This window comes from Rhodococcus sp. 15-725-2-2b (assembly GCF_002259075.1).
Lineage (GTDB): Bacteria > Actinomycetota > Actinomycetes > Mycobacteriales > Mycobacteriaceae > Rhodococcoides.
In genome coordinates, this window is record NZ_NPFL01000005.1 from 1 (window position 1) to 204,975 (window position 204,975).

The 204,975-nt window shown below is 64.8% G+C and carries 203 protein-coding genes and 1 pseudogene; 90 read left to right on the forward strand and 114 right to left on the reverse strand.

Features of this window, described 5'->3' with window-relative positions:
- Positions 1-474 precede the first annotated feature (474 nt).
- From CH306_RS04765 to CH306_RS04785, 5 genes are all read right to left on the reverse strand, one after another.
- The gene (locus CH306_RS04765; RefSeq protein WP_045196872.1) at positions 475-891 is read right to left on the reverse strand and encodes a heat shock protein transcriptional repressor HspR; all 417 of its coding nucleotides are present in this window, start codon (positions 889-891) and stop codon (positions 475-477) included.
- Positions 891-2,066 carry a molecular chaperone DnaJ gene (dnaJ, locus tag CH306_RS04770; protein ID WP_094645850.1) on the reverse strand — a complete coding sequence of 392 codons (1,176 nt, stop codon included), beginning with the start codon at positions 2,064-2,066 and terminating at the stop codon, positions 891-893. Before dnaJ ends, CH306_RS04765 begins: the two co-directional genes overlap by 1 nt.
- Positions 2,067-2,096: 30 nt before the next feature.
- On the reverse strand, positions 2,097-2,729 hold the full coding sequence (gene grpE, locus CH306_RS04775) for a nucleotide exchange factor GrpE (RefSeq protein WP_032396072.1): 633 nt from the start codon (positions 2,727-2,729) through the stop codon (positions 2,097-2,099).
- Positions 2,726-4,570, reverse strand: coding sequence for a molecular chaperone DnaK (gene dnaK, locus CH306_RS04780; RefSeq protein ID WP_032376212.1), 1,845 nt, complete (start codon positions 4,568-4,570; stop codon positions 2,726-2,728). Before dnaK ends, grpE begins: the two co-directional genes overlap by 4 nt.
- 304 nt (positions 4,571-4,874) lie before the next feature.
- Positions 4,875-5,375 carry a hypothetical protein gene (locus tag CH306_RS04785; RefSeq protein WP_045196877.1) on the reverse strand — a complete coding sequence of 167 codons (501 nt, stop codon included), beginning with the start codon at positions 5,373-5,375 and terminating at the stop codon, positions 4,875-4,877.
- Positions 5,376-5,672: 297 nt separating this feature from the next.
- On the opposite strand from CH306_RS04785, the gene treS reads away from it, so the two are divergent.
- The 3 genes from treS (at position 5,673) to CH306_RS04800 (ending at position 13,117) form a co-directional block, all read left to right on the forward strand.
- Complete coding sequence (treS, locus tag CH306_RS04790; protein ID WP_032396074.1) at positions 5,673-7,853, forward strand: maltose alpha-D-glucosyltransferase; 2,181 nt, start codon at positions 5,673-5,675, stop codon at positions 7,851-7,853.
- A gap of 39 nt (positions 7,854-7,892) precedes the next feature.
- Positions 7,893-8,441: a hypothetical protein gene (locus CH306_RS04795; protein ID WP_094645851.1), complete on the forward strand. Its 549-nt coding sequence runs from the start codon at positions 7,893-7,895 to the stop codon at positions 8,439-8,441.
- Between the two features lie 86 nt (positions 8,442-8,527).
- Positions 8,528-13,117 carry an EAL domain-containing protein gene (locus tag CH306_RS04800; RefSeq protein WP_094645852.1) on the forward strand — a complete coding sequence of 1,530 codons (4,590 nt, stop codon included), beginning with the start codon at positions 8,528-8,530 and terminating at the stop codon, positions 13,115-13,117.
- Position 13,118: 1 nt separating this feature from the next.
- On the opposite strand, the gene CH306_RS04805 is transcribed toward CH306_RS04800, so the two are convergent.
- The 3 genes from CH306_RS04805 to CH306_RS04815 all read right to left on the reverse strand — a co-directional run bounded on the left by CH306_RS04805 (position 13,119) and on the right by CH306_RS04815 (position 19,148).
- A complete protein-coding gene (locus CH306_RS04805) occupies positions 13,119-14,579 on the reverse strand; it encodes a dynamin family protein (RefSeq protein ID WP_032396077.1) in 1,461 nt (486 codons plus the stop codon).
- Positions 14,576-16,384, reverse strand: coding sequence for a dynamin family protein (locus CH306_RS04810; protein WP_045196879.1), 1,809 nt, complete (start codon positions 16,382-16,384; stop codon positions 14,576-14,578). The genes CH306_RS04805 and CH306_RS04810 overlap by 4 nt, the downstream gene beginning before the upstream one ends.
- Before the next feature lie 148 nt (positions 16,385-16,532).
- A complete protein-coding gene (locus CH306_RS04815; protein ID WP_094645853.1) occupies positions 16,533-19,148 on the reverse strand; it encodes an IniB N-terminal domain-containing protein in 2,616 nt (871 codons plus the stop codon).
- A gap of 260 nt (positions 19,149-19,408) precedes the next feature.
- Here CH306_RS04815 and CH306_RS04820 point away from each other — a divergent pair, with 260 nt between their 5' ends.
- From CH306_RS04820 to CH306_RS04845, 6 genes are all read left to right on the forward strand, one after another.
- The gene (locus tag CH306_RS04820; protein WP_094645854.1) at positions 19,409-21,178 is read left to right on the forward strand and encodes an Hsp70 family protein; all 1,770 of its coding nucleotides are present in this window, start codon (positions 19,409-19,411) and stop codon (positions 21,176-21,178) included.
- Between the two features lie 7 nt (positions 21,179-21,185).
- Positions 21,186-23,696: a helix-turn-helix transcriptional regulator gene (locus tag CH306_RS04825; RefSeq protein WP_094645855.1), complete on the forward strand. Its 2,511-nt coding sequence runs from the start codon at positions 21,186-21,188 to the stop codon at positions 23,694-23,696.
- 43 nt (positions 23,697-23,739) lie between these two features.
- A complete protein-coding gene (locus CH306_RS28975) occupies positions 23,740-24,900 on the forward strand; it encodes a hypothetical protein (RefSeq protein ID WP_094645856.1) in 1,161 nt (386 codons plus the stop codon).
- Positions 24,897-26,549: an Hsp70 family protein gene (locus CH306_RS04835; RefSeq protein WP_094645857.1), complete on the forward strand. Its 1,653-nt coding sequence runs from the start codon at positions 24,897-24,899 to the stop codon at positions 26,547-26,549. Before CH306_RS28975 ends, CH306_RS04835 begins: the two co-directional genes overlap by 4 nt.
- A 75-nt stretch (positions 26,550-26,624) precedes the next feature.
- Entirely contained in the window at positions 26,625-27,923 is a 1,299-nt protein-coding gene (locus CH306_RS04840; protein WP_179273008.1) for a S1 family peptidase, read from the forward strand.
- 89 nt (positions 27,924-28,012) lie between these two features.
- Positions 28,013-29,122 carry a S1 family peptidase gene (locus CH306_RS04845; RefSeq protein WP_094645858.1) on the forward strand — a complete coding sequence of 370 codons (1,110 nt, stop codon included), beginning with the start codon at positions 28,013-28,015 and terminating at the stop codon, positions 29,120-29,122.
- 273 nt (positions 29,123-29,395) lie between these two features.
- Here the strand turns inward: CH306_RS04845 and CH306_RS04850 are convergent, their stop codons facing one another.
- Positions 29,396-30,052, reverse strand: a complete 657-nt coding sequence (locus CH306_RS04850) for a hypothetical protein (RefSeq protein WP_094645859.1) — start codon at positions 30,050-30,052, stop codon at positions 29,396-29,398.
- A gap of 579 nt (positions 30,053-30,631) precedes the next feature.
- Here CH306_RS04850 and CH306_RS04855 point away from each other — a divergent pair.
- From CH306_RS04855 to CH306_RS04865, 3 genes are all read left to right on the forward strand, one after another.
- Positions 30,632-33,895, forward strand: a complete 3,264-nt coding sequence (locus CH306_RS04855) for a (Fe-S)-binding protein (protein ID WP_094645860.1) — start codon at positions 30,632-30,634, stop codon at positions 33,893-33,895.
- A 171-nt stretch (positions 33,896-34,066) separates the two neighbouring features.
- Entirely contained in the window at positions 34,067-35,077 is a 1,011-nt protein-coding gene (locus tag CH306_RS04860) for a hypothetical protein (protein ID WP_256981037.1), read from the forward strand.
- Between the two features lie 89 nt (positions 35,078-35,166).
- Entirely contained in the window at positions 35,167-35,436 is a 270-nt protein-coding gene (locus tag CH306_RS04865) for a hypothetical protein (RefSeq protein ID WP_032396085.1), read from the forward strand.
- On the opposite strand, the gene CH306_RS04870 is transcribed toward CH306_RS04865, so the two are convergent.
- The gene (locus CH306_RS04870) at positions 35,429-37,342 is read right to left on the reverse strand and encodes a dipeptidyl-peptidase 5 (protein WP_094645965.1); all 1,914 of its coding nucleotides are present in this window, start codon (positions 37,340-37,342) and stop codon (positions 35,429-35,431) included. The two genes, CH306_RS04865 and CH306_RS04870, sit on opposite strands and share 8 nt — an antisense overlap.
- A gap of 101 nt (positions 37,343-37,443) precedes the next feature.
- On the opposite strand from CH306_RS04870, the gene CH306_RS04875 reads away from it, so the two are divergent.
- Positions 37,444-37,671 (forward strand): DUF3263 domain-containing protein, encoded by a 228-nt coding sequence (locus tag CH306_RS04875; RefSeq protein ID WP_032396086.1) that lies wholly within the window; start codon positions 37,444-37,446, stop codon positions 37,669-37,671.
- 7 nt (positions 37,672-37,678) lie between these two features.
- On the opposite strand, the gene CH306_RS04880 is transcribed toward CH306_RS04875, so the two are convergent.
- Complete coding sequence (locus tag CH306_RS04880; RefSeq protein WP_094645966.1) at positions 37,679-38,383, reverse strand: SOS response-associated peptidase; 705 nt, start codon at positions 38,381-38,383, stop codon at positions 37,679-37,681.
- 101 nt (positions 38,384-38,484) lie between these two features.
- On the opposite strand from CH306_RS04880, the gene CH306_RS04885 reads away from it, so the two are divergent.
- Entirely contained in the window at positions 38,485-39,735 is a 1,251-nt protein-coding gene (locus CH306_RS04885; RefSeq protein WP_032396087.1) for a pyridoxal phosphate-dependent aminotransferase, read from the forward strand.
- Between the two features lie 215 nt (positions 39,736-39,950).
- Positions 39,951-41,309 (forward strand): YibE/F family protein, encoded by a 1,359-nt coding sequence (locus CH306_RS04890; RefSeq protein WP_094645861.1) that lies wholly within the window; start codon positions 39,951-39,953, stop codon positions 41,307-41,309.
- 74 nt (positions 41,310-41,383) lie between these two features.
- On the opposite strand, the gene ald is transcribed toward CH306_RS04890, so the two are convergent.
- Positions 41,384-42,466, reverse strand: a complete 1,083-nt coding sequence (gene ald / locus CH306_RS04895) for an alanine dehydrogenase (RefSeq protein WP_094645862.1) — start codon at positions 42,464-42,466, stop codon at positions 41,384-41,386.
- A gap of 116 nt (positions 42,467-42,582) precedes the next feature.
- Here ald and CH306_RS04900 point away from each other — a divergent pair, with 116 nt between their 5' ends.
- Positions 42,583-43,107, forward strand: coding sequence for an Lrp/AsnC family transcriptional regulator (locus CH306_RS04900; protein ID WP_176459116.1), 525 nt, complete (start codon positions 42,583-42,585; stop codon positions 43,105-43,107).
- Positions 43,108-43,113: 6 nt separating this feature from the next.
- On the opposite strand, the gene CH306_RS04905 is transcribed toward CH306_RS04900, so the two are convergent.
- On the reverse strand, positions 43,114-45,042 hold the full coding sequence (locus CH306_RS04905) for an Hsp70 family protein (RefSeq protein WP_094645863.1): 1,929 nt from the start codon (positions 45,040-45,042) through the stop codon (positions 43,114-43,116).
- A gap of 174 nt (positions 45,043-45,216) precedes the next feature.
- Positions 45,217-46,608: a rod shape-determining protein gene (locus CH306_RS04910; protein WP_143545439.1), complete on the reverse strand. Its 1,392-nt coding sequence runs from the start codon at positions 46,606-46,608 to the stop codon at positions 45,217-45,219.
- 268 nt (positions 46,609-46,876) lie between these two features.
- Here CH306_RS04910 and CH306_RS04915 point away from each other — a divergent pair, with 268 nt between their 5' ends.
- The 12 genes from CH306_RS04915 to CH306_RS04970 all read left to right on the forward strand — a co-directional run bounded on the left by CH306_RS04915 (position 46,877) and on the right by CH306_RS04970 (position 61,294).
- Complete coding sequence (locus CH306_RS04915; RefSeq protein WP_032396368.1) at positions 46,877-47,134, forward strand: acyl carrier protein; 258 nt, start codon at positions 46,877-46,879, stop codon at positions 47,132-47,134.
- Positions 47,135-47,138: 4 nt separating this feature from the next.
- Complete coding sequence (locus CH306_RS04920) at positions 47,139-48,293, forward strand: acyl-CoA dehydrogenase family protein (protein ID WP_032396093.1); 1,155 nt, start codon at positions 47,139-47,141, stop codon at positions 48,291-48,293.
- A complete protein-coding gene (locus CH306_RS04925) occupies positions 48,293-49,240 on the forward strand; it encodes an amino acid--[acyl-carrier-protein] ligase (RefSeq protein WP_094645865.1) in 948 nt (315 codons plus the stop codon). Before CH306_RS04920 ends, CH306_RS04925 begins: the two co-directional genes overlap by 1 nt.
- Positions 49,241-49,283: 43 nt before the next feature.
- The gene (locus tag CH306_RS04930) at positions 49,284-51,056 is read left to right on the forward strand and encodes a hypothetical protein (RefSeq protein ID WP_256981038.1); all 1,773 of its coding nucleotides are present in this window, start codon (positions 49,284-49,286) and stop codon (positions 51,054-51,056) included.
- Positions 51,053-52,735, forward strand: coding sequence for a lipopolysaccharide biosynthesis protein (locus CH306_RS04935; RefSeq protein WP_179273007.1), 1,683 nt, complete (start codon positions 51,053-51,055; stop codon positions 52,733-52,735). Before CH306_RS04930 ends, CH306_RS04935 begins: the two co-directional genes overlap by 4 nt.
- Complete coding sequence (locus CH306_RS04940) at positions 52,732-54,012, forward strand: hypothetical protein (RefSeq protein ID WP_094645866.1); 1,281 nt, start codon at positions 52,732-52,734, stop codon at positions 54,010-54,012. The genes CH306_RS04935 and CH306_RS04940 overlap by 4 nt, the downstream gene beginning before the upstream one ends.
- Positions 54,009-54,713: a DUF998 domain-containing protein gene (locus tag CH306_RS04945; RefSeq protein WP_052683804.1), complete on the forward strand. Its 705-nt coding sequence runs from the start codon at positions 54,009-54,011 to the stop codon at positions 54,711-54,713. Before CH306_RS04940 ends, CH306_RS04945 begins: the two co-directional genes overlap by 4 nt.
- Positions 54,710-55,696, forward strand: a complete 987-nt coding sequence (locus CH306_RS04950) for a glycoside hydrolase family 16 protein (protein WP_256981039.1) — start codon at positions 54,710-54,712, stop codon at positions 55,694-55,696. The genes CH306_RS04945 and CH306_RS04950 overlap by 4 nt, the downstream gene beginning before the upstream one ends.
- A gap of 48 nt (positions 55,697-55,744) precedes the next feature.
- Positions 55,745-57,031 carry a glycosyltransferase family 2 protein gene (locus CH306_RS04955; RefSeq protein ID WP_256981040.1) on the forward strand — a complete coding sequence of 429 codons (1,287 nt, stop codon included), beginning with the start codon at positions 55,745-55,747 and terminating at the stop codon, positions 57,029-57,031.
- Entirely contained in the window at positions 57,012-59,264 is a 2,253-nt protein-coding gene (locus CH306_RS04960; RefSeq protein ID WP_094645868.1) for a hypothetical protein, read from the forward strand. The genes CH306_RS04955 and CH306_RS04960 overlap by 20 nt, the downstream gene beginning before the upstream one ends.
- Positions 59,265-59,477: 213 nt before the next feature.
- Positions 59,478-60,335 (forward strand): glycosyltransferase family 2 protein, encoded by an 858-nt coding sequence (locus tag CH306_RS04965; RefSeq protein WP_082073801.1) that lies wholly within the window; start codon positions 59,478-59,480, stop codon positions 60,333-60,335.
- Positions 60,332-61,294, forward strand: a complete 963-nt coding sequence (locus tag CH306_RS04970; protein WP_032396099.1) for a glycosyltransferase family 2 protein — start codon at positions 60,332-60,334, stop codon at positions 61,292-61,294. The genes CH306_RS04965 and CH306_RS04970 overlap by 4 nt, the downstream gene beginning before the upstream one ends.
- A gap of 42 nt (positions 61,295-61,336) precedes the next feature.
- Here the strand turns inward: CH306_RS04970 and CH306_RS04975 are convergent, their stop codons facing one another.
- Both CH306_RS04975 and CH306_RS04980 read right to left on the reverse strand, forming a co-directional pair.
- Positions 61,337-63,757: a glycoside hydrolase family 2 protein gene (locus tag CH306_RS04975; RefSeq protein WP_094645869.1), complete on the reverse strand. Its 2,421-nt coding sequence runs from the start codon at positions 63,755-63,757 to the stop codon at positions 61,337-61,339.
- Entirely contained in the window at positions 63,754-64,758 is a 1,005-nt protein-coding gene (locus tag CH306_RS04980) for a DUF1839 family protein (RefSeq protein WP_094630274.1), read from the reverse strand. The genes CH306_RS04975 and CH306_RS04980 overlap by 4 nt, the downstream gene beginning before the upstream one ends.
- A gap of 357 nt (positions 64,759-65,115) precedes the next feature.
- Between CH306_RS04980 and CH306_RS04985 the strand changes: the two genes are divergently transcribed.
- On the forward strand, positions 65,116-66,054 hold the full coding sequence (locus CH306_RS04985) for an endonuclease/exonuclease/phosphatase family protein (RefSeq protein ID WP_094645870.1): 939 nt from the start codon (positions 65,116-65,118) through the stop codon (positions 66,052-66,054).
- Between the two features lie 22 nt (positions 66,055-66,076).
- Here the strand turns inward: CH306_RS04985 and CH306_RS04990 are convergent, their stop codons facing one another.
- The gene (locus CH306_RS04990; RefSeq protein ID WP_045196908.1) at positions 66,077-67,435 is read right to left on the reverse strand and encodes an Hsp70 family protein; all 1,359 of its coding nucleotides are present in this window, start codon (positions 67,433-67,435) and stop codon (positions 66,077-66,079) included.
- Between the two features lie 143 nt (positions 67,436-67,578).
- Here CH306_RS04990 and CH306_RS04995 point away from each other — a divergent pair, with 143 nt between their 5' ends.
- Both CH306_RS04995 and CH306_RS05000 read left to right on the forward strand, forming a co-directional pair.
- Complete coding sequence (locus CH306_RS04995) at positions 67,579-68,088, forward strand: arsenate reductase/protein-tyrosine-phosphatase family protein (protein ID WP_094645871.1); 510 nt, start codon at positions 67,579-67,581, stop codon at positions 68,086-68,088.
- 90 nt (positions 68,089-68,178) lie between these two features.
- A complete protein-coding gene (locus CH306_RS05000) occupies positions 68,179-68,559 on the forward strand; it encodes a hypothetical protein (protein ID WP_032396102.1) in 381 nt (126 codons plus the stop codon).
- A 17-nt stretch (positions 68,560-68,576) separates the two neighbouring features.
- Here CH306_RS05000 and CH306_RS05005 read toward each other — a convergent pair whose 3' ends face one another.
- Genes CH306_RS05005 through CH306_RS05015 form a run of 3 tightly spaced genes read right to left on the reverse strand, consistent with a single transcriptional unit; the run spans position 68,577 to position 71,253 of the window.
- Positions 68,577-70,364, reverse strand: a complete 1,788-nt coding sequence (locus CH306_RS05005) for an ABC transporter ATP-binding protein (protein WP_045196912.1) — start codon at positions 70,362-70,364, stop codon at positions 68,577-68,579.
- Positions 70,365-70,395: 31 nt separating this feature from the next.
- The gene (locus CH306_RS05010) at positions 70,396-70,851 is read right to left on the reverse strand and encodes an ATP-binding protein (RefSeq protein WP_052049716.1); all 456 of its coding nucleotides are present in this window, start codon (positions 70,849-70,851) and stop codon (positions 70,396-70,398) included.
- Between the two features lie 21 nt (positions 70,852-70,872).
- Positions 70,873-71,253, reverse strand: coding sequence for an STAS domain-containing protein (locus CH306_RS05015; RefSeq protein ID WP_371828371.1), 381 nt, complete (start codon positions 71,251-71,253; stop codon positions 70,873-70,875).
- A gap of 80 nt (positions 71,254-71,333) precedes the next feature.
- On the opposite strand from CH306_RS05015, the gene CH306_RS05020 reads away from it, so the two are divergent.
- Positions 71,334-71,750, forward strand: a complete 417-nt coding sequence (locus CH306_RS05020; protein ID WP_094645872.1) for a fluoride efflux transporter FluC — start codon at positions 71,334-71,336, stop codon at positions 71,748-71,750.
- The gene (locus tag CH306_RS05025) at positions 71,747-72,112 is read left to right on the forward strand and encodes a CrcB family protein (protein ID WP_179273006.1); all 366 of its coding nucleotides are present in this window, start codon (positions 71,747-71,749) and stop codon (positions 72,110-72,112) included. The genes CH306_RS05020 and CH306_RS05025 overlap by 4 nt, the downstream gene beginning before the upstream one ends.
- A gap of 10 nt (positions 72,113-72,122) precedes the next feature.
- Here the strand turns inward: CH306_RS05025 and CH306_RS05030 are convergent, their stop codons facing one another.
- The 7 genes from CH306_RS05030 to CH306_RS05060 form a co-directional block, all read right to left on the reverse strand.
- On the reverse strand, positions 72,123-72,698 hold the full coding sequence (locus CH306_RS05030) for a YdcF family protein (RefSeq protein WP_094645874.1): 576 nt from the start codon (positions 72,696-72,698) through the stop codon (positions 72,123-72,125).
- 50 nt (positions 72,699-72,748) lie between these two features.
- Entirely contained in the window at positions 72,749-72,955 is a 207-nt protein-coding gene (locus CH306_RS05035; RefSeq protein ID WP_032396107.1) for a hypothetical protein, read from the reverse strand.
- Positions 72,956-73,034: 79 nt separating this feature from the next.
- A complete protein-coding gene (locus tag CH306_RS05040) occupies positions 73,035-73,769 on the reverse strand; it encodes a MerR family transcriptional regulator (protein ID WP_045200403.1) in 735 nt (244 codons plus the stop codon).
- Positions 73,770-73,881: 112 nt separating this feature from the next.
- Positions 73,882-75,405, reverse strand: a complete 1,524-nt coding sequence (locus CH306_RS05045) for a flavin-containing monooxygenase (protein WP_094645875.1) — start codon at positions 75,403-75,405, stop codon at positions 73,882-73,884.
- A complete protein-coding gene (locus tag CH306_RS05050) occupies positions 75,402-76,322 on the reverse strand; it encodes a hypothetical protein (RefSeq protein ID WP_032396109.1) in 921 nt (306 codons plus the stop codon). Before CH306_RS05050 ends, CH306_RS05045 begins: the two co-directional genes overlap by 4 nt.
- Before the next feature lies 1 nt (position 76,323).
- A complete protein-coding gene (locus tag CH306_RS05055) occupies positions 76,324-77,202 on the reverse strand; it encodes an SDR family NAD(P)-dependent oxidoreductase (protein ID WP_094630266.1) in 879 nt (292 codons plus the stop codon).
- Positions 77,199-78,206, reverse strand: a complete 1,008-nt coding sequence (locus tag CH306_RS05060) for an alpha/beta hydrolase (protein WP_306436742.1) — start codon at positions 78,204-78,206, stop codon at positions 77,199-77,201. The genes CH306_RS05055 and CH306_RS05060 overlap by 4 nt, the downstream gene beginning before the upstream one ends.
- A 107-nt stretch (positions 78,207-78,313) precedes the next feature.
- Between CH306_RS05060 and CH306_RS05065 the strand changes: the two genes are divergently transcribed.
- Positions 78,314-79,408, forward strand: a complete 1,095-nt coding sequence (locus CH306_RS05065) for a 2Fe-2S iron-sulfur cluster-binding protein (protein ID WP_373453965.1) — start codon at positions 78,314-78,316, stop codon at positions 79,406-79,408.
- Positions 79,409-79,424: 16 nt separating this feature from the next.
- On the opposite strand, the gene CH306_RS05070 is transcribed toward CH306_RS05065, so the two are convergent.
- From CH306_RS05070 to CH306_RS05080, 3 genes are read right to left on the reverse strand one after another with little or no spacing between them, the layout of a single operon-like run.
- Complete coding sequence (locus tag CH306_RS05070) at positions 79,425-80,102, reverse strand: TetR/AcrR family transcriptional regulator (RefSeq protein ID WP_045196924.1); 678 nt, start codon at positions 80,100-80,102, stop codon at positions 79,425-79,427.
- Positions 80,099-80,920: an alpha/beta fold hydrolase gene (locus CH306_RS05075; protein ID WP_094645876.1), complete on the reverse strand. Its 822-nt coding sequence runs from the start codon at positions 80,918-80,920 to the stop codon at positions 80,099-80,101. The genes CH306_RS05070 and CH306_RS05075 overlap by 4 nt, the downstream gene beginning before the upstream one ends.
- Positions 80,917-82,485 (reverse strand): flavin-containing monooxygenase, encoded by a 1,569-nt coding sequence (locus CH306_RS05080; RefSeq protein WP_179273004.1) that lies wholly within the window; start codon positions 82,483-82,485, stop codon positions 80,917-80,919. The genes CH306_RS05075 and CH306_RS05080 overlap by 4 nt, the downstream gene beginning before the upstream one ends.
- 199 nt (positions 82,486-82,684) lie before the next feature.
- Here CH306_RS05080 and CH306_RS05085 point away from each other — a divergent pair, with 199 nt between their 5' ends.
- Together CH306_RS05085 and CH306_RS29740 are read left to right on the forward strand one after the other, a co-directional pair.
- A complete protein-coding gene (locus CH306_RS05085; RefSeq protein WP_094645878.1) occupies positions 82,685-82,879 on the forward strand; it encodes a hypothetical protein in 195 nt (64 codons plus the stop codon).
- A 153-nt stretch (positions 82,880-83,032) separates the two neighbouring features.
- Positions 83,033-83,623, forward strand: coding sequence for a CsbD family protein (locus CH306_RS29740; RefSeq protein WP_094645879.1), 591 nt, complete (start codon positions 83,033-83,035; stop codon positions 83,621-83,623).
- A gap of 51 nt (positions 83,624-83,674) precedes the next feature.
- Here CH306_RS29740 and CH306_RS05095 read toward each other — a convergent pair whose 3' ends face one another.
- Both CH306_RS05095 and CH306_RS05100 read right to left on the reverse strand, forming a co-directional pair.
- Positions 83,675-83,971, reverse strand: a complete 297-nt coding sequence (locus CH306_RS05095) for a hypothetical protein (RefSeq protein ID WP_032376174.1) — start codon at positions 83,969-83,971, stop codon at positions 83,675-83,677.
- A 105-nt stretch (positions 83,972-84,076) separates the two neighbouring features.
- Positions 84,077-85,042, reverse strand: a complete 966-nt coding sequence (locus tag CH306_RS05100) for an alpha/beta hydrolase (RefSeq protein WP_373453966.1) — start codon at positions 85,040-85,042, stop codon at positions 84,077-84,079.
- Between the two features lie 297 nt (positions 85,043-85,339).
- On the opposite strand from CH306_RS05100, the gene CH306_RS05105 reads away from it, so the two are divergent.
- On the forward strand, positions 85,340-85,738 hold the full coding sequence (locus tag CH306_RS05105) for a hypothetical protein (RefSeq protein WP_094645972.1): 399 nt from the start codon (positions 85,340-85,342) through the stop codon (positions 85,736-85,738).
- A gap of 93 nt (positions 85,739-85,831) precedes the next feature.
- On the opposite strand, the gene CH306_RS05110 is transcribed toward CH306_RS05105, so the two are convergent.
- The 3 genes from CH306_RS05110 to CH306_RS05120 form a co-directional block, all read right to left on the reverse strand.
- A complete protein-coding gene (locus CH306_RS05110; protein ID WP_094645880.1) occupies positions 85,832-87,154 on the reverse strand; it encodes an NAD(P)/FAD-dependent oxidoreductase in 1,323 nt (440 codons plus the stop codon).
- Between the two features lie 109 nt (positions 87,155-87,263).
- Entirely contained in the window at positions 87,264-87,881 is a 618-nt protein-coding gene (locus CH306_RS05115; protein ID WP_094645973.1) for a DUF305 domain-containing protein, read from the reverse strand.
- 81 nt (positions 87,882-87,962) lie between these two features.
- On the reverse strand, positions 87,963-88,358 hold the full coding sequence (locus CH306_RS05120; protein WP_094630259.1) for a DUF6153 family protein: 396 nt from the start codon (positions 88,356-88,358) through the stop codon (positions 87,963-87,965).
- Positions 88,359-88,507: 149 nt separating this feature from the next.
- On the opposite strand from CH306_RS05120, the gene CH306_RS05125 reads away from it, so the two are divergent.
- Together CH306_RS05125 and CH306_RS05130 are read left to right on the forward strand one after the other, a co-directional pair.
- The gene (locus tag CH306_RS05125; protein ID WP_094630258.1) at positions 88,508-89,386 is read left to right on the forward strand and encodes a universal stress protein; all 879 of its coding nucleotides are present in this window, start codon (positions 88,508-88,510) and stop codon (positions 89,384-89,386) included.
- Entirely contained in the window at positions 89,383-91,773 is a 2,391-nt protein-coding gene (locus CH306_RS05130; protein WP_094645881.1) for a phosphoketolase family protein, read from the forward strand. Before CH306_RS05125 ends, CH306_RS05130 begins: the two co-directional genes overlap by 4 nt.
- 11 nt (positions 91,774-91,784) lie before the next feature.
- On the opposite strand, the gene CH306_RS05135 is transcribed toward CH306_RS05130, so the two are convergent.
- The 4 genes from CH306_RS05135 to CH306_RS05150 all read right to left on the reverse strand — a co-directional run bounded on the left by CH306_RS05135 (position 91,785) and on the right by CH306_RS05150 (position 95,977).
- Positions 91,785-92,669, reverse strand: a complete 885-nt coding sequence (locus tag CH306_RS05135; protein WP_094645882.1) for a universal stress protein — start codon at positions 92,667-92,669, stop codon at positions 91,785-91,787.
- Complete coding sequence (locus tag CH306_RS05140; protein ID WP_094645883.1) at positions 92,666-93,508, reverse strand: universal stress protein; 843 nt, start codon at positions 93,506-93,508, stop codon at positions 92,666-92,668. The genes CH306_RS05135 and CH306_RS05140 overlap by 4 nt, the downstream gene beginning before the upstream one ends.
- 107 nt (positions 93,509-93,615) lie before the next feature.
- On the reverse strand, positions 93,616-95,319 hold the full coding sequence (locus CH306_RS05145) for a sensor histidine kinase (RefSeq protein ID WP_037193952.1): 1,704 nt from the start codon (positions 95,317-95,319) through the stop codon (positions 93,616-93,618).
- Positions 95,312-95,977, reverse strand: a complete 666-nt coding sequence (locus CH306_RS05150) for a response regulator (RefSeq protein ID WP_037193950.1) — start codon at positions 95,975-95,977, stop codon at positions 95,312-95,314. The genes CH306_RS05145 and CH306_RS05150 overlap by 8 nt, the downstream gene beginning before the upstream one ends.
- Before the next feature lie 194 nt (positions 95,978-96,171).
- On the opposite strand from CH306_RS05150, the gene CH306_RS05155 reads away from it, so the two are divergent.
- Positions 96,172-97,083: a universal stress protein gene (locus CH306_RS05155; RefSeq protein WP_176460626.1), complete on the forward strand. Its 912-nt coding sequence runs from the start codon at positions 96,172-96,174 to the stop codon at positions 97,081-97,083.
- A gap of 124 nt (positions 97,084-97,207) precedes the next feature.
- Positions 97,208-97,738 (forward strand): flavodoxin domain-containing protein, encoded by a 531-nt coding sequence (locus tag CH306_RS05160; RefSeq protein ID WP_094645885.1) that lies wholly within the window; start codon positions 97,208-97,210, stop codon positions 97,736-97,738.
- A gap of 58 nt (positions 97,739-97,796) precedes the next feature.
- Here the strand turns inward: CH306_RS05160 and CH306_RS05165 are convergent, their stop codons facing one another.
- From CH306_RS05165 to adhP, 3 genes are all read right to left on the reverse strand, one after another.
- Positions 97,797-98,216, reverse strand: a complete 420-nt coding sequence (locus tag CH306_RS05165) for a hypothetical protein (protein ID WP_094633409.1) — start codon at positions 98,214-98,216, stop codon at positions 97,797-97,799.
- 137 nt (positions 98,217-98,353) lie between these two features.
- Positions 98,354-99,085, reverse strand: coding sequence for a GAF and ANTAR domain-containing protein (locus CH306_RS05170; protein WP_094630250.1), 732 nt, complete (start codon positions 99,083-99,085; stop codon positions 98,354-98,356).
- A gap of 137 nt (positions 99,086-99,222) precedes the next feature.
- Positions 99,223-100,233 (reverse strand): alcohol dehydrogenase AdhP, encoded by a 1,011-nt coding sequence (adhP, locus tag CH306_RS05175; RefSeq protein ID WP_037193942.1) that lies wholly within the window; start codon positions 100,231-100,233, stop codon positions 99,223-99,225.
- Positions 100,234-100,489: 256 nt separating this feature from the next.
- Here adhP and CH306_RS05180 point away from each other — a divergent pair, with 256 nt between their 5' ends.
- Positions 100,490-100,948, forward strand: a complete 459-nt coding sequence (locus CH306_RS05180) for a DUF1003 domain-containing protein (protein WP_094630249.1) — start codon at positions 100,490-100,492, stop codon at positions 100,946-100,948.
- On the opposite strand, the gene CH306_RS05185 is transcribed toward CH306_RS05180, so the two are convergent.
- The 3 genes from CH306_RS05185 to CH306_RS05195 all read right to left on the reverse strand — a co-directional run bounded on the left by CH306_RS05185 (position 100,923) and on the right by CH306_RS05195 (position 103,512).
- Positions 100,923-101,423, reverse strand: a complete 501-nt coding sequence (locus tag CH306_RS05185; protein ID WP_179273003.1) for a flavodoxin domain-containing protein — start codon at positions 101,421-101,423, stop codon at positions 100,923-100,925. The two genes, CH306_RS05180 and CH306_RS05185, sit on opposite strands and share 26 nt — an antisense overlap.
- Positions 101,420-101,851 carry a hypothetical protein gene (locus tag CH306_RS05190; protein WP_141214667.1) on the reverse strand — a complete coding sequence of 144 codons (432 nt, stop codon included), beginning with the start codon at positions 101,849-101,851 and terminating at the stop codon, positions 101,420-101,422. The genes CH306_RS05185 and CH306_RS05190 overlap by 4 nt, the downstream gene beginning before the upstream one ends.
- A 281-nt stretch (positions 101,852-102,132) precedes the next feature.
- On the reverse strand, positions 102,133-103,512 hold the full coding sequence (locus CH306_RS05195) for a rhodanese-like domain-containing protein (RefSeq protein WP_094630246.1): 1,380 nt from the start codon (positions 103,510-103,512) through the stop codon (positions 102,133-102,135).
- Positions 103,513-103,641: 129 nt separating this feature from the next.
- Between CH306_RS05195 and CH306_RS05200 the strand changes: the two genes are divergently transcribed.
- The 8 genes and pseudogenes from CH306_RS05200 (at position 103,642) to CH306_RS05230 (ending at position 108,556) form a co-directional block, all read left to right on the forward strand.
- Positions 103,642-104,415 (forward strand): sulfite exporter TauE/SafE family protein, encoded by a 774-nt coding sequence (locus CH306_RS05200; protein ID WP_094645887.1) that lies wholly within the window; start codon positions 103,642-103,644, stop codon positions 104,413-104,415.
- 128 nt (positions 104,416-104,543) lie between these two features.
- On the forward strand, positions 104,544-104,702 hold the full coding sequence (locus tag CH306_RS28980) for a hypothetical protein (RefSeq protein WP_176459108.1): 159 nt from the start codon (positions 104,544-104,546) through the stop codon (positions 104,700-104,702).
- Positions 104,696-105,580: a universal stress protein gene (locus tag CH306_RS05205; RefSeq protein WP_094630244.1), complete on the forward strand. Its 885-nt coding sequence runs from the start codon at positions 104,696-104,698 to the stop codon at positions 105,578-105,580. Before CH306_RS28980 ends, CH306_RS05205 begins: the two co-directional genes overlap by 7 nt.
- A gap of 118 nt (positions 105,581-105,698) precedes the next feature.
- Positions 105,699-106,295 carry an Rv1733c family protein gene (locus tag CH306_RS05210; protein WP_094645888.1) on the forward strand — a complete coding sequence of 199 codons (597 nt, stop codon included), beginning with the start codon at positions 105,699-105,701 and terminating at the stop codon, positions 106,293-106,295.
- 164 nt (positions 106,296-106,459) lie between these two features.
- Positions 106,460-106,660 (forward strand): hypothetical protein, encoded by a 201-nt coding sequence (locus tag CH306_RS05215; RefSeq protein ID WP_094645889.1) that lies wholly within the window; start codon positions 106,460-106,462, stop codon positions 106,658-106,660.
- Positions 106,661-106,675: 15 nt separating this feature from the next.
- Positions 106,676-107,802, forward strand: a pseudogene (locus tag CH306_RS05220) (cation:proton antiporter).
- 106 nt (positions 107,803-107,908) lie between these two features.
- Positions 107,909-108,217 carry a WhiB family transcriptional regulator gene (locus tag CH306_RS05225; protein WP_094630240.1) on the forward strand — a complete coding sequence of 103 codons (309 nt, stop codon included), beginning with the start codon at positions 107,909-107,911 and terminating at the stop codon, positions 108,215-108,217.
- A gap of 120 nt (positions 108,218-108,337) precedes the next feature.
- On the forward strand, positions 108,338-108,556 hold the full coding sequence (locus CH306_RS05230) for an ANTAR domain-containing protein (protein ID WP_045196967.1): 219 nt from the start codon (positions 108,338-108,340) through the stop codon (positions 108,554-108,556).
- Between the two features lie 143 nt (positions 108,557-108,699).
- Here CH306_RS05230 and CH306_RS05235 read toward each other — a convergent pair whose 3' ends face one another.
- Complete coding sequence (locus tag CH306_RS05235; protein WP_094630238.1) at positions 108,700-109,914, reverse strand: EAL domain-containing protein; 1,215 nt, start codon at positions 109,912-109,914, stop codon at positions 108,700-108,702.
- Positions 109,915-110,357: 443 nt separating this feature from the next.
- Between CH306_RS05235 and praA the strand changes: the two genes are divergently transcribed.
- On the forward strand, positions 110,358-110,867 hold the full coding sequence (praA, locus tag CH306_RS05240) for an alkane oxidation protein activator PraA (protein WP_032396127.1): 510 nt from the start codon (positions 110,358-110,360) through the stop codon (positions 110,865-110,867).
- Positions 110,868-110,916: 49 nt separating this feature from the next.
- The gene (locus CH306_RS05245; protein ID WP_032396128.1) at positions 110,917-111,633 is read left to right on the forward strand and encodes a hypothetical protein; all 717 of its coding nucleotides are present in this window, start codon (positions 110,917-110,919) and stop codon (positions 111,631-111,633) included.
- Between the two features lie 63 nt (positions 111,634-111,696).
- Here the strand turns inward: CH306_RS05245 and CH306_RS05250 are convergent, their stop codons facing one another.
- The 5 genes from CH306_RS05250 to CH306_RS05270 all read right to left on the reverse strand — a co-directional run bounded on the left by CH306_RS05250 (position 111,697) and on the right by CH306_RS05270 (position 116,557).
- Positions 111,697-112,806 carry a GGDEF domain-containing protein gene (locus CH306_RS05250; protein WP_094645891.1) on the reverse strand — a complete coding sequence of 370 codons (1,110 nt, stop codon included), beginning with the start codon at positions 112,804-112,806 and terminating at the stop codon, positions 111,697-111,699.
- A 97-nt stretch (positions 112,807-112,903) separates the two neighbouring features.
- A complete protein-coding gene (locus CH306_RS05255) occupies positions 112,904-113,122 on the reverse strand; it encodes a hypothetical protein (protein ID WP_032396392.1) in 219 nt (72 codons plus the stop codon).
- Positions 113,123-113,509: 387 nt separating this feature from the next.
- Positions 113,510-113,926: a hypothetical protein gene (locus CH306_RS05260; protein ID WP_094645892.1), complete on the reverse strand. Its 417-nt coding sequence runs from the start codon at positions 113,924-113,926 to the stop codon at positions 113,510-113,512.
- A 98-nt stretch (positions 113,927-114,024) separates the two neighbouring features.
- On the reverse strand, positions 114,025-114,693 hold the full coding sequence (locus CH306_RS05265) for an SGNH/GDSL hydrolase family protein (protein WP_179273002.1): 669 nt from the start codon (positions 114,691-114,693) through the stop codon (positions 114,025-114,027).
- 34 nt (positions 114,694-114,727) lie between these two features.
- Positions 114,728-116,557 carry a DUF4012 domain-containing protein gene (locus CH306_RS05270; RefSeq protein WP_256981042.1) on the reverse strand — a complete coding sequence of 610 codons (1,830 nt, stop codon included), beginning with the start codon at positions 116,555-116,557 and terminating at the stop codon, positions 114,728-114,730.
- Between the two features lie 456 nt (positions 116,558-117,013).
- On the opposite strand from CH306_RS05270, the gene CH306_RS05275 reads away from it, so the two are divergent.
- The 5 genes from CH306_RS05275 to CH306_RS05295 are packed head-to-tail and all read left to right on the forward strand — an operon-like array spanning position 117,014 to position 120,419.
- Complete coding sequence (locus CH306_RS05275; RefSeq protein ID WP_045200419.1) at positions 117,014-118,237, forward strand: alkane 1-monooxygenase; 1,224 nt, start codon at positions 117,014-117,016, stop codon at positions 118,235-118,237.
- Positions 118,237-118,401 (forward strand): rubredoxin, encoded by a 165-nt coding sequence (locus CH306_RS05280; RefSeq protein ID WP_032396131.1) that lies wholly within the window; start codon positions 118,237-118,239, stop codon positions 118,399-118,401. The genes CH306_RS05275 and CH306_RS05280 overlap by 1 nt, the downstream gene beginning before the upstream one ends.
- Complete coding sequence (locus tag CH306_RS05285) at positions 118,398-118,571, forward strand: rubredoxin (RefSeq protein ID WP_032396132.1); 174 nt, start codon at positions 118,398-118,400, stop codon at positions 118,569-118,571. The genes CH306_RS05280 and CH306_RS05285 overlap by 4 nt, the downstream gene beginning before the upstream one ends.
- Positions 118,568-119,776: an NAD(P)/FAD-dependent oxidoreductase gene (locus tag CH306_RS05290; protein WP_179273001.1), complete on the forward strand. Its 1,209-nt coding sequence runs from the start codon at positions 118,568-118,570 to the stop codon at positions 119,774-119,776. Before CH306_RS05285 ends, CH306_RS05290 begins: the two co-directional genes overlap by 4 nt.
- A gap of 10 nt (positions 119,777-119,786) precedes the next feature.
- Complete coding sequence (locus tag CH306_RS05295; protein ID WP_032396395.1) at positions 119,787-120,419, forward strand: TetR family transcriptional regulator; 633 nt, start codon at positions 119,787-119,789, stop codon at positions 120,417-120,419.
- A gap of 22 nt (positions 120,420-120,441) precedes the next feature.
- On the opposite strand, the gene CH306_RS05300 is transcribed toward CH306_RS05295, so the two are convergent.
- The 22 genes from CH306_RS05300 to CH306_RS05405 all read right to left on the reverse strand — a co-directional run bounded on the left by CH306_RS05300 (position 120,442) and on the right by CH306_RS05405 (position 141,078).
- Positions 120,442-121,338, reverse strand: coding sequence for a dioxygenase family protein (locus tag CH306_RS05300; protein WP_094645895.1), 897 nt, complete (start codon positions 121,336-121,338; stop codon positions 120,442-120,444).
- Between the two features lie 8 nt (positions 121,339-121,346).
- Entirely contained in the window at positions 121,347-122,423 is a 1,077-nt protein-coding gene (locus tag CH306_RS05305) for a maleylacetate reductase (RefSeq protein WP_094645896.1), read from the reverse strand.
- Complete coding sequence (locus tag CH306_RS05310) at positions 122,420-124,207, reverse strand: FAD-dependent oxidoreductase (RefSeq protein WP_094645897.1); 1,788 nt, start codon at positions 124,205-124,207, stop codon at positions 122,420-122,422. Before CH306_RS05310 ends, CH306_RS05305 begins: the two co-directional genes overlap by 4 nt.
- A gap of 129 nt (positions 124,208-124,336) precedes the next feature.
- Positions 124,337-125,293 carry a helix-turn-helix domain-containing protein gene (locus CH306_RS05315; RefSeq protein ID WP_179273000.1) on the reverse strand — a complete coding sequence of 319 codons (957 nt, stop codon included), beginning with the start codon at positions 125,291-125,293 and terminating at the stop codon, positions 124,337-124,339.
- A 26-nt stretch (positions 125,294-125,319) separates the two neighbouring features.
- The gene (locus CH306_RS05320; RefSeq protein WP_094645899.1) at positions 125,320-126,114 is read right to left on the reverse strand and encodes a hypothetical protein; all 795 of its coding nucleotides are present in this window, start codon (positions 126,112-126,114) and stop codon (positions 125,320-125,322) included.
- Positions 126,115-126,121: 7 nt separating this feature from the next.
- Positions 126,122-127,060: a fumarylacetoacetate hydrolase family protein gene (locus CH306_RS05325; RefSeq protein WP_094645900.1), complete on the reverse strand. Its 939-nt coding sequence runs from the start codon at positions 127,058-127,060 to the stop codon at positions 126,122-126,124.
- Positions 127,057-127,593 carry a flavin reductase family protein gene (locus CH306_RS05330; RefSeq protein ID WP_094633387.1) on the reverse strand — a complete coding sequence of 179 codons (537 nt, stop codon included), beginning with the start codon at positions 127,591-127,593 and terminating at the stop codon, positions 127,057-127,059. The genes CH306_RS05325 and CH306_RS05330 overlap by 4 nt, the downstream gene beginning before the upstream one ends.
- Positions 127,594-127,732: 139 nt before the next feature.
- A complete protein-coding gene (locus CH306_RS05335) occupies positions 127,733-128,560 on the reverse strand; it encodes an IclR family transcriptional regulator (protein WP_037193887.1) in 828 nt (275 codons plus the stop codon).
- Between the two features lie 74 nt (positions 128,561-128,634).
- The gene (locus CH306_RS05340; RefSeq protein WP_037193885.1) at positions 128,635-129,273 is read right to left on the reverse strand and encodes a 3-oxoacid CoA-transferase subunit B; all 639 of its coding nucleotides are present in this window, start codon (positions 129,271-129,273) and stop codon (positions 128,635-128,637) included.
- Positions 129,270-129,989 (reverse strand): CoA transferase subunit A, encoded by a 720-nt coding sequence (locus tag CH306_RS05345; protein WP_094645901.1) that lies wholly within the window; start codon positions 129,987-129,989, stop codon positions 129,270-129,272. Before CH306_RS05345 ends, CH306_RS05340 begins: the two co-directional genes overlap by 4 nt.
- Before the next feature lie 32 nt (positions 129,990-130,021).
- Positions 130,022-130,714, reverse strand: coding sequence for an SDR family NAD(P)-dependent oxidoreductase (locus CH306_RS05350; RefSeq protein WP_094645902.1), 693 nt, complete (start codon positions 130,712-130,714; stop codon positions 130,022-130,024).
- Positions 130,707-131,123: an SRPBCC family protein gene (locus CH306_RS05355; RefSeq protein WP_094630222.1), complete on the reverse strand. Its 417-nt coding sequence runs from the start codon at positions 131,121-131,123 to the stop codon at positions 130,707-130,709. The genes CH306_RS05350 and CH306_RS05355 overlap by 8 nt, the downstream gene beginning before the upstream one ends.
- Before the next feature lie 29 nt (positions 131,124-131,152).
- The gene (locus CH306_RS05360) at positions 131,153-131,794 is read right to left on the reverse strand and encodes an NADPH-dependent F420 reductase (RefSeq protein ID WP_179272999.1); all 642 of its coding nucleotides are present in this window, start codon (positions 131,792-131,794) and stop codon (positions 131,153-131,155) included.
- Positions 131,791-132,552, reverse strand: a complete 762-nt coding sequence (locus tag CH306_RS05365; RefSeq protein ID WP_094645904.1) for an ABC transporter ATP-binding protein — start codon at positions 132,550-132,552, stop codon at positions 131,791-131,793. Before CH306_RS05365 ends, CH306_RS05360 begins: the two co-directional genes overlap by 4 nt.
- Positions 132,549-133,319, reverse strand: a complete 771-nt coding sequence (locus CH306_RS05370; protein ID WP_094645905.1) for an ABC transporter ATP-binding protein — start codon at positions 133,317-133,319, stop codon at positions 132,549-132,551. The genes CH306_RS05365 and CH306_RS05370 overlap by 4 nt, the downstream gene beginning before the upstream one ends.
- On the reverse strand, positions 133,316-134,545 hold the full coding sequence (locus CH306_RS05375) for a branched-chain amino acid ABC transporter permease (RefSeq protein ID WP_094645906.1): 1,230 nt from the start codon (positions 134,543-134,545) through the stop codon (positions 133,316-133,318). Before CH306_RS05375 ends, CH306_RS05370 begins: the two co-directional genes overlap by 4 nt.
- Positions 134,546-134,571: 26 nt before the next feature.
- Positions 134,572-135,297, reverse strand: a complete 726-nt coding sequence (locus CH306_RS05380; protein WP_094645907.1) for a branched-chain amino acid ABC transporter permease — start codon at positions 135,295-135,297, stop codon at positions 134,572-134,574.
- 38 nt (positions 135,298-135,335) lie between these two features.
- Positions 135,336-136,580 (reverse strand): acyl-CoA dehydrogenase family protein, encoded by a 1,245-nt coding sequence (locus tag CH306_RS05385; protein ID WP_094645908.1) that lies wholly within the window; start codon positions 136,578-136,580, stop codon positions 135,336-135,338.
- Positions 136,581-136,627: 47 nt separating this feature from the next.
- Positions 136,628-137,959, reverse strand: a complete 1,332-nt coding sequence (locus CH306_RS05390; RefSeq protein ID WP_094645909.1) for an ABC transporter substrate-binding protein — start codon at positions 137,957-137,959, stop codon at positions 136,628-136,630.
- Between the two features lie 178 nt (positions 137,960-138,137).
- The gene (locus tag CH306_RS05395) at positions 138,138-138,905 is read right to left on the reverse strand and encodes a dienelactone hydrolase family protein (RefSeq protein ID WP_256981043.1); all 768 of its coding nucleotides are present in this window, start codon (positions 138,903-138,905) and stop codon (positions 138,138-138,140) included.
- Positions 138,906-138,938: 33 nt separating this feature from the next.
- The gene (locus CH306_RS05400) at positions 138,939-139,394 is read right to left on the reverse strand and encodes a VOC family protein (RefSeq protein ID WP_068055139.1); all 456 of its coding nucleotides are present in this window, start codon (positions 139,392-139,394) and stop codon (positions 138,939-138,941) included.
- Between the two features lie 46 nt (positions 139,395-139,440).
- A complete protein-coding gene (locus tag CH306_RS05405; RefSeq protein WP_094645912.1) occupies positions 139,441-141,078 on the reverse strand; it encodes an FAD-dependent monooxygenase in 1,638 nt (545 codons plus the stop codon).
- A 376-nt stretch (positions 141,079-141,454) separates the two neighbouring features.
- Between CH306_RS05405 and CH306_RS05410 the strand changes: the two genes are divergently transcribed.
- Complete coding sequence (locus tag CH306_RS05410; RefSeq protein ID WP_256981044.1) at positions 141,455-142,411, forward strand: formylglycine-generating enzyme family protein; 957 nt, start codon at positions 141,455-141,457, stop codon at positions 142,409-142,411.
- Positions 142,412-142,612: 201 nt separating this feature from the next.
- Positions 142,613-144,076 (forward strand): MocR-like transcription factor YczR, encoded by a 1,464-nt coding sequence (yczR, locus tag CH306_RS05415; protein WP_094645914.1) that lies wholly within the window; start codon positions 142,613-142,615, stop codon positions 144,074-144,076.
- A gap of 135 nt (positions 144,077-144,211) precedes the next feature.
- On the opposite strand, the gene CH306_RS05420 is transcribed toward yczR, so the two are convergent.
- Positions 144,212-144,661 (reverse strand): YdeI/OmpD-associated family protein, encoded by a 450-nt coding sequence (locus CH306_RS05420; protein ID WP_094645915.1) that lies wholly within the window; start codon positions 144,659-144,661, stop codon positions 144,212-144,214.
- Between the two features lie 27 nt (positions 144,662-144,688).
- Positions 144,689-145,156, reverse strand: coding sequence for an SRPBCC family protein (locus tag CH306_RS05425; protein WP_094645916.1), 468 nt, complete (start codon positions 145,154-145,156; stop codon positions 144,689-144,691).
- A gap of 99 nt (positions 145,157-145,255) precedes the next feature.
- Here CH306_RS05425 and CH306_RS05430 point away from each other — a divergent pair, with 99 nt between their 5' ends.
- Positions 145,256-145,864, forward strand: a complete 609-nt coding sequence (locus CH306_RS05430) for a ClpP family protease (protein ID WP_032396141.1) — start codon at positions 145,256-145,258, stop codon at positions 145,862-145,864.
- The gene (locus CH306_RS05435; RefSeq protein WP_094645917.1) at positions 145,861-146,487 is read left to right on the forward strand and encodes a ClpP family protease; all 627 of its coding nucleotides are present in this window, start codon (positions 145,861-145,863) and stop codon (positions 146,485-146,487) included. Before CH306_RS05430 ends, CH306_RS05435 begins: the two co-directional genes overlap by 4 nt.
- Here CH306_RS05435 and CH306_RS05440 read toward each other — a convergent pair.
- Genes CH306_RS05440 through CH306_RS05455 form a run of 4 tightly spaced genes read right to left on the reverse strand, consistent with a single transcriptional unit; the run spans position 146,445 to position 148,833 of the window.
- Positions 146,445-146,747 carry a helix-turn-helix domain-containing protein gene (locus tag CH306_RS05440; RefSeq protein ID WP_032396143.1) on the reverse strand — a complete coding sequence of 101 codons (303 nt, stop codon included), beginning with the start codon at positions 146,745-146,747 and terminating at the stop codon, positions 146,445-146,447. The genes CH306_RS05435 and CH306_RS05440 overlap by 43 nt on opposite strands.
- Before the next feature lie 45 nt (positions 146,748-146,792).
- Positions 146,793-147,254, reverse strand: coding sequence for a protein-tyrosine phosphatase family protein (locus CH306_RS05445; RefSeq protein ID WP_094645975.1), 462 nt, complete (start codon positions 147,252-147,254; stop codon positions 146,793-146,795).
- Positions 147,251-147,979 (reverse strand): class I SAM-dependent methyltransferase, encoded by a 729-nt coding sequence (locus tag CH306_RS05450; RefSeq protein WP_306437703.1) that lies wholly within the window; start codon positions 147,977-147,979, stop codon positions 147,251-147,253. The genes CH306_RS05445 and CH306_RS05450 overlap by 4 nt, the downstream gene beginning before the upstream one ends.
- A gap of 5 nt (positions 147,980-147,984) precedes the next feature.
- Positions 147,985-148,833, reverse strand: coding sequence for an alpha/beta fold hydrolase (locus tag CH306_RS05455; RefSeq protein ID WP_094645918.1), 849 nt, complete (start codon positions 148,831-148,833; stop codon positions 147,985-147,987).
- A 55-nt stretch (positions 148,834-148,888) separates the two neighbouring features.
- Between CH306_RS05455 and CH306_RS05460 the strand changes: the two genes are divergently transcribed.
- Positions 148,889-149,260, forward strand: coding sequence for a MerR family transcriptional regulator (locus CH306_RS05460; protein ID WP_094645919.1), 372 nt, complete (start codon positions 148,889-148,891; stop codon positions 149,258-149,260).
- A gap of 63 nt (positions 149,261-149,323) precedes the next feature.
- Positions 149,324-150,232, forward strand: coding sequence for a phosphotransferase family protein (locus CH306_RS05465; protein ID WP_218829661.1), 909 nt, complete (start codon positions 149,324-149,326; stop codon positions 150,230-150,232).
- Here the strand turns inward: CH306_RS05465 and CH306_RS05470 are convergent.
- A complete protein-coding gene (locus CH306_RS05470; protein WP_256981045.1) occupies positions 150,226-150,636 on the reverse strand; it encodes an SRPBCC family protein in 411 nt (136 codons plus the stop codon). The genes CH306_RS05465 and CH306_RS05470 overlap by 7 nt on opposite strands.
- Before the next feature lie 156 nt (positions 150,637-150,792).
- Between CH306_RS05470 and CH306_RS05475 the strand changes: the two genes are divergently transcribed.
- Positions 150,793-151,464 (forward strand): TetR/AcrR family transcriptional regulator, encoded by a 672-nt coding sequence (locus tag CH306_RS05475; RefSeq protein ID WP_094645921.1) that lies wholly within the window; start codon positions 150,793-150,795, stop codon positions 151,462-151,464.
- Complete coding sequence (locus CH306_RS05480) at positions 151,461-152,393, forward strand: TIGR01777 family oxidoreductase (RefSeq protein WP_094645922.1); 933 nt, start codon at positions 151,461-151,463, stop codon at positions 152,391-152,393. The genes CH306_RS05475 and CH306_RS05480 overlap by 4 nt, the downstream gene beginning before the upstream one ends.
- A gap of 19 nt (positions 152,394-152,412) precedes the next feature.
- Here CH306_RS05480 and CH306_RS05485 read toward each other — a convergent pair whose 3' ends face one another.
- Genes CH306_RS05485 through CH306_RS05495 form a run of 3 tightly spaced genes read right to left on the reverse strand, consistent with a single transcriptional unit; the run spans position 152,413 to position 155,857 of the window.
- Complete coding sequence (locus CH306_RS05485) at positions 152,413-153,168, reverse strand: SDR family NAD(P)-dependent oxidoreductase (RefSeq protein ID WP_094645923.1); 756 nt, start codon at positions 153,166-153,168, stop codon at positions 152,413-152,415.
- Positions 153,165-154,721 carry an AMP-binding protein gene (locus CH306_RS05490; RefSeq protein ID WP_094645924.1) on the reverse strand — a complete coding sequence of 519 codons (1,557 nt, stop codon included), beginning with the start codon at positions 154,719-154,721 and terminating at the stop codon, positions 153,165-153,167. Before CH306_RS05490 ends, CH306_RS05485 begins: the two co-directional genes overlap by 4 nt.
- 11 nt (positions 154,722-154,732) lie before the next feature.
- Entirely contained in the window at positions 154,733-155,857 is a 1,125-nt protein-coding gene (locus tag CH306_RS05495) for a DUF5938 domain-containing protein (RefSeq protein ID WP_094645925.1), read from the reverse strand.
- Between the two features lie 246 nt (positions 155,858-156,103).
- On the opposite strand from CH306_RS05495, the gene CH306_RS05500 reads away from it, so the two are divergent.
- Positions 156,104-156,742, forward strand: coding sequence for a TetR/AcrR family transcriptional regulator (locus CH306_RS05500; protein ID WP_094630196.1), 639 nt, complete (start codon positions 156,104-156,106; stop codon positions 156,740-156,742).
- Here CH306_RS05500 and CH306_RS05505 read toward each other — a convergent pair.
- The gene (locus CH306_RS05505) at positions 156,736-157,944 is read right to left on the reverse strand and encodes a citrate synthase (protein WP_256981046.1); all 1,209 of its coding nucleotides are present in this window, start codon (positions 157,942-157,944) and stop codon (positions 156,736-156,738) included. The two genes, CH306_RS05500 and CH306_RS05505, sit on opposite strands and share 7 nt — an antisense overlap.
- 89 nt (positions 157,945-158,033) lie before the next feature.
- Here CH306_RS05505 and CH306_RS05510 point away from each other — a divergent pair, with 89 nt between their 5' ends.
- On the forward strand, positions 158,034-159,179 hold the full coding sequence (locus CH306_RS05510) for a citrate/2-methylcitrate synthase (protein ID WP_094645927.1): 1,146 nt from the start codon (positions 158,034-158,036) through the stop codon (positions 159,177-159,179).
- On the opposite strand, the gene CH306_RS05515 is transcribed toward CH306_RS05510, so the two are convergent.
- The 4 genes from CH306_RS05515 to CH306_RS05530 are packed head-to-tail and all read right to left on the reverse strand — an operon-like array spanning position 159,176 to position 161,095.
- Positions 159,176-159,523 carry a hypothetical protein gene (locus CH306_RS05515; protein ID WP_094645928.1) on the reverse strand — a complete coding sequence of 116 codons (348 nt, stop codon included), beginning with the start codon at positions 159,521-159,523 and terminating at the stop codon, positions 159,176-159,178. The two genes, CH306_RS05510 and CH306_RS05515, sit on opposite strands and share 4 nt — an antisense overlap.
- Positions 159,524-159,526: 3 nt before the next feature.
- Positions 159,527-159,973, reverse strand: a complete 447-nt coding sequence (locus CH306_RS05520; RefSeq protein WP_094645929.1) for a hypothetical protein — start codon at positions 159,971-159,973, stop codon at positions 159,527-159,529.
- Between the two features lie 24 nt (positions 159,974-159,997).
- Entirely contained in the window at positions 159,998-160,570 is a 573-nt protein-coding gene (locus CH306_RS05525; protein WP_094645930.1) for a cysteine hydrolase family protein, read from the reverse strand.
- Between the two features lie 24 nt (positions 160,571-160,594).
- Positions 160,595-161,095: a MarR family winged helix-turn-helix transcriptional regulator gene (locus CH306_RS05530; RefSeq protein ID WP_094630187.1), complete on the reverse strand. Its 501-nt coding sequence runs from the start codon at positions 161,093-161,095 to the stop codon at positions 160,595-160,597.
- 105 nt (positions 161,096-161,200) lie between these two features.
- On the opposite strand from CH306_RS05530, the gene CH306_RS05535 reads away from it, so the two are divergent.
- Positions 161,201-162,118, forward strand: coding sequence for an EamA family transporter (locus CH306_RS05535; protein ID WP_094645931.1), 918 nt, complete (start codon positions 161,201-161,203; stop codon positions 162,116-162,118).
- 76 nt (positions 162,119-162,194) lie between these two features.
- On the opposite strand, the gene CH306_RS05540 is transcribed toward CH306_RS05535, so the two are convergent.
- The gene (locus CH306_RS05540) at positions 162,195-163,373 is read right to left on the reverse strand and encodes an Nramp family divalent metal transporter (RefSeq protein WP_094630616.1); all 1,179 of its coding nucleotides are present in this window, start codon (positions 163,371-163,373) and stop codon (positions 162,195-162,197) included.
- Between the two features lie 289 nt (positions 163,374-163,662).
- The gene (locus tag CH306_RS05545) at positions 163,663-164,604 is read right to left on the reverse strand and encodes a dihydrodipicolinate synthase family protein (protein WP_094645932.1); all 942 of its coding nucleotides are present in this window, start codon (positions 164,602-164,604) and stop codon (positions 163,663-163,665) included.
- A 222-nt stretch (positions 164,605-164,826) separates the two neighbouring features.
- Here CH306_RS05545 and CH306_RS05550 point away from each other — a divergent pair, with 222 nt between their 5' ends.
- From CH306_RS05550 to CH306_RS05570, 5 genes are all read left to right on the forward strand, one after another.
- Positions 164,827-165,861, forward strand: a complete 1,035-nt coding sequence (locus CH306_RS05550; RefSeq protein WP_143545437.1) for a LacI family DNA-binding transcriptional regulator — start codon at positions 164,827-164,829, stop codon at positions 165,859-165,861.
- A gap of 95 nt (positions 165,862-165,956) precedes the next feature.
- The gene (locus CH306_RS05555) at positions 165,957-166,325 is read left to right on the forward strand and encodes a hypothetical protein (protein WP_141214665.1); all 369 of its coding nucleotides are present in this window, start codon (positions 165,957-165,959) and stop codon (positions 166,323-166,325) included.
- 299 nt (positions 166,326-166,624) lie between these two features.
- The gene (locus tag CH306_RS05560; RefSeq protein WP_094630615.1) at positions 166,625-166,996 is read left to right on the forward strand and encodes a PLD nuclease N-terminal domain-containing protein; all 372 of its coding nucleotides are present in this window, start codon (positions 166,625-166,627) and stop codon (positions 166,994-166,996) included.
- 44 nt (positions 166,997-167,040) lie between these two features.
- Complete coding sequence (locus tag CH306_RS05565; RefSeq protein ID WP_094645933.1) at positions 167,041-167,616, forward strand: DUF6461 domain-containing protein; 576 nt, start codon at positions 167,041-167,043, stop codon at positions 167,614-167,616.
- A 235-nt stretch (positions 167,617-167,851) separates the two neighbouring features.
- Entirely contained in the window at positions 167,852-168,715 is an 864-nt protein-coding gene (locus CH306_RS05570; RefSeq protein WP_094645978.1) for a type IV toxin-antitoxin system AbiEi family antitoxin domain-containing protein, read from the forward strand.
- Between the two features lie 22 nt (positions 168,716-168,737).
- On the opposite strand, the gene CH306_RS05575 is transcribed toward CH306_RS05570, so the two are convergent.
- Positions 168,738-168,971: a hypothetical protein gene (locus CH306_RS05575; protein ID WP_094645934.1), complete on the reverse strand. Its 234-nt coding sequence runs from the start codon at positions 168,969-168,971 to the stop codon at positions 168,738-168,740.
- A 27-nt stretch (positions 168,972-168,998) separates the two neighbouring features.
- On the opposite strand from CH306_RS05575, the gene CH306_RS05580 reads away from it, so the two are divergent.
- Positions 168,999-169,337 (forward strand): hypothetical protein, encoded by a 339-nt coding sequence (locus tag CH306_RS05580; protein ID WP_143545436.1) that lies wholly within the window; start codon positions 168,999-169,001, stop codon positions 169,335-169,337.
- A 72-nt stretch (positions 169,338-169,409) separates the two neighbouring features.
- Here the strand turns inward: CH306_RS05580 and CH306_RS05585 are convergent, their stop codons facing one another.
- Positions 169,410-170,636 carry a GGDEF domain-containing protein gene (locus CH306_RS05585; protein WP_094645935.1) on the reverse strand — a complete coding sequence of 409 codons (1,227 nt, stop codon included), beginning with the start codon at positions 170,634-170,636 and terminating at the stop codon, positions 169,410-169,412.
- A 119-nt stretch (positions 170,637-170,755) separates the two neighbouring features.
- Between CH306_RS05585 and CH306_RS05590 the strand changes: the two genes are divergently transcribed.
- Genes CH306_RS05590 through CH306_RS05605 form a run of 4 tightly spaced genes read left to right on the forward strand, consistent with a single transcriptional unit; the run spans position 170,756 to position 173,666 of the window.
- Complete coding sequence (locus CH306_RS05590; RefSeq protein ID WP_094645979.1) at positions 170,756-171,961, forward strand: MFS transporter; 1,206 nt, start codon at positions 170,756-170,758, stop codon at positions 171,959-171,961.
- 14 nt (positions 171,962-171,975) lie between these two features.
- Entirely contained in the window at positions 171,976-172,332 is a 357-nt protein-coding gene (locus CH306_RS05595; RefSeq protein WP_094645936.1) for an ArsR/SmtB family transcription factor, read from the forward strand.
- Between the two features lie 27 nt (positions 172,333-172,359).
- The gene (locus tag CH306_RS05600; protein ID WP_094645937.1) at positions 172,360-172,899 is read left to right on the forward strand and encodes a copper resistance CopC family protein; all 540 of its coding nucleotides are present in this window, start codon (positions 172,360-172,362) and stop codon (positions 172,897-172,899) included.
- A gap of 35 nt (positions 172,900-172,934) precedes the next feature.
- Positions 172,935-173,666: a TetR/AcrR family transcriptional regulator gene (locus CH306_RS05605; protein ID WP_094645938.1), complete on the forward strand. Its 732-nt coding sequence runs from the start codon at positions 172,935-172,937 to the stop codon at positions 173,664-173,666.
- Here CH306_RS05605 and CH306_RS05610 read toward each other — a convergent pair.
- The 3 genes from CH306_RS05610 to CH306_RS05620 all read right to left on the reverse strand — a co-directional run bounded on the left by CH306_RS05610 (position 173,639) and on the right by CH306_RS05620 (position 175,784).
- Positions 173,639-174,607: an AurF N-oxygenase family protein gene (locus tag CH306_RS05610; protein ID WP_094645939.1), complete on the reverse strand. Its 969-nt coding sequence runs from the start codon at positions 174,605-174,607 to the stop codon at positions 173,639-173,641. The genes CH306_RS05605 and CH306_RS05610 overlap by 28 nt on opposite strands.
- Positions 174,608-174,831: 224 nt before the next feature.
- The gene (locus CH306_RS05615) at positions 174,832-175,158 is read right to left on the reverse strand and encodes a hypothetical protein (protein ID WP_094645940.1); all 327 of its coding nucleotides are present in this window, start codon (positions 175,156-175,158) and stop codon (positions 174,832-174,834) included.
- A 191-nt stretch (positions 175,159-175,349) separates the two neighbouring features.
- Positions 175,350-175,784: a hypothetical protein gene (locus CH306_RS05620; protein WP_094645941.1), complete on the reverse strand. Its 435-nt coding sequence runs from the start codon at positions 175,782-175,784 to the stop codon at positions 175,350-175,352.
- Between the two features lie 220 nt (positions 175,785-176,004).
- On the opposite strand from CH306_RS05620, the gene CH306_RS05625 reads away from it, so the two are divergent.
- The 3 genes from CH306_RS05625 to CH306_RS05635 all read left to right on the forward strand — a co-directional run bounded on the left by CH306_RS05625 (position 176,005) and on the right by CH306_RS05635 (position 178,188).
- Complete coding sequence (locus tag CH306_RS05625) at positions 176,005-176,853, forward strand: GGDEF domain-containing protein (protein WP_094645942.1); 849 nt, start codon at positions 176,005-176,007, stop codon at positions 176,851-176,853.
- Between the two features lie 96 nt (positions 176,854-176,949).
- Positions 176,950-177,564, forward strand: coding sequence for a class I SAM-dependent methyltransferase (locus CH306_RS05630; RefSeq protein ID WP_094645943.1), 615 nt, complete (start codon positions 176,950-176,952; stop codon positions 177,562-177,564).
- Between the two features lie 138 nt (positions 177,565-177,702).
- The gene (locus CH306_RS05635) at positions 177,703-178,188 is read left to right on the forward strand and encodes a DinB family protein (protein WP_256981048.1); all 486 of its coding nucleotides are present in this window, start codon (positions 177,703-177,705) and stop codon (positions 178,186-178,188) included.
- A gap of 6 nt (positions 178,189-178,194) precedes the next feature.
- Here CH306_RS05635 and CH306_RS05640 read toward each other — a convergent pair whose 3' ends face one another.
- On the reverse strand, positions 178,195-178,485 hold the full coding sequence (locus tag CH306_RS05640) for a hypothetical protein (protein WP_094645944.1): 291 nt from the start codon (positions 178,483-178,485) through the stop codon (positions 178,195-178,197).
- A 100-nt stretch (positions 178,486-178,585) separates the two neighbouring features.
- A complete protein-coding gene (locus CH306_RS05645; RefSeq protein ID WP_094645945.1) occupies positions 178,586-179,614 on the reverse strand; it encodes an ABC transporter substrate-binding protein in 1,029 nt (342 codons plus the stop codon).
- 176 nt (positions 179,615-179,790) lie between these two features.
- Between CH306_RS05645 and CH306_RS05650 the strand changes: the two genes are divergently transcribed.
- From CH306_RS05650 to CH306_RS05670, 5 genes are read left to right on the forward strand one after another with little or no spacing between them, the layout of a single operon-like run.
- Positions 179,791-180,804 (forward strand): dioxygenase family protein, encoded by a 1,014-nt coding sequence (locus CH306_RS05650; RefSeq protein WP_094645946.1) that lies wholly within the window; start codon positions 179,791-179,793, stop codon positions 180,802-180,804.
- A 40-nt stretch (positions 180,805-180,844) separates the two neighbouring features.
- Positions 180,845-181,078: a twin-arginine translocase TatA/TatE family subunit gene (locus CH306_RS05655; RefSeq protein WP_256981049.1), complete on the forward strand. Its 234-nt coding sequence runs from the start codon at positions 180,845-180,847 to the stop codon at positions 181,076-181,078.
- Positions 181,075-181,863: a twin-arginine translocase subunit TatC gene (gene tatC / locus CH306_RS05660; protein ID WP_094645947.1), complete on the forward strand. Its 789-nt coding sequence runs from the start codon at positions 181,075-181,077 to the stop codon at positions 181,861-181,863. Before CH306_RS05655 ends, tatC begins: the two co-directional genes overlap by 4 nt.
- The gene (locus tag CH306_RS05665) at positions 181,851-182,291 is read left to right on the forward strand and encodes a preprotein translocase (protein WP_094630169.1); all 441 of its coding nucleotides are present in this window, start codon (positions 181,851-181,853) and stop codon (positions 182,289-182,291) included. Before tatC ends, CH306_RS05665 begins: the two co-directional genes overlap by 13 nt.
- Before the next feature lie 49 nt (positions 182,292-182,340).
- The gene (locus CH306_RS05670) at positions 182,341-183,363 is read left to right on the forward strand and encodes a hypothetical protein (protein WP_094645948.1); all 1,023 of its coding nucleotides are present in this window, start codon (positions 182,341-182,343) and stop codon (positions 183,361-183,363) included.
- Here CH306_RS05670 and CH306_RS05675 read toward each other — a convergent pair.
- Positions 183,323-184,294 carry an oxygenase MpaB family protein gene (locus CH306_RS05675; RefSeq protein ID WP_094645949.1) on the reverse strand — a complete coding sequence of 324 codons (972 nt, stop codon included), beginning with the start codon at positions 184,292-184,294 and terminating at the stop codon, positions 183,323-183,325. The two genes, CH306_RS05670 and CH306_RS05675, sit on opposite strands and share 41 nt — an antisense overlap.
- Positions 184,295-184,356: 62 nt before the next feature.
- Here CH306_RS05675 and CH306_RS05680 point away from each other — a divergent pair, with 62 nt between their 5' ends.
- Positions 184,357-184,965, forward strand: coding sequence for a TetR/AcrR family transcriptional regulator (locus CH306_RS05680; RefSeq protein WP_143545434.1), 609 nt, complete (start codon positions 184,357-184,359; stop codon positions 184,963-184,965).
- On the opposite strand, the gene CH306_RS05685 is transcribed toward CH306_RS05680, so the two are convergent.
- Together CH306_RS05685 and CH306_RS05690 are read right to left on the reverse strand one after the other, a co-directional pair.
- On the reverse strand, positions 184,962-185,555 hold the full coding sequence (locus CH306_RS05685; protein WP_179272998.1) for a YveK family protein: 594 nt from the start codon (positions 185,553-185,555) through the stop codon (positions 184,962-184,964). The genes CH306_RS05680 and CH306_RS05685 overlap by 4 nt on opposite strands.
- 421 nt (positions 185,556-185,976) lie before the next feature.
- Entirely contained in the window at positions 185,977-187,596 is a 1,620-nt protein-coding gene (locus tag CH306_RS05690) for a polysaccharide biosynthesis tyrosine autokinase (protein ID WP_094645952.1), read from the reverse strand.
- A 388-nt stretch (positions 187,597-187,984) separates the two neighbouring features.
- Here CH306_RS05690 and CH306_RS28985 point away from each other — a divergent pair, with 388 nt between their 5' ends.
- Positions 187,985-188,770: an SGNH/GDSL hydrolase family protein gene (locus CH306_RS28985; RefSeq protein ID WP_094645953.1), complete on the forward strand. Its 786-nt coding sequence runs from the start codon at positions 187,985-187,987 to the stop codon at positions 188,768-188,770.
- A gap of 6 nt (positions 188,771-188,776) precedes the next feature.
- On the opposite strand, the gene CH306_RS05700 is transcribed toward CH306_RS28985, so the two are convergent.
- Genes CH306_RS05700 through CH306_RS29350 form a run of 4 tightly spaced genes read right to left on the reverse strand, consistent with a single transcriptional unit; the run spans position 188,777 to position 191,715 of the window.
- A complete protein-coding gene (locus CH306_RS05700) occupies positions 188,777-189,487 on the reverse strand; it encodes an SGNH/GDSL hydrolase family protein (protein ID WP_094645954.1) in 711 nt (236 codons plus the stop codon).
- Positions 189,474-190,577 carry a glycosyltransferase gene (locus CH306_RS05705; RefSeq protein WP_094645955.1) on the reverse strand — a complete coding sequence of 368 codons (1,104 nt, stop codon included), beginning with the start codon at positions 190,575-190,577 and terminating at the stop codon, positions 189,474-189,476. The genes CH306_RS05700 and CH306_RS05705 overlap by 14 nt, the downstream gene beginning before the upstream one ends.
- Before the next feature lie 8 nt (positions 190,578-190,585).
- Positions 190,586-191,116 carry a DapH/DapD/GlmU-related protein gene (locus tag CH306_RS29345; RefSeq protein WP_256981052.1) on the reverse strand — a complete coding sequence of 177 codons (531 nt, stop codon included), beginning with the start codon at positions 191,114-191,116 and terminating at the stop codon, positions 190,586-190,588.
- Positions 191,116-191,715: a serine acetyltransferase gene (locus tag CH306_RS29350; RefSeq protein ID WP_218829663.1), complete on the reverse strand. Its 600-nt coding sequence runs from the start codon at positions 191,713-191,715 to the stop codon at positions 191,116-191,118. The genes CH306_RS29345 and CH306_RS29350 overlap by 1 nt, the downstream gene beginning before the upstream one ends.
- Before the next feature lie 180 nt (positions 191,716-191,895).
- Between CH306_RS29350 and CH306_RS05715 the strand changes: the two genes are divergently transcribed.
- A complete protein-coding gene (locus CH306_RS05715; protein ID WP_094645956.1) occupies positions 191,896-192,834 on the forward strand; it encodes a cellulase family glycosylhydrolase in 939 nt (312 codons plus the stop codon).
- On the opposite strand, the gene CH306_RS05720 is transcribed toward CH306_RS05715, so the two are convergent.
- From CH306_RS05720 to CH306_RS05750, 7 genes are all read right to left on the reverse strand, one after another.
- Complete coding sequence (locus CH306_RS05720; protein ID WP_094645957.1) at positions 192,786-194,051, reverse strand: glycosyltransferase family 4 protein; 1,266 nt, start codon at positions 194,049-194,051, stop codon at positions 192,786-192,788. The genes CH306_RS05715 and CH306_RS05720 overlap by 49 nt on opposite strands.
- Positions 194,051-194,569: an acyltransferase gene (locus CH306_RS05725; protein WP_032396197.1), complete on the reverse strand. Its 519-nt coding sequence runs from the start codon at positions 194,567-194,569 to the stop codon at positions 194,051-194,053. Before CH306_RS05725 ends, CH306_RS05720 begins: the two co-directional genes overlap by 1 nt.
- Positions 194,566-195,951 carry a lipopolysaccharide biosynthesis protein gene (locus CH306_RS05730; RefSeq protein ID WP_256981050.1) on the reverse strand — a complete coding sequence of 462 codons (1,386 nt, stop codon included), beginning with the start codon at positions 195,949-195,951 and terminating at the stop codon, positions 194,566-194,568. Before CH306_RS05730 ends, CH306_RS05725 begins: the two co-directional genes overlap by 4 nt.
- 29 nt (positions 195,952-195,980) lie before the next feature.
- Positions 195,981-196,784, reverse strand: coding sequence for a glycosyltransferase (locus CH306_RS05735; RefSeq protein WP_094645959.1), 804 nt, complete (start codon positions 196,782-196,784; stop codon positions 195,981-195,983).
- Positions 196,774-197,682, reverse strand: a complete 909-nt coding sequence (locus CH306_RS05740; protein WP_032396199.1) for a glycosyltransferase family 2 protein — start codon at positions 197,680-197,682, stop codon at positions 196,774-196,776. Before CH306_RS05740 ends, CH306_RS05735 begins: the two co-directional genes overlap by 11 nt.
- Positions 197,679-199,112: a hypothetical protein gene (locus CH306_RS05745; protein ID WP_256981051.1), complete on the reverse strand. Its 1,434-nt coding sequence runs from the start codon at positions 199,110-199,112 to the stop codon at positions 197,679-197,681. Before CH306_RS05745 ends, CH306_RS05740 begins: the two co-directional genes overlap by 4 nt.
- Before the next feature lie 232 nt (positions 199,113-199,344).
- Positions 199,345-199,893 carry an acyltransferase gene (locus CH306_RS05750; protein WP_094645961.1) on the reverse strand — a complete coding sequence of 183 codons (549 nt, stop codon included), beginning with the start codon at positions 199,891-199,893 and terminating at the stop codon, positions 199,345-199,347.
- A gap of 228 nt (positions 199,894-200,121) precedes the next feature.
- On the opposite strand from CH306_RS05750, the gene CH306_RS05755 reads away from it, so the two are divergent.
- On the forward strand, positions 200,122-202,119 hold the full coding sequence (locus tag CH306_RS05755) for an acyltransferase family protein (protein WP_094645962.1): 1,998 nt from the start codon (positions 200,122-200,124) through the stop codon (positions 202,117-202,119).
- 36 nt (positions 202,120-202,155) lie between these two features.
- Here CH306_RS05755 and CH306_RS05760 read toward each other — a convergent pair whose 3' ends face one another.
- The 3 genes from CH306_RS05760 to CH306_RS05770 all read right to left on the reverse strand — a co-directional run bounded on the left by CH306_RS05760 (position 202,156) and on the right by CH306_RS05770 (position 204,947).
- Entirely contained in the window at positions 202,156-203,133 is a 978-nt protein-coding gene (locus tag CH306_RS05760) for a GDP-L-fucose synthase family protein (RefSeq protein ID WP_094645982.1), read from the reverse strand.
- A complete protein-coding gene (gene gmd / locus CH306_RS05765; RefSeq protein ID WP_094645983.1) occupies positions 203,130-204,152 on the reverse strand; it encodes a GDP-mannose 4,6-dehydratase in 1,023 nt (340 codons plus the stop codon). Before gmd ends, CH306_RS05760 begins: the two co-directional genes overlap by 4 nt.
- Positions 204,153-204,347: 195 nt before the next feature.
- Positions 204,348-204,947 carry a dTDP-4-dehydrorhamnose 3,5-epimerase family protein gene (locus tag CH306_RS05770; RefSeq protein ID WP_094645963.1) on the reverse strand — a complete coding sequence of 200 codons (600 nt, stop codon included), beginning with the start codon at positions 204,945-204,947 and terminating at the stop codon, positions 204,348-204,350.
- Positions 204,948-204,975: the final 28 nt, after the last annotated feature.

A 204,975-nucleotide genomic window follows, 5' to 3' on the forward strand; every position in this document is an offset into this window, starting at 1 on the left:
GTCGGGGTCGGCGCGTGTCGGGGTCGGGGTCGAGGTGGGCGCGCGTCGGGGTCGAGGTCGCAAACGCGCGCGCATTCGCTGAACGCGCGCGAAATGGCGACCACATCACCGACGAAAATGCGCGCACCCGACAAAGGCGCGCGCGTTTGCGAGGAGGTGCGCCCGAGACACCCAACGCAGCCCCGTGAACCGAGCCCGACCCGCACAGCCCAGCCCCGCCCAGGTTCGCTCCCTCAGCACCACTCGCCACCGCAAACGCGCGCGCACTCGCTGAACGCGCGCGAAATGGCAACCGAATCACCGGCAAAACTGCGCGCACCCGACAAAAGCGCGCGCGTTTGCTGACCAACGGGGCCGAAAATGCGCGCACCTGACAAAAGCGCGCGCGTTTGCGGACAGACGGGGCCGAAACTGCGCGCACCTGACAAAGGCGCGCGCTTTTGCGAACAGACGCGGGAGAAACGTGAAGCGAATCTAACGCTGGTGGCGCGGCTTCCAGACCACGAGAGCGTTGCGCTGGATCGGCACCAGGTCGCGGCGATAACTGGCGTGCACGTTGGCCAAATCCTGAGCCAACTCCGAAACCCGTGCCTGCAATGCCTCGACCTGATTGGTCAGCTCGATGATGCGCTTGATACCGGCGAGGTTGACGCCTTCGTCCTGCGAGAGTCGCTGTACTTCACGGAGCAGCGCGACATCACGCGGCGAGTAGCGGCGCCCACCGCCGGTGGTGCGGTGGGGGGTAACCAAACCAAGTCGATCGTAGGTGCGCAGCGTCTGCGCATGCATGCCGGCCAGCTGTGCCGCCACCGAGATCACGAAGACCTGGGCGTCGGGATCAGCTTGACCGCCACCGGCTTTCGCGGATCCACCCTCGGGAGGGACCGACATCACACACCTGCCCACCCGGCCCGCGGGTCGAATCCGCTGGCCTTCTCGGCTTCCAGATAAGTCTTCAGAGCTTCGGTGGCAGCATCGTCCAGTTTTTGCGGGACGGCAACTTTGACGGTCACCATCAGATCGCCGGTACCGGACTTCTTCGGCACACCGCGACCGCGCACACGCAACACTCGGCCGTCGACGGTGCCGGGTGGAACCTTCACTCCCACGCGACCGTCGAGGGTGGGCACCGACAACGTGGTACCCAGCACCAGTTCGCCGTAGCTCACCGGAACGGTCACCGTCAGGTCGTCGCCCGTGCGGCCGAACACCTTGTCGGGCTTGACTCGTACGGTCACGAACAGGTCGCCTGACGGCGCGCCGCGCAGGCCTGCTTCGCCCTGACCGGCGAGTCGCACCTTCTGGCCGTCACTGATGCCGGCCGGGACGCGCACGGTAATGGTCCGGGTGCGGTTCTGCACTCCGGTTCCGCGGCAGTCGGCGCACGGGTCGTCGATGATGGATCCGCTTCCGCGGCAGTCGTCGCACGGCTCACTGAAGCCGAACGCGCCTTGGTTTCTGTTGACGACGCCTTGGCCGTTGCATCGGGGGCACACCCGCGGGCTGGTCCCGGGCTTCGCGCCGCTGCCGTGGCAGGTGGTGCACGAGGACGGGCTGGTCAGCTTCAAAGGGACCGTGACGCCCTGTGCCGCTTCACGGAACTGCAGTGAGGTCTCGGTCTCGACGTCGCTGCCGCGTCGGGGCCGGTTGCTCTGGGTGCGCTGCTGCGCGCCGCCGCGATTGAACAGGCCGCCGAACAGGTCGCCGATTCCGCCGTCGCCGCCGCCCTGACCGAATATGTCGCCGACGTCGAAGGTCTGGCCTCCACCGCCGAATCCGCCTGCACCGGGCGAGAATCCACCGCCACCGCGGCTACCGAATCCGCCCGAGGCGAACAGTCGTCGTGCTTCGTCGTATTCCTTGCGCTTGGCCGGGTCGGCGAGGACGGCATGCGCCTCGCTGACCGCCTTGAACTTGTTCTCGGCCGAGGCGTTGCCGGGATTGGCGTCGGGATGGTTGTCCCTGGCCAACTTTCGGTACGCCTTCTTGATCTCTTCTGCAGTCGCGCTGGAGGAAACGCCCAGCTCCTTGTAGAAGTCCTTCTCGATCCACTCCCGCTGGCTCACCGGGCGTTTCCTCCTCTCGCTGTTTTCTGTCTACTGCTCGTCGGACGCAGGTGCATCCGATTCTTGCGCTGCACTGTCCACGACGCCGACCATCGCGGTCCGCAGGACGCGCTCGCCGAGCTTGTAGCCCGGACGCATCAGCGTCCCGACGACCGGACTGCTGCCGTCGCCCTCGTGGGAGACCGCCTCGTGGATGGCCGGGTCGAAGGCGTCGCCCTCGGCTCCGAAGGTGGTCAGGCCGATGTTCGAGAACACCCCTGCCAACTTGTCTGCCACAGCCTTGAGCGGTCCGGTTTCGAGATCGCCGTGCTGGCGAGCTCGCTCGAGGTCGTCGAGAACCGGAAGGAGCTGCGAGACGACGGACGCCTTCGCGTTCTCCGCTCCGGTCTGCTTCTCGCGGTCGGTACGACGCCGGTAGTTGGCGTATTCGGCCGACACGCGCTGCAGATCTGCGGTGAGTTCTGCGACCTGAGTGTCACGCGGGTCTTCCACGACGTCACCGTCGACGGTCCCTTCGTCCACCGAGTCGGGCTGGGGCGCAGCCCCGGTGCCCACCAGGGGCTCCGGAACTGCGTCACCTTCCCGTACTTCACCGGTCTCGGGATCGATCTTTCGCTTGTCCACGAAAGTGACCGGTTCTTGCTCGGTGTTCTCCGACGTCACTTCTTGTCCGTGTCGTCGGCGGGCTCGTCGACAACCTCTGCGTCGACGACACCGTCGTCAGCGGCCTGGGCGCCACCCTCTGCGCCGCCCTGCTCCTTGGCCTGAGCCTCGTAGATGGCGGTGCCGAGAGCCTGCGACTCGGTCGAGAGCTTCTCCACGGCGGTCTTGACTGCCGAGATGTCGCTGCCCGCGAGAGCCGTCTTGGCGTCGGCGATGGCGGTTTCGACGCGTCCCTTGAGCTCGGCGTCGACCTTGTCCTCGTTGTCCTTGACGAACTTCTCCGTCTGGTGGACGAGGGACTCGGCCTGGTTGCGAACCTCGGCCTCTTCGCGACGAGCCTTGTCCTCGTCTGCGTGAGCTTCCGCGTCGGCGACCATGCGGTCGATCTCTTCCTTGGACAGGCCGGAGCCGTCCTGGATCTTGATCGTGTTCTCCTTGCCGGTGCCCTTGTCCTTGGCCGTGACGTGCACGATGCCGTTGGCGTCGATGTCGAAGGTGACCTCGATCTGCGGGACGCCGCGAGGAGCCGGGGGCAGCTCGGTCAGCTCGAAGGAGCCGAGGAGCTTGTTGTGCGAGGCGATCTCGCGCTCACCCTGAAAGACCTGGATCTGCACCGAGGGCTGATTGTCGTCAGCGGTGGTGAAGGTCTCGGAACGCTTCGTCGGGATGGTGGTGTTGCGCTCGATGAGCTTGGTCATGACGCCACCCTTGGTTTCGATACCGAGGGACAGCGGCGTGACGTCGAGGAGCAGAACGTCCTTGACCTCACCCTTGAGCACACCGGCCTGCAGTGCAGCACCGACGGCCACGACCTCGTCCGGGTTGACGCCCTTGTTGGGCTCGCGTCCACCGGAGAGTTCCTTGACCAGCTCGGAGACGGCGGGCATACGCGTCGAACCACCGACGAGCACGACGTGGTCGATGTCCTTGACGGCGATGCCGGAGTCCTTGACCACTGCCTGGAACGGCGCACGGGTGCGGTCGAGCAGGTCGGAGGTGATCTTCTGGAACTCCGAGCGGCTGAGCTGCTCGTCGAGGAAGAGCGGGTTCTTGTCGCCGTCGACCGTGATGTACGGGAGGTTGATCGAGGTGCTCTGCCCGGAGGACAGTTCGATCTTCGCCTTCTCGGCGGCCTCACGCAGACGCTGCAGAGCCATCTTGTCCTTGGTCAGATCGATGCCGTTCTGAGCCTTGAACTTGTCGACGAGCCAGGTCACGATGCGCTCGTCCCAGTCGTCGCCACCGAGGTGGTTGTCGCCGGACGTCGCACGGACCTCGACGACGCCGTCGCCGATTTCCAGGAGCGAGACGTCGAACGTGCCGCCACCGAGGTCGAACACGAGAATGGTCTGCTCGCTGTCGCCCTTGTCCAGGCCGTATGCGAGAGCTGCCGCGGTGGGCTCGTTGACGATGCGCAGAACGTTGAGGCCGGCGATCTGGCCGGCTTCCTTCGTGGCCTGACGCTGTGCGTCCTCGAAGTACGCGGGAACGGTGATGACCGCGTCGGTGATTTCCTCACCCAGGTATGCCTCGGCGTCGCGCTTGAGCTTCTGCAGCGTGCGCGCGGAGATCTCCTGAGGGGTGTACTTCTTGCCGTCGATCTCCACGGTCCAGTCCGTGCCGACGTGGCGCTTCACGGAACGAATCGTGCGATCGACGTTGGTGACCGCCTGGTTCTTCGCGGGCTGGCCGACCAGCACTTCACCGTTCTTGGCGAAAGCGACGATCGACGGGGTGGTGCGTGATCCCTCGGAGTTGGCGACGACAACCGGTTCGCCGCCCTCGAGGACGGACACGACCGAGTTGGTGGTCCCGAGGTCGATACCGACCGCACGAGCCATAATGTTTCCTCCTGTTGTTGCGTGGATTCAGTCCCTGGGTGAGCGAACTCCGCTCAAGTTTGCATAACGCGATCTGTCGCGTCAACTTCCAACTTGAGCCTCATCCACTCAAGGCTGCTGACCTGCACAACGGAGGGTGTGGCGAATTTGTTCCCGAGGGAGCGGCTGCGCCGCATGTGCATGGAAATTCGGTGCCTGCTACGAACTTCTACTCACAAGGGGCGAAGCCCCTCGACAGCAGTACGCCGCGACGATCAGCAAGGATCGTCGCGGCGCAGCGGGGAGAAAGCTGTTGCGGAAGGAATTACTCGGCAGGCTCCTCGGCCGGTGCGGGAATGCAGCTGTGGCTGAGCAGGCCACCGGTGATGTTGTCGAGGAAGTTCGCATCGAGTGCACTGGCGAATGCCGCGGCACCGGCGGGACGAGCGATCCATTCACGATCGACCGAGGGCACCGTGTACGTGGCCGCTTCGCCTGCCTCGATGGTCGCCTCGGTGTTCTGACCCTGCACGCCCGGCAGTGCGCCGTAGTTGACGTTGACGTTCGAGGCGTCGTCCGCGCCGACGTTGTCGACCTTGACCTGCAGTGCGACGACACCGCCCTCGGGTGCGTCCTCGACCGTGGTGTCGCAGACGGCGGCCATGGTCACCACCAGGTCCGGGCTTTCGAGCACCACCGAGCCGAGCGGGCCGACGGGTTCGGGTGCCGGTTCGGCCGATGCTGCCGGTGCGAGGGCGACCGCACCGATGGCGGCGGCCAGAGCGGCCGTCGAGGCCAGGATCGATGTGCGGGCAAGACGTCGCATGAACAACTCCTGTAGCTGAGGGGGATGTGACTCATGAGTCTGATGTGACAGATGGGTCAGTTGGTACCTGACTCACTATGGCCTATCCGAATCAGACATTCCACACCAGGCGGTCTCGATTCGATGACGTTCGCATATCGAAGGAAAGGGCCCCTGACGAATCACACCCGTGTAGTTCGGCGTAGGTTTCATCGGTCGGCGAGCCAGGTTTCACCGCTCACCGATCAGGGGAACCACAACCCTGCGGATCGGCCGCGCCCTACGTAGGGTTGAGGAAAAGCGAGGCTACGGAGGCACATGGATCCCGAAGTGCAGCACGAACCGAGCGAGATCACCTACGACGAGAAGTTCTATCCGGCTCGGCCGAAACCACTTCGACCCTCGGTGCGTCGCGCCAACCGAAGCAACAGCCCCACTCCCGACAGCGAACCGGTGGCGTCGAACCCCGAGTACGTGGACTGGCTCACCGAACAGTCGATGCTGCGCGATGCCAAGTTGATCGCCGAGCAACTCTCGGGCAAGGGCAGCATGTGGCAGAACCCGTATGCCGACCCCGATCCGCGCGCCGCCGTCGAGCGCGCACCGGTGTGGTTCACCGCGTATCCCATCTCGGTGATCAACGCCCCACAGACGAGTTTCCTGAGCACTCTCGGCGACGAGAAGCTGTGGCAGGCGTTCTCCGAAATCGGTGTCACCGCAGTGCATACCGGCCCGGTGAAGGTGGCAGGCGGTATCCACGGTTGGCGTCCGACCCCCTCGGTCGACGGACACTTCGACCGGATCGGCATGCAGATCGACCCCGCATTCGGATCGGAAGAAGAGTTCCGACGCCTGTGCGTGGTGGCCTCGGCGTACGACGGCATCGTGATCGACGACATCGTTCCCGGCCATACCGGCAAGGGCGCGGACTTCAGACTTGCCGAGATGGCCGTAGCCGACTACCCCGGCATCTACCACATGGTCGAGATCGAACCGCAGGACTGGCATCTGCTGCCGCGAGTGCGGGCCGGTGCCGATTCTCAGAACATCGACGCCGAGGCCGAGGCCAATCTCGCCCGCGCCGGATACATCATCGGTCAGCTGCAGCGTGTCATCTTCTACGAGCTCGGCGTGAAGGAAACCAACTGGAGCGCAACACCTCCCGTCGTCGGTATCGACGGTGTCGAACGTCGCTGGGTGTACCTGCACTACTTCAAGGCCGGCCAGCCGTCGATCAACTGGCTCGATCCCTCCTTCGCCGGAATGCGACTGGTGATCGGCGACGCATGCCATTCCATCGCCGATCTGGGTGCAGGCGCACTGCGGTTGGACGCCAACGGTTTTCTCGGTGTGGAGCGTCGAGCCGAGGGACCGGGCTGGTCCGAGGGCCATCCACTGTCCGAGGCGGCGAACCACCTGATCGCCAGCGTGGTGCGCAAGATGGGCGGGTTCACCTTCCAGGAGCTGAACCTGACCATCGACGACATCAAGGCCATGGGTGCCAACGGAGCCGATCTGTCGTACGACTTCATCAACCGCCCGGCATATCAGCATGCCCTCGTCATGGGGAACACCGAATTCCTCAGGCTCACCATGACTTTGGCCCGCGATCACGGCGTCGATACGGCGTCTCTGGTGCACGCGTTGCAGAACCACGACGAGATGACGTTCGAGCTCATCCATTTCGCCACCCTGCACGCCGAGGACGAGTTCACCTACGGCGGCGAGGCGGTCAAGGGCAGCGATCTGGGTGACCGTATTCGCGGTGAGCTGACCGATCGACTCACCGGACGGTGGGCACCGTACAACCGAACGTTCACCACCAACGGAATCGCCTGCACCACAGCGAGCGTGATCACCGCATCGCTGGGCATCCGCGATCTGGACCGCATGGACGAGCGAGACATCGACACCGTCAAGCGGGCCCACCTGCTGTTGGCGATGTACAACGCCTTGCAGCCGGGCGTGTTCGCCCTGTCGGGCTGGGATCTGCTCGGCATTCTGCCCATCGACGCCGAGGAGGTCGACGACCTCATCCGCGAAGGTGACACTCGGTGGCTCAACCGTGGTGCACACGATCTGATGGGGTACTTCCCCGAAGCCGTGCGCTCGGAGTCGGGGATTCCCCGCGGGCGCAGCCTGTACGGCTCGCTCCCCGAGCAGCTGGCCGACCCACAGTCGTTCGCCCGCCAGTTGGCGCGAATCATCGAGTTGCGCAAGCGGTTCGGAATCGCAACCGCTCAGCAGATCGATATTCCGACGGTCTCGCACAAGGGCCTGCTGGTCATGGTGCACGAGCTCAGCCAGGGAACAATCCAGGCGACGGTACTCAACTTCTCGTCCGAGGAGATCAGTGCCACCATCCAGTCCAAGCACCTGGTTCCCGGTACATGCGCCGTCGATGTCTTCGACGACAACGAGATCGCCACCGTTGACGAGCTGAACAGCTTCCCGATGACCCTGCGTCCGTACGAGGGTGTGCCGGTGGTGCTGCGCTGAGACAGCGGCCCGTCACCGCCGACGGATAGACTCCTGCGCGTGGCCGATGAACAGAACGACCCGACATCGCGGAGGCCCCGCCCTCCCCGTCCGCAACCACCGCGGCCCGATGTCGCCGTCGAACCGCTGCGGCCACGGCAGGAGCCCACTTCCTCGGTACTGCCGAAGGTCGCGAATGCGCTGTGGGCACTGACAGCGGCACTGATTCTCGCATTGGCCGCCGCGGCCGCCCTGAACTGGGAGCCTGTGCTCTCCGGCGTCGAAAAAGCAGTAGCGCAACAAGATTCGACAGCAAGTGCGGCCGACGTCCGCAACACTGCCTCGGCCACGCTGCTGTCCAGCGGGGCCGCCGCGGCTGTGCTCGTGCTGCTCGGTTTCGTCGCACTGAATCTACTGCGCAATGCAGCGACGTCGTCGAAGGTCCTGATGGGTGCGGTCGGAATCCTGACCGTCGGTGCATCAATCACGTTCTCGACCTTCGTCTCCGACGCTCCCGCGTTGCTCGGTGGCGTCCTGCACTGGGGGCCGTTCGTCGTCGCGGGTACCTCCGCGGCCACGACCCTCGTCGCGCTCGCACCCCGGCGCTGACGAGTCGCGTCCGCGCGTCCGAAGAACATACGGTACCGGTCATCGTGTGGTTGAGTGAGTGCCGACGTCCAGGAAGGTGCCTGCCGATGGTTGACGGAAACGATGGCCATCCCAGATTGCGGGTGGTCGGAGTCGGCAGTTCGGCCGGTGGACTGGACGCGGTCGCCAGGTTCCTCTCCGGAGCTCCGGCCGCCGCTCCCTGGTGTTTCGTCGTAGCTCAGCACCGAGCTCCGAATCAGGACAGTGCCCTGGTGGAACTTCTCTCGCACCACACGACGATGGCAGTGGTGGCCGCCGTGGAGGGAGCGAAACTCGAACCTGGGGTCGTCTACGTGGGGCCTCCCGGCTCGGACATCGTGGTCGCGAAGGACTCGATACGACTTCCGCAACCCAGTCCACACAAGCGACCATGGCCGAACATCGATCGGTTGCTGCAGTCGTTGGCCTCGGAATTCGGCCCCGACGCCGTGGGCGTGGTCCTGTCCGGCAGCGGCGGTGACGGTGCCGCCGGGGCGACCACGATCCGCGACGGCGGCGGGGTCGTTGCAGTCCAGGACCCGACGACCGCGGCATTCGAGCAGATGCCCACCTCCACCCTCGACACAGGGTCGGTGAATCTGACCGCTCCTGCCGAGTCCATCGGCACCGAACTACACGACCTGTTGTTCGGACGATCGGCGCGCCCTGCGGACGAGCAGACCGGTCCCACAACGGACGGGGCAGCGGCGGAGGACCGACCCCGGTCGGAGGTCTCGACCGACACCCCGGATCCGGACGCGGCAGATCTCGCGACGATCGTCGAGTGCCTGCGCCTGGCCACCGGTATCGACTACTCGGGCTACAAGCGTTCGACGTTGAGTCGACAGATCGAGCGTCGTCGACACGGTAAAGGGATCTCGGTGGCCGAGTATGCCGCCTCGCTGGCGGACGACACCGCCGAAGCCGGTGCACTCGCACGAGCGATTCTCGTCAGTGTCACCTCGTTCTTCCGCGACGGAGCAGTGTGGGAGAGCGTGGGACTGCGGTTGAAGACCGTGGTCCGTTCGCTGGCGGCTCACGAACCCCTCCGCCTGTGGATACCCGGATGTGCAACGGGAGAAGAGGCTTACACGATTGCGATGTTGGCTGCCGATGCTTTCGATGGTGTCGAGAACAGGAGTGGGCTGAGCAGCAGATTGAAGGTGTTCGCGACCGACCTCGACGACGCTGCGCTGACCGTCGCGCGGCGAGGCCAGTACCGCGCCACCGAGGTCGAGGCCGTTCCACAACGGCTTCGTGACCGATGGATGTATCAGTCCACCGCCGGATGGGCCGTCGTCCCGGAACTGCGCGAGTGCATGATCATCGCTCGCCACAATGTGGCGTACGACCCGCCGTTTCCTCGGGTGCACCTGATCTCGCTCCGCAACACACTCATCTATTTCGAGCCGCGCCTCCAGGCGCGGGTGATGGATCTGTGCCACTACGCCCTGGTGCCGGACGGGCTCGTCGTCCTCGGCTTGTCGGAGCGAATCTCCAATGTCGATGCCGTGTTCACCGCGGTCGACTACACACACCGAATCTACAGGCGGGGCGACTCGAGCCGCCTGCCGTCCATCGCCATGACTCGACGCCTTCAAGCTCCACCGGCCGGCGGGGCCAATTTCCCGAGCGGCACAGGCCCGACTCGCGCCGACACCGAACTCCCATACCGCCGCATACTCCAGATCACCTCGGCTCCGATGCTGATCGTCGACGACCGCGATGTACTGATCGAGGTGATCGGCGACGTCTCACGATGGTGCACGGTCGGCGAGGGTAGACAGACCGGGGCGGTGGCCGAGATCATCCGGGAACCCTATCGCCTCACGGTGCGGACGCTACTCAGTCGACTGCGTCAAACCGATTCCACAACTGTGGAATTGGTGGCCGGCGAGGCCCATCGCGTGCGCATCACGGGCGCTCGGGTATCGACGAAGTTCACGACCCGGACGGTCGTGTCGTTCCGCGCCGAGGAGTCTGCGCCCACGCACGGAACGGTGGATTCGTCCACACCCGTCCTGGACATGAATGCACAGCTCGACTCCACGCAGCGAGCGCTGGAGGCCATCGTCGCCGACCTCGGATCTTCGAACGAAGAACTGCAGGCGATGAACGAAGAACTGCAGGCATCCTCGGAGGAATTACAGGCCACCACCGAAGAAGCCCAGGCCGCCAACGAGGAACTCGAAGCGACCAACGAGGAGCTGACGACCCTCAACCAAGAACTCCAAGCGCGCACCAACGAGGCGCAACAGGCCAACTCCGATCTCACCAACATTCAGTCGTCGCTCACCAGCGGACTGATCATCATCGACCGCGAACTGCGCGTCACCCGCTTCACTCCCCTCGCCGTTCGCTTGTTCTCGTTGATCGACGCGGACCGAGGCCGACCGCTCACAGCCATTCCCTCCACGGTCGAGATCCCCGGCCTCGAAGAGGACCTCAACGCGACACTCGAACATCGCCAGTCGCGCATACGCGAAATCAGCAGCGCCAACGCCGATTACCTGCTGCAGACCCAGCCTTATCTGGGTTCCGACGGCGACGTGCGGGGTGTCATCGTGGTGGTGACCGATGTCGGAGAGATCAGCGCCACGAGGCGGGCTCGCGATGCCGCACTGAGCAATTTTCACCTCGTTGCCGACTCCATCCGCGAGATAGTCTGGCAGCGCGACGCCACCGGCACGCTGACGTTCGTCAACTCACGCGTCGAGGACATCTACGGTCTCGACCGCGACAGGGTCATGGCAGAGCCGCGGCTACTTCTGTCGACCGTGCACCCGGAGGACCGAGACCGAGTCGCCACTGTTTCTGCTGCTGCCGAACAAGATTGGACATGCGAGTATCGCATCGTCCGTCCGGACGGATCGATTCGTTGGATCGAAGAAGTTGCCCACACGGTCCGTACGACCGACCCCGCCGACCGACTGGTCATCGGCAGCGCCGTCGATGTCACCGACCGCCGCGTCTTCGAGGACCAGGCAGCGGAGCGGAGCGCCGTACTCGACGCACTCTTCGGCACGGTCACCGCCGGAATCGTCGTGCTCGATCGCGAGAACCGGATACTGTCCATCAGCACCGGTTTCACGGCCATCACCCGATTCGAGCCACACGAATTGATCGGAACGAGCCTGTCGATGCTCATCGATCGAAGGGCCGGAGCCGTGGCCCCTTCACCCGAGATCGAACCGGGTCCGGCGAACAACGGTGCGTTCGACAGCTGGACGGTCGTCGACGCACATGGATCGTCGCATCCGATCAGTATCGAATTCCGGGCCGTACCGGTGAAATCCGATTCGCCCGCCGGACCGCATTCGGTTGCAATCGTTCACGACACCTCACGGATACGCGAAATCAGCGCCGACCTGGCCGCTCGGGAACAGTTCGACCGACACACCGGTCTGCTCACCAGGCAGTTCTTTCGATCACGCCTCGCCGAACTCCTGGATTCCGGGACCACGAGAGTCGCTGCACTGTGGATCGACCTGGACGACTTCAAGGAGATCAACGATCGCTTCGGGCATCGTGCAGGTGATGTCGTACTGCGCACGGTTGCTGCACGACTGCAGCAGGCTGCACGCCGACACGACATCGTCGGTCGTCTCGGCGGCGACGAATTCGCCGTTCTCGTGACCCGAAGCGAGGACCTGGACAGCCTCGAGATCCTGACGCACAGAATTCTTCTGGACTTACGGAACCCGATCACCCTCGTCGACGCGACGGTGTACGTCTCGGCATCGATCGGTATCGCCCTGAGTCCGGACGACGGCACAACTGCGGACGCACTGCTGCACAACGCCGACACGGCCATGTACGAAGCGAAGAAGTGCGGCCGTGACCGTCACATGTACTTCGCTCCAAGCATGAACGCGATCGCAGACGACCGGGCATCGATCCGCCACGAGCTGGGAGAAGCGTTCCGCAACAAGGATTTCGAGTTGCACTACCAGCCGATCGTCGATGTGAGCACCGGCCGGGTGACGATGCTGGAGGCACTGGTCCGATGGCGGCGGAACGGGGTCGTCGTTCCCGCTCGTGAGTTCATCGACCACGCCACTCAGACAGGCCATCTCCGGGCGTTGGGAAAGATCGTTCTCACGTTGCTCGATGCGGATCTGAACCTACTCGAAGGCGAGCTCGGTGGGACCCGCCCACAGGTGGCCGCGAATTTCTCCGGAATCGAACTCGACGAACGCGACGTGATCGACCGTCTCATCACCTGGGCACCACCAGGAGGGTTCGACAAGCTCGTCATCGAAGTCACCGAATCGGCATTGCTCGACGAGCACGGTCGAGCCCGAGACACCCTGGGCATACTGAAACGATTCGGCGCAAAGATCAGCATCGACGACTTCGGCACCGGATACTCGAACCTCGAGCTGCTCGACAGACTCGAACCGGACGTCATCAAGATCGACCGATCTCTGCTTCAGCGAGCATCGAGTCACCCGCGCGGCCGAGCCATTCTCGATGCCGCTGTGCGACTGGCGAAAGCGCTCGATGCACGGACCGTCGTCGAAGGCGTGGAGAGCCAACAGATGTGGGACTACGTGTGCACACTGGGCGTGGACATGGCGCAGGGATATCACATTGCCCGACCGATGCCGCTACGCCAGGCGATCGACTGGATCGCCGCGGCCGATTCGGCCCGATAGATCAGGCCAGAGACGCGAGTATTCCTTCGGCGCTGCGGGCCGCCGTGGCGCACGAGGTCGAGGTGAACCGGTCCAGCAGTGGATGCTCGGACAATGCGCGCCACTTGTGCACGGCCGCCAGCGCGGTGTCGCGCTGCTGAGCTCGTCCGGCATCGGGAGGCAGATCGAGACGCTCGGTGGCAGCGATACCGAAGCCACCGATGATGCGCTGCAGCTCGAGCAGTCCGCCGTCGGGCAGTTTCGGTGTGGTGGAACGCAATCGACCGAGCAGACGCAGTTCGGCGAATCCGTGCACGTCGGCGAGCATTCGGCCGGCCTCGGTGCGAAGCGCGTGAGACTCAGGCCTGAACTCCAGGATCCGTTGCAGCGCAACCAGAGCCGAATGCAACTTCAGCTGGTCGGCACGTTGACCGAACTGCACGTCGATCACCGACCGAAGTTCGGTGAGCCCACTGCGCTCGACCAGATCGGCAGCCAGCGTCGGCGAATCGCGCACCCCGAGCCGAATCAACGTCACAGCCATCCGAATACCGAACAGCCCGAACCGGTCGACGATGCTGGCCCGCAGCGCTGCATCGACCGGGAGCGTGCTCTCCGCGCGCACGAAACGGTCGGCCGAGAGCATCGCCAACTGCAGATCCTCGGTGGGCACCGTCGCCAGCATCTCGAAGGCCGCGAACTCGTTCTGCCGCAGGGTTTCCGCGCCGAGCGCGAGCAGTCCTGCAACCGGAACCACCGCCTGGCACAGGCCGGTGGCCTCGAGTTCGGACGCGAATCGCGCAGCGACCTCCTTGGCCGACATCATCGCGTCCATCCGCCCCGAACCCACCTCGTCGGCTCGCGAGACGACGCCGATCACACCGAGCGGTCCCGAATCGCCGCCCACGTGCGCGCCGATCTGACCGAGAAACGACACGTCGGTCGCATTGAGAGTGCGCAGCAGATACACGACGGCGTCCGCACCCGACGACGAGTTCTCGGGCGTGAGCATCGCCAACGTGCGTGCCGACACATCTCGCGACAGAGACGAGGTACCGGGGGTGTCGATGATCGTCGTCTGCGCCAAAGCGCTTGCAGGCCATTCGACGTCGAGTCGGTCGACCTGCGCGGCCGTCAACGACCCGAGGTCGAAGGTCAATCGCCCGTCGCGCCGTTGCACCGGCACGTTCGCGGCTCGGTCGCCGTCGTACCAGGCCGTGACGGCGGGAGTGACGCCGTTGCGATACCACGTGACGACCTTCGTGCACTCGGTGGCGTCGGTCGGGGCGATATCCTGCCCGACGAGAGAATTCAGCAGCGTCGACTTACCTGCCTTGAGTGATCCCGCGAGGGCCACGCGCAGCGGCTCGTCCAGGCGGTAGAGGCATTCGTCGAGCATCCAGGACGCTTCGGCATCACCGGAGTACGTCGATCGTGCCGCAGAGATGAGGTCGCGGGCCCGGGCGAGAGCCGCCACGCTCATACGGCAGCGTCCTCGACCAGAGATACTGCCCGAGAATTCAGTTCGGACACCACCCGCATGTCCTTCTCCAGCGCGGCGATGCGAGCGGCACGGTCGGTGTTGTCGGCAGCGGCGGCCTCCTGCGCCGAGCGCAACGACTCGTTGAGCGAGCGCAGCGTCTGCTCGGCGATCGAGGTGAAGTGATCACGCAGGACTCGCTGAATCTGCCGCAGCCGGTCCTTGGACTCCTTGCCCACCTGGAAGCTGACGTCGTCGGTGAATCGCCTGATCGCGATCTTGGCCTCGGACCGCCGCGCTTTGACGCGGTTCTCCTTGTCCTCCTTGTACGCCTTGGTGCCCAGCAGTACGCCCGCACCGATCGAAATAGGGTTGAGCAGACTCAATCCGACGAACGTGGTGATCAGGCCGAACATCAGCACACCGCCGTAAGACCCGCGCATTCCCACCAGGACCTTCTGGGTGATTCCGATACGACCGGATTCCAGATCGGCCAGGGACGAGACGGGATCGAGGACGTTGTCGAGATCACCGAGGTCCAGATCGGGCAACGCTGCCGCTCCGGACGAGGCGAAGTGTTCGGCCACCAACTCCGAAAGCCACAGTGCCCGTTCGTGAGCCCAGACGAAGTTGTCGCCCACCGACGCGGCGATCTGCTCCTCGAGCCACTCGCCGAGCTGCGGCCAATCCTTGCCCGGATCCCCCTCGTCGACGGTCTCTTCGGCTTCCCGGGTGACGCGCCGCAACCGGTCGCGCAGATCGTGATCGATGTCGGAGGCGAGATCGGCGATACCGTCACCGAGGGTCTGCTGCCATTGCGACGACCGCTTGTGCAGCTCCTCGGCGGCGGCCTTGGCGCGCTGCAGCCCGGCGACGGCCGCGGCTGCCCGCTCCGGATCCTTCAGTGCCGCAAGCTCACTACCGAACGAGAGCGTCAGATGTTCGGTGACAGAACGGACATCGAGCGAGACCGAGGAGCGCGCCAGCACATCCGCCCGGGCCACCACGTCGTCCCGCAGAAACGCGTAGAGCTGCTGGAAACCGGACTCGGCGTTGAGTTCCTCGTCGTTCAAACGCAGTGCGTGCGAACGCAACAGAGACGAGACCGGCAACATCTGCACGTCGATGCCTGCGCGATCCAGGTGTCCACGATTGGCCTCGACGATCTGCCGCCAGTGCGGATACAGGTCGATCTTGGTGATCAGCACCGCCACGGCCGGGCACAGTCCCTGTACCTGCCGGAGAAAGGACAGTTCCGGCTCGGTGAATTCGCGCGAGGCATCGGACACGACGAGCACCGCGTCGGCCGACGGAATGAGACCCAATGTGCCTGCCGCGTGCGGATTCGTGTGCCCACCGACTCCGGGAGTGTCGACCAGTACCAACCCGTCGGCGAGCAACGGGCTCGCCACCCCGATGTCCAGGCGCAACACCTCACGGCCCTGGGCCAGCGGACTCGACGGGGTGACCGTCGTGATCTGCTCGGGCGGAACGTCGACTCGAATCGGTTCGTTGCCCGGATCGGCGAGTACGAGCTGCGCGGACAGGCTCTCGGCATTGGACACCACGGTCGGGATGGCGGTGGTCTCGTCGTCTCCCACCGAGCACACCGTCAGATTGAGCAGCGAGTTCACGAACTGACTCTTGCCCTGCTTGAGCGGTCCGACCACGATGATGCGTCGACGTGGATCCAGCACTCGCGAGCGCGCCGCCTCGACTCGATCCACCAGGTCGGATCTTCCCGCCGATGTCGCCACCGCTGCGGTTCGGCTCAGCAGCTCTGCCAGCTCCGTAGATTGCCCGTCCATACGCTCGTGCTCACAACCGTTCTCGTCGACTTCCGCGGTACCCGGGCTCCACTGACGCCCAGGAACGAACTCTAGCTACGACTCGGCCCCGAGTGCCGGGGAACACTCGGGGCCGAGTCATGTCATTGCCTGCCCGCAGGCGAGGGGATCAGGGCTGCGTCGGGTCGAAGTCGTGATCGACGGTCACATGTCCCAGGGAGTCCGCTGCCGAGTCCACCGAACCGTGCAGGCTCGAGTCGCTGAACAGGCTCGAATCGGTCTCGCCCTGACCGAAGACGTCCGAGTCGACGCTCGACCAGCCGGAGCCGTTCGCAGTAGCCGAGGAATCGAACGAGCTGGAGTGATCGAACGATCCCGATGCCGCGGAGGAAAGGCTGCCGCCTGCGTCTGCCAGTCCCTCGACACCCGACTGCAGGCCACCGGTGAGGCCGCCCGCGGCCTGGCCACCGAGGTCGGCAGCGGAATCAAACCCGCCGCCCGCGGAAGCCGCAGCGTCCGCACCAGCATCCAAACCCGCACCCACGGTGGACGCGAAGTCGCCTCCGATCGAGGCACCGGTGTCCAGTCCTGCGCCGACGTTGGACGCGATCTCGCCGCCCACCGAGGTTCCGGCGTCGACTACTCCGCCCGCGGCACCTTCGAGGCCACCGGCAACCGAGCCTGCAGCTCCCGCGGCACCTTCGAGGCCCGCACCTGCGGACGCCGCTGCATCGATTCCGCCGCTCACCGCACCGGTGACGGCTCCTTCGAGTCCGGCACCGGCCGAGGCCGCAGCATCCACGCCACCGGCGACTCCGCCCGCCACTCCGCCCGCGATACCGCCGCCGAGGCTGCCGAGTCCGGCCAGGCCGCCGGTCAGACCCGCACCTGCATCACCCACTCCGGCCAGACCACCGGCCACACCTGCACCGACGTTCCCGACGCCTGCCAAGCCACCGGCCAGTTCGCCACCGACGTTCCCGACGCCGGCCAGGCCACCGGCCAGATCGCCACCCACGTTTCCGACGCCGGCCAAGCCACCGGCCAGATCAGCACCGACGTTTCCGACGCCGGCCAGACCACCGGCCAGATCAGCACCGACGTTTCCGACGCCGGCCAGGCCACCGGCCAGATCGCCACCCACGTTCCCGACGCCGGCCAGGCCACCGGTCAGATCGGCACCGACGTTTCCGAGGCCTGCGAGTCCTCCGGTGAGGCCCGCGCCCAGTCCGCCGAGTCCGGCCAGGCCGCCCGACAGGTCTGCACCGAGTCCGCCGACTCCGGCGAGTGCTCCTTCGACGGTTCCCGAGAGGTCTGCTCCGGCGGCAACCGCTGCGTCGATCGCTCCGACGAGTCCTGCGCTGACGTCGGCTCCGGCTCCGGCTCCGAGTGCGGCTCCGAGGTCGAGTGCTGCGCTGGTGTCGAGTACCGATTCGAGGGCGGTGCCGAGCTGGGCTCCGGCTGCTCCGCCGACGCCGAATGCCGTTCCGAGGATGCCTTCGAGGCCCCCGGCAACTCCGCCTTCGAGGCCGCCGACAAGTCCGCCGCCGATGCCTGCGCCTGCTCCGATCGTGCCGTCGAGTGCAGCGTCGAGTGCGGCGGTGAGGCTCCCGACTGCGCTGGTGTCGAGATCGAGTGCGGTTCCCAGTGCGCCGCCGACCACTGCGCCGAGGTTGCCGCCCGCGGCCAGCAGGGCGTCGACATCGAGGTCTGCGAGGGCACCTGCGTCGAGGACTGCTCCGAGCGCGGATCCGATGGATCCTGCGATGGCACCGTCTGCGGCGAAGAGACCGCCCAGGCTCGCGCCGACTCCGCCTGCGAGGTCGCCGACCAGTGCGCCGCCCGCGCCGAGCGCTCCGTCCAATGCGGCACCGATGTCGGTGGTCAGATCTGCTCCGATGGTTCCCAGCCCGCCGAGTGCGCCGCCGATTCCCGCGGTCAGAGCGGCACCGAGGTCGCCGGCGATGTCCAGTCCGGCTCCGGCACCGAGTGCGGCGTCGAAGACTCCTCCGAGGGCAGCGCCGAGCTCTGCACCGATGGTTCCGCCGACTCCGAAGACCGCACCGAGTGCGCCGGCCAGGCCGCCCTGGATGTCGGCCAGTGCGCCGAGATCGACGGCACCGGTCGCGCCGATGGCGGCGTCGAGTGCTGCCTGCAGCTGTGCGGCGATGTCTCCGCCGATCTCACCGCCGATGCCTGCGCCTGCGCCGATCAGTCCGGTCAGTGCCGCGCCCAGTCCGACGGTTCCGCCGAGCAGACCGTCGAGGTCCAGATCCACGCCGCCGCCGAGCCCGCCGCCGATACCTGCGCCTGCACCGATCAGAGCGTCGAGTGCGCCGCCGAAGGCAGTGCCGAGCTCGAGACCGATCTGGCCTCCGACGGCCAACGCTGCAGCGAGTGCTGCCTGCAGGGAAGCAGCGATCTCACCGGTGACGTCGATTCCGCCGGTCAGGCTGCCGCCCGCTGCGAGTCCGCCGCCTGCGACTGCGCCTGCTGCCAATCCGAGTCCGGCGGACAGTCCGCCACCGAGGCTCGCGCCTCCGGCGAGTGCGCCGTCGAGTCCCGCCGACCCGCCTGCACCCAGGATGGCCGAGAGCTGGCTGCCCGCACCGGCGAACAGTCCCGACTCCGCGACCAGAGGTGCGACCGCGACGATGTCGGCGTGAGTGACGTCGCCGAGTCCCGCGGCGGCCAGCGTCGTCTCGGGATTGGCGCAGTAGGCGGCTGCGGCCTGGTCGTCGCGCAGCAGGCTGAGGATGAAATCGAGTACGGCGTTGGTAGCCATCGTGGGTCTCCTTGACGAGGGGTGCTTCGTGGTTGATCACAAAGCTATGCACCGCAGAGCCCCCGCCCAACGGGGCCGATCCCCCTACTCCCCCGGGGGTTGCCAGGGGACTTCGATTAGGGGATCTCGGCGCTTTAGGGGATTTCACTCGTTTCACGCTCTAACCTGCTGTGAGACGTAACGAATAGGTAGCTTCTGCCGACAGTCGAGTAACGGCAGTAGTACCGACGGCAGGGCGAGACGAAGGCGGCGACACGACGATGAACGCAGGGCTCGGCATACGTATCGGTTCGGTGACGGCGGCGGCCGCACTGGACACCGATCCCGTCACCTCGGTGGTCAAGCGTTCGGCACTCGACCTCCGCCCGGGCGAAGCCCCGCGTCTGGCAGAGCTGTGGGACCGGTCCACTCGGAATCTGATCAGCGGCTTCGCCGACCGGGTCGGCGATCCGGTGGAACTGATCGACGACGACGGCCGCAGCCATCACGCCGAGGACCTGTACGCCACCGCTGCTCGCGCGCTCGTCGCCGAGGCCTCCGCCGGAACCGAGTCCGCTCCTACCGTCGTCGTCACTCACCCCACTCGCTGGACCGCGTACACCGCGGAGGTTCTCGGTGAAGCGCTGGACCGCGCGGGGCTCACCGACGTCACGCTGGTCCCGGAGTCCGTCGCAACGATGCGCTGGCTCGAAGTCACCCGAGGAACGCAGTCCGATGGCCTGGCCGTGGTCTACGATCTCGGCGCGACCGCACTCGACGTCACTCTGATGCGCACCGGCTCCGAGGCAGGCACCGTCGGCACCGGGGTTCACTCGCAGGAGTACGGCGGAGCGCAGTTCGATCACGCGATCATGCAGTACGTGCTCGACACCGTCTCGGGCAGCCAGTCCTTCGAATTCGATCCCTTCGATCCCGATACCGTCGGCGCGCTGGTGGAACTGCGGGCACGCTGCGGTGAAGCGAAGGAACAACTCTCCTACGACACCTCGACGTCCCTGACGGTCGACCTGCCGGGCCTGCACACCGAGGTTCGCCTGGTGCGCTCCGAGCTCGAAGAACTGGTGCGCGCATCTCTGCTCGGGTCGATCGGGGTGGTACGCGACGCCGTCACGGCCGCCGGCCTCGACGTCACCGACATCGACCAGGTGGTCCTCGTCGGTGGCAGCTCGGCCATACCACTGGTCGCCGAGCTGATGTCGTCCGAACTGCGTGCACCCGTGGTCGCCGGACCGCGTCCCGAACTGACCGTCGCAATCGGTGCCGCGATTCTCGGCAGCGACATCGCCGACGCCACCGCCTCCGACGACGCCGCAGCCTTGGCCGCGGCACCCACCACGGCAGTGGCGTCCGCTGCGGCGGCCGCGCCGATGCCTCGCCCCACCCCCCGGCCCGCACCGACGCCAACCGCCGTCGAATCCGACGCAGGGATGTCCGGTCGCAAGAAGGCCGGCGTCGTGGCCGGATCCGTTCTCGTCCTCGCCCTTCTGGCCGGCGGAGGCCTGTCGGTGGGAACGGCGTTGACCTCCGACAACACAACTCCGGCCGAATCGAACGCGGAAACGTCGATCTCGAGCACCGAGACGCCGGGCACCACCGCAGCGGTGGCGGATGCCGCTACGACGACGGCGGCCACCGGCGAGAACGGTGTCGCCGCAACCGGATCCGAGAGCGCACCGACCACGGTGGTCAACGCCGACGGCACGGTGACGCAGATCGACCCCGCCACCGGCGCTCCGGTCGCGGGAGCGCCTGCTGCAGCCCCAGCCGACAACGGCGCGGCCACGGTTCCGACTGTCCCGTCCGTCGCTGCTCCGACCGTTCCCAACTACCAACCGCCTGCCGTCCAGGTTCCGCAGGCACCGAGCGTGCAGGTTCCCAGTTATCAGGGCCCCACCCTCGGCGATGTCGGACAGGGCGTCGGTAACGGGCTCGGCGGAGTGGTCGGCGGCGTCGGCGACGGCCTCGGCGGTGTCGTCGGCGGCGTCGGTGACGGACTCGGCGGAGCCCTCGGCGGCTTGACCGGCCGATAGGTCGATCGTGACCAGTACGCGTTCCGGACTCGTCGGCGTCGAGCGTGCCGATCGTTTCGTCCGTGATGCTCTCGTCGCCAACGGATTTCATGTCGTCGTCGGAGTGAACGGCTCCGGCCGATCCGCGGTTCTCGAGTCCGTTGCGGCGTCGACGGACGTGTACGCGGGCACCATCGCCGACGCGCCGTCCGGCTCGACGATTCTCGTCGATGATGCGCACCTGCTGTCCGAACAGCGTCTCGACGAGATCGCGGCGGCTGCAACACGATCGGACATCACTCTGATCGTCGCCACCGCGCCGCGCAGTTTCGATTCACGCATCGAGAAGCTGATCGCCTCCGCCGGTTCCAATCGATTGACACTGGTTCCGCTGGACAAGGTGGCCATCGCGGCCAGGGCAGCAGCAACCGTCCGGCCGATCTCGGCCTCGCTCGCCGCTGCCGTCGCGAAGGCGACCGGCGGAGTTCTCGCCGCTGTCGACGCGGCCCTCGGTGCGCTCGGCGGGGACCGTTCCGATCCGGCTCCGCTTCGCGTGGTCGCCGAATCGATTGCCGAACAGCACCGTCGGATGTTGATCGAGACCACCGACGACACACGGGCACTGCTGCTCGCAGCTCGGTTCGGCGTCACACCGGACCCGGCATCGGCCGCGCAGGTCGTTCCGCGTGCGACCGATGTCGAGTCGATCGTCGATATGGCCTGCAGCTCCGGCATGCTCGACACCACGGGCACGTTGATTCCGTCCGCCGAGGCCCCGCTGATCGAGATGATCGGAGACGGGCGCTGCCGCGTCCTGCTCTCGTCGATCACCGAGGTCGCCACCCGATCCCGCCTGCTCGACGCCACCGCGGCCCGTGCGTTGGCAGAGCGCGGCGTCGTTCATGCCGGTCTCGCCGATTATCTTGTCCAGCAGGCAGATTCGGCTCCTGTCGATGCTGCCGGTGCCCTGTACGGCGCGGCCGTCGAGGCAGGGTTCGATTCGATGATGCTGGCTGCGAGACGGTCCGAGGTCGCGGCGGCCACCGGGGATCTGGACGAGGCGGCGAGATTCGCCGATGCGATTCTCGACGGCGCCGCGGGGTGCGATGCGACGGATCTGCGGACCGCGGTGCGAGTGTCGGCGTCGATTGCGGCGCAACGCGGAATGTCCTCGCGCAGTGCGCAGTTGTTCGCGTGGCTCGGCGAGGATCGACTCGGACCCGACGCCGTGTGGGCTGCCCTGTCCGCCGCGGCAGCCGGTGATCGCAGCGCCGCCGACCGTTCCATGGCTGCCGTGTCCGCTCTCGCGCCGACGTCGAGTACCGCGTCGGGCAGCCTGCTCGTCACCGGAGTGATCGGGTCGATCGATTCGCGAAACGCAGCGGCGTCGAGTGCGAGTGCGAATGCACTGATGCGGGCAATGACGTTGACGGGCAATGCTTCCGATCGCTCGTGCACACCGGATACTGCCGCTGCCGTGTCGGCCTTGCACGCGGTGCACTGCGGCGATCTGCCCCGGGTGGATTCCATCGTGACGCGGGCACTCGGCGAACATCGTCCTGGTTCCGAGGCGCACACCAGGCTGAGCCTTGTCGGGGCCTGGGCGTCGATGCTGAGGGGAGAGACCGCCGATGCCGGTGCCGCGATCGAGGCACTGCGGATTCCGGTGTCGCACGTACGCAATCAGTTGTTTCTGCACGCGATTCGGGTGGGTCTGGCTCGTAGGTCCGGTGACTCGGGGTCACTGATCACGGCATGGACCCAGGCGCAGAGCGTGATCGCCGAGTACTCCACAGACCTGTTCGCGCTGCTGCCCCTGGGCGAGTTGCTACTGGCCGCAACACGACTCGGCCAGGTGGACCGCGTCGAACATCTGGTGTCGCAGGCAACCGATCTGCTCGCAGCGCTCGGCGATCCGCCCGTCTGGGCGTCGGCGCTGCACTGGTACCAGGTTCAGGCGGCCATCGTGGCCCAGACTCCCGACGCGTTGGTGCCGCACGCCAAGGCCCTGGCCGCTGCCGCTCCGACTCACCCGTACAGCGCCGCTCTCGCCGCTGCCGGTCGCGCATGGCTCGGGGTGTTGCAGGGCAGACCCGACGCAACCGAGGTGGAGACCTCCGCGCGCACCCTCACCGCCTTCGGGCTGCCATGGGACGGAGCCCGACTGGCGAGCGAGGCCGCCCTGACCGTCACCGATACTGCGACGGCGACGTCGCTGCTGCACATCGCCAGGTCGTTGCGCCAACCCAGCTCGACCGGGCGCGACAACCCGCGGTCGACGCCGCAGCCGACGGGCTCGCTGAGCGAACGCGAGGCCGAGGTCGCCGAACTGCTCGTCCTCGGAGTCACCTATCGCGAGGTCGGCAGCCGGCTCTACATCTCCCCGAAGACCGTCGAGCATCATGTGGCCCGCATCCGGCGCAGGCTCGGTGCCCAGTCGCGATCGGAGCTGATCTCGATGCTGCGCGCCATGGGCTACGGGGCCTCGACCAGCGTGGGCGTCGACCCTGTAACTGTGCGGGGACCGGGAGCGACATAACGACCGAGCACCACTCCCCGAGTCGAGAACAGGTAGCAGCACCATGACCGAGCAGCCCGGCAGTGCGAGTGTCGGCGCACCGGATGTCGGCCTCTACCTGGACGACGAGCGCGCCGTCGCCGCCGTGTCCCATCCGATCGCGCCCGGACCCTCGCTGCACCTGGCGTCACTGCACGCGACCGTGCTCAACACTCATCCCGACGGCACCGTCTCGCTCGGAGATGCGACCGACTACGAGTCCGAGGCCTACACACATTTTCTCGACACCCTCGCCGACGGCGTGGGTGTCAGCGGCAGCAAGGGCACTGTTCTGCCCGCCGAGCAGCTGACGTCGATGGCCCTGCTATGCCTTCTCACCGAGGTCGCGTCGTCGATCGATCTGCAGCCGCGCGATCTGGCGGCGGCCGCGACCTACCCTGCCCGCTGGACGGCCGAGCAGGTGTTCGCTCTGCGTTCGGCGATGAACGCACACGGCCTCGCCCACGTCTCGCTGGTGCCCGAGGCCGAGGCGCTCGCCGCATGGAACGCGTCGGTCCTGCAGACCCTGCAAAAGAAGGACTCCGCCGTCGCCGCCGCCCGCGGTGCTGCGATTCTGGCTGCTCAATTCCCCGTCGATGCCGTCACCGAGCAGTTCGCGGTGGTCTCCCCGAACGGATCCGACCGTCGCCCACTCTTCGCTGCGGCGGCGTTCGCTGCTGCATTGACCGTCGGTGCCGCACTCGTCGCGCTGCAACTCGGTACGTCCACCGATACCGCGGTCCCCACCATCGACAATGCCCAGGTGGTGCCGCCGACGTCCTCGATCGGCTCCGGATCGGGTGGCCCGATCGACTTCCCCACCGTCGTTCTCGAGCCTGCCGCCGAGATCGCTCCCGTCGTTCCGCTGCCCGCGACCACCACGTTCGCGGAGGAGACGACTCCGACCGAAACCTCCGACCTTCCGCGGAGCGAGCCGACCGAGACCGAGATCTCGACGCGCCCGGCGAACGAGGCACCCGAGGACACCACCCCCGAAAAGCCTCCGATCTTCGTCGAACCGGTCGAGCCGGAACTGCCGGTCGAGGAGCCGACCGACCCGCCCACCGAGACTCCCGAATCCGGCCAGGACACCGAGCAGACTGCATCCGAGCAGGTTCCGGCGGCCCGCGGCGGCACACCCTCCGACCGAGAGCCGAACGACCGATCGACAGGGGACACTCGATGAGCGGTACCGGTCACCTCGGAATCACCGTGGACAACACCAGGTCCGTCGCGGCCTACCGCGCATCGGTGGAGGACGAACCGACGATCGTCGTCCTGCCGACGACCCTGCGCTTCGACGAGGACGGCCGCGCCCACCTCGGTGAACCGGCCGACACGGCCCCGTTCACCCGGTTCGTCGATCTGGTCGGTCAGCAGGAGGATCTCGAGACCGACGCCGACGCCTACCGCGCCGAGGACCTGATGGCCAACGCCGCCAACTGCCTCGTGACGATGGTGTCGGCGAAGGACGGCGTGGTCGGCGACATGCCCGTCACGACCATGACGTACCCGATGCGGTGGACCCGGGCCGCCGTCGCCCTGCTGCGCGACGCCCTCGATCACACCGGCCTCGCCGAGGTCGCCCTGGTGCCCGACGCCAAAGCCTCGAGCGCGTTCGCGCAGCCGAGCTCTTCGGCTGCGGTCACGGTGGTCGACATCGGAGCCACCGGCACCGACATCTCCACCTATCCCGGAGGTGGGACCGTCCGTGTCTCCGGCGTCGGCGGAGACGCCTTCACCGACGCACTCTTCGATCACGTGGTGACCGATCGCGAGCACATCGACCTGTCCGACGCGGCAGTGCTGGCTGCCCTTGCCGGCGTCGTCGCCTCGTGCGAGGCGGCCAAGCAGACCCTGAGCACCGCCGAGACCGCCACGATCTCCGTCGAACTTCCCGGTGTCTCGCAGTCCACGACGGTGACACGAGCCGAGTTCGCGGACCTCGTCGCGCCGTTGCTCCACCGGCTCGACGTACCGGGGACCGGCACCGTGATACTCACCGGTGCCAGCGCCGCACTCCCGTCGGTCGCGACGCACCTCGGTGAACGCTCGTCGGGCCGAGTCCTCGTCGAGCCGCTCGCTGCGACCCGCGGCGCACTGGTACTCGCCGAGGTCGAGGACGTCGACGGCAACTCCCTGGTGACCGGTGCCGCGCCGATCGTCACGCGCAACGACGGCACGGAGTCCCTCGACACCGACGCCATCCCGGTCGTCGCGCCGGAACCGTCGCTCGCCTTCTCCGAGGCCATTCCCGCGGTCGCTCCGGTGTTCGACCATTCGGAATTTCGATCCGAGCCGATCGTTCCGGTCGACGAGAAAGCCGCGACAACCGGTTACGTTCCCGCCACCCCGGTTGTCGACGCATCGGCAGGGGCGAAGAAGGAACGCAGCGAGCGCTCCCGAACGATCGCCACCATCGTGGCCGGCGCAGCGGCAGGCGTGGTCATCGTGCTCGCGATCGCGGCAGTGAGCGGAGTGTTCGGCTCCGGCCCCGCCGCGACGCCTCCGACCGTCACCGATGCCGGGTCGCCGATCGTCACCTCGACTCGCACGCCGTCGACCACCACCTCGAGCCCCGTCGAGCCCGTCGTCGTTCCGGAAGTGATCGACGAGCCGACGTACGAGCCGTACGTCCCGCCCGCGCCTGCTCCCCAGCCTGCCCCGCCGCCTGTGCCGGTGCCCGCGCCGACGACGGTGGTCCCCACCACGACACCGGTGGTCACCACGACACCGGTGACGACAACCCCGGTCACCACCACGACTACGACCACCACCACGACCACCACCGAACCGACGACAAGCGCCGCTACCGATCCGGTCACCAACCCCTGACCTGGACGAACACTGATTCTGCGCCCGATGCCCTAGGGTGGGTCGCTGATGCCAAGCACCCGATGAAGGGATTTCATGCGTAACACCGGGGCGCTGCGTGCCGCAGTGCTGTGTTCGACGGCTTTCGTTCTTCTCGCTTCGTTCTCCGGGACGGCAGCAGCGGACCCCGTCGTCCAGTCACCCGCCGATCAGCTTCCCCGAGAGCTCGTCGAGGCCGTGCAGCGAGATCTGAAGATCTCCCCGCAGGAGTACCTCGATCGTGCTGCTCGCGCGCAGGAACTGTCCGCATACGCATCGGACTTCCGGGCCAGCCGTCCCGCCGACTTCGCCGGTGCCTGGATCGGGCCCGACGGCAATGCCGTCGTCGCCGTCACCTCGCCTGCTGCCGCGCAGGCCGTCGCCAAGGACGGATACGCCACCGCGCAGTCGCCCGTGTCGGCAGACGGACTCGAGAAGTCGCTGGCCGATCTCAACAGTTGGATCGCAGGCCTCCCCCGCGAGATCTCGGAGCAGATCAACGGCACCGCCATCGACTTCATCGACAATCAGATCGTCATCGACCTGGTGAACAGCCCGATCGGCAGCGCACTGAATCTGCCGACGCTGCTCGCGAACATCAAGGTCATTCTCTCTCCCGGCGGAAACAAGCCGGTCGACCCGACTCCGATGGGCGGCGACACCTACGTCACCACCTCCGGACCCATCGCCGACGCTCCGGCCACCGACATCAGCATCTGCTCGTTCGGCTTCAACGCCGTCGACCCCTCCGGTGCCGCCGTCAATCTCAGCGCAGGCCACTGCAATCCCGACAAGGCCACCGGATCCGGCGGCGCACCGGTCTATCTTCCCGACCCGGCCGATATCGCACGCAGCACGCAGATCGGGTCGTTCGATCGGTCGAGTCTGGGCGCGGAGGACGGCCTCGACTGGTCGATCATCGCGTTGAACGACACCGGCATCGCGTCCGGACTCGACCGCCCCACTGTCCGTGGCGCGAACGGCAGCACCGTCACCGTCACCGGAACGGCATCACCGGTCATCGGCGCGCCGGTCTGCAAGTCCGGGCAGTCGTCCTCGTTCACCTGTGGAGTGGTTGCGGCCGACCGCGTCGAGACGCAGCTCTACATGGAGGACGGCACGTCCCGCACCGCGCGTGGATTCGCCAGCACCGCATGCACTCTCGCAGGCGACAGCGGTGGAGCCATCGTGACCGGGACACTCGCCCTCGGCATCACCAGCGGATCCAACAGCGGCGGCGCACCCGACTGCAACGAGGCGAACCTCGCGCTGGCGCAGTACGGCGGCACCGCCAGCCTGGGCATTCCCATCGATCAGGTCACGCGCGCAACCGGAGCCACGCTGCGAACCGACTGAGTCGGGTACTTCGGGAGCCGTTCACCGCCTATAGTCGTACTCCAGGGTGAACGGCATCACATCACGAGATGCCCGGGGGAGAGGTTTCTATGCGTCGCCGAGCTTTCCGGCTGTCGTTCGTCGCGGTTCCGATTCTGGCGACGATGGCGGTGTTCGCACCGACCGCGAGCGCAGAACCACCATTGCCTCCCGCCCTCGCCGACGCCGTGGCCCGTGACCTCGGCCTGACTCCGCAACAATTCCTCGATCGGGCCGACGCGGCACGTCGACTCGCCGACTTCACCGATACGGTCGGATCCGACGGGGTCGCGAGCGCGTGGCTGGACGCCGACGGACGCCCCGTCGTCGCGGTGGCGGACGGACCTACCCGCGCCGACGTGGCAGATGCCGCGTCCGCCAACGGCTTCGAGATCGATGCCCCGCCCATCGTGATCCCGCAGGCCATGTTCGATGCCGTCCAGCCGCTGTGGGACCTGCTCCCCTTCGATCCGTCACCGACGGCAGGCCCGATCCGTGCGAGTTCGTATCTCGGCGGCGACAGCTTTCTCGCGGGTACACCGGCCGGCCTCGGACAACGTTGCTCCCTTGGGTTCAATGCCGTCGACCCGACGCGCGGATCGGTGAACATCACTGCAGGCCACTGCAATCCGAGCACCACCGATACCGGCTCCGCAGCACTGACGGGCGCGTACCCGATGTACGGCAGTCTCGTGGGCTCGAAATTCGGAACGTTCTACCGAACGAGCCAGTCGCGCAACGACTACGCCTTGATCGACATCGACGACGCCAACGTCGCCGAATTCGAGAGCAACGCAGTGCGAGTCCCCGGAGCGGACCCGCTGCATGTCACCGGCACGGTCGACCCGATCGTGGGCGCGCCGGTCTGCAAATCCGGATCCAGAACCGGATTCAGTTGCGGCACAATTCTTTCCACCGGTCTGAAGGTGGCACTGGGAGACAACGTCCTGGATCGCAGTTTCTCCACCTCGATCTGCGCGCTACGCGGCGACAGCGGCGGCCCCGTCGTCAGCGGCACCCTCGCCGTCGGCATCGCCAATGCGTCGAACGTGGGAGACCAGCCCTCGTGCGAGATCGCGACCGTCGTCAGCATGCTGCAGGGTCAGCGACCCGAGCTGTTCGCCACCCCCATCAACGACGTACTCGCAGAGAACCCCGGTCTGACCATCCGCACCTCGTAGGCGTCCACCCGGACAAACACACCCGCGCTCCGTATGATCCGACGAGTCCATCGCTGCGAGGCGCATTGTCGCGCTCGAACAGTGCACCCGTTCGACTGCTGAGGCGGAACCTTCCATGACCGAACTGCTGTCCGTCGGATTCACACTCTTCGGCTACGCCTACACCATCGTCGTCGAGGCCATCTCGCTCGCCACCATCCACGGAGCCTGAACGATTCGAAAACAAGAAGCCCGCACTCCTCGTGAGGAGTGCGGGCTTCTGCGAAGAGATGCTTACTTGGCCCAGACCGTGGTGCCCGGTGCCGCGTTCAGCGTGTTGATCAAGTCGATACCGGCAACGACGAGAGTGGGTCCGCCGGCGACGATCGTGCCGATCACGCCGCCGATCGTTGCTCCGATTGGCAATGTCGCGAAGACCAGCGGTCCAATTGTGATACCCGCCAGACCAAGCCCTGCTCCAATGATGGTCCCGGTCAGTCCACCCACGGCGGTCGCGATACCGAGCTGCGACGAGAAGTTCTGCTGCGCCTTGAGGTTCTCCTCGGGCGAGGCGACGGTCGTCGCGCCGATGCTGCGCGAGTTGGCCGATGCCTTCGTGAAGTCGAGGTTCGGAACCAGACGCAGGGTCTTGCCGTTGTCGTCGACGTTCTGCTCGTACGGGAAGTTGAGTCCGCCGAGGTTGAACGAGAGCGGAAGCGTCACGAGGGTGTTGTCGGCGGCGTCGAGGACGTCGACCGTCTTGCCGTCGTCGGCGACCTTGAAGACGCCTGCATCGATGGTGGTGACGATCGTGCGATCTTCGAGGTCGACGGTGTAGTTGGTGTCACCGGGGGCTGTTTCCTCGGCGGGCTGCGCGTACGCGGTTCCGCTGGCCAGGCCCATCGCGACTGCGACGAGGGCCGATGTGACGGCCAGTTTGCGAAGTTTCATGTGGAGTTCAGTTCCGTTTCTGTGCAGTGGGTGCTTGGCAGTTCCGCTAGGCAACCGTCAAACGCAAAGTCACCCCGATGACGCGTCTGAGACTTGTGGTGCGCTCGAAATTGTAGCGTACAAATCGGACCGATCGTTGTCCTTCTGAAACCGCCCCGACCTCCACCACTTGTTCACTGTCACAGTCGGATTCGCCGCCTGTGCAGCATCGGCATACGTGAACTCCATCGAAGTCGCTGCAATCTGTCGTAGCCCCCGAGACTGGAGCGCAACCAGTACTCGGCGTCGGTTTCCGCTGGATACCGATACGGCGACTCCCCGCCAAGTAAGGACTGCCTTTGCGAGAACACCTCGACGGCCTACGCATACGGTGATCTGCGAGACAACCTACTGACGAGTTCAGCCCACCCGTCGGACGGCCTCATTTCAGCACCCACCAGCATCGCTTCACCCGGCGATGCTAAGTTACCCATCAGTACAGCGGAATTACTACTGGCGAGTAACATAGACCGGAATCCAGCTCGACGGGCTGAACCCGCGGTAGCCCTCCAGCTGCCACCTTTAGCGAAAGGCCGCGACATGAACGCCCTGACGATCACGTTGGGCACAGTCGGTGCTCTGCTCAGCCTCGTGTGTTGGTACGTCTTCATTCGCGGGGGCCTGCGGATGTTCAACATCGTGCGACTGGGCCAGCCGGCACCCGACCGCTGGCGACCGATAGTCCCTCGCTTCAAGCAGATGGTCGTCGAGTTCCTGGCTCACACCAAGATGGTCAAGTTCCGCACCGTCGGCTGGGCGCACTGGCTGGTCATGATCGGCTTCATGCTCGGTGCCATCGTCTGGTTCGAGGCCTACGGCCAGACGTTCAACCCCGAGTTCCACTGGCCCATCGTCGGTGACACCGCTGCGTACCACCTCATCGACGAGCTGCTCGGACTCGGCACCGTCATCGGCATCACCACGCTGATCATCATTCGCCAGCTCAACCACCCGCGTAAGCCCGAGCGTCAGTCACGCTTCGCCGGCTCCGGATTCAAGGCCGCCTACTTCGTCGAGGCCGTCGTGCTCATCGAGGGCCTGGGCATGGTGTTCGTCAAGGCGGGCAAGATCGCCACCTACGGACACTCGAACCCGTACACCGACTTCTTCACGATGCGCCTGGCCGAGCTCCTGCCGGCCAACTCGAACATGGTCTCGGTGTTCGCCTTCATCAAGCTGATGTCCGGCATGATCTGGCTCTACATCGTCGGCTCTCGCATCAACTGGGGTATCGCGTGGCACCGCTTCACCGCGTTCCCCAACATCTACTTCAAGCGCATGGACGACGGCACCGTCGCACTAGGACCGGCCAAGCCGATGATGTCCGGCGGCAAGGTCCTCGAGATGGAAGAGGCCGACCCCGACGTCGACGCGTTCGGCGCAGGCAAGATCGAGGACTTCAGCTGGAAGGGCTGGCTCGACTTCACCACGTGCACCGAGTGCGGCCGCTGCCAGTCGCAGTGCCCCGCCTGGAACACCGGCAAGCCCCTCTCCCCCAAGCTGCTGATCATGTCGCTGCGCGACCACAGCCACGCCAAGGCCCCGTACCTGCTGGCCGGCGGCAAGAAGGACATGGCGGGCGACGAGGTCGGACTCGTCGACGCCGAGGGCAACGTCGATCAGAAGGCGCTCGACGCCATCCCGCAGAACGCACGTGACGAAGCCGATCGCAAGCTCGTCGCCGACGCCATCGAGGGCGGCATCATCGATCCCGAGGTGCTGTGGAGCTGCACCACCTGCGGTGCATGCGTCGAGCAGTGCCCGGTGGACATCGAGCACGTCGACCACATCATCGACATGCGCCGCTACCAGGTGCTGATCGAATCGGAGTTCCCGTCCGAGCTCGCAGGTCTGTTCAAGAACCTCGAGAACAAGGGCAACCCGTGGGGCCAGAACTCCAAGGACCGGCTCAACTGGATCAACGAGATGGACTTCGACATCCCGGTCTTCGGCCAGGACGCCGATTCGTTCCAGGACTACGAGTACCTTTTCTGGGTCGGCTGCGCCGGTGCCTACGAGGACCGCGCGAAGAAGACCACCAAGGCCGTCGCCGAGCTGCTCGCAACCGCAGGCGTGAAGTTCCTGGTGCTCGGTGCCGACGAGACCTGCACCGGTGACTCCGCTCGCCGCGCAGGCAACGAATTCCTGTTCCAGCAGCTCGCCATGCAGAACATCGAGACGCTGAACAACGTCTTCGAGGGTGTCGAGCAGAACAAGCGCAAGATCGTCGTCACCTGCGCCCACTGCTTCAACGCACTCGGCAACGAGTACCCGCAGGTCGGCGGCGACTACGAGGTGGTCCACCACACCCAGCTGCTCAACCGACTCGTGCGGCAGAAGAAGCTGATCCCGGTGGCCTCGGTCAGCCAGGACATCACCTACCACGACCCGTGCTACCTGGGCCGTCACAACAAGGTGTACGACGCCCCGCGTGAGCTCATGGCGGCGTCGGGCTCCAACCTCAAGGAGATGCCGCGTCACGGTGAGCGGTCCATGTGCTGTGGTGCCGGTGGCGCACGCATGTGGATGGAAGAGAACATCGGCAAGCGCATCAACATCGACCGGGTCGACGAGGCACTGGCGACCAACCCCAAGAAGATCGCCACGGGTTGCCCGTTCTGCCGCGTCATGCTCACCGACGGTGTCACCGCACGTCAGGAAGGCGGCGCACACGAGGGCGTCGAGGTCGTCGACGTCGCACAGTTGATGCTCGAGTCGATCACCCGCGTCGAGTCCTCGGTGCTGGCCGAGAACATCAAGGTCATCCCCCGCGAGCGCACTCCTCAGGAGGAGCTGGCAACGGAGAATGCCGCCGAGGTCGAAGAGGCCGAGCGAATCGCACCCGTCGAGGAACCGGCCGAGGCGAAGTCCGCTCCGGCAGCTCCGGCTCCCAAGGCCGGCGGACTGAAGATGAAGGGTCTGGCCAAGGCTCCGGGAGCCAAGGCACCCGGTTCCGCTGCACCGGCCGACAGTGCCGACGCAGAACCCGCCGCCAAGCCCAAGGGTCTCGGCATGGCCGGCGGCAAGGCACCCGGCGGCAAGGGCCTGCAGATGAAGGGCAAGGCACCCGGCGCGAAGGCGGCTGCACCTGCACCTGCCGAGACTCCCGCGGCGGCCGAAGCACCTGCCACCGCAGAGACCTCGGAGTCGACTCCGTCGGTCAAGCCCAAGGGTCTGGCCGTGAAGTCGGGCTTCAAGAAGCCGGGTGCCAAGGCACCGGGTAAGCCCGCCGAAGCCCCTACTGCGTCGGCGGCCGCCCCGGAAACACCTGAAGCACCTGCGGAATCAGCTTCTGCTGCAACCGAATCCAAGCCGACCGTCCAGCCCAAGGGTCTGGCCGTGAAGTCCGGATTCAAGAAGCCGGGCGCCAAGGCACCGGGTAAGCCTGCTGCCGAAGCTCCTGCTGCTGAGGCTCCCGAGTCCGAGGCTCCTACTGCAGCGGCTCCTACGGCGTCGACCCCTGCCCCGGAAGCACCCTCCACCGAGGCCGCAACCGAATCCAAGCCGACCGTCCAGCCCAAGGGCCTGGCCGTGAAGTCCGGATTCAAGAAGCCGGGCGCACGCACGCCCGGTGCGGCCGCAGCGACACCCGCTGAGCCGAAGACTGCAGAGCCCGAGAAGGCCGAGCCGACCGAGGAAGCCGCTGCACCCGAGGCCCCGAAGTCCGAGACACCGGCAGCAGAGGCACCGAAGGCGGAGGCGTCGGACGGAGCAGGTGAATCCGACGATCGCACTCCGCCCAAGCCGAAGGCCGGTGGACTCGGATTCGCTCCGGGGGCAAAGGTTCCCGGTCGCCGGAAGTAACTTCACACCCTTTTCATCGACTGCGCGCCCTTGCTCACCTCAGAGCAGGGGCGCGCAGTCGTCAGTAAGGGTGTGAGGTCCACTCCTACGAGTTATCCACAGGCACACCGGTTATCCACAATCTGCCGAGTGGGGGTTGTCGAAAGCGATTGCGCCCGAGAGCATTCGTTCATGACCCGCATCGTCTCGCGATCCGACGCACTCTCCCGCGGCATTTCCGACGCAGAGTTGCAGCGCTACTGCCGAACGCGAGCGTGGCGTCGACTCCGTCCAGGACGGTTCGTCAGCAGAGACGAATTCGACGCACTGCCCAGGGAAGACAAGCATCGGGTCATCGCCGAGGCGGTGTTCGACGCGACCATCGCTCCCGATGCCGTGGTCAGCCATGTGAGCGCAGCGATATTCCATGGTCTCGACGTGTGGAATGCCGACCTGAGCCGGGTGCACATCACCCGCAATCGTGCCCGGGGCGGCGGTCGTAGCAGTGCCGTTCGAGCAGTGCACACCTCGCCGTACACCGACGAAGAGATCGTCGACCTCGGCGGTGTGCGTGTCACCGGTCCGGCGCGCACGGTTGCCGATTGTGCTCGCACGCTTCCGTTCGAGACGGCCGTCTGCATCGCGGACTTCGCTGCGAGGACCCGCGGGCTCACCTCCGAAGATGTTGTCGCAGCGCTGGATTCATGTCCGAACCATCCAGGCAACCGGATGGCGCGTCGAGTCGCGAAATTCATGGACGGCCGGTCCGAGAGTGTCGGGGAGTCACGTGCCAGAGTAGTGCTGCATCAGCTGGGCTACACACCGCAGCTGCAGGTGCCGATCACGGACTCCCGCGGTTTCGTCGGGCGCGTGGATTTCGATCTGCCCGACCTCGAGACCGTTGTCGAATTCGACGGCAAGGTGAAGTACGGACGCTACGTGCCCGAAGGGAAGTCTGCGGCCGATGTGTTGTGGGACGAGAAGCGTCGCGAGGATCGCATTCGCGCAACGGGCCGCCAGGTGGTGCGCATCGCCTGGTCGGATCTCGATCACCCCGACCTCGTCGATCGGATGATCCGCGACGCTGCCGACAGAGCCGCACGAGGCAACGTAGGCAACCTGGGCAACCGAGCGACCCTTCTACCGACCGCGCGCCCCTCGTCGCGTCGAAACACCGGCGCGCACCCTGCACAAGCGGTGTGAGGTTGCCGAGCACCCCCCTCGAAAGTGCCCGAATCGGACACCGTGAGTATGGTCGGACCCGAAGGCGTACCGACAAGTAGGGAGCAGGCATGACCGACGACGCGGACAAGCTCTTTCGCCGCTACGACGAGTGGTGGACGGCGTTGACCCCCGACGACCGAGCGCACGTCGAGCAGTGTTGCGAGTCCGGCCGCACCGACGAGCGCCTCTGTGCCCTCATCCTCGAGAACGACGGCCCGTCGAAGGCAGCGTTCGAGGTGGGCAGCAGGTTGTCCGAGGGCAACAGCAAGTACTGCGCTATCCCCAGCGCGCTCCTCGAATTTCTGGAAGCGAAGCGCGCGCACCCACCACTCAGCTAGCGGGACGCCACAACTGCAGCTCCGGGATTCCGGGCGGCGTGAAGCCCATCACTTGGCCGTAGAAGGACAGTTCTGATTCCCGCGCGTTCACCTGCGTTTCCAGTTTGCGGAATCCGTGCGACTCGCCCGCATAGGCCAGGTAGGCGTGTGGAATTCCCTTGTTCACCATGGCATCTCGGAACCGCTCGGCCTGCGACGGCGGCACGATCGGATCGTCGAGCCCCTGCAACAACAGCACCGGGCAGGACAATCCGTCGACGTTGTTGACCGGCGCGCGGGTGCGGTACAGGTCGATGGCCTCGGGCAGAGGTCCGATGAGCCCGTCGATGTAGCGGGACTCGAAGTCGTGGGTCTCGGCGACGAACAGCTCCAGCTCGGCGACGCCGAAGTACGATGCACCGCAGGCGAACACGTCGGAAGATGTCAGCGCGGCCAGCACCGTCCAACCCCCTGCGGACCCGCCTTCGATGGCCAACCGGCGTGGGTCGGCGAGCCCGCTGTCGGCCAGACCCTGCACCGCGGCGATGGTGTCTTCGACGTCGACCACTCCCCACTGCCCGCGCAGCCGGTTGCGGTATTCGCGGCCGTATCCACTCGACCCGCCGTAGTTCACATCGACGACGCCGATGCCGCGGCTGGTGAAGTAGGCGAACAACGGGTTCAGAGCGGGGGCGACGTGCGCTGTCGGGCCGCCGTGAACGAACGCGACGTACGGCGGGAGTTCGCCGTCCAAGCCCTCGTACGACGGGTTGCGCGGCGCATAGGTGATGGCGTGCACCTCACGGTTGGGCCCCTGGAATGTCACCTGACGTCCCTCGGGCAGGTATGCGCTGTCGGGTACGGATTCGAAACCCGAACGTACCGAGGTCAGTTCGCCGGATTCCAGGTCGAGGGCGAACAACCCCGCTGCCACCCTGGCTCCACCGCACTTGAGGAGCACCGTCGACCCGGCGCGCCCACCGAGCCCCACCGAGGTCACACCGTCGAGCGTGATGTCCTCCAGTGCCCCGGAGGCAGGATCGAGCACCGCCAACGTGTCGGTGCCGACGGTGCGCACGGTGAGCAGCTTCCCGTCGTCCAGCACCGAATACCAGCTCGACCCCAACCGCCACAGTGGAGCCCCGAAGTCGGCGTCGAGCGTCACCAGCGGAGTCACCGAACCGTCGAGCGTGACCGAATACAGGTTCCACCAACCACTTCGATCGCTGATGACGTACAGCGATTCGTCGTCGATCCATTCCGGCTGCATCACCGATTCCTCGGTCGAACCGAGCAGCACCGTCCAGGACGACGGATCGGCCAGCGAAGCCACGCGCAATTCGGTTCCGTCCCAGGGCATCTGCGGGTGGTTCCAGGCGATCCAGGCGATGCGGGTGCCGTCGGGCGAGAGTCTCGGGAACGCAAGGAAGTCCGAGCCCGCCACCAGCGAACGCACCCCACCGCCGCCGAGATCGATGGCCACGATGTCTCGTGACACCGCGCCTGCGTCGTGCATCTCACGAACTGCGATCACGTCGGTGCCGACCACCGAGAGATCGCCGTACCGGATGGCCGACGCCACAGCAGGTTTCGGAGTCAGCGGTACCGGTGTCCCGCCGGGGGTGAGTCGGTAGACGCGTTGATCGGAGAACTCGGCGAACACCAGGTCTCCGTCTGCCGTCGCGGTCCAGGCTCCCCCGCCGTATTCGTGGACGCGGGTGCGGGCGTTGAACGGTGCGGGCAGAATGGGCTGCACTTCGCCGTCGACATAGCGGCAGATGGCCGTCCTGCCCTGCTCGGCGGGCCGCAGTTCCGACCACCAGATCTCGCTGCCGACGAAGCAACCACCCTCGACGGGGTGGCCCGCCGAGGACAGATCTGCTGCGGTGATGGGTGAGGGCCAGGATCCGAAGGCGAGTGCGGTCACCCCGACCACCCTAGTGAACTGACGCGCACGTAACGCAGTGTTCACCGGCTCTTCAACCGTGACCCGGATGATGGGAGGCAAGTAATACGAGGGGGAACACCATGCGCCGGACCACTACCCATTCGGTGGACCACGAGATTCTGACATTCGGCCGAACCTGGCGTGGGTACGGCGGTGGCAGCGACGAGGACATCTACGTGGCATTCGGCGTCGACGCGCGTACCTACTTCCAGCGACTGCGTCGCATACTGGATTCGCCGGTCGCCGAGGAGCTGACGCCGGACGAACGGGCCGCGATCGCCGACATCTGCCGGTTGCGACTCGCCTGAGCCACCCCTACACCGGCGTCAAGAGCTCCGGGCTGTTGTTCTTCACGCTGTTCACCGCGGTACTCACCTCGTAGGGCTTGAGCCGTGGTTCCGGGATCGCGGCCAACAGGTCTCGCACGTCACCGAGGTCCGTCACCGCAGGGTCGAGCCAACTCGCGCGCAGATCAGGCGGGAGCACGACGGGCGAGCGATCGTGGATGTGGCCGAGCGCATCGGCGGCAGGCGAGGTGAGCACGGTGACCGACCAGACCCAACGTGCTTCGTCGTCCTCGGCCTTGGTGGGGTCTCGCCACAGCTCGTACAACCCGGCCATCGCGAGCACGCCGTCCTGGTGCAAGAAGTACGGCACCTTCGCGCCGTCGCGCTTCTCCCACTCGTAGTACCCGTCGGCAGGGACGATGCATCGCCGACGGCTTGCCGCCTTCTTGAACGACGGCTTCTCGGTGATGGTCTCGGATCTGGCGTTGATCAGTCGGGAACCGATTTTCGCGTCCTTCGCCCACGACGGAATCAGGCCCCACCGCACCGACCGCAGTTGCCGCACGGCGTCGGCCTCGGGTTCGTCCTTCGGCGACCGTTCGAGCACTGTCCGCACCGTCTGTGTGGGGGCCACGTTGTACGACGGTGGCACCTCCGCACCGACGGTCTCGGCGATGTCGAACACCGCCTGCAGGTCGCTGTCACTCCGGGTACTGGCATACCGTCCGCACATGGAACGAGATTGTTCCACCCGGCACCGACAACGCGCTCGAACAACCCCGCGCGAAACAACCTCGTGGAAACCGATACCGCCCACCTGGCACGATGTGACGGGTGACCACTCCGCAGATCCACTCCCAGCCGCGTTATCGCACGTTGCAGCAATCGACCAAGCTGCAGAACGTGCTGTACGAGATCCGCGGACCGGTACACGCCCATGCCGCCCGGCTCGAGGCCGAGGGGCATCGCATCCTCAAGCTCAACATCGGCAATCCGGCACCGTTCGGATTCGAGGCCCCCGACGTGATCGTTCGGGACATGATCGCGGCGCTGCCGGTGGCCCAGGGGTACTCGGAGTCCAAGGGCATCCTGTCGGCGCGACGGGCCATCGTGACGCGCTACGAGCTCGAACCGGGTTTCCCCGAGCTCGACGTCGACGACATCTATCTGGGCAACGGAGTCTCCGAGCTCATCACGATGACGATGCAGGCGTTGCTCGACGACGGTGACGAGGTCTTGATCCCGGCCCCGGACTATCCGCTGTGGACGGCGATGACGACGCTGTCCGGTGGCAAGGCCGTGCACTACATGTGCGACGAGGAGAACGGGTGGAATCCCGATCTGGCGGACATCGAGTCCAAGATCACCCCGAAGACCGTCGCACTGCTGGTGATCAACCCGAACAATCCGACCGGCGCGGTGTACTCGAAAGAGGTACTGCAAGGCATCGTCGATCTGGCGCGCAAGCACCAGCTGCTGTTGCTCGCCGACGAGATCTACGACCGGATCCTCTACGACGACGCAGAGCACACCTCGCTGGCGAGCCTGGCTCCCGACCTGCTGTGCCTGACGTACAACGGCCTGTCCAAGGCGTATCGGGTGGCCGGGTACCGCGCCGGATGGCTGGCGATCACCGGACCGAAGGCCCACGCCGCAGGTTTCATCGAGGGCATCGACCTTCTCGCGTCGACGCGACTGTGCCCCAATGTGCCTGCGCAACATGCCATTCAGGTCGCACTCGGCGGATATCAGAGTATCGAGGATCTGATCCTGCCCGGCGGCCGACTGCTCGAGCAGCGCGACGTCGCGTGGGAGAAGCTCAACGCGATCCACGGCGTCTCGTGCGTCAAACCGCGGGGTGCACTCTATGCGTTCCCGCGACTCGATCCCGAAGTCCACGAGATCTACGACGACGAGAAGCTCGTCCAGGATCTGCTGCTGCAGGAGAAGATCCTGGTGGTTCAGGGCACCGGATTCAACTGGCCCGGCCACGATCACGTGCGCATCGTCACGCTGCCGTGGGCACGAGATCTGGCCGTGGCAATCGAGAGGTTCGGCAATTTCCTCGCGTCGTACAAGCAGTGAGACACGAAGTTACCGAAAAGTAGTTGAAAGTGATGCACAAAACATCGGGGCGATCCCGCCTGAACGACGAATGATCTGTACATTGGCGGACGGCACTTCGGTGCCCGCGAGCCCTGGTCGTACCCCTCCCCCCCCGGGTCGGTCAGGTGGTGGCGGGGGACGCCCCCCCTGCTCCCCGCCACCGAGCTCCTCGCATCGGCCACTAGCCTGACACCGTGGAATCACACGGCAGTCCTTCCGACGGCAGTAAATCGAGCCTCGGATCTCATGTGGGTCATGGTCACGGTCACGGCCACAGCGACTCACCGGTGCCGTTGGGACCGGTGGCGGCCAAGGTCGTCGTCGGACTGCTGGTCGCCATAGCCATCGCCGTGATCGGCGGGGCCATCGCTCTGTGGCCCAGCCAGCAGAGCATCGACATCCCGCTGCCGTTCCAGACCGCAGGCGGTGGCGCGGTGTCCACCGAGGCAGGCACCATCACCTCGCAGAGCATCGGGCCGTGCGGAAGTCCCGACGCAGGCCGAGCGTTCACCGGCGACCCGACGCCTGCGGTCAACGACTCGTACGAATGTCAGCGCAGCATCGTCGACATCACCACCGGTGCCGACGCAGGCAAGCGCACGGTACTCGAGATCGCGCCCGGGCCCGGCCAACCGACCCTGAGCGCCGGTGAGGACATCCGGCTGGTCGTGCAGACCGACCCCGCCGGTGGAGTCCGCTACTCCTTCAACGACTACTCCCGCGGACTGCCGCTGGCGCTGATCGTCGGTGTGTTCGCCGTGGTCATCTGTGTCGTCGCGCGCTGGCGGGGATTCCGTGCACTGGTCGGGCTGCTCATCGCGTTCGCCGTGCTGGTGGTGTTCATGCTGCCCGCCCTGCTCGACGGTGCACCCGCCATTCCGGTCGCCCTCGTCGCCGGGGCGGTGATCCTCTACGCCGTGCTGTATCTGGCGCACGGGGTGAATCTGCGCACCAGCTCGGCGCTGCTGGGCACTCTGACCTCCATGGCGGTGGCGGCGGTGCTGTCCTACATCGCCATCCGTATGACCCACCTGACCGGGTTGTCCGAGGAACAGAACACAGCCGTACAGACGTACATCGGCAACGTCAGCGTCACCGGCCTGCTGTTGGCCGGCTTCATCATCGGCTCGCTCGGAGTGCTCAACGACGTGACGATCACGCAGGCCTCGGCCGCCTTCGAGCTCGCCTCGGTGGACGAGACGGCGTCGCGGCGCGAGATCTTCACCGCCACGATGCGGGTGGGGCGTGACCACATCGCCAGCACGGTCTACACGCTCGTGCTCGCCTATGCCGGTGGTGCGCTGCCGCTGCTACTCCTCTTCAGCGTCGCCGACCGGTCCATCCAGGACGTACTCACCGGCGATTCGGTGGCCATCGAGATCGTTCGGTCCGCGGTGGGCGGTGTGGCGCTGGCGTTGTCGGTTCCGCTGACCACGGCGATCGCTGTGCTGTTGGCGCGGCCGATCACCGTCGCAGGAACCTCGAACCGAGCAGAGCGCCGGGCCGCGGTACCTACCCGCAAGACCCGGCGCTCCGGCCGCCACAGTGCGTAGAGCGGCTTCGCCCCATGTGAGCAGAAGTTCGTAGTGGGCTACGAATTTCCGTGCACGTGCGGCGCAGCCGCTCCTCAGGCGAAAGCGGCCGCGACGGTTTCCGAGAGCAGAGCGCCGTTGTGCGTGCTCAGTCCCGCCTTCAGCCCCGGGTCCGCCTCGCATGCAGCTTCCCAACCCTTGTCGGCGAGGGCGACGACGTACGGCAGGGTGGCGTTGGTGAGCGCGTAGGTGGAGGTGCGCGGCACGGCACCGGGCATGTTGGCGACGCAGTAGAACACCGACTCGTGCACCTTGTACGTGGGATCGGCGTGGGTGGTTGCGTGCGAATCCTCGAAGCAGCCGCCCTGATCGATGGCGATGTCGACCAGAACCGAACCCGGCTTCATACGCTGAACCAGGCTGTTGGACACGAGCTTCGGTGCTTTCGCGCCGGGCACCAGTACGGCACCGATGACGAGATCTGCTGCCAGAACGGCCTGTTCGAGTTCGTAGGCGTTCGACACCAGCGTCTTGACGGCCCCGCGGTACTGATCGTCGATGGCGCGCAGCGCCTTCACATCGAGATCGAGCACGGTGACATCGGCGTGCATGGCGAAAGCGATTGCAGTGGCGTTCTTTCCGGAAACGCCGGCCCCGATGACGACGACGTTGGCGGGCCGCACTCCGGGAACTCCGCCCATGAGAACTCCACGTCCGCCTTCGCTCGACATCAGGTGGTAGGCACCGGCCTGGGGCGCGAGGCGTCCGGCAACCTCACTCATCGGTGCGAGCAACGGCAGGGAACCGTCTGCCGCAGTGACGGTTTCGTAGGCGATGGCTGTGGTACCCGACTCCAGGAGCGCGTCGGTGCATTCCTTGGATGCGGCGAGATGCAGGTAGGTGAACAGCACCTGCCCCTTGCGCAAGCGTGAATACTCCTCGGCGATAGGCTCTTTGACCTTGAGCAGCAGGTCGGCCGTCTCCCAGACCTCGTCGACATCGGTGAAGATCTGCGCACCGGCGGCCTTGTAGTCGGTGTCGGTGAACGACGATCCGGCCCCTGCCTCGGTTTCGACGATCACTTCGTGTCCTCGCGAGACCAGTTCGTGCACGCCCGCCGGGGTGATGGCCACCCGGTATTCGTGGTTCTTGATCTCGCGTGGAATTCCGATCTTCATGGCGGCCTCCTCGGTGGTGGGTGACGTGAAGCCGAGGCTCCATCCGTGTAGGCCAACTATGAATTATCTACGGAATCGACGCAACGGAAGTGAACATAATTCTGTACAGTCGAGAAATGGCACGCAATAGTTCATTCGAGGGGGTCGAAGAGGGTGCGCAGCCGAACGATGTTCGGCCGGTCCCCCTGGACCGAATCGACCACATCCTGCTCGACGAGCTCCGCCGCGACGCCCGCACACCCAACAACGCGCTCGCCGCGGCGGCCGGTATCGCTCCGTCCACCGCACTGGCCCGGGTTCGCGCCCTCGTCGAACGCGGTGTCATCCGCGGCTTTCACGCCGACATCGACCCCGAGGCTCTCGGCCAGGGCATCCAGGCCATGATCTCGGTGCGGCTGCAAGCAGATGCTCGACGCCGCATCAGCGAATTCGGATCGAAGATCGCCTCGCGGAAAGAGACGCTGAACATCTACTTCATTGCCGGTGCGGACGACTTCCTGGTGCACGTGGCGACCGTCGACACCGCCACTCTGCGCGACTTCGTCGTCGAGAATCTCAGTGCCGACCCGGCCGTGGCCGCCACCGAGACCATCCTGATCTTCGAGCACATCCGGCCGCGAAACAAGCACGCGGACAAGTGAGTTCGATCAGGGAGCGGGAGGAGCGACCGGCGGGAACACCGGCAACGTGAAGTCCGGGAAACCAGGGATCAGCGGCGGCGGCTGCTGCGTCGTCGTCGGAGGAACGGACTCGACGGGCGGCGGCGGTGCGGGCTCGGACGTGGTCGTCGTCGGCTCCGGCGTCCACGGCTCCTGGTAGACCTCGGTCTCCGGCGGCACCGTGGTCGGTGCGACGGTGGTCTCCGGTGCGGGCGGCGGCAACACCGGAGCCGGCGCCACGGACGTGGGCACCGTCGTGGTGACCGCCGGCACCTCGGCCTGGGTGCGACTGACCGAGGTGTCGACCACCTGCGGTGTGTTCTGTTGAGTGAGCATGAACGCGGAGACGCCCACCACCGACGCAAGACCCAGCGCGAGAACACCTCCGGTGCGAAGCCTGCGCCGAGCCCGGGTGCGATCGTCCTCGCCATCGTCGTCGTCGTAATCGGCGTCGAGCCAGTAGACGTTCTTCAGTTGGAACGGAACCGGCTTGCCGTCGTCGGTTGCCTCGGACTGGGCAACAGAGCCCTCGGCAGACGAATCCCCCGTGTTCGTACTCAACGCAACGACCTCCCCGTCGACCCGCGCCCCCTGCACGTGGTCGTCGAGAACATCTTCCACTACCGGTGTCGTGTCCGAAACCGTTTCGACTGCACCGGACTCCGACGAGTCGGTGAATCTCGAGGACGCGAAACCCTCCACCGTTTCGATCGGCTCGGCCGGGACCTCGGACACCGGGATATCGGACACCGGGACATCGGACACCGTGTCCTGAGACTTCGAGCCCTCGCCGATCGGTGCCGCCGCGATCCAGGGACGGGCGGGGACGGGACGCGCTGCAGTGGGCCCTGGCGCTGGTGCGGCCGGCGCGGCGTGCTGGGAATCGGCGCGAGCCGGAACCGGCCGGACCGGAGCGGGAAGCGGAGGTGGCACCGGAGCAGGTTCCGCGCGTACCTGCGACGTGGGTGCGATCGGTGCGGCGGACTCCACCGGCCTACGAGCGTCCGGCGATCGTCGGGTTCCGGTTCGCGTGCGCGAATGCGGCCGTGCCGTCAGTGCGGCCCCACGTGCCGCGACGGTCTCGGGCTCGGTCGGCACGATCGACGGCAGTTCGAGCAGCGGTCCGACGCGTTGCTGCACGATCGGCATGCGTGCGCCGCCACCGATCAGCACGACGGCGTCGATGGGAACGTTGGCCCCGATCATCACCTCGCGAGCGAACTCGATGGCCTCGTCGAGCAGGTCGGTGATGAGCAGCTCGAAGTTCTCACGAGAGAGCAGGATCATCCCGCTCGCATCGGGCAGGCACACCGCGTCCTGGGTGGACAGGCGTTCCTTGGCGATTCGGCAGCGCTTCTCGAACAGCGCCATGTCCGGGTCGGTCGACTGCTTGCCGAGGCGTTGGAGCTGATTGTTGCGGACGTAGGCGTCGATCAGATCTCCGCTGTACTCACCGGATCGCTGCGAGGCGACGACGGTGCGCTGAACCAGGTCCACGACGCTGACGGTCAGTCCGGAACTTCCGAGGTCGAACAGGGCCACGGAACTGCAGTTGCGGGCTTCACCGGTCGCCGCCAGGTACTCGACGACAGCTTCCACCTCGTGGACCAGGTGATAGTTGTGCAGGTGCGCACCGCTGAGGGCAGCATGCAGGGCGTCGGCCTGACGGGGGTCGCGGTAGGCCACGCCGGTGGCGAGTTCGGGCTCGGTTTCGGCTGCCGCACCGATCGATTCGGCGGCCAGATGCGGAAGGTCTCCGCCGACGCTGTCGATGAGTTCGTTGCGGAAGAACAGCGGCCGGTCGATGTCGCTGACCAGGCCGGAAGGATCGGCGACCGGTGCCCCGAACTGCTCGGCTCGGGGCTGCGCCGTGCGCACGGCTCGGGTCCCCATGGACACCCCAAGCAGCACAGTCACGCGTCAGGCCTCACTTCGATCGACAATGTTTCTCGGACGCGGTACACCCCGTCCAGAGCGCCAGGCTACCGCTTCGGACGAATCGGCGGGGCGCGCGCCCCGGTGGGCTGCGCACCCGCGCGTGACGGAACCGGTCGCGTTCCCCGAGCGGCCCGCGCGAACGAGACCCCCGGTCTATTCCGGCAGCTCCGGATCGACGACCGGTTGGTACCTCTCGCCGTCGTAGCTGAAGGCACGCTCGTACAAGTCCGCGTCGGACAGTCGAGCGGGCCCGAGGACAGGCAACTCGACGGGGCCCGGCGCAGCCTCGTCGACAGGACCCGCGGCGGCGGAAAGGGCCGCGGCGAACGTGGAATCGAAGGGAATCTGCTGGTCGATCAGCGGGGTGGGTGGCGGCGTGTTTCCTCGGGTGAACACCAGTCCCACCACCGCGACGATCAGCACGCTCACAGCGGCGAGTACGGACGCGTCACGAATCGACCAGGTGCGGCGGCCGCGGCGTACCGGCTCGGCAACGACGCCGGGCTCGGGTACAGCCGGTTCCGACACCTCGGGCTGGAGGGGTACGGGTTCGAGAAGGTCGGTCTCGAAGGTGGTCGACGGGATCGTCAGGTCCTCGGTCGCGAGTTGGTCGACGGTCAGGCCGTCGACCATCCACTCCTCGACGGGGTCGAGCACGAAGGTGTCCGGTGCATCGAGGGTGTCGGGAGCGGCGAGCGCCTCGGGTGCGTCGAGCAGCTCCGACGCATCGTCCGGGACAGTGATTGTTCCCACATCGGCGTCGAGCGAGGCTCGGGCGGGTCGTTCGTCGAGTGCCGCGCCTTTGGCGACGGCCATCGCAGGGGCGTCGGGCACGTGGACCGGGACGTTCCACTTGTCTTCGATGATGGTGCGCACTGCGGGAATGGCTGCACCGCCGCCGATCAGCAGTACCGCGTCGGGTGCCTGCTTGGAGGCCCAGTCCAAGGCGTCGGAGACGAGCGGAGTGATCTCTCGCTCGAACTCCTTTCGGCTGAGCAACATCGGGCCGCGGTTGGGAGCCCTGACGCCCACCGACGAGCTCACCAGTTCCTTCAGTTCCCGGAAGAAGGCCTGGTACTCCTGGTCGCCCTCGGGTCCGACCGGAGCCGGCAGAATTCCCTTCGCCATCACGATGCCTCGGACCACTTCGTCGAAGCGGTCGCCGCTGATGTCGACGGTGCGTGCGGTCCACTCGACGTACTCACCTGCGACGTCGAGTGCGGTGGCCGAGAGTCCCTTCTTGCCCAGGTCGACGACCAGGACATAGTCCTTGTCGGCCAGTTCCGGAACGGTGCGGGCGTAGGCGAGAAGGGCGCGGGACTCCTCGACCATGCGGGCTTTCGGCACGGTGCCGTCGCCGAGGGTCTCCAGCAGAGCCGTCACGGCTGCGGTGTCCCACCCGGCGAGCACGATGTCCTCGAACGGTCCGAGGTCGACGAGCTTGCCCGGCAGCAGGTCGTGTGCGCCCTCTGCGTCGATGGAGTCCTCGACGCGGCGGCCGTCGGCGATGTACGCGATGCGCACGGCACCGGTACCCACTGACACCCCGCACACGCCACCCATAGACCAGACAGTCCTTCGCAGATTGTGTTTCGACGCCCGATCGGGCGTCCGTACGAGCCCCCGCTCCACTCGAAGTGTACGGCGGTCCTCGAACCCGATGCGGGCATCCCGGTAACGCTACTAAACAATCTACGATATTGTTTGGAGGGGTCTGGGGAGACTTTGGGTCGAAAAGGCGCACAGCCAGCCGACCCTGAGTCGACGACGAGGCCGTCCGGTCTCGTGGTTAACGCGATCGGTGGAGGTTTCGATGCAGACGCTCAATGCTCACGACGTGGTTCGAGTGCGAACCGTTCTGGAGAAATTCGGAAAACTGCCGGTCCCCGTGGAGGGCATCGACGAGGCTGCCGATCTCTACGACAGCGGCCTCACCTCGCATGCCAGCGTCAACGTGATGATCGCGCTCGAGGACGAATTCGACGTCGAATTCCCCGACACGATGCTGCAGAAGTCGACGTTCGGCAGCATCAACGCGATCGCCGCGGCCATCGCCCAGCTGACGGACTGAGGCCATGACCACCGTCTACGAGAGCTCGATCGACCAGTCGATCACCGACGTGCTGGCCGTACTGCGGACCTATGCCGACGAGGTCGACCGCGATGCCCGTTTTCCCACCGAATCGGTGGATGCGCTGCGCGACGCCGGCTTGCTCGGGGTCGGAATTCCGCGGGAGTTCGGCGGAGGCGGGGCAACACTGACCGACATAGCGCGGATCTCGCGTGCTCTCGGTGCCGAGTGCGCATCGACGGCGATGATCTTCGTGATGCACCAGTCGCAGGTGCTCAGCATCGTCCGCCACGGCAAGTCCGACGCGATGGCAGACCTGCAGCGTCGCATCGTGACCGATCGCATACTGGTGGCGTCTGCCACCACCGAGATCAACATCGGCGGCGACGTTCGCTCGAGCAGCTGTGCGGTGGAGTACGACGGCGAGCAGATCACGCTCAGCAAGAACGCACCGGTCATCTCCTACGGCGAGTACGCACAGATCGTGTTGGCGACGGCGCGGCGCAGCGTGGACAGCCCGCCGAGCGATCAGGTGCTCGTGGTGTGCGAGAAGCCCGACGTGACGCTGGTCAAGACCGGCACCTGGGACACCCTCGGCTTCCGTGGCACCTGCAGTCCCGGCTTCATGCTGGAGGCACGCACGACGACGTCGAACATCCTCGGCGACAACTACGGCGACATCTCCGCTCAGACCATGCTCCCGGTGGCGCACGTGCTGTGGGGATCCGCGTGGCTCGGTATCGCCGATGCCGCGGTCACCAAGGCCCGTAAGTCGGTGCAGAAGGCCGCGCGCAAAACTCCGGGAACGCCGCCGCCGAGCGCGCTGCGTCTCGCGGAGCTGATGGTGGTGCACGAGCAGTTGGTGGACACGGTGTTCGGTGCCGCAGCCAAGTTCGAGGCGATCGCCGACAGTCCCGCGGAGCTCGGAGCCATCGGTTTCGCGCTCAAGATCAACAACGTCAAGGTCACCGCGTCCTCGCTCGTCATCGACATCGTCGGCAAGGCTCTGCAGATCTGTGGCATCTCCGGCTACCGACAGGGCGGCGAGATGAGCATCGGCCGTCATCTTCGTGATGCACACGGGTCCGCGATCATGGTCAGCAACGAACGCATTCTGGGTCACAACGCTCAGCTCTCCCTCGTCTACAAGGGCAAGTGATGACTACCACGCATTCCGCACCGGAGACAGAGATCAGCGAACTCGACTCCGCCCGAGCAGCTTTCCGCGCCGAGCTCATCGACGCCGGCTTGTTGGTACCCAGTTCGATTCCCGGGTTGTACGGGCGCAGTGGCGAATTCGAGGACATCATCGAGTTCGTCGACGCCAGAGTCACCGCGGCCGGGGTCGCCGAACACGGCCGTCAGGCCACCAGGTTTCGATTCGCTCCGGTCTTTCCGCGAGAAGCGTTCGAGCGCACCGACTACATCGCGTCGTTCCCCAACCTCACCGGTGCGATCAACACGTTCGAGGGCGACAACAAGGCCCACGCGGAATTGTTGGCCGAGCGGTCCGACGGCAAGGACTGGGATCACTTCCTCCAGTCCGCGGGCACCATGCTGGTCTCGGCTGCGTGCCACCCGTCGTACTCGATGCTCACCGGCACGCTGCCCGACGAGGGCACGCTGATGGACATCTACGGCTACTGCTTCCGGCACGAACCCGCGGTGGATCCGGCTCGGATGCAGGCATTTCGGATGCACGAGTTCGTCCGAGTCGGCACTCCCGACGAAGCAGTGGCACACCGCGAACGCTGGGTACCGCGCGGTCTCCAGGTGCTGGCGGATCTGGGACTGGAAGCCGAGGCGGTCATCGCCAACGATCCCTTCTTCGGTCGCGCCGGACGCATGCTCGCGGCGAACCAGCGCAACGAGAACCTCAAGACCGAACTGGTCGTCAAGCTCTACGGAGATCTCGACGAGGGCACCGCGGTCGTCTCGTGCAACTGCCACCGTGATCACTTCGGGCACACCTTCGGCATCGAGACCGTCGACGGTGAACCCGCCCACAGCGCGTGCGTCGGTTTCGGCATGGAACGCATCGCACTGGCGATGCTCCGCACCCACGGACTCGATCGATCGGGCTGGCCTGCCGCACTGCGCAACTGATCGTTCCCGCTTCACCCGTGTACGTACACGAAGGACCAAATCTGTGAACAGCTCCCGCACCGCTCCTCGGCGCATCGGCTCAGTTCCCGCCGAGTCCTCTCCACGTACGGCGGGCGGCAAGTACCCGACGTGGTTCGGCCCGTCCGATTCGCCGCTGTTCGGTGCCGTCCACGTGCCGTCCGGCGGCCGGGCACGCGGCGGCGTCGTCCTGTGCCCGCCGCTCGGCAAGGAGCAGGTCGATTCGTATCGCGGTATGACCCTGCTTGCGCAGAAGCTCTGTGAGCAGGGCCTTCTGGTGCTGCGGTTCGACTACCGCGGCACCGGCGATTCGTGGGGTGATCAGGATCAGCCAGGCGCGGTCGAGCACTGGCGGCGGAGCATCGTCGAGGCCGTCGACTACGTTCGAGGTTGCGGGGTGAGCGAGGTCGGCCTCGTCGGTCTGCGCGTCGGTGCCTTGTTGGCGTGTTCGGTCGCCGCGGAGTGCGGGCCACTGACCGCGTTGACGCTGTGGGATCCCGTCGTCAAAGGGCGGTCGTATCTGCACGAGCAGCGCGCGCTGTATTCGGTGAGCGTCACCACCGACTCCGACACCGATCCCAGGGTGTCGATCATCGGCGCTGTGCTGCATCCCGATTCGGCAGCGGACTTCTCCGCACTGGACGCCGCGAAGACGAGCACCGACGCGCCGGTGCTCGTCGCCACCCGCGCCGAGCGAGGCGATACGAAGCCGGTACGCAAGCTGGTCGAGACTCTCGCGGCTCAGGAACACACGTTGACCGCTCACGACGACTTTCTCGAGCCGAGCGATTTCGAGGTCATCATCCCGACGGCCGACATCGCCTACCTCGCGACGTGGACGGCATCGAGATTTCCGGTCGAGCGCGCACGAGGGATCGAGCTGCAGCATCGCTCGACGTCCGTGGTCGACGGAATCCACGAGAACATCGAATACCTGGGCGCACAGCAGCTTTTCGCGATTCGGTCCACCTCGGATCGATGCCGCGCAGGCGGACCGACCGTGGTGCTGTACCCCACTGCCAACGAGCACCGCGTCGGCCCGGTCCGCATGTGGGTGGAGCTGGCGCGGCTGCTGCCCCGCTTCGGAGTCTCCACGGTGCGTTTCGATCGACGCGGCACCGGCGAGAGCGGAATCGTGTCCGATGGGGAGTTGACCCGGCTCTACAGCGACGAAGGCAACGAGGACGCGCTCACCGCTGTCCGGCAGTCGGGGACCACTCCTGACAACGTCATGGTCGCCGGAATGTGCTCGGGCTCATGGTATTCCAGCTTCGCCGCCAGGGAACTGGGGGTTCGGGCCGCAGTGCTGCTCAACACCCTGGACTGGACCACTCGTCGTCTCGAATTCGTCAAGCGTTCCTCGATGCACATCGAGGAAACGGGACTGAAGGCGCGCGCACTCGACCGTCTCCACCACTGGGGTGTGCGGACCAAGAATGCACTGCAGCCGCGGATTCCGTACGCGCTGTGGATCTGGCTCGGACGGCGCGGATTGATCCAGGTTCCCGAGATCTCGTTGCGCATTCTCAGCGACCGTCAGGTGCAGACGCGGGTTCTGCTCTCCCCCAGCGACACCACCTGGTTCGAGACCAATCGGGGCCCGGAGGGAATGCGCCGACTTCAGCGTCGATCGTCGGTACCCACTGTCACCTCCTTCGACTCCGGTGATCACTCGCTCTACGGTCGCGATCTGCGCGAGAACGTACGAGCCGAACTGGTGACGGCCGCCTCTGCTGCCTTCGACGTCGAGATCGCCGCCCCGTCGCCGCCCGTGCCGGTGGGGAAGGTTCGATTGTGAAGCACCGCGCTCCCAGGATCCTGCCGCCCAAGCACGAACAGCTCGAACAACTTCGGTGGTATCCGGTCGAACCGGCTCGGTTCGACCTGGGTCTGATGAACAGCCCGACGATGCCGGTGCCGACCGTACCTCGGCACGATGCCGTGCACTCGGTCGACGTTTCCCCGATCGCCGACGTCGTCGAACGACCGCAACCCGACAGCGGACCGGGCTCGAAGGCCTCCGATCGCAATCTCGCGCTCAATTCGATGGCCCTGATGCTCTCGACGGCCATCACCGGCGCTCTCGGCCTGCTGTTCTGGGCCGCAGCCGGTCGGCTGTATCCCGTTGCCGAAGTGGGCAGCGCGTCGGCCGTCATCACCTCGGCGGTGATGCTCTCGACGCTGTCCAATCTGAGCCTCGGTTCGATGTACGAGCGATTCCTGCCGATCTCGGGTCGGTTGGCCAAGTCGTTCATCGTGCGTGGCTACCTCACTGTCACGGCATTCGCGTTCCTGCTCGGCGGCGGCTTCCTGCTGGTTGCGCCGGTGGACGAGATGTTCACCAGTACTGCCGAGATCGTGTCGTTCCCGTTCTTCGTCGCGGTGCTCGCAGTGTTCGCGCTGCAGGATCAGACCTCATCCGGCCTGGGCGTCGCACGTTGGGCGGCCGCCAAGAACGTCTTCCACGCCGTCGCCAAGTTCGTGCTGCTGTTGGCCCTCTTCGCGACCGAGCGCAGTACCTCGATCATTTCCGCCTGGGCGGTCCCCGCCGTCGTGGCGTCGATCTTCGTCCTGCGCGCGATCATGAAGAACGTCCGGACCGAACAGCGGTACGCCGGCAAGCCGGACCTTCCGCCAAGGCGCGAGATGTGGGCCTACTTCGGCTCGGCATACGGCATCACCGCTCTCGGCTCGCTCGCTCCGCTGCTCGTGCCGATGATCGTCGTTGCCACCCTCGGCGCCGAGGAGAACGCGTACTTCTCCCTCACCTGGTCGATCGTCAGCGCCCTCTACATCCTGATCAGCGTTCTGATCGGACCGTACGTGGCCGAGGTGGCGGCACACCCCGCGCAGTTCCACCGCCTGACCAAGCGGTTCATGACGCTCGTGTGCATCGTCGCACTGGGCGGGTCGATCTTTCTCGCGTTCATCGCGCCGTTCGGCCTCGGATTGATCGGCCAGGGCTACCGCGATCAGGGCACCATCATCGTGCAGCTGGCCGCGCTGACCATCCCACTGTCGGTCGTCGGTTCGCTGTACGACGGTCTGGCCCGCGTCCGTCGACGCATGCGACTGGCCGTGATCGTGCAGGTGGTGGCCACCTCGATCATCATCGGCGGCTCGGTGGCACTGTCGTCGTCGATGGGCATCGCTGCCGTCGGCTGGGCGTACCTCGCCGCCGAGGCGTTCGGTGCCGTCGTCCTGATCGTGCCGCTCGTTCGCTGGATTCGTGAACTGTCCGCAGGCAGCAACGGCGAGTCCGGTGAGAACCCGGGTCCGTCGGACTCCCCCGGACCTCGCGGGCCGATCGACGATCACGACGCCGGATCGCCTCGATCGCGTCACCGACAACCCCGAGACGGTGGACCTCGGCACCGTGAACCGCATCCACGTGAGCGCCAGGACGGTCCACCGCCGCTCGACGATCCGTCACCGCGCCGTATTCCGGTCCATGCTCAACACAGGACGGCACCATGACTCAGACCTATCGCGCCAGCTCGTTGGACATGCTGCGGTCCGATTCGCGCATCGTGACCGTCCTGGGACCGGCGGACTTCGGCGATCTCGCCCGGGTGCAGAGCCGCGTACTCGCACTGGCCTCGATCGGTCCTGCCACACGGCTGGGCCTGCGCGCCGATCAGTCCTCGGCGGGCTGGGTCTACGAACCGGAGCGGGTGCTCGAGCACATCGCCGATGGACCGGCCGTGGGTCACGAGCAACTGGCCAAGGAACTCACCGAGTTCTCGCACGCGTCCACGCCCGGAATTCCTCTTCGGATGCGTCTGGCCGGTCGCTACCTGTTCCTCGATCTCAATCACGGTCTCGGCGACGCTCTGTTGCCGGTCGACCTGTTCGCGTACCTGGCCGACGCGCGTCCGGATGCACCGCTTCCGGCGTGGGCCTACCGTGCCGTCGACGGCCATCCTCTTCGAAAGGCCCTCCTGCGCTGGGTCGTTCGCAATCCCAGGAAAGTCGTCGACACGATCTACGACCGCGTACGCCCCGGCTCGAACCCCGAGTCCGCCACCTCGGCCGCCGCACCCGACACCCCGTCGCCGACGGCATTTCGGCCGTGGGCACCCTCGGCCGCGGTGGCCACCGCGGTGACCCGGCTCGGTACCACCGACGCAATCCGGCGGTGGCGGGAATCCCATCTGCCCGGCGCGAGCGTCAGCGCGGTGATGTGCGCTGCGGTGGCCTCGGCGTTCGCCCGCACGTCGTTCCCTCTCGATCGTTCTGCTGCCTTCCTGTTCGACTGCAGGCGATACCTTCCGCCGTCGTCCGTGGTGCTCGGCAACTTCGCGGCCGGGATCGGCTTCACCGACATCGATCCCACCTCGGCCGGGGACGTGAACGACGCACTGGCCGGTGCCATCGCCAAGGGCCGTCCCATCGCGTCGGCGACGATCAGCACCATCAAGTACAAGCGAGAGCACCGGGCCGTCTCCGGTGTGTTCGACGACCGCGTACCGGTCCGGCCCAAGGTCAAGCTCATGTACTCCGATGTCGGTAGAGTCAGGCAGCTGGAGCCGGTCTCCTGGTTGGCCGAGCCCGCCGACCGCGCCTTCTTCGTGATCGCCGATCCGGGTCGACCGGAGTCGGTGATGATCACGATGGAGACCATCGGTTCGGTCGTCTTCGTCTCGGCGTCGTTCCACGACAATGTTTTCGACAGCCACACCGTGCAGGCCGCACTCGATCTCGTAGCGGCAGACCCCCTCGCATTGCTCGCCCCTCAGGAGAAGACCGCATGACCACCGAAGCGAAACGCCCCACGAAACCCGATGCGAACCGGCCGACGTCGAACACCGTCGCGCCCGCGCGCTCGAGTTTCGTCGCCCATGTCGCGCGGTGGGCCGGCCTGTCGGTGGTGCAGTTCGTCCTCGTCGAGTACATCGTCTCGGCCACGTGGCGCGGGCTCTACAGCTACCGGAACAACTACATCAGCGAGCTCGGCATCCCGTTCTGCGGGCCCACCGGCAACTGGCCGTGCAGCGAGCTCTACGTTCTGCTCAACGCGTCGATGGTGCTGTTCGGCGTGGCGATCGCGGCCGTGGGCGGATCCTGGTACATCGTCCGCCGAATCGACGGCAGAGCCGCCTCGTTCTTCGTCGTCGCAGGTGCCGGTGCCATCACCGCAGGCGTCGTCAACCAGGGCGTGAACTACCCGATCCACTCGTTCGGGGCCACCGTGTTCTTCGTGTTCGGAAACTTCGGCCTCGTCATCGCGGGCGGGCACGGAAGCCTGCGACGCCCCATCCGCGTCGTGGTCACCGCGCTCGGAGCCGTCGGGCTGGCCGGCTACTTCGCCTACATGAGCGGTCACGAGTTCGGACTCGGTATCGGCTCCATGGAACGTATCGCCACCTATGCGCTCCTCGTGGGCATAGTCGTACTGTCGGTGTCGCAGTTCAAGGCGACGCGGGTACCGAAGACCGGCGACGAGACCACGTGAGTCGTCACGCCGCATCCAGCCGAGAGTCCGGCGCGGGGACCGTCGAGGTTTCGCGGCTTCCCGGAACCGGACTCATCGTCGAGCCTCCCCGACGGCGGTGGCCGTCCGTTCTGGCGTTCCTGATCGTGCTCGGTCTGGTCGTGGCAGGCACGGTGTACGGGCTTTCTCACCGCTCGGACGGAGCCGACATCGATCCCGACTCCACCGCTGGAGGCACCATCGACGCGAGTTCCACGACGTCGGCGTCCAACACTGCCGCCGCCAAGCCCGGATTCACCGTCTACGACGACTTCTCGGGGACGGCCGGCGACGCCGTGTCGGACGACCGCTGGAGTCACGACGTGGGCCAGACCGGTTGGGGCAACAACGAAAAGCAGAATTACACCGATTCGACCGAGAACTCGTCTCTCGACGGTGACGGCCACATGGTCGTCAACGCGATGCGCAACGGTGACGGGTACACCTCGGCCCGGGTGACCACCAAGGACAAGTTCGAGTTCACCTACGGCCGCGTCGAGGCTCGGATCAAGATGCCGGCCGGAGCCGGACTGCATCCGGCTTTCTGGATGCTCGGTACCGACCTGGACTCCGTCGGCTGGCCGCTGTCCGGCGAGATCGACATCATGGAGACGCTGAACCAGGCCGACCAGTACCACACCGGAATCCATGCCCCCCAACCCGATTCGTTGACGAGCCAGAAAGTTGACGCGGGCGGCATTCCGCCGGAGCCGCTGTCCGAGAACTTCCACACCTACTGGGTCGAGCGGTCGCCGGGTCGCGTGACCACCGGTATCGACGGCACCACCTTGGCCACCGTCACTCCGGACGACCTGATCGGCGGCGACGATTACTGGGTCTTCGACAAGCCGTTCTTCCTGCTGTTCAACGTCGCGGTCGCCGGCGACTGGCCAGGTCCCACCGACAACTCCACGCCGTTCCCGGCGACGATGTCGGTCGACTGGGTGCGGTATCGCACCGACTGAGACCGAGCTGCACTTGCCCGTACGTGTCACCCCGAAAGGACCATCCCCGTGTTACCTCCCGCGCTCCCCAGACACCAGGCTCCCGAATGGGACGGTGCCGTGTGGATCGGTGACATCGACCTGGAGCAGGATCTTCCGGAGTTTCTCACCCTCGACGATTCCGACGGTTACCGCCGTGCCCGACTGTTGATCCGACGCGGACTCGACCCGCTGGGCTTCGTCGAACTCGATGTCGTCGACGGCGCGGTCGCGGCACACGACGTTCGACGGGCTGCGATGTCGCTCGCGCAGGTTCCGATGCCCGACGCGCTGCCCGACCCCGATGGGACGCTGCCGCCGATCACCGTGGTGATCTGCACCCGCGACCGAGTCGAGCACTTGAAGGGCGCGCTGGCGTCGGTGTCCGCTCTGGACTACCCCGACTTCGAGGTGGTCGTTGTCGACAACGCGTCTCCGACCGATGCCACGCAGCAGTACGTTCGCGGGCTGGGCGACCCCCGCGTTCGCGTCGTGTCCGAGCCGACGGCGGGACTGTCGAGGGCAAGGAACACGGGTTTGCGGGCGGCCCGACACGACATCGTCGCCTTCACCGACGACGACGTCGCCGTGGATGCGAGGTGGTTGCGGAGCATCGCGCGCGGTTTCGGGCGGGCCGATCGGGTGACGTGCGTGTCCGGCATCGTGCCCAGTGGCGAGATCCGAACTCAGGCGCAGGCGTACTTCGATCGCCGCGTCGGGTGGGCGAGTTCGGTGACTCCTCGGGTCTACGACCTGAAGAATCCGCCGGCCGACGTGCCGCTGTTTCCGTTCCAGGTCGGGATGTACGGGACCGGAGCCAATTTCGCCGTCGACCGCGGACGGATGTTCGACCTGGGAGGATTCGACGAGGCGTTGGGAGTGGGATCTCCGACCAACGGCGGTGAGGACCTCGACATGTTCTTCCGAGTGCTGATGGCCGGCGACAAGCTGGTCTACGAGCCCGCCGCCATCGTGTGGCACCGTCATCGCGCCGATTCGGAGGCGTTGGCGGTACAGGCCCGCGGATACGGGCTCGGACTCGGCGCGTGGCTGTACACGGTCGCCACCGACCGCAGATCGGCAATGTTGGCCGCCACGGTGGCCGTCCGCCGACTCGGCAGCGCGATTCGGTTGTCCGCCAAGATGAGCAAGGTCGCCTCCCCTCCCGACGATCTCGCTGCCGACCTTCCCGACGGCATCGGCCGGATGGAACTGCTGTCCATCGCCAAAGGCCCCGCGGCCATCCGGCGCAGCAGGCGCGAAGGTCGCGAACGAACTCCTCTGGCGGGGGTGAACCGTGACCCAGTCCTCGACTGATTCCGGATACCGGTCCATCGCGGATCTGCGGCACAAGCTGTTCGTTCCGTCCGATTGGACCGTCGACTGGCCCGTCGGCACCACCGACTCCGCTGCAGGAACACGGCGGCGCGCAGGTAGCCGACTGCGCTACGCCGACATCAGCGTTCTCGCCGCGCTGTCCGGTCTGACCTCCATGATCGCGCTGCCGACACTGGTTCGCGTCGTGCTTCTGACGGTCCTGCTGTTCTTCGGACCCGGGGCCGCGATCCTGTCCTGGGTCCGTATTCCTCGCACCGCGGTTCCTGCTGCCCTGCCGATTCTGAGCATCTCGGTGGTGACCCTGATGGTGTCGGCGGCGATGTGGGGCTACCGCTGGTCGCCCCGGATGTGGACGTTGTGGCTGTGTCTGGCCCTGATCGGGTCGTCGCTGCTCTGGTACCGCAAGCACGGCCGTCCCGACCTGCCGGTGTGGATCTCGCGGGCACGTGAGGTCGTCGCTCCGTCGTCGCGAGCGTCCGCCCTCGCCCACGTGCGGTTCGTGCTGACCGATCGCGAGACGTTGCGACGCAACGTCGCCGGCCTGATTCTGGCGTTGGCGTTCTTCCTGTGGCTGCCGCTGTTGCCGGGTCTCGAGCGCGCGACGTACTCGCAGTTCGGGCTGTTGACCGCCGGAACCGGCCCCGGACTGGTGCTGTGCATGGTCCTGGTCATGGCGGCGTTCCTGATCGCGTTGCAGCGTCATCAGCTTCGCACCATGGTGGTCGCCATCGGCCTGGCCATCGTGGTGCAGCGATTCACCGTCACGCTCGTCACGTCCGCTCCGATCTACGACTGGACGTACAAGCACGTCGCCGTCACGGAGTTCGTTCTGGATCTGAACCGACTGGCACCGAGCGGCGTCGACATCTACAGCGAGTGGCCCAGCTTCTTCCTCGTCTCGGCCTGGTTCCAGCACGTCACCGGATACGACACGCTGTCCCTGGCGCACGTGTTCGCGCCGATGATCCACGTGGTGCTCGCGGCGGCCGTGTACGGCCTCGCACGGGTCATGAAGTTCGACAAGCGCGCAGCGATCACGGCGGCGATGCTCGCCGAGGTCATCAACTGGGTTGGCCAGGACTACTACTCACCGCAGGCGTGGGCGCTACTGCTCGCCGTGGGCTTCCTGGCGCTGTTGATGTCCTCGACGCTCACCAGGTCCGCGGCGTACGTGTCCATTGTTCCGTTCGCGGCACTGGTCCCCACGCACCAACTGACCCCGTACTGGCTGATGGCCGTCACCGGCGTGCTGCTGGTGACGCGACGAGCCAAGCCGTGGTGGTTGATGATTCCGCTCGGCATCATCCTGCTGGGATACCTGTATCCGCGACTGCCGATCGTGGCACCGTACGGACTCTTCCAGGGGTTCGATCCCGTGCAGAACGCCGCGAGCAACGTCGAGGCGGAGGGTGTGCTCGGCAAACAGATCACGTCTCTGGTCTGCCGCGCACTCTCCGGTGGGGTGTTCGTGCTGGCGTTCGCCTCGGCCGTCTACGCCTGGCGCACCAAGAAGACGTTCTGGGCTCCGATGGTGATGGCGTTCGGCTCGATCATGCTCCTCGCCGGCCAGAGCTACGGCGGTGAGGCGATCTTCCGGGTGTACCTCTATGCGATTCCCGGTTGCGTGCTCCTGATCGTTCCCCTGTTCCTGGCGCTGTTCGATCGGACGCCGTCCCAGGATCGCCCGTCCCGGGCCCGCAGGCTGACGGCCAGGACCTCGGTTGCGGTCGCCACTGCCGGGGCCATCGGGTCCGCTGTACTGGGCTTGCAGAGCTACTTCGGCCTGTGGCCGATCGTCCTCGAGAATCGCGAACAGATCGACGACGCAAGAGCGGTGGCCGCGCAGTCGCCGAACGGAACCGCGATCACGATGCTGTACTCCTCGGGCTACCCGGCCCGGTCGACGTCGGACTACGGACGACTGACCGCGGCCAACGAATACTGGGACGTCCCGCTCTACGCGCTCGGCCCCGAGTACATGGAGGGCTTCCCGACGCCCGAGAAGCTCGGCCAGATCGACTACAACGCGTCGATCAGCGACACACCTACCTACATGGTGCTGACTCGTCAGTCGCTCGAGGCGATGCAGTACTACGGTTTCGTCGCCGACGATGCGGTCGCCCGTTTCCGGCAGTGGCTCGCCACCAATTCGGCGTGGTCGGTGCGGTATCAGGACGCCGACACGATCGTCTATCAGTACCGATCTCGTTGATTCGGTTCACAAACTATGACGTGAATCTCCAAACAATCTTCCAGTTGGTTTGTTTGCAGCTTGACAAACCAGCAGCTTCTTTTAAGCTTGCTTTCAGTCAAAGGAAACAGTTCTTACGCTTCAGAACGAACGTCAAGGCACTGTCTGTGGATGCGGCGGGGGTCGATTCACGGAGCTCGGAGACATCTGCCCATCGCACTCGACCCATGTGGAATGGATATGTTGAATCGTCAGAATCCCCGCGTCAGTGTCGTCATCCCGACGCTCAACGAGGCCGCGAACCTTCGTCACGTCCTCCCCCTGCTCTCTCACGACTACGAGCTCGTGCTGGTCGACGGTGGATCCGTCGACGGCACCATCGACGCGGCACGCGAGATTCGCGGTGACATTCGCATCATCAAGCAGACCCGCAAGGGCAAGGGCAACGCGCTCGCATGCGGCTTCGAGGCCGCTACCGGTGACATCATCGTCATGTTCGACGCCGACGGTTCCGCCGATGCCGCCGAGATCCCGCGCTTCGTCGACGCCCTGATCGCCGGTGCCGACTTCGCCAAGGGCAGCCGGTTCTGCGAGGGTGGCGGGAGCCACGACATCACGCCGCTGCGCCGCGCGGGCAACGGTGGCCTGCACCTGGTGGCCAACACGCTCTTCGGAACTCGCTTCTCGGATCTCTGCTACGGCTACAACGCTTTCTGGCGCGATCTGGTGCCGGTCCTCGACCTGCCCGTCGTCGATCAGCCGGGTGCCGAGGGCATGATGCTCTGGGGCGACGGTTTCGAGATCGAGACCATCATCAACTGCCGCTTCGCCGAGGCGTCCGTGCGCATCGAGGAAGTGCCGAGCGTCGAACTGGCCCGCATCTACGGCCAGAGCAATCTGCGCACGTTCTCGGACGGCTTCCGGGTGTTGCGCACCCTGATGACCGAACGCATGCGTGCCCGCAGGATCAAGCGCAGGTCCATCGTGCGCCCGTTGCGCGAGTCGATCGACGCCCGTACCGACATGGACCTCGAGTTCGAGGCTCTGGAGTCGTACAACGAGGTTCTCGAACTCCGCGAGAAGACGGCGTGAGTCTGCCGACTTCCTCGGTAGTCATCTGCGCGTACACGTTGGCTCGATGGTCCGAGCTCCGGGCCGCCGTGACGGCCGTCCTCGACCAGGACGTGCCTGCCGACGAACTGATCGTCGTCATTGATCACAATGCGCAACTGGCCGAACGCGCACGCGACGAGTTCTCGCCGCTGCACCGGAGCGTGAACGTGGTGGAGAACAACCACCCTCGCGGCCTCTCCGGAGCGCGCAACACCTCGCTCGATATCGCGACCGGTGAGATTGTCGTCTTTCTGGACGACGACGCCTCACCGCGCACCACAGAGTGGCTCGGAGCCATTCTGTCCCATTACTCGGACGATGCCGTGTACGCCGTTGGGGGCTCTGCATACCCGGTATGGCCGGACAAGCGTCCGGCCTTCTTACCGGCCGAGGTAGTGGGTGAACCCGGCGAACTCGATTGGGTCGTCGGGTGCACCTACCGCGGGCAGCCGACGGAAACCGCTCAGGTCCGCAATCTCATGGGCGCGAACATGTCGTTCCGCCGTGAGCCCGTCGTTGCACTCGGCGGATTCGTCTCCGGCATCGGCCGGATCGGACGTGTCCCCCTCGGCTGCGAGGAGACGGAGTTGTGCATCCGTCTGCGCCAGACGCATCCGGACGCCCAGATCGTGTTCGATCCTTCCATCGTCGTCGATCACACGGTCAGTGCCGACCGCACTCGTCCGCGCTACCTCATCACGCGCAGCTACGCCGAGGGCGTGTCCAAGGCCGCCATCGCCCGGTTGATCGGGGCCGAGGACGCACTGTCCTCGGAGCGGGCGTACACCGCCAAGATTCTGCCTCGTGCGGTCGGCCGGGAGACCAGCGCCGCTGCGCGCGGCAACCCGGCACGCGCATGGGGTGCGATGGCCGTGGTGGCAAGTGTCGGTGCAGCCGGAATCGGCTATGCCCGAGGCAGACTCAGCACGAGCCGCTAGCAGCACGTGCACAGAACTTCGTAGCCCACTACGAATTTCTGCTCACGACCTCGGTGCCACCGAGGCCCGCTCCACCGAGTTGAGCGCGCGCACATGTCCGCGCGGTGCACTCGCGCCACGACCGACGAGAGTCAGGGTACGAGGTTCGTTCGGTGCCAGGTGGAACCACGAGTCCGACACCTCGAAGCCGTCGATGTCGACGCAGACGTACTGCGCCGGCCAGTCGGCTCGGACGGTCAGTTCCCAGTTCCCCGAGATCGTTTCGACGACACTGGCGACCAATCCCACCGTGTTCTGCCGACTCTGCGCGCCGACGAGCGCGGTGGTTCGCGCCACCTCCACACCATTGTCGTCCGAGAACACGACCGTGACGGCGGAGTAGGTTCGACTGCCGAAGCGGTAGGCATGGTTGGCGTCGGTGAAGGTACCGACGATCGAATCCACCGTCAGTGCGACGGATCCGTTCGCCGGGGCGTGCACCGCACGTTCGTACTCGTGGCTGCCGCGGCAGGCGTGCAACACCACTCGGATACTGCCCGAGCGTGCCGGCCCGTCGTTGACCAGTTCCACCGAATAGCCGTCGAGTCCGTTGTCGGACAACAGCAATGCCACCGGGGCGCTTGCCCGCGCCAATGCGTAGAAGGGAGCCTTGGGCACACCGGCGGTGTCGACGATGCCCCAGCCTGCGCCGGGGACGGTGTCTCGTAGCGTCAGCACGAGGGCTCCGGCGCACCCCGAGGATGCTCGACGCCAATGGCCGAACGCTTCGGTGAAGGCTTCGACGATCGCCGCTCTGCCGTAATCGAGGTACAGCTCTGCGTCGTCCCGCCGGATCAGGTGCGGGTCGACGCCGAAGATCGTGCGTACGTAGTGATCTCGCACGTCCTCGAAATCCCAGGACGAGCCGCGGTCACGGGGGACGGCGGCCTTCCAGTCCGGGTGGTGACCGGCGACGGCCGCGGACCCGAAGAATTTCTCCACCTGCGCCCGCTCCGGGGGGACTGCGAAGGCCAGGCATTCTGCCGCGAAACGCACGCCGGCAGTGCGGATATCGGACCGTGGCCGGAGGTATCCGCCCACGCCGAAGTAGTGCGCGATGCCGTCGCCCACGTGTGTGTGCAGTTCTCCGCTCACGCTGGACGGGCTCGATGTCACGTACGCGACTCCGGGTAGGCGATCGGCGAGAAAATCGGGAACGACGCTGTCCAGCATCGTCATTCGCTGATCATCGGCCGCGAGTCCCACCATCGTGGGTTGCTGCTGGGTCTCGCTTCCGCCACTGACGACCATCAGGGCAGGGTTGGCCGAGACGGTGTCGGCGAACGCGTCGAGCTCGCGGGTTACCGCTGCGGTGTAGGCGTCGTCGGTGGGCGGGTCGATGGTGCCGAACATGACGTCCTGCCACACCATGATGCCCAGTTCCGCACACAGGGACCAGAATTCGGGCTGCTCGTACACCAGGGTGCCGACGATGCGCACCATGTTCAGGCCCGCCGATCGGAGCTGCTCGAGTGCCGCCCGCAGTTCGGGCTCAGGCGACCACAACCGCACCGGGTCAAGCGGGGTCCACGTTCCTCCGCGACAGAAGACGTTCTCACCGTTGACCGTCAGGATTGCGCCGCCGGCCGTGCGGTCCAGGTCGACCGTACGAAACCCGACGACACCCATGGGATGCACGACGCCGTCCACCTCGAGCGCGACGCGATAGGTCCGCGGTCGGCCGTGAGTGTGGGGCCACCAGAGTTCGACGTCGGGTAGCGTCACCGACCGGTCGATGTGCTCGACGGTTCCGAGTTCGACCGTGTGAACTCCGGACACGGTGTCGTCGATCATGATTCGAGCCGCCCCTGGAGCATCGAGCTCGGCGCGCAGTGTGACGATGCCGTCCGTACCCGATACCGCCGTCGACAGGGCGACACGACGAACGTCGGGAATCACCGACATCGACACCGGGCGCCACGGTCCGACCGGCACCGGAAGGGGCCCGTACACGGGTGCGCGTCCGAGCATCGTCGTCCGCTCGTGCCTCAGCCCCTGCGCGGCGATCATCGACGATCGCCACCGACCGCGTGCGCGTCGAGACTTCAGATGCGCACTCAGCGATTCGATGTGGACGGCGATGGCGACGGTGTCACCGCAGTCCGTCAGATCGAGAGTCTCGGGAACGAACATCGACGTCACGGTTCGGCGATGGACGCCGTCGATCCAGATCTGGGCACGGGTTGCGATGCCACCGAAACTCGTTCGCACCCGGCGATGGTCACCGGTGGGGACATCGGCGACGAACCACCAGTCGTGATCGTCCGGATTCACTGCCGGTGAGCTTCCGAGCGCGGTGGCAACCGTGCCCGGCACCACCGCGTCGATCCAGTCGAGATCGTCTCGTAGGTCGCGGGGGTCGAGAACGGAACCGGCGTCGGTTCGGGCCAGACGCCACCGAACGCCGTCGAGCAGATCGATCACGTGCCCAATGCACCCGCAACGATGTCCATGGCCGCCATCCAGTTCTTGCTCATCTCGATCAGCGGCTCGTCGAGCACCACGTCCCGGCCACGTGCTGCGCGTGCCATCCGGAACTGAACGGCCTTGGCACCGGAGGCGGCGGCGAGAAAGTGCGGAGCGGCAACGGCGGCGCCCGCCACGCCTCGGCCTTCGAGGTAGTGCACATAGTTCGCGGCGAGTTCTGCCGTTGCGCCGAACTGCCGGAGCAGGCCGAACGACCACAGATGGAAGGCGTCGGGGCCGGCGGTCTGCACGAGCGGGATGTCGGCGATGATTCGGCGGGCCAGCGCATCGACCGGGTTACCAGGAGCGCGGCGCGCCAGGTGTGCGCGAGCGACATCGAGGTCACGGTCACCGAAACCGGCGTCGAGAACCGTGGCGTCCACTTTGATCTGCTCGACGTACGGCAGCAGCACCTCGGCGTGCGGTTCCGGAGCGAGATTGAAGATGCCGTCGAAATCGGCCCCGGTGAGCTCGAAGTAGCCGCGATTGTGGAAGTACCCCATCACCTTGGCGTCGCGATCGACGAGGTTGGGCACGATGGTGGTCTTGGTGTGCTGATTGCGGTAGCTGGTCCCCGCGGTGTCGGGCAGCCAGAAGCCGTCGACCTCCACGGTGACGTGGATGCCGTCTTCCAGGCCTTCGACGACGTGCTCGAGCACCGGGCGCCACACGTTCATCTCGGCGACACCGATGCCGTACAGGGTGCGTAGGTCCTCGGGCGCGATCTTCACGAAGTCCCACTGTCGCCCGTCGCATCCGGCGCTCAGCACGAAAGCGAGAGCGGGGGTCGGATCGGCACCGAACGAATGCAGAACTTCGATCCACAGGTCGACGTAACAGTTGGTTTCGGTCCAGATGCGGTCGTGATTGTGTATCGGGTGCGGTCGGTAACTGATGGGGTCGAGTTCCAGGACTCGAAGGCTGGTCCCGAGCCTGTCCAGCACTGCATCGTTCGACATGAAGCCTCTCCTACCGGATCGAATGTCGGACGGTCCCCGAGCCGCATTTGTCCGTATTGCCTGTATCCAGGCCCCTAATCCTAACGAATCGGTTTGTTCTTCGCACTCGATCGGACGGTAGGATTGTTTTTGCCCGGACGAACTACCTGCGCGGCCACCACCTCGACAACAGTGATTCCTGCCCCCGATACCGGGGGCAATCACAGAGCGAGCAGTCGGTTCCGCGCCGGTAATGCTGGTGCGCAGCTTGTTCGTGATGGCACTTACACAATGGCTCTGAGCTGGGCACATGCCGAGTGTAGACAACACCTGACACATCCACGCCCAACTCGGGTTCCATGAGGAGGCACACGCGCGATGCGCCGTTTTGCAACCAGCGCAGCGCTGGTCATCGGCTGGGCTCTGCTCGCAGCCGTAGTCGGAATGTTCCTCGTTCGCCAGATAGGTGTGACGGAGATCACTTTCGTTGCCTTCGTCGTCGGCGCTCCGTATCTCGGTATCGCCTCGATCGTCGCCGTGCTGTTGTTCGCCGCGGCGCGCTCGCGTATCGGATCGGCCGTCGCAGTACTGGTGACCATCGCGGTGGTCGGGGTTCAGGTGCCGATGTTCCTCGCGGACGGCCCGGACAACACCGGACCGGAACTGTCGGTCTTGACGATCAACGTGGCGCACGGTGACGCCGACGCCGCGTCCATCGTCGACGCGGTGCGCAACAACGATGTCGACATTCTCGCTGTCCAGGAACTGACCCCGGAAGAGGTCACCGATTTACAGGCCGCGGGCATCGACGACCTTCTGCCGTTCTCCTTCACCGCTGCGCTCCCGGTCGCCGATGGCACCGGACTGTGGAGCCGCACCCCGCTGACCGACGGCACCCGCCTCGACAACTTCGGATTCGTACCGGTGCAGGCGAGAACCACCGTCGACGGGCAGGAGCTGACCGTCGTGTCCTTCCACGCCATGTCTCCTGCCACACTGCGCCACACCACCGAGTGGGATGCCGACCTGGCCCGGATGCGGTCGATCATGGACACCTACCAGGGCACTGTGCTGGTCGCCGGCGATTTCAACGCCACCAACGACCACCGGCAGTTCCGCACACTGGCATCGTCCCCGTTCTCCGACGCGGCAGACGGGGCGGGTGCCGGCCTGTTCCGCACGTTCCCGTCGGAGCGTCCGCTCGCGCGCCTGGACCATGTGGTGACGAGTGAGAACGTCCGCGCCCGGTCGGTCGAGCCGTTGGCGATCCCGGACAGCGATCACCTGGCCGTTCTCGCGGAGTTGCAGCTGCCCTGAACTGGGCGGCCGCCGGCACCGGCTAGAAGCGGGGCAACTCGATCACCGGTGCGGGCGGAAGCTGGATCTGCGGCAACTGGATCTGCGGCAGGCCGGGGATCAGCGGAGCCGGGGCCGGCGCAGGAGCAGGCGCCGCGGGCGGCACGTATTCCGGCTCGGAGTACGTCCGGGCCGGAGCCTGAGCTGCCTCGGTGGTCGGCGGCACCGTGGTGGTGGGTGCTGCGGTGGTGGGCGGCACGGTGGTCCTCGGCGTCGTGGGCTCCGCAGTGGCGGGTGCGGTCGTCTCGGTCGGTGCACTCGTCGGCTCCGTGGAGCTGCCGCCGTACCCCAGGGACAACCCGAGTGCGGCGACTGCGACGAGACCGCCTGCGACCAGTACTGCGCCGCGCACCTTGCGCTTGGAGTCGGCGGGCTTGTCGGCTCCGGGCTCCGGACTCAACCAGTCCGGAGCCCCGGTCAACGATGCGGGATCGGACGGAGACTGCCGAACGCCCGGCTGCGGGCCCGGTCGGCGCGGTGCGTCGGCCACCGGAGTCGCGAGCAGCGCCGCGCCGCGTGCGGCCACCGATTCCGGGTTCGCCGGGGTTACTACGGGGAGGCCGATCCACGCCGTGAGAATCGATTCGACCAGCGGAATGCGTGCTCCACCGCCGATGAGGAACAGCGCGTCGACGTGCTTGGGTGACCGACTGATCACGTCACGGACCAACCGTGCCGAGTACTCGATCGGAACGGTCACCAGAGACTCGAACGACTCGCGCGAGATCAGGATCACGCCGCCGTCACCGGGCAGGCAGACCGCGCCGCTGGTCGAGAGCTGCTCCTTGGCCACTCGGCATCGCGCGGTGAACTCGCTCAGTTCCTGGTTGTCGGCAATGTCGACGCCCTGCTTGGCGAGCTGGTTGTCCGAGATGAGCCGATCGAAATCGTCGCCGCTGATGTCGATGGTGCGCTCGGCGAGCAGGACCTGCCCGGTGCCGCGGTCGATGACACTGATCGTCAGTCCGGAGCTGCCGAGATCGTAGAGAGCGATGGTGCCGAAGTGTCCCAGTTCGCCCGACGCCTCGAGGTACTGCAACGCTGCTCGCGCCTCGGGAACCAGTCGGTAGTTGTAGAGCCGCTGACTCGCCATCGCCTGCTGGATCTCGCCGAACTGCTGCTGGTCTCGATACGCGACGCCCGTCGCTTGCACCGGTCCGCCGTCGCCCGGCTGCGAGAGCACGACGCCGATCGATTCGGCGGCCAATTCCTCCGCGCGGTCCCAGTAGGCGTCGACGGTGTCGTGGTGGAAGTCGAGCCGACCCGAATCCTGAGGGCGCGCGTCGGGGCGAGCCATGCGCACGGCACTGGCTCCCACCGACACGCCGAGAACTTCGGTCATTACCCGCCTTCGGTCGACTTCCCCGTGAACACACGCCGAGACTCGATGTCACGAACGAGTCTCGATCCCCCTGCCAATGGCTCACTGTAGCGCGTCCCGCAGTGCACAGTGCAGCACCCGACCGCAGCACTACAGTTGCGGGCATGCGCGTTCTGTTCGTCTGCACCGGGAACATCTGCCGATCGCCCACAGCCGAGCGACTTGCGGCTGCTTTCGCGCGCGAGGGCGGGTTCGAGCTGACCGCGAGCAGCGCCGGAACGCAGGGTTTGACCGGACATGCCATGGACCCGACGGCTGCGACGGTGCTGACGCAGCTCGGCGGCGACCCGGAGGGTTTCGTCGCCCGACGCCTCACGCCTGCGATCGCTGCCGATGCCGACCTCGTTCTGACGATGACGGCGGCACATCGAGACGCCGTTCTCGCCCTTGCACCGCGACAGATGCGTCGCACCTTCACGCTGCTCGAGGCGGCCGGTCTCGCTGCCGCGTCGGGCGCGAGCACCGTTGCCACCCTGGCCGACGCACGGGCGGTGCACCGTGTCGACACACTCGACATCGGCGACCCGTATCGGCGTGATCACTCGGTGTACGAGCAGGCCGGGGAGTTGATCGCGGAGACGCTGCCTCAGGTTCTGCGGTTGTCGACCCAGTGACCGTCCACCTCTCACCACTCCGCTCGCTGAGGTAACGTTCTCGCATCATTGCCGACCATCCGGGTCCGGCCACGGCGTTAGGGTCTGTGCATGCGCGACAAGGTCATCGCGTCGGCAGCAGTGGCGAGCGCCGGCGTGGCCGTCGCAGTGGGTTTGACCATCGGCGCTCTCGGTGGTGCGTTCGACGACTCGAGCGAGACCGTTCGTCCGCCCGCTCTGAAGTCGGACAGCCTGAGTTCGGTCGAGACGACACCGACCTCGACGATCGTCATCGTCCCGCCGTCGCCCACATGGCAGGTCGCGGTACCCACCACCGCTCGCCCCACGACGACGACTCCGGATCGGCCCGAGACCACGACGCGTAGTCCGCGCCGAACCCCGTCCTCGGACCGCACGACGACCACCACCTCGACGGAGGATTCGGACGACGAGAGCAGCACCACGGAACCCGAGTCGGACGCCGGCCCCTAGGCACCGGCCGAATGTGGTCAGCCGGGCTTCGTCAACGCCGTGTTGTCACCGATTCGCAACGCGGCCACCAGTTCTCGGTAGAGTGAGTCGGTGTTCATGAGCTCGGAGTGCGTGCCCCTGGCGCGGACAACTCCGTCCTCCATCACGAGGATCGTGTCGGCGTCGAGCACGGTGGACAACCTGTGCGCGATGGTCACGACGGCCGAGTCGGTCGCGATCGATCGGATCACCTCGTGGATCGCCGCCTCGGTGCGGCCGTCGACCTGAGCGGTTGCCTCGTCGAGCAGAAGAATTTCCGGACGCCGAACGATGGCCCTGGCCAACGCAATTCGTTGACGCTGTCCACCGGAGACGGTCGATCCGATCAGGTCGGTGTCCAGCCCTTCGTCCAACGCACGGATCGCCGAGTCCAGATGCACCGATTCGAGCGCCGCCCAGATGTCGGCCTCGCTGGCCTCGGGATGGCTGAACAGCAGGTTCTCTCGGATCGAGCCGGGAAGAACCGGCGTCTCCTGCTCCACGTAGGACAACCGGGCTCGTACCTCGTCGATGGTCAGCTCGTCGTACGGGGTTCCGCCGAGCCTGATCTCGCCGGCCTCGGGCGTCAGGAAGCGCAGGATCAGCGAGAAGACGCTGGTCTTGCCCGCCCCCGACGGTCCGACGATCGCGGTGTGTCCACGCGCGGGCACCTCGAGGTCCATCCCGCGCACGGCCGGCTCCCTACCCGGTGCGTATCGTGCTGTGACGCTGCGGAATTCGAGGGCCGGAGCGGGCGCACGGGTCTTCTCCGACCGGTTCGATGCCGTCTCCCCTTTCTCGGTGACCAGGTCGTCGATCTGGCGAATACGGGCCGCCGCGGCCATACCGGCCTGCAGTGCGGTGATGTTCGTGGCCAGTGTGGACACCGGGCCCATCACCTGGAATGCGTACAGCAGAAACGCGATCAGGCTGGACACGGCCAGCGCTCCGGTACTGACGCGATAGCCGCCGAGGCCGAGGATTCCGATGATCGCCAACTGCACTCCGCCTCCGGCGAACGTCCATGCCAACGCGGAGATCTTGACCGCCCTGACGCTGTGCTGCGCGGAGATTCGCGCCTCGGAGATGACTCGCTCCGATTCGCGGGCCTCGGCCCTGCTGGACTTGACGGTCCGAATCGCCCGCAGCGTGCCGTCGAGAATTCCGCCGAGGCGGCCCACTGCCTCCTGGGATTGCCGCTGTGCGACGGCGATCGGAGGCATCAGGCGAGCGAACAGCACCGCGATCGCAATGATGGCCACGGCGATCGCGCCGAGCAGCACCAGATCCAGCACGGCCATGAGAATCAGTGCGCCGACGAGGCCGACCACACTGTTGACTATGGCCACCAACGCATTCGAGGTGGCCTCGCGCAGCAGAACGGTGTCGGAGGTGACCCGGGTAACGAGTTCTCCGGTGGGCCGGGTGCCCAGACTACCGACGGTGGCACCGAAGTACTTGCGCACGATGGATTTACGGGCGTCCAGGACCACGCGTTCGGCCAGGACGCCCAGCACGATCCACTGCAGATACAGAACCAGTGAGCCCACCACGAGCAGACCGACCAGGATCAGCACCGGCATTATCAGGGACGAGTCGGTGCCGAGACCGTCGAGCACTCCTTTGGCGACCATCGGCGTCGCCAGTGCTGCTCCGGTGCCGATCAGACCGAGTGTCAGGCCGAGCGAGAGAGTCCGGCGGTGCGGGCGAACGAACTGCCACAGCACACGCAGATTCGGGACCGTGATCTTCTTCTTCTCTGCCGTAGCGATCTGCACGTCGACCATGGCACCAGTGTGCCGGATCGGGCGGTGGGGTCTAGGTCGCGTTCCAGATCATGTGCACGGTCGTACCGTCCTGGTCCGAGGTGACGGCGGCGCTGTCGGCCAGCGCCCGCATCAGCGGCACACCACGCCCGCGGTTGGGATCGGAGTTGTGCGATGCCCAGTCCCCGCGATCGGTCACCCGCACTTCTATCCGACCCTCCGCGGCACATGTGACCCGAATGTCGAGTGTCCCGCGATCGGTGTGGTCTCGATAGGCGTGCTCGACGCTGTTCGCTATCGCCTCGTACGTGGCCAGCACCACGTCGTACGCACGATCGGGGTCGACGCCCACATTGCCCAACCAGTCACCGAGCTCACGACGAAGCTCCGACGCTCGATCCGCATCGGCAGGTTCACCGGTGAACAGCAGTTCTTCCATTCGCGCACCTGCCGTCGAGATCGAGCTGTCGGTACGTGAGTCGTCACCTCCGAAGAGAGTCGCCATCATGAATCCCGTCTACCCAAAAGTTCAGGATCTACCCGCATGAATTGCAACGAATGCTTCGTCGACCGTTGCATAGATTCCGAACACCTCGTCCAAACCGACGAGAGTGAGAGGCCGTCCGGTCGCCGGACCGTCCGCGACCACTGCAAACCCGGCCTCGCCGCCGAGCTGCTGATGCGTCGACGCCAGCAGAGACATGCCCGCGGAGGCGAGAAATCCCACATCACTGAGATCGATCACCACAGCCGTCGGCGATTTCTCGAGCACGAGAGCGACCGACTCGGACAGATCGGGAGCAGTCACCAGATCCAGTTCACCGGACACCGCCAGAACGACGTCCTGGTCACGCCATTCCACGATCACATCGAAGTGCTGGGGCCCGAGGCCCATGTCGTCCGCAGTCACACGAAGACTTTACCTCGCCTCCCCCTGGCGGACTTTCTCCCGATCGGCCGACCGACCCGACTCCCGTTAGGCTCGCTTCGGTGATCGAGGGACTGCACAGCGCGAACCGTCGCGAATCTCGCCGTCGTTCGGCCGGCGAATACGTCGCGGTCACGGTCGGCGGCGCGGTCGGTGCGGCGTTGCGGTACGAGGTCTGGACGTGGCGGGCATCGCCGAGGTGGCTGCTGGTGAGCACCTTCGGCGTCAACGTGTTCGGTTGTCTTGTCGTCGGCGCGGCGTTGGGGTATCTGTGGGGCCGACCGGCTCCGGTTGCCCGTGCAACAGTGTTCGGGCTGGCGTGCGGGTTCACCACGTTCGGTCTGTACGCATTCCACGCCGTGACGCATCGTGGTGCATGGAATTCGGTGGTCTATCTGCTGGCCACACCGGTGGTGGCGCTCGTCGCGATGGCATTCGGCGCGGCGATCACGAGGCCGAGGACGGGCAGCGCTCGATGACGACGATGCTCCTGGTGGCCGCCGGAGGCGGACTCGCTGCGCTCGGGCAGTTCGTGTTCTCGCACGCGATCAGGTCTCGGCGACGGTTGTCCGCACTGAATCTGGTGGCGTGCGCGGCCTTGGGACTGGTGTTCGCGCTCGATCCACCGGACCGGTTTCGTTCGCTCGTTGGCGTCGGATTTCTGGCCTCGGTGGCTCCGATGGCCACCGTGGTGCTGGCCACGCTTCGGCTCACTCGGGATCAGCAGTATCGCAGCGCTGCAACGTTCTTCGCGGCGAATGTGGTGGGCGGTATCGCCGCGGTGATGTTCGGGTTCCTGGCGTGGAAGTCCGGGATCACGCTCTATCACAAGATCGTCTGACTCGGATCCGTCAGTCGCTCGTCGAGTCCTCGCACGACCCCTGCAATCCGGCCTTGACGAATCCGGCGATCTGATAGAGGTAGGTGAATTCCCATTCGACGAGGGAGAAGTCGTAGGAGCGTGGCGTCGGACGCATGGTGACGGTGCCGTCGAAGCATCGATCGAAGATGTAGCGGGCGCGCGGTAGGTGATATCGCCAGGTGACGACGATGACGTGGTTCCACCCGCGTTCGCGGGCGAGTTCCCGGGTGAAGATGGCCTCTCCGCGCGTGGTCGACGGCACCGGCGGGATACACAGCACCTCGAACTTCTGTGACGATGTGGCACACGCCTTCTTCATCGTCGAGTCACCGGATCCGTAGGGGTCGGAGAGCACAACCGTCTTCGCCAGACCCTGCTCGGCGAGCGAGATTCCGTAGGCCTCGCGGCCGTCGTGTTCACCGCCCAGTACGACGATCGCGTCGGCCGTGGTCAGCGGATCGACGCGAGCCTTGGTGAACGTGACGTATCCGCCGACACCGATCGCGGACACCAGGACAACAGGGATCGCGAAGGCGAGAAACAGCAGCAGGCGTCCGCGGAACACCTCCCCAGGTTAGGGAAGGCGCTCCGCGGGCGCGCGGTCAGCGACTCACATCACTCACTCGGCTGCGGAACCGTGACGTTGCAGTCGGTCACCTCGGGGTTGATACCGAAGTAGTTGAGCGGGCCTGCGACGACGGTCAGGGCGATGGTGCCTGCGCCTGCGCAGTTCTCGGGTGCGCTCTCGAAATCTCCGCGCTGGTACGACGCGAATGCGCCGATGATCAACCAGACGAGAACGATCAGTGTTACGAACCTCATGGTGCCCCCTTAGGCGGTCAGCCGCCGTTCGGCTGTCGGGAGCCAGGTATGTCCGATTGTCGCAGTCTTCAAACTGTGTCTAGTCGTTCTGCCTGGCCAACGTCTGCGACAGGTAGTCGCTCAGTGCCTGTTCCTGGACGCGATCGAGGGCGCGAGCGAGTTCTGCCTGTGCCGATTTCATCGCCAGTGCGCGCATCTTCTCGAACATCTCGGTCGTCTCGGCCACCTCCCCCGATTTGGGGAGCCAGCCGGGACCGTGTTGGTTGATCAAGTGGTCGGTCACGCTGCCCACCATCGACTCGGCGATGGCGTTCATCTTCGAGGCGGTTCGTTCGTGCTGGTCGAGCAGTTGTTCCAGGGTGAAGCCGTACTGGCTCAGATCGACGAACACCTCGAGGAGGGTGGGGTCGAGAATCTCGCATTGGTCCCCGTCGATTCTGATCAGTTTCGCTTCGATCAGTCGGGCAACGATGTCGTCGTTGTCCTCGCCGAGAAATTGCGCGATCAGTTCGACGGGAATGATCGTGGTCTCGGCCGACGACCACTTGCGAGTCACGATTTCCTGCAGGCCCAGTATCTCTTCCAGGTCCTTGCCCTGCTCCCAGCCCGAGAGGAAATCCGCGATGTGCGCCGAGGTGAAACCCCGCTGGAGCAGCGAGTCGATCACTTTCAGTCGCGTCAGGTGATCGTCGTTGTAGATGCCGACTCGTCCTCGGAGCGTGGGCGGCGGCAGCAGACCGCGTTCCTGATACGCCCGCACGTTGCGAGTGGTCGTCTTGGCCTCTCGGGCCAAGTCGTCGATTCGATACTCCACCGAGCTCCCTACCTCCGCCGCGCGTCGACCCACAGGATATACGTCGACAACGCGGCGGAAGGAGGATCGCAGTCCGAACGTCAGCACGGCGACGGGCGTGCTCCGGAGCAATTCACGACCGGGCGACGGCCCGTGCCGGTTCGAGCGGCACGTCGACGCGGCGCGGAACGATGGTGAAGTCGTCCTGCTCGACGTGGCGGAGTTGATCGACGTACTGGGTGGCGAAGCCGGGGAACATGGTGGCGTTGAAGCCGTCCTCGGTGAGATACCAACTGCTGCAACCGGAATTCCAGGTCGTCTTGGCGAGTTTGCGCTGCATGTCCTCGTTGTACGCATCCTGGACGTCCTGGCGTACATCGGCGCTGTGCAGATTTCCCTCGAGCACGAGAGAGATCGCCTCGACGAGGTAATCGATCTGCGCCTCCATGTACACCAGCGCCGAACTGTGCCCCGGGCCGGAGTTGGGACCGAACGTGAAGTACATGTTCGGATAGCCCGATACCGCAATACTCTTGTACGCCTTGGCCCCTGCGCTCCACTCGTCGGCCAGCACCCGACCGTCGCGTCCGGTGATCGGTATGGGAGTCCCGGTATTCGAGACGTCGAATCCGGTGGCGAACACGATCGCGTCGAATTGGTGCTCGACGCCTTCGACGGTCCGAATTCCCTTGGGCGAGAGCGTCGCGATCGGCCAGGTCACCAGCGTGCAGTTCGGCTTCTGCAGCGCCGGGTAGTAGTCACTGGTCATCAGCAGTCGCTTGCAGCCGGCCCGGAAGCGAGGTGTCAGCTGCCGCCTCAGCCAGGGATCGCGAACCTGACGGCGCAGATGGGCTCGTCCGACTGTTTCGACGATGCGTGTCAACGGGGTCTTCCACACGACACCGAGTGCGACGGATTCGTGCCCCCAGAACCACAGCGACCGGGCCAGGGTCTGGGCCTGCGGGAACCGCGCGTACAGACGCTGTGTGCTGTTCCGCGTTCTCCGATTGACTCGGGGCAGCGTCCACCCGGGGGTGCGTTGGAACACCTTGACCGTATCGGCGATCTTCACCAGTTCGGGAACGATCTGCACGGCGCTCGCTCCGGTTCCGACGACGGCGATCTTCTTACCCGCGAAGTCGTAGTCGTGATCCCACCGAGCACTGTGAATCTTGCGCCCCTCGTAGGTGTCGATTCCACGGATGTTCGGCAGGCTGGCGTTGGCGAGCGGCCCCGACGCCATGACCACCGTGCGTGCCCGAACATCGGCGTGCCCGTCGATGCTCAGGTGCCAATGTCCGGACGCCTCGTTCCAGATGATGTCGACGACATTGTGCCCGAATCGAATACGCGACTCGATGTCGAACTCGTCGACCATCGTGTGGATGTAGTCGAGAATCTCGCTACTACCGGAGTAGGTGTGCGACCAGTTCGGATTGGGCGCAAAACTGTACGAGTACAACCGGGACGGGATGTCGCACGCCGCGCCCGGATAGGTGTTGTCGCGCCAGGTTCCGCCGACGGCGCTGCCGCGTTCGAGGATGACGAAGTTCTCGATTCCTCTGTTGCGCAGTCGGATGGCGGAGCCGATTCCGGCGAAACCTGCACCGACGATCACCGCGTCGAGTACGGCTTCGCGCACGTCGAACTCGCTCATGCGACGGGCTCGTAGGTCAGTTCCTTGGCCCAGGTCGGCTCGGAATTGAGTGTCCTGCTCGGGTATCGGCGAGTGAGCTTCACCAGCCCGTCCGCCAGGACGTGGTACGGGTGCTTGCGGTTGATCACGATGCTGCCGTGCCACTGCACGATGCGATACATCGGTACCCGCAAGGCCACCGGGCTGCGTTCCCCGACACTCTTGAATCGCTTCATCGCGGTGTACAGCCGCTCCTCGTCGACGCCCATCTCGACGATGTTGTCGCGCATCTTGTTGAGCAGCGGGATGTACCGCAGTGTGCCGACGATGAGGGCGGGGTTCATCCACGCCCCGACGGTGTCGACCAAGATCTTGCGCATCCGCGAATGTCCGAGCAGTTCGATGACCGCGAAATCGACTGCCAGGTGGCGTGATTCGTCGGAGTTGATCTTCTTGAAGACCGCCTGACAGACCGGATCCTCGATCTCGTCCATGATGAATTTCACCAGCGCGCCGTCCAGCGCCACCTCGAGCATCGGTATGACGGTGCCCAGCACGGCCAGCGACAGTCCGTCGGAATGCTTGTCGAGCCAGTCGATCACGAGCTTGACGTTGATGTTGGGCTCGGGCATCTCGTCGCCGTCGAGCATGCCCCAACGACGCATGAGAGCGAGCTCGGCGTTGGCGTGCTTCTGCTCCTCGGCGTGGAAGTAGCGATAGATCTCCGCCAGCGTCTCGTTCGGAGCCTTGAGCGCCATCGCCGCGAAGCCACGAGCGCCCACGTTCTCGATCCACATCAGATCCGACATGAAGGGCTTGAGTTTGGCGTGCAGCTCGGGACCGATGGTCTCGGCGCCGGGGCCGTCCCAGTCGATGTCCGCCAAGGCCCACTGACGGTCCTTGATCTTGGTCAACATGTCTTCGAAATCCATTGCCATGTCAGGCTCCTGTGGTCGTCGAGGTGAAAGATTCGTTCTTCGCCTGCTGCTGCTCGGCGGGCATCACACGATTGAGCAACCCGAGAAAACGCACGTAGACCGCAGGCAGCAGTCTCTTGAATCGCCAGACTGCCTTGGCGTCGAACTGGGGCACGACGTAGAGCCGACCCCGGTCGAAGGCGTCGAGGGTTCGGGCAGCGATCTTGTCGGGAGACCGTCCGGTCCAGCGCATCGCGAACTCGGCCAGCCGCGACGAGCTGGCGGTGATCCGGCCGTCGACGGCCACGTTGGTCTTGACGAACGTCGGGCACAGAACCGACACCCGTACACCGGTACCCGACAGCTCCGCCGCCATCGTTTCCGACAGGCTCATCACTGCGGCCTTGCCGACGTTGTACGGACCCATCAGCGGCGCAGCGGCAAAGCCTGCCGCGGACGCGACGTTGATGATCCCGCCCTCACCGGCGGCACGCAGTCCAGGGGTGAACACCTCGCAGCCGTGGATCACACCCCAGAGGTTGATTCCCAGCGCCCAGTTCCAGTCCTCGAAACCGATGCTGCCGACCGGCTTTCCGCCGATTCCGACGCCTGCGTTGTTGATGACCACCGTGGTGGGCCCGTCGAATTCGATGCCGGCCCGCAGCGCCAGCTCCTCGACGTTCTCGCGAATCGACACATCGCATTCGACGGCGTATCCGGTGCCGCCGAGAGCGTTCACCATCGCGACGGTCTCCTGCGCTCGCGGCAGCGAGATGTCGGCGCACATGACGGCTCCTCCGCGACGAGCCAGTTCGAGCGCGAACGCACGGCCGATGCCGCTGCCCGCGCCGGTCACCACCGCTCTCGACCCGTACGAGGGTCTTCCGGCCTTGGTCCTCATCTGCTCACCTGTTCCTTCGAATCATGTTGTCCGACTTGACTGTCGAGTGCCCTGGTGACGAACTGGGCTGCACGCTCGAGCGCATGTTCGGCCTCGGGTATCAACCGTGGGAGGGCCTGGAACACGTGCATCTGATCGGGCCAGATTTCGAGTTCGCTGCAGCCTCCTGCCTGGTCGATCATCGAGTGCAGATGCCGCGCATCGCCCCGCAGCATCTCGGCTCCGCCCACTTGGATCAGCGTCGGTGGCAGCTCTCGCACACGGCCGAGATCGAGCCGTAGTCGCGGGAGGCTCGCGTCGTGGCCGTTCGTGTAGAGCGAGACCAGTCCTCGCGCCGCCTTCGCCGAGATCATCGGGTCCTTCCGTAAGCGCTCCATCCGGGCCGAGAGCTCGAAATCGAGATCGATCAGCGGCGAGAACAGCACCATCGCTCCCGGTTGCGGCGTGCCGGTCCGGTCGTTCTCGATCAGCAGGTCTGCGGCCAGGTGTCCACCGGCCGAGTCCCCGGCGATGACGATGTTCGCAGCGTCGTACCACTGACTCAGCAGCCAGCGGTACGCGGCTTCGAGGTCGTCGGCCGCCGCGGGAAACGGGTGTTCCGGGGCGAGTCGATAGTCCACCGTGAACACCGGCAGGCCGGTGGACATGGACAGCCTCGCGGTCAGGCCACGATGCGTCCGCGCCGAGCAGATGACGTAGGCACTGCCGTGGATGTAGAGGATCACTCGCTGCCCCGGCGTTCGGCCGGGCGCTCGTACCCATTCGCCGCGCACCGAGCCGTCGGCCACCAGGTCCACCGTCGTTCCCTTCGGCACAGGACCGAACAGGTTCATCGAGGTGGCGACGAGGCGTCGAGTGAACTCGATGCCGCCGCGGGAGGTCGGAAGCAGGTTCGTCACCGGACGCAGAAGCAGCCGAGTCGTCACGGCAGCGAGACGTGTTCGCCTGCAGCCTGATCGCGATACGCCGTGCGGCAGATGATCGTCGTCGATGGTCGAGGTCACGTGATCACTGTCACCCTCTATTCGCCATTTGTCAATGGCCTATTAATTGGTGGTGAAGTGTGGAACAGTGACGGCCGACACCATGTACGCAAGGAGAGCGAGCACACGTGACGATTTTCGAGAGCTCACCATCGGCGGATCTCGATACCTCTGCCATCGGTCCCGAGGACAGGATCTTCGAGGTGGAGATCGCCGAGGTGACCTACGAAATCGACGATGCGATCTCTCTCGGTTTCAGGGTCCCCGAGGACCACGAAGACCGGTTTCGGTACGAGCCGGGTCAATTTCTCACCCTCGAGATTCCGTGCACCGACGGCGGTTCGGTGGCCCGCTGCTACTCCTTCTCGAGCTCCCCCGTCCGTGACCCGCTCCCCACCGTGACAGTGAAGCGCATCCAGGGCGGAATGGCGTCACACTGGTTGCACGACAACGCCGTTCGCGGGATGCGACTGAGGGCGCTGAAACCGTCGGGCATGTTCGGACCCGAGAGCTGGGACGTGGATTTCGTCCTCATGGCCGCAGGCAGCGGGATCACCCCGATCATGTCGATCGTCAAGACCGCCCTGTTCGAGCACGACAATCGGATCACCCTCGTCTACGCCAACCAGAACCGTGACTCGGTGATCTTCGGGGAGCAGCTGACCGAACTACGGTCTCGCTTTCCCGATCGTCTCGACATTCACCATTGGTACACCTCGGATTCGGGGCTACCCACCGCTGTCGGACTGGCGTCGATGGACGCGAGAGTTCCCGACGAATGCGAGGCGTTCCTGTGCGGGCCTGCGCAGTACATGAACGTCGCCGAGGAATGGCTCACCCGCACCGGCACGACCGCGCACAGAACCCATCGAGAAGTGTTCTCCTCCTTCGAGTCCAATCCGTTTCGGACCGCCGACACCGAGTTGCCCCACCGAACCGATGCGAACTCCGTCACCGCTCGGGTCGAGATCGACGGAATGGACACCGAGTTCACCTGGAATGCGGACACGAAGCTGCTCGACCGCCTGCTCGAACTCGGTCTCGATCCGCCGTACGTGTGCCGCGAAGGAACCTGCGGCGGGTGTGCCTACACGCTCACCGAGGGCACCGTGACCATGCTCGCGAACGAGACTCTCGACGAGTACGAACTCCAGCACGGCGTCCGATTGGCGTGCCAGTCCGTGCCCGATTCGACGACGGTTCGCGCGGTGTTCGACCGCTGATGCCGGAGTGGGGCGCTCAGCCCTCGAGCGTCAGCGAGTGAGGCTCCGACGTGAAGGTCGCAGCCGATCCCGCAGCGCGCGCTATGCCCGCGATTCCGCCCCAGACCATCATGGTGAGGTAGTCGACGAGTTCGTCGGCCGTCATGGTTCGATCGAAGATCCACCAGTGCGATGCCAGCCGGACCGCACCGATCATGGCGAATGCGATGGGCATCGAGCCGGCCGTCGAGAACTCGCGCTCTCCGAATCTGTCGATGATGACCGTGGCCAGCAAGTCTGCGATCAGCCCCTCCGCCGCGGTGATGATCTCCTGATTGCCGCTGACTGCATTGTTGGCGTGGACGTAGATGTAGATATCGGGATCGGTGGCGACCGTCGTGACGTAGGCACCGATCACTGCGCGGGTGAGCCGGTACTCGTCGAGGTCCTCGGACATCGCGTCCTGGATCCGAGGCATCAGTGCAGTCTCGACGTATCGAGCCATCGCGGCGTCGGCGAGACCCTTCTTGTCGGTGAAATGTTTGTACAGAACGGTTTTCGAGACACCGTTCGCGGAGGCGATGGCATCCATACCCACGTCGTGTCCGTGCTCGCGAATTGCTGCCAGTGTGCGATCGAGCAGTTCACGTCGCCGGGTGATTCTGTGCTCGCGCCACCGGTCGCTACGACCGTCCACCTTCACCGCCACGCTCATGCCGATTGCGATACCGCTCGTGATCCCCTCAGCAGAATCGACGCCACCAACTCCGGATCGTCCGACATCGGCACGTGTCCGAGCCCCGGGTACGTCGTCACGTCGGCCTGCGGAAAGATTCGACGCACCAGCGGTGCCTGGTACACCGGCAGAACCCAGTCGCGACGCCCCCACGCGACGGTGACGGGAACGGTCTCGTCGACCGGAACGCTGAAGCGCGGCACCGCGTTACCCGCTGCGTCGATCGCACGGTTGGTGGTGATGCTCAGCGCGTCGATCGTGGCCGTCGCCGCCGGAACTCGCCACGGCTTGGCGTAGAACACGCCGTTGGCGATCGTACGACCGACGACGTTCCTCATGACGACCGGTGCGATCGGACCGATGACCCGGGACGCGGCCCTGAGAAAGCGAAAGACGAGCAGTGCTCGTGTCTGATCCCAGTGGCCGCGGAAGAAGCCCGCCGGTGAGAGTGCGGTGGCCGAGGCGACCGACCCACGGGCCGCGAGCTCGAGTGCGAAGTACCCACCCAGCGAATTTCCGGCCACGTGTGGCTTCTCACCGTCCGCGGACACGTGCTCGAGGAAGCGCTCGAGCTCTGCCACGATCCACGGACCGAGGTCGAATTCCTCGGTGGGCAGTTCCGGTGACGCTCCGTGGCCGGGCAGATCCACCGTCACCACTCGCCGGTGCCGTGCCAGAGTCTCGACGACGCTGTCCCACGCGTGTTGCCGGTGCACGATGCCGTGAATGAGCACCAAGGTAGGGCCCTCGCCCCGGATCGTGTGAGCCAGGGTGAGTCCATCGATGTCCGACGTCACTGCATACCGATCTTTCTCGGCTGGATCCGGTACACGTTCGCCGTTCCCGACGAGGCCGTTCCAGCCGCGCTCGACTTCGCCGCACGGCCAAAGGTCATCGATTCCGTCAGATCGTCGAACCGTGCGTCGATTCTGTCCAGAATGTAGTTCTGGCGCACCGACCACGGGCGTTCGGTCCCCGATTTCGGGAGCTCGTTCAGAGACCGCGTGACGTAACCGGCGGCCAGATCGACGACCGGACGAGAGTCGACAGCCTTGCCCTGCCGGTCCGGGATCGCATGGGTGTATCCGTGAGATCGCATGTACACCAGGAGTTTCGCCACAGCCTGCGCTGTCATGTCCGCCTTGAGCGTCCACGATGCGTTCGTGTACCCGATGGACCATGCGACGTTGGGTACGTCCTCGAGCATGTGGCCCTTGTAGACGAACTTGTCGTGCGCTTCGAGCCGCTCACCGTCCAGCGACAACTCGATACCGCCGAACGCCTGCAGCTTCAATCCCGTTGCCGTGACGATGATGTCGGCCGGGATTTCGTCACCCGATTCCAGCAGGATGCCGTCGGCGGTGATCTCGGCGATTCGGTCGGTCACCACGCTCGCTCGACCGGAGCGGATGGCCTCGAACAGATCGCCGTCGGGTACGACGCACAGCCGCTGGTCCCACGGGGCGTACGTCGGCTTGAAGTGCTTGTCGACGTCGTACCCTCGCGGCAGTTGGGCTTTCGTCATCGCGCGAAAGACCTTGCGGGCCGTCTTCGGTGCACGGCGGCAGAGCTGGTAGGAACCGACCATCAACAGGGCGTTGCGCCAGCGAAGTGCGCTGTGCGCGAGCGTGTCCGGAAGCAGGCGTTTGGTGATCGTGGTGAACGGATCGGTCATCGGCAGCGACGCTATGTAGGTCGGTGAGCGCTGCAGCATCGTCACCGACGCGGCGTCGGCCGCAAGCGTGGGCACCAATGTGATTGCGGTTGCTCCACTTCCGATCACGACGACCTTCTTGCCGGAGTGATCGAGATCCTCGGGCCACTGCTGCGGATGCACCACCTGACCGGTGAACTCGTCCAGCCCGGGAAGGTCGGGGGTGTACCCGCCCGAATAGTCGAAGTAGCCGGTGCACAGGAACAGGAATCGACTGCGGTAGGTCGTGGGAACACCGTTCGTCAGGGCGTCGACCGTCCACATGTCCGTCGACGAGTCCCAGTTCGCTGCGGTGACCATGGTCGAGAAACGCGTGCGCTCGTCGATTCCGTTGGCGTAGGCGGTATCGACGATGTAGTTGCGGATGTCTTCTCCGTGAGCGAGCAGTGTGTCGCCCTGCCACGGCGTGTGCGGGAACGAGAACGTGAAGATGTCACTGTCGGAGCGAATACCGGGGTATCGGAACAGATCCCAGGTACCGCCTGCTCGCTCGCGACCTTCGAGGATTGCGTAGCTGAGTTCCGGCGCCATCTGCTGCAGGCGATATGCGGCTCCGATGCCCGATATACCGGCACCGATGATGAGAACGTCCTCGACGTTGTCGTCGGAACCGTCGAACTCGGGCCACCGACCTTGGCTTTTCGTCACGCCGCGCCTCACTGTTTGCCGAACACCACCGCGATTTCGACCGATCGAGCAGGCAATCGCGACCTACATCACACAATGTGCCATTGACGAGTGGCGATGTCAATGGCAGCCTCGACGCATACCGATGAGAGGAATCCATCATGAACCTCACACCCTGCGTTGGGAGTGGAGCCCACGGAACGACCCTTGAGCTCACCGGATGCAGCCCCATCTCGACCGGGACCAGTACCCGATGACTCCCGTGGTGGTCGGGGCCGCAGGAGTCATCGCTCTCCTTCTGTTCACCTCGCGCGGCGCAGGCATGGACTTCGACCGACGCGCCCTCGCCGGCGCGTACAAGCCGACGCGGTCCACCTGGCCGAAGCGACTGCGGAGCCGTCTACGCCAACGATGAACCCGGAAGCCCCGACCGTCGATAGTGACCCATCACACTCCTGTAGGACGTATGTTTCGGAGCAGCCGGATCGACTCATACTTATCGGCGTCGTCCGCGACGCCCCCAGCTCCGGATGTCCGGAGACGACCTACACGAAAGAGGTACGCACCGATGGCCGACTTCATCGACAAGGCTCAGCACAAGGCAGAGGAACTGGCCGGGACTGCGAAGGAGAAGGTCGGCGAGGCCACCGGTGACGACAGCCTCCGCGCCGAGGGTGCGACGGATCAGGCCAAGGCCAACACCCACCAGGCTGCAGACTCCGTGTCCGACGCGGCCGAGAACGTGGCCGACACCGCAACCGATGCCGCCAAGGAAGCCAAGCACGCAGCCTCCGACGTTGCCGACAAGGCCGCCGACGTGGCAGAGGATGTCAAGGACACGGTCAAGGACAAGGTCCAGAACGTCGACGTCGACGATGTGAAGGAGAAGGCCTCCCAGGTCGCCGACAAGGCAGCCGACAAGGCCTCCGCCGTCGCCGACGACGTGAGGAACACGGTTCGCAACATCGACAGCGACGATGTCGCCCAGGCCGCGAAGGTCGGCACCCCCGTCATCGCCGCCATCGCAGCCGCTGCCGGCGCTGTCGCGTTCGTGCTGATCCGTCGACGCAACCGTCGCAACAGCGCTGCGCACCTGTTCGTGCCGTCGAAGCGCACCACCCGCAAGCTCGCCAAGAAGGCCCGCAAGCACAGCTTCTGAAGGTAATTGCGCAGAAAGCCCCGCCTCCATCGAGGCGGGGATTTCTCGTCTCTACAGCGGCTTCAGTGCCCGGCTGGGCACCCAGTGCGTGACGGTTTCGCTTCGGTCTCGCGACATCAACTCGTACGTGACGCGGCCGAGCCAATCCCCGTCCACGGTGATGGACCATTCGACCAGGTCGCCCGGTACGACGCGTCGTACGTCGAATCCCTCGGGGTTGAACTTCGACGCGTGGTGTGGCGGTAGTGGATAGAGGATGTTCAGGTCGATCCAGACCTTCAGCGGCGGGCGGAGCAACTTGAAGGGGCGCACGGCGGACGCCGGTCGAGGTTGTGCGCGCCGTGCCATCGTTCGATCATACGTTCGATTTCTGCACCGATCCACCGCCTCGGGAAACGAAGAACGGCCACCTGCACGCGGGGTGCAGGTGGCCGTTGTTCGGTGTTCCGAGGATCAGATGCCGAGCGATCCCGCCAGGAAGGGCCAGGACTTGTGCAGGTCGTCCTGCCAGTAGCCCCACGAGTGGTTTCCGATCGGGCGGAAGTCCACGGTGGCCGGGATGCCGAGCTGGTCGAGGCGCTTGGCCAGGTTCGAGGTGCAGAAGTTGGTGGCAACTTCGATGCCGCCGCCGACGATGACCTGGTTGGCGAGCGTCGCCGGATCGTTCTTCAGGCGCGGGTTGGCGAAGGTGTCGTTCGGTGCACCCGGCAGGCCGCTACCGGTGCTCATGTAGATCTGCGTTCCGCGGAGCTTCTCGGCGTTGAGCAGCGGATCGTTCTCGCGCCACACTGGGCCGTCGAGCGGGCCCCACATGTTCTCGACATTGCCGCCGCCGTAGGTCTCGACGACGAGCTTGACGAACTGCTGACCGATGGGGTCGGAGGTCTGAGCGCAGCCACTGTAGGCAGCGACGCCGGCGAACTTGCCCGGGTACTTGATCGCGATGTTGAGAACCGAGGTGCCCGTCATCGACAGCGCTGCGAGCGACTGGCGGCCGTTGGTGTCGAACTGGGCGTCGATCAGCGGGGGCAGTTCTTCGCCGAGGAAGGTGCTCCACTTGTTGCTACCGAGCTTCGGATCGTCCTGCAGCCAGTCGGTGTAGTAGGACCACTTGCCCTTCTGCGGAGTCACGATGAAAGCGTTCTTGTCCGAGAGGAAGGCCTCGGCGTCGGTCTGCGACTGCCACGATGCGGCATCCTCGCCGCCGCCTGCACCGTTGAGCAGGTACAGCACGGGACGCGACACGCTCTCGTCGGCGGGGCGCTGCACTGTGACGGGGATGGTGCGGTTCATCGAAGCCGAGTACACCTGGAGCTGAACCTGGCGGTTGTCGAGGGTGTTCACCGACTCGATCCGCGATCCGTTGCTCGACTGCGTCGTGGCCGCAGGCAGTTCGTCTGCGGACGCGACGGGCGTCATCAGCGCGGTCGGAAGAATCGCCACTGCGAGGGCGACGGCCGTAGCCGAACCGATTCGCCGGAAGCCGTGTCGTCGAGATCGTGGCACGCTGTTTCACCTTTTCGTCGAGTTACACCGGTCGAGTTTCTACATCGGCCGAAGATGAGGTGACGTTACCTCGAGCAAACGTCCCGAGCGTTATGGACTGGACGAATCCGAGACGCGATCGTGATGCTCTCGGTCGTGGTGGCGAATTGTTCCCTCGGTACGGGTGTCTGTGGTCTATTGGGTGCCCGCCCTGCGAAGGAGTCGATCGAGATGTTTCGTCGCACCGCCGTCATTGCTTGCGTCATTGCAAGTGCCGCCGCCCTCGGCATGGGAACGGCCGCCGCCGACGAGTGGCCTACTCCGCCGCCGTATCCGAGTCCGTCTGCTCCACAGGACGTCACCGGACTGTTCCTCACGCCTCAGGACCCGGACTACTGGAACCCCTTCGTCAGCGAGAATCGACTCACCTCGCCCTACGGCAACAGCACCCGCATCGTGTGCACCGGATTTCACGGCGTGCTCGGCTCCTGCTGGCAGGCCGATCCGAATGGCAACCCGCACAAGCTGATTCTGCTGAACATGAACTATCCGGGTTCGACGGGCCAGCTGCTGCCCGGCGGCGGTCCCGGGCACTTCGTCTACCCCGGTTTCATCCCCGGCATCGGCTGACCCCGTCGACACCGGAAGCAACTGACCTGAGCGTCCACTATTCGCCCCCGAAAGCGGGATTCCGTGTGAGGGTGAAAATAGTGGACGCTCACGTCAGTTGTACGGCTTACGCGCCGTTTCCGGGTCGCCGTACGTGATGGCCCGTTCGCGTCGGGTGCCGGTGGCCAAGGTTGCGGCCCAGTTGATCAGTGTCCCCACGCGGTTGCGGTTGCCTGCCAGGAACGCGATGTGGATGACGCCCCACGACACCCAGCCGAGGAATCCGGACATGCGCAGCGGCCCGGCCTGCACCAGCGCGTGACCACGGGCGATGTAGGCCGCGGTCCCGAGGTCTCGGTACTCGAAATCCTTTCGCGCAGAACCGGACAGGTCTGCTGCGATCGCCGCGCCCGCTGCTCGGCCGCCCTGCATCGCCACTTCGGCGACGCCCGCAAGCTTGTTCAGCGACATGATGTCTCCGACGACGAAGACGTTGCGGTGTCCCGGGATCGAGAGATCCGGTTGCACGGCGATGCGCCCGGATCGGTCCTGTTCGACGCCCATCGCGTCGGCGAGTTGCTTCACGAACGGAACGGCTTCGACGCCTGCGGTCCACAGCACCGTGTGAGTGTCGTAGCGAGTGACCGTCTTCGGCTCGGCCTTGGCCGTCACTTCGACGTCGGTGGCCGTGACATCGGTGACGTGCACCCCGAGATGCGTCTCCACACCCACGGTGTCGAGGGTGCGCTGCGCCTTCTTCGTCAACGAGTCGGGGAACGATTCGAGGACGCGGTCACCGCCGTGGAAGAGCAGCACCCGCGCTTCCGACGGGTGAATCGAATCGAACTCCTTTGCCAACGCTCTGGTGGCGAGTTCTCTTATCTGGCCGGCCAATTCGACTCCGGTCGGGCCTCCACCGGCCACCGCGAAGGTGAGCCACGGCCTGCGCTCCTCGGGGGTGGGGAGAGACTCGGCCATCTCGAAGGCGGAGATCAACTTTCGCCTGATCGCAAGGGCGTCGTCGAGGGTCTTCATCCCCGGTGCCCACTGCACGTATTCGTCGTGGCCGTGGTACGCCTGCTGCATTCCGACGGCAACGACGAGGTAGTCGTAGGGCAGCTCGAACGTCGAGCCGTCGAACCGACTCGCCGTCACCACTCCGCCGTCACCCGCTGAGCCGTCGACACTGGGGGTCACCGAGGTCGCTTCACCCAATGCCACATACACGTTCTTCTGCTTGCGCAGCAGGTGTCGCAGCGGACTGGCGATCGAGCCCTCCGACACCAGACCGGTGGCGCATTGGTAGAGCAGCGGCTGGAAGACGTGCGAGGTACCGCGCTCGAGCACGGTGACATCGACGTCTTCGTTGCGCAAACGCCGTGCCGCGTGGAGTCCGCCGAATCCTCCACCGATGACCACAACCCGTCGACGTGCCATTGCGAACTGTCTCCCTCGGACCGATGTGCGGAGAAGGATTCTCCGATTTTTCAGCCTACTCGAGGGCCGCACCCCCGATACGGGGATGCGGCCCTCGCTTCGGTGCAGCTCAGCCGAGCAACGTCCGCATGGTGTCGATTTCCTGCTGCTGTGAGGCCACGATCGTGCGAGCCATCTCCTGCGCGTCGGGGTTCGAGCCGTCGGCGATCTCGATGTTCGCCATCTCAATCGCACCTTCGTGGTGCTCGATCATCATCGTCAGCCATCGGCGGTCGAACTCGGGACCGGCGGCCGCAGTCAACGCGTCCATGTCCTGCTGGGTCATCATGCCTGTGCCCGAGCCGTGGTCCATCTCGCCCATGTCGGACGAGGGTGCGGGCTGACCCCATTCGGCGAGCCAGGCGGTCATCCGCTCCATTTCCGGTTGCTGCGCGGCTTCGATCGCCGACGCCAATGCCACGACGTCCGGATTGTCGGTGCGGCCCTCGACCATTGCCGCCATCTCGATTGCCTGTGCATGATGCGGGTACATCATCCGAGCGAACATCACGTCCGCATCATCGAACTGAGCGGATGCGTCGGCCTGGGTAGATGGCACCGACGACGAGTTCGACGCGCCCATCGAATGGCCGTCCATCGGCATGTCGGAAGTGTCGCTGCTGCAGCCGGCGACGAGGAATACGCTCACGGTGGCGGCAGCCAGCGACGCGACGAGTGTTGTACGCATGTGAAACTCCTTGAACAAGTGCGAAATACAGGGATCTGGGTATGCCGATCCGCCGGTGGTGTGCCTCCACCGGACTGCATGTCACACTCGTAAGGTCACCGATCTGTCCAGCTCCCAGAGGGTCCACGGCGGCGCACGCTCCGAGATGGAGTCGGTGCGCCCACCGATACCGTCGTCCGACATCGGGGCGTGGACGACATCGACGCTCGTCGCCGGGACCGACAACGCAGCCCACGCCACCGTGGTTCCCGCGCACGGATGCATCATCTGATGCGTCGACGGGCAGTCGTGTTCGCCGTCCGCCACCTGTACCGGATCCTCGTGGTGGGTCGTCGACGCCATGGCAGCGTGTTCGCTGCTCACCGACATGGTCGGTGTCACCGAGTGCATCAGCAGCACCCCGAAGATCGTCAGCGCGATCAGCAATCCGGTCGCCGAGGCGAAGCCCGGGCGACTGCGTCGGATCACTGAATGCATGACATCGACGATAGCAAGACATACCCCCTAGGGGTAACTGGTAGGGACTTCCGCCCCACACCGAAGGACTTCCGCCTCTGTCCGCATCGGCCCCACTCGGTAATGCTCGAGGTGTTCCACACGCGAAGGTCAATGGACGGGACAAGGTCATGACTGCATCGAACCGGATAGTCGTCGGAGTCGACGGATCCGCCACATCCCTCGGCGCGGTCCGCTGGGCGACGCGCGAGGCTGTTCGACGCCACGCCCCGCTCGAGCTGGTCACGTCGTCGCTGTTTGCACCGGGAACCTACGGTGACGCCATCAGCCTTCGGATGGGCGCGTTCACGGACCCCGATATCGAGGCCAAGCGTGTGCTGACCGCAGCGGTCGATGTTGCGCACAAGACGGCGGCCGGTAATTCACTGATTCTCGACACTCGCCTCGAGCACGGCTCCGCTGCAAGAAACCTGACGCATTTCGACGTCGCACCCGCCATGATCGTCGTCGGGTCGAGGGGTCTCGGCGAGTTCACCGGTGGACTGATCGGGTCGGTCAGCACCGCGGTGGTATCGCACGCCAAATGCCCTGTCGCAGTGATCAAATCGACCATCGTCGGCGACGGACCGGTCGTCGTCGGTGTGGATTGCACGTCCAACAGCCAACCGGCCATCGGGTTCGCCCTCCAGGAAGCATCGCTGCGGGGGGTCGACCTCGTTGCGGTGCACGCCTGGAGTGACCTCGAACTGGGCAGCGTGTTGACGCGCGACGACGAGGGACCGTGGGTCGACTCCGAACTCGCCGAGAAGACGTCGTTGGCGGAGAGCCTGGCCGGATGGTCGGAGGACTATCCGGACGTCACCATCCACCGGGTGGTGGTTCGGGACAGGCCGGTTCGTGAACTGGTCCGTGCGTCCGATACTGCGCAGCTGATCGTCGTGGGGAGCCGTGGTCGGGGCGGATTCGCGTCGATGCTTCTCGGTTCCACCTCACGTGCGGTGCTGCATTCGGTGGACGTTCCCGTCGTCGTCGTTCCCACGAACCGATGACGACGCCGACCGTCGACACCACATACGATTCCGAGAAATTGGACGCAGACCTGCGTTATTGGGCTGCGGCGAACTATCTGACGGTGGCTCAGATCTACCTGCAGGACAACGTATTGCTGCGTCGGCCACTGGAATCGGAGCACATCAAGCCGAGGCTGCTCGGGCATTGGGGCACCAGTCCCGGCCTGTCGATGATCTACACCCTCCTCAACCGCGTGATTCGCCGAACCCATTCGGACTGGCTGTACGTCACCGGGCCGGGACACGGCGGCCCGGCGATGGTGGCGAACACCTACCTCGAAGGCACGTACAGCGAGATCTACCCGGACATCTCGCTCGACAGCGACGGAGTCCGACGGCTGTGCCGTCAATTCTCCACTCCCGGAGGCATTCCGAGCCACGTGAGCGTCCAGACCCCGGGCAGCATTCACGAGGGCGGCGAGCTGGGCTACGCCCTCGTCCACGCCGCCGGCGCAGCGTTCGACAATCCCGATCTGATCGTCGCCTGTGTAGTCGGGGACGGTGAGGCCGAAACCGGTCCCCTGTCCGGTTCGTGGAAGATCCCCGCCTTTCTCAACCCGGTCCGTGACGGCGCAGTGTTGCCGATCCTGCATCTCAACGATGGAAAGATCTCCGGCCCGACGGTTCTCGGTCGTAGCGCCGACCTTGCAGTCGAACGCTTCCTACGGAGCCAGGGGTGGACACCGATCTTCGTCGAGGGCACCGACCCGCGAGAGGTTTTCCCGGCCCTCGAATCTGCCCTCACCCGCGCCCACGATGCGATCGGGAGAGTTCGGCACGCCGCACGAGGCGGCAACCCACGAGGCGACATCGCCTGGCCCGCCATCGTTCTGCGTACGCCCAAGGGCTGGACCGGTCCGCACGAGGTGGACGGCAAGCGCATCGAGGGCACCCACTGGGCGCACCAGGTGCCGTTGTCGGGTGTCCGAGAGAATCCTGCACACCTGGAACTGCTCGAGAAGTGGCTGCTGTCCTACGATCCCCGATCGTTGTTCGACGACAACGGTGCCCCGGTGGCGTCGATTCGGGAGCTCGCACCGTCGGGCACCGAACGTCTCGGTGCCACCCCGTACGCAAACGGCGGTGTGCTGCTGCAGCCCTTGGTCATTCGAGACCTCGAGAACTACGCGCTCACCGTCGAGTCCCCTGGTCGCACGTCGCACGAGACGACCACCGTACTCGGGGAGATGATGCGCGATATCTACCTCGACAACGCCCAGCCCAACGGCGGCGGCAACTTTCGCCTGTTCTGTCCCGACGAGACCGCGAGCAACCGCCTGCAGGCCGTGTTCGAGGCCACCGACCGGTGCTGGCAGCTGCCGACCACCGAGTTCGACGACGATCTCGGTCCCGACGGCCGCGTGATGGAGGTGCTCAGCGAGCATCTGTGCGAGGGCTGGCTCGAGGCGTATCTGCTGTCGGGTCGACACGGCCTGTTCGCGAGCTACGAGGCCTTCGCCATGGTGAGTGTGTCGATGCTGATTCAGCACACCAAGTGGCTGCAGCACGCCGCCACACTCGCATGGCGAGCACCGGTCGCGTCGCTCAACGTGCTGCTCACCAGCACGTGTTGGCGCAACGACCACAACGGATTCAGCCATCAGGGTCCCGGACTGATCGACGCGGTGATTCCCCTGGCACCGGACGTCGTGCGCGTATGGCTACCACCGGATTCCAATACCCTCCTCGCCGTTGCCGATCATTGCTTCCGCAGTCGAGGTCACGTCAACGTTCTGGTGGTGGACAAGCAGAGTCACCCGCAGTATCTGACGCTTCCCGAGGCACGGGCGCATGCAGCGGCGGGTGCGTCCCGCTGGGACTGGGCCGGCACCGAGGAGACCGGTACCGAGGAAGATCCCGAGATCGTTCTGGCGTGTGCCGGCGACGTGCCGACCGAGGAAACCCTGGCGGCCGCACAGTTGTTGCGCACGTGGACTCCCGAGCTCAGGGTCCGCGTGGTCAACGTCATCGATCTGATGGCATTGCTCCCCGTCGTCGATCATCCGCACGGATTCTCCGACGAGCAGTTCGTCGATCTGTTCACCGCCTCTGTCGATGTGGTCTTCGCGTTCCACGGCTATCCCCGCGCGGTGCACCAACTGATGCACGGCCGACCCGACGCCCAGCGGTTCCATGTTCGCGGATTCATCGAACAAGGCACCACCACAACACCGTTCGACATGGTGGTGCTCAACAAGATCAGTCGCTATCACCTCGCGCTCGCAGCACTCGACCGAGCGGGCACTGCGCCGGCCGGTGCCGAACGACTGCGGCAGCACTGCCAGGACCAACTCGTTCGGCACGATGCCTACATCCGGGAACATTTCGAGGATCTTCCCGAGATTCGACAATGGCGGTGGTCGTGACCGCGAGGTGACTACCCGCGGGCGATGATCAGCGGACAGTCGACGCGGTGGGCCAGCGACCGGACGGTGGATCCGAGAAGTCGGTCGCTGAAACCGTTGCGGCCGCTCGAACCGACGACGACGGCCTGCGCCCGCGGTGATACCTCGAGGATCTTCTCGACCACGTTGCCGCGCAATATCTTCTGCTGTACCACGACGTCCGGGTACTGATCGCTCCAGCCGGACAGGCTCTCTGCCAACACGGTTCGACCGTTCGAAAGGATCGCATCGGACCTGTCGGTGGCGGACGCGTCGGGCGCCGAGATCAGTTCGTCCGTCGACACGTGGACTGCAACCAGTTCCGCTCCCCGGAGTGAGGCTTCGTCGAAGGCCAACCGAACAGCGTTCTGGTTGTGCGGCGACCCGTCGATTCCGAGGACAACAGGGCCTCCCGACGAGTGCAGCTCCACGCTTCCCGGCACGATGACCACAGGGCAGTGCGCTTGAACGGCCACCGCGGTGCTCACCGAGCCGAGCAGTTCGGCGAAGTATTCGCCGTTGCCACGCGAACCGACCACCATCATCGAGGCACTCGATGACTGCTCCAGCATGGCCTGAATCGTCGGTCCCACAATCGATTCACTCGTGATGACGAGCGCGTCCGGGTTGTTCACCGAACGTCGAGCGACCAGCGACGCCCAGGCGAGGATCGACTCTGCGGCCGTGTGCTCCTCGGAGCCGATGTGCGACGGCAACGCGACGAAGCTGGTGTACAGAGCCTTGACTTGGTATGCGGACACCAGCTTCACCGGTACCCCACGCAACTCGGCCGCATGCGCGGCCCATCCGACTGCGTCGAGCGACGAGCCGGAACCGTCGACACCGACAACGATCGGAGACTGCCTCGAGGTACTCATGCGTGCGGGACGACGAGGACGGGGCAATGGGCTTGCCGCAGTACGGCGGTCAGTGTTCGTCCGGGCACTCGGTCTCGCTCGTGACCGACCACCATCAGCTGGGCTGTCTCGGAGACCGCCACCAGTTCCGATCCCGAGTCGGCCTCGGCATACACCGACGCCACACGAATGTCGGGGTAGTCCGCGCCGAAGGGTTCGAGCCGAACGTCCATTGCCGATTCGGGGTGTAGCCCGTCGCCCGGGCCGCTGAGAGCGGACGCGAGAATGGAGGAGACAGCCTGAGTGTGCACCGCCAAGACGCTGGCCGCCCTGATCGATGCCTCGTGAAATGCCTGAGCCACCACGACATCGGCTTGCGAGACGTCGGCGTCACCCAGGGCTGCAACGACCGGGCCGCGGCGTTCGGCGTCGAAATGACGGACGATCGCGACGGGGTGGGGCGATGCTTCGACCACGGCACCGACCATCGATCCGAGTACCCAGGCGGCCACCGCACTGCCGGTGGTGGTCCCCAGTACCAGCAGAGACGCAGATCCGGCCTCGGTCGACATCACCGATTCGGGCCGACCCTGCAGAACGACCGATTCCACGAGAACCGCCGGATCGATCGCTGCGGCCGCATCCTCTGCGCGACTCAATGCCGCGCGGGTATAGTCACCGTCGACATCCGGAGCGCCGTAGACGGTTTCGGGCACCGCATGTCTGTCGATCACGTGGATCAAGCGAAGTGACGTGCCCCGCCCGCGTGCCTCCTGCACGGCGAACCGAACCGCATCGAGTGCGGTCTCCGATCCGTCGATTCCGACCACGACCGGTCCGGTGGAATGTGAAGTGTTCATCAGATGCCTCTCGATGGTGCGCGTCTACGACGAGAACGCTACGAGCGCAGGCACACCTGGCACAGCAGTCCGAGGTCATCGGAACAAGTGACCTAGGTCGTCCGCCGTCAGGGCAGCGGTACCGACCAGATCAGCTCGGTGCCACCTGCGTCGGCCGCGGACGACCCGAAGGTCATCGTGCCGCCGCAGTCGACTGCCCGCGCCTCGAGGTTCGCCAGTCCACTGCGAGTGATGTTCTCGTCCAGTCCGATTCCGTCGTCGGAGACCTCGATGCGGAGATCGTCCCCGACCGCCAGGGTGACGTTGACGGTCTGGGCCCGAGCATGGTGGACGACGTTGCTCACCGCTTCGCGAATGACGGCAACGGCGTGGTCGGCGAGGGTACTGTCGATGACCGACAGGGGCCCGAACATGCGAACCACGGCGCGAATGGGAACGCTTTCGGTGAGTTCGAGGACGGCTCCGTTGACGCGCTGCCGTAGACGAGTGGTCGAGTGTGTCGAGCTCTGCAGGTCGAAGATCGTCGTACGAATGTCCTGCACGGTGTCCTGCAGGTCGTCGATGGTGCGAGTCAGACGTTGACGAATGTCGTCGAGCTCGGTCTTCTGCAACGTGCTCTGCAGCGACAATCCGGCCGCGAAGATCCGTTGGATGACGTGATCGTGAAGGTCTCGGGCGATCCGATCACGGTCCGCGAGAACGTCGAGCTCGTGCATGCGCCGCGTGGTGTCGGCCATCTCCATCACGAGTGCGGCCTGGTCGGCGAAGCTGGAAATGAGATCGAGTTGAGAGTCGCTGAAGACCGGTCCGCCCTTTCGGCGCAGCGTCACCAGGACGCCTCGCACGCCGTCGGCTACCCGAAGCGGCGAGATCAGGGCCGGGCCGAAGGTGTTCGCCACATGCGCGTTGGGTCGGTAGTCCAGCTCCTCCTTGCGGGTAGCGGTCCGAAGGCGATATGCCGCACCGGAACTCGATCCCTCGATCGGGATGAGCGAACCCACCAGAGCGTCTGCGTCGTGCCCCTCGGCGACCGAGATGACCAACCGGGAGACCGTGTCCGAGTTCGGAGCCGCGTCGGCGGGAACAGCGATGAACGCACTGTCGGCCCCGGTCAGATGCAATGCCCGCCTCGACACCATGTGCAGCACTTCGTCGATGTCGCTCCCGGCCAACAGTTCGGTACCGATGTCCCGCATCGCTTCCATCCACGATTGCCGGATCCGCGACTCCTCGTACAGGTGTGCGTTCTCGATCGCGATTCCGGCCGCCGAGGCGAGAGCCCGGGTGACCACCTCGTCGTCCTCGGTGAACTGGGCTCCGTCCTTCTTCTCGGTGAGGTACAGGTTTCCGAACACCTCGTCACGCACCCGAATGGGCACGCCGAGAAACGATTTCATCGGCGGATGGTTGGGAGGGAAGCCCACTGCCTCCGGATGCGACGACAAGTCGTCGAGTCTGAGCACATGAGGTTGGTCGATGAGCAGACCCAGCACACCTCGTCCGGTGGGAAGTGGGCCGATCGCCTCGCGCACCTGCTCTTCCATGCCGTGATGGATGAACGCCTTCAGCTCGTGACCCTCGCCGCGCACGCCGAGTGCACCGTACCGGGCACCGACGAGGTTGACGGCCGACTCCACGATCGACCGCAACGTCACCTCCAGGTCGAGGCCCGAGGTGATGACGAACATCGCATCGAGCAGACCGTCCGCCTGTACTCGTGCATCCGCGATGCGACCGATTCGGTCCTGCACCTCGGCCAGCAGTTCACCGAGGCGGAGCTGCGGAAGACCCGGTCCGCGGTGATCATCCATCCGACGGCCCGGATTGCGTTCGCGGATGCGTTTCGGCCAGCCTCGACGCGTACACCGCTGCCTGGGTGCGGCGCTCCATCCCGAGCTTGGCCAGCAACCGGGAGACGTAGTTCTTGACGGTTTTCTCCGCCAGGAACATTCGAGCGGCGATCTGCCGATTCGTCAGCCCCTCCCCCAGGAGGTCGAGCAACGTCCGTTCCTGCCCGGTGAGGTGATCGATCGGTCCGGGAGCGGCCGTGCCCGCCCGCAGCTTGTCCATCAGCGCGGCCGCTGCGCGATTGTCCAACAGCGACCGACCGGAGCCGACATCCTTGATCGCGCGAGTCAGCTCCATACCGGTGATGTCCTTGACGACGTAGCCGCTCGCGCCGGCGAGGATCGCGTCGAGCATGGCCTGGTCCTCGGTGAACGAGGTCAGCATCATGGTCTTGAGATCGGGCAGTCGGTCGAGCAATTCGCGGCAGAGCTCGATGCCGTTGCCGTCCGGCAGTCGAACGTCGAGAACGGCGACGTCCGGCCTCAACGCGGGAATACGAGCGAGTGCCTGTGCGCAACTTCCGGCTTCACCGATCACGGAAAGATCGGGATCGGAATCGATGAGATCGATCAGACCTCGACGCACGATCTCGTGGTCGTCGACCAAGAACACTGTGACCACGTCCAACCCCTCACCCGCGTCCTCGGTGGTCGCATCCTTTCCCAACACTACGGACCCGCACACGGGAGAGCTCGACCTTTGGTCATCGAAAGTGGGGCCGAAAGTCCCTGATCTCGGTGTAGTTGTCCTGGCGCGCGGATGCCGAGCCGAAGAGTCTGATGGAGCTCTGGCACCACCTCGAAGGGACTCATCAGATGGGCAGATCCCACACCGTCGTCGGAGTCGACGGTTCAGCCGCGTCTCTGGACGCTGTCCGGTGGGCCGTGCTCGATGCCGAACTGCACGGCTCCGACCTGACGATCGTCTCGGCCGTCCCGACGGTTCTCACGGGCCTCGATGCCCTACCCGAACGGACATCCGCGCATCTGAGGTTCGAGACGAACCGCATTCTGGACGAGGCGATGTCGATAGCCCGGCCGACGGGGTCGGCCGTGTCCACCATCGCCGTCGACGTGGTTCTGTCGGACCGCCCCGCCGCTGCCGCTCTACTCGAGATGTCCGAGACGTCTCGGATGGTTGTCATCGGGACACGCGGACTCGGTGCGGCACAACGCACGTCGTTGGGTTCGGTCAGCGTCGCGCTGAGTACGCATGCACACTGCCCGGTCACGGTCGTACATGCATGGCCGATGAGCGGCTACACGGGGTTCGAGGCGGTCGTGGTCGGCGTCGATGGAACCTCGGCCGCCATGGCCGCGGTGGAGCGGGCGTTCGAGGAGGCAGAAGTCCGAAGCGCTCCACTCACCGCACTGCACGCGTGGGCCGATTCGGATCTGTCGATAGGGATGTCGGTTCCCGGCCTCGATTGGGCGGACCATCGACCCGAAGCCGACGGCGTGTTGGCAAGGGCCGTCGATGATTGCGCGCGTCGGCATCCGACGGTGGCACTACGACAGGTGGCGGTCAGAGACCGACCGGTCCACGCACTGCTGGACCACGCGCAGAGCGCCCAACTGGTGGTGCTGGGCAGTCACGGTCGCGGAGGATTCGCCGGAATGATGCTCGGCTCGACCAGCCGCTCGGTGATGGCACGCGCATCGTGTCCGGTCACCGTTGTGCCCAGTGCCGCGCGCAACAGAACGCCTGCGACGAAGGAGTACCTGTGAAAACTGCGGAAGAACTGTTCGACCCGCGACATGCGTGCGCCGATCCGGATCGACTGCAGCACCTGACGGACATGAATCATTTTGCACTGCAATTCAACCGAAGCCGAACCGACAGGACATCCACATGCGCATACTGATCGCAACAGCAAGCCGCCACGGCGCCACCCGAGAAATCGGACAGTGGCTGGGCTCGTCGATTCTGCGGGAACTGTCCAGCATCGACAGCACGACGACAGTCGATGTTCGTGATGCCCGCGACGTGGACAGCATTGCCGAGTACGACGCCGCGATAATCGGCAGTGGCGTGTACATGGGCCGATGGCTCCGAGACGCACGCGCGCTGGTCACCAGGGAACAGGCCGAACTGGAGGCAATTCCTGTGTGGCTCTTCTCGAGTGGCCCGGTGGACGACAGCACTCCGCCGAAAGCTCGGCCGAAAGAGACCGAGGCCGACTGGGTGATCGAGCATCGCGTGTTCGGTGGCAAGCTGACGAACTCGCGGTTGTCACTGTTCGAGCGTGCCGTCGTGCGACTGATCGGTGCCTCCGATGGTGACAGCAGACCACGAGCAGAGGTCATGTCGTGGGCGGTGGTCATCGCCTCCCATCTCACACCTTTTATGCTCCGGGCCGATGAGGCCTCTCGGCTCAATTGAACGCCGAAGACGAGTGACCGCGGACTCCCTCGTCCACCTGGGTGCTCGGCTCCGGGACCTACGGCCGAGCGGGTGGAAACCAACCCCGAGCGTCACGCAGGGTGCGGCCGGCCTCGTCGACTGTCGATCGGTTCCAGCGCTCGGCGACTCTGCGTAATTCTGCACGCGCTTCGGCAACCGTGCGGCCACTGGCAACAAGAACACCGATTGCCTGGTTCACCTCACTCACATCGGCAAGAGATCGCGGCTCGGAAGCCCCGGAATCGGTTCCGCCGCGGACCGGATCTCTGGTCCCTATCACCACGTCGAACCGTTCACCGTCGACGATCGACGTCAGGGTGATCGAGCCGACATCCGAGACGGCCACATCGATGTCGGCCGCCAACTGCCCGGCCAAGCGCGCGAGATCGACGGACGAGTTGTCCAGTGATTCGGTCAGCGTCGCAAGATCGTCCAGCAATCGAGGCGGAAGTTTCATCGAGAATCCAGGTGCGGCCCGATCGCCGATTCGATTCGTCCGATATACCCGCGGCATCCTGCCGGGCGGGTATGCGAGCGCGAGGAAAAGTCGGACTCGATGCCTCGGAATGCGCTCGCGGCTCGAACGCTACGCCCTTACGTGCGGGAACGGGAGCGGGCCGTCTTCATCGCCTCGCCCACCATGGCCTCAGCGACCACTGCGACTTTCTTGTGCTCGCTCTGGCTCAACGATCGGAGCTTGTCGTACCCCTGGGCTCCGGTGCATCCGCTTCGGCTGATCAGCACCCCGATCGCCTGGTCGATAACGGAGCGATTGCTCAGTGCCATCTCGAGCTGCTCGGTGAGCCGGGCGGCACTCGACAGCGCCCGCGCGTTCTGCACCGAGACCGCAGCCGGTACCGCGAACAGGTCGCCCAACTCTGCAGCGCGAGCATCGAACGCGTCGGGCCGGCGCGCGTAGACATTCATCGCGCCGAGCACACCGCCTGCGGTGATCAGCGGAAGAGACAACACGCTGTGCACTCCCATTCGACCGACCTTCGGACCGAATTCCGGCCACTGAGGGTCGGTTTCGAGTGAACCGGATCGAACGGTGATGCCCTCGGCAGCTGCGGTGATGGAGGGGCCTTGGCCGAGTCCGTACTGGATGTCGTCGACGGCACGGACGAATTCCGCGCTCGCGACAATCGTGTCGGGGCGGTCGGGATGCAGGAGCGTCAATCCGGCACCGTCCGCGCCGGGAACGGCCCGAACTGCAAGTTGCGCCACGTGAGAGAGGGTGTCGGACAGAGACAGATCGGTCATCGGCAGTTTGCTGAGGTCGACCAGGCTCGACCGGAGGTCGTCTTCGTGTTCCCCTGCGTTCATCACTGCTCACTCCGTTGTGGGCACACATGCCTTTCGGGTATGCGCCTGCCCACCCCGACCTTACGGCTTCACCGACAGCCGAGTCGCTCGGACGAAGGAGCACCGGGATCGGTCCACTGCGACCGACGAGGTCCACGTCAGAACTCGAACACCTGGCGAGCGGTGACGCGGCCACCCATGAGGTCGTCGAAGCACTCGTTCACTTCGTCCAACTTGCGCGATACGGCCGATACCGTGGTCCGCCCGGCCTCGTGCAGTGCGAATACTTCACGTAGGTCCTTTCGCGTACCGACGATCGAACCGAGGACGGAGATTCCGCCGACGACCGTCTCGAAGATCGGGACCGGGAACACACCGTGAGCGGGCATCGAGACACACACCAGTCGACCGCCGCGGCGAAGCGAACGGAAGGCCTGATCGAACACGCTCGGGATGACGGCCAACACGATGGCCACATCGGCTCCGCCGAGCGCCTTGATCTCCTCGACGGGGTCGACCTTCGACGAGTCGACCGTGTGATCGGCACCGAGTTCACGTGCAAGTTCGAGCTTCTCTTCCTCGATGTCGACTGCGGTGACGAATCCGCCCGCGATCTTGGCGTACTGCACCGCCATGTGGCCCAGTCCGCCGACGCCGAAGATGGCCACGCGCTGAGCCGGTGTGACACCGCCGACCTTGACTGCCTTGTAGGTGGTGACGCCGGCACACGTCAGCGGAGCGGCGTCGAACGAGGAGATGCCGTCGGGAACGCGGACGACGTATTTCGCATGGGCCACAGCGTATTCGGCGTAGGCCCCGTCGATCGAGTAGCCACTGTTCTGCTGTGTCTCGCACAGCGTCTCCCATCCGGACACGCAGTGATCGCATTCGCCGCACGCCGAACCGAGCCACGCGATCGCCACGCGTTCGCCGATTCGACTCGTGTCGACCTGCGATCCCACGGCCTCGATCACGCCGATTCCCTCATGCCCGGGAACGAACGGCAGGGTCGGCTTGGCCGGCCAATCCCCCTGCGCTGCATGAATATCGGTGTGACAGACTCCGCACGTCTCCATCTTCACCAGCACCTGCTCCGGTGCGGGTGTCGGGATAGGGATGTCCTTGACGACCAGGGGTCCGCCGAACTCGGTGACAACAGCAGCTTTCATCGTGGATTTCCTCCAACTATCGAAACCAGTGCCGTTCTCGACCATCGAGCAATGCACACTGTCGATGGTCGGCGCTGCGGCACTCGGCATGTAGGGCCGGAAGTCACCGCCGGTTGGGGACGTATACCGAACCGGCAGCTCGGGAGCAGAAAGGCCCGAGAAGCAGGGGATTTCGCCCCTGACGCTCATCGACGAGTTGGACCACACTCGGCAGCATGGATTCTGCTGCACACTCCCGATCGAAGACCTGCGAGCGATGAACCTGTGGCGAAGACACCCGGGCGTCCGGACCGGTGATGCCCTGACCGCCGGTGAGCGAGCGGCGGACTACGTCCGAAACGGGATGGGCTCCTGGCCGTTCGTGTTCCTGTTTCTGGGCACCATGGCGCTGTGGGCCGCCTACAACCAGAGCGACGGATTCGACCCGTACCCGTTCATCCTGCTCAACCTGTTCCTGTCGATGATCGCGGGACTCCAGGGAGCGATTCTGCTGATCTCGGCGAAACGCGCGGACTCGGTGAGCAGTGAGGTTGCCGTACACACACTTTCGAACACCGCCCTACTCCAGGACATGATCGAGGCCAATACCGTCCTGACGGAATCGGTGGCGCAGCTGGCGGCCGAGATTCACACGCACGTCTGTCCGTCGGCGCACCGCACGAGTGCAGAGACATCACCGGCGAAACAGGTCACGAACCACGCTTCTCTGCATTGAGCCACGCGAGTATCTCTCGGGCCCAATTGCACACGAGTACCCAGTCGCGGAAGTCTCCTGCGACTGCCCCGGAGTTCTCGAAAATCTGACGCTCCCCCGCCGAAAGTCGCTCTGGCACCAGCTTCCCGGGAAACGTTCGGTGTGCGGTCGCATGCATCAGTGATACTGCGTGTGCCGCGTCGGAAGTGACGTTGACCGGCCTGTCGCTCGAGTGCAGCGGCCCACAGGAGAACAGCCACACAGGTGGATGTTCGGACCTCGACAACCTGTCGACCAGAGCCTTCGCGGCTGGAACCCAGCGATCCGAGTAGACAGCGCTCCCGATGACCAGAGCGTCGTAGCCGTCCACGCGGACCACGGATTCCGGTGCCCGCACATCGACGTCGACACCACAGTGCTCGAAGACTCGACCCATTTCCTGGCCCAGACTGTGGGTCGCTTTATGCCGACCTGCGGTGGAGACAAGTATTTTCATGTCTCGTCCGACAGGAGGTATGCGGATTTGCCCGCCGCCACCGTCATCCGCCATCCGTGGACCGCAATGACGAACCCCAGTACTCCGAACGATCCCAGCAGCCAACTCGTCTCACCGGTCACCGCCGAGTGCACGATGATCCAGGCAACCAGGAGCACGCCGGCGATATGAGCCATCGGACCCGACCGTCCGCCGCCTGCGAAGGCAGACGCCGCAGCGAGCCCCATGGGAACGCCGACGACCAACACCAGCGACAGTGCTGTCAGTGTCACAGACACTTTCGCCTCGACGTAGGAACTCGGATCGATTGCACCCGAGGCCAATCCGATCGCAGCACCGAACGCGTTGATCGATACCCCTCCGCAGACTGCGCCGAGCCACGGCGATCGCCGGTTGCGCTCGGTTGCCACTCGCGTTGTCGATGTCATCGTTCCAGTCTGTGCGGCAAGAGATCAATTGCGCTAGAGCACAAAGTACTTGCCGCTCGACTACCTGAATCAGGTCTCAGCGTCCGAACCACGACCGCATGCTTCGACGCTCCTTCACGGGCGGGCTCGAATCCTCGTTGCAGGCGCAGCGGTCGGCTGCGGCAACCGTACGCATGACGGAGTCGACATGTCTGCCGCAACCGCCCCAGCCGGTCTTGTGGCATTTCTTGCAGGTGACGGGATAACACATGAGAATCCTCCTGGTACGAGTCGGTCGAAAGTCAGGCCGGGACGTGGGCGTCGGCCCAGGCGTTGTAACCGCCCAGCAGATCCGAGACGTTCTCGAATCCCTGAGCGCGCAGCAGCGACGCCGCCACGCTCGAGCGCCATCCTCCGGCGCAGTGCATCACGATAGGTTTACCGGTCGGCACCTGGTCGAGGCGAGTTCGCAACTGCGCCAGCGGGATCGGGATCGCTCCCGGTATCGTGCCGAAGTCGCGCTCACCCGGGTTGCGAATGTCGATGAGCGTCACCTCGTCCGCGGCGAGCATCACATCGAGCTGCTCGACCGTGGTGCGCGGTGCCGTCTCGACCAATGTCGCCAGCTCGGCTGGAAACGCACCGTCACTGCCGATTCCGAGGTATCCGGTCACGTTGTCGGATCCGATTCGGGCCAACCGCAGTGCTGCCTCCTGCTCTTCGCCCGGATAGGCGATCAGCACGATGCGACCACCGACCTCCGCGACCATGCCGCCGGTCTCGGCGAAGCGACCGTCGAACCCCACGTTGATCGATCCGCGCAGATGACCGGCAGCGAAATCGTCCACACTTCGTGCGTCGAGCACTCGTGTGCCGGAAACCAGCTCGGCCCTCACGGCCTCGGGTGTCAGCGCAGGGATGATGCGGCCAGGAGACAGCAGTGGGTGCACCTGCTTGTTCATGGCTGCGTCGGCGGAGAAGTACGACGGTGCCGCCGGTTGGCCGTCGGTGACGAGCGCAACGAAGGCGTTTTCGGTCATCGGCTGCACCGACGGGTTGCTCGCGCGCTGCTCACCGATGGTGGAGGTGAGCTCGGTGGAGAGGTTCTTTCCACACGACGAGCCGGCACCGTGAGCGGGCATGACGACGACGTCGTCGGGCAGCGTCAGCAGCTTGTCGTGGATCGTCGAATACATCGCACGGGCCAGGTCCGTGGTCGAGCCGTCCCCGAGATTCACCAGGTCCGGTCGTCCGACATCGCCGATGAAGAGGGAGTCACCGGTGAGCACGGCCGTAGGGGTGGCCCCGGGATGCTCGCGAACCAGCACCGAGATCGACTCCCACGTGTGACCGGGAGTGGACAGGATCTCGAGTTCGACGTCGCCGAGGGACAACCGCTCCCCGTCTCGCAGTCGCCGGATCGGATAGTCGGTCTCGGCAGCCTCGCCGAAGCCGATCCAGGCACCGGTCGCGTCGACCAGTTCGAGGTGGCCCGAGACGAAATCCGCGTGGAAGTGAGTGTTGACGACCCCTTCGATGACGAGTCCGTACTTCTCGGCGTCGTCGAGATACTCCGCGATGTCGCGACGCGGATCGACGACGATCGCGCGCCCCGTCCTCTGATCTCCGATCAGATACGAAGCGTGGGAAAGACATTCGAGGTAGTACTGCTCGAGGATCATGGATTCCTCCGTCTGAGACGTCTCCGGGCGAGTTTCGCGAGGTGGTAGACACAGTGTGTAATACCCCCTAGGGTATGTCAAGTACCCCCTGGGGTATACCGTGGCACCAAGGATTGGAGTGAACACACGATGACATTGGGGCTGGCGCTCGGATTCGGCGCTGTGATCGGAATTCTCCTCGGCCTACTCGGTGGAGGCGGATCCATTCTTGCGGTCCCGGTGTTGGTGTTCGCCCTTGGCCTCGGCGTGGAGGAAGCGATCCCCGTCTCGCTGATCGTCGTCGGCACCGCCTCGGCGGTGGGAGTGATACCGAAGCTGCGAGCACGCCGCGTCGAATGGCGACTGGCGGCGGTGTTCGCTGCGACCGGCATTCCAGCGACCTTCGCCGGCAGCGCACTCGGCCGGTTGCTTCCCGAGAGGATCCTGCTGCTCGGCTTCGCCGCCGTGATGGTTACCGCAGGAGCCCGGATGCTCGCCGAGCGAGGAGATACAGGAACAGCCTGCAAGACATCGGCATCGGGCATCAACTGGAGACACTGCGCTCCACGTTCGATTCCGGCAGGCCTTGCTGTCGGATTCATGACCGGGCTGTTCGGCGTCGGAGGCGGCTTCCTCATCATTCCGGTGCTGGTGCTGATGCTCGGGATAGAGATGTCGGTCGCGGTCGGCACCTCGTTGGTCATCATCGTCGCCAACTCCGTCGCCGGTCTGTTCTCACATCTGAGCGGCACGACCATCGACTGGTCGATCACCCTTGCGTTCGCAGGCACCGCAATTGTCGGCTCCCTCCTGGCCGCGCACTTCGGAATGCGGGTCGATACCGCACGGCTGCAACGCCTGTTCGCCTACCTGGTGTTCGCAGTGGCCGGGTACGTCGTCGTCGACGCGGCCTTCCTGAGCTGATCTCGCTATTGTCCGGCCCCATGTCGGGCCGGAACCGTGGGTCGAAAGGCCCTATACCGCACGAGCCGCGCCGGGCACCCTCGAGGCAGGAGCACTCCGTCTCCGGGACCGCGAGGTAGCCGATCTTCATGACCATCACCGACGCAGGACCGACCACTCGGCTGGTGAACGACGAATCGACGTCGCTTGCCTCGATGCTCGCCGCGAGGTTCCCCGATCTGACCCCCACAGTCGTCGCGGCCGAGATTCGCCGCACCCTGCCGCCCATGGCAGAGCGATCATGGTGAGCGCGGAGCCGCGACCCCAGCCCACCCGAACCCCGGTCGCTCCCGGCTTCTGGGCGAAGAAAGACTGGGGTGACATCGTCGTCGCGCTCGACGGCACCCCGACGTCCCGCGACGCACTGTCCTGGGCAGCGGGTCTGGCCTCGGTCACCGGGGCACGCATTCGGCTCGTGCACGCACTCACACCCCGCGAATCGACCCGGTCGTTGGAGCGACTGCACGGTCGACGCCTTCTTCGATCGGCTCGCCGTGAACTCGTCGGTCTCGATCCCCGCATCGCAATCGATTCGATTCTGACGGACGACCCGATCGCCCCCGTTCTCGGCGCGCTGTCGCACACCGCCGACCTGATTGTCATCGGAGGCCGTGAATCGGGTCCGATCCGCGATGTGCTGTTCGGCCGCAACGCAACTCGTATCGTTGCAGAATCGACGTGCCCCGTCCTGGTGTGGCGCCCCCAGCACGCAGACCTCACGCCGACCTCTCCGGTTGTCGTCGGCGTGGATCACTCGGACTCCTGCACCCGGGCGATCGAGGCGGCCTTCTGGTTCGCCGATGCGCTCGAAGTCCCCCTCACCGCGCTGCACGTCGGATCGCCCCACAGTAGGCCCGTCACGAACGACATCGAGCTGCAACAGATCCGAGGGCTGGAGTGGCTGGAAGGTCGCGTCGATGCTGCTGCGTCCGCGCATTCCACCGTAGACGTGCATCTGCACCTGCTCGACGCATCGGCGCAGCACGAGCTACGACGCGCATCGGCTACCGCACACCTTCTCGTGATCGGCAGCCGCACCCACGGACCACGGACGGGTCCGCGTACCGGGTCGGTCGGACAGTCTCTCGTGCACGCATCGTGCTGTCCGATTCTCGTGGTGCGTTGAGCCCTCGATCAGCCGACGACCCCCGCCTCATCGGGACCTTGTGCCCTTACGGATCCACTGCTCGACGCCGGACACTCGTAGGAGACGAATGCACTTCGGGTGGGAGTAGGTGGCGGCCATGTTCTCGAAACTCGCGCACCGATCGTGGCGACACAGTCCATGGATTTCCAATCCACTGATGCGGCTGCCGGGCAGGATCGAACGAGCGGCAGTCGCCGTCGGGATCGCGGTGCTTCTGTTGCTCATCCCTGTGGCAGCGACGATCGGTTCGGTGACCTACAGCGACCTGTCGCTGCGCTCGCAACAGCAACGCGCAGAATATGTTCGAGTCGACGCCCGTGTCATCGACGCCACGAAATCCGCTCGGTCCGATACCGACGGCGTGACGACCGTGGCCGGTACCGCGACCGTGCAGTGGAGCGCGCCGGACGGCTCGCTGCGCTCCGGGGCAACCGACGTACCGTCGGCATTGCGAGTCGGTGACACGACTCCGATCTGGCGTGATGCGGACGGGAATCTGGTGCGCGCTCCCGCCACTGCTGCCGGTGCCGTCGTCAACGGAGCTGCCACGGCCGTGTTCGTATGGTTCCTCGGTGCCCTCGTCATCGGCGGTCTGGTCGATCTCACCACCAAAGCCGGCGAACGTTCACGAATGCGGCAGTGGGACAGAGATTGGCAACACTTTCTACAGGCCCGCGACCATCGCTCGCGGTAGCGCCGTCGAAGCCCGGCGACGCGGCCGGTCACCACGAGGAGGGCCGAGCGTCCTCGAAAAAAAGGCCTTTGTGCCGATGGCACATCGCGTGTGTAGTCGTACGCTCAGGACCGTCGTCCTTGAACTCGTCGACACGAAGCTCCCACGTTCGAGGAGGCGATGACATGATCGGTACCGGCACCGAATTCTGTTCCGCGAGTGCGGACTACGAGCGTGCGCTCATGTGTAGACCGTTGGCTGCACAATTACGCGTGGTCGATCTTCGAATACAGGTGATGATGGACGAGCAGGGCGCGCTGCACCCTCGCGACCTCGTGGCGTCGGCGCTGCCGTCGAGTCGACGACCCCTTCTGAACTCTGCTTGAGGTCGGAGCGGGCGTATGACCTTCGAGACGCTCGCCCTGTGTGCCGCAGTGGGATTGCTCGGCCCACTGCTGGCGCTTCCGCGCGGGCTTCGGATACCCGTCGTCGTCGGCGAACTCGTCGCCGGAATTGCTCTCGGCCACACAGGCTTCGGCATCGTCGACCCCAGCGAGCAGACGCTGAGCTTCCTGGCACAGGTGGGGTTTGCGCTCGTCATGTTCGTGGCCGGCAGTCAGATACCGATTCGCGACCCGCGACTGCGCATCGGTCTCGGGGTCGGTACTGCGCGGGCGGTGACCGTCGGGCTGCTGGCAACCGTGCTCGGCTGGGCCGTCTCCGCCGCGTTCGATCCACCTCACCTCGGCCTGTACGCGGTGTTGAGGCATCGTCCTCGGCCGCTGTCATCATGCCGATCGTCGAGTCCACCACGATGACCGCACCCGGTCTGATGGCCCTCCTGCCGCAGATCGCGCTGGCGGACGCGGTCTGTATCGTCGCGCTGCCTCTCGTGATCGATCCACGGCAGGCCGGTCCCGCCGCACTCGGATCGGCGACGGTCCTGATCGCCGCCGCCGTGATCTTTGTCGTCCTGCGCCACTTCGACGCCTCGGGACTGCGCCGTCGCGTGCATCATGTGTCTGCCCAACGCAAACTCGCGCTCGAACTGCGCCTCAACCTGATTCTGCTGTTCGGCCTCGCGGCCCTCGCGGTCCACACCCACGCATCGGTGATGCTGGCCGGCTTCGGCTTCGGGCTGGCCGTCGCTGCCATCGGAGAACCGCGACGACTTGCGAAACAACTGTTTGCCATCACCGAAGGTTTTCTGGGGCCACTGTATTTCGTCTGGCTCGGTGCATCCCTCGATCTGCGCGCCCTCGGCAGTCACCCGAACATGATCGCGCTGGGGCTCGTGTTGGGATTGGGAGCCATCGCCGCGCACGGTGCGATGCGTCTGACGGGCCAGCCCGCCGGGCTCGGGATACTCGCGGCAGCCCAGATGGGAGTTCCGGTCTCGGCCGTGACACTCGGCACGCAGAGCGGCGTGCTGGCTCCCGGGGAGGGCCCTGCCATCGTGCTCGGTGCACTGATGACCATCGCGGCGGCGGCCGCCGCATCGCGGGTCGCCGCTCGTCGTCCGGCCTGACCCCGGCGGGCCTGCGGCGGCGCAAGGCATTTGGGTGTTTCGAGTTGATCAGGACGGGGAACAGAGCTCGTGGAACGATCGGCACGACGCGAAACGGATCACGACGATGACGGATGACCAGGTCTGGCGCCTCAAGGGTGCGTGCATCGACGACATGGATGCATACGACTCGCAGCAACTTCCCCGCCACGGACGTAAGCGAGCAGAGCGGGCGTGGCGTCTGTGCGCTGACTGCCCGGTGCTGCGTGAGTGCGCCGAGCAGACGGCTCGCGACATCGAGTCGGGTCGCATTCCGGTGGGAGTGGTCGTCGCCGGTGCCGCGTATCACGACAACGCGAGCAACGGTCGGCGTACCGACGCGTACCGGACGCTCGAATTCCTCATCGGGCGGCCACTTTCCAACCCTGCAGCCTGATCACGGCGCGGTAACGGAACGCTACGAACAAGGTCACGGCGACAACTCTCTTCGACGCGTTTTCGGCGCGTCATCCAGTGTCTGACCTGCGGCGTTCCAACTCGGGTGACAATAGTGCGCATGGATGCAGGGGAGTCTTCTCACGTCGGCGAGCCGAGTGATGTGCAGAAGGCTCTCGACAAGCGCGCACCCATCGAACAGGCCAAGGGCATCCTGATGGCCATGCATCGCATCGGCCCGGAGGCTGCGTTCGACATGCTCATCGAGCAGTCTCAGCGCTCCAATCGCAAGCTGCGCGAAGTGGCACTCGACCATATTCGGTGGGCCACAGCCCGGTGAAGAAAGAAGATGGCCTCGCACGCTGTGTTTTCAACGTGCGAGGCCTAGGCGATGGAGTAGTCCGGACTACACAATCGCTTGTGTGCCGTATGCCCTGACGCGGCCACCCGAAACATAGCCGGTCGGGAGCTCGGCAGAAGCGCTCAGAAGCGCGCCAGAATTGCTCGGGCACAACGAACTACGGTCGCGCGGTCGTAGGACATCACGTAATCGAACTGACGGTCGGCGTCCACCTCACCGCGATGTAGGTCGATTGCTGCCAGCACACCGCAGAAGTGCGGGCCGAGAACCACGACGTTCCACTCCTCGACGAGCGGATCCATCGGGTCGAGGGGCGCATGCACGATGCCGCCCTCTTGCACGTATCCCATGCCTACGCCGTAGACGCCGGCGTAGGAGATCTGCTCGGTCATCGACACCCAGCGGCTGCGGGTGGTCGGGGTGAAGTGTTCGGCGCGCTGAAAAGTACCGAGTACCAATGTCTCCGGCCCAGCAGCCGCGGCCTGCATCTCGAGCGAAGTGCTCATAGCCACCAGCAGTCGCTTGGTGCTGCGCGTTGCCGTCTTGCCTGCGGAGGCAATGGCGTACGGCGATTCGGCGGCGACGGTCGGCGTGCTCCAGGTCGGGAACGGAGGCATAACCTCGGCCGCGTCGGAAGGTAGCTCCTCCGTCGATTGCGCGGCCGGATACAGCTCTCCCACCCCGTAGGTGGCACCGAGTCCGAGTGCGCGGGTCCGATGCAGCGCACTGTCGACCCCGCTCGCCACGACCACGGCTCCGGTTCGTTCGACCTGAGCCGAGACGGCGTGAGCGGTACGCGCAGTCGACAGATCCGGGCGGCGGGAGACCATCGATTCGGCGAGGATGATCACGTCCGGCTCGATGAGAGGGAGCAGGGTCATCGACTGCGGCCGGCGACCGACGTCGTCGACGGCCACCACTTTGCCTTCGCGTCGAGCTTTGTCGATTGCGGCGAGAGTGCGCGCCGGGCTGTCGACGAGAGCAGCCTCGGTGACGACCACGATGTCGCGGCGCAACTGTTCTTCGGTGGCTGCATCCAGGGCAGCGAGCGAGTCGACGTCCATGGACACGAGCATCGGCAGCCGCACCGATTGGTTGAGCCGGGCCACACCCCACGCGAGCGCGTCGAGCTCGCGCTTGGCGTCCATGGCCCTGGCTGCGCGCTTGAGCGCATCTGCCGATGCGAGGGGACCGTTCTCCGGGCCGCGCAGCTGCACTTCGATGGCTGCGAGCGCACCGTTGTCCAGCCGACAGACCGGGGCGAAATACGGCTGCACCGTCAACTCTCCCGTGTCCGTGTCGACTGCAGATCCTGCTTCGGCCAGCGCGAACGTCACACCTCAGTTTGACACGAAAAAACGACCCCCGTCACGCGGGGGTGAACTGTAATTCCAAACCTGGTCGAGGTGTTTTCTTTCGCTTCGACCATGCTCGACGACGGAGATGTCACCGAGACGGTCACGACTGTCTCGTTTTGATAACTTTGCATAACGGAAAGATAACGACGCACGGGGTGAAGGTCGAAGGAACGCCAGGCCCGACCGAGGCGCGAAAATGGGACGAATGCCGGTGTTGCGCTGAACTTTCCGGGTAGCAGCCGGATTCAGTTACTACTGCGTACAACAAACATACCGACCGGATTGTGACTTCTCACAGAGTTGAAACAAACCATTTCCGACATATGTTTCGTCAACCTAACGTCCCTCCCGGCTGCCGAACCAACGGTGCCACCGGATGCCACGACCGGGTCCGGATCCGTCTTGGACTGGAGGATCGATCGATGACGCTCAACCCGCCGACCCGCTCTCGCACACTCGTCACCGCAGTCGCCGCTCTTGCCATCACCGGTGCGACAGTCGGTGCCGCCAGCGCCGGCGCCGCCACCATTTCCCCTGCTGGTACCGCGTTCACGGCACCCGGCACGATCGTCGTGAGCACTCCGGCGTCGTTCGGTCTGCCGGTGAGCTGCTCCATCAACCTGAGCGGCACCACCAGCGCAGACGGCTCGTCGGCGACGATCACCGATGCCCAGATCAGCGGCTCCAACCGACTGTGCGGCCTGCCCCAGCTGAAGAACCTGCCCTGGACCCTCACTCCCACCAGCGCCACCACCGGGGAGGTGTCCAACGTGGCCTTCTCGCTGGTCGGATACAACTGCGGGCCCGCCACGTTGGCCGGGTCCTTCGACAACATGACGAACACGCTCACCGCGACGAACCAGCCGATGTCCGGCAACTGCACCGTCAACAGCCTGTCGGTCCAGCCCGACCCGGCCTTCACCCTGTCCTGATTCCCGTCCTACCTCGTTCCACATCGACCGTTCCCGAGAAGGAGAACACGTGAAGATCCGCAACAAGACTGTCGTCACCATGACGGCATTGGCATCGAGCATCGCCCTGGGCACGCTCGTCGCCGCCCCGGCCAATGCCGCCGACACCCTTCCCATCACGTTTCAGGCAGATACGACGACGGTCATCGCCAAGACCGGCCAACCGGTGGTGTTTCCCACCACCGATCTCGCCACGGACGTCGATCTGGTCGGTGGCACGGTGACCGGGTCGCTCGAATTGCCGCAGGCATCGGCCGATCTGAAACTCGGTCCCGCGACGCTGGCGAACTTCACGATCTCGATCGTCGACGCGACCCCGGTGTCCGGCACCATCGTCCGCGGCGGACCGGACGAGGCACCGACGTTGGATCTCGACGTCGCGCAGAGCTTCAAGATTCGCATCGATTCGGTGAAGCCGTTGGGCATCGACACCGGGTCGGCCGGATCGGCTGCGGTCGACCTGATCCCGGCGGGTAGCAACTGCGTCACCGCCGAGACCACCGCCAACCTGTCCGGTTCGCTCGATGCCATCGATCTGATCCAGAACAATCAGGCCGATGCACACGTGAAGGGGACGTACACGATTCCGCAGTTCCAGAACTGTGGCGCGTTCACGTCGGTGCTGAATGCGATCATCGCCGGTCCCGGCAACACTCTCGACGTGCATCTGACCGATCCGGTCTTCGATGTCGGCACCCGGTCCGCGATTGCGGCAGAGGTGGCGTAGCGGTTCACACCTCGATCGGCGGCGTCGACCGGTTCCATCGCGGAACTCGGTCGACGCCGTCGTTCAGTGTCGTTCTTCGACCGGATGGACGGACGGCTCCCCGTCGTCGTACACCGCGACGCGGTTGCCACCGATCCGTTTGGCCCGGTACATGGCTCGATCGGCCCGGCTGATCAACACATCGACGTCCTCCGCGACACCCCGCGCGTCGACAACCGCATGCGCGACGCCTATCGACGCCGTGAGCGGGGAACGGTCGGTCGACTCGCTCAAACGGCTGCGCAATTCCTCGGATCTGTCGATCACCGTGTCGACTTCGGCGAGGCACACGATCGCAAATTCTTCGCCGCCGAGTCGCACCGTCACTGCCGGTGTCGGGAAGAGTTCGAGGATTCGGCTCGCGGCCAGACGAATGACGGTGTCTCCGTGCTCGTGACCGAATCGATCGTTCACTGCTTTGAAGTTGTCGATGTCGATCACCACGGCGGCCAGTTCCGCATCCGCACCGGAACGAAGGTCGAGGTTGCCGATCGCCGCGTCGAAGCCCCGTCGGTTCTGCATTCCGGTGAGCGGGTCGTAGAACGCGCCGGTGGCGTCGCGGCGCAGCAGCATCAGGAAGGAATGGCAGATCAGCGGTGCCGAGAACATCACCAGGATCAGCATCACGAGATAGAGATTGGTCTGCAATCGACGTTCGGGGTCGTTCACCATGGCCGAGGTGTAGAGCGCGGCGACGGTGACGAACGCGAAGAGGTGGTGAGCGGTGAACAGCTTGGGGCCGTGAAAGCCAACGACGTAACTGCCCATCACGGTGAACAGCGCAGCCATCGGCAACATCTCGGACGGCTTGTCGACGGTCAGAAGAACTGCGGCGAGCACGATGTCGGCGTAGAGCACGAAGGCGACCGACATCGGCCAGGACGGCCAGCCTCCGATCAGCCAGGCCAACCCGAGGGGCAGCGTCGTCGCGACGGTGAACCACAGTGCCCATCGCGCAGCACCGCTGTCTCCGAGACCCGGGATGGTCAGGGCGATCGCCGCACCGGCCGCGTAGAACCAGCAGAAGATTCCGATGAGAATTCTGGTGACGTGCAGTGCTTGTTGGGACCGTGCGTACGCAACGTTCCACCCGTAGTCGACCGGAAGCGACCACCATTGGCGAAGACTGTTCACAGATCGAGCAGCTTTCCTAGTGTCCCGACGAGGATGAACAAGTCAACCACAGACGAAACCACCCGGTCCGAGAAGTCGGGAACTTGCTCACACGGCCTTATCCGCGCATGCCGTCGGCCAATTCGAACACGCGACCTGCGTAGGTCACCACGAACGCATCGAGGGCCTGCTGAGACAGTTCGGGGCATCCGGCTCGGCGAAAGAAGTGCTCCAGATCCACCAGTCGATCCCCCAGCCCGACGCGTTGTCGATCCAAGGCCTCGAGCTCGACGACCAACGCCTTCAGTTCCTCGACCTTGCGCAGTACGTCGTCCATCGGATCACCGTCCACTTCACTGGGCCTTCTACGGACCGTCCACATTCGGGCGGCGGAGCCGGGCTTCCCTCCCGGCTCCGCCGATCTCGACTCTACTCCTTGTCGAACACATGTGCGAAACAATTGGACGGGACCTCGCTTTGTACCACTCATCCTGTGCACAATCCGAGAATGTGACCTACAGTCTGTGACATGCTCCAGAAAAGGGGTCCGAACGAGGTTCGACCGCCGGGTTCGACCGATCCAATTCATATGGCGCTCTTAGCAATCCTCACGATTGCGATGATCGCTCTCGTCGTCGTTGCGATCCAACAGGGCCGCCTCTGATCACGCACCTCGGCGTTCATCGTCGACTGGATTCCGCGTCGGTCGCCGCTTCACGAACGGTCAGGTCCGCACTTCGGGCACCATCGTCACGTGCGCGCCCGGATCCGCATCGAGTACCGCGGTCCGTATCGCGCGCAGATACGCGAGATAGGTCGGGTACCCCCGCAGTTGTCGCGGGCCGATGGGCACGAATGTGCCCGATGCCGGGTTGCAGACGAACTGCTCGATCTGCGAACGGGCTTGTGCGCCATCGAAATCGGCGTCGACGGTGACGATGAACCGCATCACCGTTTCGCGTTTTCTCCCCAATCCGAGACGGTGCACTCCGAACCAGAGGCGGGTGCCGTCCGGTCCCAGATACTCGATACCCCATCGACCGAAGCTACGTTCGGCGGTGTCGACGACCGTTCGGGCGAGATCCGCAACGGCCATCGTCGACGAGATTTCGATGCACGCGTCTTGACGACGTGTGATCATTCACTGCCAGCTTTCTACGATTCCACCGAATACCTCCCCGACATTCGGTGCATATCGGGCGAATTTAGCAGCTCATCCGACATCCGGCACGACGACTGTTACGTCGCCCGAACTCCGACCACCGCCGCTGCCTCCGCTGCCATCCGGGCAGCCGTCCTCGCAGTGGGGTGAACGCCGTCGAACGTGGCTCCGGGTCGGTCGAGCAGTGGCGCGAATTCTGCGACGGGTATGCCGCGCTCGGCGGCCAGTGCGCGAATGTCGTCGTTCAGGTCGTCTGCGCTGACCTTCCGCGACGACGGCACCGTGGCGATCACAACCGTGTCGATGTCGTGTGCCCGGTCCAGGATGGCGCGTAGGTTCTCGATGATCATGGGCAGCGGTACCGATCGGGCGAGGTCGTTGGTGCCGCCGTTGACGACGAGGATGTCCGGGTTCGCGGCCAGCGCTTCGTCGGTTCGGGCGAGGATCTGCGTCGTGGTCGCGCCGTTGATTCCCAAGTTGGCACCATCGGCGGCGGGAGCATCGTCTCCGCACACGAGGTACGAATACCACGACGTGTTGCCGTGAATTCCCCAGTCGATACGTGAATTGCCCTGGGCCATCGAGTCTCCCAGCGTCACCAACCGTGGTCCGGTGTCGTTGACGCTCCACCCGAAGCAGTGCGCGTTGTGGATCGTCAGCGCCGGCGTCCTCAGTGGTCCTGCCACGAGCGCGGCGGCGAGCGCCAACCCGAGTGCGCCGGCGATCCACAGTCGAGTTCTTCGCACGCCGGGGATTCTGCCCTAGGGGTGACGCGGGGAATCAGTTGCAGTCGGGGAAGTCCACTTCGGTGGGTGCCGGGACCGATTGCGGCTGAACCGGTGCCTGGGCCTCGCCGGCGACGGTCGGTTCGACGAGGTTGTACTCGATGGTCTTGGTCTGCCCCGGCTCGATGACGACCGGCACGTAGAACACGGGGTGGCCGCGCTCGGCAGCGGTCAGCAGAAACAGAGGAGTTCCGTTGATGGTGGCGTTCGTCAAGGTCGCGCCCTGAGTTGCGTACAGCGCGACCACCGATCGGTTGGTTCCCGGGGGTCCGTCGTATCGGGTGGAGTCGTTCTGTCTGCCGGCGATGTAGGTGGTGTAGTCCTGCAGCGCAGCGTTGTTGGTGATCTCGGCGACCACGCGGGTGGTCCGCGTCGGGCCGTCGCAGGACTGTGCGGAGTAGGTGACCTTGCGCTGCAGGTAGTAGTCGAGTTTGCCGCCTGCACCGTTGTTCACCACCACCGCGGCGTACGGGTCGGGGCTGTCGGGAACTTCGTGACCGATCCTGGTCGGTCCCAGGATCGCTTGCAGTGCCGGGTCCGCGCTCCACACGGCGATGTGGCCTTCACTGGTGGCCTTGCCGAGTGCTTCGAGCAGCGCGCTGGGCGATCCGATGTTGCCCTGCATCTTCGCGACCACTCGGGCGGCGATGTCCTGGAGATAGGCCTTGCGTGCGGTGTTGTCGTCCTCGAAGCGGAAGTATGCGTCGGACTGCGTGATCCGAACGACGTTCGATCCGTCGATCACCTCGCCGTCACCCATCGTGATGGGGCCGACGACATCGAGGATGTAGCCGAGGGCAACAGGGTCGGTGGCCAGGGCACCGTCCACACGTTCGCCGGTTTCCTGCTCCCACATCGACTGCCAGATCTGCCCGGCGTACGGGAAGTGCGGGCTGACGTTGCTGTTCTGCCAATTCTGCGTGGGCTGGAACCGACTCTCGTAGGTGTTGAAGAAGTCCGGACCGAGATCGATGGGGTCGTACGGAATTCGGAGCTCGGCGTTGCTGGCGAGCGAGTCGACCGCGACTTTGCCGTCGACAGCACGCACGATGCCGAATCCGCCTATCAGTCCACCGGTTCCACGAGATTCCGAGAGAGTCTGAAAGGCCATGAAGTAGTTGCGTGGACCGTCGGCACCGAGCATCGCGGGGAGCACCTTGGCGGCGATGTCGGTGTTGGTCAACAGGGTCGTCAGTTCGTGCGTCTGATCCTGCAGCTGAGTTCGAGCGTCGCCGACCTGAGCGACGAACTCCGGTTCCGCGATGGCCTGGGACTGCGAGTTCAGTACGTCCGCTGCGGCCGCGGCCTGTGACAGCGCGGGCGAGGCGGCGCGCAGAGCAGCGATGTCGATGGCACCGTCGGGCCCGCGCAGCTGACTCGGATCGAGTGTGGCCCCCACCTCGACCGACGGCGTCAGCACATCCACGGTCAGCCCGTTGACGACGTCGGTGATCTGCGAGACGACGTCCAGCGGTTGACCCACGTACGGAATCGCGGCAGCCGCCTGCCAGATCACCGAATCGGTGGCGTCCTTCGCCTGGGTCGAGGTGCGCACCGCGTCGTCCACGGAGGTCTCGGCCTTCTGCGTATCCCCTGCCAGCAGAGCAGTTTTCGCTGCCTGAGCGTAGCCCCGAGCCTGATCGAGGTACGTATAAGCGGTATTGGCCGTGTAGGCGAGCCAGGCACCGAGTCCGAGCGCAACGACGACGACGACCCCGAAACCGAGCAGGATGCGTCGGCCGGTCCTCTTCTTGGAACGACGACGCCTGCGGCGACTACGAGAGCTGCGATGGTCGCCGTACGGGTAGTCGTTGTCGTAGCTCATGGCTGGATGGGTGCCCTTTCGTCGCGGCTAAGACTACAAACGACGTCCTCCCACCGCGACACGACGCTCGGGTCGGCTGCGCCGATATCGCACCGGCGCAGCCGTTCGAGGTCAGGAACCCAGAATTGCGCTCACTGCGGTGCTGCCGCTCTCGGCGCTTCCGCTGCCGATGAGCCCGAGGATGACGTCGACGATGATCTTGGCGATGAATGCGTCCATAGCTACTCCTGTTGTGAAGTACCCCCGACGGGATACAGACGGACCTGCGTGCGCTGCGACCGTTTGTTACCGGCCACAACGAATCGGAAGGTAGCAGCTGAATCTGTCCGAACGGTGGCTCTGTGGTCGCGGCCACAGAGCCGGAACATTTGTACAAATCTCGAAATTTGTCTACCGGAATGACAAATTCGGTGTATTGTCCAATCCATAGTGATCGGCCTTACACGAGGAGTGACGATGACCGCATCGAATGTCGACAACCAGGCGCAGACGCCGGTTGCCGAATGGCACGACCGAAAGCGTTACCTCTGGCTGATGGGGTTGATCCCGCCCACAGCGGTGTTCGTGGCCACCGGCCTGGTCTGGGCCTTCAACCAGCTCGGCTGGAACGCCGTGTCCCCGGTCTGGTGGTGGATCGGCGCGCTGCTCGTCTACGGGTTGCTCCCGATCCTCGACCGGTTCTTCGGTCCCGACGGCGACAACCCACCCGACGAGGTGATGAAGGCGCTCGAAGAAGACAAGTACTACCGCTACTGCACATACGCCTACATTCCGTTCCAGTTGGCGAGCTTGGTGTTCGCCTGCTACCTCTGGTCGGCCGACAACTTGTCCTGGCTCGGAATCGACGGTGGACTGGGACTGGCCTCGAAGATCGGTCTGGCCATCAGCATCGGTGTGATGGGCGGCGTCGGTATCAACACTGCGCACGAGCTCGGCCACAAGAAGGACAGTCTGGAACGCTGGCTGTCGAAAATCACGCTGGCACAGACGTTCTACGGCCACTTCTACATCGAACACAACCGCGGCCACCATGTTCGCGTCGCCACTCCCGAGGATCCGGCGAGTTCGAAGTTCGGTGAGAGCTTCTGGGCCTTCCTCCCTCGTAGCGTCTGGGGCAGCCTGAAGTCGTCCTGGGAGCTCGAGAAGACGCGTATGGAGCGATTGGGCAAGAGCACGTGGAGCATTCGGAACGACGTACTGAACGCGTGGCTGATGTCCGTTGTTCTCTACGCGGTGCTCGTCGCGGTGTTCGGTCCGATCGTGCTGCCGTTCCTGGTGATTCAGGCGATCTACGGCTTTTCGTTGCTGGAAACGGTCAACTACCTCGAGCACTACGGCCTGCAGCGGCAGAAGAAGGAGAACGGCCGCTACGAGCGATGCACCCCCGAGCACAGCTGGAACTCCGATCACATCGTGACCAACATCTTCCTGTATCACCTTCAGCGACACAGTGATCACCATGCCAACCCCACCCGCCGCTACCAGACTCTGCGCAGCATGGACGGGGCACCGAACCTGCCGAGCGGATACGCGAGCATGATCTCGCTGGCGTACTTCCCACCCGTGTGGCGCAAGGTCATGGACCACCGCGTTCTCGACCACTACGACGGCGACATCACGAAGGTCAACATCCAGCCGTCCAAGCGGGAGAAGATCCTCGCCGCGCACGGAGCCAAGTGATGGCCGCCTTCGAGTGCCCGGTGTGCGAGTTCGTCTACGACGAGACCAACGGCGCTCCGCGCGAGGGCTTTCCGGCCGGCACAGCATGGTCCGACGTACCCGACGACTGGCCCTGCCCCGATTGCGGTGTCCGCGAGAAAATCGACTTCAGGAGTAAGGCATGAAGCTCTACCGCTGCGTTCAGTGTGGATTCGAGTACGACGAGGAACTGGGGTGGCCCGAGGACGGGATCGAACCCGGCACTCGCTGGGACGACATTCCCGACGACTGGTCGTGCCCCGATTGTGGCGCTGCCAAGGTCGATTTCGAGATGGTCGAGGTCGAGCGCGGGTGAGTGCGTCCGTTCCGCACGCGATCGCGATCATCGGTTCGGGTGCAACCGGGTACACCGCGGCCAAAGCCCTACGCGCCGAGGGTTTCACCGGATCCATCACGATGGTCGGGAGTGAACGGGCTGCGCCGTACCGCCGACCGACGGTGTCCAAGGAGTTGCTGACCGGAAGCAAGTCGATCGAGCAAGTGCAGCTCGGCTCGGCGATCGACGGTGTCGACGTGCGCTCGGGTGTCACGGCTGTCGGCCTCACCGATTCGACTGTGCTGCTCGACGACGGCGACCCGGTTCCGTACGACGCGCTGCTCCTGGCAACCGGCTCTCGGGCCCGGCAACTCGATCTTCCGGGCCACGTGTTCACCCTCCGAGGTGTCGCCGATGTCGAGACCTTGCACGCCGACATTCTGCGCACCCGATCACTGTTGGTGATCGGCGGCGGACTGATCGGATGCGAGGCGGCCGCGGCTGCTCGGTCCCTGGGAGCCGAGGTGACGGTGCTCGAGGCCGCAGCGGCACCGCTCAACCGGATCGCTCCGGCCGCGATCTCGCAGATGTACGTCGACCTGCACGCAGACAACGGCATCGCGTTCCACACCGACGTCGCCGTCACCGACCTCGCCGAGCAACGTGACGGAACACTTCTCGTGACCGCAGCGGACGGTCGTTCGTGGTCCGCCGGTACCGTGCTGGTCTCCGTCGGCTCGGTGCCCAACGTCGAACTCGGAGCAGATATGGGCCTCGAGATCGGATCGGGGATTCTGGTCGACGCCGGGATGCGGACCTCGATACCGAACATCTACGCCGCGGGCGATGTGGCAGAGGTACCCAACACGATCCTCGGCGGGACGTATCGGAGTGAGCACTGGAACGGCGCACTGGATCAGGCCACCCGGGCTGCCCGCTCGATGATCGGCGTGGATCCCGGCAGTCTCGACGTCCCGTGGGGCTGGTCCACCCAACACGGCGTCAACCTTCAGTTCGCGGGGTGGACCGGTGCGACCGACGAGTACGTGGTGGCTCGCGGCTCTGTTGCCGACCGCCGCTTCACCGCATGCGCGCTGCGTGACGGCCGGCTCGTCGGGGCCATCGGTGTGGGGTTCCCGAAGGACATCAGGCAGATCAGATCCTTCATCGCCAGCGGAGATCCCGTCGATCGGGATCGCCTCGGAGCGGATTGGCTGGATCGACCACATGCGGTCGTTCGATAGAGTCGTGTTCATGCCCGCAGCCGAACAGACGTCGACCCCCGGTCGATACCGTGAAGCCGCGTCCAGTCTTGCGCGCGATACCGCGCTCGATGCGTTGCGTGAGTTGTTGAACGAGCGCAACTGGCGCAACGTCACGATGAGCCACATCGCCAAGGCAGCAGGGCTGAGCAGACAGAGCCTGTACAACGAGTTCGGTTCACGACGCGGCGTCGCGCAGGGGTACGCCATCAGATTGACCGACCTCTTCGTCGCGATGTGCGAAACGGCGCTGTATCAACACGAGAACGACGCATCGGCTGCTCTGCGCCAAGGCTTCTCGTCGTTCTTCCAGTTGAGTGCGCTCGATCCCCTGGTGCGATCGCTGCACGGTGGCGACGCACCCGAAGATCTGCTCCGGCTGATCACCACCGACAGTGCCGTACTCATCGAGCGTGCGGGAGACCGTCTGGCCGAGACGTTCCAACGCGGGTGGGTGGGCGCGAGCCCGCGTCAGGCAGACGTCATCAGTCGGGCAATCGTGCGTCTGGCATTGAGCTACATCCCCGAGCCGCCACCCGATATCGCCTCCGCAGCAGATGATTTTGCACTACTGCTGACTCCGTACGTCGATTCCATCACCGCCGGCCGCTCGGTCGGCCACTGACCCATAGTCCGGGCCGGCGGTCTCACATGTCGGCCGGTGCGAGCACGATGTCGAAGTCGGCTCTGGCCCAGGTCCTGTCGCCGAGGTCGCGACCGTCCGGAGTCGGTGTTCCCGACGGCTGCTCGACGAAATCCTTGATCAAGGATTCCTTCACTCCGAACACGGTGTCGCTGTCCAACAGTTCGTCGCCGCTGACGAAGATGTGCGTCACCAACGTGCGCATCCCCGGTGCCGTCGCCATGAAGTGCAGGTGCGAGGCACGCATCGGCGAGCGACCGGTCGCAGCGAGCATTCGTCCGACGGGGCCGTCGTGGGGAATCGGATACGGAGTCGGAGTCAACGCCCAGAATCGATAGCGCCCGTCGTCGTCGGTGTAAAGATGTGCTCGACCGCCGACTCGCGCGTCGTCGTACTGAACGTCGTAGAACCCGTCCTCGTCCGCTTCCCAGATTTCGAGGCGTGCTCCGGGGATCGGCGTGCCGGCGGTGTCGCGCACGGTCCCTTCCACCCAGCACGGCTGTCCTGCAGCACCTCCCGATGCATCACCACCGTTCTCGATACGCGGTGCGTCGTCGACGAAGAACGGGCCGAACACTGTCGCCTCGGTCGCGTCCTCGTAGGCGGGGTTGTTCACGTTGATCGTCTGCATCGACGCCCCGAGGACGTCGGAGAGCAGGATGAACTCCTGACGGCGGTCGTCGGTGATGTGACCGACCTCGGTCAGGAATCCGATGGCGTTGTTCCACTCCTGTTCGGTCAGTCTCACATCACGGATGAACCCGTGCAGGTGGTGCACCAGCGAGGTCATCACCTGCTTCAACCGAGGGTCGGTGCAGTCGTCGAACGATCGAAGAACGTTCTCCACCAACTGTTCTTCGACGGCGTCCTGTGCTTGTCCGGTCATGGTCTGCTCGATCATGGTCTCTCTCACTGTCCGATGTCGGTCGGCGGGTCGCCCGCCCACGCTGCGTGCAGAACGGCGGTGGCGGCCTCATGGGTGACGGGCCGCGGGTTTCCGTACGATCTGCTCGTCACGTCGTCGGCGATTCGGTCGATGTCCTTCTCCTTCATACCCAATTCGGCCAGGGACCGTGGCGCGCCGAGTGCGCGACAGAGCTCCCACAACCGGGTGGCCGGGTCACCGGAGCCGGGGAGCGCACGCGAGAGCGCCGCCACTGCGCCCGGTGCCGCCGACTGATTGAAGGCCAACACGTGCGGCAACACCACGGTGTGGGTCGGAGCGTGCGGCAGGTTCAAGGTACCGCCGAGCGAGTGACACAGCTTGTGGTGCAACGACATCGTCGTGGCACCGAGAGCGGCACCGCACAACCAGGCACCGTGAAGGGCATCGCTGCGCGCCTGCGGATCGAGGTGATCGGCCACGATTGCCGGTAGCGCCGATGCGAGTGCGCGCACCCCGTCCTCGGCCATCAGCGCGACGATGGGGCTGATGTCGGGTGCATACAACGCTTCGACGGCGTGCGCCACGGCGTTGATTCCACTCGTGACGGAGATGTCGACAGGAAGACCGGTCGTCAGCTCGGGGTCGTAGACGACGCTGCGTGGCAGCACTCTGATGTCGCGACCGGTTTCCTTGTTCCCGTCGGTCGTCAGACCCCACACCGGGGTCATCTCCGATCCGGCGTACGTGGTGGGAACGGCCACGATCGGCAATCCGTGCACCAGGGCGATGGCCTTGCCGAGGCCGATCGAGGATCCGCCCCCGACGGTGATGCAGCCGTCGGCACCGAGCGAAAGAGCCTCGGCGCTGGATCTTTTCGCCACCTCGGATGGCACATGCATCACTGCGTCGGCCCGCACACCCACGCATCGGTCTCCGAGCGTCGAGGCAATGCGTTCGGCTGTGCCCTTCTGGCTCGGCGAGCAGAGAACGAGGACGCGCCGCAGCCCGAGGTGGTCGAGCTCGTCGGCCACGGTCGACAGCGATCCTGCGCCGAATCGCACCCGCATCGGGTTCGCCTCGTAGACGAAGGCGTAGGTCATCTCGACAGGACCGCCGTCAATGCCTGCCGCAGGGCACCCTCGGGGTCTGCCGCGAGTTCGTTTGCACGCCAACAGATGTGCTTGTCCGGGCGGACCAGCAACGCGCCGCTCTCGGTCACTTCACGGAGCCGAGACCAATCGAAGTACAGGTCGGTGACGTCGCGTCCGGGTCCGATGACGACGGCCTCGACGGATACGCCCAACTCGTGGCCGATCTTGTCCGCCGCCGACTCCCAATCCGATCCGGCCACTCCGGTGATCAGCGTGAAGCGGTCGTAGGGCGCAAGATCCATCATCGCGTGCTTGTGCATGTGGTCGCCCACCCAGGCGTGCGGCAGGTGCGATCCGGGCACGGTGGACACCTGGTAGTACAGGTCCGAGTCTCGTTCCGGTTCCGGCAGTACCCCGTCCGAAACGATAGCCGTGGACGTGTAGAACTGGCCCAGTTCCACTCCGTGGGCGTTGAATTCGTAGTTCTTGATCTCCATGGCCTGCACCAGCGCGGCCCGCTTCGCCGCGCCCGCAGGCGTGTTGGCCTTACGCTCTTCGATGCGTTCGACCATCTCTTCCTCGGTCTTGGCGTCGGTGACTCCGAGGGCATGAAACAGGTCTGCGAACTCACGACCGGATCGGTTGGCGCGTTTGACGATTCGCTCGGCCACCGGGGCGCGCTCGGCGGAGTAGGTATCGAGCAACTCGTCACCCGCCTGGCCCTTGATTACCGCAGCGATCTTCCACGCGAGATTGTAGGAGTCCTGGATCGAGGTGTTCGAGCCGAGCCCGTTGCTCGGCGGGTGCCGGTGTATGGCGTCGCCCGCGCAGAACACCCGCCCCTTCTGCAGGTGCGTGGCGTACATTTCGTTGTTGCCCCACAACGATGTTCCGGTGATCTCGACGTCGAGCTCCGGCATGCCCAGCAGGCTCCGAACGATCTCGACGGCGGCGGCCTCGTCGACCACCGGTGGCGGCTGTGCGATGTCGAATCCCCAGACCACGAGCCACTCGTTCCACGGCCGAACCATGCGAACCAAACCGGCACCGATGCCACCGACATTGGATCCGGGCTGAATCACCCAGTACAGCACCGACGGTCGGTGTCCGACGTTGTCGGCGATATCGGCCTTGAAGGTGATGTTCATCGACCCGGCGATGTCCATTGCGCCTTCGAGCGGAAGGTCGATGTCCGCGGCCACCTTGGACCGCGCTCCGTCCGCACCGATCAGGTACTTGGCACGGATCGTGTAGCGGTGTCCGGTGAGTCGATCGATCACCGAGACACTGACCCCGTCGGCGTCCTGCACGTGCGAAAGGTATTCGGTGGAGAACTGGGCCTGGGTTCCCCGCATCGTCGCGTTCCTCACCAGAATGGGCTCGAGGTACGTCTGGGGAATGTCGACGGTCAGGCACGGCGACGCGAGCTGGTAGTCCGCTTCTCGGTCGGCTCCGGTACCCCACGTGCGGATGCGGCCGATCTCCTCGCCCGCGATCGAGGTGCAGAAGACGGTGTCGCCGACGAGCCCGTGCTCGGTGGCGTCGGCCAATACCTGGTCTGCGATACCGACGTCGCGGAAGACCTCCATGGTTCGTTGGTTGGTGATGTGGGCGCGCGGAGTGTTGGCCGTCCAGCGGTACTTGGTGATCATGATGTTGGGAATCCCGAGAGTGGACAGCAGCAACGCTGCGGATCCACCGGCGGGCCCCGAGCCGACGATGAGAACGTCGGTCTCGACCACCGAGGAATCGGGCAGCTCTGTGGCCTTCTGGCCGTCGTCGAACACCGGCATGGAACACACCCTTCGTTGCGCCCGACGTTGATCTCGGGTCTTGCAACCCAGTGTCCTGCATCACACGGTGGGTGGCCATCGATCACCATCATGTCGGCGCAAATCGGCAACGGTGGCGTAATTGCGAAACTATTGCACCGACCGCAGCACCACGGCGTCGCGTCGAACGTCCGATGCTCGGGCTCCGAACCGCGCCGAGAAGGCACTGGAAAAGTAAGCGGCAGAGGAGAATCCGCAGGAGGCGGCAATCTCGGCAATCGACGTCGAGCGTCCCGACGGCGAGGTGAGCACCGTGTGGGCACGAGCGAGTCGCCGCTCGAGGATGTACTTGGGCACGCTGGTGCCGTCGGCGGCGAAGACTCGGGACAGGTGCCGGGCACTGATTCCGATGGCGTCGGAGACGTCGGTGGCAGACAACGACGCGTCGGTCAGACGGCGCTCGATGTAGGAGTGGGCGGCCGCGCGATGCGCCTGCCCGACGTCGCTGCGCGTTCCACCGGTCAGGACGGAGACCAGTTCGAGGATCGTCCGCTCGTCGGGCGCCGCCGGCCCGTCGGCGCGCATCGCGCGGCTCACGCGAGCGGCCAGGGCGGCGGCGTGCACGTTGCCGTTCGCCGAGAAGTCGAAGACTTTCGGGGCCGCGAGCGAGTCATCGCCGGTGACGTCGGAGTAGATGCCGCGTGGGATCTTGACGACGAGTTCCTCGAGGCCGTGCGAGAACCCGCGCATGAAGGCTCTGTCGGCGTCGCACAGCAGTACCTGGCCGGGGCCGACGGTGCGCACTCCGTCCTCCGAGTAGAAGAACGCATCGCCGACCAGGCTGAAGTACAGGACCACCGAGTCCGACGGCCGACGCCGAATCAGCTCGGCATCTCGCTCGACGACATGGGAGGTTCCGACGACGCGGGCCAGGCCGACCGATCCGACCTGGACGTTGGTTTCGGTGGCCTCGAGAGACCCGCCTTCGAGGCTGCGGCATCTCAGTCCGATGAGCACCTCGGAGTTGTGTCCCTCCCACCGTTGTATTCGCTCGACGGAGGGAAGCCCGACGGTGGAGAACTCCACGGGTGACGCAGCGATCGGCACGTCGGGCCTCCTCCTCGGCGAGGGACTTACTTCTCCGGTACGAAACGCAGGTGTTCCGGATCGACTGTAACGAACAGCATCCACCGATCACCGAGACCGCGCGTGACGTGGCCTGCTCCGGTCACGTCGTCGATGTAGGCGATGTCGCCGGCCACCGGCGAGGTCACCGTTCCGTCCCCGGTCTCGTTCTCGGCCCTGCCGTTGAGCGTGACGCCCAACTGCGGTCGCGGGCCGTTGTGCCAGACTCCGGGAACGTACCCGTCCTCGCCGTAATCGCGGCGGGTGACGAATGCTCCGAGCGAGCGGGGCCACTGCTCGACCGGCGGTACCGGAGCCAGATCGCTCGGCCAACGCAGCGGCTCGGTCCGTGAGGTACCGCCGTCGTCGTAGATCCACGTCAGTGACGGCCGGCCCCGCCGGACGGTCGGGTCGGGTCGGGCTTCGTTGTCGCCTGCTTCCGGCAGCCAGTCGTCCAGCGCGAGGTAGAGCAACCACGCGAAGCCGTCCCAGGTCATCGTCAGGGTCTCGGGACTGGCGACGTTCGCGAACACCAGGTCTCCGGCGGTCAGCACAGCCGGGCTGCGGTCGCGTACGTCCACCCGCACCTCGCCCGAGAGCACCACAACGGCGTGCGACCCGAGCGAGGTGGGGGCGGGGACGTCGGCCATCCGGGCTCGGGTGAGCCAGAAGGCCGTTGCCGGAACGACATTCGCCGGACCCTTGACGCGTGAGTCGCGGTGCGGCAGGAAGGCATCGCCCGCGTCGATTCCTCCGTACGTGTCGGAATCGCCGAGAGTCTCGTGCACGCGAAGCACTTTCATCGGGCGGTCATTCGGCGGTGGGGGCGTAGCGTCCGCTCAACTGAGGCGGAGTCCGACCCTTGTTTCCCGCTTCGGTCCATTCGTGGCGCGTCTGACGTCCCCAGGTGCGGTGCAGCTCGTCGCTGATGGTGACGCTGAGCCGGCCGAGGTCGCCCACTTGCAAGTCGATGCGGTCGCCGTCCTGAAAGGCATGCAGGCCAGGGTGATTGGTTCCGGTGGCGATGATGTCGCCGGGTTCGAGGGCGTGCATGTGCGAGACGAATTCGACGGACTCGGCGATGCTGTACGCCATGTCGTCGGTGTCGAACTCCTGCTTGATCTCTTCGTTGTTCCACAGCGTGACCGGCAAGTTCTGCGGGTTCGGCACCTCGTCGGCGGTCACCAGGTACGGGCCGATCGGGCAGAAGGTCTCCCGCGACTTCATCTGGTAGAAAGCGTTCTCCCGCGGCGGGATTCCGCGTGCAGACCCGTCGATCAGGTTGGTGTAGCCGAAGATGTGGTCGTATGCATCGGCTGCCGAGACGTTGTGCGCGCGCTTGCCGATGATGATGGCCAGCTCCGCCTCGCCCTCGAAGATCGTTGCTGCGACGTCGGGCAACACCATGGTGTCGCCGTGTCCGATGATCGAATTGGGAGACTTCGCGAATCCGTTGATCGGTGGCCGCTCGGGCAGGGTGCCGTTCTCCATGTAGTTGCGCGCCATGCAGTCGATGTTCGACGGCCGAGGGATCGGCGGACGAATGCGTACTGCGCTCAACGGAATTCCGTCACCTGCGGCCACTGCGGCTTCGAGGCGTTCGCGGTAGGTGGCCCAGCCCTCGATGACGCCGCGGATGACGTCCTGCGGATGCGCCGCCGGGATGTCCTTGACTTCGCCACTGAGGTCGATCACGTTGCCGCCGTGGAGGGCTCCGAGTTTGAAATCGTCGAAGAAGAGAAGCTTCATGGTGTTGCACCTTTCGTTGGGGGTTGGGGGTTGGGGACGAAACGTCCGTACCGGCCGCGGAAGAAGACCAGAGCGCTGCCGTCCTCGGCCGCGCTGAGACTGTGTACTCGGGCCACGACGATCGTGTGATCGCCTGCCGCGTATTCGGCGTACATCTCGCAGTTGAGCCAGGCCACCGCGTCGTCCAGGGCCGGGCCAGCCGACTGGTCGTGCCAGCTCGTGCCTGCGAAACGATCGGTGTTGCGTGCCGAGAACTGGCGTGACGCCTGTTCGTGATGGTCGGCGAGAATGCTGATGCAGAACCGGCCTGCCGCTCTGATGGCCGGCCAGGTGGTCGAGGTGCGCGCTACGCAGATCGAGACGAGTGCCGGGTCGAGTGAGACCGCCGTGAACGAGTTCACCGCGATCCCGGTCCGACCGGATGGGCCATCCGACGCAATGACGACAACGCCGGTAGGCAAGTGGCCCAATACTTTTCGGAAGAGCATTCCCGCATCCACTGCGGCGGGTGTTTCGGTGGTCGACGTCGCCATGAGACAGTCCATTCGGGTTTCGATTCCGTCTAATGGAATCTTATTTCAACCGACTTTACGTGACGTCGAACACTGCCGTCAACCCTCGGGAAGGACGGAGTGCAGCGGACGCCTTTGCGTCAGAAAGGTTTCGGGGAAATCAGTGACCCGAGTCGGTCTCGGGCATTGCGATATCGAGAGCGGACGCCGGCAGATCTCCCGCGGCGCGCAGCCGTTCCGACATCTCCCGTGCCAACGAGAGCAGCTGCTGAATGATCTCCGCATCACGATCGGGCTCGATCTTGCCCAGGCACAGCATCGCTGCGATGGGCCGTCGATCGGCGTCGAGGACCGGGGCCGCGATTCCGCGCCCGGTATCGAACCGTTCGAAGTTGTCGACGGCGTAACCCTGTTCCTGGATGCGCGAGAACTCCGCTTCCATGGCATCCGGGTCGGTGATCGTGTTGGGCGTGAACCGCCGCAGTCCGTCGTTCTCGTAGAGATTGCGACGTTGCTCGTACGGCATGTATGACAACAGAAGCTTGCCGTCGGCCATGGCGTACGCGGGCTGCGGGTGCCCGGGCTCGAATTCGATGAACTCGGTGTGCGCTCCCGCTACGCGCGAGAGCTGAACGGCCTTGACCCCGACGAGGGTGCTCAGAACGGCATCGTGGCCGGACCATTCCGCCAGACGCGACAGGTACATCCGCGCGTCGTGCAGTACCGGATTGGTGACCATTCCGACGCTGCCGATGCCGATGGCGTGCATTCCGAGCCGGTACTTCGCGGTACGCGAATTCTGTTCCACCCAACCGACACTGACGAGAGTGCCGAGGATGCGGTGCACGCTGGCCGGCGACAGGTGAACGAACTGGGCGAGTTCGACGATACCCAGCGGGTACGGGTGCTCGGCCAACGCCGTGACGATGCGGGTGGCCCGTGACACCGCACGCACATGGCCGGCGTCTCGGTTCTCGCGCTCGTTCACAAAGCCTCCATGGGACGTGAGCTTACTAGTCATCCCGGTCGCCACATCGTTCAACGCCCCTGTGGCCGGGCTCATCACGTCATCACGGACGCCCCAGTCAGTCGGCGCACATCGTGGATCGTCACCCCTGGAGCCACTTCACGCAGCGCGAAACCCCGTGGCGTGACGTCCAGAACGCCGAGGTTGGTGACGATGCGGTCCACCACCGCGCGTCCGGTCAGCGGGAACGCGCACTGCTGCACCAGTTTGGGAGTGCCGTCCTTGCCCGCGTGTTCCATGACGACGATGACGCGGCCTGCACCCGCAACGAGGTCCATGGCCCCGCCCATCCCCCGCACCATGTGACCGGGCATCATCCAGTTGGCCAGGTCGCCGGTCGCCGAGACCTCCATCGCACCGAGCACCGTCACGTCGATGTGTCCGCCGCGGATCATGGCGAACGACGTCGACGAGGACACGAACGATGCGCCGGGGAGCACCGTGATCGGTTCGGTTCCGGCATTGATCAGGTCGGTGTCCAGACATTCCGGCAGCGGCGTCGGCCCCACGGCCAGGACTCCGTTCTCGCTGTGCACGGTCACTCCCAGCGAGGACGGCAGGTGGTTGGCCACGCGGGTGGGTAGACCGATGCCCAGGTTGACGCTCTGACCGGGACGTAGTTCCTGCGCGGCTCGCCGCGCCATCTCGTCCCGGTTCCAACCGAGGCCGGTCATGCGACCACCTCGTCCGGTACTTCGACCACACGCTGGACGAACACGCCCGAGAGCTGAACGGAGTCGGGATCGAGTTCGCCGGGTTCGACGATGCGCTCGGCCTCGACGACGGTGATGCGGCCGGCCATCGCCACGTCCGGGTTGAAGTTCTGCGCCGAGGCCCTGAATATCGCGTTGCCCGCCGTGTCTGCCACCGCAGCGCGAACGAACGCGTAGTCGGTCACGATGCCCTCCTCGAGCACGTACTCACGCTCGCGGCCACCGAGTCCAAAGCGGCGAATCTCCTTGGGAGCAGACGCTTTCACCACGTCCCCGACCGAGTTGTACCGATGCGCCATACCGCCGTCGGAGACGAGGGTGCCCACGCCGGTCGGGGTGAAGAAGGCAGCGATGCCAGCCCCGCCGGCCCGCAGCCGCTCGGCCAGAGTCCCCTGCGGTGTCAGCTCCACCTCGATCTCGCCGCTCATGTACTGCCGCGCGAACTCTTCGTTCGATCCGATGTACGACGCGATCACACGGTCGATGCGACGGTCGTGCAACAGCAGAGCCAGACCGGCTCCGTTGACCCCGCAGTTGTTCGCCACGACGGTCAGGCCCGAAGCACCCTGGGCGCGCAGTGCTCGCACCAGCGCCCACGGCACTCCGGCGGTGCCGAATCCCCCGACGCCGATGCTCGCGCCGTGAGGAATGTCGGCGACGGCCTCGTCGGCCGACATCCGTTTACCGGCCCGCACGGCCGAATTCGAGGTCACAGCAGCACCAGCCCACCGTCGGGACACAGCGTCTGACCGGTGATGGCCTGACTCTCCGGCTGCACCAGGAACGCGACGACGTTGGCCACGTCGTCGGGGACCAGTGGACGCGAGAGTGCCTGCCGGCGTAGTACGTCGTCCTTGACGTGCTGTTCCATACCGCCGACCGGCGGTGGCGTCAGGCCCGGTGCCACGCAGTTCACCGTGATGCCCGACGCGCCGAGGGAGCGTGCCAACGAGCGTGACGCACCGATGAGCGCGCCCTTGCTGGTGATGTACGGCAGCATGTCCGACACCGGCGGTGGGTTGAAGAAGGTGTCGGACACGAGGAACACCACGCGTCCGAATCCTCGCTCGCTCATGCCCGGTTCGAGTTCCTGGAGCAGCCACAGCGGCGCTTCGACATTGACGGCCATGACGTTGCGCAGCACCGCGGCATCGAGATCGGCGAGAGTCGCGCGCTGGAACGAGACCCCGGCGTGGACGAGGACGTCGACGCGGCCGTGTTCGGCGAGCACTGCCCGTGCGGCTGCGCGCACGGCGTGTTCGTCGGACAGGTCGACCGCCGGATCACCGTGTAGGTCGAGTGCCACCACGTGGTGGCCGGAGGCGCGGAGCTGGTCGACGACAGCCGACCCGATGAATCCCGCTCCTCCGGTCACCAGTGCGACGGGGGCGTCGTCAGCCACCGAATTTGCTGTTCAGGCCGTCGAGAGCGCCGTCGATGTCCGCTCCGATACCGACGCGGGCACCGTCCTGCATCTCCTCGGGCACGTCGGCCTCGATGGCGTATTCCACCTCGGAACCGTCGCCTGCTTCACGCACGGTGAAGGTGGCGGCGAGGTGCTGCATCGGTCCGGGCTGGCCCGGCACCAACTCGTAGGTGAGCGATCGGGCGGCGTCGTCCTGAGCCGCGATGCGGTCGAAGACCGAGTCGCCGCGGGAGAAGTCGACCTTGCGGCTACCGTCGGCCTGCATCTCCACGGCGTCGATGTGCGGCTGCCAGGAGGCGTAGCCGCCGAAGTCGCTGACGAAAGACCAGACCTCGTCGGCCTTGGCGGTGAGGGTGGTCGTCTTGCTCAACTGAACGATGGTCATGGTGTTCTCCTCGAATTGTGTTGGTAGGTCTAGCTCTTGGCTGCAGCGAGCTTGGCCTCGGCGGCCGGGACGCTGAGCATCTCCATGTCGCCAGGCAGCGCACCGCCCATCCCTTGGAGCGCTCCGCCGGTGTGCAGATCGCCCGTGTCGATGGCGACTCCGCCGATGGTCGCGAGAAGATCCGTCACCAGCTTCTTCGCGTCGTCGTCGTCGCCTGCCATGTAGACCGCGTGCTGGGGATCAGCGCCGGCCGACAAAGTGGTCGCCATGATGTGGATGGGAGTGACGTTGAGCGCCTTGACCACTCGCGCGCCCGGTACGTACTCGGCGACCATCTCGCTCGAGATCCGGCCGCCGATGTCGATGACGCCCTGCGGTCCGGGGGCGGTCCGGTTGTTCGTCGTGTCGACGACGATCTTGCCGTCCCAGTTCTCGACGACCGAGACGGCCGCGGCGGTCTTGCCCCACGGGGTGGCGAGGAAGACGAGGTCGGTGCTGTCGACTGCCTCCTGCACCGTTCCCGCGGAGCAGTGTCCGTTGAACTCGTCGACGATGTCCGCCAACGATTCCGGGCCGCGCGAGTTGCTGAGGATGACGTCGTGTCCGGCCCGGGTGAACAGTCCGGCCAATGCCTGACCCATCCGTCCAGCTCCGATGATTCCTATTTTCATTTCTCTCCTTCTGTGGTGGTTGTTGTCGCCAGGTCCGCTTCGCTTGCGTCCCATTGGTCCCCGCCCAGGTAGCTGGCTCGGACCAGCCCCTTGTCCTGCAGCAGTACCTGGGCGTCGTGTCCGGCCGAGATGTCGCCGTGGGCCATCAGGTAGGCCCGGTCCGAGATTCCGAGGGCGAGCTCCACGTGCTGCTCGACGAGCAGAACGCCGCAACCGGTGTCGTCGGCGAACCGGCGGATCACCGGCAGCAGTGCCTGCACGATGACCGGCGCGAGCCCGAGGCTGAGTTCGTCGAGCAGCAGCAGCGCCGGTTTGCGGGCGAGCGCCCGACCCACGGCCAACATCTGTTGCTCGCCTCCCGAGAGAACTCCGGCGAGCCGGTTGCTCAGTTTCGTCAACGCCGGGAAGTAGTCGAAGGCGAGGTCTGCGTCGAGAGTCTCACCGCGCCTGCGCAATTTGAAGTGTTCGGCGACGGTCAGGCCGAAGAACAGTCCTCGATCTTCGGGCACGTGCGCGATGCCGCGGCGCGCCCGGTTGGTCGGTGACAGTGCCGCGAGGTTCTCACCCAGCAGGCTCACTCCGCCCTCGAACGAACGCACCAGCCCCGAGACTGCCTTGAGAGTGGTGGTCTTGCCCGCACCGTTGGGCCCGAGCAGAGCCACGACCTCGCCCGTCCCGACCTCGATGCCGATGTCTCGGACCACCACCGATCGCTGATAACCGGCCGACAGATGATCGACGCTCAGAACCGCGCTCATGTCAGATCCTTTCCGGCCGCGGCGACGTCGTGACCGAGATAGGCCGAGATGACGCGGGGGTCGGATCGCACGACATGTGGGAGTCCCTGCGCTATCACCTGACCGAACTCGAGTACGACGACGTAGTCGCAGGTGCCGAACACGAACGAGATGTCGTGGTCGATCAGCAACATCGGTGTTCCGTGGTCACCCAGGCTGCGCAATTGCTTTCCGAGAAAGGAGCTTTCGGTCGTGTCCAGGCCGGCGGCAGGCTCGTCGAGGCACAGAATGGCAGGCTTCGACGCTAGGGCCCTGGCGATTCCGACGAGTTTGCGTTGCCCCTCGGAGAGTTCGGTGGGCAGCGCCCGGGCCAGGTGGCCGATTCCGACATCGTCGAGAGTCTTTGTTGCGCCGGCGATATCGTCGACGCCGAGGCCGAACATGCCGGCGATCGTCGACTTCACGGTGGGATGGCGTGAGGCCACGGCGAGGTTCTCCGCCACCGTCAGGTCGTCGAACAGTTCGACGGCCTGCCAGGTGCGGCACAGCCCCTCCCGCACTCGTGCATGGGGTCGCAGACCGCTGACGTCGCGGCCACCGATCTCGATGGACCCACCGGCCGGGACGAATCCGGTGATGGCGTCGACGAAGGTGGTCTTGCCTGCACCGTTGGGTCCGATCAGGCCGACGATCTGGCCGGGGCGTACCTGCAGGTCGACGCCGCGCAACGCGTGCACGCCGCCGAACCGTACTTCGATGTTGTGTGCTTCGAGAACGTTGGTCGTCATGTTCGTACGCTCTTCATCCGTGGCAGTTCCGGCACGAGGGTGTCGATGCCGGTCATCTTGCGTTCCTTCTTGATCGACCTCGACACGAGCAGGCCGTCCGGGAAGAACCGCAGTTGGAGCAGCAGACCTCCGCCGATGAGCAGCTGTACGTACAGGGAGATGTGGTCTGCGGGGAGAACGTATTTCTGCAGGATCAGCGGTATCACCGAGCCGATCGCTCCGAAGCCCGCCAGTACGGCTCCCTGCGGCAGCGTCACGCCGAGTACGTAGACACTCGCCACCAGAGTCAGAGCGACGGAGATCCCGTAGCTGTTCGCCGAGACGGTGCCGAACTGGTAGGCGTACATGACTCCCGCCACTCCGGCCAGTGCCGAGGTGATGCCGAAGGCGACGATCTTGACCGTTCTCACGTTGACTCCGGCTGCGGCTGCGGCACGTTCGTTGGAGCGGATGGCCAACATCTGACGACCGAGGTCGCTGTTGCGCAGGTAGACCACGCCCATGTACGCGAGGGTGGCGACCACCAGCGCGACGAGTCCGAACATCGGGCTCGGTAGTGCGCCGTCCAGTCCGCGAAGACCGGAGTCGGGTCCGAAGTTGATTCCGAACAGCGTGGGCGAGGCCACGGGTGCCCCGGTCTGTCCTCCACCCCACTCGGAGTTGGCGAACACGAATTGTTCGATGGCCACGGCCGCGGCGAGGGTCACCACCACCAGGGTCACTCCGCGCACTCTCAGAGCCGCGGCTCCGATCCCCACGCCCAGTGCCGTCGCCGCGAGAACGGCGATGATCGGGGCGGCCGGGAAGCCGAGCCCGAATTCGGTGCCCAGCCGCGACACTGCGAACGCGGCGAATCCGGCGAGCGCGAGTTGCACCACCGACAGCTGCCCGACGTATCCCATGATGACGATGAACGACAGGCACAGGACGGTCGCGACCAAGCCGGTGGTGATGGCCTGGCGTAGGTCCGCGGGGAGGACGAGCAGTGCGATCGCTCCGACGACGAAGACCGGGCCGACGCGGCGCAGCAGGTGCTCTTGACGGGGTACCGCCGGGAGCGAGCGTCCGACGAATTCGCCGCGCTGCGGCAGTGTCGAACCCTTCCACCACAGTGCGATGACGATCAGCAGGAACTCTGCGAGCTGCTGCAACCCGGGTGGGGTGATTCCGTCCTGCGTCGGGAACCAGGCCATGGTCGAGGCGTAGGAGAGCAGCGACTCGGCCATGCCAATGAGAAGCCCTGCTGCGCAGGCTATTCCGATCGAACTGAACCCCGCGAACAAGGCGGCGGCCAGGGCCGGGATCCAAGCAGCGGCAGCGTCGAGGCGCTGACTCCGACAATGGAGGCGGCCAGGATGCCGACGAAGCCGGCCGTGACGTAGGCGAGTACGGAGTTGGCCAGCGAGATCGACGACGGCGACAACCCGGCCAGCACGGCCGAACGCTCGCTCTCCGACGCCGCGCGGGTCGCGATACCGAAGCGGGTGAAGCGGTAGAGCGCCGCCAGTGCCGTCGAGATCACGACGACCACTGCGGCCAGAATCAGCTGTGCCACCGGCACTGTCACGCCGCCGACTCTGACGACCGAGTCGGTCAGTACCGCCGGGCTGTTGAGCGGAGCAGTACCGAACACGAGCTGGACCACCGCCTGCAGTAGCAGCAGTACCCCGATGGACGCGACGAGTTTGGCGAGCGGCGAGGCGGATCTGAGTGGTTTGACGGCTGCGAACTCGACCATGACGGCAAGCAGAGCCATCGCCAGCAGCGTCACGACGATCGCTGCGGGAGTGGTCAATGCGGGGGCGAAGAACCCGGTGCGCAGGGACCAGAAGAGGTAGCCGGCGACCATCACCACGGCACCGGCCGCGATGTTGATCGTTCCGCTACCGCGCCAGCTGAGTACGACGCCGACCGCGATCATCGCGATCAGTGCGCCGGTACCCAACCCGAGCAGAGCGAACAGGAAGACGGTATCCATGCGCTACGCCCGCCCGAGTCGAATCGTGGGCCCGGCCATCACGCGAGCGGTGCCGGCGAGAGGTCGAAGTGCTCCTGGGCGAACATCTGCGCGAAGGTCTCCCACTGCAGGCCCACATTGGTTCGCGCCGTGGACATATCGCGGTAGTAGCGCTGCATGCGTGAGCCGTTTCGGCCGCCTTCGCTGGTTCCCGAGGTACGGAACAGCAGTTCGACGGCTTCCCAGGCGAGGTTGACGGCGTGGTGGGTGCTGGCGTTGATGTTCATCAGGTCCTCGGGCTCGAACTCGCCGCCGTCCTGTACCGACGACGCGCACAGCTCGGAGTAGTGCTGGCTCATCTTCACCAGGATGTCCTCGGCCGCACGGATCTTGCCGGCCGCGACGCCCCAGTAGCGCTGGAAATCCGGGGACGTGAAGCGCGGAAGTGGGTTGGGGCCCATGGTCTTCTTGGTCCGCAGGATGCGCTCGTACTCGTCGAGCGCGGCCCAGGCGCAGCCCACGAGTACCGAGGTGATCTCGAGTTGCAGGTAGCCCATGGGATGGCCTGCGTACATCGGATTGCCGTGCAGTTCGTAGCCGGGGGTCTTCAGTCCGCCGCGGAACTGCAACAGGCTGCCGCGCACGACGTTCTCCTCCGGCACCGCGGTGCCGGTGACGGTGATGCTGTTCGAGCCGCTGCCGCGCATACCGAACGCGCGCTCTTTCCAATCGTCCTGCAGGATCCAGCCGTTGCGCGGAACGAGAGCCAATCCCTGGCCGGTCTTCTCGCCACCCTCGATGAGCCGCACCGCGAGAATCGCGTGGGTCGAGTAGGGCGATCCCGAGCAGTAGTCCCAGGTTCCGTCGACGCTCCAGCGACCGTCGTCCTGCAGCGTCGCGGTGCCCATCGGAACTCCGCGCATCGGGGCTGCGAAGTCCCCGCCGGGTCCGATCGCCTCGGCTTGTGCCTTCTCGTCGAACAATCCACCGATCTGTAGTCCGTGACCGGAGGCCAGGCACAGGCACCAGCCCGAACCCGGGCAGCCGCGGGCGATTTCGATGATCATTCTGACGAACGAGGTGACGTCGTACTCGAGGCCACCGAATCGCTGCGGGAGCAGCGTGCGGTAGAAGCCGGCCTCCTTGAACAACTCGTGCGTCTCGGGCGAGTAGGTGCCGCGAGCGTCGGTCGAATCCTGTTCTGCGAGCAGATGATCACGGAACGATCGTGCGCGTTCGATGAGTTCTTCCGGACTCGACTCGGAGCTGGAATGTTCGACGGTGTGGTTGGCTACAGCGGTCATGATGGTCTTCTTTCTCGAGAGTGTGGGGGCTGTCGGAGATCGAGGTGTCAGGTGCCCGATGGTTCGAGCCAGTCGGTGAGCGCGGTGTAGGAGCCGTTTCCGGTGTATTCGAAGACTCGGGTCTGGGCCCCGCACAGGCCCGGCTCGGCGGTGTTCGCGCCGCAGGCGACGGTGGCGCTACCGAGCAGCAGTGGGCCGGTGAAGGACTTCGCCTGTTCGGCGATCGCCGGCGCGGTGGCCTCGGAACCTCCTGCGGCATTGAGGAATCGGGCCGCGGTGGCCACCAGACCCCAGGCGAGGGCGGCGTCGGGAGTGGCCTGGGACGTCTCGGACAGTCCGGCGGTCGTGGAGGCCCCGATGTACGACTGGACGTCAGGCTGGCTCATGTCGGCGACGTTGGTCTGGGTGGAGATCTGCTGCCACTTCGGTGCGTCACCGCCGAGCCCCTGCGCCACCTGGTCGGTGAAGCAGAAGGAGCCGGCTCCGATGATCGGTGCCGTCACGGCCAGCGTGTCGAGGGCCTTGGCTGCGGCCACGCACGTCGGCGGGGTCGAGACGAGCGGCACGATGGCGTCGGCGTCCGATGCCCCCGAGGCCACTGCTGCCGCGGTGAGGTTGGTGGTCGATGGGTCGAAGCCGACGGCCTTGACCTCGATTCCGACGGAGTCGAGTGCAGTCTGCAGAACCTTTGCACCGTCGGCACTTTGAGCGTTCTGCGGGTAGATCAGTGCGACGGACTTCGCGCCGACGACGGTGTCCAGGTAGGTCGTCAGTCCACGGAAGATCGACGACGGGTTGCCGTTGTAGATGAAGACGTTGTCGCTCTGAGCGTCGGTGGAGCTGATGGAGTTCGCCATCAGGATCGGCTTCTGCCCCTTGTTCACCGCCAGGAACGATTGGTTGCCGGTGATCGTCGAGCCGAACAGCACGGTCCGAACTTCCGGATCGTTGACCAGTTGCAGGCCGCAACTGTTGCCGTCCTGCTCGTTCTCGACGACGAAGCACGTCTCGAGCTTCAGCGGATGCCCGTCGATCCCGCCGAGGTTCTCGTTCACGTACTTCACGGCGGCCTCGGCACCGTCGGTCGCGGCCGGGAATCCGAGGGCACCGCCCTGCTGATTGACCCATCCGATGGTGACGGGTTCGAGGCTCTGATCGGCTGCGCCTGCGGTTCCTCCGGTGTACTCGACCAGGTCGGTGACAGCCGAGGTGTTGGTCTGATCCGTGGCCACCGACGTCGAGCCGCCGGTGGCGGTGCCGGTCGGTGATGCCGCTTCGGCGGCGCAGCCGGCGAGTACGACCGACATGGTTGCCGCGACGACCAACAACTTCGCGGACTTCGACCCGGCCCTGGTGGGACGGGAGGGAGTGAGAGACATTGGGGTTCTTCCTTCGAGAGCGCGTGCGGGGTGCTCACGCGGTCTCGTGGACTACTCGCGTGGCCTTCATGGAATGCGATTCCGAGGTACGGAATCGAGACTAGCCATGTGAGGGCCATCACACAACCCTGAATTCCTTCGGGTTTTCTGTGCGTTTCGACCCTCGCCTGAAAGTTGATCAGGATGCGTCGGATTGCAGATGCACGTCGAAGAAGGCGAACACCTTCTTCCAGCCGTCCACCGCCTGTGCCTGCTGGTAATGCGGATGGTCGGTGGCGAAGAACCCATGTCCCGCACCGTCGTAACGATGGAACTCGAATTCTTTGCCGAGCCTGGTCAGCTCACGCTCGATGTCGTCGACCTGCTTCGGATCCGGATTGGTGTCGTCGTTGCCGAAGATCCCCAACAACGGAGCCGACATGTCCGGGGCGCGGTGAATGACCCCCCGCGACGGGGCGTTCGGCTTCGTCGGATCGGGAGCCTGCGGCACGATGCTTCCGCCCCAGCAGTCGACGGCGGCGTCCAACGCCGGTACGTCGCAGGCCGCGAGGAAGGCCTGCCGTCCGCCGGAGCAGAATCCGATCACCCCGGCCTTGCCGTTGGAGCCGGGCTGCGATTTCACGTAGTCGGTGGCCCCGGCGATGTCGCCCATCACCTGGTCGTTGGGCATGGCTTTTCCCAATCCCTCGGCCCGGGCCGCCGCAGCGACCTCGGCCCAGTGACCGGGACCGCGGCGGTGATAGAGATTCGGCGCGAGCGCCGCGTATCCACACTCGGCGAACCGTCGGACCACCTCTTTGCACCAGAAGTCGAGCCCGGGTGCGTGGTGCAGCACGACGACGCTGCCCACCGGCTCGGCAGCGGTCGGTCGAGCCGAATAGCCCTCGATGCGGTCGCCGTTGTGGCCGGTGAATGCCACCACCTCGGCGATCATTCCTTCTTTCAACGCTCTTCTCCTCCGCGGTCCCGGCCGGGTTTCCTACGCCGCGACCATCTCGTCGAGGCGGCTGCGCAACTCCTCCTCGGACAGCGAGAGATCGATGGGCTCGCTGAACGGCTGCGGCCACTCGATTCCGGTGTGCCAGTACACCTCCACTCGGTTTCCCTCCGGATCACGGAAGTAGCAACCGAGCGCATTGCCGTGATTGCTGATGTGGTCGATGTCGTACTTGCGCTCCACGATCTGGGCATAGAACGCACGCAGGTCGGCCAACGAATCGACGACGAACGAGAGCTGCTGCGGATCGGTGTGGCGCTCGAGGTTCTTCGCGAGCAGGATCTCGTGATGCTCCTCCGACGGCCGCGAACTGAGAAAGACGCGGCGTTCGTCGCGGTCGGTGACGGTCATTCCGAGGAAGGTCGAGTAGAACTCCATCATGATCTCGGGGTCGGCGACGAACAGTCCGACGTGGCCTAAACGGGTGACTTTGGGCATGAGAGTGGGCCTTTCGTTGTTGGGAGTTGCGGTTGGGTGTGGCTGTTCAGGCGAAGGACACCGATCCGGTGACGACATCGAGCAGATGATCGAGATCGTCAGGTAGTGCGTCGCCGCGCCACGCGACGTGGTGATCCGAGCGGATCAATGTTGCGTTCGCGGAATACAATTCACCCAGATCGGTGAGGTCAGGGTCCTCGACGGTGAGGATCTGCAGTGGCACGTTGCGTTCTGCAGCTGCGTCGGTGAGTGCATCGTGGTCGACGTCGCCGAGCACGAGGAGCGTGAAGCCGTTCCCCAGGTGGTCGTACAGCGACGAGCCGTCCGCGAGCCAATGATGCGGTGCGCGATTGCCGGGGTACGAGGACGGTACGTAGTCCTCGAAAGACGTTGCAGGCTGGTCGGTTCCGTCGCGGTAGATGATGGGCGACGACGAGTAGCGGTAGCCGAGCTGGCCGCCCATCCTCTTGAATTGACGGGCCTTCTGAATCGCGATGTCCTCGGCCACCTGGGCGCGGATCGCTTCGCCGACGGGGCCGTCGTCCTCGATGCCGTCGCGCACCAGTTCGCGCGAACCCACGGCCTGATTGCTCTCGCAACCGGCGAGGATGAAGCGCGCCGCTTCTCCGCGTTCGATGCTGTAGCTCGGGAGCATCAGGGGGCCGCCCCAACCGTCGAGCAGCGCGGCGAGTTTCCAACCCAGGTCGGCGGCATCACCGATACCGATGTTCATGCCGAATCCGCCCATCGGCGAGACCATGTGGGCCGAGTCGCCGGCCAGCAGTACGCGGCCGAAGTCGAAGCGCGGCGCCTGGATCGAGTGGGTGATGAAGGTGCCGCCCGCGAGCGGCTCGACCTCGAACTCTTCACCGATCGCCCGAAAGAGCATGCTGCGGCACGCTTCCCAGTCGTCGCCGTCGACGTCCTCGGGTACGGGCGAGCAGAAGTAGGCCCAGTGATCGGTGCCCGACTGCGGAACCAGACTGTCGCCGGCGCGGTCCTCGTTGTAGAACAGCAGCATCGAGGCCATCGGTGTGGCCTTCCACAGCTCGGCCAGTGCCGGAGCCTTGATGTGCCACAGGAAGCTGCGTGCGAGGTTGGGATGACCTTCCATTCGCACGTTGAGGCCGTCACGACGGAGTCGGCTGCGACTGCCCTCGGAGACCACCATGTACTGCGCCAGCAGCGTCTGTTCGCCGTCCGGGGTGGTAACGGTGACGGTCACCCCGTGGTCGTTCTGCTCGAATCTCTTCACTTCGTTCTCGAAGCGCAGATCGATGAGAGGAAGGGACTTCACGCGGTCCCGCAGCGTCTTCTCGATCGCCTCGTTCGGGGCCCATTCCGCGACCTCGGACGCGATGGGCAGACGCTCCGACCATTCGTATGCGCGGGGAAACCTCAAGACCTCGTGACCGGTCAGGCGGGTCACGAAGGCCACGTCACGGTAGACCATAGGGCTCACAGGATCGTTGTCGCGCAACGCATCTGCGATGCCCCAGCGTCGGAAGTGCTCCATGGAGCGAACGTTGGTCATGTTGGCGCGTGCGACGATCCGTTCCTCCTCCGAACGCTTCTCGAACAGCACGCTCGGGATACCGCGAAGGGCGAGATCGATGGCCAACGCCATCCCCACCGGCCCCGCACCCGAGATCGCGACGGGTACTTCGTTGGAACGAGATGCCACTGTCCACTCCTCTGAATTCCATGAACGATTCCATCTGATGGAATGTGTTTCCAAGATAACAGCGGGTTCGAGAAGTGGCAAGCATCACGTTTCGCTACTGACGGGTACCGCGACCGCGACCTGGGCTTCGGTGGCGCGATCCGGATCTCGTCGTCGCGGTCCGGACCCGGCGAATGCGCGCGCACTTGCCATAGGTGAGCGGATCGGCACCCATCGGTGAGACGAGTTCGCGCGCGTTCAGCGAATGCGCGCGCGTTTGCGCCGGTGCGGGTACGCGGGCACGGCAAAGAAACGGTCACGGGCAGAGGTCGAGCACAGTCGACTCAATTCCGGCACAGCACAATGGGATTCCTCGGCAATGTGTACGATCGCCGCCATGAGCGCCCCACCTTTCCCTCGAATGCAGTGGGTGCCCGGCGGCCCGTTTCGGATGGGGTCGGACTGGGTCGACTATCCCGAGGAAGCACCCGTTCACGAGGTGAGTGTCGACGGGTTCTGGGCAGACGAGACTCCGGTGACCATCACCCAGTTCAGACGGTTCGTCAAAGCCACCGGGTATGTGACGGTGGCGGAGCGGCCGATGGATCCGGCGGACTACCCGAATGCCGATCCAACGCGTCTGGTCCCGAGTTCGCTGGTGTTCACCCCGACGCAGGGCCCGGTGGATCTGACGAATTGGCAGGGTTGGTGGCGGCTCATCCCGGGGGCGAACTGGGCACATCCGGAGGGCCCGGGGTCCGGTGTCGACGGTCGCGAACTGCATCCGGTCACCCATGTGAGCTGGGAGGACGTGAACGCCTACGCCCAGTGGGCAGGCAAGGAACTACCCACCGAGGCCGAGTGGGAACGCGCGGCTCGTGGCGGGTTGAACGGCGCGACCTACGCTTGGGGAGACCAACTGGCGCCGATGGGTACGCAGTTGGCCAACTACTGGATCGGAGAATTTCCGTGGCAGAACCTCAAACCGGTCGCCGACCGTAGGACAACGGCCGTGCGGTCGTATCCACCCAATGGCTACGGCCTGTACGACGTCACCGGGAACGTCTGGGAGTGGACGTCGGACTTCTACCGCACCGATCACCGCGAGACCGCCACCCATGCCTGCTGCGGACCTGCGGTCGATCCGCGCGTCACGTCGGCCGCGGGCAGCCACGATCCGAACGATCCCGCCGGCACCGTCTCGCGTCGGGTCATCAAGGGCGGTTCCCACCTGTGTGCCGAAAACTATTGCCGCCGTTACCGTCCCGCATCGCGGCAGGCACAACCCATCGACTCGGGGATGTCCCACATCGGGTTTCGCTGCATCGTCAGAGGCTCTGCACCGACTCGCTGAGCCAGAACGCGCGGTCAGTCGGACCGAACACGACTCCGCGGTGGTCCGGCAGGCCCGCATCGCCCACCCTCGCGTAGCGCGACCACGGTCCACCCTGCGCCCACCATGGACAGGACCAATACAGCTCCAATTGCGATCATGAACAAACAATGGACTGCTTTCGGCCGAAAATGTGCAGTCCAGTGTGCAAGAGTGGCATGCATGGACTCGTACGATGCGACCGCGATCTCGGCCCCGGAATTGGCCGCACGGATCGACCCATCGACGTTGCGCAACCGATCCGGTGGTCCCCTCTACCTCGAGATCGCCGACGAGTTGCGTCGGCTCATCGAGAGCGGTGAGGTATCGGCTCAGACGCGGCTGCCTGCCGAGCGCGCGCTGTCGATCAGTTTGGACGTCAGTCGGGTGACGGTTGCGTCGGCCTATCGTCATCTTCGGGAGAGCGGCTGGATCAGCGCCCAGCGAGGCTCGGGTACCTATGTTTCCCCGACGGGTTCGCTACCGTCCTGGGGATCGCTGGCCGGCGACCGGGAGACTACCAATTTGGAGTTCGTCAACGCGTCCCCCTCGGCCTCGCCTCTGTTGTCCGATGCGTACGGCGTTGCGGCAGAGAGGATTCGAGACCGTTTTTCCCTGGGTGGCTACGCTCCGTCCGGTTTGTTCGAGCTCCGCGAAGCCATTGCCGCGTACTACCGAGGGCGTGGAGTACCGACCACGGCCGACAACGTTCTCGTCACCTCCGGTGCCACCGACGCCATCCACGCGGTGTTGGCCACGTTCACCGAGCCCGGTGCCCGCGTGCTGGTGGAGCATCCGACGTACCCGGGTGTCGTCGAACTCGTTCATTCACTGGGCGGTCGCTGCATCCCGGTGCCCATCGACCCGGACGACACCGACGAATTCGTGACATCGGCAGATCGAGCCACTCGACAGAGCGCTCCCACGCTGGCGTATTTCATGCCCGACTTCTCCAATCCGTCGGGCGCGCGGCTGCCCCTCAGGACCCGGCGGCAACTGTCGGCCACCATGCATCGCCATGCCGTACTGACCATCGTCGACGAGGTAGCAGCGGACCTGTCCCTCGACGGGTCGCCCGACATCGAACCTTTCGGTGCGGCAACCCCGGATATTGCGACGGTGACGATCGGGTCGACGAGCAAGACGGTGTGGGGAGGGCTGCGAGTCGGCTGGGTTCGAGCCGAGGCAGGTCTATTGTCGAGAATCGCCGCAACCTATGCGCGACGCCAACTTTCGGTGTCCGTCATCGATCAGCTGGCTGCTACGGAGTTGCTCGGTCGATACGACGAGGTGCGTCGGGTGCGCGCGGAGGCGTCGAGAGTTGCTCGTGACCACACCGTCGGGTTGATGCGTCATCAACTGCCGGACTGGCACTTTCGAGTGCCGAACGGAGGCCTGGCATTGTGGTGTTCCCTACCCGACGGCATTCGATCCAGTTCCCTCGTCGCCGAAGCCCATTCGCACGGATTGCTGCTGGCGCCGGGGCTGCGATTCGGAACGGGGTATGCCTTCGACGACCATCAGCGCATACCGTTCACGCGGTCGCTTCCCGACATCAGCTCGGCCGTGGAGATCCTCGCCGGCCTCAGCTCCGCGGGTACGCCTGCACCGACCATCGCGTCGAGCAGACCCGCAGCGGTGGTGTGAGCCCCGACGTCGATCGCAAACGCGCGCGCGTGCGCGAGACGCTCGCGAATCGGTCACCTGTTCGCCAGCTGAATCGCGCGCACCTGACAAATGCGCGCGCGTTTGCGGCCTCGACAGCAGCAGGCAGCCCGTGACTCAGGGCCGAAGGGACTCGACGATGGCCGCGATACGCCGCTCACGGGTGTCGTCACGTTTCGCGTCGGCGACGGATCTTGCGTGTTCTTTTCGCGTCGACGGTGACAGCGCATCGAACGCTGCTCGGACAGCGGGATCCGCATCCAGCGCTTGCGCCAACGCCTGCGGTAGCTCGACGACCCGCGGCTGGTCGTCCAACTCGATGATCACGTCGACGGTGTCACCGGCCTCGACGCCGAGTGTGGCGCGAACGCTCTTGTTGAGCCCGAGCAGATTCTCGCCACCCATCCGGCCGATGCGACCGCGCACAGTTTGCCCACCGATCGTGAACCGAACCGGCGGAGTCTTGGTGGAACCGAGGGACGCGACCTGCTCGTCACTGAGCACGATCGCTGCCGCGGGGCCCCGTGATTCGAGGACCGTCGACACCCGCAGAACCGTTGCTGCCATGCGGACAGGCTATCCGTCGATGGCCAGTCAGGCCCCGGCTTCCACGATTCGCTTGATTGCCGCCAGGGTCCGAGGGATACCGTCCAGTGCCGACTGGCTACGAGTGTCGATTTCCTGCTGCGCGTCGTCGCCGAACTTGCGGTGGAAGTGGGCGATGCCGCCGGGCAGGAAGTTCCAGTTCTCGGTCAGGCGTGTGCCACCGTCCACCGATTCGAGGGTGTAGCCCCAGCGGACGAAGTTGTCACCCACCACCCACGCGAATTCACGACCGGCTTCGGCTGCGGCCACTGTCGACACGGTCTCCCACGTGCGTCCCGGCACCACGTTGCGGCCGGTGAAGGTCGATCCGACGCCACCGCCGTCGGCTTCGTTCCACCAGCACTCCTGGCAGATCGGGCTCCATTCTCCTGTTCGGGTGATGTCGGAGACGACGGCGTACACGTCGTCGACCGGCGCAGCGACGACAATGGATTCGGAGAACTCGAGTGCAGTCATCTCACCATTGTCCCTCCACGTACAACGAAGCTGTGAGCAGAGTCGCTGCCCACAGCAGAAGCACTGGAGTGCAACCGGATTCGGACGCAGACTCGAATCATGAGCGAATCACCTCGAATGTTCCCGCCCGAACTCCGCAATCAACTTCTCCGCCATCGGGTTCTCGTGCTCGACGGTGCCCTCGACGACGACAACGGCACCGTCCTCACCACTCACCTGCTGACGTTGGCGGCCGAGAATCCCTCCGCCGACATCGCCCTGTGGATTCACTCACCGGGAGGGTCGGTTCCCGCGATGCTCGCCATCCGCGACGTGATGCACCTCGTACCCTGCGACGTGTCGACGCTGGCACTCGGATTGGCCTGCAGCGCTGGTCAGTTCTTACTGTCGTCAGGCACGCGCGGTAAGCGGTATGCCCTGCCGCATTCTCGAATACTGATGCATCAGGGGTCCGCCGGCATCGGTGGGTCGGCCGTCGAAGTCGAGGTTCAGGCCAACGATCTGCGGCATACCCGAGATACGGTGCTCGGCCTCATCGCCGACGACACCGGGCAAACACGCGAGCAGATCTTCGACGACTCTTTGCACGATCGCTGGTTCACCGCCGAGGCTGCCCGCGAGTACGGGTTCGTCGACGCAATCGTCGACTCGTTCGATCAGGTCATGCCTGCGCGACGGGTGTCGTTCGGAATGGAGTTGGCACGATGAGCACGTACACGATTCCCAATGTCATCACGCGAGATTCGCGCGGCGAACGCGTCGTCGACGTCTATTCGCACCTGCTCAGTGAGCGCATCGTCTATCTCGGTACCGGAATAGACGCCGGTGTGGCGAATGCGATGATCGCACAGCTGCTCCACTTGGAGGCCGACTCCCCCGATCAAGAAATCTCGATGTACATCAACTGCGAGGGCGGTGACACGGCTGCCATGCTCGCCGTCTACGACACGATGCAATTCATCGGATCGCCCGTTGCCACAACATGTGTGGGCCAAGCGGTGGCGGCAGGGGCGGTACTGCTCGCGGCGGGAGCACCAGGGCGCCGCTCGGCGTTGACCCACAGCCGGGTGGTGCTGCATCAGCCTGCGGCGCAGGGCCGAGGGACCATCCCCGATCTGATTCTGGCTGCCGACGAGGTGGTTCGAGTACGGGCGGAGATGGAAGCGATTCTCGCGAAGCACACAGGACGCGACGTCGAGAAACTCCGCCACGACACCGACCGTGATCTGGTGTTGACGGCACCGGCTGCGCGTGACTACGGCGTCGTCGACCAGGTACTGGAGGGTCGTCAGGCCGCCATCAACGTCGCGTCGCCTCGGGACAGGTCGTGATGCGCCAGGCCTGAGATCTCCGCCATGGACGTGCCCAGTGCACCGACGACGGCCGCAAGAATCTCGCTCGACGGATCCTTGCGGCCGCGTTCGAGCTCCGACAAGTACTGCGGCGCAATGCCTGCCCGGGCAGCGGTATCGGCCAGAGTGTCACCGCGAGCGTGTCTGCGCTCGCGTAGCCTTCGACCGACTACTTCGCGCCACAACGGTTCCACTGCGCGTGCTGCTCGACGCTCATCGATTCGTATCACCTCGCCCATGATCGGAGCCTAGGCCTCGATTCCACGACGGGTCGGCGATTCTGCTCAGAGCAGAGAACCCGGTTTCACGAACGTCTTCGCAAAGCGCTTCTGCCAGGGCGTTTCCATGGTCCGAGGCGAGTACCGTCGCCGAACGTAGTCGATGGCCGTGTCGCCGGGCAGACCGTCGAGCGCGACGAGACACGCCAATGCAGTGCCAGTTCGTCCGACACCGCCGGTGCATGCAATCTCGACTCTCTCGGTTGCGCAGCGTCGCAGCACTTCTCGAAGCACGGCCTCGAGTTCTTTCGAGTCGGACGGGAGCCAGAAGTCGGGCCAACGAACCCAGCGACTGTCCCAGTCGAACCCGCCGGGATCCTTGCCCTGCAAGTAGACCCCGAAATCCGGTGAAGGTCCGTCAGGCATCGGGTCACGCAAGGCGCGTCCACGAACCACGCTGCCCGACGGCAACTGCAGCACGCCCGGGCTGTGTGCGTCCCACATCCGGCGCTCAGGGTCGAAAGTCATCTGCGTGAACCCGGCTTCGTCCACTCGATTGTGTGTCGAAAACCTATGCGGTGTCGCATCATCGCACCCGGTAGCCACTTGTCGACCATGTCCTCGATCTCGTCGAAACTCACCACGGGGTCCTTGACCGGGAACGGTGCCGGCGGTGCCGTAACCGGGCTGGGCCACGGGCGGTGCAGAAATCCGATGAGCGGATTGGTGACGATGGAGACCGAATCCCACAGCAGATCTCGTGCGCTTCGCGGCGGCGCAAGCCCGACGACGAGCACGCGACCGTGCGGGGCGACAATTCGCTCGACATGACGCAACGCGTCGTCCATGTCGAGGTGATGCAGGACGGCGACCATGGTCACGAGATCGATCGAATCGTCTGCCCAGGAGTCGAGTTGGCGATCAGTGATCGACACATTGTTCAGATCGGCAGAGGTGACCTCTGCGATTCGGCGCATCTCCGAATCGGAGTCCACCCCGGTGACCTGATCGAAGTGTGGGGCCAATGCACGCACGAGACCGCCTCGCCCACAGCCCATGTCGACTGCTCGGATACGCCGGTCCGGCAGATTCGCCAGAATCCAGCTGTGAAAGTAGTCGTTGTGACTCCATGGGTGTCGCTCGTTCAGCTCGCGAACCCACTGGGCCCCTCTGCCTCCGATAAGGGACGTTCCTCTTCGTCTCAGCACCACGAGTTCAGTATCCGTCAGGCGCGGCGATACGGCATCGCCCACTCAGGTCAACGCAACCACGCGTCCAGGGCCTGTTGGACGAGTGCTGGAGCTTCGAGCGGACTCAGATGCCCCACACCCGGGAGGGTGATCACAGGCGATCTACCCGGCACCAACTGTCGCAATCGATATGCCTGTTCGACGGGAATCCAGGGGTCCTGTCGGCCCCATCCGATGGAGGTGTCGCAGCGGACTCGGGGAAGCGCGTCGACGATCGGTCGCGTGTCCTCGGGCCGCAGTTCGGCGATCTGTCGGTAGAAGGCAGGCTGTCCCTCGTCGGATATCCAGGGTTCGGTCAACATCGCGACGATGTTTGGGTCCAGCCGATGATGCGCTGCTCCGGCAATGTATTCGGAGACCAACGCAGTGTGCAGGGACGCCGGCAACGCAGCGAAGACCTCACTGTTGTCCGCCACGAGCCTGAAGAATTCGGACCCCCACGGGTCCAGGGTCACCACGTCCCACAAGAACAAACTGCCGTAGTCGCATCCGTGTATCAGGTGGGCTCCCAGAGCGACAGCACCGCCGATATCGTGCGCGACGACAAAGGGCTGCTCCAACTTCCAGTGGTCGAACAACATCGCGAGCCGCGACATCTGCGTGGCCAGGTCGGTCCGCACCTGAGGTCCCTGCGCGGAGCGGCCGTATCCGGGCATGTCCCACAGGTAGACCCGATGACCGACGCCGAGGTGGCGAGCGGCCTGCGCCCAAACCTGCGCCGACCAGGGAGTTCCATGGCAGAACACGACGTCAGTGGATGGTGCGTCCGACTCGGGGGTCAGCTCGTAGGTTGCGACCCGATCGCCGCCCACGGACACGAAGATGGGCTCCGGTAGATCGTATCGTTCGGGCCTCATGGCGATGACCTTAAAACTTCAGGTGGACCTGAAGTCAACGTGAGAATATCGGCGGGTGAAGATCGGAGAGGTTGCGCGGCAGCTCGACGTTCCCACCCATGTCCTGAGACATTGGGACGACGTCGGAGTCGTTGTGCCCGAGCGCCTACCGTCGGGCCACCGCGACTACAGCGAGGAGCATGTACGACGACTGCAGGTGTTGCGAGCCTGTCAAGGCGTAGGCATCAGCTTGGCCGACATTCGCCTGATACTTCACCGAGGCGAGCCCGAACGAACGTCGGTCATCGAAGAACATCTGACGCGAATACGACGGCAACAAGCCCAACTCGATCATGCCGAGCGCTTCCTCGAGCACGTCGTCTCGTGCACACACGATCTGCTCACCCGATGCACGCAGTGCAGCGACTACTCGACCGTCTCGAAGTGAGATGGTGTCACCGTGAGCGGAACCGAATCATTATCGACTGTAGGTCCGCTCGCTCGTGCGTGGGTGAATCGAACTCTCGACGCCGGCGAACGAATCATCGATGTCGAGCCAATGTCCGGCGGTATCACCGCAGAGATGCGGAAGCTGACCATCTGGACCACCGCTGGATTCAGCCGGAACCTCGTGTTGCGCACCTATACAGAACCAGCCAGTTTGCAGCACGCACAGGACTCGTTGGAGCGAGAAAGCGCGGCTCTGACAATGCTTTCGGGGTCGGTCGTGCAGGCTCCCGAACTGTTGGCAGTCGATGCCACTGCTGCTCATTGTGAGTACCCGTCGCTCCTCATGACCCATCTGCCGGGATCGACGGTTCTCTCCGAGGCGGGCGTGGCCGAGCGGGTTCCGCTCCTCGCTCGGCAACTCGTCGCCATTCATGCAGTGAATACCGATCCCAGACCCCGCGAGTACCAGACGATGACCACTGCAGACACCGTCGTGGTGCCCGCCCGAGCCGACGCGGAAGTATGGGCCGCCGCGATCGACGTACTACGCGGGCCTGTACCGACATACGACGGACGAGTTCTGCATCGCGACTACCAACCCGGCAATGTTCTGTTCGACGCATCGCAGGACGCCACGCCTCGAATCACCGGGGTCGTCGACTGGGCGGGGGCATCGTGGGGGCCGACGGACCTCGACGTGGCGCACTGCTCGACCAATCTCGCTCTACTGCACGGGCCGCAGTGGGGAGCGCGGTTTGCCTCTGCCTATGAAGAGTCCGGTGGCGTACTCTCCGAAAACACACGAGCGCGCCAGTATTGGCGCGTGCGCGATGCACTGGCCTGCTCAGAAGAGGGGCAGTTGTGGTCCGCCCCGTGGCGCGAAGCGGGCCGCGTCGACTTGACGCCGCGACTCGTGGAAGATCGATTGGACGCGTACATCTCGATGCTGATGGACGCGCGTGGTCACTGATCTTCCAACACCTGCGCGAGTCGCTTCAGGTCCTCGGCGACCGTTGCGAGATCGCGCTCGAATTCTTCGTCGCTGAGTTCGATTTGACGCACCGTGAACAATATTTCCGCGCCGTTCGGATGACTCAGTACTCGAACGGGATTGTTCACCACGGTCCCCGACGGCAACGTGACGTCATGGTCGAGGACGCCGAGGTCGTTGTGCGGCACGAAGCGTACTGTCACCTGCCCCATCGGCGATTCGGCGATCAGTCGATCGCCGTCGATGGTCACTGGAGTGTTCGCCAGTCCTGTCGCCCATGTGGGTAGATTCGCGGGATTCGCCGCGAACTCGTACACCTCGTCGCGTGTACGCCCTATCACTCGGCTCACATGCCGGCTTGCCACCACAGGTTCTCGGTTCATAGCAGCGACCCTACGACGACGGGCCGCGGCGTTTCGGCGAAAATCAGACCTGTTTCGACGTCGCGGGTGTACGAACCTGGTTACCGTGGGTCTTGAACATGTTCAAAGTTAGGACTACGGTCAAATTTTGAACACGTTCAGAAATGAGGTGAATCGATGGCTCGCACGTCCGAGACTCGCGACAAGGTGGTCGAGGTAGCTCTACGTCTCTTTCGCGACGAAGGGTTCCAGGCAACCACGATGCGTCGCATCGCCGACGAAGCGGGCGTCTCTCTCGGGAATGCGTACTACTACTTCGCCGGCAAGGACGAGCTGGTCAACGAGTTGTACATCGTGATTCAGCGCGACCACCGCGAGCGCGCCCTCGACGTTCTCGTCGACGGCGGTTCGCTGTCCGAAAACCTTGCTGCCGTTCTGCATTCCGGCTTGGACGTCATGGAGCCGTATCACGCCTTCGGTGGATCCTTCCTGCAGTTGGCGTTGCCCACGCGGTCCAGTTCCAGCCCGTTCTCGGAGGAATCGTCCGACGCCAGGTCCATGGCCATCGACCTCATGCGAACCACCTTGGAAACGTCGAAGCAGAAGGTTCCGACGTCTCTGAAAGACGTGCTTCCACAGCTGCTCTGGATGATCTACATGGGTGTCACCCTTCACTGGGTCACCGATTCCTCGGACAACCAGGCACGCACCCGCACATTGGTCGACGGGCTCGTACCAGTGGTTGCCAAAGCCGTACGCCTCGCTCGACTCCCGGTGGCGCGGGGGCTGGTCACCGACGTGGCCGGGCTGTTGAAACGCATGACGTCCCCAGAAGGGCTCGAACAATGAGTGATTCACCGTCCACCGTCGTCCTGTGCGGTGCCTCCGGCTACATCGGCGGCTACTTGCGTCGATACTACGAAGATCATGGCATTCGCGTCAGGACCGTGGGCCGCGGAACATCCAGCGACGCAACGTGGTCCGACCATCGCAGCCTCGTCGATGTGCTCGACGGTTCCGATCTGGTCGTCAATCTCGCCGGCCGCTCGGTGAGCTGTCGCTACAACAAGACGAACGCGGACGCGATCATGTCCTCGCGCATCCAGACGACGGCTCGACTCGGCCGCGCCCTGGCGGACGTGCCCAACGCACCAGATCTGTGGGTCAATGCGAGCACCGGCACCATCTATCGCGATTCGCGCGACAGGCCGATGGACGAACGATCCGGCGACATCGGGTCGGGATTCTCCGTCGAGGTCGCCCGCGCGTGGGAGCGGGAGCTGTTCGATGCCGATGTGGCCATTCGCAGAGTGGCGCTTCGAATGTCGATAGTGCTGGGTGCAGGCGGCGGAGCGATCAATCCGATCATCGACCTGGCCAGGGTGGGGCTCGGCGGCACAATGGGTGACGGCGGCCAGATGTTCAGTTGGGTGCACGTCGCCGATGTGGCGCGCGTCCTCGATCACCTCTACGACAACACTGGCATCTCCGGCCCGGTCAACGTCGCCACTCCGTTCCCGGTGACCAACGAGGAGCTGATGCGGCAGGTCAGGATCGCTCTCGGCCGCAGTCACGGTCTACCGACACCGGCATTGCTGCTTCAATTCGGTGCACGGGTGATCCGCACCGAGGCCGAGTTGGTCTTGAAGAGTCGTTGGGTGGATCCACAAGTGTTGACGGGCAGCGGTTTCGAGTTTCGGTATCCAAAGCTGGACAGTGCACTGACGAACATTGCGTCCGAGACGCCTCGAGGGTTGCTCCCCGTCGCCCTGGGATGACGACGGGGAACCCTCGAATCTAGACGAGCGACGCCGACAAGCCTCCGTCCAGGATGTAGTGGCTTCCGGTGATCCACGACGCCCGGTCGGAGGCGAGGAACAGCGTCACTTCCGCGATGTCCTCGGGAGTGCCCAGTCGTCCCTGCTTGGCGGCGACGAGGTCACCGAACGGGATCTGGGTTGCGGCTTCGAAGTCCGGGACCAATCGATCGACCATTGCGGTGTCGGCGAATCCTGGGCACACGGCGTTCACTCGCACTCCCGATGCGCGCATCTCGATGGCCGCGACGCGGGTGAGCTGGATGACTGCAGCCTTTGTCGCACAGTAGGACCCGAGCAGCGCGGTGCCGCCCACTCCGGCGAGCGAGGCGATGTTGACGATGTTTCCCTTCGACTCGACCAGTGCACCGATCGCGGCCTTCATCACCAGGAACGTGCCCTTGACGTTGACGGAGTAGATCTTGTCGAAGCTCTCCGTCGACTGCTGGAGCAGCGGCGACGACACTTCGATTCCCGCGTTGTTGATGACGATGTCGAGTCCGCCGAGAATCTCCACGGCCTGCGCCACCGCACTCTGCACCTGACTCTCGTCGGACACGTCGCAGTTCGCGATACCGGCGGCACCGATCTCCTCGGCCGCCTTGGCTGCTGCGCCTTCGTCGATGTCGCTGACGACGACACGAGCACCACGCTCGATGAACATCTGGGAGATGGCTTTTCCGATGCCGGCTCCGGATCCGGTCACGAAAACTCGCTTGCCCTCGAACTCGGTCATGGTGTGCTTCCCTTCGATGATGAGTGAGACATGGTGCTGCGTACTTCGGTCTTGAGGATCTTTCCCACCTTCGAGCGGGGAAGGTCGGTCCAGATCTGAATCTGTTTGGGTGCCTTGATGCTTCCGATTTTCGCCTTCACGTGTGAGATCAGATCCTCGTCCGACGCGTCCCGGCCGGGTCGCAACATGACTGCTGCGGTGACGCGTTCGCCCCACTTGTCGTCGGGCAGTCCGACGACGGCGCATTCCTTCACCGACGGATGCGAGAGCAGGGCCTGTTCCACCTCGGCCGAGTAGACGTTGAACCCGCCCGTGATGATCATGTCCTTGGCGCGGTCCACGACATACAGGTAGTCGTCGTCGTCGAGGTACCCGATGTCGCCGGTGTGGTGCCACCCGTGGGCACCCACTTCGGCGGTGGCGTCGGGATTCTCGTGATAGCCCTGCATCACGAGTGGACCGCGAACGACGATCTCACCGCGCTCACCGCGCTCGACCAGTCCACCATCGTCGTTCATGATCGCCACCGTGGTCAGGGGAGTCGGCTTGCCTGCCGAACTCAGTCGCTCGGTGGCGACCGTGCCGTCGCTGCGGAAATGATCGGCCGGAGCGAGCGTCGCGATCATGTTCGGCGCTTCGGTCTGGCCGAAGAGCTGTCCGAGAACCGGCCCGATGCGGGTCAGTGCCTCTTCCAGTCGAGTCGGCGACATCGGTGCGGCCCCGTACCAGAGGCACCGAAGCGACGTCAGATCCGTGACGTCGAGATCCGGATGATCGAGCACGCCGTAGATCACCGTCGGCGGCAGAAACGCGTGGGTGATCCCGTGTTTCTCGATGAGGGACAGGAACTTTCCGACGTCGGGAGCGCCCATGACCACAACGTGTCCGCCGAGACTGAGAATGGGAAACGTCAGCACACCCGCCGAGTGGGTCAGCGGTGCAAGAGCCAGGTACCGAGGCCGATCCCCGAAGGGATAACTCATGAGTGCTGTTGCCGTGGAGGTCATCATGTTCTCCTCGGTCAGCCTCACCCCCTTGGGTTTTCCGGTCGTACCGCCCGTGCCGGCGATCATGCACAATCCGTCCGCCGGTCGTCTCTCGGCAACAGAATCGGAACCGTGTTCAACGAGCCAGCTGTCGTACGAGAGCGCTCCCGGCACGTCGCCGTCCAGACAGACGAGCCATTCCAACCGAGGAAGCTGGTCGCGAATGCGACCGACGAGATCGGCGAACGCTTTCTGGAAGAACAGGAATCGGCAGCCGAACAGCTCGAACAGCTGCCGATTCTCGTCGGCTTCGTTGCGTGGATTGATCGGGCACCACACCGCCCCTGCCCGCGAGATCGCGAATACGCAGGTCAGCGCGAGCGGGTCGTTGGCGGAGAGCACAGCGACCCGGTCACCTGCCTCGATCCCGTTGTGCTGCAACGCTGCGGCGATGGCCACCGTGTCGTCGTACACCTGGCCGTAGGTTCGGGTGGTGTCTCCAATGGTGAGACACGGCGCGTCTCGGCCCAGTGACACACCCTTGTCGAGATAGTCGGACAGCCGCATCGGCCCTGTCCTCAGCTGTGTGCGGTGACGATGGGCTCGAGCACCAGCCCGAACGCGCGAAGCACGCCGAGCAGTTCCCGATGTCCGAATGCCTGGCAGCTGGAGGCGAATCCAACCTTCTTCGGCGGTCCCTGCAGCAGATGCGCCGCTGCGTATGCGTTGAGCAGAGCTGTCTGCTTGTAGTTGCAGTTGCCGTGGATCACGGTATGCACGCGACCGAGTGGTCCCGACGCGTAGACCGAGTCGAGTGAGGTGTTGATGCGCGGGTTCTCCCGTGGGGGCGTCTCGCTGCGCACCGACGACGACACCGTGTCGATGATCTGGTACTTCTCTGCGTCGGATTTGCCTTCCATCTGAGCCAGTGCGGCAGAGATGATCTGGGGCACTGCCAGCATCAGCGGCTTGTTGATCACGCCGCCCAGAGCCCGGGCGTTCGCTACGCGCGGATCGTTCTTGAACCACACCGGATGGGATGTCCCACCCCAGGGAAGAGCCAGGCCCAGGTCGTGTTGACCGGGCACAACGACCTGCATGACGCCGTCGTCCGGCCATTCGACGTACTCGTTCTGCTCCAGGTAGTAGGCCTTGGAGAACGCGGCGTTGGTGAGGATCGTGTTCGTCGACGCGACCGTCGGGTGTCCCTTCCAGAAGACCTCGATGTCGAGTGTGTCCAACCCCGGCGTCTCGAGGCAGATGTTCGCTGCGATCTCACCGATGCTGTACATCTGCGCCAAACCCGGTGTGAGTACCAGGTTTCGGGATGCGAACTCGGTGCCGTACTTGGCATCGGCGTCGATCATCCAGTCCTGCTCACCGGTGGTGTCGGTGTAGTGCGCACCGATCTCGATGCAGGCCTGGGCAACTTCGTGCCCGTATCGCGAGAACGGTCCGACCGTGTTGAGGACGATCTCGGCACCCCGGAATGCTTCGGCGAGAGCCGCTGCGGTGTGCTCGACCTCCACGACGTCGTGTTCGACGGTCTCGATTCCGGGAACCACGTCGATGATGCCCTTGACTCGGCCTTCGTCGCGTCCGGCGGCCAGGAACGGGATGTTGTACTCGCGCAGGTATTCACAGATCAGTCGTCCGGTGTATCCCGACGCTCCGTAGACGACGACGCGCTTGTCGGTTGGCATGAAAAGTCCTCTCGTGATCGGCCCGTCCGCGCGGCGGACCGAGATGGGTTGAGACGTCGGGCACCGGAGGGGACGTCGGGAACATCCGCCCTTCTGACGTGTGCCGTGGATCACACTAGGATAGAATTTGTACAGACGTCAAGGTTTTTCTGGACAACTGCCCAAGATCTGCCGGACGCCGAGGTTTCCCGATCGGACGTCGGGCATACACTGAGGTGACGACCACGCGCGGAAAGGACACGGACCATGACCCAAACCGCTGATCCGCGCGCGCGTATCGAAGAGCGAGCCCGCAACAAGTTCGAGTCCAAGCGGACCGAACTGGCCGAGGCGACACTGCACACGCTGGCCGAATTGGGCTATGCCCGCACGTCACTGCGGGAGATCGCGCAGAATTCCGAGTATTCGCACGGCGTTCTGCACTACTACTTCACCGACAAACTCGACCTCATCACGCACGCCGTTCGCCAGTACGAGGCCATCTGCGTCACTCGTTACGACGAGGTGGTGGCCAACGCGGCCGACGCCACCGGCTTGTACGCGGACTTCGAGGCGAAGTATTTCGCAACCCTGGCTGCGGACGCCGGCATTCATCGACTCTGGTACGACCTGCGCAATCAAGCCTTGTTCGACGGTTCGTTCCGCAACGACGTGCTCGAGATCGAGGAACGTCGTGAGGACATGATCTGGCGTGTGGTGGCTCGATACTGCGAACTTCGCGGCACTACGCCTGCACTCGACCAGGCCTCCGCCTACATCCTTCTCGACGGCATCTTTCAGCGCGCCCTCCTGCATCACCTGGCCGACAACACAGCCGAGGTAACCGCAGCGCGTCGCCAACTGCATGCTGCGTTCGCGTTACTGGATTGCCCGACGCCTCAGTAGGTTCCCGGTCGAGTGCCCGTGTAGATGCCGGGAACCCGAAAGCGAAGGGGCGCTTCGTCGTATTCCTCCAGGGCGTGTGCGGTCCACCCGACGATGCGGGCGAAGGCGAACACCGTTTCCGGCGTATCCGCCCTGAGCCCGTAGGCGAGCGTGAATGTGGCGAGAGCGAAGTCCGAGTTCGGAAAGGTATCGAATCTGTTGCTCACCTCTTCGATGACGACGTCCGCGGCAGCGACCACTGTGGGGTCCGCACCATGGGCAGGGTCCCGAAGCAATCGCAACAGTTCCTCGGCGCGTGGGTCTCGGTCGGTGTAGATGACGTGTCCGAAGCCGGGAACCCGCTCTCCCGACCTCAAATGTGTTGCGAGAGAGCCTATCGGATCGTCGATCGCTGACGACATGAATCGAATGACGGGGTCTGCAGCGGAACCGTGCAGGGGGCCGTCGATGCACCCCAGTCCTGCGGCGACAACCGAGTACAGATTGGCCCGGGTGCTCGCTGCCACCCGCACTCCGAGCGTCGACGCGGCCAGACCGTGATCGGACATCAGGACGAGTGCGGCCTGCAGCACCGTCAACCCGTTCGGATCGGTCTCGTCGGACGTGATTGCTTCCCACAGCGATTCGGCGATCGGCAGGTCCGCGGAACCACGACCGAGGGCTGCTGCGACCGTCACCAGCAGCTGCTCTGCCTCGCGGACAACGGATGTGGATCCGGTGTCGAATCGCATCGGTCGGTAGGTGGAGGCGATATCGACGGCGATACGGATCCGATCGACGGACCGGCAATTCGGTGCCATCAGACCCAGCGCATCTCGGCATCGTTGCACCACAACGGGATCGGTGACGAATCGCGTTGCGTCCAGCAACTCACCCGTCCACACGAAATGTGCGACCGACTCGAAAGTGCGTGAGCTGAGCTCGACCGCGTCACGCCCCCGGTAGTACAGATGCCCGTCGTCGATCAGGGTGATCCGAGTCCGAATTCGTTCCACGGCACCTATGTCGGTGCGCCGAGCCGTGTCGCGTCCTGCGAGGGCTTCGACCTCGTCTACGTCGAACACGCTCCCCCGCACTCCGGGAAGCCGAGTGCTGGTCAACAGACCTCGGCTGACGTAGGCGTACACCGTTTCCGGCTTGACGCCCAGCCGCGCGGCGGCCTGCGCGGTGGTGAGCATGTTCCGACCGTCGGCGTGCGTCATGGCCGCCTTCCGTATTGACTCGATCAACATTGACAAGAATCAACATTAGCGCGGATCGTAGGGGTTGACCAGCGCAAAGGAGTGCAGCCATGACCGTTCTCGACGCCCCACGCGGGCTCCACAACGTCGTCGTCACCACCACATCGATCGGAGATGTACGAGGCGACGAGGGTTTCTATCACTACCGCCAGTACTCGGCGATCGACATCGCGCTACACATGACGTTCGAGGATGCATGGTTCCTCATGGTCGAGGGCCGGTTGCCGAGCGACTCCGAACGCGCCGAGTTCCTGCGTACGGTGGCACCACTGCGCGTGCTGCCGACGGACGTCGCCGCAGCCGTGAAGACGGTGGCACTGTCGGGTCCCGAGCAACCACTCTTCGCATTGCGGACGGTGTTGTCGGGAATGGCAGGTGCTGTGCCGCTGTACGAGTCGTCGGAATCGGACAAGCGAACGACGGCGCTGCGGCTGTGCGCGATGACGCCGACCATTCTGGCTGCGGTACACAGAATTCGGACCGGCCAGAATCCCATCGAGCCACGCGAAGATCTGACGACGGCGCAGAACTGGTTGTTCATGATCACCGGGCAGGTGCCCGAGAACGACCACGCCCGAGCGATCGACCGATACCTCACCGCCACGATCGATCACGGGTTCAACGCGTCGACCTTCACCGCGCGAGTCGTGGCGTCGACGGGGTCGGACATCGCGTCCGCAGTGTGCGCCGCGATCGGTGCATTCGCTGGCCCATTGCACGGAGGTGCCCCGGATCGCGCCCTCGACGGGCTGGACGAGATTGCCGACATCGATTCCGCGGACGCCTGGGCACGAGCGAAAATTGCTGCAGGCGAGCGCATCATGGGCTTCGGTCATCCGGTGTATCGAACCGACGACCCCCGATCGGTGATGCTTCGCGATACGGCTCAGGAGTTGGGCGGCGACCTGATCGACAAGGCAGTGCAGGTCGAGAAGGTCATCACGGCTGCGCTGGCCGATCTGAAGCCGGACCGCAAGCTGTACGCGAATGTGGAGTACTACGCCGGCGTGGTCATGGAGCTGTGCGGAATTCCGCGTTCCATGTTCACCCCTACGTTCGCATGCAGTCGAATGGTGGGGTGGTGCGCCAATATCGTCGAGCAGTCGCACGACAGCAAGATCATTCGCCCGATCGCCCGCTACGACGGTCCAGCGCCGTCGGCAGTGGCGCGGTCAAGTGCCAACCAGGGCACCTAATCACGGCACTGCGGAGCACTCATCTTCGCGAACGGGTAGCTGCCGACGATGACGACGATGAAGACATAGGCCGCCAGACCGAGTAACTCCCACGTTGTTCTTTCGCGCTGGAAATCAGCGAAGAGCCAAATCAGCGGGGCCAGAAGCAACATCGCGGCGACGACGCACCAGATCTTGAACGACCTGTTGGCTTCTTCGCGAAGCTGTGGTGTGGTCTTCACCCTGTCCGATACGTCGCGGCCGTAGTAGTCGACGTGGAGCGCCCTACCTCGAAAGCCAACTGCAGCGCCGTACGCAAACGCGCCAAGTCCTACCATCAGTACGAGCGCAAGTGCGGTGTTCACGGATCACTGTGCCGTTGCAGTTCGGCCGGACCGGGACAGCGATCTGTAGTTTCGAATTGTGTTGACGCACAACCATCCATTGACGATGGGGGCGAAGAAGCCGAGTGCCAGACCCTCGCCCATCAGCGAAATCACGGCGACAGCGCACCCGATCAGAGTGATACCCACCGCATCGATCTTTCGGCCGATGGACGAACCTGAGGTCGCCACGATTCCCGGAAATCGCGGCGAGTCGACAAGAATCCGTATCGCCGCGGCGCATGCAATCAGTCCTGCAACGACCATGAATGCGAACACAATCGTTCCACCCCAGCCGATCTCAGCCCAGTTCAATCGCGGCTCGAACAGCCCGCGAACGAATGCCTCGAGTATCGGGATCGACGCGAAGTAGCCCAGATACAGCAACACGATGGGTCCCGCGAGACCCGCAGTCGTCCGCCGAATCGCCATACCGAACGGTATCAAACGGTTCGGCTACAAGCCCGAGAGCAGGTCTTCCGTCGTAACGACCGTTGCGAATTCCCCGTGCAGGTTGGTCGCAGTCATGGCCGACAACGTCGCGGCAGGAACGGTGGTTCCGTCGAGGGCGAGGCGATCGAAGGTGTGAGTGGCGTCGATGACGAAGTACGTGTCATATCCGAGGTTTCCGGCCATGCGAGCCGTCGTCTCGCAGCAGTGGTTTGTCGTGATTCCGCAGATGACGACCTGGTCGATGCCTTCGGCGCGTAGCCAGGCATCGAGATCCGGCGTGCCGTAGAAGCTCGAATTGACCCGTTTGCTGACCAGTAGGTCGGGACTTCCTTCGATGATGTCTTTGAACGCGTGCCCGGAACCGCTCGGCGACAATGGAGATCGGGGGTTGTCGGAGTCGTGTCGGACGAACACCACCGGCCAGGACTTGGACCGCCACAAGCGAAGTAGAGCGGCGATGTTGCCTTCACACGACGGGTTGTCCCGCGGACCCCAGAACTCGGCATCGTCGAATGCCGCCTGTACATCGATGACGATGAGAGCGGGCCTTCGTAAGTCGATCTGCGATTCGCCCATGCGGCCAAGGATACGACGAGGTTGCTACTGCTGAATGTCGAGCAGCAGTCGCTTCAGCAGGGCAGCAAGTTGGCTTCGTTCGCCGGGAGTAAGTGATGTCAGCAGCGCTTCCTCGTTCGCCACGTGTGCCGGTAGCGCTGCATCCACAGCCGAAATCCCTGCAGCCGTCAATTGCACGATGACCACTCGACGGTTTGTCGGGTCGATTTCGCGTTCGATCAGCCCTTTGTCCGTGAGCCGATTCAAGCGGTTCGTGATGGCTCCCGACGTCACCATCGCACTGTCGAGCAACTGCCCCACGGTGAGGCGATGCGGGGCTCCGGTGCGTCGAAGCGTAGCGATCAGATCGAATTCGCCTGCTTGCAAACCATATTCGGCCAAAGTCACCTGAATACGCTTGTCCAGAACGGATGCAGCTCGACTGATGCGCCCGATGACGGCCATCGGGCTGACATCCACATCGGGCCGCTCGACCGTCCACTGTTGCAGGATCCGATCCACTGCATCCTGCACCTCGTCCGACACCTACTACCCCCTCACCCCTGAACCGTTGACGTCCGGCAAGCATACGCATACTGTTCAACGCAGGGATAGTTCAACGTTAAGATGTTTTTCGAACCAGGAGGCGAGATGCGGGCATCACATACCGATGCTGATTCGACCCACGCTCGGGAGCCACGCGGCGCATCCTCGACTCTCGGAATCACCGCCGCGGCCGCACTGGCCCCCATTGTCTGGGGGACAACATATTTGGTGACCTCCGAGCTTCTCCCGCCGGATCGACCGATGACCGCCGGTGTTCTTCGCGCCGTTCCGGCGGGGCTGCTGCTTCTACTCATCTCACCGGGGATTCCAGGACGCGGTTGGCGACTGAAGACCGCTGTCCTCGGCGTGTTGAACATCGGATTGTTCTTTCCGATGCTGTTCGTAGCGGCCTACCGGCTTCCTGGAGGCACCGCAGCCGTCGTCGGTTCTGCGCAACCTCTCGTCATAATCGCGATGTCCACGGCGCTCGGGTGGGGACGCACGCGTCCTGTGCAGATCGGATGGGCCCTCGTCGCTGCAGTCGGGGTCGCGCTGACGACGATCTCGAGCACCGTTCGACTCGACGCGATCGGCCTCGCCGCCGCGGCCATCGGTACCGCCAGCATGGCGACCGGCATCGTCCTCACCAAGCGTTGGGGTGTGCCGCCCAACACCAATCCGCTCAATTCCACTGCGTGGCAACTACTCGTCGGCGGCATGGTGATCTTCCCGTTGATTCCGATCGTCGACGACGGTCCGTGGGCCATCGACGCCGAGGCTGTACTCGGCTACGCGTGGCTTTCGGTGATCGGCGGCGCGATGGCGTACGCGTTGTGGTTCCGCGGTGCCCGCGCGCTGCCCTCGGCAAGCATTTCCCTGCTCGGCGTCCTCAGTCCGCTCACCGCGGCCGCCCTCGGTTGGATCGTGTTGGGACAGAACATGACAGCGCTGCAATGCGCTGGTTTCGGCGTTGCACTCATCGGTTCGACAGCCGGACAGTTCATGCCGAGAAACACACGGTGACGGTTGGCCGCATACAGAGAATCCCGAGCGGGCGCTCGTATGAGCTCCCACTCGGGATTCGCTTCGACTCGACGGGCTACCGAGTCAGCAGTTCGTAGATCAGCAGACCCGACAGAGACAGGATGGATAAGAAGCCGAGGACGCCGAGTGCGTTCTTCCACCACGTGTTTCGGAGATCCCCCATCAACTGATGGTTGTTACTCATCACGTAGAGCAGGAAGCCGAGGAATGGGGCCACCAGCACGGTCAGAGCCTGGGCGACGATGATCAGTTGGATCGGCGAAGAGGTGAATACGATCGTGATCGCCAGGCCGAATGCCAGGATTGCAGCGCACGTCGCCTTTGCCGTCGGGGTACTCGGGGAGGCCCCTCGGCCCAATGCGTCGGACAGCATCGTGCCGCCGGCGGTTGCGTTGGCGACCATGGACGAGAACGCAGCTCCCGACAGTCCGAGCGCGAAGATCGTGGATCCGATGGGCCCCGCGATGGGCTCGAAGATCTTGGCGAGTCCGACCAGGGTTGCCGCTTCGGCGTTCTGGCTCCCGAGAACGGCGGCGGCCACGACGATGACGAGTGCGGTCATGATGCCGGGGGCGACGATACCGGGAATGGTGTCGGCGATGGAGGTTCGACGATATTCATCTCTGGTACGGCCCCGCTCATGAATGCCGTACGAGGTGAAGAACGCTGCGTTGAGCGAGAAGTTGGTGCCCACGAGAGCGACGATGAGCAGCATGCTTCCTGGAGGGGCACTGGGCATGACTCCGCTGAGTGCCATGTACCAGTCGGGCTTGGCAATGACTGCGCTGATGATGAACGCGGCACCGAGAAGTCCGACGATGACGAGCAGGACTCGCTCGACTATGCGATAGACGTTGCGGAACAACAGAATCAGTGCGACGAATACCGTGCACGCTATCGTCCAGATCAGCGGGGAGCCGCCGAAGACCATCGACAGCCCGAGACCGGATCCGACGGCGTTGCCGACCGAGAAGCAGAGTGTGATGACGAAGACGCCGATTCCGGCTGCGACACCGACGCGCTGACCGAGGACGTCTTTGACCGAGCTGATCAACGACTTCGGCGTGCGTATACCCAGACGCACGCTCATGTCGGCGTAGACGAGCATGAACACCGTCGACAACACGACGACCCAGATCAACGCGTAGCCGTACTTGCTGCCTGCTTCGACCGCACTGGCCAGGTTTCCCGGGCCGAACTGCCAGGCACCGGCGATGAAGGCGGGACCCGCCATGGCCAGCGTGCTCAGGACGGTCTTCCATCGATTCGACATGGCAGGCGGTCCGTCTGCGGTGATGGTGGACGCAGCTGGTGCCACCGGGGTCGTGCGGGGATGACTCATGACGAGCCTTTCTGGTGACGCTCCGTACTCGCTACTAGAGGCAGTGTGCCCTCGGCTCGACGCGGTGGGGAGCGGATACGAAAAGTACGAGCGAAGGTCGGTTTGCGGCATCGATGGCCACAGGAAGATGGCCATCGATGCCTACCGAGTGATCTGACGCGGTCTGATCCTGTGCAGGAACTCAGACCAGCGCGGGTACTACCGAGCCGAGGTTCGCGGAGTCGAGTGCTGCTGCGATCTCTTCGTGAGCGCCTGCGGCGAGTGGCAACAGCGGCGAGCGGACGGTGGCGTGCTCGAGGATGCCGCGGTGGACCAGGCCTTCCTTGAGCGCGACGGTGCCCTCCATGTGAGATCCGCGGTGGTAGACGTTCGCGGTGACGGGCAGGAGTCGGTCGTGGATGGCGCGTGCGGCCGGGTAGTCCTTGGCCTTGCCTGCGGCGATGAGCTCGACGAGGGGTTCGGGAGCCAATCCGCCGTAGCCGACGAGGAGCCCGTCGACGTCGAACATGGTGTGCAGCAGGTACTCGTCGTGGCAGCTGAGGATCTGCAGGTCCGGGTTCTCCTTACGCAGAACCGGAATCTCACGGTCCCAGCGGCGCATGTTCCGAACGCCGTTCTTCGTGGCGAAAACGCCCTCCTGAGCAGCGATTTCGAGCTGGGTGTCGAGGTTGTACGTCGCCTTGGTGACGTCCGGGTACTGGAACAGGATCAGAGGCAGGCCCGACCCTTCGTACAGTGCCTTGTAGCGGTCCTGCGGTGCGCCGTCCTGGTAGCCGAAGCGCAGCCAACCGTGCGACGGGTAGACCAGTCCGCCCGACGCACCCGCGTCGACTGCGCGCTTGGCTTCTTCGACCGACACGGCCGTACCTTCCCCGGTGATGCCGGCGATGATCGGAAGCTTTCCGTCGACCGAATCGCGGAAGGCACCGATCACTTTGGCCTGCTCGGTCTGGGTGAGGAACGTGCCTTCACCCGCGTGACCGAGGACGACGAGACTCTTGACGCCATCGACGCTGCCGAGCCAGGACCCGAGGCGCTGGATCGCGTCGTAGTCGACCTCACCTTCGCGAGTGAACGGCGTGATCGGTGCTGGGCTGAGTCCGCGGAGATCGAGTGAATTCATGTTGTCGTCCTTCTCGAGAATTTTACGGGAACGTTGTCGGGAACGTTTGCATCACGCTAAACCGCTCCCCACCGATGTGTCAACCATCACTTTGAAGATCAGGGGTGACAGGCATCGCACAGCGCGCTTGCAAACGTTCCTGGGACGTTTGCATGCGCCGCAGGCTGGCGATCTGTAAGTTCGGCCGTACCAGGAGATTCAACGAACAGTCAGGGACTGCACATGCGTTCCACCCGAAGTGGGCTCTCGACGGAGCGCACAGACGCGGTCACACTGCGTGACGTCGCCAAGGCTGCCGGGGTCAGCATCTCGACCGTCAGCCGTGTGCTGGACGACCGCGTCGCACCGTCCCGATCCGCGACGGCCGTACGGGTGCGCGAGATTGCCGAGCATCTCGGATACCGGCGCAACACGTTCGCGTCGAATCTACGACGCGGTGCCACCGCCACCATCGGCGTCCTGGTGCCGCGCCTCTCGGACACCGTGATGGCGCTGATGTTCGAGGCCATCGACCGGGCAGCGGGCAGGGAGGGCTACCACGCCGTCGTCGCGACGAGCGGCGACGATCCCACCGACGAATGGAACGCCGCGCAGTCGCTTCTGGAGCGCAATGTCGATGGGGTCGTTCTCGCCACGAGTCGCACCGACGACCCCCTCCCCAGTCACTTGCGCGAGAACGGAATTCCGCACGTACTGGTGCTGAGAACCGACGGAAAGAGCCCGTCCTCGATCGGCGACGACGAGACCGGTGGATATCTGGCGGTTCGCCACCTCATCGATCTCGGCCACACCGACATCGCAGTGCTGACAGGCCCTCTGTTCACGTCCAGCGCTGTCGGTCGTTTGGCGGGCGCGCACAGGGCGTTTGCCGAAGCCGGCCTGCAACCACGCCCGGAGTGGACGATCGAGACCGGCTACGGAATCGAAGCCGGGGCAAGTGCAGGGCACGATCTGCTCGGCGGCTCAGGCCGTCCCACCGCCGTGTTCGCAGCCAACGACAACCTTGCCCTCGGAGTGTTGTCGGCAGCGCATCGACACAATCTGGCTGTTGGAGAGGACCTTTCACTGGTCGGCTACAACGACATCCCGCTCGCGCAACTGTTGCCGGTTCCCCTGACCTCGGTTCGCACCGCATTCGACCAAATCGCCCGAACCGCAATGGAAATACTGCTCAACGGCGATGACGGCTCGACTCCGCTGAAAAAGGCACTCCCGACACTGATCCCGCGACAATCATCGAGCCGTGCCACGAGATGAGTTCGTCAGCAAGACTGTGTCGGTTCTGGCTCATCGGTTTTGTCGTCGTTCTCACCGCGTCGTGCAGTTCGTTCGAGCCCGGCGAACGGAGGTCCATGGACGAAGAAGAAGTGTCGCGTGCCCTGCGCGGCATAGCATTCGACGTACCGAGTGGCTTCGAGTTCGTTCAGGGCTTCACGCACACGGAGTTCGTCGGCCAGCCTGCGTGGCGGGCCCGATTCGACGCGCCCAACGAGGCCGGCGACGAGACAGCGGTATCGGCGGCGAACCCTTCCTATCCGCCACTGCAACCGGTGGCCTGCGCCGCTGCATCGACGAGCAACTGGACTGCACTGGGCTTGACCTGCGAACCCGAGATGCTGTCCACCTCGCGTCCTGACCAGCAGACGGCAGACCGCGTGACCGTCCTGCTCACCAGGAACACACGACAGTCATCGCTGTTCATCTACTCCCAGGGCCACTGATTGTTGCAGTGACGCTATGCGGGCTGAAGCAATTGGAGGCCGAATCGGGTGCAGCTGACCGCGCTGAGCGCGGCTAGCTGCACCCGATTTTGCCGGTCGGTGGGCTCCGAAGGCCATCACCGCCTGGTGCGCGGATACATGTAACTACGCCAGACATGGGCACTCCTCAGCGGAGTCCAGTGCCTCGCTGACCACATCCTGCCCATCGATAGACCTGAGGCCTTATCTGTCGAAATCGCGACAGCCCCGCTACGATCCTCGGTACATCAGACCGAACGGTCTTGAACATGGAGGATCACATGCCGTATCTCGGTTTGCTGGTGATGTTGCTGTGGGTGTTCTGTCTGATCGACGTGATCACGGCCGACGACGGTGGAGTGCGATTCCTCCCGAAGATCGTGTGGCTGCTGTTGGTGGTGTTTCTCCCGCTGGCCGGCTCATTGGCATGGTTGTTCGCGGGACGTCCTGTTGGAGGCGGAATCTGGGGAGGTCCCGGTGGCGGCAACCGGCGCGCGAGCAACTCTGCGTTTCCTGAATACGAGACACGACCCGGCCGTCAGGCTGCCCAGAATCCCGAGGCCGATGCGGAATTTCTCCGGCGGTGTCGAGAACGTGCAGAGGAGCAACGCCGACTCGAGCGCGAGCGTCGCAAGAGAGATCTCGGGTTCTGATCTGGGCGGGTAGAACTCGACTACGACGATGTGAGGATCGAACTGTGGCTGCAACGTGGCAAGACTTCTCGTGGGTCGTCGACGACTACGAATGGGTCGAGACAAGCGTGTCGTTCACCTTTGTTCGCCATGACGATCCGGCGAGTGTTCTCGCAGCTTTGACGACCGAAATACACGGCACCGTTGTGGGTTTGGACGGCGTCAATTCCGATGTGGATATGGTGGGCGTGACACAACTGGGCAATTGGGTTCTTGCCGTCGCGCCGTCCACGGCGGGCCTGGCTGACGAACTGATGGCCCCACTGTCGATGGGAGGTGAAGCGCTCACCTGCGCAATCACAGTCGGTCCTTCTTACTTTGCACAATGGGTCGACGGCAGGGGGACGGCGTTCTTCGACTCGCTGCTGAAGTCGGGACCTGGTTTCGATGATCCGAACAGTCCGTGGCGACAAGGCATGCGCGTGGCCGGAGTGGATCCCAACAGCGAGGGGCCGCTACCGGACGGGCGATTCCATGTTCTCGAGACGAGTCTGGCGATGATTGCCAACCACACAGGTGTCGCAATAACCCCGGAATTGCTCCGCTCAGCCAGTTTCCATATTGGCGACAGTATCGAATAACACTGCACCAACCAGTCGGCGCGCCTGCAGCGACGATGTCCTCGGAAGGCGTTCGGCCGAGCGTCTACGACGACATACCCGTGCTCGAACAGCGCGTCGCACCCGAGTAGGCGACTGACTCAAACACACAGCTCCACGTCGATTGAATTCGGTGCACCCAGCCGCGCTGAGCGCGGTCCATTGCACCCGATTCGCACTGTGGAACCGCTCCGGCGCAGTGAACGTCCAAGTGGACATGCTCGATGAATGGTTGGCACAGCACGACGGCGTGATCACCCGCGCGCAGGCGGCGATGTGCGGCCTGAGCGGCGATGCTGTGGACCGCTCGGTGCGAGCGGGGGCGTGGCGAACGATTCATCGCGGGGTGTACTTCGTCGTCGATCGCCCATTCACTGCGGACGCGCGCATTCGATGCGTTGTGTGGGGTGCAGGACCGAACGCTGTGCTCAGCGGGGAAGCCGCGGCCTTCTGGCACGGGGTGATCTCCGACGTGCCGAGCATCATCGAGGTCACCACCCCACGCAAGGGGCGAAGCCGCGCCGAGGGCTGCCGACTACGCCGCCGCGACATCCACAACAAGGACATCGTCGAGCGGCGCGGGCTTCGTGTCACGTCTCTCGAACTGACCGTTCTCGAAGCGTCGATAGGTAAGGCGCACATCATGGATCGGGCACTTCAGCGACACACCGACCTCGAACGATTGCAGCGCGCAGATGCACGAAACCCAGGTCGCACCGGCGCTCCCGAAGCGAAGCGGCTGCTGAAAGTCGCAGCGAACGGTGCCCGCTCCGAGGGAGAGCGTCTCTTGATTCGAGAGTTCCGGGCCCGCAAGATCGGCGGCTGGGTAGTGAATTATCGATGGGGCGGATACGAACTCGACTTCGCCTTCCTCGCCGAGATGGTGGCGATCGAAATCGACGGCTGGGCATTTCACTCCGATCACGACGCGTTCCATCAGGATCGGATCAGGCAGAACGACATCATTCAGAGCTGGACGATCCTGCGCTACACCTGGGTCGACCTGACCGAACGCATGGATCACGTGATCGCCGAAATAGTCGCTACTCTCGATCGAATCCGGTGCAGCCAGCCGCGCTGAGCGCGGTCAGCTGCACCCGATTTCATCGCCGCGAGGACCTGGGTGGACCGTACGACCCATCGAGTCGACTTCTGATGCGTCGAATCGCCTTCCATCCCGCGGGAGTCACCGCGGTGCTGACTATCGCGCCGATCATGACGCCCTGGAACAGGGCAGACCACTGGCCGGGGCTGCCTCCGAACAGCGGCCATGTGTACACGATCGCGAGGACCGCGAGAAATACCAGAGCACGAATACCTGCACCCTCCCACGACACCGTCAGCGCCGCGAACTATCCGGTATCGTGAAGAAAACGGGCAAAATGGACCACGCCAGGTCGGAGGCCGAGATGCAGAAGCCGTTTCGCGAGTGGGTCATGACCGGCGCACTCAGCAAGAAGTGCGGCGCAACCCGAGCCGATTACATCAATGCGCTTGCCCTGGTCCCCGCAGTCGGTCTCGGCTTCCTCCTGATGCACTTGATGATCAACTCGGGCTCAACAGCTCTCGATACTGCAGCAGGATGCCTGGGCGGTGCCATCACCGGATTCCTGTATCTCTACCTGGCCTACCGGGTCGATTCACGCAAGAAACGCGGACCTGCCCCCACGCCGCCACTAGGTGCTCGGCCGACGCGTCTTTGAGATGCACCGGTCCGGCGGATCGATGCGCCTCTGTTTCACTCTGACCGACTGAAACCCAGATCGATCCGGATCTCAGGCGCGCTTGGACAAGTACATTCGCTCGTCTGCCATTCGTAGCAGTTGGTCCGGGTCGGCGGCCGGCTCCCAGCTCCATCCGACGCTCACCGAGACCGGGATGTCGGTGCCGTCGATGTCGTAGGGGCCGGCGAGGAGTCCGCGAACTCGGTCGGCGAGGCATTCGACACCGTTGCGTGAGCGGGCGCTGCGCAGGAGGACGACGAATTCGTCTCCGCCGATACGGCAGGCGACGTCATCGGAGCGGGTGTTGTCCAGGATGCGACGGCCGATTGCCTGGAGTACTCGATCCCCCACCGCGTGTCCGAATCGGTCGTTGATGGACTTGAATGCGTCGACGTCGACGAAGAGCACTCCCACCGGACGACCGTCGGCGGAGTCCTTCATCGCATGCAACTCGGACATCAGGCGTCGGCGATTGGCCAGTGAGGTGAGGTCGTCGATCAGCACCTGGCGTTCGAGTGATGCCTCGGCAGCTTTGCGTGCGGTGATGTCCTGGATCTGCGCGATGATCACGTCGCCGGACTCGTCGTCGCGCACCACGGTCACGTTGCGCTGCACCCAGATCGTGGCACCGTCCTTGCGGATGTATCGCTTCTCCGACGCCACGTTCGTCAGCGTCCCTTCGGCCAATCCTTTGAGGTGTTCGTCGGCGAGGGGAATGTCGTCGGGATGGGTGATGTCGCGAAAGGTTTTCTGTCGCAATTCTTCTGCGGTGTAGCCGAGCAGTTTGCACAGGGCCCTGTTCACCTGGAGCCATCGTCCGTCGCGGGTCATCACCGCTTTGCCGATCGGGGCGTTCTCCATCACGTTCTGGAACAGCCGGATCGCGCGATCGCGCTCACGCTCGACCTCGGCGCGCGCGCTGACGTCGACGACCAACGCGGTGAACCCGACGACGACACCGTCGACGATATCGGGCACGTAGGTTGCCTGAGTAACGCGCACAGCACCGTTGACGTCGATGAGGGTCCGGTCGAACTGCTGCTGCTCACCGGCGAGGACACCGGTGATGTACGGCAGGTTCAATTCGTACAGCGTCTCACCGAGCAAATCTCGGATGTGCTTGCCGGCCAAGTCCTGAGGTTCGATTCCGAAGAAATCCGCATACACGCGGTTGGCGAACACATTCCGGAGCGCGCTGTCCCAGTATCCGATCATCGACGGCAACCGATCGACGGCACGGCGCATCACCTCGTTCGATGCGTTTCGCGTAACGGTCATGAACCACCTCACTTGTGACGCCGACCGTTGAACGGTACCGAAATATATCGCGATCGGCCTGCAACACGAACATCGATCCCATTAGTGCGCAAGTGCGCACATGTGTGTACGTTGAACTCATGCTTCGCGCCAACATCGCTTTTCGACGCCTCTTCACCGCGCAGGTCGTCGCGTTGCTGGGCACCGGACTGTTGACGGTGGCGCTGGGACTGCTCGCCTACGACATTGCCGGCAGTGCCGCGGGAGCCGTGCTCGGTACCGCTCTCGCGATCAAGATGATCGCGTACGTGTTCGTCGCTCCGATCGTGTCGTCACTGACCGGCACGCTCCCCCGCAAGCTCGTGCTGGTCAGCGCCGACGCCGTCAGGGCGCTCACCGCACTGGCATTGCCGTTCGTCGATCAGGTGTGGCAGGTCTACGTGCTGATCTTCGTTCTGCAGGCGGCGTCGGCCACCTTCACTCCCACCTTCCAGGCCGTCATTCCGTCCGTGGTGCCCGACGCGCAGCAGTACACCCGCGCGTTGACGCTCTCGCGACTGGCCTACGACCTCGAATCACTGGTCAGCCCGCTGATCGCCGCCGCATTGTTGACGGTCATCGGCTTCCACACGCTGTTCGTCGGCACGGCTGTGGGGTTCGTCGTCTCCGCGGTGATGGTGGTCGGTACCGACTTTCCGAGACACCTCGCACCCGAGATCCGACGATCGACCTCGGGCATCGCGACGTTCGTCAGGAATACCGAACTGCAGGGACTGCTCGCGTTGAACACGGTGGTCGCTGCGGCGACTGCTCTCGTGGTGGTCAACTCCGTTCTCTACGTCCGCGATCTGTTCGGCGGATCGAGCAGTCAGCTGGCCATCGCTCTCGGCTGCTACGGCGCCGGCTCGATGGTCGCAGCATTGTGCATCCCACGAGCCCTCGGATTTACGAACGATCACACGCTCATGCTCACCGGGGCTGCGACGGCCGTGATGGGAACTGCCGCAGCAACACTGGTGGCGACCCTGCACGGAGGGTCGACCGCCTGGGTTGCGCTGGCCGCGACGTGGGTGCTGCTGGGCGTCGGGACGTCGATGATCAACACCCCGTCGGCGAGGATTCTGCGTCGTGAATCCGACGAGAGCACCCGAACGTCCATCTTCACGGCGCAGTTCTCGTTGTCGCACGCGGCATTTCTGCTCACCTATCCGATTGCGGGATGGGTCGGGGCCCGGTTCGGACTGTTCACCGCGGCGCTGATGCTCACGGGCTTGGCTACACTTGCGGCACTGTCCGCAGCACGCCTGTGGAGTCGCTCCCGAGTGTCGGTGGTCGCCTCCGCGTAGGGAGACGACGTTCGATGCCACCGAAGAAGGAACCGCGCATCAGTCTCGACCATGCCGTCGAACCGGACTCCGCACGCCTGGGCACGGCCAGTGACACCTTTCGGATGCTCTCGGACCCCACGCGACTGCACATCCTCTGGCTACTCGACCGCGGCCCTGCCGACGTCAGCGCCTTGACCACGGCCACCGGAACCTCCCGCACCGCCGTCAGCCAGCATCTGGCCAAGCTTCGATTCACCGGACTCGTCGAGACCCGACGCGACGGCCGCAACGTCATCTACCGCCTGGCCGACGGTCACCTCGCCCGGCTCGTGCGTGAGGGCCTCAACTTCGCCGACCACAAGGTCACCGGCGAGCCCCCGCACGAATAACCCTGCACCACAACAAGAAAGCACCCGATGAAACGCCTGGCCGTGATTGCCGCCGCCATTCTCACCGCGACGGCACTGTCGATCGCCCCGGCGGCTGCGCACGCAACTCTGCAGTCCAGCAACCCTGCCGAGAACTCCGTGCTCGACGCCGCCCCGGACGAGGTGACCCTGACGTTCAATCAGTCCGTGCAGTCGAACTTCGCCACCGTCACCGTCGTCGGAGCCGATGGAACCCAATGGGGGGCATCGGATCCCGTCGTCGACGGCAGCACTGTGACCGTCGATCTCGACGGGCTCGGTGCGGCGGGCGAGTACACCATCGGCTACCGAGTGGTCTCCGCAGACGGGCATCCGATCACCGGCAGCATTCCGTTCCAACTGACCCAGGCGTCCCCGACGTCGGCGGCAACCGCAGCCACCGCAGTCCCCGCCCCTACCGAAACGACACCGACTGCCGCAGAAGAGCCCGAGGACAGCAGCGGTTTTCCGATCTGGATCGTCGCGGTAGTCGTCGTCGCTGTCGGTGCGGCGGGCGTGCTGTTCGCGCTTCGTAAACGCAGCAACTGACGTCCTCACCCGATGTGGACGTGAGAGCATGCAGCATGAGTGACGGTGGCCAGCGCCCGGAGTCCGATGGCCGTAAGCGGCGTTGGGAACAGCACAACTCCGATCGTCGACGCCACATCATCGACGCGGCCATGACGGTTCTGGCGCGCGATATCGCACCCGGTGAGCGGCTCACCACCGCTCAGATTTCGGCCGAGGCCGGTGTGCACCGCACCGGGCTGTACCGGCATTTTCGCGATCGAACCGACTTGGACACGGCCATTCAGCGCGCCATCTGCTCGGAGTTGACGGCCACGTTGGTCTCGTCGTTCGCGTTGACCGGCACTCCTCGCGACGCGGTGCATCGCATGGTGAGCACCTACGTGCGCTGGGTGGCCGAGCATCCCGCGTGGACGCGATTCGTCGAGCAGGACGTCAGTGCCGAGTCGCCCACGCCTCTCGAGGAGACCAACGCTCTGCTGGCCGAGCAGTTGGAAGTGAGCGTCGCGGCATTCCTGTCACTGGTGCACGCAGACCTGACCACCGACGACTGGTCGCTGGTGCGGCCGTGGGTTGCGGGCCTCGTCTCCGGCTGCATGGGTGCGGTGCGCAGTTGGAGCGGGCAGACCGAACATCGCACCGGTCTCGATCATTTCGCGACGTTCCTGGCCGACACCATCTGGCTGCAGGTCAAGGGCCTCGGGGCATCCCGCGGGATCGCGATCCCGCAGGTGCCCCTCGAAAGCGTCCTCGACGAGAGTCAGCCGAACGACGGCTCGCTGCGGTAACGCGAGGGGCGTCCGTCGATACCGAGGGTGCGCCAGACGCGTCGGGACACGCGGTTCATCAGTCCGAGCTCGCCGGCCAGCATTCGGACGTCACCGAAGGTGTCGCGCAATGCCTTTCGTGACGGTTCGCTGTTCCACCACACGGCGTCGACAACCTCGTCGGGGATGGCGAGGTCGCGTCGCATCTGCTTGCTCGGTTTCATGATCACGTCGCACAGCAGTCGCATGATGACGGGCATGAGGATCGAGATCGACGCCTTCTCGAAGCGTCCGAGCCGCGGGGCCTTGTGCTCGAGGTACTGATGGGCGAAGCCGATGTGTCGTGCTTCCTCGGCGATGTGAATCTGCATCAAGCGCTGGACCAAGGGGTGTCCGACGCTACCGGCGCGCAGGACGCCCTTCTGCATGTGGTCGATCGGCTCTTCTCCCGCCAGTACGCCGACGAAGAATCCGAACGGTGCGGATCGGCTCGCGAAGAGGGTCAGCACGGGCACGATCTTGCGGAACCACGCGGGTCCACCCGGCACGTCGATGCCGATGCGGTTCACCAGTTCCTGGAACATCTGGGTGTGGTGGCACTCTTCGGTGGCCTCGTGCGTCGAGTACCGGAATTCGGGTGAATCGTTGGGCAGCGTGAGGGCGTACTGCATGAGGCCGCTGATGAGGATCTGCTCGAACTGCAGGCCGACCTTGACCATGCTGGCCTGGCGGTACATCCCGATGTGAATCTGCCGGTCCAGGGGAAGCGACTTGTACCAGTCGGTGTGGCCGAGCGGGTCCGCGTCCGGGAGCACCCAGCGCGGATCGTCGGGAACGATTGCGTACTCGGGCTCGTCCCAGGGGATGTCGAGGAAGGCGTCGAAGTGCTGGTGCACCGATGCCGTCGACAGTGCGTGCAGCCTGTCTCGGTAGAGCGTTCGTGCGTCGTCGACTGCAGTCATGGTGGTCCTTCCGCCTGCGTCCGAACAATGTGTACGCAACACAGCGTCACACATAAAACTGGTTGGTGCAACGCTCCGTCGCAGATACATGAGAAATGTTCTTCGAAACGACGAAACCGGCCGACCGCAGTGCGGTCGACCGGCCTCGAGGCAGGCGCTTCGGTCGTGAACGGTAATTCGTAGTGGGCTACGAAGTTCCGCTCACGTGCGACGAAGTCGCTCCATCACCAGTACGGCAACACCATCGCGACGAAGCCCACGCCGATGACGATGCCGAGAATTCCGGTTCCGATGGCCAGCGCGGTGTCACTGCGATCGGCGCGCGGGCCGGAGAGGTCGGGGCTGCGATCGGCCCACAGAGCAGAGGCGACGGCAATCAATCCTGCTGCGATGCCCAGGCCCGCGGCCCAGAACGAGACGATCGACATCGCACCGAACATGACGGCATATTCGGTCACCTGCGCGCGAGTACGAACGCGCCGGTTCCACCACTTCGGTGGCATGTCGTCGTCCGAATCACGTGTATCGAAGTGGGGAGAGGTGACGGTCACTGCGGACTCCTTTCGAGTGAGAATGTGCCTCTATTTTGGCACTCGACGGGTGAGAGTGCCAATCACCTGGAGGAGGCCGACGCCCCCGGTTTCGCACACGCGCGCGCACTTGTCGGACGCGTTCGGATTCGCCACCGATCCGGGCACGATATCGCGCGCATTCGGCGAACGCGCGCGCGTTTGCGGAGCGATCAGGGCCACAGAAGTCGTTGCCCCACCGACGCTTTCGTCGGACCCAGATCGAAGGTCGTGGCGTCGGGCATCAGGTACGGGACGAGTATCCGCATCGCATATTCGCGGTGTTCGAGCAGGACCTCGAGATATGTGCCCGACGCCTCCTCGCCGGTGGCGTCGGAGACGATGGCGTACGACCGCAGATCATCGGCGACGGCGCGCAGATCGCGGACGAGTTGCTCGTGCATCGCCGCGTGCGACTCCCCATCTCCCAGTGGCTGCTGCGGTGCAAGCACGCGCTGCCCGCCGGAGAGGTCGTTGACGACGGCCACCGGGTGCAGTCCCCAGTTCTCGCTGATCCGTTCGGCGGCGATTTCGATACAGACGTCGAGCAGGTCGTCGAAATCCTGTTGGCACTCGATGCTCGTCACTTCTCGCCACTTCGTCGTCATCGAGACCCCATCGTCGGCCGGCCACCCCAACCCCTTGGACGGCGCGCACGCTCACACGGTTCCCGAAAGTCGTACATTCGTGCCAATCTGCCGCTGACCGGCGAGAGTTCCCGCACGAGTCGGCCGGACGGAGCTGCCGGCAGCCGAATGCGTCACAGGGCTCGAGCAGACCTCAACTACACTCCCCATCCGGGAAGGGGAGAAAGCGGGTCGTTGCGTCGTGGAGGATCACTGGTACCGGCGCATGTTCGCCTCCAGCCCCGTGGCGCAGGCTCTCTCCGACGCCGATGGGCTCTTCGTCGACGTCAATGCGGCCTACTGCGAACTCGTGGGCTTGTCCTCCTCGGAACTGATCGGTCGATCCGCGACGGTGCACACACACCCGGACGACCTCCCGCTCCACCGCAGCGTCGAGGACCTGATGGCCGCCGGGACGGCCGCGGACAAACCCGTGAAGGTCGAGGTGAGGTTCGTTCTACCGAACGACGAGATTCGCTGGGTTCTGCTGACTCTGGTCCCTTTCATCGGTCCGTCCGATGCCGAGTGGACGCTCGGTGCCGCTCTCGATATCACCGCACGGAAAGAGGTCGAGGACGGCATCCTGCTCGCGTCCCGAACGGATCAACTGACCGGGGCACTCAACCGTCGCGGCTGGTCGGATCACGCGGTGTCCCTCGTCGACGACGATTCGGTCGACACAATCGTCGCGGTTCTCGATCTGGACCATTTCAAGCAGTTCAACGACCACTTCGGCCACGCCGCAGGCGACGCGTTGCTCCGCGACTTCGCGTCGACTGCCCGCAGCTGCATCGGCGTCGATGGACTCTTGGCCCGATGGGGCGGAGAGGAATTCGTGATCACTCTGCGCAATTGCGATCGTCGCGGTGCGCTTCGATCACTCGACGCTCTTGCCGCCGCCACCACGTCATCGGGGGTGACGTTCTCGGCCGGCTACACGCTCCAGCGACCGAACGAAGGCCTTCGCCACACACTCGACAGAGCTGACGCATTGATGTTTCAGGCGAAGCGCGCCGGCCGAAATCGAATGATCACCGACGCACCTTTCTGACTCGGCGCAACTTGCTGATACGGCAAACATACTTGCCATATCTATAAACGGGCTGTCACTCTGATCCCGGAACACCACCGGGAGAGGACTCAGCACATGACACACGCGTTCGACAAGGAGTACTGGGAGCACCATTGGGATGACCGAACGTCCCGTACCGTCGCGGCGAATCCGTATCTCGTGCAGGAAACGGCCGTATCGACGCCCGGTACCGCGCTCGACGCAGGCTGTGGTGCCGGAGCAGAAGCGATCTGGCTCGCCGAGCAGGGCTGGCGAGTCACCGGTGCCGACATCTCCGCCGCGGCCCTCACCACCGCCGCACAGCTGGCACAACATGCAGGGGTCGACGTCACCTGGATCGAAGCCGACCTCACGACCTGGAACCCGACCGACCGATGGGATCTGGTGACGACCCACTACGCGCATCCGTCGATTCCGCAGTTGGACTTCTATCGACACATTGCGCAATGGGTGGCACCGGGCGGTTCGCTGCTCATCGTCGGCCATCTGCACGACGGCGGGCATCATCACTCACACGACGGCGAGCCACCGCACGAGGCCACTGTCACCGCGACAGACATCACCGCCCTGTTCGACGCCTCCTCGTGGCGCATCGACACCGCACTCGAACGTTCCAGAACGGTCGGTGGCACGGGTGTGCACTCGAAGACGTTGCGCGATGCGGTGGTTCGGCTCACGCGTCGAAACTGATCCCGGCGGTCGCAGCGGTGTCTGTCGGCCGGGACAAGGCACAAGGGCAGGCGATCGGGTGTACGGTCCGGTGATGCACGGCGAACCGGGACGTGATCCGTACGGCTGTTTCCTCGACGACTGCGAGCCGTACCCGTGGTGACCTCGCAGCAGGACGACGCCGAAAGCCGTGTCGCTGACGCCTTTCTGGCGATCACGGGCGCGAGCCTGTCGTCGATGACGGAGATCCTGCGGGACCTGGGCGACGAGCCGGCCAACACGAAGCCGGACCTGCCGGGTGCCAACAGCCCGTACGCCATCGTGTTCCACTGCGTGGCCGTGATCGAGTACTGGGCAGGTTCGGTGATCGCCGGTCTGAAGATCCCGCGGGATCGGGCAGCCGAGTTCACCGCCACAGGCCGAATCGACGATCTGATCACGCGGGTCGACGAGGTTCGGGCGCGTCTGCCCGAGTGGGTGAATATTGCACTACGCGACGGGATTCGCGATCGAACCGTCATGGGTACCACCCGTCCGGAGCTCGCAACGGCAACCCCGGAATGGGTGTTGACGCACCTAGTGCGCGAGTTGGCCCAGCACCTCGGCCAGCTCGAGCTCACCCGCGACGTCCTTCGTCGGGCGTGACCTGGGTCAACGATCGATGGTGACGGTCGGCCACGGCGGCCGCCTCAGGACCGCAGCACATCCCAATGTCGCAGCAACGAGGCCGGTGAGCACCCCGATCAGTTGGATGCGGCCGGTATCGACGGCTGGGGTCCACGCCGCCGTGCCGTCCGTGATGGTGAACACCCCCACCGCGGTCTCTGCTCCCCGAGCCGATCGACGCAATACCGGCAGAATGGTCGTGCGGTCGTCCACTCTGACGGTCTCGCCGTACTGCACTGCAGACGGGCTGAATACGTCGGGCAAGCGTGAGGTCATGAGTGCACTCCCGGAGTCGACCGATGTCGTCGCGGTCAGACTACTCGCGCGCAGATGCCTCCGGGCTCGTCCGAATGCCGTGCACCATTGCCCATCGTCGTCAGCGGTCGATGTTCACGGCGGCTGCGAGTCCGTCGACCAGAGTCGGCAGGAAGTACGGAATCGACAGTGCCGTCGGGCCCACTGCAGCTCCGGCCTCCTGGCCGACGAATCCGGCGACCGCACCGGCGGCGACAGCCGGAATCTGGCGTGAGACAGGCGAATCGAGGAACTGCTGCAAGGCGTCGTCGGTGTCGACCTGAGTGAACACCACATCGGCGTCGATCGAGGAGATGTTCTCGGCCGAGACCGTGGTCGAGTAGGTGGCATCGTCGGTCGCGAGGCCGGTCACCGATGCAGGCGAGACGAAGCCGAGGTTCTCGAGCAGCTCCACTCTGGGGTCCGACGGCAGTAGCAGGTAGTACACGTCGGCAGCCTCGGACACGTATGCGATTGTGCGGCCGTCGAATTCGGGATGGCGAGCACCTGCGTCCTGCACCTGAGAATCCAGATCGGCTACGAGATCACGCGCCCTGTCCGGCACCCCGAGAACATCACCGGTGGTGGTGATGACATCGCGCCACGGCGTCGACCACAGTTCCTCCGGCGGGGCGATGACGGGGACCCCGGCTGCGGTCACCGCGTCGTACTCGGCCCGCGTCAACCCGGAATGCGGAGCCAACAGCACGTCCGGGTCGGTGGCGAGAAGCTTCTCGACGGACAGCGCGTCGGTGACGTTGTCGAGCAGAACCGGGGCCGGACCGCCGGACGACTCGATCGCGTCGGACACCCACGGGTAGATCAGATCGTCACCGCCGCCGTACTCCGCCGAGGGCATCGCCACCGGGACGACACCGAGCGCGAGCACCGCGTCGGTGGTGCCGAATCCCCACGTCGCGACCCGTTCGGGCACTGCGTCGAGGGTGGTCTCGCCGTACATGTGCTGCACGGTCAGCGGAAACGAGCCGGTGGACGCGGCGGCGGCCGGGCTGTCGGTCCTTTCCATCGAGCTGCACCCGGCGAGCGCGAAGGACGCGGCCGCGACAGCGGTGAGGAGTGCAGCGAAGCGGGTGGTCACACGAAGAGTCATCACAGTCCTTCAGGTCGGTACGCGTGATGAGGTTAGCCTTAGCTACTTAGGGGGCTTTCACCGGGTCGCATCGTTCACAGGAACCTCGCAGCGGAGGTTCAGGGTCCTCACCGCAACGTCCCAGAGTATTGGCACTACCGAAACATTCAGTGCCGCAACGAAGGAGACGTACGACGATGACCCGAATCCCCGAGCCGACCGATACACCCGACGGACCCGCCTACGAGGGAAGGCTTCTCGACCGCCCCACCGAGGAGGTCGTCGACCAGGGTGCAGGCTTCGATATCACCACCCTCGTCACCCGCCGCCGTGTACTGAGTCTCGTCGGCGCAGGAGCGGGCGCGTTCGCTCTGGCCGCATGCTCGAGCACCTCCAGCGCCGGAAGTTCCACCGCCACCACGGCAACCGCGTCGACGACCACCTCGACGGCGACGAGCGAGATCCCCCAGGAAACCAACGGCCCCTACCCGGCCGACGGCACCAACGGCGTCAACGTCCTCGAGGAATCGGGCATCGTCCGCAGCGACATCACCTCCAGCCTGGACGGTGGAACCACAGTCAGCGGAGTGCCTCTCACGTTCACCTTCACGCTCACCGATCTGGCGAACGACAATCGACCGTACGAGGGTGCGGCCATGTATGTGTGGCAGTGCGATGCGGACGGCCAGTACTCGATGTACTCCGAGGGTGTCGAGGACGAGACGTATCTTCGCGGCATCCAAGCGGCCGGCTCCGACGGCACCGTCACCTTCGAGACCGTCGTTCCCGGCTGCTACTCCGGCCGCTGGACCCACATGCACTTCGAGGTCTACCCCGACGCTGCGTCGGCGACCAACGTGGACAACGCCATTGCCACCTCACAGGTCGCGTTCCCGCAGGACATGCTCGAGGCGATCTATCAGAACAAGACCGACGTCTATCCCGAGTCGGCGAAGAACCTAACCCAGATGGGCAGTCTCGACAACGACAATGTCTTCGGCGACGGCTACGAGCTGGAGATGGGCACGTTCAGCGGCGATCCCGCCTCCGGCTACGTCGGATCACTCGCGGTGGCGATCGATGCCACCACCGAACCGACGATGAGTGCTGCCCCCGCGGGCGGAGGCGGCGGCGGCGGCCAGGCCCCCATGGGAGGCGGCACTCCCCCGGCGGGCGGACCGCCCAATGCCGGCTCGGCACCCACCAACTGATCACCCCCACCTCACACCACCCACCACCTAAGGAATCACCATGTTGCACAACCTCACCGGATGGCACGCGCTCATCGTTCTGGCCATCCTGCTGCTCGTGTTCGGCTCGACCAAGCTCCCCTCCCTCGCCAAGGGCGTCGGTCAGTCGATGCGAATCCTGAAAGACGAAGTGCGCGAGGACAAGAAGGCCGCGACGCGTGACGAGACCACCGCCACCACGGAACCGACATTCGCCGACGCGTCCGTTCCGGTTCCGTACCGCCACGCATCATGAGCACAGCCACCGCCGCGCGAGGAACGATGCCCCTTGCCGGGCATGTGCGCGAGGCTCGTCGCCGCGCAGTGCGCGCGGCGGTGTCGCTGATCGTCGGCGTGGCGATCGGGTTCGCCCTCACCGACCAGATTCTCGACATCCTCCGTGCGCCCGTCGAGGAGCTCGCCCTCTCCCGTGATGCCAGCCTGAACTTCGACACCGTCACCGGCGCTTTCGATCTCGAACTGAGAATCGCGTTGTTCGCCGGCGTCATCGTGTCGTCTCCGGTGTGGTTGCGTGAGCTGTTCGCCTATCTCGCACCAGGTTTGACGCGTCGGGAGAAGAAGTACGTCTACGGTTTCTCGGCCGCAGCAGCGCCACTGTTCGTGGCCGGCTGCGTGTTCGGGTTCACCATCTTCCCGCGCATGGTCAGCGTGCTCGCCGGGTTCTCCTCGGACCAGGACAGCACCATCCTCAACGCCTCGTACTACGTGGACTTCGTGATGAAGATCGTGCTGGCGACCGGAATCGCGTTCGTCCTTCCGGCATTGCTGGTGATGTTGAACTGCCTCGGCATCCTTTCTGCGCATCGACTACGTAGCAGTTGGCGGCTCAGCGTCGTCGGAATCGCCCTGTTCAGTGCGCTCGTCACTCCCGCCGCCGACGTCCTGTCCATGTTCCTGGTCGCGTTGCCGATGGCCACGCTGTTCGGTGCGGCCGTCGTGATCACCGAGATACACGACCGCAGAGCGGCTCGGCGCATCCTGACTTCACCGAAACCGGAGCTCACAACATGTTCGGCTTGACCTTCGAAAAACTGTTCCTGGTAGCGATCATCGCCGGCTTCGTCCTCGGCCCCTCGCGACTACCCGGATACGCCCATCAACTGGCACGGACCGTGCGCTCCGTGCGCAGTTTCGTCGAGTCCACCCGCACCGCCGCAGAAGACGAAATGGGCGTTCCGCTACGCCGTTCGGAGTGGGAGTCGATGGATCTGCGCCAGTACGATCCACGCCGCATCGTCGCCGACGCATTGCGTGACACCGACTCCGCTCCGAAATCCGTGTGGCCGGACGAAGTGATCGACGAAGCAGCCCGCGTACGACCCGGCCAGAAATACGTCATCACCGGAGCGGCATCGCATCCACGACGAATTCTCATCGAGTCGTTACCCGAGAACGACCCCCGTCGTATCGCGGCGCAGGTACTGCCGGATGTCGCAGCCACAGGTTAGGGCGGCGAAAGAAGGACAACGTGTAACACACTCGGGCATGATGTAGCCCATGACTACCAGCGTCGTAGCTGCCTCGGAGTCGGGTGTCACGGCAGTTCAGGTGTGGACTTTGATCGTCGTCGTCATCGCTGCGCTCGGTGCGGCGTGGGCGGCGCTCAGTGTGCGTCGGGTCGGCGCGAACGAGGACGTCATCTCCCGCGAGGTGGCGGCACTGCACACTGCCGTCGACCGTCAGGTGCGCCAGTCGGGTGAGAGCGACTCGTGGAGCCGCGATCAGGTGACGGCGCGGTATCAAGAGTTGCTGTTCGCCCTGTCGAATGTCGATCGGGTTGTGGCGGAGGAGATTTCGGCAGCGGTGGTCTCGACTCCTGTCGGCGATCTCACGGCTGCGACGCAGTCCTTGAACAAGGCCTACGACCGGTTGAATCTGGCGCTCTCCGCCGCATTGGTGGTCGCGCGCAGGCGGGTTCATCCGTTGGCGTTGGAGTTGTCGACGGGCATCGACCGTCGGGTGTTCGCCCCGCTGGCTCCCGAAACGGGAATCCCCGCTCCGGCTCACGAACGTCTGCAGAGCGAGCACGAGTACATCATCCGGATGCACTCGCTGCTGTTGACGGCGATGCGCGCCGATCTGGGTCTGCTCGATCCCAGCGCCGAGGCGACACTGATCTTCACGACGAAGGAAGTGGAATCCGGTGTGCTGGCGGATCGGTCGACTGCGGCCGGACGTAGTGGAGTACAGCTGATCAACCTTCTCGAGGACTTCGGCGTCATCCCGTTGCTCGGAGCCGAGGACGACTTCGTGATGTCCGACGCGCTGGTCGTCCAATGCGAGGAGCTCTACAGCTCGGTGAGCCCGAACTTCGAGGCGGTGCTACGCCACATCGGCGACGAGATCCATCTCGCGATCAGGCCCGATCTCACCGACGATCGCCTCGAGGAGATCTACGAGATCGCGGCGCGACTGGTGGAAGCCGGGTTGCGCGGAAACATCCACCGCAGAGACGGATTGGACGGCAGCAGCCTGTTCCTCATCGATCCGACGCACCAGCCGGGTAAGGACCGGGTGTAGCGCGAGTGCTTCGAGACGCATGTGCGTCGACGGAACGCACAGGGCACCCGCCCGGAAACGTGCCCAGTTGGGCAATGTCGAATCCGTCCGAATAGGAACGCATTCGCTGCGAGTCGGCATTGCGTCGCTGCGTGAGGCGAGCAGGAAACAGTCGCAGAGCACATCCACGCGCACGCATCGCAGCTGTGACGAGCCGCTCCAGCGCCAGAGGAGGGTGGCTGTAGCCCAACGCATTCCGCAGCGGCGCATCCATGAGAGCGAGACTCACCACGCGAACGACTCCCTTCGGGACCGGTGAGACGAACGAGGCGAGTAGAGCCAGTGTGGCGTCGGCGACGCGTCGAGCGCCGGGATCGAAGGCGAAGTACTCCGCTTCGTAGTCGTCCATCAAGTGCGCGAAACCCTCGAACGAGTCGGGCATGTCCGATATCCCCATGTGCTTGCCCAGCGTTCGGAAATACCTGACCGATGCTCGTACCTCGATGGCGGTCATGGGCCGTTTACCCCACACGGATATCCAGCGCTGCGGAACGACGACGAAAGTCGCGAGTACGTACAGCATCTCGTGATTGGGTATGTCGTAGCTTCGGTGCATCTGATTGATCCGGCGGATCGCGGCACGGCCCTGCTCGTCGTCGAAGCCCCGCAGGAACGGCACCTCGAGCAGCAGCACCGTGTCGTCGTAGCGCTTCTGAGTGGCCCCGGTGAATGCACCGGTGTCGTCGAGGAGCTTGCCGACGCCCGGTACCGCGAACGTCCGGAACAGCGCGAAAGACAGCGCCTGCGTGATGTCCCACGGGAACTCGTGCACAGCCAGGTTTCGATAGATCTGCACGAAATCGGTGTCCGGGTCGAGTGAGTCGTTGACACGCCTCCAGTGATCCCTGGGAACCCCGCCGAACCGCTGTCCGCGCACTGTGATCGTCGTCATATCCTCAAACTAGAATGCTCACTCTAATTTGGCAAGCCCTACGAGCCGACTAGCATGGGGCCGTGCGTACGCCCGTGCAGTCCCGCAGCGAAGGATCCACTGCGCGAATGGTGGCGGCGACCATCGAGTTGCTGCACGAGGGTGGCCTACAGGCGGTGACGATCGCTGCCGTCGCCCAGCGCTACGGCGGGTCCAACGGGTCCATCTACCATCGTTTCGGAGATCGAACAGGCCTGCTGATGGCAGCCCAGGAAGACGTGCTGACTCGCATCGAACACGCTGCCGCAGCTGCATTTTCAGCCGCAGAACAAGAACCCGACGACGACCGAGCTGTGCAGATGCTCGCCGAAGCCGCGCTCGCGGTGTTCGCGGAGCACCGGGGAGCCATGCGCGCGTTCTTCATCCAGTCACGCAACACGACCGACGGAGAGTTGTTCGCCGCACGGATCGTTCGCACCAACCATCAGTTGGCCGACACCGTGACCGGCTGGTTGTCGGCGAGGTTCGGAACGAGCGACGCCGATGCCGAGGCCACCTGGAGAATCCTGTTCGCCATCGGCGCGTCCCAGGCCGTGTTCGACGATCAGGACCTGTCCGCTCGTTCCACCAGCGAGAGTGAACTGTCCGACGCACTTGCCCGCGCAGTGTCGGCGGTCGCGCGGCGCGTCTAGCGTCCGGTCCCGCTCGCTCGGTGACGGGCGAGCACCAACACGGTTCCGATGAGTAGTCCCACTGCTGCTCCGCCCACCAGATAGGCCCGGGTGTTCGGAGTGATCGGTGCATCGGACGCTTCGGCCTGGCTGTACATCCTCAACACCACCGAGGGCGGCTCCCCGTTCCCGGGGTCGTTGAGCTCCGCTACGACTGCACTCAATTCCGTGGCCATGGTGTTCGCGATATCGCGCGCGAGCTCCGGCGAGGTATCGGTGGCGGCGATATCGAACACGACGGTATCCGGCGAGGACGACGTCGACGTCTTGTCGATCAACTCCGCCGGAGTGAGATCGAGCGCGAGATCGGCGATGACTCTCGAGGCCACAGCCTCGTTGGTCACCAATTCTGCGTACGAAGACACGGCCTGCCCCACGAACAAGTTGCCCACGTACGTATCGCTCACAGTCGTGGACCCCGAGGTGGAGACGAACATCTGAGTGCGAGATTCGTACACCGGCGTGATCAGCGAAGTGATTCCGAATGCCGTCGCCATCGACAGCACGATGGACACGGCGACGACGCGCCAGCCCGCGATCACCGTCTTCACGAAACTACGCACCGACACCCCGACCCCATCTCCCAGTCTCGAGGCTCCGGAATCGACCGGCTTGGTCGCGCTCCACATCTCGCGTTATTCGCCCGATCCGGACGGGCCGAAGTCGGACCCATCCATACTGTGATCGGTCACGAATATGCGGCGTGACCGCCATGATTCGCCGTCTCGTAGCCACCCTCACAGGTCGGCGCGAGCACACCCGAGTGTGCGCCTGCGCTGCCTGCTGCTGGACCCGCGACTGAGCCGAGTTGTCGCGCTGTGCCACCGCGGTGACCGTCGCAACCGAATCGTCCCGGTTGCAGATGGACCCGGTTGCACTCGCCACGATGACCCTTGCGGGGGCTGTCATAGGCACGAGTGGAGGGTCCAAGCGAAGCTCTGGGCGATCGTGACGCACACGATCACCCAGTGCTCATTTCCTCAGACCGGGGTTCTCGACGCCGTTTCTGGGCACATCGCCGGGTGTCTCGGCGCGACGTGCCCGAGAGTACGGCGCGGCGGCGGGGGCTGCGGTACGTGCGGCTGCGCTCGGTGCAGCCGATGCGGTCTGGGTCGATCCAGGACGCACCGAGGCAGGTTGCGGCGCAGCAGGTGCCGATGCCGGGGTCGGAGGAGCCGGCGCCGCAACCGGAGCCTGAGGCGCGGGAACCGGCGGTGCCGTCTGCCTGGGCAGGCTGGCGTCGGCGGAGTAGTTGTACGAGTAGCTGTACATGTCGCCCTTCTTCGAAGGCGTCAATGCCAGCACCACACCCAGGACGTGCGCCCCGATGGTTTCGAGATTGCCGATGGCCCTGGACAATTCGTTGCTCTTGGTGTGCCCGTAGCGGGTGACCAGAAGAGCGCCGTCGCTGTGGGTGGTGAGAACGGCCGAGTCGGTGACCGGCAACAGCGGAGCGCCGTCGACGATCACGTAGTCGAACTTGGAGCGCAGCTCGACCATCAGTGCGCGAGATGCTTCCGAGCCCAACAGCTCGGACGGGTTGGGCGGCAGCGGGCCGGACGCCAGAGCCTGCAGACCCTCGTACCTGGTCGGCTGCAGCACCTCGTCCACCTTGGCCTGTCCGGCGAGAACAGTGCTGAGGCCGACGGATCCGATGAGACCCAGGTACTTCGAGATGCGGGGGCGACGCAGATCGCCCTCGACGAGAACGACGTGGTGTCCGGCTTCGGCGAGCGCTACGGCCAGGTTCACCGCTGTGGTCGTCTTGCCCTCGCTCGGAATCGCGCTGGTGACGACGATGACGCGCGGAGGATGATCGACTTCGAGGAACTGCAGGTTGGTGCGGAGCTCACGGAAGGCCTCGGCACTGGACGACTGGGCGAGATCCTGGAAGTCGACGGCCGGATGCGTCTTGCGCTCCTTGTCGAACGGGATGGTACCCACCAACGCCTTACCGGAGATCGACTCGATCTCTCGACGGTCCTTGATGGTGTTGTCCAGACGATCACGCAATACGGCAAGTGCGATACCGAGCAACAGACCGACGGCGGCACCGAGGGCGAGGTTGCGCTTGGTGTTAGGGCTGACCGGTGATGCGGACGCATCGGCCTGTTGGAAGGTCTTGACGCCCGCCGACGGGGTTCCGCCGTCCTCCGGGGTCTCCAGGTCGCGCACCTGGGTCGTCAGCTCCGAGGCCATCGCGTTGGCGATATCGCGTGCACGTGCAGGCGAGGAGTCGGTGACGGTGATATCGAACAGAACGGTGTCGGGAGTCGACGACGCTTTGACCTTCGCGGCCAACTGCGACGGCGTCAGTCCGAGGGGAAGGACGTCGAGCACTCGGGCCGCGAGTGCCTCGCTGGTCACCAACTCCGAGTAGGACGCCACTCGCTGCTGCGAGAACAGGTTGCCCTGGTACGTCTCACTCACCGACGTTCCACCGGAGGTGGAGACGAACATCCGTGCGCTCGACTCGTAGAGCGGCGTCGTCAACAGGGACGCGCCCAACGCACCCAGGATGGCGACGATCACGGTGACGGCGATGATGATCCACCTCGCCTTCAGGATTCTCAGATAATCCTGTATCTCCATGCTTTCGCGCTCCTCGTTCGTTCGTACAACTCGCAACGTGTCACTGCGTGGCTCAATCGTTACATAGGTAATTCATTTCCGTGCACCGGATGAGAAGCCGCGTCTCTCCTCACAATTCATTCGTTTGATTCACGAGCACAATCAAGTAAATGTCCCGTTGTGAGGATTCATCGGGTCTACGGAACCCGATTTCGGACTCCCGACGTGCCGACCGTCCCCCGCTGGCAGCACTGCCAGACCCCTCTGCGGTGCGACGATAAGCAGTAATCGGGCACCCGCGAAACTCGAGGTGATCCTCGCAACTCTCGACCGACGCTTTCGGTCTTTCTCCGAGTCGCGCAGAAATAACCGGACCGTCGAACTGTTGCGTCGGGCAGAATCTACCGTCATGGCCGGTTTGCGCGGTGCGTCGCGAGATGTGTGGTGGAAGGTCAGTGGTGCGATAGCAGTCGTCGCTGCGCTCACCTTCGTCGCTGTTGCGCTGTTCGTGAACTTCACGCGCGAGGCAGCTCCGGACACCGACTCCGTCGCTGCCTTCACTCCGGCCACCCCGCAGCCGCCGATCACCACCACCAGCGCTTCGCCGACCACCGAACCTGCGGCACCGCAACCTGTCGCCGCGTTCGTCGGAGATTCGTACACACAGGGTGTCGGAGCGGAGCCGTCGAGCGAGCGGTGGACATCCCTGCTGGCGGCGGCGATGAACTGGGACGAACGTAACTTCGGCGTGGCAGGCACGGGCTATCTCGCCACGGCTGGCGCGGAGGTGTGCGGACTGGATACGTGCCCCAATTATCAGACGACGGCGCTCGACGCCGTGGCGACGAATCCGTCGATCGTTGTGGTCTCGGGTGGCCAGAACGACGTGGCCGCCTACGCCGAGGATCCGACAGCGGTACAGGCTGCCATTGCGACGACGTACATCGAGATTCGCAATGCCCTGCCGAATGCGCGCATCATCGCCGTCGGTCCGTCGACAACGGGCGAAGCCACCGATACGGTTCTCGGCCTGGATCGCGACGTCCGCGATACGGCCGAAGTGTTTGGTGCGCAATATGTTTCACTGCTCGATCCACCGGTGGTCGATCCCGCGACCGTGCTCCCGGACGGTGAGAACGTGGACAACCTGGGCCACAGCGCGATAAGCCGGCGAGTGCAGACGGCACTGGGGTGAGAACCGCTACTTCAGGGCCTGTTCGACGGCGTCGGCGATGGCAGCGTGTCCCCGGTCGTCGACGTGCACTCCGTCGGGATCGAGCATGTCCTCGTCGATGACGTCCGGGTCGGTCAGTGACACGAACTCTCCGCCGACTGCGTTCACCGCGTCGCGCACCACGCCCTCGTAGGCGGTGACGAACGGCGGAACCTCGCCCGCCGAAGAAGGTCCGACGGCGATGATGCGTGCGGTGGGGAGCCCGGTACGAAGTGTGCCCATGGTGTCGTAGATCGCGTTGACGGTCTCGGTCGGGTCGCGAACGAACTCGGTGAAGTCGTTGGTGCCGCCGGCCACCACGACGATCGGCGGCTTCAAGGTCACGGCGTATCCGGCCATCTCCTGGAAGCCGCCGCATCGCTCTGCTCCACAGTCCGGTGCCGCGAGTGCGTATCCGGTGGAACCGATTCCGATGTTCAGCTCGGTCCACAGCTTGTCGGCCGCGACGATCGACGTCCATCGATGGCCGAGATCGCTCGCACCCGCGCCGGATACGTACGAGTCTCCGATGAAGACGGCGGTCGGTCCCCCGTTGGACGATGGAACGAACGGCGCGGCGGAGACGTCGGACGATCCGGGCTCGGTGCGCGTCGCGTCGTACCGCAGGCCGACGACCACGACGCCGGCCACGACGACGATCACCACCAGGATCAGCAGCGCCGCTCTACCGCGAGACATGCTGCACCGCCTGTCGATATTGCTCGTCGAGCATCTTTGCGACGGCGTCGGTACCGAACTCGGTGCGCGCCGCCACCCGGCCTCGCCTGCCCATCTCGGCGCGTAGGTTCGCATCGCCCAGAAGCAATCTCACAGCGTCGACGAGCGGCTGCAGCTCACCGCCTGGAACCACGATTCCGCAGCCGATGCGGGTGACGTCCGGTGCGAGACCGCAGCTGTCGGTGACCACGACCGGCAGCCCGACCGCCATGGCCTCGAGCACCGACATCGGGTAGGGCTCGTCGACGGAGGGCAGCACATAGATCGTGGCCGCTCGCATGCGTTCGGCCGTCATCTCGGGGGCGCACGGCCCCTCCCATCGAATCCGGGGGCCGGTCCGCTGCGCGATGGAGTGTGCCATTCCCGCGTCCGGGCCGACCATCGCACAGGTCACCGAATCGTTCTCGCGGACCAGAATGTCCGCCATATCCACGAAAAGATCTGGCCGCTTCCGCGGATGGAGGCGCGCCAGAAACAACACTTCCGGATCGGTGTTCGGCATCTTCTCCGGCAACGCGGGAACGCCGTTGATCACATTCACCAGGTTCATCCCCGTGCCCGCCACCTCGACCAAATCGGCTCGTTCTCGCTCGGTGAGGTAGAAGACTGCGGCCGATCGGCGCAGGACGGATCGTGTGGCCACAGCATCGAGCGGGCGGGCGAGCAGTTTGTCGCTCGCATCGATCATTCCGTGGGTTTGCACCACCGACGGGACACCGCGCAGTCGACACAGACCGGCAGCGGGGAGTGTCACCAGATCACGGGCCAGGTGGACGTGGGCGACGTCGAACGTCCTCGCGTGCTCGGCCAACCACCGAAGCATGCCGGGAGCGGCGAGGCCTGCAAATCCACTGTGCGGAATCACCGTTCGCGGTCGGAACAACCGGATGTCGACGGCACCTGCGGTGGGCGGAGGTCCGTTGCCTGCCGCGGCGACGGTCACCTCGTGGCCCAGATCGGCGAGCGCGTCGGCCTGGTTGAGCGCAACCCGTGCGGGCCCGCCGTAGGCACCGTCCTCGGATATCAGCGTCACCACATGCAGGATGCGCATCACGCCACTCACTCCAGACGGCGGGCGGCGGGTGCCAGCACCGTCGCGCCCTCGGCTACATCGGCGGTCACCAGTGCCGTTGCTCCGATCGTTGCGTCGTCACCGATGCTGACCCCGCGCAGAACGGTCGCCCGCGCCGCAATCCAGGCTCGGTCGCCCACGACGATGGGTGCGTTGTCGAACTCGAATGTCGCCGAGCGCCGGTCGTGGCTGCCGGTGCACAGCAGCACGGCCTGGGAAATGCAGGTGTTCGTTCCGATCGTCACCGGTTCCAGGTTGAGAATCCAGGCGTCCTCACCGATCCACGAGTGATCGCCAACGGTGAGCTTCCACGGCCAGTGGATGCGGACGCGGTGCCTGATCGACACTCCGTCGCCGATCCGTGCACCGAACATCCGGAGTACCTGCAGCCGAATCGAATTGGGACACCACCACGGCGAGACCAGCAGGCTCGATGCGAGCATCCACAGCACCTGGATGTGGAACGGTCTGCCTTTGTCGTATCCCGCTCCGGTGAAGCCGGCGAGCGATCGGCCGATCACGTGCGTTTCCTGAGCGGCTGCGCCAGCGGCGCAGCCATGACGGTGCCCGGCGGAACATCCTTCACCACAACCGCATTGGCCCCGATCGTGACACCGTCTCCGATCACGATCGGACCGGTGACGACGGCTCCGGCCGCCACCATGACGTCGTCTCCGATGGTGGGTCGCCCCTTCGGTGAGTAGCCGACGGACGCGTGCTGGTTGACCCAGAAATTTCGGCCGATCGAGGTTGCCGAGACCATGATTCCGTTGCCGTGGTGCAGGAAGATCCCGGGGCCGATGGAATCCGACTCGAGCAGAATGGTCCGGTCCGGTCGGTAGATCTTCTTCAGAGCGATCCGCACCGGCAGGGGGCTCTGCCGCAGTCTGAAGTGGACAACGTTCCGAAATTCGTGCAGTGCACCCGCGAGGTAGGAGAACCGCGAGTATTCGTCCAAGGGGACCAGAGCATCGTTGCCGATGCATTCGATCCACCTCGCCACGTCTGCTCGCACGAGGTCTTCGTTCCCCGATGTGAGCACACCCCACCACAGCGGCCGCGCCCAGATTCGAGCCAAGCGAATCAAAAAGGATTTCTTCGCGGTGTACGGCGGCATGGGTGCAAATCTAAGGTCGCGCAGCCGTGGTGTCCACCCGTCATACTGCATCGTATGGCCGTGCGACGCAGATGGGTTCCGCTGGCATGTGCGCTGCTTCTCGCATCGTCGTGCTCGACAAGCGTTGAGCCCGAACGAAGTCCGGAAACGAGCCCGCCTCCCGTTTCCGAGTGGGATTCGGTGCACGTTGCCAGCAATGTCGCCAGCATCGGGATGCCCGGTTCCGACGCCCGACGCGATATCGACTCCGTCGCCGATACCGGATTCGAGGGAATCAGGTTGCTGGTCAAGTGGTCCGACATCGAAAGCGTCGAGGGAATCCTCGATTGGAGTCGAGTGGACAGGGAAATGGCGTGGGCCGCCGAGCGCAATCTCGCAGTGCTCGGAGTACTCACCTGGGCTCCCACGTGGGCGGTGCCGGCCGACTACGCACTCGTCACACATCCCGCGCCTGCCTCTGCCGAACGGTTCGCCCAATTCGTCTCTGCCGCAGCGTCTCGCTATCGCGACCAGGTCGGTGCCTGGGAGATCTGGAACGAGCCGAACGTCGCAGCCAGCTACGGTCCGAGCGCGAATCCCGTCCAATACTGCGATGTTCTGTCGGCGAGCTCCGCGGCAATTCGCGAGGCCGCGCCCGGCGCACTGGTGATCACCGGACCCACCTCTCCCGCAGTCGATTCCAGCAACGATCTGTCGCCCGCGACATTCGTCGAGGCCCTGTACCGGTGCGCAGGAGCCGAGACGTTCGATGCCGTGGCGATGCATCCCTACAGCAGCCCGCAGCTGTTGAGCGAACCCACCGAACCGTGGTCCTCGGCCCACGAGATCGCGAAGGTCCGCGCCGTCATGGAGAGCCACGGAGACGCCGGCAAGCGAATCTGGTTCACCGAGTTCGGTGCACCCACAACGAATTCGGGCGTCGACGAGCAACGGCAGGCCGACATTCTGGTCGACGGCATCACCACGCTGACACAGCTACCGTATGCGGGTCCGGTGTTCGTCTTCGACTTCCGTGACTCGATGACGGGCAGCACCGTGCCCGACTACAACTACGGTCTGGTGCGATCGGACTACACCCCCAAACCTGCACTCGACGCGGTTCGAGCCTTCGTGGGATGAGCGCTCGCCAGCGTGTGTACCCATTCCTCGAACCTGTCCAGGGCGACGTCCCGAGACATGTGTTGTCGCAGATACCGATTACCGGACTCGACCAACTGCGCCGATCTGTCGGGTTCCGTGGCCAATTCGATCACTCCCTCCAGTAGCGCTGCCGGGTTCGCGGGGTCCACCCGCACGCCTGCACCGGCCGATCGCACCTCTTGGTCGGTGACACTGCCCGCTGCAGTGGCGGCGAGGACGGGGCTGCCGCTGCCGAAGTAGGCCGTCAGCTTGCTGGGGACAGCCATTTCGGACACCTCGGGCCGCTCGTTGACGAGCAGCACGTCCGCTGCGTCGAGGGCAGCTCTGAATTCTTTCTCCGGCAGGGATCGTACGAATCTCAGGCTGGAGATGTCGGTACCCAGTTCCTCGAGTATCTGCCGCTGATTGCCGTCGCCCATCAGGACGAACTGCACCGGGCCACCACGTCGGTCCGACTCTCGCGCTGCCTCGACCACGTTCTCCAGTCCCTGCTTGAGGCCCATGTTGCCGGCATGCAGTGCGATCACCGCATCTCGTGACCACCCCAGCAGGTCACGCGCGTGGTCGCGGCTCATCGATGCCTGATGCGGCATGTGCGTCCAGTTCGGGATGACGGTGAGCTTGCTCTCCGGTACCCGTAGTGCGGTGTGGGCATGCTCGGCGAACCGTCGGTGGATCACCGCGACTCCGTCGGCCGCACGCAGAATGCCGGATTCGAGATTCGTTGTCGCACCGGCACTCGACCCGTGCATCGTGCCCGTCTCGATGACTCCGCGACTGTAGAGATCTTGCACCCACACCCCCAGCGCGGGCCGGAAGGGTTGCGCTTTGAGGCGTGCCATCACCAGGCCGGTGGACACCAGCGCAGGCGATACGCACACCACCACGTTCGAGGACGGGATCCGGCTGCGCGCCACCCTGGTACCGAAGGACAGTTCCAGGTGCGCGCGTTGGGTGACGGTCATGCTGCCCGGAACGTAGTGGCGGTGCCGGGTGACGTGCACACCGTCCACCATCTCCTCGATGGTCGGGCCTGCGTAACGCGGATCGGGAGCCCATTGCGGGTAGTGCGGGAAGCCGGTGACGACGTGGACGTCGTACCCACGCTGCGACAGGCCCTCCGCGACATCGGCGGTGTAGGGCGCGATCCCGGTGACTTCGGGTTTGTAGTTGAGTCCGATCAGAGTGATCCGCATCAGCGTCTCCGTTTCCGTACTTCGAATTCCGACCGCCTCTTGTCCCACAGCTCGTCGGTCGTACAGATCCGGCGCGCAGGATTGCCTGCCACCACATCTCCCGGTGCGATCGACTGCGTCACCACGGACCCGGCTCCGATGATCGCGTCGTCGCCGACCACGACACCGGGCATGATGACCGTTCCCAACCCGACGAATGCTCGTGCGCCGATCGATACCGGGGCACGGCGATACAACTCTTCGTCGGGGGGAAGTTCTCCGCGCGCTTCCGCCACTCTGTCGAGGGAGAAGTCGTGGGTGAGTATCTTGACGGCATCCGAGACGACGCAGCGGTCGCCGAAGGTGATCGACCCGGGGCCGGAATTGTCGAGGAACACCGAGGACGAGATCCACAACGGCCTGCCCTCGATCGCCACGCCCGAACGCTCGAGCAGTCTCACCACCACGCTCATGTAGGCGTTCTGGTCGATCCTGTTGAGGCTGCGCAACAGTGGCAGGAACTTCGAGACGTCGATCATGGGATCCTCGCTGCGGTGCTGAGTTCGATGCGCGCAGGTGGGGTAGTTGGGTCGGCACCGCGCTGCCGTACCAACCGCGGAACCCACGCCATGTCCGGGATGAACTGGCACAACACCACCGCCCCCGCAGTGACGAGCACGACCCCCGCGGCCCCGGTGGTCGGAGCGACCGCAATCGCCGCGGCGGTGGTGACCGCCGCCATGGCCGCGAGGCATCCCGCCTGCCACCGCGCCTCGGTCGGCTTGGTCAGCAGCATCCCCGACGGCAGATGCAGGCATTGGGCGACGAGCAGAACCGCGAACGCTCCGGCGAGTACCGACGGGATGTCGATGGTGTTGCCCGAGAGCACATCCGCAAGCCACGGACTCAGGAGCACCAGCGGGACCGCCGCGACCAGCGCGACCAGACCGAAGCCCAGCGTCGACATCAACCAGAGGCTGACGGTCTGTTCGGCTGCCGATCGGCGTTTGACGAATATCGGCCAGAAGGCCAGCGCCGCGGTGGAGAACACCGACCAGCACAGACCGTACAACTGTGCCATCAACGCGTATCGGCTCAGTTCGAGGGGAGTGGACAGATGCGAGAGCACGATTCGCTGGACCTGGAGGCCGAAAGGTATCCCGACGCTGACGACGAACAGCCACAGCGACCCCTCGAGCAGCCCCTTGGTCGGTATCGGCAGCGCCGCTCTCCGGAACACCGACATCCCGAGACCCGAAACTCTCAGCGCCAGAATCGTTCCCATCAGGTTTCCGAGCAAGGCACCGATGAGTGGCGGCAGGACGTACCAGATCCCGCGGACGCCACCGGCATACATTCCGACGGTGACCAGTAGCGCGAACAGCGAATTGCTCACCATCACAACGACGATCAGTTGTGCGCGGTCCACTCCGATCAGGATGCGCAGTCCCAGTCCCGCCGGAATCGTCACACCGAACAGGGCCACGGCGATCGTGATGACGAGCCGGTCCTCGGGGCCGGTGGTGGTTCCGATGAGTGCGCCCCAGCCGTCGAAGATCATCACCGCGACGGCCACCCCGGCCACGACGATGCTCACGCGCGCCAGGATTCGGTACGCGCGGCGGATCACCGCGAGCGCGTAGGCGTCGTTGATGGGGTCTCGTGATCGTGCGGTCGCACTCGTCACCACGGCTCCGATGCCGAGATCGGCGAAAGGCAGCAGAAGCCCCACGGTGGCAACGAGCGCGACGACGCCGTACGCCGACGGTCCGGTGGCGCGGATGACGAGTCCGGCGCTGACGAGCCCGGCGACGGCCACGACGGGCGTCCCGATGATGCGGAACAGGGTACTGAGAACGACGGCTCTGCGTTCGACGGTGTCGAGCCCCGTACCGGGGACGCCGTCGTCATCGTCGTCCATCTCGCTCGGTCTGCGGTGACGTCCGCCCATCATCGATCACCCCCGTGCGTTCGACGCGAGAGGACCGTGCGTGCAGTGTGTTTGGATCGTGCGGTGTATTCGACGATGCGGGATGCCAGGGTGGTCAGGCCCGGGCGTCCCCACGGGTGATAGCCGGTGACGTTCAAGGATCGTCGTATGTCGGCGAAGTGTTCGCGTTGTGGGCGAACGCTGCCGGCTCCCCCGGCGTCGAAGTCGCACAGGACGGCGTCGATGACGACGGGTTGTTCGCGTTGCGCCGCCTCCAGCATGTACAGGTGATCGGCTGCGAGGCCGAAGCCGACGTCGTAGTGTCCGAGGTCTCGCACGAGGTCCATCCCGAACAGAGCGGCCTGGTGCGGAATCGGCCGAATACCGAGGGCGAACGGTCGCATCTCGAAGGGGCTGTAGCCCCATTCCAGACCGTCGCGGAGCGGGTCGCCGACGATGCGGACTCGGCCGTAACCCCATCGGTGTCTCACGGTTCCCGCCGCACTCAGCGCCGCCATGCCGATCGCGGCGGAGTCCCGGGCTGCGAAGCAGTCGCCGGAATGCATCAGCCACACCACATCTCCGGTGGCGCGGTCGATGCCCTGATTCATGGCGTCGTAGCGTCCGGCGTCGGGCTCGGACTGCCAGTACGACGGGTTCGCACGCTCGAGCAGTTGCTCGACGGATGGGCCCGAACCGCCGTCGATGACGATGTGCTCGAGCGGCGCGTACGTCTGTTCGGCGACGCTCTCCAGCGTGCGAGTAAGCCCGGCCAGGTCGCGGTAGCTGATGGTGATCACGCTCAGGGTGGCGTCAGTGGGCATGGGCCCTCACTTGCCGGATTGCAGTTCTGCCGAACTTCGCCGCGGCGTAGACCATCGCGGGCAGTCCGGGCCTGCCTTCGGAGAAGCCGCTGGCCACCGATTTGCGGATTCCGCCGAGCGATTGTGCCGACGCCGCCGCGGTGACGGCGCTGAACAAAAAGTAGTCGCCTCGAACACGCGCCGTCGCGCCGCGAAGGTGCTCACGACCCCATTCGATGTACTTCTCGGACACGTCCGCCGACTGTCGAGACACGGAGTTCTCGCTGACGTTGTAGATCGAGAAGCATTCGGGCACATGCTTGATGATCAAGTCCGGCACCGTGCGTTGGAGTTCGATGAGCCAGCCCGGTTCGTCGTGGATGGACTCCGGCGCGTAATTGAGCGGAACCTGAAATGCGAGCTCTCGCGGGAAGCACAGCGTGCTGCTCTGCAACATCGCGTCGCCGAGGGTGAAGCGGCGCAGAGTGAACAGGTAGTCGGCGACGGACTGGTGCTCACCGATCAGCGTTCTGGGCCATATCTTCTCGCGATGTCCTGGCTCTCGTACCGCGCACTTGCAGGTGACCACCCAGCGTCCACTGTCTGCACCGGACACTTCGGCGAGCTGGCGTTCGAGCTTGTACGGGTGCCACAGATCGTCGTCGTCGAGCAGGGCGATGATGTCGCCCGTCGCGTGTTGGATTCCGCATTGACGCGCATTGGCTCCGCCGGATCCCGGCCCGGTTCGCACGACGCGAATTCTGTCGTCGTCGGGGAGAGCCAAGGGTTCGGTCGTATCGGCCACCACGACGATCTCGAACACATCGATCGATTGGGCCAGGGCGCTGTCGACGGCACCGGCGAGGCTCGGTCTGCCGATCGTCGGGATGACCACGCTGACGGTCGCGTGAGAGTTCATCGCTTCTCCTCGTGCAGGCTACGACTCCGGGGTGTTCGGTTGTCTCGCAGCAGACGCATCAGCAGGTGTGTGTCTTGGGTGGAGTTGTTGTGGCGACCGTTGGAATGCACTGCGGCGCAGCAGCATGCGAGGCAGGCGAACACGGCGGGGAGGTTGTAGGACCAGGGCGAGAAGATCAGGTCCCAGATGGTCTGCATGCCCAGGTACATCATCAGTGGCGTCCACGGCCCGGCAGAGTCGGCCACGAAGATCAGTCGATAGCAGGCCCACAGCAGCCAGATCGGCAGCAGGACCGCGAATACCCCTGCTTCGGCCCACGATCCGAGCAGCACCGAGTGGAGGGAGATCGATCCATCGCTGAGCTTCCACGCGTACTCGAAGGGGAACGATCTCTCGAAGCCCAAGGACATGGCGACGTGTTGAGCGTCGATGTAGGCCGCTCGCGAGATGTTGTCGGCGTTGCCCCACCCCAGTAACGGTTGCTGCACGATCGCGGTGAGGGACAGTGGCGGTTCGGTACGTCCCGCCAGCAACATCGGCACCGAACCGTTCGATTGCATGAGCACCTTCTCGCGCAGCGATCCGCCGAGTAGGCCCTCACGCGCCGCGTACTCCAGTGCCCAGGTGAACCCCACGGCGAAGACACCCAATGTCACCACCCGGGTGGTGAGAGACAGAGTGCCGCGGCGGTACTTCGAGAGCACGAGCAGCAGTGCCACCGCGCAGCAGATCACGGCGTGGGATCGGAAGTTGAGCACGAGGCTCAACGCTCCCAGTGCCAACAGCGCGATCACGACCGCCGACGTGCCGATCCGGGATGTGGCCAGGAAGTAGAGCACCGTGATGGTGGCGGCCGGAGCCACCCCGTATTTCCAGAGGTCGACGATGCCACCGGTCGCGGTGAGGAACGTGCCGATCACGACGTAGAAGAAGACCGAACCGAACGCGATGCCGAGCAGCACCGTGGCGATGCGCTCGACGTCGCGAGCGAGCACCGTGATTCCACAGAAATACAGTGCGAACGACGCGAACGCGAAGACATCGGGCGAGAGGTAGCTGGTGTCGTTCACCCATGCCGAGGCCACGTAGGCGACTGTTCCCACAGCCGCCAGCACCAACGGGGTGTCGTTTCGACTCCGGGTGCCGGGCAGAAAATACGCCAGTCCGATGGCGACGCACACCACCGAGAAGCCGGTGACCGTGAAATTCATCAGTGGCAGTGCGGAGGTCGCCCCCAGCATGAACAACCAGGCCCGTTCGGGAAGGCGAAGTGTTGCTTCCCGCCGAGCCGCTCTCCGGGGTCGAGGTGTCCGTACTGTTGCGACGCGACCGACGCGCTTGGGCACCGGCAGTTCCCGTAGGAAGTCGGCCTCGGGAAACACCGTCGCATGTAACCGGTCGGGACGAGTTCGGTAGTGGGCCAGACTCATCGGCACATACCCCATCCCATTCCCCCCGAAATGCCATTTGAGCTGTATTTCGGCAGCCTAGCGTGAGAATTAATCACATGCAGGACAAATCGAATCAGAGGCGGAGTTCTGAATTGCATTCACAATCGAATTCCCGATTGAAGCTTTGTTTTTCAGAAGTCCATCGATAAAAAATCCGACAAAACCGGTCGGCCTACACGAAGCCGGTACGGAAAGCGTCACACACCCTGTTTCAGAGTTCGTCGGTACTCAAATCGGTTGGTAGGCAGCGCTTACGAACCGCCGGGACTCCCGCATAAAAACCGTTCGGTTCGCAATCCGCCGCAACCACACTGCCCGATGCGATGACGCACCCGTCGCCGATGCGGACACCGGGCAGGACCGTCACCCGTGCGCCGATCCAGCAGCCGGCGCCGACGGTGATCGGCGAATCGACCGGTCTACCTGCGCGATCGGACTCACCACCGATCTCGTGCCCACACGTGACGAACATCGACTCGTATCCGATTCGAGTGTCCCTGCCGATGGTCACGGTCGACCCGAGATCGAAGAAGCAACGATAGTTCACGAATGCACGCTCACCCATCGTCAACCCTCGCCACGAACCGAGAAACACCCCGGCGTTCATCAGCGCGGACGGGTGGATGTCGTGGCCGCTTCTGCGTAGCAACGTGGTTCGAATCTTTCGGGGAACTGCACCACTCGCAACGAGCCGGTTGAGGACGACGTCCCGGAACACTTGGCCGAGCTCTCCGTAAAGGATCTTCCGGCGCAACGTCATGGCCACAGACTAACTCCGCCATCGACGTGGCAGGAACGCAGAAGGCCGTGCAGTCTGCGTGATCGGTAAATGACCCGAATTCCGGCTTTCTATTCGACTCGAAGCAGGTAAAGAACACCCAGTTTGTTTCACCCATTCGGTCGAACGAAACGCGTCGTCACGTTCGACCGCAGCGGGGTGCTGCTGGCCGTCGTCGATCACCTCTTCGGTTGACCGCAAAGTGGTTTCATCGGTGTCGACGTGTTCTTCGTCGTTTCCGGCTTTCTGATCACCGGTCTACTGCTGCGTGAGTACGACACGACGCAGACGATCTCGTTCGCGGGGTTCTACCGCCGACGGATCCGGCGCATCGTGCCCATTGCCACCCTGGTGCTCGTGATGACCTGTGTCGCTGGGGTATTGGTATATTCGTCGGCGCGTGCAGCATCGATCGGCACGGACGCGGTCTGGGCGTTCTTCTTCGCATCGAATTGGCGGTTCGCACTGGAAGGGGCCGACTACTTCAACGCGGACGCGGCCATCTCGCCTCTGCAGCACTACTGGTCACTGTCGGTGGAGGAACAGTTCTACTTCGTGTGGCCGGCATTGATGCTCGCCATCGGAGTACTGGTGACGCGGCGATCCTGGCACGGCAACGTCAAGCGCATCCTGTCGGCGACGGTGATGGGCGTGATCGTCGCGGCATCGTTCGTGTGGGCGTTGCACGACACCGCGACCGACCCGGCCTGGGCGTACTTCTCCACGTTCACGCGGGTGTGGGAGTTGGGGGTGGGCGCACTGCTCGCCATCGGAGCAGGTTGGGTCGCACGGCTGCCCCGCGCTGCTCGGGCCCCCTTGGCGTGGTCGGGGCTCGCAGCGATAGGTATCGGTGCATTCGTCATCAGCGAGTCGGGCTCGTTCCCCGCTCCTTCCGCCGCGCTCCCGGTGCTGGGCGCAGCGATGGTGATCGCGGCCGGCACGGGCGGAGCCACTCCCTACCTCGCTCCGTTGACGAACAAGGCGAGTGTGTACGTCGGAGACATCTCGTACTCGCTGTATCTGTGGCACTGGCCGATCATCGTGATCCTCGGATCGATCATGGAAGTCGACGCCTACTACTACGTCACCGTGCTGGCCATGACGTTCGGACTCTCGGTGGCGTCGTATCACTTCGTGGAGAACCCAGTTCGGCGGTCCAACTTCCTCGAACCGAGGGCGGTGCGCGCCGAGGCTCGGAGGAAACGCCGCAATCAGATCGGCCGCAAATCTCGGCCGCCGTCCGTGCGGTACGCGGCACTCGGTGCGTTGACTCTGGTGACCATCGCCGTGGCCGCGTTCTCACTCAAACCACTCGACCCGCCTGCAACCCCACCGGCCAGAGCTGTGGCCGACGCCGCTCTTGCTCCGGACGACATCGCGGTGCCCCTCGGCCCTGCGCAATCTGCCTTGGCGACCGAGATCGACGCCGCGGTGAATGCAGTCGAGTGGCCGGCGCTGACACCCACGATGGACGAGGCAATCAGTGGGGCTCAAGCTCCGGGTGGCATTGCCGAATGCGGGTTGGTCGACCGGCTGAGCCCGGAGCAGTGCACGTGGGGCGCTGCCGACGCACCCAAGACCATCATGATTCTCGGCGATTCGATGGCGATGAGCTTCGTTCAACCGATCAAGAATTTCGCCGAGGCCAGCGGTGGCGTATGGAAGGCCCGCTCGGAGGCGATGTTCGGTTGCACGTTCGTCGACATGGACGTGAACACCCGAGATGCCGACACGTCCGCGGCGTGCCCCGCACGCAAAGCGGCTGCCATTGACGCGGTGAACGAGGTGAGGCCGGATATCGTGGTCATCACCAATCTGCACACCGACATCGCAGCGGAGCTCTGGATCCCTGGGGTGAAGCGGCTCACCGATCAGTTCGCCGCGAACGCGGGAAAGATCCTCATCCTCTCCGCTCCCCCGAACGACAAGAAGCCGGCGGACTGCTACACGCGCACCAGCACGCCTGCCGATTGCCTCAGCAGAGTGACCGATACGTGGAAGGCGCGATCACGGGCGGACCGCAACTTGGCCTACCGGGTGGGAGGAACCTACGTCGACACCCGCAGCCTGTTCTGTACCCCGGACAACTACTGTCCCAGTTTTGTCGGCACCACCCCTATGAAGTCCGACTCTGCGCATATGACAATCGAATACGGAGCAAAGGTGTCGCCGGCGATTGCCGAAATGCTGGGTGCGAACGGGGTATGAGCCAGATCAGCGAGTATGCCTTGCACGAGTGGATGACTACTGCCGTATGCGATCGACGTTCTCCCGATACCAGCGGACTGTCGACGCTATGCCCTCACGGAGCGAGATTGCAGGTTTCCATCCGGACTTCTTCAGCGTCGACACATCGAGCAGTTTCCGAGGCGTGCCGTCGGGTTTGGATGTGTCCCAGTCGATTCGACCCGAGTAGCCGACTTCGTCGGCGACCATCTCTGCAACCTCTTTGATCGACTGATCCTCACCTGTTCCGACATTGACCTGACTCGGACCGTCGTAGTGGTCCAGCAGATGCAGGCACGCGGAGGCCATGTCGTCCACGTGAAGAAACTCTCGCTTGGGAGAACCGCTGCCCCAGTTGGTGACTGCAGCTGTCCCCGCCTTTGCCGCTTCGTCGTAGCGGCGTATGAGTGCGGGTAGAACGTGCGAGCTTTGCGGTGAAAAATTGTCTCCAGGTCCATACAGGTTTGTCGGCATTGCGGATATCCAGGGCAGTCCGTACTGCTTGCGCACCGACTGAATCTGAAGAATTCCTGCGATCTTGGCGATTGCGTAGGCATCGTTGGTCGGCTCGAGAGGACCGGTGAGGAGGTATTCCTCCCTGATCGGTTGCGCTGCATGCTTGGGGTAGATGCAGGACGAGCCGAGGAAGAGGACACGCTCGACACCGAACTGAAGCGCTGCATCGAGTACGTTGACCTGCACTTGCAGGTTCGAGGAGATGAAGTCGACGGGATAGGTGCTGTTCGCCAGGATTCCGCCCACTTTGGCCGCAGCGAGTACGAGGTTGGTTGGCTTGTTCTGCTCGATGTAGTCGAACACCGCAGTGCGGTCACGAAGGTCCAGATCGGTCGAGGTCTCTCCGATCAGATTGGTGAAGCCGTGGCTGTCGAGGTGTCGCCAGACTGCCGAGCCCACCAGTCCTTTGTGGCCCGCTACGTAGAACGTTGCATCACGATCGATTGTTCTGGATCTCTGCGTCGACTCCAGTGTGCTCATGGCCATTCCTTCAACGCCGGTGTGTCGATCCAGGGCTGTCCTTCGTGGGCGAGTGCCTCACAATCCGCATCGACCATGATGCGCGCGAGTTCGGGAGCGTGCACCGATGCCTTCCACCCCAGTTCTTCCTCTGCTTTACTGGCGTCTCCGACCAGCGCGTCCACCTCGGTCGGTCGGAGATAGCGATCGTCGAATTCCACGTACTGCCGCCAATCGAGACCCGCATGCTCGAATGCCACTGTCAGGAAGTCCTTCACCGTGTAGCTACCGCCGGTGGCGAGCACGTAGTCCTGAGGCCGATCGGCTTGCAGCATCCGCCACATCCCTTCCACGTATTCGGGTGCGTACCCCCAGTCTCGGATGGCATCGAGGTTGCCCATGTAAAGATGGCTCTCGACGCCGGCCTTGATTCGCGCAACCGCCCGTGTGATCTTGCGAGTCACGAATGTCTCGCCACGCCGGGGTGATTCGTGGTTGAACAGGATCCCGTTGACCGCGAAGAGTCCATAGGCTTCGCGGTAGTTCCGAGTCACCCAATAGGAGTAGACCTTTGCAGCTCCGTACGGCGAGCGCGGATAGAACAGCGTGTCTTCGTTCTGCGGCGGTGGACTGGCACCGAACATCTCGGAGCTCGATGCTTGATAGAAGCGGCACTTCACTCCAGCCAGCCTTACTGCTTCGAGGAGTCGTATGGATCCGATTCCTGTTGTGTCGCCAGTATGTTCGGGCTCGTCGAAGCTGACCCGAACGTGTGACTGCGCAGCGAGGTTGTACACCTCGTCGGGCCGAATATCGGCCATGAGCATCAACATTCGCGTGCCATCGCTGAGGTCGCCGTAGTGAAGGAACAACTTTGCTGCAGACACGTGCGGGTCCACGTACAGATGCTCGATGCGCAAGGTGTTGAAAGTCGACGCGCGGCGGATCAAGCCGTGTACTTCGTAACCCTTGGACAACAGGAGCTCCGCCAAATAGGAGCCATCCTGACCGGTAATTCCCGTGATGAAGGCCTTTTTCATACCTGCTCCGTTCAGGCACACCATGCATGCTGGGGTCAGCGTACAAGTGGACCGTCATCGGTGCAGGAGAACCGCACACTGGGAATCACCCTGTGCAACAGTATTTTACGGACTCAATCGGGCTAAGCGCCCGCCGTTCTCAGCCAATCCAGGGTTTCGACTGTTCGGAAAGCTACTTCTCCGAAACCGTTCGGTTTAGTGGCTTCCAGCCTCGCGAAAGTTCGGCAGGTCTCCGCGTGCGAGGGCTTCGGCGAGGGTGGGGGCGGCTGTGTCCTTGTCGGAGAGTTCGTAGGTCAGGGGCGATCCGTCGCGTGCGGTGGTGGGCCAGTCGATGCCCAGGGCGGGGTCGAGTGGGTTGATGTCGCGGTCCAGGGCCGGGGTGTACTCGAGGCTGCACAGGTACATGACGGTCGAATTGTCTTCCAACGACAAGATGGCGTGGCCGAGTCCTTCGGACAGGAACACTGCTCTGCGGGCGATGTCGTCGATCAGCACGCTGTCCCACTGCCCGAACGTCGGGGATCCGACGCGGAGGTCGACGATCACGTCGAGGAACGCTCCGCGGGCGCAGGTGACGTATTTCGCCTGCCCGGGTGGGTTGGTGGTGAAGTGGATCCCCCGCAGGACCCCGGCTGCGGAGACCGAGCAGTTCGCCTGCAACAGGTCCAACGACCGCCCGGTGGTCTCGGCGAAGAGGCCGGCTTTGAACCACTCGAAGAACACACCGCGATCGTCGCCGAACTGGCGTGGGGTGTACTCGTAGGCACCGGCGATGCTCAACTCGCGAAAGCTCATGCTCGGTGTCCTCGGTCGATCAGGTCCA

Coding starts and splice junctions, on each gene's coding strand:
- CH306_RS04765 (WP_045196872.1), bottom strand. CDS start 891: ATGTCGGTCCCTCCCGAGGGTGGATCCGCGAAAGCCGGTGGCGGTCAA.
- dnaK (WP_032376212.1), bottom strand. CDS start 4,570: ATGGCTCGTGCGGTCGGTATCGACCTCGGGACCACCAACTCGGTCGTG.
- CH306_RS04785 (WP_045196877.1), bottom strand. CDS start 5,375: ATGCGACGTCTTGCCCGCACATCGATCCTGGCCTCGACGGCCGCTCTG.
- treS (WP_032396074.1), top strand. CDS start 5,673: ATGGATCCCGAAGTGCAGCACGAACCGAGCGAGATCACCTACGACGAG.
- CH306_RS04800 (WP_094645852.1), top strand. CDS start 8,528: ATGGTTGACGGAAACGATGGCCATCCCAGATTGCGGGTGGTCGGAGTC.
- CH306_RS04805 (WP_032396077.1), bottom strand. CDS start 14,579: ATGAGCGTGGCGGCTCTCGCCCGGGCCCGCGACCTCATCTCTGCGGCA.
- CH306_RS04810 (WP_045196879.1), bottom strand. CDS start 16,384: ATGGACGGGCAATCTACGGAGCTGGCAGAGCTGCTGAGCCGAACCGCA.
- CH306_RS04815 (WP_094645853.1), bottom strand. CDS start 19,148: ATGGCTACCAACGCCGTACTCGATTTCATCCTCAGCCTGCTGCGCGAC.
- CH306_RS04820 (WP_094645854.1), top strand. CDS start 19,409: ATGAACGCAGGGCTCGGCATACGTATCGGTTCGGTGACGGCGGCGGCC.
- CH306_RS28975 (WP_094645856.1), top strand. CDS start 23,740: ATGACCGAGCAGCCCGGCAGTGCGAGTGTCGGCGCACCGGATGTCGGC.
- CH306_RS04835 (WP_094645857.1), top strand. CDS start 24,897: ATGAGCGGTACCGGTCACCTCGGAATCACCGTGGACAACACCAGGTCC.
- CH306_RS04840 (WP_179273008.1), top strand. CDS start 26,625: ATGCGTAACACCGGGGCGCTGCGTGCCGCAGTGCTGTGTTCGACGGCT.
- CH306_RS04845 (WP_094645858.1), top strand. CDS start 28,013: ATGCGTCGCCGAGCTTTCCGGCTGTCGTTCGTCGCGGTTCCGATTCTG.
- CH306_RS04850 (WP_094645859.1), bottom strand. CDS start 30,052: ATGAAACTTCGCAAACTGGCCGTCACATCGGCCCTCGTCGCAGTCGCG.
- CH306_RS04855 (WP_094645860.1), top strand. CDS start 30,632: ATGAACGCCCTGACGATCACGTTGGGCACAGTCGGTGCTCTGCTCAGC.
- CH306_RS04860 (WP_256981037.1), top strand. CDS start 34,067: ATGACCCGCATCGTCTCGCGATCCGACGCACTCTCCCGCGGCATTTCC.
- CH306_RS04865 (WP_032396085.1), top strand. CDS start 35,167: ATGACCGACGACGCGGACAAGCTCTTTCGCCGCTACGACGAGTGGTGG.
- CH306_RS04875 (WP_032396086.1), top strand. CDS start 37,444: ATGCGCCGGACCACTACCCATTCGGTGGACCACGAGATTCTGACATTC.
- CH306_RS04880 (WP_094645966.1), bottom strand. CDS start 38,383: ATGTGCGGACGGTATGCCAGTACCCGGAGTGACAGCGACCTGCAGGCG.
- ald (WP_094645862.1), bottom strand. CDS start 42,466: ATGAAGATCGGAATTCCACGCGAGATCAAGAACCACGAATACCGGGTG.
- CH306_RS04900 (WP_176459116.1), top strand. CDS start 42,583: ATGGCACGCAATAGTTCATTCGAGGGGGTCGAAGAGGGTGCGCAGCCG.
- CH306_RS04915 (WP_032396368.1), top strand. CDS start 46,877: ATGCAGACGCTCAATGCTCACGACGTGGTTCGAGTGCGAACCGTTCTG.
- CH306_RS04920 (WP_032396093.1), top strand. CDS start 47,139: ATGACCACCGTCTACGAGAGCTCGATCGACCAGTCGATCACCGACGTG.
- CH306_RS04925 (WP_094645865.1), top strand. CDS start 48,293: ATGACTACCACGCATTCCGCACCGGAGACAGAGATCAGCGAACTCGAC.
- CH306_RS04940 (WP_094645866.1), top strand. CDS start 52,732: ATGACTCAGACCTATCGCGCCAGCTCGTTGGACATGCTGCGGTCCGAT.
- CH306_RS04945 (WP_052683804.1), top strand. CDS start 54,009: ATGACCACCGAAGCGAAACGCCCCACGAAACCCGATGCGAACCGGCCG.
- CH306_RS04965 (WP_082073801.1), top strand. CDS start 59,478: ATGGATATGTTGAATCGTCAGAATCCCCGCGTCAGTGTCGTCATCCCG.
- CH306_RS04980 (WP_094630274.1), bottom strand. CDS start 64,758: ATGTCGAACGATGCAGTGCTGGACAGGCTCGGGACCAGCCTTCGAGTC.
- CH306_RS04985 (WP_094645870.1), top strand. CDS start 65,116: ATGCGCCGTTTTGCAACCAGCGCAGCGCTGGTCATCGGCTGGGCTCTG.
- CH306_RS04990 (WP_045196908.1), bottom strand. CDS start 67,435: ATGACCGAAGTTCTCGGCGTGTCGGTGGGAGCCAGTGCCGTGCGCATG.
- CH306_RS04995 (WP_094645871.1), top strand. CDS start 67,579: ATGCGCGTTCTGTTCGTCTGCACCGGGAACATCTGCCGATCGCCCACA.
- CH306_RS05000 (WP_032396102.1), top strand. CDS start 68,179: ATGCGCGACAAGGTCATCGCGTCGGCAGCAGTGGCGAGCGCCGGCGTG.
- CH306_RS05005 (WP_045196912.1), bottom strand. CDS start 70,364: ATGGTCGACGTGCAGATCGCTACGGCAGAGAAGAAGAAGATCACGGTC.
- CH306_RS05010 (WP_052049716.1), bottom strand. CDS start 70,851: ATGATGGCGACTCTCTTCGGAGGTGACGACTCACGTACCGACAGCTCG.
- CH306_RS05025 (WP_179273006.1), top strand. CDS start 71,747: ATGACGACGATGCTCCTGGTGGCCGCCGGAGGCGGACTCGCTGCGCTC.
- CH306_RS05035 (WP_032396107.1), bottom strand. CDS start 72,955: ATGAGGTTCGTAACACTGATCGTTCTCGTCTGGTTGATCATCGGCGCA.
- CH306_RS05045 (WP_094645875.1), bottom strand. CDS start 75,405: ATGAGCGAGTTCGACGTGCGCGAAGCCGTACTCGACGCGGTGATCGTC.
- CH306_RS05050 (WP_032396109.1), bottom strand. CDS start 76,322: ATGGCAATGGATTTCGAAGACATGTTGACCAAGATCAAGGACCGTCAG.
- CH306_RS05055 (WP_094630266.1), bottom strand. CDS start 77,202: ATGAGGACCAAGGCCGGAAGACCCTCGTACGGGTCGAGAGCGGTGGTG.
- CH306_RS05070 (WP_045196924.1), bottom strand. CDS start 80,102: ATGAGCGTGGCGGTGAAGGTGGACGGTCGTAGCGACCGGTGGCGCGAG.
- CH306_RS05085 (WP_094645878.1), top strand. CDS start 82,685: ATGCAGCCCCATCTCGACCGGGACCAGTACCCGATGACTCCCGTGGTG.
- CH306_RS29740 (WP_094645879.1), top strand. CDS start 83,033: ATGGCCGACTTCATCGACAAGGCTCAGCACAAGGCAGAGGAACTGGCC.
- CH306_RS05095 (WP_032376174.1), bottom strand. CDS start 83,971: ATGGCACGGCGCGCACAACCTCGACCGGCGTCCGCCGTGCGCCCCTTC.
- CH306_RS05100 (WP_373453966.1), bottom strand. CDS start 85,042: ATGACGCCCGTCGCGTCCGCAGACGAACTGCCTGCGGCCACGACGCAG.
- CH306_RS05105 (WP_094645972.1), top strand. CDS start 85,340: ATGTTTCGTCGCACCGCCGTCATTGCTTGCGTCATTGCAAGTGCCGCC.
- CH306_RS05110 (WP_094645880.1), bottom strand. CDS start 87,154: ATGGCACGTCGACGGGTTGTGGTCATCGGTGGAGGATTCGGCGGACTC.
- CH306_RS05115 (WP_094645973.1), bottom strand. CDS start 87,881: ATGCGTACAACACTCGTCGCGTCGCTGGCTGCCGCCACCGTGAGCGTA.
- CH306_RS05120 (WP_094630259.1), bottom strand. CDS start 88,358: ATGCATTCAGTGATCCGACGCAGTCGCCCGGGCTTCGCCTCGGCGACC.
- CH306_RS05125 (WP_094630258.1), top strand. CDS start 88,508: ATGACTGCATCGAACCGGATAGTCGTCGGAGTCGACGGATCCGCCACA.
- CH306_RS05130 (WP_094645881.1), top strand. CDS start 89,383: ATGACGACGCCGACCGTCGACACCACATACGATTCCGAGAAATTGGAC.
- CH306_RS05135 (WP_094645882.1), bottom strand. CDS start 92,669: ATGAGTACCTCGAGGCAGTCTCCGATCGTTGTCGGTGTCGACGGTTCC.
- CH306_RS05140 (WP_094645883.1), bottom strand. CDS start 93,508: ATGAACACTTCACATTCCACCGGACCGGTCGTGGTCGGAATCGACGGA.
- CH306_RS05145 (WP_037193952.1), bottom strand. CDS start 95,319: ATGGATGATCACCGCGGACCGGGTCTTCCGCAGCTCCGCCTCGGTGAA.
- CH306_RS05155 (WP_176460626.1), top strand. CDS start 96,172: ATGGGCAGATCCCACACCGTCGTCGGAGTCGACGGTTCAGCCGCGTCT.
- CH306_RS05160 (WP_094645885.1), top strand. CDS start 97,208: ATGCGCATACTGATCGCAACAGCAAGCCGCCACGGCGCCACCCGAGAA.
- CH306_RS05165 (WP_094633409.1), bottom strand. CDS start 98,216: ATGAAACTTCCGCCTCGATTGCTGGACGATCTTGCGACGCTGACCGAA.
- CH306_RS05170 (WP_094630250.1), bottom strand. CDS start 99,085: ATGAACGCAGGGGAACACGAAGACGACCTCCGGTCGAGCCTGGTCGAC.
- adhP (WP_037193942.1), bottom strand. CDS start 100,233: ATGAAAGCTGCTGTTGTCACCGAGTTCGGCGGACCCCTGGTCGTCAAG.
- CH306_RS05180 (WP_094630249.1), top strand. CDS start 100,490: ATGAACCTGTGGCGAAGACACCCGGGCGTCCGGACCGGTGATGCCCTG.
- CH306_RS05185 (WP_179273003.1), bottom strand. CDS start 101,423: ATGAAAATACTTGTCTCCACCGCAGGTCGGCATAAAGCGACCCACAGT.
- CH306_RS05190 (WP_141214667.1), bottom strand. CDS start 101,851: ATGACATCGACAACGCGAGTGGCAACCGAGCGCAACCGGCGATCGCCG.
- CH306_RS05195 (WP_094630246.1), bottom strand. CDS start 103,512: ATGATCCTCGAGCAGTACTACCTCGAATGTCTTTCCCACGCTTCGTAT.
- CH306_RS05200 (WP_094645887.1), top strand. CDS start 103,642: ATGACATTGGGGCTGGCGCTCGGATTCGGCGCTGTGATCGGAATTCTC.
- CH306_RS28980 (WP_176459108.1), top strand. CDS start 104,544: ATGACCATCACCGACGCAGGACCGACCACTCGGCTGGTGAACGACGAA.
- CH306_RS05205 (WP_094630244.1), top strand. CDS start 104,696: ATGGTGAGCGCGGAGCCGCGACCCCAGCCCACCCGAACCCCGGTCGCT.
- CH306_RS05210 (WP_094645888.1), top strand. CDS start 105,699: ATGTTCTCGAAACTCGCGCACCGATCGTGGCGACACAGTCCATGGATT.
- CH306_RS05215 (WP_094645889.1), top strand. CDS start 106,460: ATGATCGGTACCGGCACCGAATTCTGTTCCGCGAGTGCGGACTACGAG.
- CH306_RS05225 (WP_094630240.1), top strand. CDS start 107,909: ATGACGGATGACCAGGTCTGGCGCCTCAAGGGTGCGTGCATCGACGAC.
- CH306_RS05230 (WP_045196967.1), top strand. CDS start 108,338: ATGGATGCAGGGGAGTCTTCTCACGTCGGCGAGCCGAGTGATGTGCAG.
- praA (WP_032396127.1), top strand. CDS start 110,358: ATGACGCTCAACCCGCCGACCCGCTCTCGCACACTCGTCACCGCAGTC.
- CH306_RS05255 (WP_032396392.1), bottom strand. CDS start 113,122: ATGGACGACGTACTGCGCAAGGTCGAGGAACTGAAGGCGTTGGTCGTC.
- CH306_RS05260 (WP_094645892.1), bottom strand. CDS start 113,926: ATGATCACACGTCGTCAAGACGCGTGCATCGAAATCTCGTCGACGATG.
- CH306_RS05270 (WP_256981042.1), bottom strand. CDS start 116,557: ATGAGCTACGACAACGACTACCCGTACGGCGACCATCGCAGCTCTCGT.
- CH306_RS05275 (WP_045200419.1), top strand. CDS start 117,014: ATGACCGCATCGAATGTCGACAACCAGGCGCAGACGCCGGTTGCCGAA.
- CH306_RS05280 (WP_032396131.1), top strand. CDS start 118,237: ATGGCCGCCTTCGAGTGCCCGGTGTGCGAGTTCGTCTACGACGAGACC.
- CH306_RS05285 (WP_032396132.1), top strand. CDS start 118,398: ATGAAGCTCTACCGCTGCGTTCAGTGTGGATTCGAGTACGACGAGGAA.
- CH306_RS05295 (WP_032396395.1), top strand. CDS start 119,787: ATGCCCGCAGCCGAACAGACGTCGACCCCCGGTCGATACCGTGAAGCC.
- CH306_RS05300 (WP_094645895.1), bottom strand. CDS start 121,338: ATGATCGAGCAGACCATGACCGGACAAGCACAGGACGCCGTCGAAGAA.
- CH306_RS05305 (WP_094645896.1), bottom strand. CDS start 122,423: ATGACCTACGCCTTCGTCTACGAGGCGAACCCGATGCGGGTGCGATTC.
- CH306_RS05310 (WP_094645897.1), bottom strand. CDS start 124,207: ATGCCGGTGTTCGACGACGGCCAGAAGGCCACAGAGCTGCCCGATTCC.
- CH306_RS05320 (WP_094645899.1), bottom strand. CDS start 126,114: ATGAAAGTGCTTCGCGTGCACGAGACTCTCGGCGATTCCGACACGTAC.
- CH306_RS05325 (WP_094645900.1), bottom strand. CDS start 127,060: ATGAAGCTTCTCTTCTTCGACGATTTCAAACTCGGAGCCCTCCACGGC.
- CH306_RS05330 (WP_094633387.1), bottom strand. CDS start 127,593: ATGGCGACGTCGACCACCGAAACACCCGCCGCAGTGGATGCGGGAATG.
- CH306_RS05340 (WP_037193885.1), bottom strand. CDS start 129,273: ATGACCGGCCTCGGTTGGAACCGGGACGAGATGGCGCGGCGAGCCGCG.
- CH306_RS05345 (WP_094645901.1), bottom strand. CDS start 129,989: ATGTCGGCCGACGAGGCCGTCGCCGACATTCCTCACGGCGCGAGCATC.
- CH306_RS05355 (WP_094630222.1), bottom strand. CDS start 131,123: ATGACCATCGTTCAGTTGAGCAAGACGACCACCCTCACCGCCAAGGCC.
- CH306_RS05360 (WP_179272999.1), bottom strand. CDS start 131,794: ATGAAAATAGGAATCATCGGAGCTGGACGGATGGGTCAGGCATTGGCC.
- CH306_RS05365 (WP_094645904.1), bottom strand. CDS start 132,552: ATGAGCGCGGTTCTGAGCGTCGATCATCTGTCGGCCGGTTATCAGCGA.
- CH306_RS05370 (WP_094645905.1), bottom strand. CDS start 133,319: ATGACGACCAACGTTCTCGAAGCACACAACATCGAAGTACGGTTCGGC.
- CH306_RS05375 (WP_094645906.1), bottom strand. CDS start 134,545: ATGGCCGAGTCGCTGCTCTCCTACGCCTCGACCATGGCCTGGTTCCCG.
- CH306_RS05380 (WP_094645907.1), bottom strand. CDS start 135,297: ATGGATACCGTCTTCCTGTTCGCTCTGCTCGGGTTGGGTACCGGCGCA.
- CH306_RS05385 (WP_094645908.1), bottom strand. CDS start 136,580: ATGACCGCTGTAGCCAACCACACCGTCGAACATTCCAGCTCCGAGTCG.
- CH306_RS05390 (WP_094645909.1), bottom strand. CDS start 137,959: ATGTCTCTCACTCCCTCCCGTCCCACCAGGGCCGGGTCGAAGTCCGCG.
- CH306_RS05400 (WP_068055139.1), bottom strand. CDS start 139,394: ATGCCCAAAGTCACCCGTTTAGGCCACGTCGGACTGTTCGTCGCCGAC.
- CH306_RS05410 (WP_256981044.1), top strand. CDS start 141,455: ATGAGCGCCCCACCTTTCCCTCGAATGCAGTGGGTGCCCGGCGGCCCG.
- yczR (WP_094645914.1), top strand. CDS start 142,613: ATGGACTCGTACGATGCGACCGCGATCTCGGCCCCGGAATTGGCCGCA.
- CH306_RS05420 (WP_094645915.1), bottom strand. CDS start 144,661: ATGGCAGCAACGGTTCTGCGGGTGTCGACGGTCCTCGAATCACGGGGC.
- CH306_RS05425 (WP_094645916.1), bottom strand. CDS start 145,156: ATGACTGCACTCGAGTTCTCCGAATCCATTGTCGTCGCTGCGCCGGTC.
- CH306_RS05430 (WP_032396141.1), top strand. CDS start 145,256: ATGAGCGAATCACCTCGAATGTTCCCGCCCGAACTCCGCAATCAACTT.
- CH306_RS05435 (WP_094645917.1), top strand. CDS start 145,861: ATGAGCACGTACACGATTCCCAATGTCATCACGCGAGATTCGCGCGGC.
- CH306_RS05440 (WP_032396143.1), bottom strand. CDS start 146,747: ATGGGCGAGGTGATACGAATCGATGAGCGTCGAGCAGCACGCGCAGTG.
- CH306_RS05445 (WP_094645975.1), bottom strand. CDS start 147,254: ATGACTTTCGACCCTGAGCGCCGGATGTGGGACGCACACAGCCCGGGC.
- CH306_RS05455 (WP_094645918.1), bottom strand. CDS start 148,833: ATGAGGCCCGAACGATACGATCTACCGGAGCCCATCTTCGTGTCCGTG.
- CH306_RS05470 (WP_256981045.1), bottom strand. CDS start 150,636: ATGAACCGAGAACCTGTGGTGGCAAGCCGGCATGTGAGCCGAGTGATA.
- CH306_RS05475 (WP_094645921.1), top strand. CDS start 150,793: ATGGCTCGCACGTCCGAGACTCGCGACAAGGTGGTCGAGGTAGCTCTA.
- CH306_RS05480 (WP_094645922.1), top strand. CDS start 151,461: ATGAGTGATTCACCGTCCACCGTCGTCCTGTGCGGTGCCTCCGGCTAC.
- CH306_RS05485 (WP_094645923.1), bottom strand. CDS start 153,168: ATGACCGAGTTCGAGGGCAAGCGAGTTTTCGTGACCGGATCCGGAGCC.
- CH306_RS05490 (WP_094645924.1), bottom strand. CDS start 154,721: ATGCGGCTGTCCGACTATCTCGACAAGGGTGTGTCACTGGGCCGAGAC.
- CH306_RS05495 (WP_094645925.1), bottom strand. CDS start 155,857: ATGCCAACCGACAAGCGCGTCGTCGTCTACGGAGCGTCGGGATACACC.
- CH306_RS05500 (WP_094630196.1), top strand. CDS start 156,104: ATGACCCAAACCGCTGATCCGCGCGCGCGTATCGAAGAGCGAGCCCGC.
- CH306_RS05505 (WP_256981046.1), bottom strand. CDS start 157,944: ATGACGCACGCCGACGGTCGGAACATGCTCACCACCGCGCAGGCCGCC.
- CH306_RS05510 (WP_094645927.1), top strand. CDS start 158,034: ATGACCGTTCTCGACGCCCCACGCGGGCTCCACAACGTCGTCGTCACC.
- CH306_RS05520 (WP_094645929.1), bottom strand. CDS start 159,973: ATGGCGATTCGGCGGACGACTGCGGGTCTCGCGGGACCCATCGTGTTG.
- CH306_RS05525 (WP_094645930.1), bottom strand. CDS start 160,570: ATGGGCGAATCGCAGATCGACTTACGAAGGCCCGCTCTCATCGTCATC.
- CH306_RS05535 (WP_094645931.1), top strand. CDS start 161,201: ATGCGGGCATCACATACCGATGCTGATTCGACCCACGCTCGGGAGCCA.
- CH306_RS05540 (WP_094630616.1), bottom strand. CDS start 163,373: ATGGCGGGTCCCGCCTTCATCGCCGGTGCCTGGCAGTTCGGCCCGGGA.
- CH306_RS05545 (WP_094645932.1), bottom strand. CDS start 164,604: ATGAATTCACTCGATCTCCGCGGACTCAGCCCAGCACCGATCACGCCG.
- CH306_RS05550 (WP_143545437.1), top strand. CDS start 164,827: ATGCGTTCCACCCGAAGTGGGCTCTCGACGGAGCGCACAGACGCGGTC.
- CH306_RS05555 (WP_141214665.1), top strand. CDS start 165,957: ATGGACGAAGAAGAAGTGTCGCGTGCCCTGCGCGGCATAGCATTCGAC.
- CH306_RS05560 (WP_094630615.1), top strand. CDS start 166,625: ATGCCGTATCTCGGTTTGCTGGTGATGTTGCTGTGGGTGTTCTGTCTG.
- CH306_RS05570 (WP_094645978.1), top strand. CDS start 167,852: ATGCTCGATGAATGGTTGGCACAGCACGACGGCGTGATCACCCGCGCG.
- CH306_RS05585 (WP_094645935.1), bottom strand. CDS start 170,636: ATGACCGTTACGCGAAACGCATCGAACGAGGTGATGCGCCGTGCCGTC.
- CH306_RS05590 (WP_094645979.1), top strand. CDS start 170,756: ATGCTTCGCGCCAACATCGCTTTTCGACGCCTCTTCACCGCGCAGGTC.
- CH306_RS05595 (WP_094645936.1), top strand. CDS start 171,976: ATGCCACCGAAGAAGGAACCGCGCATCAGTCTCGACCATGCCGTCGAA.
- CH306_RS05600 (WP_094645937.1), top strand. CDS start 172,360: ATGAAACGCCTGGCCGTGATTGCCGCCGCCATTCTCACCGCGACGGCA.
- CH306_RS05605 (WP_094645938.1), top strand. CDS start 172,935: ATGAGTGACGGTGGCCAGCGCCCGGAGTCCGATGGCCGTAAGCGGCGT.
- CH306_RS05610 (WP_094645939.1), bottom strand. CDS start 174,607: ATGACTGCAGTCGACGACGCACGAACGCTCTACCGAGACAGGCTGCAC.
- CH306_RS05620 (WP_094645941.1), bottom strand. CDS start 175,784: ATGACGACGAAGTGGCGAGAAGTGACGAGCATCGAGTGCCAACAGGAT.
- CH306_RS05630 (WP_094645943.1), top strand. CDS start 176,950: ATGACACACGCGTTCGACAAGGAGTACTGGGAGCACCATTGGGATGAC.
- CH306_RS05640 (WP_094645944.1), bottom strand. CDS start 178,485: ATGACCTCACGCTTGCCCGACGTATTCAGCCCGTCTGCAGTGCAGTAC.
- CH306_RS05645 (WP_094645945.1), bottom strand. CDS start 179,614: ATGACTCTTCGTGTGACCACCCGCTTCGCTGCACTCCTCACCGCTGTC.
- CH306_RS05650 (WP_094645946.1), top strand. CDS start 179,791: ATGACCCGAATCCCCGAGCCGACCGATACACCCGACGGACCCGCCTAC.
- CH306_RS05655 (WP_256981049.1), top strand. CDS start 180,845: ATGTTGCACAACCTCACCGGATGGCACGCGCTCATCGTTCTGGCCATC.
- tatC (WP_094645947.1), top strand. CDS start 181,075: ATGAGCACAGCCACCGCCGCGCGAGGAACGATGCCCCTTGCCGGGCAT.
- CH306_RS05665 (WP_094630169.1), top strand. CDS start 181,851: ATGTTCGGCTTGACCTTCGAAAAACTGTTCCTGGTAGCGATCATCGCC.
- CH306_RS05670 (WP_094645948.1), top strand. CDS start 182,341: ATGACTACCAGCGTCGTAGCTGCCTCGGAGTCGGGTGTCACGGCAGTT.
- CH306_RS05675 (WP_094645949.1), bottom strand. CDS start 184,294: ATGACGACGATCACAGTGCGCGGACAGCGGTTCGGCGGGGTTCCCAGG.
- CH306_RS05690 (WP_094645952.1), bottom strand. CDS start 187,596: ATGGAGATACAGGATTATCTGAGAATCCTGAAGGCGAGGTGGATCATC.
- CH306_RS28985 (WP_094645953.1), top strand. CDS start 187,985: ATGGCCGGTTTGCGCGGTGCGTCGCGAGATGTGTGGTGGAAGGTCAGT.
- CH306_RS05700 (WP_094645954.1), bottom strand. CDS start 189,487: ATGTCTCGCGGTAGAGCGGCGCTGCTGATCCTGGTGGTGATCGTCGTC.
- CH306_RS05705 (WP_094645955.1), bottom strand. CDS start 190,577: ATGCGCATCCTGCATGTGGTGACGCTGATATCCGAGGACGGTGCCTAC.
- CH306_RS29350 (WP_218829663.1), bottom strand. CDS start 191,715: ATGCCGCCGTACACCGCGAAGAAATCCTTTTTGATTCGCTTGGCTCGA.
- CH306_RS05720 (WP_094645957.1), bottom strand. CDS start 194,051: ATGCGGATCACTCTGATCGGACTCAACTACAAACCCGAAGTCACCGGG.
- CH306_RS05725 (WP_032396197.1), bottom strand. CDS start 194,569: ATGATCGACGTCTCGAAGTTCCTGCCACTGTTGCGCAGCCTCAACAGG.
- CH306_RS05730 (WP_256981050.1), bottom strand. CDS start 195,951: ATGGACGACGATGACGACGGCGTCCCCGGTACGGGGCTCGACACCGTC.
- CH306_RS05735 (WP_094645959.1), bottom strand. CDS start 196,784: ATGCCCACTGACGCCACCCTGAGCGTGATCACCATCAGCTACCGCGAC.
- CH306_RS05740 (WP_032396199.1), bottom strand. CDS start 197,682: ATGAACTCTCACGCGACCGTCAGCGTGGTCATCCCGACGATCGGCAGA.
- CH306_RS05745 (WP_256981051.1), bottom strand. CDS start 199,112: ATGAGTCTGGCCCACTACCGAACTCGTCCCGACCGGTTACATGCGACG.
- CH306_RS05750 (WP_094645961.1), bottom strand. CDS start 199,893: ATGACGTTGCGCCGGAAGATCCTTTACGGAGAGCTCGGCCAAGTGTTC.
- CH306_RS05760 (WP_094645982.1), bottom strand. CDS start 203,133: ATGAGCACACTGGAGTCGACGCAGAGATCCAGAACAATCGATCGTGAT.
- gmd (WP_094645983.1), bottom strand. CDS start 204,152: ATGAAAAAGGCCTTCATCACGGGAATTACCGGTCAGGATGGCTCCTAT.
- CH306_RS05770 (WP_094645963.1), bottom strand. CDS start 204,947: ATGAGCTTTCGCGAGTTGAGCATCGCCGGTGCCTACGAGTACACCCCA.